The 230,686-nt window shown below is 56.7% G+C and carries 207 protein-coding genes, 1 tRNA gene and 1 riboswitch (1 of these 209 cut by a window edge); of the genes, 113 read left to right on the forward strand and 95 right to left on the reverse strand.

Going from position 1 to position 230,686, the window contains the following annotated elements:
• The 4 genes from WFM49_RS14945 to WFM49_RS14960 all read right to left on the reverse strand — a co-directional run.
• Positions 1-2,307, reverse strand: a 2,307-nt coding sequence (locus WFM49_RS14945; protein ID WP_336974060.1) for a S8 family serine peptidase, incomplete at its 3' end; no start/stop codon positions are given.
• A 419-nt stretch (positions 2,308-2,726) separates the two neighbouring features.
• Complete coding sequence (locus tag WFM49_RS14950) at positions 2,727-3,221, reverse strand: HugZ family pyridoxamine 5'-phosphate oxidase (protein WP_238441735.1); 495 nt, start codon at positions 3,219-3,221, stop codon at positions 2,727-2,729.
• A gap of 294 nt (positions 3,222-3,515) precedes the next feature.
• A complete protein-coding gene (locus WFM49_RS14955; protein WP_250756168.1) occupies positions 3,516-7,457 on the reverse strand; it encodes a DUF3683 domain-containing protein in 3,942 nt (1,313 codons plus the stop codon).
• Between the two features lie 146 nt (positions 7,458-7,603).
• On the reverse strand, positions 7,604-8,146 hold the full coding sequence (locus tag WFM49_RS14960; RefSeq protein WP_022983641.1) for a YqaA family protein: 543 nt from the start codon (positions 8,144-8,146) through the stop codon (positions 7,604-7,606).
• Between the two features lie 150 nt (positions 8,147-8,296).
• On the opposite strand from WFM49_RS14960, the gene ilvA reads away from it, so the two are divergent.
• Positions 8,297-9,805 (forward strand): threonine ammonia-lyase, biosynthetic, encoded by a 1,509-nt coding sequence (gene ilvA, locus WFM49_RS14965; protein WP_035270321.1) that lies wholly within the window; start codon positions 8,297-8,299, stop codon positions 9,803-9,805.
• 280 nt (positions 9,806-10,085) lie between these two features.
• Here ilvA and WFM49_RS14970 read toward each other — a convergent pair whose 3' ends face one another.
• The 5 genes from WFM49_RS14970 to phoB form a co-directional block, all read right to left on the reverse strand.
• Positions 10,086-11,099 (reverse strand): biotin-dependent carboxyltransferase family protein, encoded by a 1,014-nt coding sequence (locus tag WFM49_RS14970; protein WP_336974066.1) that lies wholly within the window; start codon positions 11,097-11,099, stop codon positions 10,086-10,088.
• Positions 11,096-11,794 carry a 5-oxoprolinase subunit PxpB gene (gene pxpB / locus WFM49_RS14975; protein ID WP_083054717.1) on the reverse strand — a complete coding sequence of 233 codons (699 nt, stop codon included), beginning with the start codon at positions 11,792-11,794 and terminating at the stop codon, positions 11,096-11,098. The genes WFM49_RS14970 and pxpB overlap by 4 nt, the downstream gene beginning before the upstream one ends.
• A gap of 2 nt (positions 11,795-11,796) precedes the next feature.
• The gene (locus WFM49_RS14980) at positions 11,797-12,228 is read right to left on the reverse strand and encodes a VOC family protein (RefSeq protein ID WP_022983640.1); all 432 of its coding nucleotides are present in this window, start codon (positions 12,226-12,228) and stop codon (positions 11,797-11,799) included.
• 80 nt (positions 12,229-12,308) lie between these two features.
• A complete protein-coding gene (gene phoR / locus WFM49_RS14985; protein ID WP_009458690.1) occupies positions 12,309-13,607 on the reverse strand; it encodes a phosphate regulon sensor histidine kinase PhoR in 1,299 nt (432 codons plus the stop codon).
• A 4-nt stretch (positions 13,608-13,611) separates the two neighbouring features.
• Entirely contained in the window at positions 13,612-14,322 is a 711-nt protein-coding gene (gene phoB, locus WFM49_RS14990) for a phosphate regulon transcriptional regulator PhoB (protein WP_250756166.1), read from the reverse strand.
• 257 nt (positions 14,323-14,579) lie between these two features.
• On the opposite strand from phoB, the gene ubiE reads away from it, so the two are divergent.
• The 6 genes from ubiE (at position 14,580) to rfaE2 (ending at position 20,453) form a co-directional block, all read left to right on the forward strand.
• Entirely contained in the window at positions 14,580-15,350 is a 771-nt protein-coding gene (gene ubiE / locus WFM49_RS14995; RefSeq protein WP_026484476.1) for a bifunctional demethylmenaquinone methyltransferase/2-methoxy-6-polyprenyl-1,4-benzoquinol methylase UbiE, read from the forward strand.
• A 213-nt stretch (positions 15,351-15,563) separates the two neighbouring features.
• Positions 15,564-16,556 carry a Tim44 domain-containing protein gene (locus tag WFM49_RS15000; protein ID WP_009458696.1) on the forward strand — a complete coding sequence of 331 codons (993 nt, stop codon included), beginning with the start codon at positions 15,564-15,566 and terminating at the stop codon, positions 16,554-16,556.
• A gap of 180 nt (positions 16,557-16,736) precedes the next feature.
• The gene (locus WFM49_RS15005; protein ID WP_009458697.1) at positions 16,737-17,366 is read left to right on the forward strand and encodes a ubiquinone biosynthesis accessory factor UbiJ; all 630 of its coding nucleotides are present in this window, start codon (positions 16,737-16,739) and stop codon (positions 17,364-17,366) included.
• Between the two features lie 2 nt (positions 17,367-17,368).
• Positions 17,369-18,925 (forward strand): ubiquinone biosynthesis regulatory protein kinase UbiB, encoded by a 1,557-nt coding sequence (ubiB, locus tag WFM49_RS15010; RefSeq protein WP_022983639.1) that lies wholly within the window; start codon positions 17,369-17,371, stop codon positions 18,923-18,925.
• A gap of 174 nt (positions 18,926-19,099) precedes the next feature.
• On the forward strand, positions 19,100-19,969 hold the full coding sequence (locus WFM49_RS15015; protein WP_026484472.1) for a ferritin: 870 nt from the start codon (positions 19,100-19,102) through the stop codon (positions 19,967-19,969).
• Between the two features lies 1 nt (position 19,970).
• Positions 19,971-20,453: a D-glycero-beta-D-manno-heptose 1-phosphate adenylyltransferase gene (gene rfaE2 / locus WFM49_RS15020; protein WP_250756165.1), complete on the forward strand. Its 483-nt coding sequence runs from the start codon at positions 19,971-19,973 to the stop codon at positions 20,451-20,453.
• A 133-nt stretch (positions 20,454-20,586) separates the two neighbouring features.
• Here the strand turns inward: rfaE2 and WFM49_RS15025 are convergent, their stop codons facing one another.
• The 5 genes from WFM49_RS15025 to WFM49_RS15045 form a co-directional block, all read right to left on the reverse strand.
• Positions 20,587-21,909 (reverse strand): TolC family outer membrane protein, encoded by a 1,323-nt coding sequence (locus tag WFM49_RS15025; protein ID WP_088452020.1) that lies wholly within the window; start codon positions 21,907-21,909, stop codon positions 20,587-20,589.
• A gap of 15 nt (positions 21,910-21,924) precedes the next feature.
• A complete protein-coding gene (locus WFM49_RS15030) occupies positions 21,925-22,605 on the reverse strand; it encodes a protein-L-isoaspartate O-methyltransferase family protein (protein WP_009458702.1) in 681 nt (226 codons plus the stop codon).
• 74 nt (positions 22,606-22,679) lie between these two features.
• A complete protein-coding gene (locus WFM49_RS15035; protein WP_035270343.1) occupies positions 22,680-23,375 on the reverse strand; it encodes a 5'-methylthioadenosine/adenosylhomocysteine nucleosidase in 696 nt (231 codons plus the stop codon).
• 40 nt (positions 23,376-23,415) lie between these two features.
• The gene (thiD, locus tag WFM49_RS15040) at positions 23,416-24,234 is read right to left on the reverse strand and encodes a bifunctional hydroxymethylpyrimidine kinase/phosphomethylpyrimidine kinase (protein WP_336974072.1); all 819 of its coding nucleotides are present in this window, start codon (positions 24,232-24,234) and stop codon (positions 23,416-23,418) included.
• Between the two features lie 7 nt (positions 24,235-24,241).
• Positions 24,242-25,048, reverse strand: a complete 807-nt coding sequence (locus WFM49_RS15045) for a thiazole synthase (RefSeq protein ID WP_336974074.1) — start codon at positions 25,046-25,048, stop codon at positions 24,242-24,244.
• A 595-nt stretch (positions 25,049-25,643) separates the two neighbouring features.
• Here WFM49_RS15045 and WFM49_RS15050 point away from each other — a divergent pair.
• The 11 genes from WFM49_RS15050 (at position 25,644) to WFM49_RS15100 (ending at position 36,402) form a co-directional block, all read left to right on the forward strand.
• The gene (locus WFM49_RS15050) at positions 25,644-25,985 is read left to right on the forward strand and encodes a hypothetical protein (protein WP_336974077.1); all 342 of its coding nucleotides are present in this window, start codon (positions 25,644-25,646) and stop codon (positions 25,983-25,985) included.
• A gap of 110 nt (positions 25,986-26,095) precedes the next feature.
• Positions 26,096-26,434 (forward strand): hypothetical protein, encoded by a 339-nt coding sequence (locus tag WFM49_RS15055; protein WP_179136473.1) that lies wholly within the window; start codon positions 26,096-26,098, stop codon positions 26,432-26,434.
• A complete protein-coding gene (locus WFM49_RS15060; RefSeq protein ID WP_336974081.1) occupies positions 26,431-27,369 on the forward strand; it encodes a CorA family divalent cation transporter in 939 nt (312 codons plus the stop codon). The genes WFM49_RS15055 and WFM49_RS15060 overlap by 4 nt, the downstream gene beginning before the upstream one ends.
• Before the next feature lie 43 nt (positions 27,370-27,412).
• Complete coding sequence (locus tag WFM49_RS15065) at positions 27,413-27,712, forward strand: hypothetical protein (protein ID WP_009458709.1); 300 nt, start codon at positions 27,413-27,415, stop codon at positions 27,710-27,712.
• Positions 27,713-27,715: 3 nt separating this feature from the next.
• A complete protein-coding gene (locus WFM49_RS15070) occupies positions 27,716-28,669 on the forward strand; it encodes a magnesium transporter CorA family protein (RefSeq protein ID WP_250756163.1) in 954 nt (317 codons plus the stop codon).
• Positions 28,666-29,568: a CorA family divalent cation transporter gene (locus WFM49_RS15075; RefSeq protein WP_009458713.1), complete on the forward strand. Its 903-nt coding sequence runs from the start codon at positions 28,666-28,668 to the stop codon at positions 29,566-29,568. Before WFM49_RS15070 ends, WFM49_RS15075 begins: the two co-directional genes overlap by 4 nt.
• A gap of 145 nt (positions 29,569-29,713) precedes the next feature.
• The gene (locus tag WFM49_RS15080) at positions 29,714-31,432 is read left to right on the forward strand and encodes a porin (RefSeq protein WP_336974087.1); all 1,719 of its coding nucleotides are present in this window, start codon (positions 29,714-29,716) and stop codon (positions 31,430-31,432) included.
• A gap of 388 nt (positions 31,433-31,820) precedes the next feature.
• Positions 31,821-32,138: a hypothetical protein gene (locus tag WFM49_RS15085; protein ID WP_336974090.1), complete on the forward strand. Its 318-nt coding sequence runs from the start codon at positions 31,821-31,823 to the stop codon at positions 32,136-32,138.
• Positions 32,139-32,419: 281 nt separating this feature from the next.
• A complete protein-coding gene (locus WFM49_RS15090; RefSeq protein WP_250756160.1) occupies positions 32,420-32,932 on the forward strand; it encodes a sigma-70 family RNA polymerase sigma factor in 513 nt (170 codons plus the stop codon).
• 5 nt (positions 32,933-32,937) lie between these two features.
• Positions 32,938-33,915, forward strand: a complete 978-nt coding sequence (locus tag WFM49_RS15095; RefSeq protein ID WP_336974093.1) for a FecR family protein — start codon at positions 32,938-32,940, stop codon at positions 33,913-33,915.
• Positions 33,916-33,978: 63 nt separating this feature from the next.
• On the forward strand, positions 33,979-36,402 hold the full coding sequence (locus tag WFM49_RS15100) for a TonB-dependent siderophore receptor (protein ID WP_336974095.1): 2,424 nt from the start codon (positions 33,979-33,981) through the stop codon (positions 36,400-36,402).
• 18 nt (positions 36,403-36,420) lie between these two features.
• Here WFM49_RS15100 and WFM49_RS15105 read toward each other — a convergent pair whose 3' ends face one another.
• Positions 36,421-37,362, reverse strand: a complete 942-nt coding sequence (locus tag WFM49_RS15105) for an ABC transporter substrate-binding protein (protein ID WP_336974098.1) — start codon at positions 37,360-37,362, stop codon at positions 36,421-36,423.
• 187 nt (positions 37,363-37,549) lie between these two features.
• Entirely contained in the window at positions 37,550-39,403 is a 1,854-nt protein-coding gene (locus WFM49_RS15110) for a TonB-dependent receptor domain-containing protein (RefSeq protein ID WP_060185323.1), read from the reverse strand.
• A 70-nt stretch (positions 39,404-39,473) separates the two neighbouring features.
• Positions 39,474-39,638: riboswitch (cobalamin riboswitch) on the reverse strand.
• Positions 39,639-39,780: 142 nt separating this feature from the next.
• Between WFM49_RS15110 and metH the strand changes: the two genes are divergently transcribed.
• Both metH and WFM49_RS15120 read left to right on the forward strand, forming a co-directional pair.
• Positions 39,781-43,554: a methionine synthase gene (metH, locus tag WFM49_RS15115; protein ID WP_022983630.1), complete on the forward strand. Its 3,774-nt coding sequence runs from the start codon at positions 39,781-39,783 to the stop codon at positions 43,552-43,554.
• 1 nt (position 43,555) lies between these two features.
• Positions 43,556-44,395 carry a helix-turn-helix transcriptional regulator gene (locus WFM49_RS15120; RefSeq protein WP_039941917.1) on the forward strand — a complete coding sequence of 280 codons (840 nt, stop codon included), beginning with the start codon at positions 43,556-43,558 and terminating at the stop codon, positions 44,393-44,395.
• 129 nt (positions 44,396-44,524) lie between these two features.
• Here WFM49_RS15120 and WFM49_RS15125 read toward each other — a convergent pair whose 3' ends face one another.
• On the reverse strand, positions 44,525-45,367 hold the full coding sequence (locus WFM49_RS15125; protein WP_009458723.1) for an AraC family transcriptional regulator: 843 nt from the start codon (positions 45,365-45,367) through the stop codon (positions 44,525-44,527).
• Between the two features lie 226 nt (positions 45,368-45,593).
• On the opposite strand from WFM49_RS15125, the gene WFM49_RS15130 reads away from it, so the two are divergent.
• From WFM49_RS15130 to pdxH, 7 genes are read left to right on the forward strand one after another with little or no spacing between them, the layout of a single operon-like run.
• Positions 45,594-46,484 (forward strand): DMT family transporter, encoded by an 891-nt coding sequence (locus tag WFM49_RS15130; RefSeq protein ID WP_031233054.1) that lies wholly within the window; start codon positions 45,594-45,596, stop codon positions 46,482-46,484.
• A gap of 56 nt (positions 46,485-46,540) precedes the next feature.
• Positions 46,541-47,251 carry a B3/B4 domain-containing protein gene (locus tag WFM49_RS15135; RefSeq protein WP_009458725.1) on the forward strand — a complete coding sequence of 237 codons (711 nt, stop codon included), beginning with the start codon at positions 46,541-46,543 and terminating at the stop codon, positions 47,249-47,251.
• Positions 47,252-47,303: 52 nt separating this feature from the next.
• Positions 47,304-49,451: an oxidoreductase gene (locus WFM49_RS15140; protein WP_336974107.1), complete on the forward strand. Its 2,148-nt coding sequence runs from the start codon at positions 47,304-47,306 to the stop codon at positions 49,449-49,451.
• Between the two features lie 14 nt (positions 49,452-49,465).
• Complete coding sequence (gene trpD / locus WFM49_RS15145; RefSeq protein ID WP_235332462.1) at positions 49,466-50,554, forward strand: anthranilate phosphoribosyltransferase; 1,089 nt, start codon at positions 49,466-49,468, stop codon at positions 50,552-50,554.
• Complete coding sequence (trpC, locus tag WFM49_RS15150) at positions 50,551-51,342, forward strand: indole-3-glycerol phosphate synthase TrpC (protein WP_009458728.1); 792 nt, start codon at positions 50,551-50,553, stop codon at positions 51,340-51,342. Before trpD ends, trpC begins: the two co-directional genes overlap by 4 nt.
• A 54-nt stretch (positions 51,343-51,396) precedes the next feature.
• Positions 51,397-52,683 (forward strand): diaminopimelate decarboxylase, encoded by a 1,287-nt coding sequence (locus WFM49_RS15155; protein ID WP_009458729.1) that lies wholly within the window; start codon positions 51,397-51,399, stop codon positions 52,681-52,683.
• Between the two features lie 11 nt (positions 52,684-52,694).
• Entirely contained in the window at positions 52,695-53,336 is a 642-nt protein-coding gene (pdxH, locus tag WFM49_RS15160) for a pyridoxamine 5'-phosphate oxidase (protein WP_009458730.1), read from the forward strand.
• 65 nt (positions 53,337-53,401) lie between these two features.
• Here pdxH and WFM49_RS15165 read toward each other — a convergent pair whose 3' ends face one another.
• Complete coding sequence (locus WFM49_RS15165; protein ID WP_035270372.1) at positions 53,402-54,835, reverse strand: DHA2 family efflux MFS transporter permease subunit; 1,434 nt, start codon at positions 54,833-54,835, stop codon at positions 53,402-53,404.
• A 76-nt stretch (positions 54,836-54,911) separates the two neighbouring features.
• On the opposite strand from WFM49_RS15165, the gene WFM49_RS15170 reads away from it, so the two are divergent.
• The 4 genes from WFM49_RS15170 to WFM49_RS15185 all read left to right on the forward strand — a co-directional run bounded on the left by WFM49_RS15170 (position 54,912) and on the right by WFM49_RS15185 (position 57,882).
• A complete protein-coding gene (locus WFM49_RS15170) occupies positions 54,912-55,103 on the forward strand; it encodes a DUF3460 family protein (protein ID WP_009458738.1) in 192 nt (63 codons plus the stop codon).
• Positions 55,104-55,148: 45 nt separating this feature from the next.
• Positions 55,149-55,991 (forward strand): segregation and condensation protein A, encoded by an 843-nt coding sequence (locus tag WFM49_RS15175; protein ID WP_009458739.1) that lies wholly within the window; start codon positions 55,149-55,151, stop codon positions 55,989-55,991.
• A gap of 11 nt (positions 55,992-56,002) precedes the next feature.
• The gene (gene panC, locus WFM49_RS15180) at positions 56,003-56,851 is read left to right on the forward strand and encodes a pantoate--beta-alanine ligase (protein WP_009458740.1); all 849 of its coding nucleotides are present in this window, start codon (positions 56,003-56,005) and stop codon (positions 56,849-56,851) included.
• 755 nt (positions 56,852-57,606) lie between these two features.
• On the forward strand, positions 57,607-57,882 hold the full coding sequence (locus tag WFM49_RS15185; RefSeq protein WP_009458741.1) for a response regulator transcription factor: 276 nt from the start codon (positions 57,607-57,609) through the stop codon (positions 57,880-57,882).
• A 1-nt stretch (position 57,883) separates the two neighbouring features.
• Here the strand turns inward: WFM49_RS15185 and WFM49_RS15190 are convergent, their stop codons facing one another.
• A complete protein-coding gene (locus tag WFM49_RS15190; RefSeq protein ID WP_009458742.1) occupies positions 57,884-58,522 on the reverse strand; it encodes a hypothetical protein in 639 nt (212 codons plus the stop codon).
• A 134-nt stretch (positions 58,523-58,656) separates the two neighbouring features.
• Between WFM49_RS15190 and coaE the strand changes: the two genes are divergently transcribed.
• The 6 genes from coaE (at position 58,657) to WFM49_RS15220 (ending at position 69,232) form a co-directional block, all read left to right on the forward strand.
• Complete coding sequence (gene coaE / locus WFM49_RS15195; RefSeq protein WP_009458744.1) at positions 58,657-59,259, forward strand: dephospho-CoA kinase; 603 nt, start codon at positions 58,657-58,659, stop codon at positions 59,257-59,259.
• Between the two features lie 50 nt (positions 59,260-59,309).
• Entirely contained in the window at positions 59,310-60,065 is a 756-nt protein-coding gene (zapD, locus tag WFM49_RS15200) for a cell division protein ZapD (protein ID WP_026484449.1), read from the forward strand.
• A gap of 222 nt (positions 60,066-60,287) precedes the next feature.
• Positions 60,288-61,559, forward strand: coding sequence for an efflux RND transporter periplasmic adaptor subunit (locus WFM49_RS15205; protein WP_203145432.1), 1,272 nt, complete (start codon positions 60,288-60,290; stop codon positions 61,557-61,559).
• 3 nt (positions 61,560-61,562) lie between these two features.
• The gene (locus WFM49_RS15210; RefSeq protein WP_026484447.1) at positions 61,563-64,649 is read left to right on the forward strand and encodes a multidrug efflux RND transporter permease subunit; all 3,087 of its coding nucleotides are present in this window, start codon (positions 61,563-61,565) and stop codon (positions 64,647-64,649) included.
• Positions 64,646-67,750 (forward strand): efflux RND transporter permease subunit, encoded by a 3,105-nt coding sequence (locus tag WFM49_RS15215; RefSeq protein ID WP_336974124.1) that lies wholly within the window; start codon positions 64,646-64,648, stop codon positions 67,748-67,750. The genes WFM49_RS15210 and WFM49_RS15215 overlap by 4 nt, the downstream gene beginning before the upstream one ends.
• A gap of 6 nt (positions 67,751-67,756) precedes the next feature.
• Positions 67,757-69,232, forward strand: a complete 1,476-nt coding sequence (locus WFM49_RS15220; protein WP_336974127.1) for an efflux transporter outer membrane subunit — start codon at positions 67,757-67,759, stop codon at positions 69,230-69,232.
• 324 nt (positions 69,233-69,556) lie between these two features.
• Here WFM49_RS15220 and WFM49_RS15225 read toward each other — a convergent pair whose 3' ends face one another.
• Genes WFM49_RS15225 through WFM49_RS15235 form a run of 3 tightly spaced genes read right to left on the reverse strand, consistent with a single transcriptional unit; the run spans position 69,557 to position 72,139 of the window.
• Complete coding sequence (locus WFM49_RS15225; RefSeq protein ID WP_022983621.1) at positions 69,557-70,282, reverse strand: hypothetical protein; 726 nt, start codon at positions 70,280-70,282, stop codon at positions 69,557-69,559.
• On the reverse strand, positions 70,279-71,280 hold the full coding sequence (locus WFM49_RS15230) for a Nudix family hydrolase (RefSeq protein WP_009458754.1): 1,002 nt from the start codon (positions 71,278-71,280) through the stop codon (positions 70,279-70,281). Before WFM49_RS15230 ends, WFM49_RS15225 begins: the two co-directional genes overlap by 4 nt.
• Entirely contained in the window at positions 71,273-72,139 is an 867-nt protein-coding gene (locus WFM49_RS15235; RefSeq protein ID WP_336974132.1) for an ATP-binding protein, read from the reverse strand. Before WFM49_RS15235 ends, WFM49_RS15230 begins: the two co-directional genes overlap by 8 nt.
• A 173-nt stretch (positions 72,140-72,312) precedes the next feature.
• Here WFM49_RS15235 and ispB point away from each other — a divergent pair, with 173 nt between their 5' ends.
• Together ispB and gltS are read left to right on the forward strand one after the other, a co-directional pair.
• Positions 72,313-73,278, forward strand: a complete 966-nt coding sequence (gene ispB, locus WFM49_RS15240) for an octaprenyl diphosphate synthase (RefSeq protein ID WP_009458758.1) — start codon at positions 72,313-72,315, stop codon at positions 73,276-73,278.
• Between the two features lie 253 nt (positions 73,279-73,531).
• Complete coding sequence (gene gltS, locus WFM49_RS15245; RefSeq protein WP_009458760.1) at positions 73,532-74,761, forward strand: sodium/glutamate symporter; 1,230 nt, start codon at positions 73,532-73,534, stop codon at positions 74,759-74,761.
• A 183-nt stretch (positions 74,762-74,944) separates the two neighbouring features.
• Here gltS and WFM49_RS15250 read toward each other — a convergent pair whose 3' ends face one another.
• The 10 genes from WFM49_RS15250 to WFM49_RS15295 all read right to left on the reverse strand — a co-directional run bounded on the left by WFM49_RS15250 (position 74,945) and on the right by WFM49_RS15295 (position 84,597).
• On the reverse strand, positions 74,945-75,847 hold the full coding sequence (locus WFM49_RS15250) for a TIGR01777 family oxidoreductase (protein ID WP_336974135.1): 903 nt from the start codon (positions 75,845-75,847) through the stop codon (positions 74,945-74,947).
• 98 nt (positions 75,848-75,945) lie between these two features.
• Positions 75,946-76,407 (reverse strand): short-chain dehydrogenase/reductase SDR, encoded by a 462-nt coding sequence (locus WFM49_RS15255; protein WP_009458762.1) that lies wholly within the window; start codon positions 76,405-76,407, stop codon positions 75,946-75,948.
• Positions 76,408-76,433: 26 nt separating this feature from the next.
• Positions 76,434-77,993, reverse strand: coding sequence for a cryptochrome/photolyase family protein (locus WFM49_RS15260; RefSeq protein ID WP_336974139.1), 1,560 nt, complete (start codon positions 77,991-77,993; stop codon positions 76,434-76,436).
• A gap of 12 nt (positions 77,994-78,005) precedes the next feature.
• Positions 78,006-78,797 carry an SDR family NAD(P)-dependent oxidoreductase gene (locus WFM49_RS15265; RefSeq protein ID WP_250756151.1) on the reverse strand — a complete coding sequence of 264 codons (792 nt, stop codon included), beginning with the start codon at positions 78,795-78,797 and terminating at the stop codon, positions 78,006-78,008.
• 5 nt (positions 78,798-78,802) lie between these two features.
• Positions 78,803-79,363, reverse strand: a complete 561-nt coding sequence (locus tag WFM49_RS15270; RefSeq protein ID WP_003801994.1) for a DUF3833 domain-containing protein — start codon at positions 79,361-79,363, stop codon at positions 78,803-78,805.
• Positions 79,360-80,655: an MFS transporter gene (locus WFM49_RS15275; protein WP_031233050.1), complete on the reverse strand. Its 1,296-nt coding sequence runs from the start codon at positions 80,653-80,655 to the stop codon at positions 79,360-79,362. Before WFM49_RS15275 ends, WFM49_RS15270 begins: the two co-directional genes overlap by 4 nt.
• A gap of 13 nt (positions 80,656-80,668) precedes the next feature.
• Positions 80,669-81,238, reverse strand: coding sequence for a chalcone isomerase family protein (locus WFM49_RS15280; protein ID WP_022983618.1), 570 nt, complete (start codon positions 81,236-81,238; stop codon positions 80,669-80,671).
• The gene (locus tag WFM49_RS15285) at positions 81,231-82,502 is read right to left on the reverse strand and encodes a cyclopropane-fatty-acyl-phospholipid synthase family protein (RefSeq protein ID WP_336974143.1); all 1,272 of its coding nucleotides are present in this window, start codon (positions 82,500-82,502) and stop codon (positions 81,231-81,233) included. The genes WFM49_RS15280 and WFM49_RS15285 overlap by 8 nt, the downstream gene beginning before the upstream one ends.
• Entirely contained in the window at positions 82,499-83,251 is a 753-nt protein-coding gene (locus WFM49_RS15290; protein ID WP_336974145.1) for a DUF1365 domain-containing protein, read from the reverse strand. Before WFM49_RS15290 ends, WFM49_RS15285 begins: the two co-directional genes overlap by 4 nt.
• A complete protein-coding gene (locus WFM49_RS15295; protein WP_336974150.1) occupies positions 83,248-84,597 on the reverse strand; it encodes an NAD(P)/FAD-dependent oxidoreductase in 1,350 nt (449 codons plus the stop codon). The genes WFM49_RS15290 and WFM49_RS15295 overlap by 4 nt, the downstream gene beginning before the upstream one ends.
• A gap of 143 nt (positions 84,598-84,740) precedes the next feature.
• Here WFM49_RS15295 and WFM49_RS15300 point away from each other — a divergent pair, with 143 nt between their 5' ends.
• The gene (locus WFM49_RS15300) at positions 84,741-85,397 is read left to right on the forward strand and encodes a TetR/AcrR family transcriptional regulator (protein ID WP_009458777.1); all 657 of its coding nucleotides are present in this window, start codon (positions 84,741-84,743) and stop codon (positions 85,395-85,397) included.
• A gap of 66 nt (positions 85,398-85,463) precedes the next feature.
• On the opposite strand, the gene WFM49_RS15305 is transcribed toward WFM49_RS15300, so the two are convergent.
• Entirely contained in the window at positions 85,464-85,934 is a 471-nt protein-coding gene (locus tag WFM49_RS15305) for a nuclear transport factor 2 family protein (RefSeq protein WP_009458783.1), read from the reverse strand.
• A gap of 173 nt (positions 85,935-86,107) precedes the next feature.
• Here WFM49_RS15305 and WFM49_RS15310 point away from each other — a divergent pair, with 173 nt between their 5' ends.
• Positions 86,108-86,911, forward strand: a complete 804-nt coding sequence (locus tag WFM49_RS15310; RefSeq protein WP_336974153.1) for a formylglycine-generating enzyme family protein — start codon at positions 86,108-86,110, stop codon at positions 86,909-86,911.
• Between the two features lie 8 nt (positions 86,912-86,919).
• On the opposite strand, the gene WFM49_RS15315 is transcribed toward WFM49_RS15310, so the two are convergent.
• Together WFM49_RS15315 and norR are read right to left on the reverse strand one after the other, a co-directional pair.
• Positions 86,920-87,618 carry a Crp/Fnr family transcriptional regulator gene (locus WFM49_RS15315; RefSeq protein WP_009458784.1) on the reverse strand — a complete coding sequence of 233 codons (699 nt, stop codon included), beginning with the start codon at positions 87,616-87,618 and terminating at the stop codon, positions 86,920-86,922.
• Positions 87,611-89,152, reverse strand: a complete 1,542-nt coding sequence (gene norR, locus WFM49_RS15320; protein WP_336974155.1) for a nitric oxide reductase transcriptional regulator NorR — start codon at positions 89,150-89,152, stop codon at positions 87,611-87,613. The genes WFM49_RS15315 and norR overlap by 8 nt, the downstream gene beginning before the upstream one ends.
• A 306-nt stretch (positions 89,153-89,458) precedes the next feature.
• On the opposite strand from norR, the gene WFM49_RS15325 reads away from it, so the two are divergent.
• The 8 genes from WFM49_RS15325 to WFM49_RS15360 all read left to right on the forward strand — a co-directional run bounded on the left by WFM49_RS15325 (position 89,459) and on the right by WFM49_RS15360 (position 100,769).
• On the forward strand, positions 89,459-91,738 hold the full coding sequence (locus WFM49_RS15325) for a nitric-oxide reductase large subunit (RefSeq protein WP_009458786.1): 2,280 nt from the start codon (positions 89,459-89,461) through the stop codon (positions 91,736-91,738).
• A gap of 267 nt (positions 91,739-92,005) precedes the next feature.
• Complete coding sequence (locus tag WFM49_RS15330) at positions 92,006-92,848, forward strand: p-hydroxycinnamoyl CoA hydratase/lyase (protein WP_250756143.1); 843 nt, start codon at positions 92,006-92,008, stop codon at positions 92,846-92,848.
• A gap of 85 nt (positions 92,849-92,933) precedes the next feature.
• Positions 92,934-95,057, forward strand: a complete 2,124-nt coding sequence (locus tag WFM49_RS15335; RefSeq protein WP_336974159.1) for an acetate--CoA ligase family protein — start codon at positions 92,934-92,936, stop codon at positions 95,055-95,057.
• Positions 95,058-95,126: 69 nt separating this feature from the next.
• Positions 95,127-96,497: a spinster family MFS transporter gene (locus tag WFM49_RS15340; protein ID WP_336974161.1), complete on the forward strand. Its 1,371-nt coding sequence runs from the start codon at positions 95,127-95,129 to the stop codon at positions 96,495-96,497.
• A gap of 2 nt (positions 96,498-96,499) precedes the next feature.
• A complete protein-coding gene (locus WFM49_RS15345) occupies positions 96,500-98,275 on the forward strand; it encodes an acyl-CoA dehydrogenase (RefSeq protein ID WP_336974164.1) in 1,776 nt (591 codons plus the stop codon).
• A 128-nt stretch (positions 98,276-98,403) separates the two neighbouring features.
• Positions 98,404-98,868, forward strand: coding sequence for a MarR family winged helix-turn-helix transcriptional regulator (locus tag WFM49_RS15350; RefSeq protein ID WP_009458790.1), 465 nt, complete (start codon positions 98,404-98,406; stop codon positions 98,866-98,868).
• Positions 98,869-99,097: 229 nt separating this feature from the next.
• Positions 99,098-100,243, forward strand: a complete 1,146-nt coding sequence (gene nirK, locus WFM49_RS15355; protein WP_009458792.1) for a copper-containing nitrite reductase — start codon at positions 99,098-99,100, stop codon at positions 100,241-100,243.
• A gap of 196 nt (positions 100,244-100,439) precedes the next feature.
• A complete protein-coding gene (locus WFM49_RS15360; protein WP_009460372.1) occupies positions 100,440-100,769 on the forward strand; it encodes a c-type cytochrome in 330 nt (109 codons plus the stop codon).
• 25 nt (positions 100,770-100,794) lie between these two features.
• Here WFM49_RS15360 and WFM49_RS15365 read toward each other — a convergent pair whose 3' ends face one another.
• The 3 genes from WFM49_RS15365 to WFM49_RS15375 form a co-directional block, all read right to left on the reverse strand.
• A complete protein-coding gene (locus WFM49_RS15365) occupies positions 100,795-101,589 on the reverse strand; it encodes an exodeoxyribonuclease III (protein ID WP_022983611.1) in 795 nt (264 codons plus the stop codon).
• Positions 101,590-101,661: 72 nt separating this feature from the next.
• Positions 101,662-102,471 carry a DODA-type extradiol aromatic ring-opening family dioxygenase gene (locus WFM49_RS15370; protein WP_022983610.1) on the reverse strand — a complete coding sequence of 270 codons (810 nt, stop codon included), beginning with the start codon at positions 102,469-102,471 and terminating at the stop codon, positions 101,662-101,664.
• A gap of 56 nt (positions 102,472-102,527) precedes the next feature.
• Positions 102,528-102,929 (reverse strand): DoxX family protein, encoded by a 402-nt coding sequence (locus WFM49_RS15375; protein WP_009460378.1) that lies wholly within the window; start codon positions 102,927-102,929, stop codon positions 102,528-102,530.
• Between the two features lie 219 nt (positions 102,930-103,148).
• Between WFM49_RS15375 and WFM49_RS15380 the strand changes: the two genes are divergently transcribed.
• Positions 103,149-104,039 (forward strand): LysR family transcriptional regulator, encoded by an 891-nt coding sequence (locus WFM49_RS15380; RefSeq protein WP_022983609.1) that lies wholly within the window; start codon positions 103,149-103,151, stop codon positions 104,037-104,039.
• 53 nt (positions 104,040-104,092) lie between these two features.
• On the forward strand, positions 104,093-104,767 hold the full coding sequence (pyrE, locus tag WFM49_RS15385; RefSeq protein WP_336974171.1) for an orotate phosphoribosyltransferase: 675 nt from the start codon (positions 104,093-104,095) through the stop codon (positions 104,765-104,767).
• 91 nt (positions 104,768-104,858) lie between these two features.
• Here the strand turns inward: pyrE and gatB are convergent, their stop codons facing one another.
• Genes gatB through gatC form a run of 3 tightly spaced genes read right to left on the reverse strand, consistent with a single transcriptional unit; the run spans position 104,859 to position 108,154 of the window.
• Positions 104,859-106,316: an Asp-tRNA(Asn)/Glu-tRNA(Gln) amidotransferase subunit GatB gene (gene gatB / locus WFM49_RS15390; protein ID WP_022983608.1), complete on the reverse strand. Its 1,458-nt coding sequence runs from the start codon at positions 106,314-106,316 to the stop codon at positions 104,859-104,861.
• Positions 106,316-107,836, reverse strand: coding sequence for an Asp-tRNA(Asn)/Glu-tRNA(Gln) amidotransferase subunit GatA (gatA, locus tag WFM49_RS15395; protein ID WP_009460380.1), 1,521 nt, complete (start codon positions 107,834-107,836; stop codon positions 106,316-106,318). Before gatA ends, gatB begins: the two co-directional genes overlap by 1 nt.
• 9 nt (positions 107,837-107,845) lie before the next feature.
• Positions 107,846-108,154, reverse strand: a complete 309-nt coding sequence (gatC, locus tag WFM49_RS15400; RefSeq protein WP_003801948.1) for an Asp-tRNA(Asn)/Glu-tRNA(Gln) amidotransferase subunit GatC — start codon at positions 108,152-108,154, stop codon at positions 107,846-107,848.
• Between the two features lie 270 nt (positions 108,155-108,424).
• Between gatC and WFM49_RS15405 the strand changes: the two genes are divergently transcribed.
• The 5 genes from WFM49_RS15405 (at position 108,425) to rodA (ending at position 113,989) form a co-directional block, all read left to right on the forward strand.
• Positions 108,425-109,468, forward strand: a complete 1,044-nt coding sequence (locus WFM49_RS15405; RefSeq protein ID WP_003801946.1) for a rod shape-determining protein — start codon at positions 108,425-108,427, stop codon at positions 109,466-109,468.
• 61 nt (positions 109,469-109,529) lie between these two features.
• Positions 109,530-110,411: a rod shape-determining protein MreC gene (mreC, locus tag WFM49_RS15410; RefSeq protein WP_009460381.1), complete on the forward strand. Its 882-nt coding sequence runs from the start codon at positions 109,530-109,532 to the stop codon at positions 110,409-110,411.
• Entirely contained in the window at positions 110,395-110,976 is a 582-nt protein-coding gene (gene mreD, locus WFM49_RS15415; protein WP_336974175.1) for a rod shape-determining protein MreD, read from the forward strand. Before mreC ends, mreD begins: the two co-directional genes overlap by 17 nt.
• 14 nt (positions 110,977-110,990) lie before the next feature.
• The gene (gene mrdA, locus WFM49_RS15420) at positions 110,991-112,850 is read left to right on the forward strand and encodes a penicillin-binding protein 2 (protein WP_009460384.1); all 1,860 of its coding nucleotides are present in this window, start codon (positions 110,991-110,993) and stop codon (positions 112,848-112,850) included.
• The gene (gene rodA, locus WFM49_RS15425; protein ID WP_009460538.1) at positions 112,847-113,989 is read left to right on the forward strand and encodes a rod shape-determining protein RodA; all 1,143 of its coding nucleotides are present in this window, start codon (positions 112,847-112,849) and stop codon (positions 113,987-113,989) included. Before mrdA ends, rodA begins: the two co-directional genes overlap by 4 nt.
• 35 nt (positions 113,990-114,024) lie before the next feature.
• Here rodA and mutY read toward each other — a convergent pair whose 3' ends face one another.
• From mutY to WFM49_RS15440, 3 genes are read right to left on the reverse strand one after another with little or no spacing between them, the layout of a single operon-like run.
• Positions 114,025-115,116: an A/G-specific adenine glycosylase gene (gene mutY, locus WFM49_RS15430; RefSeq protein ID WP_336974179.1), complete on the reverse strand. Its 1,092-nt coding sequence runs from the start codon at positions 115,114-115,116 to the stop codon at positions 114,025-114,027.
• On the reverse strand, positions 115,116-116,024 hold the full coding sequence (locus WFM49_RS15435; RefSeq protein ID WP_009460542.1) for a cell division protein FtsX: 909 nt from the start codon (positions 116,022-116,024) through the stop codon (positions 115,116-115,118). Before WFM49_RS15435 ends, mutY begins: the two co-directional genes overlap by 1 nt.
• The gene (locus WFM49_RS15440) at positions 116,021-116,692 is read right to left on the reverse strand and encodes a cell division ATP-binding protein FtsE (RefSeq protein WP_009460544.1); all 672 of its coding nucleotides are present in this window, start codon (positions 116,690-116,692) and stop codon (positions 116,021-116,023) included. The genes WFM49_RS15435 and WFM49_RS15440 overlap by 4 nt, the downstream gene beginning before the upstream one ends.
• Positions 116,693-116,912: 220 nt before the next feature.
• Here WFM49_RS15440 and WFM49_RS15445 point away from each other — a divergent pair, with 220 nt between their 5' ends.
• The 6 genes from WFM49_RS15445 to WFM49_RS15470 all read left to right on the forward strand — a co-directional run bounded on the left by WFM49_RS15445 (position 116,913) and on the right by WFM49_RS15470 (position 123,013).
• On the forward strand, positions 116,913-117,929 hold the full coding sequence (locus WFM49_RS15445) for an amino acid ABC transporter substrate-binding protein (RefSeq protein WP_035270417.1): 1,017 nt from the start codon (positions 116,913-116,915) through the stop codon (positions 117,927-117,929).
• 98 nt (positions 117,930-118,027) lie between these two features.
• Positions 118,028-119,215: an amino acid ABC transporter permease gene (locus tag WFM49_RS15450; protein WP_022983606.1), complete on the forward strand. Its 1,188-nt coding sequence runs from the start codon at positions 118,028-118,030 to the stop codon at positions 119,213-119,215.
• On the forward strand, positions 119,216-120,310 hold the full coding sequence (locus WFM49_RS15455; protein ID WP_009460546.1) for an amino acid ABC transporter permease: 1,095 nt from the start codon (positions 119,216-119,218) through the stop codon (positions 120,308-120,310).
• A 60-nt stretch (positions 120,311-120,370) separates the two neighbouring features.
• Entirely contained in the window at positions 120,371-121,108 is a 738-nt protein-coding gene (locus WFM49_RS15460; RefSeq protein ID WP_009460548.1) for an amino acid ABC transporter ATP-binding protein, read from the forward strand.
• Positions 121,109-121,179: 71 nt separating this feature from the next.
• Entirely contained in the window at positions 121,180-122,169 is a 990-nt protein-coding gene (locus WFM49_RS15465) for a Bug family tripartite tricarboxylate transporter substrate binding protein (protein WP_026484425.1), read from the forward strand.
• A 265-nt stretch (positions 122,170-122,434) separates the two neighbouring features.
• Positions 122,435-123,013, forward strand: coding sequence for an OmpA family protein (locus tag WFM49_RS15470; RefSeq protein WP_088453170.1), 579 nt, complete (start codon positions 122,435-122,437; stop codon positions 123,011-123,013).
• A 1,126-nt stretch (positions 123,014-124,139) separates the two neighbouring features.
• Here WFM49_RS15470 and thiC read toward each other — a convergent pair.
• The 3 genes from thiC to WFM49_RS15485 form a co-directional block, all read right to left on the reverse strand.
• Positions 124,140-126,056: a phosphomethylpyrimidine synthase ThiC gene (gene thiC, locus WFM49_RS15475; protein ID WP_009460552.1), complete on the reverse strand. Its 1,917-nt coding sequence runs from the start codon at positions 126,054-126,056 to the stop codon at positions 124,140-124,142.
• Between the two features lie 190 nt (positions 126,057-126,246).
• On the reverse strand, positions 126,247-126,624 hold the full coding sequence (locus WFM49_RS15480) for a helix-turn-helix domain-containing protein (protein WP_022983604.1): 378 nt from the start codon (positions 126,622-126,624) through the stop codon (positions 126,247-126,249).
• 212 nt (positions 126,625-126,836) lie between these two features.
• The gene (locus WFM49_RS15485; RefSeq protein ID WP_022983603.1) at positions 126,837-127,211 is read right to left on the reverse strand and encodes a helix-turn-helix domain-containing protein; all 375 of its coding nucleotides are present in this window, start codon (positions 127,209-127,211) and stop codon (positions 126,837-126,839) included.
• Between the two features lie 112 nt (positions 127,212-127,323).
• On the opposite strand from WFM49_RS15485, the gene WFM49_RS15490 reads away from it, so the two are divergent.
• A complete protein-coding gene (locus WFM49_RS15490; RefSeq protein ID WP_035270428.1) occupies positions 127,324-128,085 on the forward strand; it encodes a helix-turn-helix domain-containing protein in 762 nt (253 codons plus the stop codon).
• Between the two features lie 86 nt (positions 128,086-128,171).
• Here WFM49_RS15490 and WFM49_RS15495 read toward each other — a convergent pair whose 3' ends face one another.
• The 5 genes from WFM49_RS15495 to rplU form a co-directional block, all read right to left on the reverse strand.
• Positions 128,172-129,425, reverse strand: a complete 1,254-nt coding sequence (locus WFM49_RS15495; protein WP_009460560.1) for a D-amino acid dehydrogenase — start codon at positions 129,423-129,425, stop codon at positions 128,172-128,174.
• Between the two features lie 129 nt (positions 129,426-129,554).
• The gene (proB, locus tag WFM49_RS15500) at positions 129,555-130,712 is read right to left on the reverse strand and encodes a glutamate 5-kinase (RefSeq protein ID WP_026484420.1); all 1,158 of its coding nucleotides are present in this window, start codon (positions 130,710-130,712) and stop codon (positions 129,555-129,557) included.
• A 133-nt stretch (positions 130,713-130,845) separates the two neighbouring features.
• Positions 130,846-131,934 carry a GTPase ObgE gene (obgE, locus tag WFM49_RS15505; protein ID WP_009460564.1) on the reverse strand — a complete coding sequence of 363 codons (1,089 nt, stop codon included), beginning with the start codon at positions 131,932-131,934 and terminating at the stop codon, positions 130,846-130,848.
• A 286-nt stretch (positions 131,935-132,220) separates the two neighbouring features.
• Positions 132,221-132,481 carry a 50S ribosomal protein L27 gene (rpmA, locus tag WFM49_RS15510; RefSeq protein WP_009460566.1) on the reverse strand — a complete coding sequence of 87 codons (261 nt, stop codon included), beginning with the start codon at positions 132,479-132,481 and terminating at the stop codon, positions 132,221-132,223.
• A gap of 50 nt (positions 132,482-132,531) precedes the next feature.
• Complete coding sequence (rplU, locus tag WFM49_RS15515; RefSeq protein WP_003801901.1) at positions 132,532-132,843, reverse strand: 50S ribosomal protein L21; 312 nt, start codon at positions 132,841-132,843, stop codon at positions 132,532-132,534.
• Between the two features lie 395 nt (positions 132,844-133,238).
• Here rplU and WFM49_RS15520 point away from each other — a divergent pair, with 395 nt between their 5' ends.
• A complete protein-coding gene (locus WFM49_RS15520) occupies positions 133,239-133,442 on the forward strand; it encodes a CsbD family protein (protein ID WP_009460568.1) in 204 nt (67 codons plus the stop codon).
• A 105-nt stretch (positions 133,443-133,547) separates the two neighbouring features.
• Positions 133,548-133,709: a DUF1328 domain-containing protein gene (locus WFM49_RS15525; protein ID WP_009460570.1), complete on the forward strand. Its 162-nt coding sequence runs from the start codon at positions 133,548-133,550 to the stop codon at positions 133,707-133,709.
• Between the two features lie 74 nt (positions 133,710-133,783).
• Here the strand turns inward: WFM49_RS15525 and argJ are convergent, their stop codons facing one another.
• Both argJ and WFM49_RS15535 read right to left on the reverse strand, forming a co-directional pair.
• A complete protein-coding gene (gene argJ, locus WFM49_RS15530; RefSeq protein ID WP_226348555.1) occupies positions 133,784-135,010 on the reverse strand; it encodes a bifunctional glutamate N-acetyltransferase/amino-acid acetyltransferase ArgJ in 1,227 nt (408 codons plus the stop codon).
• Positions 135,011-135,104: 94 nt separating this feature from the next.
• Positions 135,105-135,635 (reverse strand): MarR family winged helix-turn-helix transcriptional regulator, encoded by a 531-nt coding sequence (locus WFM49_RS15535; RefSeq protein WP_009460574.1) that lies wholly within the window; start codon positions 135,633-135,635, stop codon positions 135,105-135,107.
• 733 nt (positions 135,636-136,368) lie between these two features.
• Here WFM49_RS15535 and WFM49_RS15540 point away from each other — a divergent pair.
• Entirely contained in the window at positions 136,369-138,018 is a 1,650-nt protein-coding gene (locus WFM49_RS15540) for an AMP-binding protein (protein WP_009460576.1), read from the forward strand.
• Between the two features lie 56 nt (positions 138,019-138,074).
• Here the strand turns inward: WFM49_RS15540 and hemL are convergent, their stop codons facing one another.
• From hemL to WFM49_RS15555, 3 genes are read right to left on the reverse strand one after another with little or no spacing between them, the layout of a single operon-like run.
• Complete coding sequence (hemL, locus tag WFM49_RS15545; RefSeq protein ID WP_268378940.1) at positions 138,075-139,358, reverse strand: glutamate-1-semialdehyde 2,1-aminomutase; 1,284 nt, start codon at positions 139,356-139,358, stop codon at positions 138,075-138,077.
• A 44-nt stretch (positions 139,359-139,402) separates the two neighbouring features.
• Positions 139,403-140,089, reverse strand: a complete 687-nt coding sequence (gene thiE / locus WFM49_RS15550) for a thiamine phosphate synthase (protein WP_336974189.1) — start codon at positions 140,087-140,089, stop codon at positions 139,403-139,405.
• On the reverse strand, positions 140,082-140,891 hold the full coding sequence (locus WFM49_RS15555; protein WP_031233047.1) for a bifunctional hydroxymethylpyrimidine kinase/phosphomethylpyrimidine kinase: 810 nt from the start codon (positions 140,889-140,891) through the stop codon (positions 140,082-140,084). Before WFM49_RS15555 ends, thiE begins: the two co-directional genes overlap by 8 nt.
• Positions 140,892-141,031: 140 nt before the next feature.
• On the opposite strand from WFM49_RS15555, the gene WFM49_RS15560 reads away from it, so the two are divergent.
• From WFM49_RS15560 to WFM49_RS15575, 4 genes are all read left to right on the forward strand, one after another.
• Positions 141,032-141,196 carry a rubredoxin gene (locus WFM49_RS15560; protein ID WP_009460582.1) on the forward strand — a complete coding sequence of 55 codons (165 nt, stop codon included), beginning with the start codon at positions 141,032-141,034 and terminating at the stop codon, positions 141,194-141,196.
• Positions 141,197-141,308: 112 nt separating this feature from the next.
• Entirely contained in the window at positions 141,309-141,830 is a 522-nt protein-coding gene (locus WFM49_RS15565; protein WP_009460584.1) for a YqgE/AlgH family protein, read from the forward strand.
• 16 nt (positions 141,831-141,846) lie between these two features.
• Positions 141,847-142,254 carry a Holliday junction resolvase RuvX gene (gene ruvX / locus WFM49_RS15570; protein WP_009460586.1) on the forward strand — a complete coding sequence of 136 codons (408 nt, stop codon included), beginning with the start codon at positions 141,847-141,849 and terminating at the stop codon, positions 142,252-142,254.
• Positions 142,255-142,277: 23 nt separating this feature from the next.
• Positions 142,278-143,042 carry a lysophospholipid acyltransferase family protein gene (locus tag WFM49_RS15575; RefSeq protein WP_009460588.1) on the forward strand — a complete coding sequence of 255 codons (765 nt, stop codon included), beginning with the start codon at positions 142,278-142,280 and terminating at the stop codon, positions 143,040-143,042.
• 5 nt (positions 143,043-143,047) lie between these two features.
• On the opposite strand, the gene WFM49_RS15580 is transcribed toward WFM49_RS15575, so the two are convergent.
• The 8 genes from WFM49_RS15580 to mpl form a co-directional block, all read right to left on the reverse strand.
• Positions 143,048-143,884 (reverse strand): symmetrical bis(5'-nucleosyl)-tetraphosphatase, encoded by an 837-nt coding sequence (locus tag WFM49_RS15580; protein WP_336974192.1) that lies wholly within the window; start codon positions 143,882-143,884, stop codon positions 143,048-143,050.
• 3 nt (positions 143,885-143,887) lie between these two features.
• Positions 143,888-145,048: an LPS export ABC transporter permease LptG gene (gene lptG, locus WFM49_RS15585; RefSeq protein WP_086061563.1), complete on the reverse strand. Its 1,161-nt coding sequence runs from the start codon at positions 145,046-145,048 to the stop codon at positions 143,888-143,890.
• Between the two features lie 53 nt (positions 145,049-145,101).
• On the reverse strand, positions 145,102-145,821 hold the full coding sequence (mtgA, locus tag WFM49_RS15590; protein WP_035275164.1) for a monofunctional biosynthetic peptidoglycan transglycosylase: 720 nt from the start codon (positions 145,819-145,821) through the stop codon (positions 145,102-145,104).
• Between the two features lies 1 nt (position 145,822).
• Positions 145,823-146,674, reverse strand: coding sequence for a shikimate dehydrogenase (gene aroE / locus WFM49_RS15595; protein WP_035270447.1), 852 nt, complete (start codon positions 146,672-146,674; stop codon positions 145,823-145,825).
• Between the two features lie 106 nt (positions 146,675-146,780).
• Positions 146,781-147,650 carry an energy transducer TonB gene (locus tag WFM49_RS15600; RefSeq protein ID WP_336974196.1) on the reverse strand — a complete coding sequence of 290 codons (870 nt, stop codon included), beginning with the start codon at positions 147,648-147,650 and terminating at the stop codon, positions 146,781-146,783.
• 5 nt (positions 147,651-147,655) lie between these two features.
• Positions 147,656-149,545 carry a ribonuclease catalytic domain-containing protein gene (locus tag WFM49_RS15605; protein WP_022983598.1) on the reverse strand — a complete coding sequence of 630 codons (1,890 nt, stop codon included), beginning with the start codon at positions 149,543-149,545 and terminating at the stop codon, positions 147,656-147,658.
• Between the two features lie 41 nt (positions 149,546-149,586).
• Positions 149,587-150,174, reverse strand: a complete 588-nt coding sequence (locus tag WFM49_RS15610) for a YqiA/YcfP family alpha/beta fold hydrolase (protein ID WP_336974200.1) — start codon at positions 150,172-150,174, stop codon at positions 149,587-149,589.
• A 28-nt stretch (positions 150,175-150,202) separates the two neighbouring features.
• The gene (mpl, locus tag WFM49_RS15615; RefSeq protein WP_060186662.1) at positions 150,203-151,567 is read right to left on the reverse strand and encodes a UDP-N-acetylmuramate:L-alanyl-gamma-D-glutamyl-meso-diaminopimelate ligase; all 1,365 of its coding nucleotides are present in this window, start codon (positions 151,565-151,567) and stop codon (positions 150,203-150,205) included.
• A gap of 141 nt (positions 151,568-151,708) precedes the next feature.
• Between mpl and WFM49_RS15620 the strand changes: the two genes are divergently transcribed.
• The 8 genes from WFM49_RS15620 to WFM49_RS15655 all read left to right on the forward strand — a co-directional run bounded on the left by WFM49_RS15620 (position 151,709) and on the right by WFM49_RS15655 (position 158,441).
• Entirely contained in the window at positions 151,709-152,173 is a 465-nt protein-coding gene (locus WFM49_RS15620) for a TlpA family protein disulfide reductase (protein WP_232466626.1), read from the forward strand.
• A 161-nt stretch (positions 152,174-152,334) separates the two neighbouring features.
• Positions 152,335-152,769 carry a type II 3-dehydroquinate dehydratase gene (aroQ, locus tag WFM49_RS15625; protein WP_009460608.1) on the forward strand — a complete coding sequence of 145 codons (435 nt, stop codon included), beginning with the start codon at positions 152,335-152,337 and terminating at the stop codon, positions 152,767-152,769.
• 86 nt (positions 152,770-152,855) lie between these two features.
• On the forward strand, positions 152,856-153,308 hold the full coding sequence (accB, locus tag WFM49_RS15630) for an acetyl-CoA carboxylase biotin carboxyl carrier protein (protein ID WP_009460610.1): 453 nt from the start codon (positions 152,856-152,858) through the stop codon (positions 153,306-153,308).
• 4 nt (positions 153,309-153,312) lie between these two features.
• Entirely contained in the window at positions 153,313-154,662 is a 1,350-nt protein-coding gene (accC, locus tag WFM49_RS15635) for an acetyl-CoA carboxylase biotin carboxylase subunit (protein ID WP_009460612.1), read from the forward strand.
• A 96-nt stretch (positions 154,663-154,758) separates the two neighbouring features.
• Positions 154,759-155,679, forward strand: coding sequence for a 50S ribosomal protein L11 methyltransferase (gene prmA / locus WFM49_RS15640; protein WP_009460614.1), 921 nt, complete (start codon positions 154,759-154,761; stop codon positions 155,677-155,679).
• 24 nt (positions 155,680-155,703) lie between these two features.
• Positions 155,704-156,942: a zinc-ribbon and DUF3426 domain-containing protein gene (locus WFM49_RS15645; RefSeq protein WP_336974206.1), complete on the forward strand. Its 1,239-nt coding sequence runs from the start codon at positions 155,704-155,706 to the stop codon at positions 156,940-156,942.
• 8 nt (positions 156,943-156,950) lie between these two features.
• Positions 156,951-157,892 carry a carbohydrate kinase family protein gene (locus tag WFM49_RS15650; RefSeq protein ID WP_009460622.1) on the forward strand — a complete coding sequence of 314 codons (942 nt, stop codon included), beginning with the start codon at positions 156,951-156,953 and terminating at the stop codon, positions 157,890-157,892.
• Positions 157,893-157,949: 57 nt separating this feature from the next.
• Entirely contained in the window at positions 157,950-158,441 is a 492-nt protein-coding gene (locus WFM49_RS15655; protein ID WP_003801873.1) for a glycine zipper 2TM domain-containing protein, read from the forward strand.
• Between the two features lie 61 nt (positions 158,442-158,502).
• Here WFM49_RS15655 and WFM49_RS15660 read toward each other — a convergent pair whose 3' ends face one another.
• The 4 genes from WFM49_RS15660 to WFM49_RS15675 all read right to left on the reverse strand — a co-directional run bounded on the left by WFM49_RS15660 (position 158,503) and on the right by WFM49_RS15675 (position 165,373).
• Entirely contained in the window at positions 158,503-159,738 is a 1,236-nt protein-coding gene (locus WFM49_RS15660; protein WP_250756131.1) for a methylated-DNA--[protein]-cysteine S-methyltransferase, read from the reverse strand.
• A gap of 137 nt (positions 159,739-159,875) precedes the next feature.
• Positions 159,876-160,439, reverse strand: a complete 564-nt coding sequence (locus tag WFM49_RS15665; RefSeq protein WP_009460629.1) for a YggT family protein — start codon at positions 160,437-160,439, stop codon at positions 159,876-159,878.
• Between the two features lie 114 nt (positions 160,440-160,553).
• On the reverse strand, positions 160,554-161,459 hold the full coding sequence (locus tag WFM49_RS15670) for a histone H1-like repetitive region-containing protein (RefSeq protein WP_336974320.1): 906 nt from the start codon (positions 161,457-161,459) through the stop codon (positions 160,554-160,556).
• 455 nt (positions 161,460-161,914) lie between these two features.
• On the reverse strand, positions 161,915-165,373 hold the full coding sequence (locus tag WFM49_RS15675) for an indolepyruvate ferredoxin oxidoreductase family protein (RefSeq protein ID WP_250756130.1): 3,459 nt from the start codon (positions 165,371-165,373) through the stop codon (positions 161,915-161,917).
• Between the two features lie 112 nt (positions 165,374-165,485).
• On the opposite strand from WFM49_RS15675, the gene WFM49_RS15680 reads away from it, so the two are divergent.
• The 3 genes from WFM49_RS15680 to WFM49_RS15690 all read left to right on the forward strand — a co-directional run bounded on the left by WFM49_RS15680 (position 165,486) and on the right by WFM49_RS15690 (position 167,178).
• Positions 165,486-165,944: an Lrp/AsnC family transcriptional regulator gene (locus tag WFM49_RS15680; RefSeq protein WP_009460635.1), complete on the forward strand. Its 459-nt coding sequence runs from the start codon at positions 165,486-165,488 to the stop codon at positions 165,942-165,944.
• Positions 165,945-166,043: 99 nt separating this feature from the next.
• On the forward strand, positions 166,044-166,553 hold the full coding sequence (locus tag WFM49_RS15685; protein ID WP_009460637.1) for a hypothetical protein: 510 nt from the start codon (positions 166,044-166,046) through the stop codon (positions 166,551-166,553).
• 76 nt (positions 166,554-166,629) lie between these two features.
• Positions 166,630-167,178: a YaeQ family protein gene (locus WFM49_RS15690; RefSeq protein WP_336974210.1), complete on the forward strand. Its 549-nt coding sequence runs from the start codon at positions 166,630-166,632 to the stop codon at positions 167,176-167,178.
• Here the strand turns inward: WFM49_RS15690 and WFM49_RS15695 are convergent.
• Positions 167,153-168,058, reverse strand: coding sequence for a LysR family transcriptional regulator (locus tag WFM49_RS15695; RefSeq protein WP_052159307.1), 906 nt, complete (start codon positions 168,056-168,058; stop codon positions 167,153-167,155). The two genes, WFM49_RS15690 and WFM49_RS15695, sit on opposite strands and share 26 nt — an antisense overlap.
• Positions 168,059-168,173: 115 nt before the next feature.
• Between WFM49_RS15695 and WFM49_RS15700 the strand changes: the two genes are divergently transcribed.
• The 6 genes from WFM49_RS15700 (at position 168,174) to WFM49_RS15725 (ending at position 174,782) form a co-directional block, all read left to right on the forward strand.
• Positions 168,174-169,148, forward strand: a complete 975-nt coding sequence (locus tag WFM49_RS15700) for a PDR/VanB family oxidoreductase (protein ID WP_336974213.1) — start codon at positions 168,174-168,176, stop codon at positions 169,146-169,148.
• A 40-nt stretch (positions 169,149-169,188) separates the two neighbouring features.
• Positions 169,189-169,944 carry an SDR family NAD(P)-dependent oxidoreductase gene (locus tag WFM49_RS15705; protein WP_336974215.1) on the forward strand — a complete coding sequence of 252 codons (756 nt, stop codon included), beginning with the start codon at positions 169,189-169,191 and terminating at the stop codon, positions 169,942-169,944.
• Positions 169,945-169,976: 32 nt separating this feature from the next.
• Positions 169,977-171,044 (forward strand): aromatic ring-hydroxylating oxygenase subunit alpha, encoded by a 1,068-nt coding sequence (locus tag WFM49_RS15710; RefSeq protein ID WP_045929663.1) that lies wholly within the window; start codon positions 169,977-169,979, stop codon positions 171,042-171,044.
• A complete protein-coding gene (locus WFM49_RS15715) occupies positions 171,041-171,850 on the forward strand; it encodes an alpha/beta fold hydrolase (RefSeq protein ID WP_336974218.1) in 810 nt (269 codons plus the stop codon). The genes WFM49_RS15710 and WFM49_RS15715 overlap by 4 nt, the downstream gene beginning before the upstream one ends.
• 134 nt (positions 171,851-171,984) lie before the next feature.
• Positions 171,985-173,373, forward strand: a complete 1,389-nt coding sequence (locus WFM49_RS15720) for a nucleobase:cation symporter-2 family protein (RefSeq protein WP_336974220.1) — start codon at positions 171,985-171,987, stop codon at positions 173,371-173,373.
• 17 nt (positions 173,374-173,390) lie between these two features.
• On the forward strand, positions 173,391-174,782 hold the full coding sequence (locus WFM49_RS15725; RefSeq protein ID WP_336974222.1) for an amidohydrolase family protein: 1,392 nt from the start codon (positions 173,391-173,393) through the stop codon (positions 174,780-174,782).
• Positions 174,783-175,472: 690 nt separating this feature from the next.
• Here the strand turns inward: WFM49_RS15725 and gltX are convergent.
• The 5 genes from gltX to WFM49_RS15750 form a co-directional block, all read right to left on the reverse strand.
• Complete coding sequence (gene gltX, locus WFM49_RS15730) at positions 175,473-176,882, reverse strand: glutamate--tRNA ligase (protein WP_321286837.1); 1,410 nt, start codon at positions 176,880-176,882, stop codon at positions 175,473-175,475.
• A gap of 103 nt (positions 176,883-176,985) precedes the next feature.
• A complete protein-coding gene (locus WFM49_RS15735) occupies positions 176,986-177,627 on the reverse strand; it encodes a response regulator transcription factor (RefSeq protein WP_257723704.1) in 642 nt (213 codons plus the stop codon).
• A complete protein-coding gene (locus tag WFM49_RS15740) occupies positions 177,624-178,703 on the reverse strand; it encodes a sensor histidine kinase (protein WP_022983594.1) in 1,080 nt (359 codons plus the stop codon). The genes WFM49_RS15735 and WFM49_RS15740 overlap by 4 nt, the downstream gene beginning before the upstream one ends.
• A gap of 130 nt (positions 178,704-178,833) precedes the next feature.
• Complete coding sequence (gene mgtA / locus WFM49_RS15745) at positions 178,834-181,536, reverse strand: magnesium-translocating P-type ATPase (protein ID WP_022983593.1); 2,703 nt, start codon at positions 181,534-181,536, stop codon at positions 178,834-178,836.
• A gap of 134 nt (positions 181,537-181,670) precedes the next feature.
• On the reverse strand, positions 181,671-181,889 hold the full coding sequence (locus WFM49_RS15750) for a hypothetical protein (protein ID WP_009460652.1): 219 nt from the start codon (positions 181,887-181,889) through the stop codon (positions 181,671-181,673).
• Positions 181,890-182,281: 392 nt separating this feature from the next.
• Between WFM49_RS15750 and WFM49_RS15755 the strand changes: the two genes are divergently transcribed.
• Together WFM49_RS15755 and WFM49_RS15760 are read left to right on the forward strand one after the other, a co-directional pair.
• Entirely contained in the window at positions 182,282-184,753 is a 2,472-nt protein-coding gene (locus tag WFM49_RS15755; RefSeq protein WP_035270494.1) for a bifunctional acetate--CoA ligase family protein/GNAT family N-acetyltransferase, read from the forward strand.
• Positions 184,754-184,940: 187 nt separating this feature from the next.
• Entirely contained in the window at positions 184,941-187,019 is a 2,079-nt protein-coding gene (locus tag WFM49_RS15760) for a CocE/NonD family hydrolase (protein WP_336974228.1), read from the forward strand.
• Positions 187,020-187,078: 59 nt separating this feature from the next.
• Here the strand turns inward: WFM49_RS15760 and WFM49_RS15765 are convergent, their stop codons facing one another.
• Positions 187,079-187,747, reverse strand: a complete 669-nt coding sequence (locus tag WFM49_RS15765; protein WP_022983590.1) for an alpha/beta hydrolase — start codon at positions 187,745-187,747, stop codon at positions 187,079-187,081.
• The gene (gene yjgA / locus WFM49_RS15770) at positions 187,744-188,298 is read right to left on the reverse strand and encodes a ribosome biogenesis factor YjgA (protein WP_009460660.1); all 555 of its coding nucleotides are present in this window, start codon (positions 188,296-188,298) and stop codon (positions 187,744-187,746) included. Before yjgA ends, WFM49_RS15765 begins: the two co-directional genes overlap by 4 nt.
• Before the next feature lie 67 nt (positions 188,299-188,365).
• On the opposite strand from yjgA, the gene pmbA reads away from it, so the two are divergent.
• The 7 genes from pmbA to erpA all read left to right on the forward strand — a co-directional run bounded on the left by pmbA (position 188,366) and on the right by erpA (position 194,724).
• Positions 188,366-189,733 (forward strand): metalloprotease PmbA, encoded by a 1,368-nt coding sequence (gene pmbA / locus WFM49_RS15775; RefSeq protein WP_060186674.1) that lies wholly within the window; start codon positions 188,366-188,368, stop codon positions 189,731-189,733.
• Between the two features lie 280 nt (positions 189,734-190,013).
• The gene (locus WFM49_RS15780; RefSeq protein WP_009460663.1) at positions 190,014-191,117 is read left to right on the forward strand and encodes a TRAP transporter substrate-binding protein; all 1,104 of its coding nucleotides are present in this window, start codon (positions 190,014-190,016) and stop codon (positions 191,115-191,117) included.
• Positions 191,118-191,447: 330 nt separating this feature from the next.
• Positions 191,448-191,876 (forward strand): 50S ribosomal protein L13, encoded by a 429-nt coding sequence (gene rplM / locus WFM49_RS15785; protein ID WP_003801836.1) that lies wholly within the window; start codon positions 191,448-191,450, stop codon positions 191,874-191,876.
• A 9-nt stretch (positions 191,877-191,885) separates the two neighbouring features.
• Entirely contained in the window at positions 191,886-192,278 is a 393-nt protein-coding gene (gene rpsI / locus WFM49_RS15790) for a 30S ribosomal protein S9 (RefSeq protein WP_009460666.1), read from the forward strand.
• 159 nt (positions 192,279-192,437) lie between these two features.
• Positions 192,438-193,502, forward strand: coding sequence for an N-acetyl-gamma-glutamyl-phosphate reductase (argC, locus tag WFM49_RS15795; RefSeq protein WP_336974232.1), 1,065 nt, complete (start codon positions 192,438-192,440; stop codon positions 193,500-193,502).
• A 35-nt stretch (positions 193,503-193,537) separates the two neighbouring features.
• The gene (locus tag WFM49_RS15800; RefSeq protein ID WP_336974235.1) at positions 193,538-194,275 is read left to right on the forward strand and encodes a DUF6776 family protein; all 738 of its coding nucleotides are present in this window, start codon (positions 193,538-193,540) and stop codon (positions 194,273-194,275) included.
• A gap of 80 nt (positions 194,276-194,355) precedes the next feature.
• Complete coding sequence (gene erpA / locus WFM49_RS15805; protein ID WP_003801826.1) at positions 194,356-194,724, forward strand: iron-sulfur cluster insertion protein ErpA; 369 nt, start codon at positions 194,356-194,358, stop codon at positions 194,722-194,724.
• A gap of 195 nt (positions 194,725-194,919) precedes the next feature.
• Here the strand turns inward: erpA and WFM49_RS15810 are convergent, their stop codons facing one another.
• Both WFM49_RS15810 and WFM49_RS15815 read right to left on the reverse strand, forming a co-directional pair.
• Positions 194,920-196,017, reverse strand: a complete 1,098-nt coding sequence (locus tag WFM49_RS15810) for an anhydro-N-acetylmuramic acid kinase (RefSeq protein WP_336974237.1) — start codon at positions 196,015-196,017, stop codon at positions 194,920-194,922.
• 3 nt (positions 196,018-196,020) lie between these two features.
• On the reverse strand, positions 196,021-197,388 hold the full coding sequence (locus WFM49_RS15815; protein WP_009460675.1) for a M23 family metallopeptidase: 1,368 nt from the start codon (positions 197,386-197,388) through the stop codon (positions 196,021-196,023).
• Between the two features lie 242 nt (positions 197,389-197,630).
• On the opposite strand from WFM49_RS15815, the gene tyrS reads away from it, so the two are divergent.
• The 6 genes from tyrS to WFM49_RS15845 all read left to right on the forward strand — a co-directional run bounded on the left by tyrS (position 197,631) and on the right by WFM49_RS15845 (position 202,828).
• On the forward strand, positions 197,631-198,857 hold the full coding sequence (tyrS, locus tag WFM49_RS15820) for a tyrosine--tRNA ligase (RefSeq protein ID WP_250756124.1): 1,227 nt from the start codon (positions 197,631-197,633) through the stop codon (positions 198,855-198,857).
• A 19-nt stretch (positions 198,858-198,876) separates the two neighbouring features.
• Entirely contained in the window at positions 198,877-199,512 is a 636-nt protein-coding gene (locus tag WFM49_RS15825; protein ID WP_009460679.1) for a YbhB/YbcL family Raf kinase inhibitor-like protein, read from the forward strand.
• 183 nt (positions 199,513-199,695) lie between these two features.
• Entirely contained in the window at positions 199,696-200,946 is a 1,251-nt protein-coding gene (glyA, locus tag WFM49_RS15830) for a serine hydroxymethyltransferase (RefSeq protein WP_009460681.1), read from the forward strand.
• A gap of 36 nt (positions 200,947-200,982) precedes the next feature.
• On the forward strand, positions 200,983-201,444 hold the full coding sequence (gene nrdR, locus WFM49_RS15835; RefSeq protein ID WP_003801815.1) for a transcriptional regulator NrdR: 462 nt from the start codon (positions 200,983-200,985) through the stop codon (positions 201,442-201,444).
• Between the two features lie 4 nt (positions 201,445-201,448).
• Positions 201,449-202,597, forward strand: a complete 1,149-nt coding sequence (gene ribD / locus WFM49_RS15840) for a bifunctional diaminohydroxyphosphoribosylaminopyrimidine deaminase/5-amino-6-(5-phosphoribosylamino)uracil reductase RibD (RefSeq protein ID WP_009460683.1) — start codon at positions 201,449-201,451, stop codon at positions 202,595-202,597.
• Between the two features lie 140 nt (positions 202,598-202,737).
• Positions 202,738-202,828, forward strand: a tRNA-Ser gene (locus WFM49_RS15845).
• A 143-nt stretch (positions 202,829-202,971) separates the two neighbouring features.
• Here the strand turns inward: WFM49_RS15845 and WFM49_RS15850 are convergent.
• Positions 202,972-203,955, reverse strand: a complete 984-nt coding sequence (locus WFM49_RS15850; RefSeq protein ID WP_009460685.1) for a GlxA family transcriptional regulator — start codon at positions 203,953-203,955, stop codon at positions 202,972-202,974.
• A 253-nt stretch (positions 203,956-204,208) separates the two neighbouring features.
• Between WFM49_RS15850 and WFM49_RS15855 the strand changes: the two genes are divergently transcribed.
• The 4 genes from WFM49_RS15855 to WFM49_RS15870 are packed head-to-tail and all read left to right on the forward strand — an operon-like array spanning position 204,209 to position 207,257.
• Complete coding sequence (locus tag WFM49_RS15855) at positions 204,209-204,559, forward strand: hypothetical protein (RefSeq protein ID WP_250756106.1); 351 nt, start codon at positions 204,209-204,211, stop codon at positions 204,557-204,559.
• 39 nt (positions 204,560-204,598) lie between these two features.
• Entirely contained in the window at positions 204,599-205,813 is a 1,215-nt protein-coding gene (locus WFM49_RS15860) for an MFS transporter (protein ID WP_336974243.1), read from the forward strand.
• A 7-nt stretch (positions 205,814-205,820) separates the two neighbouring features.
• Positions 205,821-207,050 (forward strand): aminotransferase class I/II-fold pyridoxal phosphate-dependent enzyme, encoded by a 1,230-nt coding sequence (locus WFM49_RS15865; RefSeq protein ID WP_336974245.1) that lies wholly within the window; start codon positions 205,821-205,823, stop codon positions 207,048-207,050.
• 9 nt (positions 207,051-207,059) lie between these two features.
• Positions 207,060-207,257 carry a hypothetical protein gene (locus WFM49_RS15870; RefSeq protein ID WP_009460694.1) on the forward strand — a complete coding sequence of 66 codons (198 nt, stop codon included), beginning with the start codon at positions 207,060-207,062 and terminating at the stop codon, positions 207,255-207,257.
• Positions 207,258-207,342: 85 nt separating this feature from the next.
• Here WFM49_RS15870 and WFM49_RS15875 read toward each other — a convergent pair whose 3' ends face one another.
• The 8 genes from WFM49_RS15875 to WFM49_RS15910 form a co-directional block, all read right to left on the reverse strand.
• A complete protein-coding gene (locus tag WFM49_RS15875) occupies positions 207,343-207,750 on the reverse strand; it encodes a YgiW/YdeI family stress tolerance OB fold protein (RefSeq protein ID WP_060186678.1) in 408 nt (135 codons plus the stop codon).
• Between the two features lie 87 nt (positions 207,751-207,837).
• Positions 207,838-209,238 (reverse strand): ATP-binding protein, encoded by a 1,401-nt coding sequence (locus WFM49_RS15880; protein ID WP_336974248.1) that lies wholly within the window; start codon positions 209,236-209,238, stop codon positions 207,838-207,840.
• A complete protein-coding gene (locus WFM49_RS15885; protein ID WP_009460700.1) occupies positions 209,235-209,903 on the reverse strand; it encodes a response regulator transcription factor in 669 nt (222 codons plus the stop codon). The genes WFM49_RS15880 and WFM49_RS15885 overlap by 4 nt, the downstream gene beginning before the upstream one ends.
• Before the next feature lie 146 nt (positions 209,904-210,049).
• Entirely contained in the window at positions 210,050-210,784 is a 735-nt protein-coding gene (arsH, locus tag WFM49_RS15890) for an arsenical resistance protein ArsH (protein WP_442893036.1), read from the reverse strand.
• Positions 210,753-211,184, reverse strand: a complete 432-nt coding sequence (gene arsC, locus WFM49_RS15895; protein ID WP_009460703.1) for an arsenate reductase (glutaredoxin) — start codon at positions 211,182-211,184, stop codon at positions 210,753-210,755. The genes arsH and arsC overlap by 32 nt, the downstream gene beginning before the upstream one ends.
• 22 nt (positions 211,185-211,206) lie before the next feature.
• The gene (locus tag WFM49_RS15900; protein WP_336974252.1) at positions 211,207-212,496 is read right to left on the reverse strand and encodes an arsenic transporter; all 1,290 of its coding nucleotides are present in this window, start codon (positions 212,494-212,496) and stop codon (positions 211,207-211,209) included.
• Between the two features lie 88 nt (positions 212,497-212,584).
• A complete protein-coding gene (locus WFM49_RS15905) occupies positions 212,585-212,908 on the reverse strand; it encodes an ArsR/SmtB family transcription factor (protein WP_009460707.1) in 324 nt (107 codons plus the stop codon).
• A gap of 157 nt (positions 212,909-213,065) precedes the next feature.
• On the reverse strand, positions 213,066-213,923 hold the full coding sequence (locus tag WFM49_RS15910; protein ID WP_009460708.1) for a LysR substrate-binding domain-containing protein: 858 nt from the start codon (positions 213,921-213,923) through the stop codon (positions 213,066-213,068).
• A gap of 362 nt (positions 213,924-214,285) precedes the next feature.
• Between WFM49_RS15910 and WFM49_RS15915 the strand changes: the two genes are divergently transcribed.
• Together WFM49_RS15915 and WFM49_RS15920 are read left to right on the forward strand one after the other, a co-directional pair.
• Positions 214,286-214,903 carry a LysE family translocator gene (locus tag WFM49_RS15915; RefSeq protein WP_009460710.1) on the forward strand — a complete coding sequence of 206 codons (618 nt, stop codon included), beginning with the start codon at positions 214,286-214,288 and terminating at the stop codon, positions 214,901-214,903.
• Positions 214,904-215,281: 378 nt separating this feature from the next.
• Entirely contained in the window at positions 215,282-216,505 is a 1,224-nt protein-coding gene (locus WFM49_RS15920; RefSeq protein ID WP_250756098.1) for a hypothetical protein, read from the forward strand.
• A 195-nt stretch (positions 216,506-216,700) separates the two neighbouring features.
• Here the strand turns inward: WFM49_RS15920 and WFM49_RS15925 are convergent, their stop codons facing one another.
• Positions 216,701-218,347, reverse strand: coding sequence for a long-chain-fatty-acid--CoA ligase (locus WFM49_RS15925; RefSeq protein WP_336974256.1), 1,647 nt, complete (start codon positions 218,345-218,347; stop codon positions 216,701-216,703).
• Between the two features lie 140 nt (positions 218,348-218,487).
• Positions 218,488-219,372, reverse strand: a complete 885-nt coding sequence (locus WFM49_RS15930) for a LysR substrate-binding domain-containing protein (protein ID WP_009460716.1) — start codon at positions 219,370-219,372, stop codon at positions 218,488-218,490.
• A 113-nt stretch (positions 219,373-219,485) separates the two neighbouring features.
• Between WFM49_RS15930 and phnD the strand changes: the two genes are divergently transcribed.
• From phnD to phnX, 5 genes are read left to right on the forward strand one after another with little or no spacing between them, the layout of a single operon-like run.
• On the forward strand, positions 219,486-220,376 hold the full coding sequence (gene phnD, locus WFM49_RS15935; RefSeq protein WP_022983585.1) for a phosphonate ABC transporter substrate-binding protein: 891 nt from the start codon (positions 219,486-219,488) through the stop codon (positions 220,374-220,376).
• Complete coding sequence (gene phnC / locus WFM49_RS15940; protein WP_009460718.1) at positions 220,373-221,188, forward strand: phosphonate ABC transporter ATP-binding protein; 816 nt, start codon at positions 220,373-220,375, stop codon at positions 221,186-221,188. Before phnD ends, phnC begins: the two co-directional genes overlap by 4 nt.
• 2 nt (positions 221,189-221,190) lie before the next feature.
• The gene (phnE, locus tag WFM49_RS15945) at positions 221,191-222,006 is read left to right on the forward strand and encodes a phosphonate ABC transporter, permease protein PhnE (protein WP_336974258.1); all 816 of its coding nucleotides are present in this window, start codon (positions 221,191-221,193) and stop codon (positions 222,004-222,006) included.
• 25 nt (positions 222,007-222,031) lie between these two features.
• Positions 222,032-223,144 carry an iron-containing alcohol dehydrogenase PsrA gene (psrA, locus tag WFM49_RS15950; RefSeq protein ID WP_250756096.1) on the forward strand — a complete coding sequence of 371 codons (1,113 nt, stop codon included), beginning with the start codon at positions 222,032-222,034 and terminating at the stop codon, positions 223,142-223,144.
• 48 nt (positions 223,145-223,192) lie between these two features.
• Positions 223,193-224,035 (forward strand): phosphonoacetaldehyde hydrolase, encoded by an 843-nt coding sequence (gene phnX, locus WFM49_RS15955; protein ID WP_009460724.1) that lies wholly within the window; start codon positions 223,193-223,195, stop codon positions 224,033-224,035.
• Between the two features lie 115 nt (positions 224,036-224,150).
• On the opposite strand, the gene WFM49_RS15960 is transcribed toward phnX, so the two are convergent.
• From WFM49_RS15960 to WFM49_RS15980, 5 genes are all read right to left on the reverse strand, one after another.
• On the reverse strand, positions 224,151-225,047 hold the full coding sequence (locus WFM49_RS15960; protein ID WP_250756095.1) for a LysR substrate-binding domain-containing protein: 897 nt from the start codon (positions 225,045-225,047) through the stop codon (positions 224,151-224,153).
• A gap of 60 nt (positions 225,048-225,107) precedes the next feature.
• A complete protein-coding gene (locus tag WFM49_RS15965) occupies positions 225,108-227,255 on the reverse strand; it encodes a phosphocholine-specific phospholipase C (protein WP_239054656.1) in 2,148 nt (715 codons plus the stop codon).
• A 74-nt stretch (positions 227,256-227,329) separates the two neighbouring features.
• Positions 227,330-227,566, reverse strand: coding sequence for a hypothetical protein (locus WFM49_RS15970; protein WP_254498845.1), 237 nt, complete (start codon positions 227,564-227,566; stop codon positions 227,330-227,332).
• An 11-nt stretch (positions 227,567-227,577) separates the two neighbouring features.
• Entirely contained in the window at positions 227,578-229,818 is a 2,241-nt protein-coding gene (locus WFM49_RS15975) for a hypothetical protein (protein ID WP_336974263.1), read from the reverse strand.
• 231 nt (positions 229,819-230,049) lie between these two features.
• Positions 230,050-230,686 carry the 3' portion of an alpha/beta hydrolase gene (locus WFM49_RS15980; protein WP_250756092.1) on the reverse strand. 98 nt of this gene lie beyond the right edge of the window, so only the last 637 of its 735 coding nucleotides appear in the window; its start codon lies beyond the right edge, outside the window; the stop codon is at positions 230,050-230,052.

Consider the following 230,686-nt stretch of genomic DNA (forward strand, 5'->3'; position numbering starts at 1 on the left):
CGTTTCGTATTGGTGAACGGAGAGAGAACGCTCGCTGTCCAGGCTATGGCGGGTGTAAGCACCACCTGCCAGTAGATTCAGACTACCCGAACCCATTTCCCAAGCTTGCGTTCCGTACAGGGCGGCGCTGTAGCTGTTGCTGCGTGAGGTCTGACGGCGGTCATCCAGCTTGATGCGGTTCTCCAGGTAGCCCAGAGAGGCACCCATGCGCCAGCCTTGTTCGCCGATGGCGGTATCGCTACCCAGGAACAGGCCGCTCACCTTATGGCGTACATCCTGGCTGTTGTCGTCACCGTCCAGATCGCGTTGTTGGTGAATCACTTCGGCCCACAATACAGTGTCTTTACCCGTTGCATTGCGAGCGCTTGAGGCTTGTTTGCCTAAAGTGCGGGGCAAAAGATCCCCGTTGCTTAGCAGGGCGGAGGTCGTACCCGCATGGATTTGGCCTTGCAATTGCTCCATGTAGCCTGCGACCTGTCCGGACTGAGCATTGAGGACCGTGTCGTACAGTTCGGCCATGGTGACCGGCGGTTGATCCGAGCCGGTATCCAGCGCGTTGGCCACGGCTTTCTGGTTCCCCGTATTGGCAAAGGTGGCAAACGGCGTGTCATTGCGCTTGATCATCAAGGACAGGCTGGGGCCGTAGAGCAGCGTTGGCGACAGGAAGGCCATCTCGTAAGTGATGTGACTGTACTGACCTGTCACACCATTAGCTGCATCCAGAAAGGAATAAGCCACATTCTGGCGGTAGGGGCCACCGGCCAGTTTCAGCGTGCCGTCGATATGGGCTGCACCGCCAACCACCAGACGATCTGTTGCGCCTGCGGGGCCCACTTCCAGTTCATGCACCGAACCGGCATGGGCGGTGTAGTCGCCGCTGACGGTCAAGGTGCCAACCGAATTACCTGGAGCCAGGGTGCCGTAGTTATCGACTTGAGCGACTGTACCGGCCCCCCCCAAGGTGCCTTCGCGTTCCACTGTGACCGCAGAAGCCAGCGTGCCATTAACGGCCAGGCGACCGCCGCTGATGGTGGTGTCACCGGTATAGCTGTTATTGCCCGTCAGCTCCAGGGAGCCGGAACCGCGCTTGTGCAGCCCACCCGTGCCACTGATGTCATTGGCGAAGGTGGAGTGGTAGCCCAGCGTATCGACGTCGAACAGACGAGTAAATTGTGCTGGCCCTTGCACGGCCTTGCCCACATTCATCAGACCCCAGCCGTAAATGCTGGGGTCTCCCAGAGGGGTGGCGGTGGTCAGCAGGGTTTGTTGCAGATGATAGGCGGTGAAGTAGGGGAACGCTTCCTTTACTAGCGCCGCACCGCCCGCGACGTGGGGGGAGGCCATGGAGGTGCCGCTAAAGGCGACATAGCCACCAGAGGATTGGACCGAATTAATCCCTGGATTGTCGTCACCACCGGGGGCGGCCAGACACCACTCGGCTGCTACGCCGCACTTGTTCGCATAGGAGGCTAAAGATCCATCCTCGCCCAGGGCTGTCACGGCCAGCCAGTTATCTTTTAGTTCAGGAAACCAGTAGGGGGAGCCTGCCAGCAGGTCAGGGTGGTCCTGCGATTCATTGCCGGTAGCAAAGACCATCAGGGAGCCTGCGTCTACGCTGTTGTGGAAAGCCTCGATCGCCAGTGGCTGCCAATCCAGTACGCCTTCGGGCGAGCCATAGTCCAGGACATTGCAAGGTGGTGGGGAGCTGGCATCGTTACAACCATTGACGCCCAGGCTGCTGTTGATGATGGGCAGTTTGAACTGTGCCAGATAGTTCCAGCCTCGGGAGGCAACGCGGTCAAATGCGGCGGCTTGTTCGCGTGGGTCCGGTTCATAAGGATCGTTGCCAAGCATGTCATCATCATCGTCTTCTCTCGCATCGTAGGCGACCGCAAAGAGCTGACTGTTGAAGGCGACACCGTGCATGCCTTTGCCGTCGCGACGTGCGCCAATAATGCCCGCAACGTGGCTGCCATGACCTGCTGGAGGATCGGCATCTATGCCTTGGCCGTTGGCATAGGGGGTATCCGTGTTGAAGTCAAAGCCACCCGCAATGGCACCCGCAAACTCCGGGTGTTTGGCTTCAATTCCCGAGTCCAGATAGCCGACCGTCACGCCCTTGCCCGTAAAGCCCAGCGAGTAGGCTTTGGCCGCATTGATCATGTCCAGGCCAGGCTGGCGTTTGTATTCTTTAGTACGCCATTGCTCCAATGAGCTGTCTGCTTCTGCATGGGTAAGGCCAGGCAAAGTCAGGCTCAGCAAGGCCATCTGCACCAGCACATAGGCGCTGCGTTTCTTGTTCGACATCTCTTCCTCTCCTGGGTGTTTTTCTCTGTGTGGCGGCAACGTGTTGCGAGGTCGTGTTGTCGAGTCCTTGCGTGCCATTTAACGTCGTAGCTGTTGAATCTTATAGCGGCCAAATTTACGTTTTGTCATGCTTGGCGTTTGAAACACACGAAAACGGACGACTACATCGGAAGGGCAAGGAGAAGGAGTGGCGATTTCTCTGGTCAGAAAGGCGTTTAATGAGTGATCTGTTTTCTTTGTCTGGAAATCAGTTAGTGACGACTTTGTTGCAAGGTCTGCAACATTTTGGGTGCAGGCCGGGGCTTGTAAGGGGCGAAGGCTTACCTGTTTGTCGTTGTATTAAGGTGCTCTGACGTGGTGAAGGCTGGAGCACAGATCCAGCGCTTCCAAGGCTTGCTGCGATTGCGAACTCGGGGACTTCAACCAGCCACAGGCTCTGCCAGCAAGGCACGCACTAGCTCAGGTTTCAAGGTTCGTGCCGCCGCAAACCCGGCAATATGGCGCACCCTGACCAGATCCAGAGCGAAGAAATGAAAGTCCGTAAAGCTGCTTAGAAATTCCATATCGGGAAAACGGGCGGTATAGGCTCGTTTGGCCTGTTCCCAGTCGGGCTGCTCGCGCTCCAGTTTGCGGGCCTTCATTTGGAAGGTGACGCGGGGCAAGTCATGGACAGCATCCTGGCCATGCTCGCTTTGGCTGACCATCAGGCTGGCATCGGGACGTTGCAGCAAATAACGGGTGTGAGCCGCCATTTCGCTGATGTGGATGATGATGCTGGCTTGTTCGGGGCAGATCGCAAAAGGGACGCGAGAGACCACCGGCAAGCCCTGATTGCTGAGTGTGCCCAAAGACGCAGTGCGTTCGCTGCGGAGCAGGGCCTGCAGGCTGTTTAGCAATGGATCATCAACAGACATAAAGACACCTATTCTGAAAAAGCTTCCATACTGCGGTTGGGACTTCATTCGTCCCTAAGGGAGTTTCCTTGGGCTGCTCCGCAGAAAAATCTCCGCGCAGCCCCTTTGCTTTATTGCTATCCGAGTGGCGCTTCTGGGGGAGGGCCTGGCGATGAATAGCGATCACGCTGAGCTTTCTCCCCACCAAGGGGCATTTTTATCCTGGAGCAGTCCAGCGGTAAAAGATACTTGCTCACCCCTTACAAAACAGGCCGACATAAAGCCGGCCTGTTCAGGGGGAGTGATGCGTTTGGTTTACACCAGAACGCGCTCAATACCACCGTCGTTGGCACGGCGTACGTAGTCCGCCATCCAGTTCTCGCCCAGCATGTGCTTGGCCATTTCCACCACGATGTAATCCGCATCCATCTTGGTTTCGTCCTCGTAGCGGGACAAACCTTGCAGGCAGGACGGACAGGAGGTCAGCACTTTGACTTCGCCCTGGAAACCATCGGCACGGACGGTGTCCTGGTTCTTTTGCAGTTCTTCGTGCTTGCGGAAACGGATTTGCGTGGAAATATCCGGACGCGACACCGCCAGCGTGCCCGACTCGCCACAGCAGCGGTCTGCCTTGATGGTGCTGTCGCCCACCAGGGATTTGACCGTTTTCATGGGGTCTTGCAGCTTCATGGGGCTGTGGCAAGGGTCGTGGTACATGTAGCGCACGCCTTGCACGTCTTCCAGCTTCAAGCCTTTTTCCAGCAGGTATTCGTGGATGTCGATCAGGCGGCAGCCAGGGAAGATCTTGTCGAATTCATAGCCTGCCAGCTGGTCGTAACAGGTACCACAGCTGACCACCACGGTTTTGATATCCAGGTAGTTCAAGGTGGTGGCCATGCGGTGGAACAGCACGCGATTATCGGTAATGATCTTCTCGGCCTTGTCGCTTTGACCGCTGCCGCGCTGCGGGTAGCCACAGCACAGGTAGCCAGGAGGCAGAACCGTCTGCACGCCGACATGCCAGAGCATGGCTTGAGTAGCCAGACCCACTTGCGAGAACAGACGCTCCGAACCACAGCCGGGGAAGTAGAACACGGCTTCCGAATCCACGGAGGTGGCTTCAGGGTTACGGATGATAGGTACGTAATCCGAGTTCTCGATATCCAGCAATTTACGGGCAGTCTGCTTGGGCAGGCCGCCGGGCATCTTGCGGTTGATGAAGTGGATGACCTGTTCGCGGATTGGTGCCTTGCCGATGGTGGCAGGGGGAGCGCTGACCTGTTTGCGAGCAGGGGCAGCCAGCAGATTGTGCACCGCACGCTGGGCCTTATAGCCCACTTCAATCATGGCGGTACGAGTGGCCTTGATGACGCGCGGGTCCTTGGCGTTCAGGAAGAACATGGCCGCAGCCGAGCCCGGATTGAAGGACTTCTTGCCCATGCGGTTCAGTAAGGAGCGCATTTCCATGGACACATCGCCAAAGTCGATGTCCACCGGACAGGGGTTGTAGCACTTGTGGCACAGGGTGCAGTGGTCGCCTACGTCTTCAAACTCTTCCCAATGCTTCAGGCTGATCCCGCGACGTGTTTGCTCTTCGTACAAGAAGGCTTCGATCAGCAGGGAGGTGGCCAGGATCTTGTTGCGGGGCGAGTACAGCAGGTTGGCGCGTGGCACGTGGGTGGCACAGACCGGTTTGCACTTGCCGCAACGCAAGCAATCCTTGATGGCATGGGAGATGGAGCCGATTTCGCTGCGTTGCATGATCAGCGATTCGTGACCCAGCAGGTTGAAGCTGGGGGTCCAGGCGCGGCTCAAGTCCGCACCGGGCATCAGCTTGCCAGCGTTGAAGTGGTTGTTCGGGTCCACTTCGCGCTTGTAGTTCTGGAAAGGCTCCAGCTCTTCTTGAGTCAGGAACTCGTACTTGGTCAAACCAATTCCGTGCTCACCGGAAATCACGCCGTCCAGACCGCGCGCAATTTGCATGATGCGGGCCACGGTGACATTGGCTTGCTGCAGCATGCCGTAGTCGTCCGAGTTCACGGGGATGTTGGTGTGTACGTTACCATCACCGGCGTGCATGTGCAGCGCCACAAACACACGGCTTTTCAGCACACGGTCATGAATGGCTTGCAGTTCGGTCAGTACGGCCGCGCAGTCGGCGCCGGGGAAAATATGTTCCAGGTTTTCGCGGATCTCGCTCTTCCAGGAGGTGCGGATCGTGTGATCTTGCAGCAGCTGGAAAATCGAGGTGTTCGGGTCTTCTTGCAGACGGGCCTCGATCGCGGCGCTGTCCAGCGGCACACCAATCTCGGCCAGCTCAGCCTGCGAGTCTTTCAGCGGCTTGTCCAGATTGTCCTGCAGCCACTGCCAGCGCTGGCGCACATCGCGCACGATTTGCAGGGCGTCGTGACGGCGCTCGTCCAGAATCTCTTCGCGGGTGTGCTCGGCGTCGTTGTGATCTTCGATCTTGCCCACGGGCAGATCGCCTTGCAGGAAGTTTTCCAGTTCACGGGTCAAGCGCAGCTTGTTGTCCGTGGACAGTTCAATATTGATGCGTTCGATTTCTTCGGTGTACTCACCCATGCGGCGCAGGGGGATCACCACGTCTTCGTTGATCTTGAAGGCGTTGGTATGGCGGGCAATGGCAGCGGTACGGGCACGGTCGGCCCAGAACTTCTTGCGGGCTTCGGCGCTGACGGCTACAAAGCCTTCACCGGAGCGGCCATTGGCCAGACGCACTACTTCCGAAGCGGCCGTTGCCACGGCATCGGGGTCGTCGCCCACGATGTCGCCAATCAGGACCATCTTGGGCAGGCCGTCGCGCTTGCTCTTGGTGGCATAGCCCACCGCGCGCAGATAGCGTTCGTCCAAGTGTTCCAGACCGGCCAGAATGGCGCCGATGCGCTTGCCTTCGCCGTTCAGGTAGTCAATGACTTCCACAATGGAGGGCACGGCCTGCTTGGCCTGGCCGAAAAACTCCATACAGACGGTGCGTGTATGCGCCGGCATGCGGTGCAGCACCCAGCGGGCCTGCGTGATCAGGCCGTCACAGCCTTCTTTCTGGATACCGGGCAAACCTGCAAGGAATTTGTCGGTAACGTCTTTACCCAGGCCTTCCTTGCGAAAGCGCCGACCCTCAATGTGCAGGGTTTCGCTGCGCAGCAACTGGGCACCAGGGGCGTAACGGCCATCAAACCATTTGACTTCAAAGTGGGCCATTTCCACGTCGTGGATCTTGCCCATATTGTGTTCAAGACGGGTCACTTCCAGCCAGTTTCCCTGGGCATCGACCATGCGCCACCAGGCGAGGTTATCCAGCGCAGTACCCCACAGCACGGCTTTCTTGCCGCCCGCGTTCATGGCGATATTGCCGCCCACACAGGAGGCATCGGCCGAGGTCGGGTCTACCGCAAACACGGCACCGGCGGCTTCGGCAGCGTCAGCCACACGACGGGTCACCACGCCAGCACCGGTCAGAATGGTGGTGACGGGCTCGGACATGCCGGGCAACGTGGTTTGTTCAGGCTTGCCAATGGCATCCAGCTTTTCGGTGTTGATGACAACCGAGCGCCAGCTAAGTGGAATGGCACCGCCGGTGTAACCGGTACCACCCCCACGCGGGATGATGGTCAGCTTCAGTTCGATACAGGCGCGCACCAGGGCGGCCATCTCGTTTTCGTGATCGGGGGTGAGCACGACAAAGGGATATTCCACACGCCAGTCGGTGGCGTCAGTGACGTGCGAGACGCGCGACAGGCCATCAAACTTGATGTTGTCCTTGGCGGTCAGGCGCGACAGGGAGCGCACAATTTTCTGGCGCAGCTCGCGGGTATCGGTAAATTCTTGTTCAAACGCGGCTACTGCACCCCGAGCAGCGTGCAACAGGCGCAGAACCTTGGCATCGCGATCGGGCACGGCGCTGTCGCGGCGCTGGTCAATCTCGTTCAAGCGATGGTTCAGGGCCTCGATCAGTTGATGCTGGCGCTTGGGATTGTCCAGCAGATCGTCCTGCAGATAGGGGTTGCGCTTGACGACCCAGATATCACCCAGCACTTCAAACAACATGCGTGCGGAGCGGCCGGTGCGGCGTTCGGAGCGGAGCTCGGACAGCTTTTCCCAGGCCTCTTCACCCAGCAGTCGCAGGATAATTTCCCGGTCTGAGTACGAAGTGTAGTTGTAGGGGATTTCACGCAGGCGCGGCGTGTCGTTGTTGCGTGCCTGGGCAGCCAGGTGCTTGCTTGCAATGGGGGCGTTCATGGCGATAGTTGGCAAGGCCCGTCAAGGGCGGCTCAGCGAGGAGCAGATAGGCAAAAGACAAGTGTATACGAATCGTAGCAGGGCTGCCCCCTTACTACAGGGCCAAGTCAGGGTTAAGGGGGTGTTTGCGGCCAGTTTGCTGCAAATTACCAACCCAATTTGGGGAAAATCCACAGCAGACCAGCGGTCATGGTGGTATAGCGCGCCAGTTTTCCCACCGCCATGTAAAACACGCTGGGCCAAAATGGCAGGCGTAGCCAACCGGCTACGGCACACAGGGGGTCGCCTACCACGGGTAGCCAGGACAAGAGCAGGGCGGGCGGTCCCATGCGGGTCAGCCAGCGCCGCCCCAGCTCGTGCCAGCGGCCTGCGGCCTTGTTCTTGGGAGTTGCGCCGTCTTCTGTGTGTTGCGGGTGCTTCTCGCGCCAGGCTTCGTAGGCTTTCTCGGCGCCCAGACCCATGGCATAGCTGATGGCCCCACCTGCCGTATTACCCACAGTGGCAACCAGCACGGCGGGCCAGAACATATGTGGAGCCAGATTGATATAGGCGAATACGGCGGGTTCCGAACCCAGGGGGAGCAGGGTAGCCGAGACCAGGCTGATGATGAAAATGGCGCTCAAGCCCACTTCGGGCAGAGATAGGGCGGCCAAGAGCCACGAAATAAGATCAGAGATCCAGGCTTGCATAAGTAATGTGGACGGGTTTTGTAGGGAGTAATGGACGCCAGTTAGGGCATCCGCCTATGGTATTCTGTTTTTCTTTTCCGGTGAGCGGTCTCAGGCAGGGGCCTGCGGCTGGCCTTGGTGGCAAAACCGGTTGTTACTAAAAGCTGAGTCATGTCGAACGATTACCTAAAGCGCATTCTGACCTCGAAAGTGTACGATGTTGCCATCGAAACACCACTTGAACCCGCTCCCCAGGTATCGGCACGAATTAGTAACACGGTCCTGCTCAAGCGCGAAGACTATCAGCCTGTTTTTAGCTTCAAGCTGCGCGGTGCCTATAACAAGATGGCCAATCTGTCGGCCGCAGAATTAAAACGGGGTGTATTGGCCGCTTCGGCGGGTAACCACGCGCAAGGCGTGGCCATGGCAGCGCGCAAGCTGGGTTGCCGTGCCGTTATCGTCATGCCAACCACCACCCCGCAAGTAAAAATTGATGGTGTACGTAATCTGGGCGGCGAAGTGGTCCTGGTGGGCGAGAGCTATTCGGATTCCTACCAGCACGCTCTGGAACTGCAAAAGAACGAAGGCCTGACCTTTGTGCACCCTTTTGACGATCCTGATGTGATCGCCGGGCAGGGCACGGTGGCCATGGAAATTTTGCAACAGCACCCCGGCCCGATTGAAGCGGTCTTTGTCGCGATTGGCGGCGGCGGTCTGGCGGCGGGCGTCGCCACATACATCAAGTCCTTGCGTCCTGAAATCAAAGTAATCGGCGTGCAGACCGAAGACTCCTGTGCCATGGTGCGCAGTATCAAGGCCGGTCGTCGTGTGAATTTGTCGGACGTGGGCCTGTTCTCTGACGGTACTGCCGTCAAGCAGGTGGGCTCCGAAACTTTCCGTCTGGTGCGTCAGTATGTGGATGATTTTGTCATCGTGGATACGGATGCGATTTGTGCGGCTATCAAAGATGTGTTTCAGGACTCGCGTAGCGTGCTGGAACCGGCTGGTGCCCTGGCTTTGGCGGGTGCCAAGCGCTACGCTGCTCAAAACAAGCTCAAGAACAAGACCCTGATTGCGGTCACGTCCGGCGCGAACATGAACTTTGACCGTATGCGCATGGTGGCGGACCGTGCAGATGTGGGTCAGGCTCGTGAAGCTTTGTTTGCCTTGACGATCCCCGAGGCAAAAGGCAGCTTCCGCCGCCTGTGCGATGCCCTGGGCACCCGCTCGGTGACGGAGTTCAACTACCGCATGTCCAATCCTGAAAAGGCGCATGTCTTTGTGGGTATGTCGATTTCCTCGGAAGCGGAGATCGAAAAGCTGGAAGAGCGTTTCGTGAAGAAAGGCTTTGGTACCTTGAACCTGACGGGCAACGAACTGGCCAAGACCCACGTACGTCATATGGTGGGTGGAGTGTCCAGCCAGGCTACGGACGAAGTCTTGCTGCGGTTCGAGTTTCCAGAGCGTCCTGGTGCTTTGCGTAAATTCTTGTCCAGCATGAACCAGGATTGGAATATCAGCTTGTTCCATTACCGTAATCAGGGCGATGACTACGGTCGCATTCTGATCGGAATCCAGGTGCCGCCTTCCGATAAAAAGGAATTCAAGGCTTTCCTGGGCAATCTGGGCTACCCGCACTGGGACGAAACGGATAACCCGGCTTACAAGCTGTTTTTGTAAGTCTATGGACGGCGCACGGCATTCGCTGTCTTGCCTCAGACCAAATGAAAACACCTCGCTTGGAAAAGCGAGGTGTTTTTTTATTGGGGCTTGAATGTGGTGGCTGTCGTTGGAGCCGTATTGAGCCTGGGAGCCAGGAGCAGTGGGTGTTTGCTCCTGAGTTCGTCATGGGGGATTGGTTCAAGCCGCCTTACTGCCTTTGCGGCCTGATGGGCCGTTTGGCCATACGAATGTGCGATAAGACCAGATGCCCGTTAGTACGGTGGCGACTTAACAAGCTCTATGTCACACACTGTTTTAGAGCCTGCCGCAACGGCTCCAGGCTGTCATTCAGACGTGCGAAAGCCTGTTCCTGACGGGCAGCCAGTGCATGGGCCTGTTCTACCGTCACCACTTCAAAGCCCAGATTCTGACCGGGCAAACGCTGGGCAACTTGAGCCAGATCCACGCTGATGACTTGTCCGATGCGTGGATAGCCGCCTGTAGTTTGCCGGTCTGCCATCAACACAATGGGCTGGCCATCGTTGGGGACCTGGATTGTTCCAAAGCAGGTGGGGGCGGACAGCAGTTCTTTTGGCGACTTGCGCTGCAAGGGCTGACCTTCCAGGCGATAGCCCATGCGTTCTGAAGCCGGGCTGATGCGGTAGTTTTGGCTTTGGAACAGCTCCAGTGATTCGTCGGTAAACAAATCAGCTTGATCCAGAATGACGCGCAGGCGTTCACGTGGGGCCAGGGCTAGCGCCGCTGGCATGTAAATTCGCAGCTCGTCGAGTTCGGCTTGCAGCTTGTTGAGCGCCGCTTCCTGATTGGGCAGTGGGTGAGCCAATTGAATCTGGTCGCCTTTTTTCAAGGCGCGGCCTTCAAAACCACCCAGGCCAACGCGCATGTGGGTGCTTTGACTGCCCAGCAGGGATTCGACTTGAAAACCGCCGTAAACAGACAGGTAGCTACGGGCACCTTGGCCGGGTTTGGCGGACTGCATCGTCAGGGCTTGTCCGGCACGTGCCAGAGTAGGGCGCAGGACTGCTACGGGTTGGCCGTCCAGGCTGGCATTCATATCTGCGCCGGTCAGGACAAACAGGGCAGCTTCGTCAAAGCGCAGGCTGGGGCCTTGTACGGTAATTTCCAGACTGGCCAGATCCTGGTCGGTGGTATTGCCTGCTAGCAAATGGGCCAGTCTGTGGGCGCGTTCATCCATGGCACCGCTGGGCGAAACCCCCAGGTGCTGGTGTCCATAACGGCCTCGGTCTTGCAGGCTGCTCATCATGCCTGGTTTGAGGATATGCACCGTCATGCGGGTGTCCAGTGATCAAACTGCTCGTGAGGCAGAGGCACAAAGCGCACTTGGTCGCCGGGGGCGAGCAGGGCGGCGGGCGAGCGCCGGGCATCAAACAAATTAACTGGCGAGCGGCCAATCAGATGCCAACCGCCGGGGGATTCGTTGGGGTAAATAATGGTTTGCTGGTTCGCAATGGCGACCGAGCCTTTGGGCAGCACAGTGCGTGGTGTGGCGCGGCGCGGCACATTCAGTTGCTCGGGCAAGATGCCCATATAGGGAGCGCCGGGGGCAAAGCCCACCATGAATACCAGTTGCACCTGGCTGCTGTGCAGTTCGATGACTTGTTCCTGGCTTAGCCCCAATTGCTCGGCAATGGCAGGCAGGTCCGGACCGAAGAGGCCACCGTAGCACACGGGAACATCTACCAGTGCGCCGGGAGCGGCCTGGTCCTGGCTGGCATCCAGCTCGGCCAGGGCTTGGTGAACATAGTCGTGCAAACGAGCAAGCTGGTCGCTGCTGCCATCCGGGTAAAAGTGGATGGCGACTGCGGTAAAGCTGGGGACTAGATCACGGACACAGGCGGGGGCGTGGTCGCGCAGCAAGCGGGCGGCGCGGGTACAGCGCAAGCCGGTGTCCAGAGAAAGCGGGCCGCTGAACTGTACTAGCAAACAGCGGTCGCCTTGCTCGTTAAGTTGCCAGGATTTGTGCATCTTTATTTGGCGAAAAGCGAATCCAGGCTGTTGAAGGCCTTGAACTCCAGGGCGTTGCCCGAAGGGTCCATGAAGAACATGGTGGCCTGTTCGCCGGGCTCGCCCTTGAAACGGATATAAGGTTCGATAACGAATTTGGTGCCAGCGGCCACCAGCTTGTCAGCCAGGGTCTGCCAGGTGGGCATGTCCAGCACGACGCCAAAGTGGCGCACGGGCACATTATGGGCATCCACCGCGCTGGTGGCGTTGCTGCCACACTCTGAAGGGGCCAGATGAGCCACGATCTGGTGGCCGTAGAAGTTGAAGTCAATCCACTGGTCCGAGGATCGGCCTTCGGGACAGCCCAGTGTCTGTCCGTAGAACTGGCGTGCAACGGCCAGATCATGGACCGGAAAAGCCAGGTGGAAAGGGCGCAGCTCGTTGGTATGGGACATGCTTGGCTCCTGTGCGGCATAAGGCCGCCAACGTGGTCTTCAGAGCCGTTTATTGTAGGGCCAATATGGCCCCACATGTTCTAGCTGTCCTGGAGTCGAACCCGGCTCTTGGGGAAACGCAACATAAATACGCTGCCCACACCCAGACGGCTCTGGATTTGCAGGTCGGCGTTATGTCGCACGATGATGTGTTTGGTGATGGCCAGGCCCAGACCCGTACCGCCGGTGGAGCGGGAACGGCCCTTGTCTACGCGGTAAAAGCGTTCGGTCAGGCGGGGAATATCCTGGGCGGCAATACCGATGCCCGTGTCTTGCACCGAATAACAGGCCTCGCCATTGTCATTCAGATACCAGCGCACGGTGATGGTGCCATCCTTGGGGGTATAGCGCACCGCGTTGGTAATCAGGTTGGAGACAGCCGAGCTCAGTTCGGTTTCCATGCCCTGAATGGCAATGCGAGGGTCCAGATCTGTGACAAAGCTGTGCTGGCCGCCAGAAATAGCCTCGCCTTGTTTCAGCGCGCTTTCAATCAACTGGCTGACCTGTACCGTCTCCCCTTCCACTGTGGGTGAGGATTCCAGCGTGGATAAGGTCAGCAAGTCGGACACAATCGACTGCATGTGGCGAGTCTGCTCCAGCATCATCTGCTCGTAGCGTTGACGCTGTTCCAAAGGCAAGCTTTCGGGCGGCATGTCCTGCAGGGTTTCCAGAAAACCCAGCAAGACGGTAAGCGGTGTGCGCAGTTCATGGGAGACATTGGCCACAAAGTCCTTGCGGGTAGTCTCCAGCATTTCCACCTGGGTGACATCACGCGTCACGATCAGGAACTGGCCCAGGCCATAAGGGGTTAATTGCAGCAGCAAGGAGCGCTCACGTCCGTCTTTGCTCAGATGCAGCAGCAAAGGGCCATCCCATTGAGGCTGACGGGCGTAACGAGAAAACTCGGGTTCGCGCAGGATATTGAAGATGCTGTGATGGCGGTCCGTGGCCAGATTCAGGCCTATGTGCTCACAGGCGGTCTGGTTGCACCATTGCAGTTCCATCTCCCCATTCAGGGTAATGGCACCGTCGGGCAGGGCCTCGGCGGCCATCATGATGCCGTCTACGTAACGATTCAGATCCTGAATTTCCTGGCGATCACGGCGCAGTTGGCGGTAGATGGGGGCCAGAATGGCGTCCCAGGGGCCAACTGCGGGGGGCGGAGGATCATTCAGGTTGCGGGTCCAGCGTTCAACGCGGGAAAGCTGCAGGGTGCTGATGACAACCAGCAATAACAGGCCACCACAAAACAAGGCCAGACCGGTGAATGGCCCTAGCCACCAGCCGATCAAGCTGCCCAACAGGGCCCAGATAACAATAGACGTAAATATGCTGAACATGGGATCAGGCGGTCGGCGCCTTTTCCAGTGGGGAAAGGGCAAAACGATAGCCCGAGCCACGAATCGTTTCAATATGTTTGTCGTGTCCGCTAGGCTCCAGCGCCTTGCGCAAGCGACGAATGTGCACGTCTACCGTACGTTCTTCTACAAATACATGGTCGCCCCACACCTGGTCCAGCAACTGGGAGCGGGTGAATACGCGCTCGGTGTGTGTCATGAAAAAATGCAGCAGACGGAACTCGGTAGGCCCGATGGTCAGCGCCATGCCCTGGCTGGACAGACGGTGCGTGCTGGGGTCCAGCTGCAGGGTGCCGATGGAGATCACATCGTCAGTTAGCTGGGGAGCGCGGCGGCGCAATACGGCCTTGATGCGGGCAATCAGTTCTTTGGGCGAGAAAGGCTTGGTGATGTAATCGTCCGCACCGGCTTCCAGGCCATCGACCTTGTCCTGTTCCGAGCCTTTGGCGGTCAGCATGATGACCGGAATATGACGGGTACGTTCGTCCGAGCGCAGTTTGCGGGCCAGATTGATGCCCGAGGAGCCGGGCAGCATCCAGTCCACCAGAATCAAATCAGGCAGTTCCGCGCGAATGAGGATCTGGGCTTGTTCGGCATCGAAGGCGCGCAGCACTTTATGGCCGGCAAAAGACAGATTGACAGAGATCAGTTCCTGGATCGCAGGCTCATCTTCCACGACTAATATGCTTGTACTCATTGTTAGCTTCAGACTGGTCCGATAAAAAATAATAGAGGGTCAGGCTGGCTGTCTGTATTGTGCTTGGGCGCGGGGCCTGCTGTTGTCATCAGGCGGCTCAAGGGCAATACGGCAGGCGCTTCAAATCCCTGACTGCACGTAATAGCGCCATCATATGGCGTTAATGTTTCAGGTTTGTGAATGTGTAAAAAAGGGGAGCGCTCAGCGAGCCGGATTTTCGTTTCTGTACCGGGAAATCTGCGTTACGATTATGCACTATGGAAAAACAGCGTCCTCAAACCTCCTCCGCCCAGAACGCCGATACGCACTTCGGTTTTCAAACCGTGGCCGAAAACGAAAAAGCGGGCAAAGTAGCCCAGGTTTTTCATTCGGTGGCTAACAACTACGACATTATGAACGATCTGATGTCGGGCGGCCTGCACCGTATCTGGAAAGCCTTCACGATTGGTCGCGCAGCAGTGCGTCCCGGCATGAAAGTGCTGGATATTGCCGCGGGTACGGGTGATTTGACCAAGACTTTTGCGCGTCAGGCCGGTGCGGACGGCGAGGTCTGGCATACCGATATCAATAGCTCCATGCTGCGCGTGGGTCGTGATCGTTTGCAGGACAAGGGCATCATCACGCCCGTTACGGTCTGTGATGCCGAGCACCTGCCTTTTCCTGACGGCTATTTTGATCGCGTCTCGGTGGCCTTTGGCTTGCGCAATATGACGCACAAGGATCGCGCACTGGCTGAAATGAAGCGGGTGTTGCGTCCGGGCGGCAAATTGCTGGTGCTGGAGTTTTCCCGCGTGGCCAAGCCTTTGCAGGCCCCGTATGACTGGTATTCCTTCAATATCCTGCCCCGTATTGGCAAGTTTGTTGCCAAGGACGAGGAAAGCTACCGCTATCTGGCTGAATCCATTCGCATGCACCCCGATCAGGAAACTCTGGCCGACATGATGCGCGAAGTGGGTCTGGAGCGCGTGCAGTATTTCAATCTGACAGCCGGCGTAGCCGCGCTGCACGAAGGCATCCGCCTGGATTGATGCCAGGCGTTCCCTCTCTATATACAGCGGCACCTTCTGGTGCCGTTCGTTTTTTGTCTGTAATGAACGGTAAAAAAAACATGGTGCATGAGAACTTGTCATGTTAATGTTCAGCTTATCGTAAGTTTTCTTGAATAATCGACTGGGATGGCATGGCCGGGGGCGTCAAAACCCTGTGTGTTAAGCGCTTGTTCTGGTCAGGAGTTTGTGACTATGTCTGGACGGCTTTCTCGTTATTTCATGGCCGCTGTATTGGCTTTTAGCACCGGCGCCTTGCTGACCGTTTCTTATGATGCGGAAGCACGACGCATGGGTGGTGGCTCCAGTTTTGGCCGCCAATCCTCCAACATTACCAGCAACCGCTCGGCAGCGACGCCTCCTGCTGCAGCGAATAACGCGACTCGCTCGGCTACGCCTGCTGCGGGTGCCGCTGCTGCCGGTACGGCTGCGGCTGGTACCGCTGCCAAGTCGGGCATGTCCCGCTTCCTGGGCCCGATCGCCGGTATCGCCGCTGGTCTGGGTATTGCCGCCTTGCTGTCCAGCATGGGTCTGGGCGGTGCTTTCCTGGAAATGATGTCCAGCCTCTTGTTGATCGGTCTGGTGGTCTTCGCCGTTCTGTTCATCGTGCGTCGTCTGCGTGGCTCGGCTGCTCGTCCTGCCATGCAACAAGCCGGTGGTCAGTCCATGATGCGCAATGCTGATCCTGCTCCCAGCCCATGGAAGCAGCCCCAAGCTGCGCCAGCACCTATGCCTGCTGCCGCTCCAGCTGCTCAGCCCGCTGCTGCCGCCGCTGTTCCAGCGCCGCCAGTAGACGAGAGCTGGTTCATCCCCGGTGATTTCGACACGCCTACGTTCCTTGCCAATGCCAAGACCCAGTTCGTGGAAATCCAGAAGCTGTGGGACAAGGGCGACGTGGAACAACTGCGTACCTTCCTGACCGACGACCTGCTCAAGGAAGCCGCTCCTCAAATCGCTCAGCGCCAAGGCGAGAACGTAACTCAAGTGGTACTGCTCAATGCAGAGCTGCTGGGTATCGAAAAAGTAGCCGACGGCCACCTGGCCAGCGTGCGCTACTCCGGTATGCTGCGTGAAGAAGTGGGTGCAGAGGCTTTCCGCTTTGAGGAAGTCTGGAATCTGTTCAAGGCCGACGGCGCAGGCTGGCTGCTGGCTGGTATTCAGCAGATCCCGGTTGACCCCAACGCTTGATCTCTATCTATACAGACAGCCGCCTTCTTACCCAGGCGGCTGTTCTGTTATGAGCGCTCCCGTTTCGCTGTGATCCCATCTGCCCGTGTTCCTGCCGCCCTGTACATCCGGCCGTGTCTGTGTCGGGTTAAACTGGCTGTTTTAATTGGACTGGTTTACTTGCCCCGGCAGTAGACTTGCATGGACATGCTTGGTATCCCTTCATTCCTAGAACCTGGCGCCGTGGGCGTGCGTTTGCTCAATGCCTTGCTTGATCGCGAGGATTGGGCGCGTGAGCGTTTGCGCAGCCATGCAGGTAAAACCGTGTCGCTGATTGTGGGCCGTTTGCAACTGGTCTACACCATCAGCTCTCAAGGAAAGCTGGAGCAGGGCCATCCTGCCGTCGTGCCGGATGTCACGTTGACACTGCCTCAGGACAAGCTACCTGAACTGCCACAAATTCTTCAAGACGGTGATTTCAGCCGTGTCGCCCAGTTAATGCATGTGCAAGGCGAGGCTGGGCTGGCCAATCTGGTGTCGGACCTGGCGGCCAATCTGCGCTGGGATGCCGAGCATGATCTGGCCAAAATTGTGGGTGATGTCATGGCGGTGCGTCTGTTCAGCGGGGCGCGCCGGGCCGTTTCCGGTTTGCGGGATCTGGGCCAGCGTTTGGCAGGCAATGCCAGCGAATACTTGACTGAAGAAAGTGCTTTACTGGTTACCCGCCCCGAACTGGAACGGATGCGCGAGCAATCGGCTGGTTTGGTCCAACGTCTGGACGAACTGGACCAGCGTTTGAAGCGTCTTGACGCGCGTCGGCGGGAGTCCTGAGCATGTTCTCCTTGTGTCGTCTGCTGACCATTTTGCTGGTTGTATTCCGTTATCGCCTGGACGAGCTGGTGCTATCGAGCATCCGCCACCCTTGGGCATCACGTATGTTGCGCATTGTGCGCCTGGGTCGCAAACCCAAGCTGCCACGTGGCGTACGTTTACGGCTGGCCCTGGAAAGTCTGGGGCCCATCTTCGTTAAATTCGGCCAGGTGCTCTCCACTCGCCGGGATTTGATCCCGCTGGATATTGCCGAGCAACTGGCGTTGCTGCAGGACCGCGTGCCGCCGTTCCCTTCGGAGGTGGCGGAAGCCACAATTCAGAAGGCCCTGGGTGCTTCGCCTTACGAACTGTTCCAGAAGTTTGATCGCGAACCCATCGCTTCGGCGTCGATTGCGCAGGTTCACTTTGCCGAGCTGCATAATGGCCGCGAAGTAGCCGTGAAGGTGTTGCGCCCTGGCATGCGCGAGGTCATCCATAAAGACTTGCGTCTGATGCGCGTGCTGGCTGCGTTCATGGAACGGCTGGGCCCGGATGCCCGTCGCCTGAAACCGCGCGAAGTGGTGGCCGAGTTCGACAAGTACCTGAACGACGAGCTGGACCTGATACGCGAAGCCTCCAACTGCAGTCAGCTACGCCGCAACTTCACCAAAGATGTAGAGCGTACCCAGCTTTTGATCGTGCCTGAAGTGCATTGGGACTATTGCGCCTCGACCGTGTTCACCATGGACCGCATGAAGGGCATCCCGGTCAACCAGATTGATCGCCTGCGCGCCGCCAATGTGGATTTGAAGGATCTGGCCCGCAAAGGGGTAGAAATTTTCTTCACCCAGGTGTTTACCGACGGTTTTTTCCATGCCGACATGCACCCCGGCAATATTTATGTCTCGGATGCACCGGAGAGCTTGGGCCGTTATATTGCCCTGGACTTTGGCATTGTGGGTTCGCTGTCCGAGTTCGACAAAAACTATCTGGCGCAAAACTTCCTGGCTTTTTTCCGGCGCGATTACCGCCGGGTGGCTCAATTGCACATCGAGTCCGGCTGGGTGCCACCTGAAACCCGTGAAGAGGAGCTGGAAGGCTCGGTACGCGCGGTATGTGAACCGTATTTTGATCGGCCCTTGTCCGAGATCTCGCTGGGGCAAGTGCTGTTGCGCCTGTTCCAGACCTCGCGCCGGTTCAATGTAGAAATTCAGCCGCAGCTGGTGCTGCTGCAGAAAACCCTTCTGAATGTGGAAGGGATGGGGCGGGATCTGGATCCGGAGCTGGATCTGTGGGATACCGCCAAACCTTATCTGGAAAAGTGGATGTACCAGCGTATTGGTCCATCGGGCTTTTATTCGCGTTTGAAACAGGAAGCAGGGCAGTGGGCCCAGATCATGCCGCAGCTTCCGCGTCTGGTGTATTCCGCTTTGAATAGGCCAGAGACAGGGCAGGCGTTGAACCAGGAACTCAAGCTGCTGCGCCAGTCGCAGCAGCAGACCAACCGATTATTGACTGCCTTATGTGCTGTATTGGCGGTTGCGGTCGGGGTGGCCATCTGGGCTTTGGTGGGGCGATAAGTGTGACGACCCCGCAACGCGTCAGTTTTTTTGTGGCTGACATATTTCTGATAACTGCAGGTTCTACGATAGACGCAGGTCCGCCAGCTGATTGCTAAGCTGGCGCTTTCCGGCGCCTTCCGGACGGTGAATGGCCGCCCTCAAGGAACCGCTTGATTCTTTTTAGGAATCGTTATGCTTTACCATGACTTATTTAAATCCATGGAAGCGGTGCGCTGGAATTTTGCGCATGACATACCGTGGGATGACTTTGATGGCAGCAAGCTTACAGACGAGCAAGCCTACACCATCAAAATGAACGCCATTACCGAGTGGGCAGCCTTGCCTGCTACCGAAATGTTCCTGCGTGACAATAAAGATGACAGCGATTTTTGCGCTTTTATGTCCGTGTGGTTCTTTGAAGAACAAAAGCACTCGCTGGTTCTGATCGAATACCTGCGCCGTTTCCGCCCCGAGCTGATGCCTACCGAAGAAGAACTGCACAAGGTGCGTTTTGACTTCGATCCGGCCCCGGCCATGGAAACGCTGATGCTGCACTTTTGCGGCGAAGTGCGCCTGAACCACTGGTACCGCCGTGCTGCCGACTGGCATACCGAGCCGGTGATCAAGGCCATCTACAAGATCGTGGCTCAGGACGAGGCTCGTCACGCCGGTGCTTACTTGCGCTACATGAAGCGTGCCCTGGTGCACAAGGGCCAGGAATTTGGCCTGCAAGCCCGTCTGGCTTTCTCCAAGATTGGTGTTCTGATGGCTTCTGCTCATCGCACCGCGCAGGCGTTGCACCCCACCAACTTGCACGTGAACAAAGCCATGTTCCCGGAAGATACTGTGCAGTCCAAGCTGCCATCGCCCGGTTGGCTGGAAAACTGGCTGGATACGCAGATTCGTTTCGACAAGGAATGGGAGCACAAGGTCAGCTCGCGCATCTTGCACAATATGTCGCTGCTGATGGGTAGCTCGTTCGAGACCGTGCAGGAATTGAACCGCTACCGCAAGGATCTGGCACGTCAGGTCGGCTCTGATTCGACGCTGGTGCAGGCTTGATATGAGCGCACGTTTCGAGGCCAAGGTGATGGGTCTGGATGCCTTGCGTGAAGCGGTGGAGCAGGGGCGCCTGGAGCGCCCGCTGGTCTTTACTAACGGTGTGTTTGATATCTTGCACCGTGGGCATGTCAGCTACTTGGACGAGGCTGCCCAATTGGGTGCCTCGCTGATTGTCGGTGTGAATACCGATGCCTCGGTGCGCCGTCTGAACAAGGGGCCGGAGCGCCCCATCAATCCCGAGCAGGATCGCGCTGCCTTGCTGGCTGCGCTGGCCTGCGTGGATGCGGTGGTCTTGTTTGACGAGGACACGCCCGAAGCCCTGATCGCGGCGCTGCGTCCGGACTTGATCGTGAAGGGCGGCGACTACGATATGGAAGCCTTGCCTGAAACGGCTTTAGTGCGTAGCTGGGGTGGCGATGCAGTTGCGATTCCCTTCGAGTTCCAGCGTTCCACGACAGCACTGGTCAAGAAGCTGCGCGACTAAAAGCACAGGACAAATTGATGTGTTGAATCCCGGCTTGGTCCGGGATTTTTTTGCTTCTAAGTCGTGAGCTCGAGGTTCTGCTTTTAAAGGCCAGATTGCGGTGCCTAGACTGTATTTTTTGCCAGCGCAGGCTTCAGGACGCCGGTTCAAGCAGATCGTTGACAGCACGCAGATCGTTTTCGTTCAAGGTGCCGCTGGCTGCTTTCAGGCGCAGGCTGTTCATCAGAACTTCGTAACGCGCTTGGGCCAAGCTGCGTTGCGCTTCATACAACTGCTGTTGGGCATTGAGTACATCGATGTTTACACGTACACCGACCTCGTAAGCCAGCTTGTTGGCCTCCAGGGCGTCCTGACTGGATTTGGTGGCTGCTTCCAGTGCCTGCACACGGACCAGACCTGTGGTGACGCCAGAGAAGTACTGGCGCGTCTGCTGGATGGATTGCTGAATAGCGAACTGATGATCGTAGCGGGCCTGTTGCAGGCGCGAGCTTTGTTCGCGTACTTGCGAGCTGGTTTCACCACCACGGAAAATCGGGATGCTTAACTCCAGACCTAAAGCGCTGTTCAGCGAACGTGGGCCACCGCCCGCTTGGCCAAACAGAGTCTGGTCGCTACCGCTGCCGGTTTGGGCTTTCAGGGCCAGGGTGGGTTCGTGCAGGGCCTGGGTGCTTTTCAACTGCTCTTCGGCAGCACGGGCCTTGATATCAGCCAGTGCCACGGTCAAGCCGGATTGGCTGGACTGATCCAGCCAGTCTTGCAAATTCGCAGGCTGCGGGGCGGGAAGGCGTAAAGGCTCACGCAGGCGCGCCAGCGTGTCATAACGCTCCAGCGTCAGCGCAGCCAGCTTGTCCTGAGCCACCTGCAGGGCATTTTCAGCCTGCAAGACGCCAGCCCGGGTCAGGTCCAGGCGCGATTTGGCTTCGTAGGTATCGGTAATCGTGGTGCCACCCAGCTGAAAGTTCTGATCAGCAGCACGTAATTGCTCGTCAATGGCGGCTTGCTGGGCTTTCAGGGTAGACAGCGTATCTTGCGCAGCCAGCACATCAAAATAGCTTTGGCTGACGCGCAGCATCAAATCTTGCCGATCCAGCGTCAGCTGAATATCCGCACCCTGCGCCAGTAATTGGGCACGTTCGTAACGGGCCCAGGCATTACGGTTGTACACGGGTTGGCTCAGCGTCAAGGTCCAGGCAGCTCGGTCACTGGAATGCTGATTGGACAGCTTGCTGGTTTGACGCCGCTCTTGTAGTTCGGCTGTGCCGATGGCGCTTATCTGCGGCAACAGTTGTGCCCGGCTTTGGGGTACTTGTTCCTGATCGGCTTGATGCGCAGCTTGCGCAGCGCCAAACTGCGGTTCATGTGCCAGGGCCTGGTTCCAGGCCTGCAGCAGATCTTGCGACTGGGCGGTGCTACTTAAGGCAAGCAGCGAAAGCAATGCCAGGCGCAAGGGAGTCATGAACCGCATATGTGCTTAAAAGCGGAATTGCGAAACGGCGGTGCCGCGCAACGGTTTGATCCAGGTGTCGAACAGGGGTGTAGTCTCGAAGCTGGCCGCGCTGGTGCGAGTAATACGTACAGCCGTCATGACCGGGTTTTGACCGACCACTACAACCAGACGACCGCCGATACAGAGCTGGTACTTCAAAGCATCAGGAATGGTGGGCACGGAGCCGGTGACCAGAATGGCGTCGTACTCGGTGGTGCCCCAGCCTGCGTGCGCGTCACCCACTTCAACCTTGACGTTGCGCACATTGTTGCGCTGCAGGTTTTCCTGGGCGAAAGCGGCCAGTTTGCTGTCAATTTCGATGGAGGTAACTTGTTGGGACAGGTGAGCCAGCAAAGCAGCCTGGTAGCCCGAGCCGGTACCAATTTCGAGCACACCGTCGCTAGGCTGCAGCAGCAGCTCTTGAGTCAGACGGGCTTCGACTTTGGGCGAGAGCATGGTCTCATGCGTGTCCACGGCATTGATGATCAGTGGCAGCTCGGTGTCCGAAAAGGCCGAAGGGCGCAAGGACGAGGGAACAAAGCGTTCGCGCTGGACCTCGACCAATGCTTGCAGCACTTTTTCGTCGGATACGTTCCAGGGACGGATTTGTTGTTCCACCATGTAGTAACGGGCACGTTCGAGTTCAGACAGCGCAAAATGGTTCATAGCTTCCAGAAAACTAAAGGCTTGGCAAAGAGCCGATTATAAGCCAGCACATCGATAAAGATGCGCAGTTGGGCTTAGCAGGACGGCACCATTGCATGGAGCAAGGTGCTGGCGTTGTTGACGGCAATGGGCAAGAAGGTATCAAAATCCATGTGCGCTTCACTGTTGGCATTGTCTGAAATACTGCGTATGCAGACAAAAGGTACCTTGTTCAGATAGCACACCTGGGCAATGGCGCCACTTTCCATTTCGCAGGCTAAAGCGTTGAAGGTGGCGCTTAACCACTGTATTTTATCGTTACATGCTATAAATTGGTCGCCGGTAACAATTCGGCCCGTGTGGACCTGATGGCCTTCGATCTGCTGGGCGGCGGTTTGAGCCACGGTCAGCAGGGCGGGATCGGCGGGGAAATCGAAGGTATCCAGACGGAAAACCTGTCCCGGCGCCAGACCCAGGGCTTTCAGTTCCACATCGTGCTGGACCAGGGTATCGGCAATGACGATATCGCCCGGCCGGATGCTGGGCTCAACCGCACCCGCAATGCCGATATTGATAATGCTGCCCACGGCAAATTCCGAGATCAGCATCTGGGTGCAGGCGGCGGCGTTGACCTTGCCCACGCCGCAAACCACGGCCACAACGGGCTTGCCCAGATAGCTGCCGCGATGAAAATCCATGCCGGCGCGCTGGATGGTCTGGGGCTCTTGCAAGCGCTCCAGCACAATCTCCAGCTCTTCGCGCATGGCGACAATAATTCCAAGTGTAGACATAAGACAGGGGCCTTCAAGCGGCCCGATCAAACGGCACGTATCAGGACGATGGCCACAGTTTATGGAAGTGATGCACCGGACCGTGTCCGCTGCCCACTGTCAGTTCACCCGAACGGGCAATGGCTTCGTACAAGTACTTTTTGGCAGCCAGAGCAGCGTCAGGCACATTGCTGTATTGGGGTAGCAGGGCGGCCAGCGCAGCCGACAAGGTGCAGCCGGTGCCGTGCGTATTGGCAGTATCAATACGTTTGGCGGGCATTTCGATCATCTTGTCGCCATCGTGCAGCAAGTCTATGCAGTCCGAACCGGGCAGGTGACCGCCTTTCAGGAAGACCCAGCGTTGATCGCTGTGACTCATCAGGCGACGCAGACGCTCGGCAGCCTGACGCATTTCCTTGACGGTTTCTACCGGGCGGGCGTCCAGCAGGACACCGGCTTCGGGCAGATTGGGCGTGATCATGGTGCACTGGGGCACTAACTGTTCCCGCAGGGCATGGACGGCCGACTTTTCCAGCAGATGATCGCCGCTTTTGGCGATCATTACCGGGTCCAGCACCAGATGCCTGGGTTTGAAGTGAGCCATGCGCTCGGCCACCACGGTGGTGACGGCCTCCTGGCCCAACATGCCGATCTTGACACCATCAATGCGCACATCGGCAAACAGCGTATCAATCTGCTGGCGCACAAAGTCGGCAGGAACCGGGCTGATACCGGTTACCCCTTGAGTATTTTGTGCCGTCAAAGCGGCAATCACAGCGGTGGCATAAGCACCCAGGGCGCTCATGGCTTTGACATCAGCCAGAATACCGGCGCCGCCGGAGGGGTCAACCCCGGCAATGGTCAGCGTGTTGGGAATCATGTCTCAATCAGGTACGGGAGTGAATCAGCCCTTCGGTGGGGGAGCTGGGGTCGGCATCGTAGTATTTGCGGGGCACACGGCCAGCCAGATAAGCCTGACGACCGGCTTGTACAGCCAGGTTCATGGCGCTGGCCATCATCACAGGCTGGCGGGCACCGGCAATGGCGGTGTTCATCAGGACACCATCACAGCCCAGTTCCATGGCAATAGCCGCATCCGAGGCTGTACCGACACCGGCATCGACCAGCACAGGCACCTGGCTCTGATCGATGATCAGGCGCAGGTTCCAGGGGTTGATGATGCCCATGCCCGAACCGATCAGGGAGGCCAGGGGCATGATGGCGACACAGCCAATGTCTTCCAGCATACGAGCCTGGATAGGGTCGTCGGCGCAATACACCATCACATCAAAGCCTTCATCCACCAGAGTTTTTGCGGCTTTCAGGGTTTCGGGCATATTGGGGAACAGATTGCCGGAGTCGCCCAGCACTTCCAGTTTGACCAGTTTGTGGCCGTCCAGCAGTTCGCGGGCCAGACGCAAGGTACGCACGGCGTCCTCGGCGGTATAGCAACCCGCGGTGTTGGGCAGCAGGGTGTATTTGGAGGGGGCCAGGTAATCGAGCAGATTGGGCTCGTTGGCGTTCTGGCCGATATTGGTGCGGCGAATGGCCACCGTCACAATTTCAGCGCCGCTGGCTTCAATAGCCTGACGAGTTTCATCAAAATCTTTGTATTTACCGGTGCCTACCAATAGCCGGGATTGGTAGCTGGTTCCGGCCAGGATAAAGGGATCGTTGTTCACTGTTTGGGTCATGGTGGTGCTTTGTTGCGCATCCGTCTTTGTTGACGGATAAAGAATTGGTTTTTTGCAGGGCAAACACTGCAAGAATAATCCATTTGGCCGGTGCCCGCAGGAAAACCCGTATGCCGGCTTGCTGGTGTGCGATAGGGATTTGGCTCGGGCAGGGGGCTGGCCACGGATGCGAGCGCGATTGGCCTGTGGCTGTGGCAAATATATACCTTGGCATATTCGCCTTATGTTTAAGGCCATGCGCAAGGCCCCAATGCAGGCTGGCCCTGCCAGGGTTGCGATGCGAAAATTCTGTTGTTCCTCAAGAACGGGATTTTTATTGAGGGATCCGTAGATTTCATCCGTTCTTTCTGTTTTATCGCTCGGACACAAGCCTCAGGTGCTGATGTACCTGGGGCTTGAGTTCGATTGGCATTGTTTGATTGTTAAAGGAGCACGTTCTTGGGCCCTGACCCTGAATCTGAAAGACGCACATTTGCGTTGCGCCCCGCGTTTCATGTCCGCATGAAACCCCATTGCGAATTGAGCACCGGCTCCAGGTTCCTCACGGTCTAAGACGTGTGGGGTGCTTCTGTGGCCGTGTGCCCAGGAGAATCTCATGCTGTTTTCCCGCCCTCACGATAGCTTGCAGCGCGCTTTGCGTATGGCTGTCGCCACTTACCGTCCTGTCGCCGTGTGCGACTTGCTGGCCTCGCACGGCACCTTGGCTTTTGCCCAGGCCTTGCCCGAGCTGTCGGCTTGTGTCCGCGCCGATGTTCTGGCCATGCTTCCCGCGTTTGATCGCAGTCAGGTCTACAACGCCATGCATACCGGCGTGCGAGTAGGGCATTTGGGTCGCCGCCGCACTCATGGCCCGTCGCCCAGCCTGTTCACCCTGTTCCCGCACCGCTACGGCACGCAGGACTGGCTGCGTGAGTATCGCCAGCCCCAGCGCTCTTGAGCACTGGACCCTACCCCTTTTCTGTTCAACCTGTCACAGCAGACCAGCCCATGCGGGGGTCGCACCGTCATGGACGGCTGCTGTGGCTTTCATCAACCCAAAAGAGTGCTATGCCGCAAACCATTCCCTCTTCCTTGAGCAGCAAACCGTATCAGGACAACTCGCTGGCCGCCCAGGTCTGGACCCGCTCGGCGCGTCGCCCCAGTGTTGCACCGCTCAAGGGTCGCAAGCGTTGGTCGCGCTACGAGCGTCTGTCCTTTTCCATGCTGCTGTCTTCGTGGGGCATTTTGATTGTGGTGGTGAGCTGGCTGTTTTTCAGCAACTCGCACCTGGAAACCCGGACCAGTTCTACCTCCGGCTCGCATTCCAGCTTTTACATGGGTACCACGACGCCGTCGCCCGATGCGTCCAGCACCCAAGAGACCCGTTCTGATGGAGATCAACAATGACGGACCAAGGTAAAACGCCGCCGCTCTTTGGCAACGACGGCCAGCCCAATAACTGGATGCGCATCAGCATCCATGCCGCCGAGCAGATCAGTGGCCTTCGTAAAAAGCTGGGCGTGGAAATTCCACAGACCTTGCAGAACAGTCCCACACAGGAAGGCCCCTTCAGCTTTGTGCCTGTGACGTTTCTGAACGTGGACAAGGGTCAGAAGAAAGCCAGCCGTGTTGTGTTCATCCTGAGCCGCGAAGCCTTGGTGTCCATTGAACCTGATCCCAGCCCCAAGCCACTGGCCCAGGCCCTGCAGCGCTTGCAGCGTGATGGTCGCGAGAACGACGCCTTTGAAAGCTTTGCGGTGATTTTGCAATCCATTAACGATGCCACCGATGAACTGCTGGACTCCCTGAGCCACGATCTGGGCAAGGTGCTGACTCAGACCAACGCCGTGCTCAACAGCCTGGAAACCAAGGACCGGGACTTTGGCGTCAGTGATGTGGTCTCCACCCAGATGGATTTGAGCGAAGTAGAAGAACTCTTGTCCGACTGCCTGGAAAGCCAATTGCAGCTGGCCATGGCTGCTCGTCATGCCCTGGCGCGTTTACCCGCAGATCAGGAAAAACTGAAGCCTGTTTTTCATACCCTGATCGACGACATCGAGGCCGTGGAAAAGCAGGTGAACTTTGTGCACGACCGCGTCCGCCTTTTGCAGACCACCAACAATATGGCGCTGAACGTGAAGCAGAACCAGATTGTGAAAGTGTTCTCGGTGGTGACCGCCGTGTTCCTGCCCGCCATGCTGATTTCAACCTACTACAGCATGAACTTTGCCTATATGCCGATTCTGCAATGGGAGCACGCCGAGATAGTGGGGATTATTTCCACCGCCTTGTTCTCCATGTTGCCGCTGATCTATGTGAAACACCGGGGCTGGCTGCGCTAGAGCGCGCTGCCTTTGATACTTAAATGAATGGGAAGAATTTCGTATGTTGAACACACTGAAAAGCAGTACCGAGGTGGCAACGGCAGGCTCGGATAAATTACGCGGACTGGTCTGGAATGAAGACTTGAGCCTGCAGTCGGACTCCAACGCGGCCGTCCAGCAGCGCCGTCAGGCCATTGACCGGGCGCGTGCCAACCGCCCACGCACCGCGCATATCGAGCGCGAAATCATGATTGCGGTGGTGGTGCTGTACATCCTGATTCTGGGCAGTTTTGCCGGTCTGCATTTGTATGGCCACTACATGGTTTCCCCGGAAGCGGAACAGGTACAAAGCGAGGACTAAGCCATGACTGAAAAAAAACAGGGGGGCGCGGTGGTGTCCAGCCTGAGCGACAAGCGCGGGCAAAAAACGGCATGGTTGCAGCTGTCGGCCAGCCGGCACGATGAACTGGCCGAGGCGCAAGCCAAACTGGGCCTGGACCTGAGCGTCAAACGGGGCCGTGCTGCCGCGGAAGAAGCGGGCTTTATTCTGATTCCCGTGGAGATGGTGATACGTCAGGGCCAGCAGTACCGCGAAACCAGCCTGCTGTTCGTCTTGAGCAAGGACCGCCTGATCAGCGTGGAGCAGGACGTGCGGGTTGATACCTTGGAGCGTGTCAGCCAGCAGTTGAACGCCAGGGTAGAGGCCGGGCACGCCGTGCCCAGTCCCGCTTCAATTCTGTTCATGATCCTGCAGGCTCTGAACGACCAGGCTCGTGCCACGATTTCCGATATTGCCGGGCGTCTGGACGAACGCAGCGATACGGTGGCGGCAGCCAGTGGCGGCTTTGATACCTCCGGCCGTCAGGCCGGGGTGGCGGATATTGCCAGTACCGCCATCGGTCTGGGAGAGGCCGAGGAGTTGGTCGCCAAAACCGTGGAAGGGCAATTGATGCTGGCTCGCGCAGGCCGTTGGCTGCGTCGTACGCCCGGTGGCGAAAGCGCAGAGAACCTGTCCATGTTGCTCTCGGATATTCAAAGCTTGCGTCGTTATGCCCGCTTTCAGCACAACAAGATCCGCAACTTGCAGCAGTCCTTGATGACCACGCTGGATTTGAAGCAGAACCAGGTGATCAAGGTCTTTACAGTGGTTACTGCAGTGTTCTTGCCGCCTACGCTGATCGCGGCGTTTTACGGCCAGAACTTTGCCAATATGCCCGAGCTGGAAATTATCGGTGGCGAGTGGCTGGTCATGGGCATGACCGCCGTATTTGCCTTGGCTCCCTTGGCCTATGTAAAGCGTAAAGGGTGGATGCGATGACGGCCCGTTTCAAGGATATGGCTTCCTGGCGGCGCTTGCAGGCCCCTGACCGTCAGGCGCTGGAAGATCTGGGCAAGTTGTATCGCGTGGACTTGCTGCCACAAGCCCAGGCCAGCCTGGGGATGGCCACACGCATACGCTGTGTGCGAGTGAGTGACGAACAGATGCAGGTGTCTGACCTGATCTGGTGTTTGGGGCAGGACGATCAGCCTTTGTATACCGTGGAAACTGGCCATCGTCTGCTGCGTCCCGGCCAGGCTCTGGAGCGCTTGAGTGCCCAGGAAATGTCCTTGGCCAGCTCCCATGCCCTGGCTTTGACTTTGCTGTATCAATTGCTGGCGCAGACCTCGCAAGTGCTGGACCGTATTGATCAGGGCCTGAGTGTCTCGACCCTGTCCTTGCGCGGCTTTCTGTCCAATGTCGGCACGGACTATTCGCGCGGTGCCGAGGACATGATTGATCTGGACAGCCATATGGCAACCCTGCACAAACCGCTGTCTCATGTGATGCATTCCATTGACGATCTGGAGCAGGCCGCACAACGCTTGCGCCGCTGGGTGTATCAGGAAAAAAGCCTGGAGTTGAGCCGAGTGGACGAGCTGATTGCCGCCATTGAAGGTATGCAGCGCCGTGCGCATTTCGCCATTGAACGCCAGCGTTTTCATTGGCGTGCCGCCGGAGAGTCCGTGGCCATGAGCGACCTGAACGTGACCAAGGTCTTTACGGTGCTGTGGGCCTTGCTGGTGCCCGGTACAGCCTTGATCAACTGGTACGGTCAGAACTTCCATGTCATGCCCGAGTTATCTTGGGAGGGCACCATGTGGGTGCAGTTGGTGACCGTGTTGGTGTTGACGGCGGTACCGATCTGGACAATCAAGAAATCGGGCGCGTTGCGTTAAGGGGGAGTGCTGTGTGCTGGCCCGGTTAGGCGCTAACTCCTACCCGAATCAATTCGCGATTTTTGTCTTTCCACTGCGACGGTAAACACATCCTTAGCTTTTCAGAGCGGGGTGGCCGTCCCTGCACCAAGGTGTAGAGGTACCCATGAATGCAAGCCGGTTTTTCCATCCCGATCACAGCGCCGTCGTACACCAGAGCCCGGTGCGTCTGGTACGCCGCGCCCACTGTGCGCTGAGCTACTACGCCACCCGCAGCGTGCCACAAGTGTTGCAAGCCTTGAATACCCAGCGCCATGGCCTGGCCTTTGATGAAGTGTTGCGCCGTCTGATACAGAACGGCCCCAATCAAGTACGGGTACTGCGTTCCAGCCCCGCTGATCTGACCCAAGTGGTCCAGACCATGAAAAAACAAACCTGTCAGGTGCGCCGCGATTTGACCATGTACGATCTGGCACGGGATCACCAGTCCCGCGTGCCGGCTCGTATGCTCGTGACTGGCGATATCGTGCTGCTGTCTGCCGGTGATTACGTGCCGGCGGATCTGCGCTTGATCCATCAGGATCACCTGATTCTGAACCGTGCCATTTTGCAGGCTGCTCCCGAGACATGCGCCATGGGCGACCGGGTTGTGGCCGGGACCGCACAAGGTGTGGTGGTGGCGACGGGTAATCAAACCTTGTTAGGAGTTCTGATGCGTGAACCTGTTCCTGTGGCCTGCGGCTGGCGTCGTGTGCTGGAGTGCAGTCCTTTTCAATTGAGCAAAGCCGCTTCTTTGGCAGCTGGCGTGGCCCTGTTTGGTCTTGCAGGAGCGCTGATGATGCCCAGCCACAGCCATGCTGAAACCTCGGTGCAGCTCTATGGCACTTTGGATGCCGGTTTGGGTTGGACTCGCGTGAGCGGCGAAGGCTCGCAGCGCGACGTGTTAAGCGGTGGGCAGACGGACTCGCTGTGGGGGATTCGCGGCCATGAGGATCTGGGCGATGGGCTGCGCGCCACCTTCAATCTGGAAAGCGGTATTGATCTGGCCACAGGCCGGGCCGAGGATTCCGGGCGTCTGTTCAACTATCAGGCCTGGCTGGGTCTGGGCAGTGATAACTGGGGCGAGCTGCGTTTTGGACGCCAGTACACCGTGGGCCAGGAATTTGTCTCTGCCATTGAAGTAGGTTCCTGGAAAGACTTTGGTATGGGCGCTTTGATGCGTGCTTCGGACAACTACCAGATCTCCAATCAGTTCAGCTGGCGCAGCCCGGAATGGGCGGGTATGCAGTTAGGCGCCAGCTATAGCGCGGATGTGGGCGAGCAGGGCCTGGGAGGGTCCCGCAGCAAACTCTATAGCCTCGCTTTGCGCTACGAGGACGGCCCCTGGCTGTTGGGGGCCAGTTACGAGAGCTTGAGTCGTGTCGAGTCCCATCGTCCTACGGCCTGGCAATTGGGTGCGAGCTATGACTTTGAGGTAGCCCGTCTTGCAGCTGGCTGGAGCCGTCAGAGCAATGGCTTTGTGGGCCTGAATGGTGATGATGGTCCTGCCCATCTGCAAGACAAGGGCTTGGAAGGCTTGGGCCCGGCGGAGTTCATCAACGGTGGCCGACTGGACACCTGGTATGTGGGCACGGCGATTCCTGTAGGCAAGGGCGAGTTCCAGCTGCAATGGTCTTTGGGCCGTCCGAACTGGACCTGGGAGGATACCGATGAGCGCGCACGTCGCATTCAGGTGATGTCTGTGGGCTACGTGCATGCCTTGTCGCCCCGCACCAGCGTCTATGCCTTTGCGGCTCAAGGACGTCGCTTTGATATGGAAACGGCAGCCAGTGCCAGCGAACCGCGTAGCAGCCGTGTGGCTTTGGGTGTGACGCATCACTTCTAATGAAATGGCCGGTTTCCTGCACCTGAGTCCGTGTTCTTACTGGCCCTGGCGCAGGAAGGTCGGGCAGGGCTGAGTGCTTGTGAGGACGGCTCAGGAGACATATCCCTAAGTATAAATTTGATGTCTGCAAAGCGATGGAAAGTGTGCCAATGCCTGGCAGACAAGCCCACACTCAGATGCGAAAATACTGTTGGTGCAAAAACCGTTGCACCTTCTTTTTTAACTACTCACGTTTAAAAGTAAATGGACCCTGATCCTTCTTTATGGCTTTGTTCCTGTAAAGGACAAGCCTCCTTAATGACCAGTCAATTGGACACTGGACCACAAAGCGGCTCCCTCTGATGAGGTGAGCACTCTTTCTGGACCCCTGTGTCCGAAGGAGAATGCTATGTTCCGCCTCAACCTGTTTCGTTCCGCCCCACACAACAACGCTCTGCAAGACGCTCTGCGCCTGGCCGCATCCCGCCAGCGTCAAGGCTACCTGCTGGAGCTGCTGCAAAGCCACGGTGCTCGCGAGTTTGCTTACGCACTTAATGACCTGTCCGGTCGCACCATCGAAAATGCACTGTCCACACTGCCTACCGTGGAGCGCAGCCAAGTCCTCAAGCATCTGTCCCGTCGTGCCAAAGCCCGTCTGAACGATGTAGAAGGCTTTCGCTACCAACCCACTCATGCCGTGCTGACACTGCCTTCTTTTGTGATGTAAGAGCTTGGCAGATGCCCCTGACATTCGGGGCGTAACCCGGCGCCGCGGCAATGATCTGTGCAGAGATCTTTGGGCGGGCATGGCTTTATAGCTATGCCCGCCTTTTTGATTGCAGCCTGAACGCACTTCTTTTTTTTTACGGCCCTGCAGGGCGAACAGTTGTTTTCATCGATGATCTGTCGTGAGCAGACGACGCTTGCGACGCTCGCAATCAGAATCCCCGTCTTTTCATGTCATAATTTTGGAATGAGAATGATTATTGATTAGTTTAATCAGGGTCTATGGACTATCCGTCAGCGCCCATAGGGATGGGAGATTTCTATCAAGATCACCGTAGCTGGTTGTTGCGGTGGTTGCGCGCGCGTCTGCATTGCAGCTTTACGGCGGAAGATCTGGTTCAGGACACCTTTGTGCGTCTGCTGTTGGCCCCCTCTACCGTTCATCATTTACGTCATCCTCGTGCGTTTTTGGCTGCCACGGCCAGAAGGCTGTTAATTGATCGCAGCCGACGCATGGCGGTTGAGCAAGCCTATCTGGAAGCCTTGGAGGCGACCTTGGCCGAAGGGGCGCAAGCACCCTCGGCAGAGCAGTGCGCCCAAACCCTGGAGGCGCTGGCCTTGTTGGCTCAGGCTTTGGACGAGTTGCCCGCGCGGGCTCGCATGGTGTTCCTGAGCTGCTATCTGGATGGGGAAACGCAATCAAGCGTGGCCAAGAGCTTGGGGGTTAGCGAACGCACTGTGCGTAATGATCTGGTGCAGGCTTTGCTCCATGTTCAGACCTTGATTCCAGCTTGAGCCCCATGTCCAACGAGGAGATAGAGCGACAGGCCGCCCAATGGGTTGTGCTCTTGTCTGATCCCGAACAATTCACCGAACAGGCCCAAGCCGAATTCATGGCCTGGCGTGCGCAGGACCCGCGTCACGAAGCGGCGGCCGCAGGTATGGAAGCGGTCTTGGGCAGAGTCAGAAAACTGGCGGTACAGGCCAATACCACCCCTGGCCGTAGTGCGCTGGATGCAGGGTTGTCGGCTCGACCCAAGCTGTTGCGTGATTGGCGTCAGGGCATGATGCTGCTGCTCTGGGCTGTGGTGTTTATCTTGCCGATTCTGGCCTTTGTATTGCCCTGGTCCAATCAGTCCGTACAGACCGCTGCCGGAGAATGGCGCAGTGTGGTGCTGGAGGATGGCACTCGTTTGGAGTTGGCCGGAGCATCACAGGTCAAGATTTTGTATAGCAAGCAGTACCGGGATATTGAGCTGCTGGAAGGGCAGGTCCGGGTGGTGGTGGCCAAGCAGCCGGATCGACCCTTGCGGGTCTTGAGCAGCCAGGCGGTATCGCAAGCCTTGGGAACTGAATTTATTGTGCAGGAACAGCCGCAAGGCACGCTGTTGACGGTACTGTCGTCTCGGGTGCTGGCTTATCCGCGCCCCCAGGGCCCGCAAGCCGCTCGCGAGTTGGGGCCCGGCGATCAGGTACAAATTAATGCGCAAGGCTTGGGGGCGAACCGCCAGACCGATGTAAGCCGTGTCATGCGCACTTGGGATCAGCGGCAGTTGCTTCTGGAACATGTGCCTTTGACGCAGGCTCTGGAGCAGATCACCCGCCAGTACTCCGGCAAAACACAGATCAATCCGCAAGGTATGGAAGGTTTGACGGTCAGCGCTGTCTTGCCTGCCGACAAGCCCTTGTCGGCTCTGGCTTTGCTAAAGGACTTGTATCCCCGATTGCAGGTGCAGAACATGTCAGACCAAGGATTGATGATTAATTTCAGGCCTTGATTGCCGCTTTTTTGAGCTCGTGCGTCTTTAACAGATAGACCTTGCCAAAGAAGGAGAGATTTCATGGTCCCGAAGAATGCGCCGGCTTTGGCGCTTGTGAAGACGCCGTTCATGCCCAATACCTGCCGCCGCCTGCTGGGCTTGGCCTTTGTAGGGGCCTTGATGCTGAGCGTGGCGCCGGCCTCGGCCCAGACAACCCAAGCCTACGCGCTGGAAGCCGGGGATCTGGCCAGCCGCTTGAGCCAGTTCGCTCAACAGGCCGGGGTAGCGCTGGTGATGGATTCCTCCCGATTGCAGGGTTTGCGCGCTCCGCGCTTGCAGGGACAGTATTCCGTGCAGGATGGCTTTGCCGCCTTGCTGGCTGGGCAGCCGTTTCAGGTGCAAAGCCGGGATCATGGCTATGTCTTGATTGCCTTGCCCGATGGCGACACCTTGGCGGATGACGCCAGTGTGCAGTCTTTGGCCAGTATTGAAGTACGTCGCAATGCGCTGGGCGACATTACCGAAGGTTCAGGCACGTATGCAGCGGGCACGATTGCCACGGCAACCCGCTTGCGTCTGACTCCGCGTCAGACGCCGCAGGCCATCAGCGTGACTACACGCAAGAAGATGGACGACTTCAACCTGACCAGTATTGATGACGTGGTGCGCCATACACCCGGCCTGAGCATCATTACTTATGACAGCGAGCGTACCGTTTACGAAGCACGCGGTTTTGGTGTCCAGAACTTCCAATATGATGGCATCCCTACCTTGCGCGATTCACCATACTCGGCAGGCCATTCGCTCACGGACACAGCGATTTACGATCGTGTCGAGGTATTGAAAGGCGCCTCCGGTTTGCTCACTGGCAGTGGGACCCCAGGCGCGACTATTAATATGATTCGTAAAAAGCCGACGCACGAGTTTCAGGTATATGCCAGTGCGGGCTTGGGCTCCTGGAACAATTACCGCAGTGAAGCGGATTTCTCCGGCCCTTTGAACGAGTCAGGTTCGCTACGTGGCCGTCTGGTTGGTGCCTATCAGGACAAAAAGAGCCATTTGGACCACTACCAGCGTCAGACTTTGGTGTTATACGGCATCGTTGAAGCAGACCTGACACCGGATACCCGCTTGACCCTGGGTGCAGATTTGCAGGACAACGATCCCAAAGGATCAACCTGGGGGGGCATCCCGATTTATGACGCGCAGGGCCACTTCAACGAGATGGACCGTTCCTTTAATAACGGTACGCGCTGGAGTCGCTGGAACCAGTACACCCGTTCGGCCTTTGCCACTTTGGAGCATGAGTTCGACAGTGGCTGGATGGCCAAGGTGCAGCTCAATCGCTTGGTCAATGGTTATGACTCTGAGCTGGCGGCTGCGGCCGCTGGTAACCCTGATCCTTTGACCGGAAAAGGTGTGTCGCTATGGTCCGGGCGCTACGTGGGCAAGACGGTCTCGAACACGGCGGACTTCTATGCGACCGGCCCCTTTGAACTGTTCGGACGCGAGCACGAGTTGGTGGTTGGAGGCGGCGTATCGCGTCGTCGCTGGACCAATGCGTCTTACGGTGAAAACAGTAATACCGATGTCTCGAATTACTACGAATGGGATGGTCACTGGCCGCGCATGAACTGGAAGCACCTGGGCGACGATCGTGAAGTGACACGAGAAAATGGTTTGTACGTCAGCACGCGCCTGAACCTGCGTGATGATTTGAAGCTGCTGCTGGGTACACGCTATGCCAACTACAACAAGCTGGATATGCGCGAGACAGGTGTATGGGTGCCTTACTTTGGGGCTGTGTATGACCTGAACCACAACTTCTCGGTCTATGCCAGCTACACCAATATCTTCCAGCCCCAAGATTTGCAAGACGAGGGCGGTCGTACTCTGGATCCCTTGCGAGGCGATAACTACGAGGTCGGTGTCAAAGGCGAATTCATGGGCGGCCGTTTGACGTCCAGCCTGGCTTACTTCCAGCTGCGTCAGGATAACTTTGGCAAGGAAACGGGGGGGCGCACACCGTCGGGGGGTATCGCTTATGAGGCCACTCAAGGTGTGCGTACTCATGGCGTAGAGCTGGAAGTGGCCGGTCAGCTAACGCCGCAATGGCAGATGCATGCAGGCTATGCCTACAAGCTGTCGCGCCGCGATGGTGAAAAGGTGTCGACCTTATCGCCTGAACATCAGTTCAACATCTATACCACCTACGATTTTGAGGGTGACTTGAATGGCCTGACCTTGGGCGGCGGTGCACGTTGGCAAAGCAAGACCTGGGGCGATGTCAGTCGACCTGGATCGCCGGGTAAGGTGCGGCATACGGTCTCGGGGTACTGGCTGGTAGATGCGATGGCGCGTTATCGTTTCAACAAGAATTTGTCGGCTACCTTTACCGTCAATAACCTGTTCGACAAGCGCTATTACTCCATGTTCTCCTGGTACAGCACCTATACCTGGGGCGAACCGCGCAACATGATGCTGGCGGTGAAGTATCAGTTCTAAGCCGAAGTAGAAAACCGCTCAGGATACCTGGGCTCGATAGCGATCCAGTTGCTCGCACAGTTCGCGAGTCGCCTCTATCAGCCTGGGGCCGGGGCGGTACAGCGCATCCGGGTTCAGGTTCAGCAAGGCGTGGGGACTTAGCCCCAGATGCTTTTCCCAGAACAGGTGGCGGGCGCGTAGTTGGGCCGGATCACGGTAGGCCATGATGACCACTTGCGGGCGCTTGTGCAGCACGTCTTCCAGGCTGATGGTGGGGGCGACGGCAGCATGGCGAGCGTAGATGTTTTGCGCTTTGCAGGTGGTCAGCACATCTTGAATCAAGGGATCGCGCGCCAAGGTGTACAACGGCTCGGAACCGATTTCCAGAAACACGCTGACCGTCTCGCCCAAGCGGCTGTTCTGGCGCAGGGCGGCAATCTGATTGTCCAGCAAAGCAGCCATCGGCACGGCTACCTCCGCCGTGTCCAGGCTGTCTCCAGCCAGACGGACAAAGGCGGGAATATCGTCCAGTTTTTCAGGGGCGGCAAAGATCAGGCTGATATGGGTTTGCTGTAGCTGGCGCTGTAATTCAGGGCCGATCTGGTTGGCTTGCCAGGCCCAGACCTGATCAGGCTTTAGCTCCAGCAGCCGTTCCGGGTTTACGCGCAAGGCGTCCCCAATGCGGGGCAAATCCTTGGCGGCAGGCGGGTAGTCACTGGAACTGTCTACGGCGATCAAATGGTCTTGAGCACCCGCGGCAAACAGGATCTCAGTGATATGAGGGGCCAGGCTAATCGCGCGGGCAGGAGCGACAGTTTGTGGGGGTTGGACTGCTTGCTCTGTCGCGGCTTTTTGGATTGTTTTATCTTGCTGCTTGCTCTGTACTTCTTGAGTGCTTTGCTCTGTGCTTGTCTGTGTCTCGGGCTGTGCTTGAGTCTGCGCCTGTGACAGCAGCGGGTCGTGCTCCTGCGCTTGCGTCAAGATGGGTAATCCCAAAAGCAGGGCGAACAGGCAAAGCAAACCCCATAGCCCCAATCCACTCCAGACAGAGCGCTTTGAGTGCTGAAGACGACAAGTCGCAAGCAAAGAGGGCATCGTGCGCCTTTAAGTAAATGGCGCGGCTCTTGTGCAGATCCGCGCCAAAATCAAGCAAAGCTGATTTTACTGATTACATGCGCCAGGCAAAGTTCAGGAACACGCTGGAGCCGGCGTTGTTATAGCCACGAGCCAAGGTGTAATCCTTGTCGAGCACATTGTTCCAACGCAGCTGGGCTTCCAGACTGGAGGTCAGCGGGTAGCTTGCGGTCAGGTTCAACAGGCCGTAGCTGCCCAGACGCTGGCTATTGTCGGGGTCTTCGAATCGATGGGAAGCAAATTGATATTCAGCCCCTGTTTTCAGCGCTCCGAAGCGTTGTTCAACAGCCACTTTGTAGTTTTGTTTGGCGCGGCGAATTAGACGGTTGCCTGTGTCCAGATCTTTGGGGTTGGTAAAGTCAGCGCTGGCGCTCAGAGTTGTGTCGCCCAGTTGCTTTATGGCCGTCAAGGTTACGCCAGTGATACGAGCGTTTTTGGTATTGATAGGCATGCTGTAACCAAGCGCTGCATCGTACGGGCCGGTGCTGATTAAGTCTTTGATGCGGTTTTGGTAGACGACCAGACCTAATTCGGTAGTGTCGTCGGTATAACGGATATGGCCCTCGATATTGCGTGATTTTTCTGGTTTCAGGTCTGGATTTCCTTGGTATCCAAATCCACTTGGCCAGTACAGGTCTGTAAAGGTCGGGGCGCGAAAGCCAGTATTGGCAGCCAGACCAACTGTCCAGTTATCGTAGATGTCCAGGTCATAGCCTAAGCCACCAGTGACTTTGTTGCCGTAGCCGCTGATATTGTCATTGCGGACGCTGGCCTGAAGGTGGTGCTGATTAATGTCGCCCCGGTAAATAAGGGAAAAAGCATTGGTGTTACGTTGATCCTGTTGTTGAATGGTCGAATGAGTAATCCGTTCTTCCTGGCGCTCAGCCAACAAGGAGACAGTATGTCCCTGAGCGAGAGTGAGATCATTTTGCCAACTATATTGACGTTGGATAGACGAGAAGATGGACGGGGCTTTTGTGCGTGAATCTATTGCCTCTTTGCTCAAAGAAGCGCTTAAACGACTGGTCCAGAAGTCGGACAGTTTGTTGGTGCTGGTTAGGCCATAGGCCTGCTGACGGGTCAGGGCTCTAGGTGTGCGAGGTTCGGTTGAGCCGTTGTCAAACTGGCCGTCCATATAGGTGTTGATAGCTGTCAGTCCAAGATGTTGGCCCTGTGCCCATTCATATCCTAGCGATCCGCTCAGACCATGCTGGGTGTAGCCATTCTTGTCGGGGTTATAGGCCCAGTCCAATAGTGGATTGGTCGCATTGAAACCATCGCTGGTGCCGTAGCTGGAAGCCAGACTGTAGTCCCAACCTTGAGACGCCCCCGAAAAACCGGCGCTGGCTTTGAAGGTGTCTTGCGAACCCAGGCCTACATTCCCCCATGCGCTCAAGGCGCGGTCACCGCCACCTTTTTTGGTAATGATGTTGATGACACCACCAATCGCATCCGAGCCATACAGGCTGCTGCCTGCGCCACGCACAATTTCAATACGCTCGATCAGGGCGGGGTCAATTGCCTGCCAGTTCACCGAACCGCTGGTGGGGCTATTGATACGCATACCGTCGATCATGACGCGGGTGTGTTTGGGGTCAGTACCGCGTAAAAAAACGCCGGTCGTGGTCTGCGGGCCTCCACTGCTGTAAATCTCCACCCCAGGCTGACGCTGCAAAATTTCAGCCACACTGCTTTGACCTGCTTTCTGCAAGGTTTCCTGATCAATCACCGTCACGTCACCCACCACGTTTTTCAGTGGCTGAGCCATGCGGCTAGGGGTAACAACAATTTGATCCAGTTTGGCGACAGGGGCAGTTTGGGCCGTGGCGATCAAAGGCAGGGCGCCCGCCAGGGCGACCATCAAAGGTCTGATGGACAGTAGTGTCATGGAGATTCCTGTGAGATGTGCGTCCCCGCACATCAGTAAGCGAAGCCGCCCACCGTGGGACGGCCATGAATTCAGGGTCGAGAAGCAGGCTGGTGTCGGGCTTTGCGCGTAGCAGGTACCGTTGCGGGGGCAGCACGTTTGGCAGTTCCAGGGCGGAACCGCTCACGTTTCCCATTTGACTTTCCCAGGCCCAAGGCTGCATGGGCCGGAAAGCACCTCTTTCCGAGCGGAAAATGTTACATGCCGCTGGGGCAAAGGTTAAGTGTTTAGGGTGGATTCGCTGTACAAAGCGCTACAATTGTGGCGCCAATCCACCATTTTCGCGGCTCTTGCTGTCAGATGCCGTCAACGTCCCGTTTCGTGTTACGGAGCTTTTAGTGTCCTATCCTGCTTTGCCTTATCCGATCTCTGCCTATACGCGTGGTACCGAGTTTGCGCGCCGTTTGGGGCAGCAAATTCTGATTCTGGATGGTGCAATGGGCACCATGATTCAGCGTTACAAATTGGGCGAGGCCGATTTCCGGGGCGAGCGCTTCGCGAATCACCATAAGGACGTCAAAGGCAATAACGAATTGCTGTCGCTGGTACGCCCGGACATCATTCGTGAAATTCACGAGAAATATCTGTCTGCCGGTGCCGACGTCATCAGCACCAACACGTTTGGTGCAACGGATATTGCCCAGGGTGACTACGATTTGCAGGGCATCAGCTATGACCTGAACCTGGCTTCTGCCCAACTGGCCTGTCAGGCGCGCGATGCCTTCAGTACACCCGAGTGGCCGCGTTTTGTAGCCGGTGCCTTGGGCCCGCAGCCCAAGACGGCTTCTATTTCCCCGGATGTGAATGACCCGGCCGCCCGTAACGTCACCTTTGAGCAGCTGCGTGTAGCGTATACGGAGCAGGTTCGAGCCTTGCTGGATGGTGGCGTCGATATTCTGTTGATTGAAACCGTCTTTGACACGTTGAATGCCAAGGCGGCTGTTTTTGCTCTGGAAACGGTCTTTGATGAACGCGGTGAACGCGTTCCGGTGATGGTGTCGGGCACGGTCACGGATGCCTCGGGCCGTATCTTGTCTGGCCAGACCGTGGAGGCCTTCTGGAACTCCATGCGTCATGCCCGTCCTATTACGATTGGCCTGAACTGTGCCTTGGGCGCTGCCTTGATGCGCCCTTACGTGGCCGAGCTGTCCAAGATTTGTGACACCTATGTGTGTGTCTACCCCAACGCCGGTTTGCCCAACCCCATGGCGGAGACCGGCTTTGATGAAACACCTGCCGATACGTCCAGCCTGCTGCAAGAGTTCACGCAAGCCGGTTTGGTGAATATGGTGGGGGGCTGCTGTGGCACGACGCCAGAGCACATTGCCGCCATTGCCGAGCTGTGCCGCAAGCTGCCTCCCCGCATTGTTCCTGAAGTTCCTGTCAAAACCCGTTTGTCGGGTCTGGAACCACTGAATATTGACGAAGAAACCCTGTTTGTGAACGTGGGTGAACGTACCAACGTCACGGGCAGCAAGGCTTTCTTGCGCCTGATTCAGCAAGAAAACTACGAAGAAGCCTTGTCGGTGGCCCGTCAGCAGGTGGAAAACGGTGCACAGATTATCGACATCAATATGGACGAAGGCATGCTGGACTCGGCAGCCTGTATGCATCGTTTCCTGAACATGATTGCCTCCGAGCCGGATATTGCCCGCGTGCCCATCATGATCGACAGCTCCAAGTGGGATGTGATCGAAACCGGTTTGCGTTGCGTTCAAGGCAAGGCCATCGTGAACTCCATTTCCATGAAAGAGGGCATTGAGCCTTTCCTGGAACATGCCCGTCTGTGTCGTAAATACGGTGCCGCCATTGTTGTGATGGCGTTTGACGAGCAAGGTCAGGCCGATAGTTACGAGCGTCGGGTAGAAATTTGCGAACGCGCCTACCGCTTGCTGGTTGATGAGGTTGGCTTTCCGCCAGAGGACATTATTTTCGACCCCAACGTCTTTGCTGTTGCAACTGGCATGGACGAACATGCGACTTACGGTCTGGACTTTATCCGCGGGGTAGGCTGGATTCACAAGAATCTGCCGCATGCACGTTTGTCCGGTGGTATTTCCAACGTCAGTTTCTCCTTCCGTGGCAACGAAGCCATGCGCGAGGCCATCCACACCGTCTTCCTGTACTACGCTATTCAGGAAGGTCTGACCATGGGTATTGTGAATGCCGGTCAGTTGGGTGTGTACGCCGATATTGAACCGCATCTGCGCGACTTGATCGAAGACGTGATCCTGAATCGGGCCGAGCCCAAAGGGAAAACCGATCCGGCGGACGAACGCACCCCCACTGAACGCCTGGTGGAAATGGCCGAGAGCGTCAAAGGCTCCGGCGCCAAGAAAGAGGAAGACCTGAGCTGGCGCGAAACTACGGTTGAGCAGCGTCTGATCCACTCTTTGGTGCATGGCATTACCAGCTTCATCGTGGAAGATACGGAAGAAGTTCGTCAGAAGATTGATGCCCAGGGTGGTCGCCCCATCAGCGTGATTGAAGGTCCTTTGATGGACGGCATGAACGTGGTGGGCGACCTGTTCGGTCAGGGCAAGATGTTCCTGCCGCAGGTGGTGAAATCCGCGCGTGTAATGAAACAGGCCGTGGCCCACCTGATTCCCTTTATCGAAGAAGAAAAGCGCCAGATCGAGGCCGCAGGTGGTGATGTGCGCTCCAAAGGCCGCATGGTGATTGCCACGGTGAAGGGCGACGTCCATGACATTGGCAAGAACATTGTGTCCGTGGTGATGCAGTGCAATAACTTTGAAGTGGTCAATATGGGCGTGATGGTGCCTTGTGCCGAGATCCTCGCCAAGGCCAAAGAAGTGGAGGCCGATATTGTGGGTTTGTCCGGCCTGATCACTCCCAGCCTGGAGGAAATGGCCTATGTCGCTTCCGAGATGCAGCGCGACCCGTACTTCCGTGAGCGCAATATTCCTCTGATGATTGGCGGCGCAACCACCAGCCGCGTGCATACGGCGGTGAAGATCGCCCCGCATTACGACGGCCCGGTTATCTATACTCCGGACGCCAGCCGCTGCGTGGGTGTGGCTACCCAACTGGTGTCGGACAATGTGGAAGAGTTTTTGGCTGAAGTGCGCGAGGAATACGAGCAAGTGCGCCAGCGCCATGCCAATCGTAAAGCCACGCCTTTGATCTCGCTGGAAAAAGCGCGCGAAGACAAGCCTGCCATCGACTGGTCCACCTACGTGCCGCCACGCCCTAAATTCATTGGCCGCCGCACCTTCAAAAACTACGACTTGGCCGATATTGCCCAGTTCATCGATTGGACGCCGTTTTTCCAGACTTGGAGCTTGTTCGGCAAGTATCCGGCCATTCTGGAAGACAAGGTGGTGGGCGAGCAGGCCAAGACGCTGTTTGCCGAAGGGCAGGCCATGTTGAAGAAAGTCATTGAAGGACGCTGGTTGACGGCAAACGGTGTAATTGCGTTCTACCCCGCCAACACCGTCAATGGCGAAGATATCGAGGTCTACTCGGACGAATCACGCAGCGAAGTCTTGTTCACCTGGCGCAACCTGCGCCAACAAGGCGTCAAGCGTGAAGGCGTGGATAGCAAGTGTCTGGCTGACTACATTGCTCCGAAAGAAAGCGGCGTGGCCGATTACATCGGCATGTTTGCGGTTACTGGCGGGATTGGCGTAGACAAACTGTCCGAGCGCTTCCAGGCTGCCGGCGACGATTACTCGGACTTGATGATCAAGGCACTGGGCGACCGTTTTGCCGAGGGCTTTGCCGAATGTCTGCATGCTCGCGTCCGCACGGATTTGTGGGGCTATGTCACCGACGAGCGCCTGTCCAACGAAGAGCTGATCGACGAGAAATACCAGGGCATTCGACCTGCACCCGGCTATCCGGCCTGCCCGGAACACGTGGTCAAGCACGATATGTTCCGTGTCCTGCAGTGTGAAGACATCGAGATGTTCATCACCGACAGCTACGCCATGATTCCGGCTTCCAGTGTGTCGGGCTTCTACTTCAGCCATCCGCAGTCCAAGTACTTCAACGTGGGCAATATTGGTGAAGACCAGTTGCAAGACTATATCCAGCGCAGTGGTCGTACGGAAGAAGACGTACGCCGCAGCTTGTCGGGCGTATTAGGCTGATATGGGAACGACGGGGCCAACAGGGGCTAATCCGGGCGGCGCCGAGGGCGCCTCTCAAACCCGGCGTCAGGCTTTGGGACGATTTTTGCGTAATGCACGCGAGCGTATCCAGCCTGTAGACCTGGGGCTGGCTCCCGGTGTGCGCCGTCGCACTCCTGGTTTGCGTCGCGAAGAAGTGGCGCAGCTGTGCGATATCAGCACCACCTGGTACACCTGGATCGAGCAGGGTCGCGACGTTACCGTGTCCCCCACGGTCTGCGCCCGCCTGGCAACGGTCCTGAAACTGGCCCGGGCCGAGCGCCACTATCTGTTTGAACTGGCTGACTGCGCCGATCCCGAGCATTGGCAGGGTGATATTCAACCCTTGCCGCAAGGCTTGAGCGCATGTGTCGATAGCATCTCCGCCCCGGCCTACATTCTGGACCGCAGCTGGAACGTACTGGCTCGCAACGAAGCCTTGTTGGGTTTGTTCGATGGCTGGCCCGACCGTAGCGAGCAGCCCAATCTGCTGCGTTATATCTTCCTGGACCCGGCAGCGCGTGAGCTGGTGGTGGACTGGGAGCAGCGCGCCAGCCGCGTCGTGGCCGAGTTCCGCGCTGACGTAGGCGCCCATGCGGACGAGGCCGATATACAGGCTTTGATCCAGGAGTTGGCGCAGCAAAGCCAGGTATTCGCTTTCTGGTGGGGACGCCAGACCGTGGTGGAGCGGGAGGGCGGCTTGCGGGATTTCCGGCACCCCAGCCAGGGAGTGCGCCGCTTTCAGCAATTTACCTTTCGCCTGGCGATACGGCCGGATTGCAAGCTGGTGATGTTGCTGGAGGATGAGGATAAGCCGGTTTAAATTGGCTTCCTTATTATTTATTTTTCAAGATTGATTTTATTGCCAATCAAATTTTTTTCAATAAAATAAATTATCAAAATTATTGATTCTTGATTTGTCGTCTTGAATTAATTATCGGATTTCCCTCAATTACTTGAGCGCCGAAAAAGACTGCATTTTGCGAGATTGAGAGAGGGAGCCGGGCGTCAGGCCATAACTTGAGACGAAATGGCGGGTTAAGTGGCTTTGATCTGCAAAACCCGATAAAAGAGACGCTTGCAGTAAGGTGTGTCCTTGCATGATCAGGCGGCGTGCCATTTGCAGCTGACGCTGTAGTCGATACGCATGAGGCGGCAATTGCGTCACCGCCTTGAACGCCCTTAGAAATTGGAATCGGCTTAAACCGGCCTCCGTTGCCAGTTCATTAAGTGAGACCGGGATTTCTGGGTGAGCATCAAGACGAGCTTTGGCTCTGGCTAACTCGGCAGATAGAATCTCTGCTTCCGTGGGCTGATTATTTCCAAGCAGTGGTACCAGAATTTGAAAAAGCTCCTGCTCCGCAATTTCATCTATCAGTCCTTGCTTGGGCTCGCGCTTTGGATCGGTTAATGCCACGTACAGGCGCTTGAATGCCATGACCGCCGAGGTGTCGCCAAGAACAGGGTGGATAAACTCCACCCCGGCGCTATGCCCCATGGACTGGGCAAACTGGGCGATCAGCTCTGGGTCCAGATACAGCATGCGCCAGGTTCTTGCCTTGCCGTCTACGGGTCTTCCATCGTGAACTTCATTCGGGTTGACGGTAATCATGTTGCCGTTGGTCGCTCGTACCTGTCCGCGACCACTGGCTGAGTCCTGAGCTCCGCTGACCAGCACCCCTATCCCAAACTGATCGTGAGTATGCCGACCAAACGATTGGCTGGACATCGCTTCAACAGCGACGATATCTGTCTGCCCGCATACCTTCGCTTTGAATTGCTTACTGACCTTCATTTGGGATATTTCCTTTCATTTTCTAAGAGCGCACTTCGTGTTCCTGGATGAGTGGGGAAATGACTATTCTAATCGTTTTCTATTTTTGTTTTTATCAAAAAATAGTGCTCCCTCTTGATGTCTGCGGATTTTCTGTTTCCTTGCAATATCGTTCAAGATTTTTCTTGATCAATATTATTAACTACCAAGGTTATTACGTGAATTGATTTGCGTCCTAGAGGAAAAGATGTCAAGTCGCACACTTGGATATGTATTGTTGTCCTTGGCCATGATGACGGTTGGATCGACCGTTATTGCCTCCAAACTGATCGCTGGCAACATGCCTGCTTTTTTGGCAACGGCACTTCGTTTTGCTCTTGCCTTGCCGGTTTTGCTTGCCCTGATGTTCTGGCAGCGAGAGCGGTGGCCCAAGCTGTTGTTCCGGGACTGGGTACTGTTGCTGCTTCAGGCCGGGGCGGGCAGTGTTGGCTATACGACCTTACTGATAGCAGGCTTGTCCCATTTGTCGGCGGCTGATGCGGGCGTAATCATCGGCACATTGCCCGCTGTGTCTGCGCTCTTCTCCGTGATCGTCCTGGGCGAGCGGCCAGGGCTAAGGCTGCTGATCAGCGTCGTGCTGGCGACCTTGGGTGTCATGGCAGTGGTCTGGAAGGGCTCAGGTCCAAGTTCGTCCATTGGCATGTTTTATATCCTGGGAGCCGTGGTTTGTGAGAGCGCATTCATTTTGCTTAACAAGCGCATCCCTGTGCCGCTGCGGCCTTTGTTGCAAGCCACCACGATGACCGGTCTGGGCCTGCTGGTGTCCTTGCCCTTTGCTTTGCTTGAGTTACCGCTTTCCATGCCAGATACCGCAGCGATAGGTGCTGTGGCTTGGTATGCGCTTGTCCCTACCGTTGCAGGGTTTTTGCTGTGGTATGGCGGGGCAGCGCGGGTCAGTGGCAGCGAAGCGTCTGTATTTACGGCGGTGGCTCCTTTGACAGCCGTCACCCTGGCAGCGCTGGTTTTAGGGGAGCAGATTGGGTGGGTACAGATTGTGGGTGTTGCCACGGTCATTCTTGCCATTTTTGTGTTGACCTTCCCGGAGCGAACCCGAGCACGAACCGTACTGACGCAATAGGCAGTGTGCTTGCCTGTATTTCACATTTTCAATTGGCGAAAGGTGCCCTGCATACCATGTACTTCAATCATTCTGACACTGTGTGGAACCGCTTTCCGAGGCTGACGGCATTGGTCCTGGTTTTACAAGGGGTGAGGGTAGCTAAACTCCAAAACGATGCCCTGAACAGCACATTTACGAGGGTTGGCCAGTTGCTGGAGCAGGGGCCGGAGAGCGAACTCCCGTCTATTCAGGCCTGGCGTCAGGCGTATTCCCAGATGGGCATGAAGCCGACCCAATACCGCTGTGCGGTTGAGGCATTGCTGCGTCGCTTTCGTAAAGACGGACACCTGCCTGGCTTTCATCCCTTGATCGATACTTTGAACGCAGAGTCTATGCAGGCAGCCATTCCGATTGCGGCATTTGACTGCGCCCATATTTCTGGAGGCATCACAGTTCGGCCTGCCGATGGTACGGAGATTTACCGAACCTTTCAGGGTGAGGTCGAACATCCAACAGAGGACGAGATTGTGTTTGCCGATGAGGCCAACCATGCGCACTCACGTCGCTGGGTTTTCCGGCAGGGGGCTCAGTCCGTGGTCTCTAAAGAGTCAGATACGGTACTGGTCGTCGCGGAGGCATTACATGAGCGGGCTTATGAAGATCTGGAGGCCTTGCACGAACGCATCACGATACGTGCGGCTGAGTTGGAGATAGAGGTTCTGAAGGAGGGAATGCTGACTCAGCACAGTCGACGTTTTGAGTTTGTGCCTGAACTCTGTAAGTAGGGCATGGCGTTGGCGTCTTTCAGGTCTGTCAGCACAACAATCAGAGATAACAATGACTATTTTCCCCCCAGTAAGTGTTGATCGTTATGCACCACTTTTTGAGCCTTTGAGTATTGGTCCGGTAATCGCTAAAAACCGTTTCTATCAGGTGCCCCATTGCAATGGTATGAATCGGGTGCACCCAAGTGCAATGGCTCGAATGCGGGGGATCAAGGCTGAGGGCGGATGGGGTGTTATTTGCACTGAGCAGTGCGACATTCATTACTCCAGTTGTCATCCGAGAGAGCTTAGGCTTTGGGATACCAGGGATATACCTGTTTTATCCAAAGCTTGTGAGGAGATAGCGCGATACGGTGCTTTGGCAGGCATAGAGCTTGCTCACAATGGTTTTCACGTAACTAATTTGGAGACGCGTGCTATCCCTTTTGCCCCTTCCTTGGCTCCGACAAGAGGAGTGGCTCCCGTTACTGCCAGGGAAATGGACAAAAGTGATATTCGAGACTTTTTGCGTTGGCACAGGAATGCTGCGCTTAATGCTAAGAGAGCTGGGTTCGATATTGTGTACATCTATGCAGGCCACGACATGACGCTTCCAGCTCATTTCTTGTCGCGGCGTCATAACCAGAGAACAGACGAGTATGGGGGCAGCCTGGAAAATCGAGTGCGTTTATTAAAAGAGTTGCTCTTGGATACTAAGGAGGCCGTGGGGGATCGATGTGCAGTCGCTTTGCGATTCAGTGTAGATGAGCTGGCTGGACCTTTTGGTCTTTCTGCTGAGGGGGAGGGCCGTGATGTTGTTGAAATGTTGGCCGACTTGCCGGATCTTTGGGATGTAAATCTCAGTCCATTTGGGAATGATGGACAGACATCGCGTTTTAGTGATGAAGGTTTTCAGGACAGTTACATCAGCTTTGTGAAACAGGTCACTGGAAAGCCGGTTGTAGGTGTAGGTCGGTATACATCCCCGGATCATATGCTGTCATTAATCTCGACTGGGAAGTTGGATTTGATTGGGGCGGCGCGGCCCTCTATTGCAGACCCCTATCTTCCGGAGAAGATCAGAACAGGGGCATTTGAGGATATTCGAGAGTGTATCGGTTGCAATATTTGTGTGGCATCAGACAAGCTCAGTGTCCCCTTGCGATGCACTCAGAACCCCACCATGGGTGAAGAGTGGCGTAGAGAATGGCATCCAGAAATCATCCAGCCCAAAAATACAGATCATAAAGTTTTGGTGGTAGGGGCCGGGCCTGCTGGTTTGGAGGCCGCATTGTGGTTGGGAAGACGTGGCTATGAAACGATCTTGGCTGATAAGGAGCGCAATCTAGGTGGACGTGCTCTGACGGAGGCTAGTTTGCCTGGCTTATCAGCATGGCGTCGGGTTGCCGATTGGCGAGTGGGGCAGTTGCGCAAGAATCCGAATGTCCTTGTTCTACCGGAGAATCCTGTTTCCGCCAGCATGGTTCTGGAGACAGATTGCGATTTGATTGCCGTGGCAACTGGCGCTCGATGGCGGGCAGATGGTGTGGGGCGTACCTACTCGGCACCCGTTGAAGGTTTGAACCGGTTACCGGTTTTTACTCCTGACGATGTAATGGCTGGGAGTTCGCTTGGCGGCCGGGTACTCATATTTGATGACGATCACTACTACATGGCAGGGGTGATTGGAGAGCGGCTTGCCGCCCAAGGTTGTTCCGTGAGTTTTGTGACGCCAGAGAGCTTGGTCTCGGCATTCACGCTCAATACGGCTGAGCAGCCAAAAATTCAGAAAAGATTGATCGAGCTGTGTGAGGGTGTACATGTATCCCACAAGCTAGAGAAGATTTTATCGGATGGCGTTGTGATTGCTTGTGTGTTTACCGGGCGCAAGCGATTTCTCCTTGCGGATGCGGTGGTATTGGTGACCTCACAGGTACCGAATGATTCCTTGTATCGGGAGCTTGATGCGCAGCTTGCTGTTCTCAATGAAGGGGATGGCCCCCAGCGACGAGTAGTGAGGATTGGTGATTGTTATGCACCGGGTACGATAGCTGCCGCAGTTTATGCCGGTCATTTGTTCGCTAGGACATTGGACAACCGTTTATATGACATACCTCCATTTCGTCGAGAGAATGTGACATTGGATTGGAACCAGACTCTCCCGGAGGATTTGGATGTATTCAATGCGTTTCAGTCAGAGCGCATGGATATATGTTCATAGCCGCTGAGGTTTTCATGCAGACCCCCATAACAATGCAAACCGACGCGTTTGATATCAAATTGGCTATTCAAGACCTTGTCTCGTACAGGTCGTTGAGTCGTAACGGTATGGCTGCTTTGATGGACAGTATCGTTTCTGGGAAAGCTAGCCAGGCACAAGTTGGGGCAGTGCTGACTGCATTACGCATGCGTGGTGAGACTATCGATGAGATAGTCGGTGCCGCTCTTGCAATGCGAGCACGTATGGTGACTATACAGGCTCCACCAGGAACGATGGATATTCTGGGAACGGGGGGCGATAACTCGGGGACATACAACGTTTCTACATGTGCTGCTTTTATTGTGGCAGGTGCTGGAGTTCGCGTAGCCAAGCAAGGGAATAGAGCATTTTCCTCAAGGTCTGGTGCTGCTGATGTCTTGCGAGCGCTTGGGGTAAATCTGGACGTACAGCCTCACACGATTGAACGCTGCATTGATGAGGTTGGAATTGGGTTCATTTTTGCTCCTGCTCATCATCCAGCTCTTGCGAAAGCGATGCCGGTGCGCGTAGAGCTTGGAACCAGAACACTTTTTAATATTCTTGGTCCGTTACTCAATCCAGCTGGGGTTAAGCATCATTTGGTTGGTGTTTACGCCAGAAGCTTAGTTCGCCCTTTAGCTGCTGCTTTGGCTGAGCTTGGATCTGAACGGGTTCTTGTTGTTCATGGTTCTGATGGATTAGATGAAATTACTACCACAGGTCCGACTTTTGCAACGTTGGCTATCAGTGGTCATTTGACTGATCTCGAGATACGGCCAGAGGACCTTGGCTTGTCTATAGCTGCGCCTGACGTCTTAAAAGGAGGAGATCCGCAGACGAATGCACATGCACTGCGTTCAGTCCTCGAAGGGGAGGCTGGGCCTTATAGGGATATCGCATTGATCAATGCGGCTGGAGCATTAATTGCATCCGGGAAAACAGAGGGCTGGTTGGATGCCATACGAATTGCGCGTGCTTCCATTGATGAGGGCCAGGCATTGCGATGTTTGCAGCGTTTGATCTCTGTTTCTTGTCAGGGGGATGCTCCCCAACTGTTTTCCTCTGAGCTTTCTGGTGACCTATGAGTATTTTGAACACGATCAAGGCTTATAAGCTTGAGGAAATCGAACGAGCTCGTAGCGAGATGTCTCTATCTAGGTTTGAGTCTCTTATATCCCGGTTGCCACTACCTCGATGTTTCGTTTCCGCCATGGAAAAACGCGTGGTGCGAGACCAGATTGCACTGATTGCAGAGATCAAGCGAGCGAGTCCATCAAAAGGATTGCTTAGAGAAGGCTTTGATGTTGTTGAGATTGCCCAAGCATATAAAAAGGGCGGTGCAGCATGTTTGTCGGTTTTGACTGATGCCCATTTTTTTCAAGGGAAGGCAGGGGATCTGCAGCTTGCAAAATCTGCGTCTGACTTGCCGGTACTGCGTAAGGATTTCATTGTGGATATGTATCAGGTCTATGAGTCCAGAGCGATGAACGCCGACTGCATTTTATTGATTATGTCGATGCTAGGTGATGACTCCTTACTGAAAGAGCTGATGGAGCGGGCTCAGAGTCTTGGAATGGAAGCGCTGGTTGAAGTTCATGATGAGGCCGAGGCAGAACGCGCCTTGTCTATGAATGTACGAATGGTCGGGATAAATAACCGTAACTTGAGTGACTTCTCGGTTGATCTTGGCGTGTCAGAGCGATTGTTCAAGATGTTGGGGCCGCATTGTTTGGCAGTTAGTGAAAGTGGAATATCCAGTCCAGCAGAAGTGCTTCGTCTTAAAGCTAGCGGAATAAAGGGTTTTTTGATTGGTGAGCAGTTGATGCGAGTGTCTGATATTGAACATGCGACGCGCTCTATCACCTGTTTGTAGTGGGTGTTTGCAACCCACCTTTCTTTGTTGTGACTTTGTTTTAAGAGGAACACTATGTCGATATATGAGGCCGCAGAGCAAGACGTGCCGTGTTTGGATGTTCGTTATTTAGAGAGTCATTGGGTTTCAACAGCTAACCTAGCTAATATTTGCTCTAAATCCGGCACCCCTGTCTTTGTTTACAGCGAAAGCCAGGTTCTGAAGAACTTTCAGCGCATTACATCAGCCTATCGTGCTGCAGGCTTGGAGGGGCGTGTCTCCCTGTACATTCCGTTTTTCCCCAATGCAAACCCTCATGTCATGAAACCTCTTCATGATGCAGGGGCTGGTATCTTGTTACAGATGCCTAATGAGTACGAGCTACTCACACAGTATGGGTTTGACAGATTCATTATTTCTCCAGGGCATGTTTCGAACAAGGAACTCAGCTATTGGAATGCCAAAAAGCATTTGGTGTTTCTGGCTAGCCTTGATGAAATCGCATTTGCTATTGAGCAGAATGCGCCGACGATCAGTGCTCGTATAGATAGTCTTCGTTCGGATAAACCTGGGGTGAAGGTCGAGCAACTGGGACAATTAGCCCAAATGTTGAAAGATAGTGGGCGAACTCTGGAGTGCTTTGAGGTGTATTGCGGAAGTGGCAATTCACTTCAGGATATGGTTGATATCGTGCGTGAAATCTTCCACATGTTTGTTAAACACTTTCCATCAGCGAAATCAATTAATTTTGCGGGTGGGCATGGTTTTAACTATGAATTATGGGATGAAGAGAAAAAGCATTTTGACTGGAATACCTATTTCCTTGCGATCCGTGACCTAGCGGTCGAAATGAAAATACCTGAGACGGTTAAATTCTTATTTGAACCGGCCCGTGATGTGTTGGCTGATTCCGGTGTTTTGGTGTCAAGCGTCAAACGAGATGTAGTGCGTCATTCCAATGGGCATATCGTTGTTACAGATAGTTCTCGCATGTTGATGCCCTCTGCCCAGCTACGTAATCGGCCTCACAATACTGTCTTTCTGGACGACCACTTTCAGGAAATTACAGACTACAAGGACGCGGGTAGAGCCAAAATTCGAGGCCGCACGCTGCTACGGAATGACTATCCTATACCAGGTGAAGTGACTGTCCCTGCCTCGGTAAAGGCAGGTGATTATTTGCTGGTTCTTGATGTGGGAGCGTATTGCGCGACGCAGCATATGGAGTTTTTGAATGTGCCGCCTGCTGGTGAGGTGATCGTTGGCAAGGATGGCCAGGCTCGCATGATCAGCAAGCCGGGTGATGACGCTGATAAATGGCGCAATCTGCTGGCGGCGCCCCAACTACTTTCTTTCGCTTAGGTGTTTCGAAGATGACTCAAGTGACGCACGATGTGAGTGAGGCTTTTAACGATGAGACAAATACAGTTGTAGGCAATGACCCAATTGTTTTGTTTGGGGAATGGCTCGAGTTAGCTCATCGGAGTGAGGTGAACGATGCAAATGCGATGGCGCTTGCTACGTCTGATGCCTCTGGAATGCCCAATGTCCGTATGGTCTTATTGAAGAAATTTGATCAAGAAGGACTGGTCTTTTATTCCAATACACAGTCTCAAAAAGGAGGAGAGCTGCTTAGCAATATGCAGGCTGCCGGGGTGTTGCATTGGAAGTCTTTGCACCGACAGATTCGTTTTCGTGGACAGGTTCAGCAAGTTTCGGACGCCGAGGCTGATGCACATTTTGCGTCTAGAGATCGTGCAAGCCGGATAGGGGCGTGGGCAAGTCAACAATCCCGCCCTTTGCTCAAACGAGGGGACCTGGCCAAAGCGGTTGCGGTCCAGGCGGCTCGCTTTGGCATTGGTGAAGTTCCAAGGCCCTCGTATTGGACTGGGTTTCGTATCGTTCCTCTGTCGATGGAGTTTTGGATCGATAAACCTTTTCGGCTTCATGATCGGTTGGTGTTCAAACGCAGTTCCATAGAGATGCCTTGGGCCTCTAGCCGCATGTATCCATGATTACCGCTGAGGGTGTGGCCCCTTAATCGCGTTTGTTTTACCCGGGGTCAGTTTGGCATGTAGATCTACTTCTTCTGCAAAGACTCACCATCGCTGGCTGACAGTCGGGCAAAAGACAGGCTGGAGATGGCCGTAATAGCACCCAGAATCAGAAAGGCCCAGATCGTATCCTGGGTCTCCACGCTGCTGGCTCCGCGCAATGCCATGCTGACATTCAGCGTTACCGCCGCACATGCTACGCCCAGACTGATAGCCAGTTGCTGCGCCATGGCAGCAAAACTGCTGGCCTGGCTCATGGCTTCAGAATCCAGGTCGGCGTAGGTGAGGGTGTTGACTGCGGTGAATTGCAGGGAGCGGAAAAAACCGCCTGCGGTCAGGACGGCAATCATGAGCCACATGGGCGTGGTGGCCTGGAACATGGCGCACAGGGCAATGAACAGGCCCGTCAGCCAGGCGTTGACGATCAGGACTTTGCGAAAACCGTAACGCCGGATGATGGGTGGGGCCACCAGTTTCATGCCCAGAGCACCAATCGCGCCGGTGAAGGTAATCAGGCCTGCTGATAATGCGCTCATGCCAAAGTTGGTTTGCAGCATGATGGCCAAAAGGAAGGGCGCAGCGCCCAGCGAGAAACGACACAGATTGCCGCCCAGCACGGAAATGGCAAAGGTTTTGGTGCGCAGCAAGGACAAATCAATTATTGGGTAGGCAACTTGCCTGGAGTGCCAGACGTACCATGCGCCAGCGACCAGACCGGCCAGTGTCAGCCAGCCCAAGGTATCCCAGCCCAGCGTGCCATGGCCTACGTTCTCGAAGCTGGTCACCAGAGTGGCCAGACAGATGGCGCTCAAGATAAAGCCCAGCCAGTCCAGGGGCGGGCGCTCTGTGGGGTAGTCCTCGCGGATATAGCGCAGCACCAGGGCAATGCCCAGTATGCCAACGGGGATGTTGATCAGGAAAATCCAGTGCCAGCTGGCGTACGTGACTAAAAAACCACCCACGGGCGGGCCGATGATGGGGCCCAGCAAGGCGGGTAAGGTCAGCACCGCCATGGCGCTTAAAAGCTCATCTTTAGGGACGCGCCGCAGTAAGATAATGCGTCCCACCGGCACCATCATGGCCCCAGCCATGCCTTGTATCACGCGGGAAATGATCAGTTGTGACAGGGTCTGGGACAGGGCACATGCAACAGAACTGGCGGTAAAGAGTAGAATGGCGGCCAGGAACACCTTGCGAGCACCAAAGCGGTCTGCAGCCCATCCACTGATTGGAACGAATACCGCCACGGCCAGCAGGTAGCTGGTAATGATGGTATTCATGCGGATGACGCTGGTATCCAGCGACAAGGCCATCGTGGGCAGGGCAGTGGCTACAACCGTAGAGTCCAGCATTTGCATGAATAATGCACATCCCACAATGTAGGGAATAATGCGTATGGCTCGACGCTCTTGAGGGGACATGGTCGCCGGTTTGGCGGCTTCGGTCTGTTCAGATGCCATGCGGCGAACTCTCTGGTGTGCGGTGCAGTAAACTCAAACTTTTCTGTTATCCAATTTATTTAGGCGTACAGGTATTATGGCAAAGAATTTCGAATCCGAAATTACCCAGTTTCTTAAACAGTATAAAGAGCAGAACGCGGATACCGAAGCACGGCAGCGTGAAGGCCGTTATCGTCTGTGGGACAAGCAGATTGACCAGGAACTGCAAGACGGTTACAAGGCTGCTCGCACGCCTCAGAAACCTTACGTGTACTACGAAAACAACTAAATCTGTACACCTGCGCCTGTGACTGAGATCGCACAGCAGACTGTTGTGGATACGCCAGCTCCTCAGCCCGAGGATGTGCTGGCGCGTCTTTATGGTGAGCCGCTGTTTGCGATCCCTCAGGATCTGTATATTCCGCCTGATGCGCTGGAAGTATTTCTGGACGCCTTTGAAGGGCCGCTGGATCTGTTGCTGTATCTGATCCGCAAGCAGAACTTCAATGTGCTGGATATTCCGATGGCCCAGGTCACCGGGCAGTATCTGGCCTATGTGGAGCAGATCCGCGCCACCAATCTGGAGCTGGCGGGGGAGTATCTCTTGATGGCCGCGCTGCTGATCGAGATTAAATCCCGCATGTTGCTGCCAGTGCGGCGCGCTGACACGGGAGAAGAGGTGGATGATCCGCGTGCCGAGCTGGTACGCCGGCTGCTGGAATACGAGCGCATGAAGGAAGGCGCGCGTCGTCTGGACGAGCTACCCTTGATGGGGCGCGATTATCTGCTGGCCAATGCCCAGGCCGAACTGGTTATTGAGGCCATTCCGCCGGAAGTGAATGCGGATGATTTGCGCGAGGCCTGGCTGGGCATCTTGAAGCGTGCCAAGCTCAATGCCAGTCACAAGATTACGCGTGAGCAGTTGTCGGTGCGTGATCACATGAGCCAGATTCTGCGACGTTTGCAGCATGTGCGCTTCATGGAGTTTACAGAGCTGTTTAATGAACGCCTGGATCAGGGTGATCCGGCGGCGGTGCTTGTCGTGCATTTTCTGGCGATGCTGGAATTGGCACGAGAGTCACTGCTTGAAATCACGCAGGCCGAGCCCTACGCTCCTATTTATTTGCGCCTGACTTATATTCGAGCGCAGGCCGATGGGCCTGATCTTATTCCGTAGCGGAGAATTTTTTGAAAGTCGTCCATAACATCCAAGAACTGCGCGATCAGCTCCAGGGCCAGACACGCGTGGCATTTGTGCCAACCATGGGGAATCTGCATCGAGCTCACCTGGACTTGATGAAGTTGGCTCGTCAGCATGGCGATCCGGTGGTGGCCAGTATTTTTGTGAACCGCCTGCAGTTTGGCCCTAACGAGGATTTTGACCGTTACCCGCGCACTTTGCAGGAAGATGCGGCCAAGATGGAGCAGGAGCGCGATGTGTATGTTTTGTTTGCTCCTTCGGAGCGCGAGATGTACCCCGAGCCACAGAGTTTTCGCGTCAGCCCGCCTGATCATTTGGGTCGCATTCTGGAAGGCCACTTCCGTCCCGACTTCTTTGAAGGCGTGTGTACGGTTGTGTTGAAGCTGTTTTCCTGTGTGCAGCCGCGTGTGGCTGTATTTGGGAAGAAGGATTATCAGCAGTTGATGGTGGTGCGCCAGATGGTGCGTCAGTTCCAGTTGCCGGTAGAGATTCTGGCTCACGAGACGGTGCGGGAAGAGGATGGTTTGGCCATGTCTTCGCGTAATCGCTATTTGAGTCCCGAGGAACGCGCTCAGGCTCCGCAGATTTATTACGCACTGCAGGAAATGAATGAGCGTTTGCAGCAAGGTCAAAGCCGCGAGGAGATCGAGGCTTATGCGACCAAGAAGATGACGGATCTGGGCTGGAAGGTGGACTATATGGCCTTGCGTCGTCAGTCGGATTTGCTGGAACCGACGCCAGAGCAAATTGCAGCTGGTGAACCGTTGGTGGCATTGGCTGCTGCCAAATTGGGCGCGACGCGTTTGATCGACAACCTGGAAATGGTTAAAGCCTGATTTCTTGTGTTGTTTGGTGAGAAAAGCACAGTTTTTACTGTGCTTTTTTTATATCTGCGTGGTTTATTTTTGCAGTCTTTGTCTTTGTCTTTGTCTGGTGCTTTGGTTGGGGTGGTGGCAGTTCAGGCCCCCTCATGCCAGGGTGGGACTCAGTAAGACGCCACTCTGACGCGCAGCTCTGGGGGGCGGCTGACTACTTGCCGGTGCTGCGCACCGGTGCCCTTGTCGAGAGATAGCTACGGGCGCACCCTGAACTCACCCGGTACTTGGTCCCCAGGACCAAGTACAAGCGTCGGGTTCAAACAGCAGGGTGCTTGCATCCCTGCGCTATCTCCCGCCGGCGGCAAGCAGTCTGAATCGCCGCCCCCCAGAGCTGCGCGTCAGAGTGGCTCATGGCCGTGAATGCTCATCTCTGCTGGCAGTTTATGGGGCCGGGTTTATTGTGTTGCGTTGTGTTGTGTTGTGCTGTGGTGAGGTGGGGTGTTTGACCGATCCGGGGGGGTGACCCAGGTGATTGTTGTGTTTCTTGGGGGGGATGAGGCTGTAGCTTTGTCTGCGTTTATCCCCAATTTGAGGCGTAAAAAGATGGTTTTCCGACGCATTGAAAACCGTGTATCTATATTAGTCCTGTGACAAAAACATCCCGTACAAGTTAACAGTCGCGTAGTCCCTGCCTAAAATGACAAACTCTGTCTATGGTTGATTCTTCACATCGCAGGCGGCCTGTTCGCCTGGTACAGATATACGAGACTGACATGGTATTGAATAGTCATTTGCCCGCCTCTGTGCTGTTTGAAAGTCTGACTCCGCGCGAGCGCGACGTGCTGTCTTATATCGCCATCGGCAAGGCGAACAAGGTGATTGCGGCTGAATTGGCGATTTCCCAGCGTACGGTGGAGGCGCATCGGGCACGCGTTTTTCAGAAGTTACGCGTGCGCAATGCGGTTGAATTGACCCGCTTTGTATTTAGCGAGCCGGGCTTGCGCGATGTGCTGCCGCCCAGCCTGGTGGGCAGCCTGTCTATTCCTTAGATTAGCGGCAGGCGGGAGTGGCCTGGCCGTCCAGCTCGCTGATCGGGTCGATGTCGGCTTGGCGAGTCAGGTGGCTCTCCAGCGTAGGGCGTTGCTGGTTAAAGGTGTGAATGCGCAGTACGTTGTTGTTCACAAAGCTCAGATCGGCCAAGGTCGAGTCGTTGTTGGCCAGCAAAGCGATGCGGGTAGGCTGTGTGCCGATAGGTACCCAGCAGCCGCTCATGCGGTGTTCTTCGCCAGCACCCAGCGGGGTGGCACGCAAGCGCCATTGGCCAGCAGGAGCCAGGGTTACGCTGATTTTGTAGGGCTCACATGCGCCGCCTTGTGGTGGGCAGGACAGGGTGCCCAGAAAGGTTTTGGGCTCGGCCAGCTCTGGAACGCTACGGTCGACCATGGCGGCAGGCTGCTGGGCGCGGGCCGGTGTAATGGCGTGCAGGCCTTCCTGGTTACCGAAGCCTAAATTGATTTGCGAGGGGGCACGGGCGGTGCCGCTACCTTGCGCTTGGCGCAGGGCGTCTTTCTGGGTGGAGTCACGACCCTCGTTAGGGGTAGGCTGAACGGGTGCCTGGGCACATGCTGCCAGCAAAACGACCGAAAGCAAGGTAAGGGAACGCAGGGGGGAAATCTTGGTGAAAGACATGGCGGGCTTCCGTGGACTGGTTGATAGCTGAATTCTACGCTAGACCTGGGGCGGCGGGACAGTATCAGGTCTATTCAGGGTAGGAGGATTGGCGCGGGTACGTTACAGTTTTGTTTTTTATCCGTGGATTGCGCATGCTGACAATTGGGCTGACTGGTGGAATTGGATCGGGCAAAAGCCAGGTGGCCAATTTTTTTGCCTCTTGGGGGGCGGCTGTCGTGGATACGGATGTCATCGCGCATGAGTTGACCGCGCCCGGTGGTCTGGCCATTGAGCCGATTCGCGCTGCCTTTGGGGCACAGGCCTTGGCCGCGGATGGTTCCATGGACCGGGATTGGATGCGGGCCTGTGTATTTGCCGATCCTGATGCCCGTCATCGACTTGAGGCGATCATTCATCCCCTGATTTGGAACGTAACAAAAGCACAGACCTTGAAAGCGCAAGGATGTTATCTTGTTGTGGTTGTACCCTTGCTGGTGGAATCAGGACGATGGCGAGACCGTGTGGACCGGATTTGCGTTGTGGATTGTGATGAAGCGACCCAGATCGAGCGTGTTCAAAAGCGCAACGGGCTGGCAGTGGCCACAATTGAACGTATCATGGCAGCACAGGCGCAACGTCAGCAGCGCCTGGATGTGGCCGACGACGTGGTTCTGAATGACGGGCAGACGACTTTGCCCCTATTGGAAGAGCGGGCGCGAGCCGTACACCAACGCTGGTGTGCCTTGACTGCCTGACAACACGACGTGTCTGACCCTCCAGTCGACAGAAAAAGGTTTTTAAACGCGTGACTCTATACGAATACCCCTGCAATGAGCGTGTCCGGGCTTTACTGAGAGTCGAATACTTGTTCGATAGGCTGTTTCATTTTTCGGCCAACCAGGATGCGTACTCGCATCAGATCGCTGTAGCGACTTTGTTTGATTTACTGGACATCTCGGATCGAACCGATTTGCGTTCTGCTGTTCTTCAAGACCTGGAGCGTCAGCGCGTGGCGCTGGCTGCGCTGCGTGAACACCCCGGTGTTCAGCTGCAGGCGCTGGACAAGATGATTGAACAAATTGTGCGCGCTTCTGCTGACCTCTCGGCCCAGGGACGGGTGGGGCAGGGCCTGCGTGAAAATGAATGGTTGGCCAGTTTGCGGGGCCGGGTTGCTGTGCCCGGTGGTACGTCCCAGGTGGACATGCCTTCTTATTATTCCTGGCAACAGCGCCCCGATGCCGATCGTGTCCAGGATTTGCGCCGTTGGTCCGAGTCTTTCCTGCCACTGTATCAAGGTCTGGCCTTGATTTTGCGCTTGCTGCGTCAGTCGGGTGACTCGGCAGACCAACTGGCCCGTGACGGTTCCTATCAAGAAATGCTGGCAGGCAAGACCTTCCAGTTGCTGCGGGTGTGGGTGGACGCCGGTGCGTGCATCTATCCGGAAATGAGCGCTAACCGCTACGTCATCTGGATACGCTTTGTGCAGCAAGATAATCAATTGAAACCGCAGGCCGTGACGGGGGATATCCCCTTCAGGCTGGCCCGTTGCAACTTCGGCTGAAAACGCTGTTCATATAAGGTTCAGACTGCCGCTTTTATACTTGCTGTGCCAGCGTGGTCTAGCAGGGATGCGGTTTTGTCAGCGCTTGTATCTCTTTATCGTTTGAAACTAATTGCTATCGTGTTTTGGCTGCATAATGCGTGTCGCCGTCACGATCGGTAGTGCTTAAACGCTTATTTAGACCGTGCATAGAGACAATCAAGTTTTAGCCGGGGAGTATTCATGTCGGAGTTGAACACAGGCAGAGGTCGGCGGTCCCGATCCTTCTATGTCTGGGTGGTGGTGGGGCTGCTGGTGACAGCAGGCCTCGTTTATTACGCCCTGTCTTCCCCTTCCAGTACGTCCACTCCCATGCGCGGGCCTCGCGGCATGATGGGGGCGACTAAAGTCCCGGTGCAGGTGGCCACGGTCAAGGAAGGCCTGATCGACCAAACGGTCAATGCGATTGCCACGGTCAAACCTTTGCAAACAGTCGCCGTGCGCGGCGAAGTTGATGGTGTGCTCGAACGCATCCACTTCAAGGACGGCCAACGTGTAAAGGCCGGCGATTTGCTGGCCGAGATTGATCCGCGTACCTATCAGGTGCAACTGGATCAGGCGCGTGGCCAATTGGCGCAGAATCAGGCTCAGCTCAAAGGGGCGCAGCAGGAACTGGCCCGCCACCGCGTCCTGTTTCAACAGAATTCTATTGCTCGCCAGGCCTTGGAAACCAAGGAAACGGCCGTTCAGCAACTGCAGGCACAGATCAAATCCAATCAAGCAGAGGTGGCCCGTGCGCAGGTCCAGCTGGATCGCACTCGTATTACGGCGCCTTTGGATGGCCGCCTGGGTTTGCGCAAGCTGGATCAGGGCAATCTGGTGTCTGCCGGTAGTACCGATGGGATTGTCGTCATTACCCAGACGGATCCCATAGGCGTGGAGTTCTCCTTGCCGCAGAATCAATTGAGCAGCCTGCTGGAGGCCATGAAACAAAGCGAATCGCCTTTGCGGGTGTCCCTGATCGACAGCAAGGGTCAGCTCTTGTCGGACAAGGGCCGTTTGCAGGCACTGGATAACCAGATCGACATCAATACCGGCACGCTGAAAGTGAAGGCCGAATTTGATAATGCCGATGAAACCTTGTTTGCTAATCAGTTTGTCAATTCCCGTGTCTTTTTGGGCCAGGAACAAGGCTTGCTGATCCCATCGCACGCTGTGCAACGGGGTTCGGTGGGCACGTATGTGTACACCCTGGATGCCGAGGACAAGGTCCATATCCAGGTGGTGGAATTGGGTACGGCCACGCTGGAATTGACCTTGATTAAAACCGGCCTGAAAGAGGGCGATCGTGTGGTGGTTGAAGGGACTGACCGTTTGCGTGAAGGCTCGGAGGTCGAGGTGATGCAGCAAGATGGTCAGGTCAAGGAAAAGCCTGCGCCCGATGATGCCGCCGACAAGCCAGAGCAAGGCAAACGTCCGGGTGAGGGTCGCCGTCCACGTCCTGCAAGCGAGTAAGCCGTGAGCATGTCGCGTATCTTTATCCTGCGCCCGGTGGCTACCACCTTGGCGATGGTGGCCTTGCTGGTGTCCGGCTTGCTGGCCTATCGCATGTTGCCCGTAGCCGCTTTGCCGCAGGTGGATTACCCCACTATTCAGGTGGTCACGCTCTATCCGGGCGCTAGCCCGGATGTAGTGGCGGCCTTGATCACTTCACCGCTGGAGCGGCGCTTCGGCAGCATGTCGGGCCTGTCGCAGATGATTTCGTCCAGCTCGGGCGGGGCATCGCGCATTACCTTGCAGTTTGATTTGGGCTTGCCCCTGGATGTGGCCGAGCAAGAGGTGCAGGCGGCGATTAATGCCGCCTCCAATATGCTGCCCAATGATTTGCCTGCACCGCCTATCTATAACAAGGTCAATCCGGCTGATACCCCGGTTATTTCTTTGGCGGTGACTTCCCCCAATATGCCCCTGCACGAGGTGCGCGACCTGATTGATGTGCGGGTTGCACAAAAACTCTCGCAGGTGACGGGTGTCGGACTGGTCAGCATTGCGGGTGGCCAGGAACCAGCCATGCGCATTCAGGCTGATCCCAACGCCTTGGCCGTCCGCAATCTGACCTTAAGTCACCTGCGGCAGGCGGTGGTCGCGGCCAACGTGAACCAACCCAAAGGCAATCTGGATGGGCCTCAGCGTTCCACCAGCATCGGTGCCAATGAACAACTGAAAACGGTACAGGATTATGAAAATCTGATCGTCAGCTACAAGGACGGTGCTGCTGTGCGTCTGGGCGAACTGGCCAAGGTGGTGCGGGATGCACAGGATGTGCGTCAGGCCGCCTGGATGGGGACTGTGCCTGCGATCTTGCTGAATATTCAGCGTCAGCCTGGCGCCAACGTCATTGATGTAGTGGACCAGATTCAAAGCCTGCTGCCCGAGATACGCCGTTCCTTGCCGGTCGGTGTGGATGTGGAAGTCGCCACGGACCGCACCCAGACCATTCGGGACTCGGTTGACCATGTGCAAAAGGAAATGATGCTGGCCATTGTGCTGGTGGTGCTGGTGACTTTTGTGTTCCTGCGCACCTGGACGGCTACGCTGATTCCCAGCGTTGTCGTGCCTATCTCCCTGATCGCCACCTTTGCCATCATGCTGATGTGGGGATTCAGTATTAATAACCTGACCCTGATGGCCTTGACGGTTGCCACCGGCTTTGTGGTTGATGATGCGATCGTGATGATCGAGAACATCGCCCGCTATATCGAAAAGGGCGAAACCGCCTTGCAGGCCGCTTTGAAGGGCGCGGCGCAAATTGGCTTTACCCTGCTGTCACTGACCATCTCCCTGATCGCAGTGCTGATTCCGTTGCTGTTCATGAGTGATGTCATCGGCCGTTTGTTCCGTGAGTTTGCCATTACCCTGGCCGTCGCCATCCTGCTGTCCCTGTTCATTTCGCTGACGCTCACGCCCATGATGTGTGCGCGTATGCTCAAGCCCGAGGACGAGCGCCAGTATGGCCGTTTCACGACCTGGTTGGGTGATCAGATGGACCGCATCATTGCGGCTTACGACCGTGGCCTGATTGTGGTGCTGCGCCACCAGACGCTGACCTTGTGGGTAGCTCTGGGCACAGTGGTGTTGACGGGCCTGCTGTACGTGATCGTCCCCAAAGGCTTTTTCCCACAACAGGATACCGGCCTGATTCAGGCGATTACCCAAGGACCGCAAACCGCGTCGTTCCGCGCAATGGGGAATTTGCAGCAGCAAGCCGTTGCGATTGTGCTGGAAGATCCGGATGTGGAAGCGGTCACCTCTTTTATCGGGGTGGATGGCACGAACGCCACCTTGAATAACGGCCGCCTGCAAATTGCCTTGAAGCCCATTGGTTCAGGCCGGGCCAGCGCCAATGAAATCATGGCCAGGCTCGATGAGCGTCTGAAAGATATTCCCGGTTTGTCGGTTTACCAACAGTCCATTCAGGAGCTGACGGTAGACGATCAGATCAGCCGTAATGTGTACCAGATGGCCTTGTCGGACCCGGAAACAGAGGTGCTGACGACCTGGATGCCGCGTTGGCTGGATGCCGTCAATGCCTTGCCGCAGATTAAAGATGCATCCATGAGCCTGCAAAACGATGGCCTGCAAGTGCTGCTGGATATAGACCGGGATGCGGCAGCCCGTGTGGGCGTGACCAAGGCAAATATCGACGATGCACTGTACGACGCGTTCGGACAGCGTTTGATCTCCACGATCTACACGCAGTCTGCCCAGTACCGCGTCGTGCTGGAGGTAAAGGATCAATATCGCCAAGGCCCGCAGGATCTGGAAAATATTCATGTAATGACAGCGGCAGGTACACCTGTGCCGATTACTTCCCTGGCGCGCATTCAGCTGGTTCCCACAACGTTATCGGTAGAGCGCTTGGGACAGTTCCCGTCCGTGAACGTGTCCTTTGACCTGGCTGATGGCTATTCCTTGTCCGACGCCATTGAAGCCATTGAAACCGTGCCCGACCAGATCGGTATGCCATCCTCGGTGGATACCCGCTACCTGGGTGCCGCCAAGGCCTTCCATGCTTCTTTGTCCAGCACGCTGTGGCTGATGTTGGCCGCCGTGCTGACCATGTACATCGTGCTGGGTGTTTTGTATGAAAGCTATATCCACCCCATCACTATTTTGTCGACGCTGCCTTCGGCTGCCATCGGCGCGCTGCTTGCCTTGCTGTTAGCCGGGCGGGATCTGGACATGGTGGGGGTGATCGGGATCATTCTGCTGATTGGTATCGTGAAAAAGAACGCCATCATGATGATCGACTTCGCCCTGGAGGCGCAGCGCGAGCAGGGCATGAAACCGCAAGAGGCCATTCATCAAGCCGCCTTGCTGCGTTTCCGCCCCATTTTGATGACGACTCTGGCGGCCTTGTTCAGTGCCATCCCTTTGATGCTGGCCACCGGCTCTGGCGCAGAGCTGCGTCAACCCTTGGGACTGGTCATGGTGGGCGGTCTCTTGGCTAGCCAAGTGCTGACCCTGTTCACGACTCCCGTGATCTATCTGTTTTTTGACCGCTTTACCCGTAATGGCGCCAAGTCGGTACGCGAGTCGACATGAAACGCTTGTTAGGGCTGTTTATCTTCCGGCCAGTGGGCTCCAGCCTGCTGGCACTGGCGATGGTCTTGGTGGGCGCATTGGCCTTGCGGCTCTTGCCCGTGGCGTCTTTGCCGGAAATGGATTTTCCGGTGATTGCGATTTCGGCCACTTTGCCCGGTGCCAGCCCTGAAACCATGGCTTCCAGTGTGGCCACGCCACTGGAGCAGGCTTTAGGTTCTATTGCCGGGGTGTCGGAAATGAGCTCTCGCAGCAGCGAGGGTTCCACCCAGATCATGCTGGTATTTGAGTTGGACCGGGATATTGAAGGGGCTGCACGCGATGTGCAGGCCGCTATCAACCAGGCCCGGCCCATGTTGCCTTCGGGCATGTCCAGCGTGCCCACCTACGAGAAGGTCAACCCTTCGTCCATGCCTATCATGGTGCTGGCCTTGACCTCGCAGACGGCCAACAAGGCCCAGCTGTTTGATATGGCCAGCGGCATTGTGCAGCAGAAGCTCGCTCAGATTCCGGGCGTAGGTTCGGTAGACGTGGGCGGTGGCTCTTTGCCAGCAGTGCGGGTGGGATTGAATCCCAAGGCATTGGCCTCGGCTGGCATTGCGCTGGACGATGTGCGTTCGGTGATCAATAACGCCAACAGTCTGCGTCCCAATGGCTATCTGGAAAGCGAGCAGGGCCAGTGGCAGATCAACTCGGGCAAGCAGTACAACCAGGCACGGTTTTTTGACCCCTTGATTCTGAAGAATCAGGATGGGCAGGTTATCCGTTTGGGGGATGTGGCCAAGGTCGAGGACTCTGTCGAAAACATTCACAGTATGGGTTATTGGAATAACCAGGAAGCGGTGCTGTTGATTGTGCGTCGTCAGGCGGGCGCCAATATTATCGAGACGGTCAATACCATTCGTGAACGCCTGGCTGGTATCGAGGAAATGCTGCCCACCCAGGCGCAATTGACAGTGGCTCAGGATCGTACGCCCAGTATTCGCGCTACGCTGGAAGAGGCCCAACTGACACTGATTATTGCGGTGGCCCTGGTGGTGCTGGTGGTCTTGCTATTCCTGCGAAACTGGCGCGCTGCTTTAATTCCGGCTATTGCCGTCCCGGCGTCCTTGATCAGTACCTTTGCCTTCATGCATTTGTTCGGCTTTACGTTGAACACCATTTCCCTGATGGCCCTGATTGTCGCTACCGGATTTGTGGTGGATGACGCCATCGTGGTGCTGGAAAGCATTATGCGTTACCTGGAAAAAGGCTTGTCCCCCATGCGGGCAGCCTTGCGCGGGACGCGGGAGGTGGGCTTTACCGTCACGGCCATGAGCTTGTCGCTGGTGGCCGTGTTCATTCCATTGTGGCTGATCGGGGGGCTGGCGGGGCGCTTGTTCATGGAGTTTGCCGTCACCTTGTGTACCGCCGTGCTGGTGTCCCTGGTGATCTCCTTGATGCTGACTCCCATGATGTCATCGCGCCTGCTGCGTCCTGGGCCGCAAGAGCATGAGTCCACCAACCCTGTCAGTCGTTTTTTGGGTTGGATAGGCAGTGTCAGCTGGCGTGGCTACCGTCGTTCATTGGGGTGGGCGCTCAAGCACCATCGACTGATGCTGTTCTCCTTGTTTGTCACAATTGGCCTGAATGTGTACCTCTACGCCGTAGTGCCCAAGGGGCTGTTCCCGCAGCAGGATACTGGCCAGTTGATGGGTTTTTTCCGAGTCGATCGGGGGACTTCCTTTCAGTCCATGGTGCCCAAGCTGGAATACTTCCGTTCCATCCTGAATCAGGACCCGGACATTCGTTCGGTGGCCGTGTTTGCCGGAGGCCGCAGTGGCAGCACTTCGTCCTTTATTCTGGTTGAACTCAAGCCTATGGACGAGCGCAAGGCCAGCACGACGGATGTTGTGAATCGTCTGCGCGAGCCTTTATCCACCACGCCGGGGGCGCGCATGTTCATGGTGCCGCAGCAGGATATTCCGGTCGGTAGCGGGGGCGGCGGGCGCAGTGGCTCTTACGACTATTCCTTGCTGGGCAGTGACCTGGAGCTGTTGAAAACCTGGTTGCCCAAGGTTCAGCAAGCCATGGCCGAATTGCCAGAGCTGGTGGACGTGGACACTGGCACGGACGATAAGGCCGGTCTGGTCCAACTGGAAATTGACCGCGATATGGCCACGCGCCTGGGCATTGATATGTCTATGGTGGCAGGGACTTTGAACAACTCCTTTTCCCAGCGTCAGGTTTCCACGATTTTTGGCCGCTTGAACCAGTATTACGTAGTCATGGAAGTGGAGCCGCGTTTTGCGCAGGATCTGGAGTCCCTGAAGGAAATCGAGGTTGTTGCCAAAGACGGCACTCGCGTTCCTTTGTCTGCCTTTACGCGCTTTACGACCGGCACCGCGCCGCGCAGCATTAACCATATGGGCTTGCTGGTGGCCGAGTCCGTGTCCTTCGGTTTGGCCGAAGGCGTCACCCTCAGTCAGGCAACGGCGGCCATTGAACAGGCCATGGCTCGCATTCAGCTTCCTACACGCGAGATCCAGGCCGGGTTTGAAGGTAATACGGCGCAGATGCTCGATGCCCTGGCCAAGCAACCCATGATGTTTCTGGCTGCCTTGGTGGCTTTGTATATCGTGCTGGGGATGCTGTACGAGAGCTATATGCACCCGCTCACCATTCTGTCCACTTTGCCTTCGGCCGGGATTGGGGCATTGCTGGCTCTGATGATGACCAGTGGCGAGTTCAACCTGATTGCCATGATCGGGGTGTTCTTGCTGATTGGTATCGTCAAGAAGAACGCCATCATGATGGTGGACTACGCCTTGCAAATGGAGCGTGAGCGCGGCATGGGGTCGCGTGAGGCTATTTACGAAGCCTGCCTGGTGCGATTCCGCCCCATCATGATGACGACCTTGTCCGCCATTTTTGGTGCTATTCCTTTGATTCTGGCCTCCGGGCCCGGCGTGGAAATGCGCCAGCCCTTGGGAGTCACCATTGTGGGTGGTTTGGTGCTCAGTCAAATCCTGACTTTGTACACCACGCCGGTGGTTTATCTTTATCTGGATCGTTTGCGCCATCGCTTCATGCGCCGCAAGAACCAGACAACTTTGAATATATAAGCTGATATGCCTACTTCTAACGCCATGATTCTTCCGCGCTTCGCACTGGCTGGGATGGTGCTGCTCCTGTCCGCATGTGCTGTTGGCCCTGATTATCAGCGGCCCGAAGCGCCGGTGGGCGAGCACTTCCGGGAAGAGGTACGGTCCACGGCCTGGAAGCAGGCCGAACCGGCTGATTTGAAAGACCGCGGCCCCTGGTGGGAAAGCTTCAACGATGGCGTGCTCAACACCCTGATGCAAAGCCTTAATGAGCAGAACTTTACCTTGCAGCAGGCACAGGCACGCGTTCGTCAGGCGCAGGCCACTCTGTCCAACACGCGTTCGACCCAGTTCCCGCAAGTAGGCAGTTCGGTCGGCACGACAAGGCGTGGCAGTGGGTCCGGTGATACCAGGCAAAGCAGCAGCGCCTATGACGCCAGCATTACGGTGAATTGGGAAGTGGACTTGTGGGGGCGGATTCGCCGTCAGGTAGAAGCAGGTGATGCTGGCCTGCAAGCCAGTGCTGCGGATATGGCTGCCACACGCTTGAGCCTGCAGTCTCAATTGGCGCAGACCTATTTGCAGTACCGCAGTGTGGAGTCCAGCGAGCGAGTGCTGGATGAAACCGTGGCCGCGTACGAGCGTTCTTTGCAAATCAATCAGAATCGCCTGGACGCCGGGTTTTCGGCACCGGGAGATGTGGCCGCAGCCTTAAGCCAGCTAGAGGGGGCTCGCACCCAGCGCTTGGCCTTGAATCGCGAGAAGGCCTCCTACCTGCATGCGATGGCTGTGTTGGTAGGCCGCGCACCTTCCCAGTTTGAGGTGGTGCCTCATGCGCCCTGGCCTGTTGCTCCGGATATTCCGGTGGGTCTGCCATCCAGTTTGCTGGAACGTCGCCCCGATGTGGCCCGTGCCGAGCGTCGCATGGCGCAGGCCAATGCCCAGATTGGTGTGGCCAAGGCTGCCTGGTTTCCCAGTTTGAGCCTGAAGGCCAGTGGGGGGTTCAGCAGCAGTGATCTTGGCGAATGGCTGACGGCACCCGCGCGTGTCTGGTCCCTGGGTCCTGCCTTTGCCCTGACCTTGCTGGATTTTGGGGCACGCCGTGCGCAAGTCGAGCAGGCCGAGGCCAGCTATGACGAACAATTGGCTGCCTACCGTCAGACGGTGCTGGATGCGTTGAAGGAAGTGGAAGATGCCTTGTCTGAACGCAATGGCCTGGAGCTGGAGCAAGCCAGCCAGGCGCGTTCTCTGGCCGCGGCACGCGAGTCCTTGCGGCTGACACGCAATCAGTTTGATGCCGGTCTGGTGGATTTTCTGAGTCTGGCCCAAACCCAGGCCACGGCGCTGTCGGCCGAGCGGCAGGCTTTGGACCTGGAGTCTCAACGCCTGCGGGCTGCGGTCAAGCTGATGGTTGCCTTGGGCGGCGGTTGGGATGTAGCGACAGGTCTGAACCCCGAAGAGCCGAACGCGGTGGAAGCTGATCCAGCCGCTAAAGCAGAATAGGTTCGGCCTGACCTACACTAATCTGACCTGACCTGACCTGACCTGACCTGACATGACCTGACCCGATCCAATCTGGTCTTAATCAAGTTTGGTTTAGTTTGGTTTGAGGTGGTTCGGCGTTGGCTGAACTTCTTGGCGCTTGGTTTGGTTTAGTTTGGCCGTTTCATTGTGCTCTCCGGCCTGGCTGGGCCGGAGCTTCAACGCCCGGTTTGCCCCGTATGGACCAAGCAAAGATTGGACTACCTCCCAAGCTTGGGGCTGCAGTTTGCTTGCTTAGCGTTCAACAGCGGCTCATTCCTTGCTTGATATGGCGTGGAAACCGCCTCAGTCCTGGTCCATCCAGGCATACAGCCCGTCAACCCATTCCTCGCCGTCGGCCAAGCCCAAGGTGGCGTGGATCTCTTCGGCCCGCTGGTACAAGTCATCAAAGTCAATTTGTGGCGGGTCAGCAAAAGCCAGGGCGACCAGATTGCCATCGTGCGTTTCAGGTAACCAGACTACGGCCGGGAAGCTTTCTTGAAGCGCATGCAGATTGCGCGCATGGACCAGTTCCGAGCCCAGCAAATTCACCGTTAACAGTCCTTGTGGCCCCAGAGCCTTGCGGCAGGCCTGATAGAAAGCTGCGCTTTCCAGGGCAGGGTGTTCGGCCTGGTCGGAGTACACATCAATTTGCAGCACATCCAGCTCGCCGTAGACGGCATCCAGATAGTCCAGCGCGTCTACCGTGTGCACGTTCAGGCGTTCGTCGTCGGGCGGCAGGTTAAACAGCAGGCGACTGGCCTGCACCACTTCCGGGTTGATTTCCACGGCGTCGATGCGCGCCTGGGGGAAGTGCTGGTAGCAAAAGCGTGTCAGGCTGCCTGCGCCCAGGCCAAGCTGGGCAATACGACGTGGATCGGTCTGGAACAAGGTCCAGATCATCATTTGGCGAATGTAGTGCAGCTCTAGCTGATCGGGAGCATCCAGGCGCATGGCACCTTGCACCCAGGCAGAGCCCAGGTGCAGGTAGCGTACGCCTTCATGTTCTGAAATAGTGACGTGTGGCGTCATGCCGGGTCGTTGTCCAGCATGTGGCGTATACCGGCAATACCGTGTGCACCGTGGTTGCGGGCGTCAGCCAAGGTCCTGGCCGATTGCCCGCCTATGGCAAACACTGGCAGGCCAGCTTGTTCCGCCAGGCTGGCGAAACGGGCCCAGCCCATGCCGGGATCGCCGGGATGGGAGGAGGTTTCCAGGACATGGCCCAGAACCAGAAAGTCCGCCTGGATTTTGCGGGCTATTTCAATATCACTTTCATTGTGCGTGGACATGCCGATCAGGCCTTTGCTGATCGCGGGAAATGTCGTCAGGGTGTCGTGGCATTTCGCGGAAAGGGATTGGGCGTCGCTGGCGCGCAAATGCACACCATCGGCATGGTCCCACCAGCTCTCGGGGTGCAGGCTGTTGACCAGGCAGCGCGCTTGGTAGCGCTGGCACAGGTTCACAACTTGCAGGAACGCCTGGTGCAAATGGAATTCGGCATCGGGCCGTGCAGCCCAGGCTGGCTCACGAAACTGGACCAGGGCCGGGCCTTGTTGCAGGGCTTGTTCCAGTTGTTCCAGATAGGCGGGTAAGCGGGCCGGCTCGTCGATGTTGGTAATCAGATAGCGTTCGGGCAGTTGCAGCCATTTAAGCGGCGGTTCGGTAGCAGGCAGTACAGGGCCGACTTCCAAAGGACCTTCAGGGTTGACCCAGGCAAGCTCTTGGCCTTCCAGGCATTGGGGTTCGCCTTCCCATTCCCGCACCAGGCAGAAAGAGAGTTTGACGAAATTTTTGGGGTATTCGTGTGTATAGGTAACCCAGGGGTGTGCGTGGGTGGTTTCAATGCCGAGTTCTTCGCGCAGTTCCCGTACCAGCGCCTGTATGACGCTCTCGCCCGCCTCAATCTTGCCGCCTGGCAGTTCCCACCAGCCCGGCCAGGGTTTATCGGCTGGGCGTTTTCCCAGTAGCACTTGGCCGTGTTGGTTCAGTAAAACGCCAACGGCCACTTCCAACGTGGGTTTAGACATGTCTAGCGGTCCAATCTCTAGCAAATTGACGTGCTACCCGGCCGGAGCGAGAGCCACGTTCCAGAGCCCATTGCAAGGCTTCCATACGCGAGCTTTCAATGTGTTCTGCAGGGCAACCCAAAGCGCCAAGCCAGTGATACACAATGTCCAGGTAGTCGTCTTGTTTAAAGGGGTAAAACGACAACCATAGTCCAAAGCGCTCGGACAGGGATACCTTTTCTTCAACGGCTTCACCAGGGTGGATCTCGCCGTCTGCAGACGTGGAGGCACTCAGGTTCTCTTTCATGTACTCGGGCATCAGGTGACGTCGGTTGGACGTGGCGTAGATCAGTACATTGTCGCCAGGGGAGGCCAGCGAGCCGTCCAGCACGGATTTAAGCGCCTTGTAACCGGCTTCACCTTCTTCAAAGGACAGGTCGTCGCTGAAGATGATGAAGTGTTCGGGGCGGGTGCTGATCAGGTCAATGATGTAGCCCAGGTCGCCCAGATCGGACTTGTCCACTTCGATCAGACGCAGGCCCTGATCGGCAAACTTGGCCAGCATGGCTTTGACCAGCGAGCTTTTGCCCGTACCGCGAGCACCTGTCATCAAGACGTTATTGGCCGGTTTGCCTGCCAGGAAATGGCGGGTGTTGCGCTCAATAATGCCCTTTTGGCGTTCGATATGATGCAGGTCTTCGGTCTGGATGGTGGCTACGTGCTGGACACCTTCAAGCCAGCCGCGCGAACCATTGGTACGCCAGCGAAAAGCAATGGAATCCCAGTTGATGGGGGGTGGAGCAGGGGGCAGCCAGGCTTCCAGTTGAGCGAGAACCCGCTCGGCCCGGCTGATCAGGGTACTAAGGTCTTGCGAACTCAAGACAGTCTCCGTTTCAGGTTGAAATGCTTATTATCGCTAATTTGGCCCCTTTTTCTGTGATCACTGTTGTGCTTGACGCGTAACAATAGGCCCAAAGCGATTCAAAATCGTATAATCATCAAGTTACGGTTGGCCGATAGCGGCCCCCTCCCTTACTCGTCCGGAATTCTGTTTTGAACCTGTCCACCCTGATTGAACCTATTGCCGACGACATGAAGGCTCTTGATGTCGTCATTCGTGAGCGCTTGAATTCGGATGTGGTGCTGATACGCACAATCGGCGAATACATCGTTAGTGCTGGCGGCAAGCGCATGCGTCCTGCGCTGCTGTTGCTGGTAGCCCGCGCGCTGGCTTATCAGGGGAGCACGCACCATCTGTTGGCAGGTGTGGTGGAGTTCATCCACACCGCCACCTTGCTGCACGACGATGTGGTCGATGAATCCGATATGCGTCGCGGTCGCCACACGGCCAATGCGGTCTACGGTAATGCCGCCAGCGTGCTGGTTGGCGACTACCTGTACTCGCGCTCCTTCGAGATGATGGTGCAATCGAACTCCATGCCGGCCATGGCCGTGCTGTCGGCAGCCACCACGGTGATCGCCGAAGGCGAGGTTTTGCAGCTGCTGAACGTACACGACCCGGACGTTTCCCTGGAACGTTACCTGCAAGTCGTACGCTACAAGACAGCCAAGCTGTTTGAAGCGGCGGCGCAAGTGGGGGCGATTGTGGCCGGTGCTTCGCCTGAAATGGAAGAAGCCATGGCCGCCTATGGCCGCCACCTGGGTACCGCCTTCCAATTGGTCGACGACGTGCTCGATTACACCGGTGATGCCCAGGCCTTGGGCAAGAACGTGGGTGACGATCTGCGCGAAGGCAAACCCACCATGCCACTGATCCGTGTCATGGAAGTTGGCACACCCGAGCAGGTTCAACTGATCAAGTCGGCCATTGAAACCGGTGATGCGGATTTTGCCGCTGTTGCACAGGCTATCGAGCAAACCGATGCTTTGGCCTATACCCGTGAAGCGGCCAAGGCAGAAGCCCAGCTGGCTGTTCAGGCCTTGGCTGATGTTCCCGAGAGCGAATTCAAGCAGGTATTACTGAGCTTGTGCGCGTTTTCCATCGAGCGCGACCGCTAAGTCTCCAGCTTTTCCCAACCCGCCACATGGCGGGTTTTTTTGTAATAAAGCGGGCCGATTCAGGGAAATTGGCGTCATTAGGCGCCTGTTCATGTTATTTTTCTCGGTTTTACTACGCTGTTGGTGGTCATGCCTTTGTCCCACAAGGACGAAGTAGCGACGATAGACATGCCTATTTGAACAAATTGGTTTGAAGCCTCTGTCAGACACAAAGGTGCAGGCCCCTTATTCCAAAGATGTAAGGAACGGATAGATGAACATTCAGCTCGATATCGCGCAAACGGTAGGTTTGGCGGCTGTTTTTCTCGTGCTGGGAGAATATATAAAGAATCGCGTTGCTGTATTGGCCCGCTATTTTATTCCCAGCCCCATTATCGGCGGATTGATTTTTGCCTTGATTGCCTTGGTTGGACATCAGACCGGCTCGTTCAACTTTACGTTTAACGACGATATACGCAATTTCTTGCTGATGGCCTTTTTCACGACCATCGGTTTTTCAGCCAGCTTCGAGTTGCTGAAAAAGGGTGGTCTGGCCGTTGCTTTGTTCCTGGGCTGCGCGGTTGTCCTGATTATTTTGCAGAACGTGATGGGCGTGACCTTGGCGACCCTCATGGACGCCAATCCCTTGCTGGGTCTGGCCGCCGGTTCGATCTCCATGACGGGGGGCCACGGTACTTCTGCTGCCTTTGGTCCAATGCTGGAAAATGCTGGTGCTGTTGGGGCTTTGCCTGCTGCCATTGCCGCTTCGACATGGGGGCTGGTAATGGGTTGTGTCATCGGCGGCCCCTTGGGCAAGCGCCTGATGAAAAAATACAATATCGACGGTCCTGCTCCACACCGTCGTCATCGTCGTCAGCACGAAGGTACAGATGCGCCTCATGCGATGGAGACTACGGTCAAGCAAACCGTTCAGGCTGATGATGGCGGCTTTGAAATGCCGGTATACGCCGTAGTGCTGCTGTCTATAGCGATTGGTGTGGGCAGTGTCATCATTGAATGGCTGGGCGATCGTGGCATTGTCTTGCCTGCTTACCTGGGCTCCATGCTGGTGGCGGCCATCATCCGTAACGTGATCGACTGGCGTCGTTACCGCTTGCCGGAAAAAGAGTTTGAGATCATCGGCAATGTGTCGTTGGCTTTCTTCCTGGTCATGGCGCTGATGGTGATGAAACTGTGGGAGCTGGCTCAAGTGGCAGGTCCGCTCTTGGTGATCCTGATTGCCCAGACTGTCATGATGTTCTTCTTTGCCAGCTACGTGACTTTCAAGGTCATGGGCAAGGACTACGATGCTGTGGTGATGTCGGCTGGCCATTGTGGTTTTGGCATGGGTGCAACGCCTAACGCCATGGCGAATATGCAGGCCTTCACGGAAGATAATGGTCCATCACGCAAAGCCTTCTTTGTGATTCCTCTGGTGGGCTCCTTGTTCATCGACTTCTTCAATGCCGTGATCATTACCGGCTTTGTGAACTTTCTGACGTAAGCGCGCAAGGTTCAGGCCGCGCCGTTCGGCGCGGCAGTGTCTCGTGGCAGGGCCCTTGGGCGTCACGGACAGGGGGTGTGTGGCTTTTGCTCGGGACGGCTTGGGCAAAGGCGATGCCCGAACCTTAGCGTACGCCGTTTTTTGATGGGCAAGATGGCAAGACCACCTCTGTAAACGATCCGTTCAGGCTTTGTTAAGCACATCCCTTAAGGCCTCGGACAGTTCAGGGTGACGCCAACTGAAACCTGCTTGCTGGGCGCGTTGCGGAATCAGTCGTTGTCCGCCCAGCAGCAGAACAGACATCTCTCCCAATGCCAGCCGTAGCACCCAGGCCGGGGCATGAAACAGGGCTGGCTTGCCCAGCTCTTGCGCCAGGATGCGGGTGAACTCCGCATTGCGCACCGGCTGAGGCGCACACGCGTTGTAAGGACCCTCACAGCTCTGGTTGTGCAGCAGGTAGTCGATAAGAGCGACCTGGTCCTCAAGGTGTATCCACGGCATCCATTGTTGCCCATCGCCCAGTCTGGCACCCAATCCCAGCCTGAACGAGGGGAGCAGCCGAGCTAGCATCCCGGCGTTTCTGGCCAAGACGGGCGCGGTGCGCAGCAAGACCACGCGCGCCCCCCACTGGCGAGCCTGTTCAGCCTCTTGCTCCCAGGCCACACAAAGTTGGCTCCCAAAGTCCTTGTTGCCGGGTGCGCTGGCCTCAGTCAGTTGCTGTTCGCCGCCATCCCCGTACCAGCCTACCGCGGAGCCCGAGATCAAGACGGGGGGCACCGACGCTTGTCGCCCCATCCAGTCCACCAGACGGCGTGTCAGATCGACCCGACTTTGCCATAGAAGCTGGCGCCGTGCCTCAGTCCAGCGTTGATTGGCAATGGGCGCTCCGGCCAGGTTGATGACCGCGTCAAACGGCGCGCTGCCATTGAGCTCGTCCAGCACCGCGATACCCGTTGCGCCTGGGCACAATTGGGGGACTTGCTGGGGGTTTCGGCTCCACACCCAGAGTTCGTGGCCGTATTGTTGCCAGTGTTGGCAAAGGGCCTGTCCAATGAGGCCCGTGCCTCCTGTCAGAAGGATGCGCATGGAATTCTCCGTGTGTGAAGGTGAGCAAAGAACTTACCAAGGCAGTCCGTGACCATTGTAGGCCCAGAAACCACCACTGTCCTTTGGGCTGAGTGTGTCTAGCGTGGCCAGCAGGGCTTGCGCCGCATCGGCAGGCGGGCGGCCGATTTGAGCGCCCCGAAAGGGCGCCGACAAGGCTGAGGTAACAGTGCCCGGGTGCAGCGCTCGTGTCTGGGGAGCAACGGTGCAAAATGGGCCAGTACCAGGGCCGGGCCTATCGCGTTGGTGCTAAAGTTGGCCATCAGGTGGGCGGCATTCAGATCGGCCAAGCGCTTTTCAGGACCCCCGGTAGGGCTACTGAGCATGCCGGTGGCAAGCACGATGAGATGCCAGGGTCCTTGTGTGCTCAAGGTTTGGGCCGCTGTGGCAATCGTCTCGGGCTGATCGAAGTCCAGGGCGGGTGTGCTGCGCCGATGCAGGCTAACCAGCTCGCCGCAGCGAGGATCGGCGGCCAGCTGGGCGGTCATGGCGCCGGAGCTGCCCAGGATAAGGGCACGGTAAGCGGTGGGCAGGGATTGCATGTCATGCCTCGGTCAGTGTGGGTGGCTTACAGAGTATCCAGGTTCTTGCGCAGTTGCCCTGCGTGGGTGCGTAGGGCAACTTGTTGCTCGGGGGCCATTTTCTGCCATTGGCGATACATCAATGCCATCCGTCCCGCGCCTCCCAGTTCTTGGGCATTGCGGGCAAGGAAATCCCAGTACAAGGCATTGAAGGGGCAGGCGTGTGGCCCTGTTTTCTCCTTGGGCTTGTAGGCACAACCCTGACAGTAGTCGCTCATGCGTTGTAAATAGGCGGCGCTGCTGATGTAAGGCTTGGTGGCGATCAGGCCACCGTCGGCATACTGACTCATACCCAGTGTATTGGGCAGTTCCACCCATTCAAAAGCGTCAATATAGATGCCCAGATACCAGCGGTGGACAGCAGCCGGGTCGAGTCCGGCCAGCAGAGCAAAGTTGCCAATCACCATCAGGCGCTGGATATGGTGAGCATGAGCGCTGTGCAAGGACTGCTGAATGCACTGTTTCAGGCATCGCATGCGGGTGTTCCCAGTCCAGAACCAGTGCGGCAGTGGCAAATCATGCCCGAATGCATTGAGGCTTTCGTAGCCCGGCATGTGAGCCCAGTAGATGCCGCGTACGTATTCGCGCCAACCCAGGATCTGGCGTGTAAAGCCTTCCACGGCAGCCAAGGGGGCCTGTTCCTCTCGCCAGGCCCGTTCGGCCCGTTCCAGCACCTCAAGCGGGTGGAGCATTTTGACGTTCAGGGCGAACGAGAGCAGCGAGTGAAACAGCCGAGGAGCTCGGCTGGACATGGCATCTTCGTAGTCGCCAAAATGCGGCAGAGCATGGGTGATGAAGGCCTCCAGACAGTGCAGTGCTTCCTGGCGGTTCAGCGGCCAGCGAAAGGCGTTGGCCTGGGGATCGCCAAAGCTGGGCACATCACAACGCTGCAGCTTTTCCCAAAGCACACTGTGGTCGTGGCAGGGCCGCCAGTCGGTGGGTTCAGCCGGAGTGCCGGGCCAGGGTTTGCGATTCTCATGGTCAAAGTTCCACTTGCCACCGACCGGCTGCTCATGGTCGTCCAGCAGCAACCGGTACCGGCGACGCATACGGCAATAGAAATGCTCCATCAGCCATTGGCGTCGACCGCGCATCTGGGTCGCCAGCTCATCGCGGCGGCTCAGAAAGTGTTCACTATCCACCCCTGAGCAACTCAGGGACTGCGTGTCTGCCCACTGTTGCAATTGAGTATCCAGTCGCCATTCGTCGGCTTGTTGCCATTGCACCTGGTGGACACCGTAATGCGCCGCGAGCGCCGTCAGGTTGTCGGTGATGGAGTGACGGTTGCTGGGGTCTTCAAATGTCACATAACGCACACGATGGCCAGCGGCTCGCAACTGCTGCGCAAAGTCACGCATTGCAGCGAAAATGGCCAGAATTTTCTGTGCATGATGCAAGACATAGTCGGTTTCCTGACGCACCTCCATCAGTACATAGACCACCTGACTGTCCACCTGTTGGAACCAGCTGTGCTGTGGGTTGAGCTGGTCGCCCAGTATCAGGCGCAGAGTGTGGGCGCGGTAGTGCGCGGGGTGTGCTGTCTCCATGTGCGGCTGCGTTTACATTCCAGTGACACGACGTACCGCCGAAAAGTACCAGCTATCGGGCAGGCATCGCATGAGCTTTACCCAGCGGGTAAAACGACGGGGGAAGTTCATTTCAAACTGTCCCTGTTTCCAGCCATGCAGGATATGACGGGCTGCTTCTTCTGGGGTGATGAGCGCGGGCATCTTGAAGCTGTTCTGGACGGTCAGCGGGGTGTCTACAAAACCGGGGTTGATAATGGAAATGCCCAGTCCCAACGGGTGCAGATCCAAATAGAGGTTCTCCGCCAGATTATTCAGTGCGGCTTTGGTGGGCCCATAGGCCAGGGACATTGGCAGCCCGCGGTAGCCCGCCACGCTACCCACCAGGGCCAGGTGGCCGCGTCCGGCCTCAAGCAGCATCGGGATGACCGCATCGAGCAGATGCAGCGCGCCCACATAATTGACTGCCAGATGTTTCTGCATCTCCAGAAGATTGAACTCGGTCGCCCGTTGGGGCAGGTACCTGCCTGCGCAATACAGCACCAGATCGGGCGCCATATCGACGCAGGCTTGTACTTTCAGCTTGGCCGCAGCCAGCGTTTCAGGTTCGGTGACATCCAGCGGGACGACGACAAACCTCTCCCGGCCTTGGGCCAGCTCGTGCAGCGCATCGGTGTCTCTGGCCGAGACTATGAGCTGCGCGCCTTGCGCATGAAGCGCCTCCGCGGTGGCTCTGCCTATGCCTGATGAGGCACCGACAATCCAGGCGTATTTTCCTTGCCAGTGACTGAGCGGCGGATTGAGTTTTGCGTGTAGCAGTGTCATCACACTTACTCCTTCATGAAGGACAGTGTCACATCCCCCAGATGAACGCCGAATTTGCTCATGGCAGCGCGGTTGAGCATGGTGCGGCCATCCATCAAGTACATCCAGTCATCCATGTTCACGTTCCAGACCTTGCCGTCCACCGGCAGTGCCAGCACGTAATTCCAATGAAAGGCGTTGCCAGCGGTCTGGCCCTGGGCCTGGCCGACCACATCGTCAGCGCGTCCGCTGTAGCGGCCATCACCCAGATGCTTCAAATGCCAGATCCGTTGCTGAGTGGTGCCATCGCTGTAGACAAAGTGCTCGTCTAGCACGCCTTCATCGCCCTTCCAGGTGCCCGTCATGCGCACGGTAAAGCGCTTGACCACTTTGCCGGAACGGTCTGTGAACAGGCCGTGGGCGGTTAAGGGGCCATTGAAATATTGACGCAGGTCCAGTTCAGGGCGTTCCTGGGCATAGTCCTGGACCGTGGGTCCCACGCATCCGGCCAGTGTGCCCATGAGTGTCAGTCCCAGGGCAACGCGCCGCCAGGGCAGGGTTGAGACAAGGCTGTTTGTCAGTTTCATATCAGTCTCCAGGATGAGTGCAGATGCTCGGCGCGCCACAGGCCAGCCCACGCCAATAGTTTGAACAGGCAGGGAAGGCCCCCATAAGCCCAGGCCAACGCCTGCAGGCCAGACGGGTCGCTTGTGCCGCTCTGGTAACCCAGGGCGGAAAGAAGGGGCAGGCACAGACCGGCTGCCAAGGCTAGGTTGAGCTTGGCAGCACAAGTCCACCAGCCCAGATACCGTCCTTCGCCCGAGCCGCCCTGACCGGATTCATGGATGACACCGGTCAGCAGGGCGCCTGGCAAGGCCAGATCCGCGCCCAGAGCCAGCCCGCTTGCCAGGCAGATAACGAGGAAGGCGTCACCGTCGCTGGCATCAAGCCAGGGTGTCAGGGAAAAGGCGACAACGCTTGTCAGCATGCCGGCCCGCCAACTGGGTGCCAGTCCCCAGCGCGAGACAGCCCGTACCCATAAAGGCAGCCCTGCCGCGGCGGCGCCGAAATAGCACAGAAGAAAGAGCGGCTGCATCTCCGGGGCCTGCAGGCGGTCTGCCACGAAAAAGGGCAACAAGGTAGCGGGTATGGCGGCGGCTACGCCGTTGAGCATGAAGACGAATAACAGCCTGCGGAAACTGGCATCAGCCCAGGGTGAGGTGCTTGATGCAGAACTGCTGTGCCCAAGTGCATAATCCATGGGGTGGGCGGTAGCGAGCGGCAGGCGATGTAGCCCGAACAGGCCTATGGCCAAGGCTAGAAAAAGCACGACACTGGTCGCATCAAAGCCTAACCAGGTGGGCAATACGCTGGCCAGCAAGACACCAAGAAGCGTGGCGCCTTCACGCCATGCGGTGACACGCGCACGCCAATTGGGATCACCACCCCAGCGAGTCCCCCAGGCCTGATGCAAGATGCTTACGGCGCTATAGGCCAAGGTGCATACTAGCAGGCTGAGTGCCAGCCAGATCAACATCTCTTGTGGGTCACCTTCGGGAGGATGCCACAGTGCTGCAAAACCCAAGCCCATGATCATGCTGCCCAACAAAGCGGCCAGCCAGGCCTGGCCCAGGCCTCGATGCAAAAGACGATCGGCCAGCCTTCCCAGCGCAGGGTCTAGCACCGCGTCAACGGCTCGGGTAGCCAGCAGCACGGCGCCCAGGCCCGCCAGCGGCACCCCGGCCACCGCCGCGTAGTAATGCGGCAGGTTCACATATAAAGGGAGCGACACGAACGACAGCGGCAGGCCAAGACTTCCATAGGAGAGTCCCGTACGCCAATGCAGCGGCTTTAAGGGGCGGGAGCCTGGGGGGAGCATGGTTGCGCCTTTATCAGCGTTTGCCTAAGAGGGCTGTTCGCAAGCCTGGTGCAGAAGTCTGCTCAGACAGCCAAATTCCGAAAAACAGGCGCGCATACTCTGCGTCCTGAATACGGGCGGTTTCACGTCCATTATGGAAAAAGCGGACATCGCCGGTTCCGTCTGTCACGCCCAGCAGGCGATCTTGTGCCAGGACATCCGGAAAAGCCTTTTTCATCAGGAGCAGCCATTGGCGAGCCTGCTGCTCGGAGAAACTGCCCACACGCCGCATTTCGGCAACTGAACGCTCGGCAATGGCTTCGCCTTCCAGTTTGCGGTCATAGATCAGCTCCAGGGCGAAGGGCTGGCGTGCATACTCTTTGGGCTCGAAGTCCGGCATTGCCCACAGGCGCGCCTCGTAAACCCGCAGTCCAAAAAAGCGCATGGGACCACTGCCAACAAGATGGGCAGAGGGCAGGGTGGAGCGCAGCTCCTGGGGGACAGCCGCTGCGGCCGCCGAGAGATTAGGGGTCATGGCAATAAGGGTAGGGGCGAGAAGGCTGATGCCCACGATCAGGGCCTGGCGTCGTCGAATATCAGTCATGGTCAGGCCTTCTCAGGGTGAACTGGACTACATCGGTGTTGCCCATATCAAAGGCAGCCTCGCAATAGGCCAGATAAAATCGCCAGATGCGAACAAAGCGCTCGTCAAAGCCCTGGCTGCGGACTGCATCGAGCTTTTGCTCAAAAGCCTGACGCCAGCGTCGGAGTGTTTCGGCGTAATCCTTGCCAAAGCTCATTGCTCTGACCACGGTCAGGCCAGCTCGCTGGGCCTCGCGCTCGAAGGCCGTGACACTGGGCAGCAGCCCTCCGGGAAAAATGAATTGCTGGATAAAGTCGGAGGAGTGCAAATAACGGGCAAAAAGGTCTTCGCGCAGGGTGATGGATTGCACGCAGGCATAGCCGCCCGGTTTGAGGCAATCATGCAAAGTCTTGAAGTAGGTGCGCCAGTATTCATGCCCGACAGCTTCGAACATTTCAATGGAGACAATGGCGTCAAAGGGCTGCGCCGCGTGTTCTTTCGCCAGATCCCGGTAGTCCTGATAACGCAGATCAACCTGTTCCTGCAGGCCGGCTTTGCTTATGCGCTGCATGCCCCAGTCAAGCTGTTCGCGTGACAAGGTGACCCCTGTCACCTGCGCGCCGAACTCCGTGGCCGCTGTCTGGGCAAGCGCTCCCCAGCCACAGCCAATTTCCAGCAGTTGTTGCCCCGGCTGCAGTCCCGTCTCACGCAGCGCCCGTCTGGTTTTTGCGCCTTGAGCCTGCTCCAGATCAGCCTCGTGCAAGGCCGAGCCGTCAAGACCTTCGAACCAGGCAGCGCTGTAGCTCATGCTTGGGTCCAGCCAGAGTCGATAAAAGTCGTTGCCCAGATCGTAGTGAGCATGAATGTTTTTAGCGCTGCCCGCCCGCGTGTTGCGGTGAAGCATATGGCGCAGTCTGAAGCCCAGTCGAGCCCACCAGTGACCGTACACCAGTTGTTCCAGGTGATTGCGGTTGCGGATGCACAGACGCAGCAAGCCGCTTAGGTCATCGGTGTCCCATTGACCTTCTATATAGCCTTCCGCAAAGCCAATGTCGCCCGAGCTCAAGATGCGGTCCAGCGCCTCCCACTGCCCGATTGCGCAGCAGGCGTCGGGTTCCACTGCATTTTGCTTGGGAAAATGCCGCACTTGCCCATCGGGCAACTGAAGCTCCAACTGGCCATGAGGCAAATGCGTCAAGAGCTTCAGGACGCGGTTCGCGTGAGGTGACAAGTCGCTGCTTGCTGTTGCGGACTTGCTCAAGAGAGTGGCGGTGCTTGTATTCATCGTGTGACAGAGCGCTTGGGCGCTGGTGGTTTGCGATGGAAGGGAAGCCGCTTTGCCCACAGGCGTAGTGCTTGCCAATGGATGCGAACAATGACCCCCAGGGTCATCAGCGGTGTGCCAAAAAATGCCCTGCGTACGGTAGCCGCATTCAGGGGGTGTAGCGTTCCTTGAACACCTGTGCGTAACAGGGGGCCTGCGTCGTCGTACAGATCGACGAGCGCCAGGTTGGTAGTTTCATCGCGCGAGAATCGAAAGCGATACTCGCCGTGGGTTTCGCAAAACGGGGAGACATGAAATTGCTTGCTGGCAACTTGTTCGCAATCCCAGCCCAGATGCGGCCCTGCCAGGAGATAGGCATGACGCTCACCGAAGGTGTTGTTGACTTCGGCCAGAATCGCCGCCAGCGAACCGTCGGCCCGATGGGCGTACCAGAAGCTCACGGGCTTGAAGACATAACCCAGGACGCGCGGAAAGGTATGCAGCCAGATCTCGCCATCCGCATCCTCAATACCTTCCTGCTCTAACAGAGATTCAAACCAGGCCAGAGCGTCATTACCGCCATTGCCATGATCGCTGTCATGAAAGCTGATCCAGCCGCGTTGGTTGCGGCGCAGGACGGGGACTGGGTGTTCCCGCAGGCTACGCATGGGAAGCAGCAGGAAATAACCAGGGTAATGAAAGGCGTGCTCGACTGGCCGCAGCCGCCGATGCCAGATATGACCAAAGCCAATGAGAGCGGAGGCATTCATACGGTTTCCTCCTGCCTGAGATCAGTGTGGGCCGCCTGCTCTGCACGGTTCAGGGACAGCAGAACCTGGTCAGCGGCGCTCAGACCCGAACGCAAACCGTCCTCGTGAAATCCGTAGCCGCACCAGGCACCGCAGAACCAGGTCCGGCGTTGGCCCTGCAACTTTTCAAGCTGTTGTTGTGCCAGGATGGCGGCATGGTCAAAGACTGGGTGGCTGTACGTAATGCGCGCATGTACCTTGTCCGCGGCTATGGGACGGGCCGGATTGAGCGAGACCACGACGGCTTGCTGCCAGGGCAGTGGCTGAAGGCGGTTGATGAGGTAATGCAGGCAAACTCCGGTTTCCTCTGAAGCCGCCGAGCTGGCGCGTTCATAGTTCCAGGCCGCCCAGGCGGCTTGGCGCTGTGGCAAGACGGCAGTGTCGGTATGCAATACGGCTTCATTGGCTTGATAACGAATGCTGCCCAGCACGGCACGCTCTGTCTGGGTTGCGTCCTGGCCCAGCAGGCGCAATGCCTGATCACTATGGCAGGCCAGCACGACAGCATCGAACTGCTCGGTACCGTGAGGCATTTCTACCATGACGCTTTGGGCTTCACGTTTAAGGCTGAACACAGGGGCGTTCAATCGGATTTCGTGGCGGCCGTCCTCTTGCAGTCGCTCAATGATGCGGCGTACGTAGCGTTGAGAGCCGCCTCGAACGGTGTGCCACTGGGGACGTTTGGTGATCTGGATTAGTCCGTGATTGTGACAAAAGCGAATCAGGGTAGCGACGGGGAAGCGGAGCATTTGATCGGTCGGACAAGACCAGATGCTGCCAATCATGGGCAACAGGTAGTTGTTGCGAAATGTGCTGCCAAAGCCATGCAGATCCAGAAAGGTTTCTATGGGCGTATTGAGTTGTGACTCAAGCTGGCGCTGGGCGATATCCGTCGTCAGACGATTGAAGCGCAAAATTTCCAGCAACATGCCAATAAAGCGTGGGCTTATCAAGTTCCTGCGCTGTGCAAACACGCTGCCTAGAGAGCTACCGCTCCATTCCAGCCCCGGTCTGCCATCAGGGTGGGGAATCTGCACGGAGAAGGACATCTCCGAGGGGGCGGTCTCTACCTCCAGCTCCTTGAATAGCTTTGTGAGCAGGGGATAGGTGCGGTGGTTGAACACCAAAAAACCGGTATCCACCCCGTGGCTAATACCATCCAGGCTGAGCTCGACAGTATTGGCATGTCCGCCGAAATAAGAGTTGGCTTCAATCAGACAGACGCGATGCGTGTCTTGGGAGTGAGCAAGACGATAGGCAGCGGCCAAGCCGGATATGCCCGAACCGATTACAGCGATACGACGCATGGCAGCTCCTTAGGGTGTTGCGCAGGAGGTTATGAACCGGAAAGATCAAACAGTGAACTTATTAGTTCAAACTATAAACCTTAAATAATATTTTTGCACTATTTGGTATGCAAGATGATCTCATTCGTCCTAAAATAGAACTCATGAACGCTCGATCCTCAATCAAAGAACAAATCCAGCGCGTACGCGTAGAAGCCATCGTGACCGCTGTTAACCGTCTTTTGGCGACCAAAGGCTACGATGCCATGACGGTCGACCAAGTCGCCGCCGAGGCAGGCATGGCCAAGGCCAGCCTATATAAGCTGTTTACGTCCAAGGAAGAATTGGCCGCTGCGGCGATGGTGGGCGTGCTCGATCGCGCCCTGGCTTTTGTGGATGAGCTGCGCAAACAGGCTCAGGATGCTGCAGAAGCAGGCCAACCCATTACGGCGATTGATCAGCTCAAATCTGTGGTGCGCTGGACGATGGATACCCAGTTGCAAGGGGAAATGCCGTCGCTGCCCGCGCAGAACTCAAGCCTTAGCGCCTCGCTCCAGTCAAATGATGAGTACATGGATCGCCTGATTGCCTTGAGTAATCGTCTGAGCACCTGGATTATCGAGGCGCAGACGGCAGGCAGCCTGCAATCGGGTCTGCCAGTCGAGCTGGTGCTCTACACCTTGTTTGCGCGTGCATGTGACCCTGTGGTGAGCCTTCTCAAAGAGTCGGGGCAGTACACCCACGAGCAGATCATTGAATGGGTGAGCAGCACCACCTTTGATGGTCTGGCAGGCTCGGGCCGTACGTCCTTGGCACAGTAAGACAGTCTCCGGAATCCGTCCGGCACCCCCTGCCGGTGTTGGGTACGGAGTGTGAGGGGGGGGGGGCTACTTTTCCGATGTGGACATCGTACGTCGCAGCCAGCGCATCAATAAACCCAGCATGGGTAGCTTTTCGTAAAGCTCCTCTGCCGCATCCCAATAATCTCGATGATGGGTCACCCGACCTTGTCCATCAAAGGACAGCGCTGACGCTCCCCGGATGCAGTGTTCAAGATCCGGCTTCCAGCGTTTGATGCAGAAGCGGAACTCCCATTCCAGAAAGGCTCGTTGGTCCTGGACGATCTGCTGCGTAATGACAAAGCGTGGCGAGTGCAACGCTGTAAACATGTGCTCGAAGATGCCGCGGATGGCTGCAACGCCCTCTACCTCATTGAAGGGGTCCTTGAAATGGGCGTCAGGCGCATAGCAGACCTCCAGCTCGGATAGCCGGTCTGGCGTCAGCCCTTGATAAAGATGGACAATGCGGCGCACTGCCGCCGCCATATCTTCGGAACCTGTCGTCAAGTCAGCATTCATTTTTTTGGCCCGAGGGTTCAAGGAGCGATGGGAGACCAGCAGTATAAGGCTCAAGGAAGGGGCAGGAACGTGTGAGCGGAGAATTTTGATGCCTTAAGGACGCTGTTTGCCTTGGCGCAAGGACATGAACCACTGGCTACGTTTCAATGGTGGCTGTCTCTTGGGAGTTCACAATGCAAAGTCGTGTAGCGGGAACCGTGCTGTTAGCGGCCATCTTGGCCGGATGTTCGGCTGGGGAGTCCAGCAATCCGTCCGCTTTGCCCGAACTGGTGGAAGTGGCTGGCCCGGCCCGTGAGCTCATGCAGGCTGGCGAGTACTTGCTCGATGGCCGCCTGGTCGCGTCCGATACGGTGATGTATGCCCCGGCCCCGACCCTGAAAGCGATGAAATATCAAGTCAGCCAGTACGAGTACGATCAGTGCGTTCGTGCAGAACGTTGCAAGGCTGCAGATGCAGTGGGTCGAGGGCAGGCCAAGAATATGCCGGTTGTCGGGGTGAGCTGGCAGGACGGACAGGATTACGCTGCCTGGTTAAGCGAGCGTACAGGCAAGACATTCCGTTTGCCGCAGTATCTGGAATGGAGCTATTTCGCCGATCAGAAAGTACCTGAATCGGCGCAGGGTGGGCTGGATGAGAATGAGCAGGCCGCTTTGTGGCTGCAGGAATATCAGGAAAGCTACAAGCGCAAACAGGAGCAAGAGGTGCCCTTGGCGCCTTTGGGGCAGGGCGTTGCCAATGCTTATGGGGTGTTTGATGCGGGTGGGCAGGTGGCTGAATGGACCAATACCTGCCATGTCCGGGTACACCGCATCAGCATGCCGCGCGCAGAGTCTCGCCTGGAAAACTGCGGTGTCCGTACCTTGGGGGGCGAGCACATTGCTGTGATGCCTGACTTTATTCGCGACCCAAAAACCGGGGCGTGTTCGGTTGGTGTGCCGCCGCGTTACTTGGGTCTGCGTCTGGTCACTGAAGACTAAACCCGCGCTTAGCCGCGTTCCAGAACCGCTTGTGCAAACTTGTCCAAGTCCGCAATCGTAATTTGCTTGCGGCCTGCCAGAATCAAACCTTGATGATCCCAGCTGCTGACGACGCGGCTGGCCGTGTACAAGGTGGTCCCGGCCAGGTCGGCCAGATCTTGCCGGGTTACCGGAATACTCAAGGACGTCCCTTGTGCGCCGCTTTGGCCCACCTGGCGAATCAAGCGCAGCAGGCTGTGAGCCAGCCGCTGCTCCACTTCCAGACTATGAATCTCCAGCAGGCGATCATCGGCATCGCTTAGTCGTTGTGCGACCGTGTCTTGTGCAGAACTGAGCAGGCAAGGAAAGCGTTGCGTCAGGCTGTCCCAGGACTTTTCAGGCCAGGCCAATGCGGCGCTGGTGGTCACGCTAATGGCGGTTGCCGGATAGTTGCGACGGCGCAGGGCAGGGGCAATGCCAATTACGTCGCCGGGCAAGGCAAAACGTACCAGGAGTTGTGAGCCATTGGGCATGGTGCGTACGACTTTGATCAGGCCTTGCAGCAGAACAAAAAAGTGGTCGCTGCTTTGTTCCTGACGAAAGACCTGGCTGTCCTTGTCGTAGTGGATCAGGCGCCCCTCCTGCCACAGTTCGTTAATGCTGGCTGCGTCCAGCTGGGAGAAAACGGGCAGGCTGGCTAACAAGGAGGGGTAGGATATGTCAGTCATCACTTAAGCTTTCTGAGCGGGTTTTAAGCCCTAGTTTGCTGGCCAGCTTGTGCAGATTGCTGGGGTCTATGCCTAGCTGCCGGGCAGCCTGGCTCCAGTTACCGTCGGTCTCATCCAGAGCTTGCCGGATCAGCCGGCTTTGCAGCTGCTCAACGGACTGACGCAAGGATGGGCGAGGTAAGCCAATAGCCGTACTGGTCGCTGCGACAGGCTGGTGGGTAGAAGGTAACAAATTGAGATTATCGGCGCCAAGCGTAAATATTTGGTTACGATCTGGCGTATCGACCAGCAGGCGGATGGTTGCCCTACTGATTAAATGTTCTAGTTCGCGAACATTACCTGGCCAATGATAAGCCAGTAAAGCGGCTTCTGCGTCGGGGGATAAGCGAATTCCGCGCAATCCCAAACGAGAACGGTTGGTTTCCAGAAAGTGGCCTGCCAGCAGCAGAATGTCCTGATGGCGGTCGCGCAGTGCGGGGATCGTGAGGGGGAAAACCGACAGACGGTGAAACAAGTCCGCCCGGAAACCACCTTGGGCGATCTGCTGGCTCAGATCACGGTTGGTGGCAGCAACCAGACGTACATTCAATTTAATGGGGTGGTCCGCCCCCAGGCGCTGAATCTCGCCGTTCTGCAAAGTACGCAGCAGTTTGGCTTGTATCGTTAAAGACAACTCGCCGATTTCATCCAGAAACAGGGTGCCGCCCTGGGCCGCTTCAAAGCGCCCGGCCCGATTCTCATGGGCACCCGAGAATGCGCCCTTTACGTGCCCGAATAATTCGCTTTCTGCCAGAGACTCGGGCAGGGCAGCGCAGTTCACGTAGATCAAGGGTTTGTTGTGGCGTGGTGAGCGTTGGTGCAGGCGTTGTGCAAATAACTCCTTCCCCACGCCGGTCTCACCCAGCAAGAGCACAGGCAGCTCGGAGGTGGCCACCGTGTCCAGTAATTGAATGACCTCCAGCAGGGATTTGCTGTTGCCAATGATGGCGGCCGAGTTATTGCGCGACAGGTAATCGGGCGGCAAGGTGGAGAGCAGGCGCAAGCTGCGGTTTTCTTCTTCCAGCTCGCTGATGCGAATTGCGCTTTCCAACACCAGACACCAGTGCTTGAGTTCCACCAGCGTGGAGGCTGAAAACGTCCCTGGTCGCAAGGCATCCAGCGTCAGAATGCCCCAGGGCGTGCCCTGGACTTGCACGGTAATTCCCACGCAATCATGCACCGGTAGGGGCTGGCCCAGCTTGTCATCAAGCAGGCCGTCATACGGGTCCGGCAGGGCACAGTTGGGTTCAAAGCGGGTCAGGCTGTGGGAGTTCAGGATCCGCGCCAGTCGGGGATGATCTGCAATGACAAAGTGACGCCCCAAAGTGTCATGGCCCAGACCACTGGCCGCCACAATGCGCAGCACCGTGTCGTCCAGCTTCAGCAAACCCGCCGCATCACAGCCAAAGTGCCGTGCCAGCAAATGCACCATGCGCTGCAGGCGTAACGCTCCCGGAATCTCGGTGGCAAGGTCGGCAATCAAGAGATCTAGCATGGGTGAAAAATACCCTTATGGTGAAAAATACCCAGTTTTGTCGAGGTAGTTTATACCCAGGCTGATTGCAATCCTTTGATCTATGTCGTCCAGAACTTGGCACGGTCTTTGCTTTAGATGTTTTGTCATACATTTTTAAGGACTATGACATGACCCCCGACTTAGCAGAACATCGCTACAAGGCGTGTGCTTCGGTCCGTCCCCCGTTCCGGGGCCGTACCCAAACAGGTTTTGACCAGGTAACTGGGTCCTGCCAGGACTTGTTTGGATTGGGTCGTTTGATTCATCAGCGAGACGGAGAAGAAAATGCGTAGCTATAAAAAACTATGGTGGTCCCTGGTGGCAGTCACCATGGTGACCTTTGCCATCCTGGGATGGACAGGTGTGGAGGTGTATCGCCAGGCACCCCCCATGCCCGTCAAGGTAGTCACACCGGATGGCCGTGAATTTACCTCACAGGAACAGATACATCGTGGCCAGTCCGCCTGGCAAAGTACCGGCGGCATGCAGCTGGGCTCGATCTGGGGGCATGGGGCCTACCAGGCCCCGGACTGGAGCGCCGACTGGTTGCACCGCGAGGCTCTGGCCTGGCTGGATCTGGCTGCCCAGCAAACCTACTCGCTGAACTACGATCAGCTGACATCCAGTCAGCAGGCCACTTTGCGGCAGGAGCTGCAGGACGAATACCGTCCCAACCGCATTGATGAAGCGACGGGCGTATTGCAGATCAGCGAACGTCGCGCCAAGGCCATCGATACCACCGCCCAGTATTACATCGACCTGTTTGGCGACGCGCCTGAGCTGAAGTCCAGCCGCGAAAGCTTCGCCATGAAGGACAACACCTTGCCAGAGCTGCAGCGTCGTCAGGACATGACCCGCTTTTTCTTCTGGCTGTCCTGGGCCACGGTAACCGAGCGTCCTGGCACCACCGTCAGCTATACCAACAACTGGCCACATGAGCCTTTGGTGGATAACCATCCTTCCACGGCCAATATTGTCTGGTCCATTGTCAGTATCGTGCTCTTGCTGGCCGGTATTGGTTTGCTGGTCTGGATCTGGGCCTTTACGCACAAAGAAGAGGAAGCCCCTGTTGCACCGGCCACTGATCCGGTTCTGGCTTTCCGCCTGACCCCTTCGCAGCGTGCCCTGAAAAAATATGCCTTCCTGACGGTTGCCCTGTTTGTCATCCAGGTCTTCCTGGGCGGCTTTACGGCGCACTACACGGTCGAAGGCCAGATGTTCTATGGCATAGACGTGTCGCAGTGGTTCCCTTACTCCTTGACCCGTACCTGGCATATTCAGGCAGCCCTTTTGTGGATTGCCAGTGGCTTCCTGACCGCTGGTCTGTTCCTGGTGCCATTGATTAACGGGGGCGAGGATCCGAAGTTCCAGCGTCTGGGTGTGGACGTTCTGTTCGGCGCTCTGGTTGTGCTCTTTATTGGTTCTTTTGCCGGCAACTTCCTGGCCATCAAAAACATCCTGCCCCCCGAGCTGAACTTCTGGTTCGGTCACCAGGGTTATGAGTATCTGGATCTGGGCCGTTTCTGGCAGATCATCAAGTTCATTGGCCTGGCTTTCTGGCTCCTGCTGATGTTGCGTGGCATGTGGCCTGCCTTGCGTCGTGACAAGGGCGACAACCATTTATTGGTTCTGTTGACCATCTCTACCGTGGCCATTGGTCTGTTCTACGGTACCGGCTTGTTCTATGGCGAGCACACCAATATCACCATCATGGAGTACTGGCGCTGGTGGGTGGTTCACCTGTGGGTTGAGGGCTTCTTCGAGGTCTTTGCAACGGTTGCCATGGGCTTTATCTTCCTGACCTTGGGTCTGGTTTCCAAGCGTAGTGCCACGATTGCGGGTTTGGCAGCGGCCTCGCTGTTCCTGGTCGGTGGTGTGCCTGGTACTTTGCACCACCTGTACTTCTCGGGTACGACCACGCCGATCATGGCCATTGGTGCTTCCTTCAGCGCGTTGGAAGTGGTGCCTTTGATCATGCTGGGCTACGAAGCTTTCCATAACTGGAAGATGCAGAAACAAGCCAGCTGGATGAGTGATTTGCGTTGGCCTGTCATGTTCTTTGTGGCCGTGGCCTTCTGGAACATGCTGGGTGCTGGTGTGTTTGGCTTCCTGATCAACCCACCTATCTCGCTGTACTACATCCAGGGTTTGAACACCACGCCATTGCATGCTCACGCAGCCTTGTTCGGTGTGTATGGCTTCCTGTCTCTGGGCTTTGTCTTGCTGGTGGTGCGTTATATCTCGCCCGAGGTTCGTTACAACGATCGCCTGATGAGCTGGGGCTTCTGGACGCTGAACCTGGGTCTGGTGCTGATGATGTTCGTCAGCTTGCTGCCGGCCGGGATTATTCAGGCTTGGGCCAGCATCTCGGAAGGCATGTGGTATGCCCGCAGCGAAGAGTTCATGCAGCAGCCTATCCTGCAATCCCTGCGCTGGTGGCGTACCTTGGGTGACGTTGTGTTCATTGCCGGTGCCTTGATTGTGTTCCAGCAGGTTTGGGTACGTATTTCCGCACGGCGTCGGACAATCTCGGCCAATTCTGCGGGTGCTATCAAAACATCCTGATCTTGTTCCCTCACGCTTTCTTATCTTAAGAGAGAGTCTCTGCAAGAAAACCGCCTTCGGGCGGTTTTTTTCATATTGGACGCAGATTGGTCAAGCAGGGAGCGCATCGCTTGATCAGGTCAGACTAGTGACCTTATGCAAGGTTGTATTTGTAGTCACCTAGGGTTAACGCTGTATTGTGATGATCAATAATGGTTATATATCATAATAATTATCGAGTTGAATCAATTGATCAAACACTCAGTTTTAAAAGAGCAAGGAAGGCTGATGAATATTGAACGCACAGAAGAGCAAACCGTGTTGTGTACGGTAGAGGGCCGTATCGCTTGGGTGAAATTTAATCGTCCCGAGAAACGCAACGCCATGAGTCCGCAACTTAATCGTCAGATGATGCGTGTGCTCGATGAACTGGAGTTCCGTGAGGACGTTGGTGTGGTGGTGCTCAGTGGCGAGGGCTCGGCTTGGACTGCTGGTATGGATTTGAAAGAATATTTCAGGGAAACAGAAGCCACTGGCCTGAAAGGGACGCGTAAGGCGCAACGCGAAAGCTACGGTTGGTGGCGCCGACTGCGTTGGTTTCAGAAACCGACGATTGCGATGGTTAATGGCTGGTGCTTTGGTGGAGGCTATGGTCCCTTGTTTGCCTGCGACTTGGCGTTTGCCGCGGATGAGGCCACGTTCGGCTTGTCTGAAATCAATTGGGGTATTTTGCCCGGTGGAGGGGCCTCAAAAGTTGCTGTGGAGTTGTTGTCATTCCGTAATGCGATGTATCACGCCATGATGGGTGAGAGTATTGACGGTCGGACGGCAGCCCAGTGGGGGCTGGTCAATGAGTCCTTGCCCTTGGAGAGCTTGCAAGAGCGCGTGACACAGGTCGCCCGAGTCTTGCTGCAAAAAAACCCGATTGCATTGAAGGCCACCAAGGATGCCATCCGTCGTGTGCAGGAAATGACCTACGACAATGCGGAAGATTATCTGGTGCGTGTTCAGGAGGCGGCCAACAGTTTTGATAACGAAGGTCGCAAAGAAGGTATGCGGCAGTTTTTGGACGACAAAACATACAAACCTGGCTTGGGAACCTACGACCTTTCCAAACAAGAAGCCCGATAAGGGGCACAGCAGGGGGACAGCCTCTTTGGTCTGAAAGAGCGCTGCCACCACTCAATGGGAGACAGCAGTGATAAGGACACAGAGGGTGGCCGCTCAGCGGCCGGATATCGGGCGGCTGTTAAGGCCGGGCTCCATAGCTATTGTGGGCGCATCGGCCACACCCGGAGCACTGGGTGCATCGGTACTGGGTAATCTGGAGCGAAACGGTTTTGCCGGCGAGATTTACTTGATCAATCCCAGGCGAGTCCAGATAGCAGGCCGTCCTTGCTTGACATCCGTTGAGCAGTTGCCTGACGGCGTGGATGTGGCTGTATTGGCGATTCCACAAACGGCCGTTCTGGATACCGTTCGTTCACTGGCCAAGCGGCGTGTCGGTGCGGCGATCATCTTTACGGCAGGTTTTGCCGAGGCCGGTATACAGGGGCAAGCCGAGCAAAATGAGATTGCCCGAATCGCGGCTGAGGCTGGCATGGTGATCGAAGGGCCCAACTGTTTGGGGAGTATCAATTATCAGCAAGGTGTGCCATTGACGTTTGTGCAAGTTGACATTCGGCACAAGACGCAGGAACAACAGCCGTGCATTGGGGTGGTGTCGCAAAGCGGTGCGATGATGACGGTGTTGTGCACCACCTTGTCCAGTCGCAACTTGCCCTTGTCCTACGCGGTTTCGACGGGCAATGAGGCGGCCAGTGCTGCGGAGGACTATGTGGAGTTCCTGCTGGAGCAAAGCCATACCCGCGTTATTGCGATGATTGTGGAGCAGTTTCGTCATCCAGAGCGCATGCTGGCAGCGGTTACTCAGGCACGTAGTCAGGGCAAGACGCTTGTACTGCTTCATCCGGGCAAAAGTAGTGCGGCTCGCGCGTCCGCGGCCACACATACCGGTGTTCTGGCAGGCGACTATTCATTGATGCGCACCAAGATGGAGCGTGCGGGTGCTGTTTTTGCTGAAACGCTGGAAGAGCTGGGTGATATCGCCGAGATTGCCATTCGTTGTCCTGCCTTGCCGGCTGCGGGCGTAGCGGTTCTGGGTGAGTCGGGGGCCTTCAAGGCCTTGACCCTGGATTGGGCCGAGGCTCTGCAACTGGACCTGCCGGAGATCAGTGATCAGGACTCACCGCAGCTAAGGTCGGTGTTGCCCGGCTTTGTGGGTGTGAGCAATCCCTTGGACTTGACGGCGCAAGGTTTGGTTGATCCGGACCTTTACTACCGTACTTTGACGGCTTTGCTGAGGGACGAACGCTTCTCCACTCTTGTTGTTGGCCTGATTCAGGGCGATACGGTGACCTGCGGCATCAAAATGCCACCGGTGCTGCGAGCCATACACGACTTGCGTCCCCGAAAAGCCGTGGTGCTTGCCGGATTGGACGAGGGGGCGGCTGTTCCACCCGAGTTCATTGAGCAAATGCGTAGCCTGGGCGTTCCATATTTCCCCAGTACCGAGCGGGCCTTGCGTGCCGTACAACGTTTGACAGCGTTTCAAGCACGTAGCTTTGACAGTAGTCACAGCGAACCCAAAGCTTTAGTGTTGCCGACAGATCGTACCGTCATTCCTGAATATCAGGCCAAGCAGATCCTGGCCCAAGCGGGCATACCATTTGCCCGTGGAGAACTGGCTACGTGCCTGGAACAGGCGGTAGAGGCTGCCCAGACGCTGGGTTGGCCTGTTGCGCTCAAGGCCCAGTCTGCGCAGTTAAGTCATAAGAGCGATGCAGGCGGTGTCATTCTCAACGTTGGCGACAGGCCATCTTTAGAGCAGGCCTGGAACCGTCTGCATGAGAATGTGGCTAACTACGACGTGAGTATTGTTCTTGATGGTGTGCTGGTAGAGGTCATGGGACGGCGCGGCCTGGAGATGATTGTAGGGGCGCGTCAGGATCCGCAGTGGGGACCCGTGATTTTAGTAGGCATGGGGGGGGTTACGGCAGAAATCATGCGCGATGTTCGCTTGTTGGATGCTGATCTCTCCATGACAGAGGTATTACATGAGCTCGATCAGTTGCAGGCAGCGGCCTTGTTGCATGGCTATCGAGGCTCCCCCAGACTTGATCGCGAAGCATTGGCCGAGTTGATCATCCGTCTTGGGCAGGTGTTGCGTGGGACGCCTGCTATTAGCGAGATAGACCTCAATCCGGTCATTGTGCTGCCTGAAGGTCAGGGTGTAGTTGCATTAGATGCCTTGATGCTGCTTCAGGGCCAAAGCGGCTGAGGCCCACCAGGGCTGGCTGTTCATGCCAGTCCATTTAATTTCCTTCCCCATCCTTCACAGGAGTTTGCCTTGAGCCTGCCTTACTTGCCGGGCCGTGTACGCATGCCCGCTTCCAACCAGCTTTCAACCTTGGGCTATGCGTATTACGTCACGATTGTCTTGTTGCTGGCCTACACGCTGTCTTTTGTGGATCGCCAGATTTTGGGCCTGTTAGTGCAGCCCATCAAGAAGGATTTGCATCTGTCAGATTGGGTGTTCAGTATTGTTCACGGCTTTGCATTTGCCATTTTCTATACGTTTGTTGGAATTTTTCTGGGCCGCTTGGCGGATAGTTGGAATCGTCGGAACCTGATTGTGATCGGAATGGTGGTGTGGGTGTTGGCTACTGCCGCAGGAGGCTATGTGACTGGCTTTGCATCGCTTTTTGTCGCCCGTATGTTTGTGGGCATTGGCGAGGCCGCCCTGTCTCCGGCCGCCTATTCTATGTTGGCCGATTACTTTGCCCCCGAGCGTCGGGCCCGCGCCATGAGTATCTATACATCAGGGGTTTATATAGGATCGGCGACTGCATTTATTGTGGGTGGGCTGGTTATTGAAGCGACCAGCCAATCAGGCACGCTGATGTTTCCGCTGCTGGGCAGCTTCAAACCCTGGCAGGCGGCCTTCATCTTTGTGGCTTTGCCCGGTATTCCTCTTATTCTGCTAATGCTGACCGTGCGCGAGCCGGTGCGGCGGGGCATGAAAGGGACTGACTCGACTCCACATGCCGGTTCGGCTCCCGCTCCTGATTGGCGCTATGTGCTGCGCCATAAACGGGCTTACTTTCCACTGCTGCTGGCTCCCGGCTTGACTGCCATGATCACGTTCGGCGTCACGGCCTGGCTGCCCGCCACCTTTATCCGCCAGTGGGGGTGGACTCCTGGTGAAATTGGCCCAGCCTATGGGGTCATTATTCTGAGCTTTGGCATTGGTGGCATGCTGGTCAGTGGCTTTCTGGCTGACCGTCTGACAGCACGGGGCAAGCTGGTAGGCTCGATCCTTATTTCCTTGGCCGCCACCAGCGTTTTGATCGTGACTGGAGTGGCGCTGGCCTTCGCCCCTTCTGCCGAGCTTGCTTTGGTGGCTGTGGCAGCAACGACCTTCTTTCTGGGGATGCCCGTTGCCTTGGCCCCCCCTATCTTGCAGGCCATTACCCCCAATCAATTGCGGGGACAAGTCACATCGATTTACCTGCTTCTGATTAATTTGATTGGCTTGGGTATGGGGCCCTTTCTGGTCGCTTTTTTCACGGATTTTATTTTCCATGACGAACAGAAAGTAGGGCTGTCATTGGGTTTGGTCTCTGCCTTGGCAGCCTTGTTGTCAGCAGTGTGCCTGGCCCGGGCGATTGGCCCGTATCGTCAACTGGTCGCCATTTTGGCGCAGCAAGAGAGGACTTAAGTATGCAAGCATCGCATTATCAGCCCCCATTAGAGGACTTTCGTTTTGTACAGCAATATTGCTTGCAGGCGGAGGAGGATTGGTGCCGTTTGTCGGCTTACGAAGGGCTGGATCAGGAAACGGCAGATAGGGTAGTTGAGGCCGCCGGTCGCTTCTGTGCCGACGTCTTGGCTCCGCTTAATGGGCCAGCTGATTTGCAAGGATGTCGTCTAGAGAATGGCCGGGTCTTGACACCAGACGGGTTTGCCAAGGCCTATACAGATTTTGTGGCGGCTGGATGGCCTGCGTTGGCCTGCGATCCCGGCGTGGGTGGCCAGGGCCTGCCTCAGTTGCTCGATACGGCCTTGCATGAAATGTTGGCATCAGCCAATCATGGCTGGGCCATGTATCCAGGAATTCTGCATGGTGCCTATGCCTGCCTGAATGCTCATGGTGATGAATACATTCGCCGCACCTATCTGCCGCATATCGTTAGCGGACGCTGGTTAGCCACAATGTGCCTGACTGAACCACAAGCCGGTTCCGATTTGGGTTTGCTGCGTACCCAGGCGCTGCCCGAACAAGAAGGTTCTTACCGCCTGCATGGCAACAAGATCTTCATCTCCGGTGGCGATCAGGATATGAGCGAGAACATCGTTCATCTGGTGCTGGCACGTCTGCCTGATGCCCCTGCCGGGACACGGGGGCTGTCCTTGTTCCTGGCCCCGCGCCTGATTCCCAAGGAGGGGGGGCTTGTGCCCAATACGATTTACTGTGATGGCCTTGAGAAGAAAATGGGCATCAAAGGCAGTGCTACTTGCTCGATGCGTTTCGAGGCAGCCCATGCGTGGCTGATAGGCAAACCGCATCAAGGCCTGGCCGCCATGTTTGTGATGATGAATTCGGCTCGTTTGCATGTTGGGTTGCAAGGCTTAGGTCATGCAGAAGCGGCGTGGCAACTGGCCCGCACGTATGCTCACGAACGTTATCAGATGCGGGTGCAACCCCGCCCGGCACAGGCCAAGGGAGTAGCGGATCCTATTGCCCATCATCCCGCTATGCAACGCATTCTCGCCGACTTGCGTGTCTGGACGGAAGGTATGCGGGTGATGGCGGCATGGACAGCGCATCAGCTTGATTTGGCGCAGAGCTTGCCAGAGGGTGAAGAGCAGACTCGGGCGCAGGATCTGGCCTCTTTACTGACACCAGTCGTCAAGTCGTTATTTACAGAGCGGGGCTTTTCCTTGGCCAGCGACGCACTGCAAGTTTTTGGCGGCTATGGGTACGTACATGAGTATCGTATTGAGCAAACGCTTCGAGATGCGCGTATTGCCATGATTTATGAAGGAACCAACCAGATCCAGGCGTTGGATCTGCTACAGCGCAAGATTGCCGCCGTGGGGCCCGAGGCCTTGCAACCTTTGCTCCAGGCCTGGCGCTGGGAAGCGGATGCCTGTCTGGAGGCGTTGGCAGAATGTCCATGGGGGAAAGCATTAAGACAGTGGAGTGACCAGCTGTACATAGTGACGACCCATTTATGCACCTGCGCTCAACACGATACGCAAGTACTGGCCCGGTGTGCGGAGGACTATCTGCGCTTGGTCGGCATCGTGTGTATGGCATTTGCCTGGGCACGGGCAGGGCGGGTCAGTCGCTTGCATGCCGATACCAGCTTGTGCGAGCGCAAGGTGGCTAGTGCCGATTATTTCTTTGATCATGGCTTGCTGGATGCCCGCTATTACTTGAGCAGGATCGAGGCGGCAGTGACAAGCGCGGTGCCTGTGCACAAGCTCGTCTGAGACGGTTGGTGGGTCTATGCTCTATGATTGATGTCTGCACCGATCAACGGTGTGCCACTCAGGATGGTGTCGATGTTGTGTCGACACTGTCTTGCAGGCATTTTTCTTTTTTAGTCAGACACCAACTCATGGACAGTGCTCTCGAATCCGCGGTTGACCAGTCACGCCTTCTCCGCTTTCTGGGCTATCGCCTCACGCGTACGGAAATTCATATTCATAAGTTGTTTGCGCATCGTGTTGCCGAGCATGATCTCAAGCCCAGTGAGTTTTCTATTTTGATCTTGCTCGATGCTAATCCGGGAATCTATTTGCGCCAATTGGGTGAAACGCTGGATATCTCGCCATCCAATCTGGTGCCGGTGGTCGAGCGTCTGGTCAAGCGTGGCTTGATCGAACGTCATTCAGATCCGCGGGATCGACGCTTACAGCAATTACATCTGACTGCCCAAGGCCAGACTTTGCTCTTGCCTGCTGAAGAGCAGGTCGGAAAACTGGAGGAGGAATTGGAACAGATACTCACCGCCGCTGAGCGGCGCCATTTGTTCTCGGCCCTGGACAAACTGATGGCAGTCCAAGAGAGTCGCGAAAGCTGATCAGTTGCAGAACGGCTAAGCAGATGATCCTTGCGGATTGGGTGGCTGCGTATCGTTAACAGGTATTTTCTGGAACCGCCTTTAAGGCGGTTTTTTTTGTGTTCATCGCCAATGCTTGCGCTGCAACAAAGATGGCTTGGGCCAAGTACGTTCAAATACATCCTGTAACTGTTAGAGCAATCAACTATTTAATCAGCAGGCATCACGCCTGGATCAAACCGGAGGTAGTATGGAACGTCGTCATTTCTTGAAAAGTGCTGGCCTAGGTGTCGCCGCAGGAACGACTTTGCTGGCGGCTCAAGTACAAGCCCGCGAGACGGCTGCACCAAAAAAGAACGCGCCCTGGCTGGCCGCGCGTACAGAAGCCCAGATCGCCAAGCTGGAGCGGGTCAAGGTCGATCTGGTTGCGCCTCCTATGGTCCACAAGCACGAGCAGAAAGTAGGTCCCGAGCCTCGCGTGGTGGAGTTCCGCATGAGCATCGTGGAAAAAGAGATCGTGGTCGATCGCGATGGCACCACCATGCACGCCATGATGTTTGATGGCTCCATGCCCGGCCCCACCATGGTTGTGCATGAAGGCGACTACCTGGAGCTGACCCTGGTCAACCCAGCCAGCAACACCATGCCGCACAACATCGACTTTCACGCCTCGACTGGCGCGCTGGGCGGTGCCAAGTTGACCAACGTGAACCCCGGCGAACAAGCCACCTTGCGCTTCAAGGCCGACCGTACCGGTACGTTTGTGTACCACTGCGCACCCGAAGGCTCGGTAGCCTGGCACGTGGTCCAGGGCATGCACGGTACCGTCATGGTGCTGCCACGCGACGGCCTGAAGGATTCGGCGGGCAACTCGCTGCATTACGACCGTGTCTACACCATTGGCGAGTTTGACCTCTACATCCCTCGTGATGAAAAGGGCAACTTCAAAAAGTATGGTTCCTCGGCTGAAAGCTACGGCGATACCCTGGAAGCCATGCGTGGTCTGATCCCCAGCCACGTGGTGTTCAACGGCAAGGTCGGTGCCTTGATGGGCGACGGTGCCATGAAGGCCAACGTGGGTGAAACCGTGCTGTTCATTCACTCGCAGGCCAACCGCGACACCCGTCCTCACCTGATCGGTGGGCACGGTGACTGGGTTTGGGAACTGGGCAAGTTTGATGATCCACCTGCCAAGAACCTGGAAACCTGGTTCATTCGCGGCGGTTCGGCCGGTGTGGCGCTCTACACCTTCAAGCAGCCTGGTGTGTACGCCTATGTGAACCACAACCTGATCGAAGCCATGGAACTGGGCGCAGCAGGTCACGTTCTGGTCGAAGGCGAATGGAACGACGACTTGATGAAGCAAGTCAGCCCTCCCGGCCCGATCAAGGGCTAAGCAGGGTTGGCACCCGGTATGCGGAATTGAGAACCAGAAACACCCATCATTTCCGTCCGGGCTTCAAGGCAGTTATTGGATAGTGATTAGCTAGTGAAAACGCAAGAGGTTCGAACCATGAAAAACGGGCCTCTTGTACAGAAAACGAAGTATCAGCCAGGCATGCGTTCATGCCGACTGTTTAAAGGGTAAACCCATGAGAACCTATCGCCCCGCCACCATGATGTACTCCGCAATGGCCGCTTTGTTTTTGCTGGCCGCCGCACCTGCAGCACATGCCAACTCGGACGAAGCTCTCAAGCTGTACAAGTCTTCGTGTATGGTCTGTCATGCATCGGGTATGGCCAATGCCCCTCGTTTGGGTGACAAGGCTCGTTGGGAGCCCCTGATCGCCCAAGGCGAAGATGCCATGATGCAAGTTGTGCTGAACGGCAAGGGCGCCATGCCCCCACGCGGTGCAGCTCCCAAAGCAACCGATGAACAATTGCGCAGTGTTGTGCGCTACATGATTGAAAAAGCCAGCTAAGGCGCTGGCTTTTTTCAGGCTGGATTTACAGGCTCCAGTCGTAATCAACCGTCAGTGGCGCGTGGTCGCTGAAACGCTCTTCCTTATAGATCGTTGCACCGCGCGCCTTGGCAGCAATACCTGGGGTGGCAATTTGATAATCAATGCGCCACCCCACATTTTTGGCCCAAGCCTGGCCGCGGTTGCTCCACCAGGTGTAGCACTCGTCCGTGGTATCGGGATGCAGGCTGCGGTACACGTCCACCCAAGCCAGTTCGCCTAGCACTTTGCTCATCCAGGCGCGTTCTTCTGGCAGAAAACCGCTGTTTTTCAGGTTGCCTTTCCAGTTCTTCAAATCGGCTTCGTGGTGCGCAATATTCCAGTCACCACAAATAATGAACTCGCGGCCGGTATCACGGTGTTCCTGCATCAAGCCATTAATCCACTGCTCAAAATGATCCAGAAAGCGGTACTTGGCGGTTTGACGCTCGTCGCCCGAGGAACCCGAGGGCAGGTAGGCGCTGATCACACTAAGGTCGTTCCAGTCGGCGCGGATAATGCGGCCTTCAGCATCGAACTCTTCGCAGGCCATGCCTTCGGCCACGCTTTCTGCCTTGTGGTTCAGGTACAGGCCTACACCGCTATAGCCTTTTTTCTGAGCATGGTGGAAATGCCCGTGGTATTGACCGGGGTTGGTCAAATCGGGGGTCAGATCAGGCTCGCTGATCTTGATTTCCTGCATGCAGACAATATGAGGTTTCTGGGCTTCCAGCCAGGCGGGCAGGCCTTTACGAAAGGCGGCCCGAATACCGTTGACGTTTAACGAGGTGACGCGTAACACGTGGCAATTCTCCTTATAGCGTCAGCACTTTAACCCGTAACCTGCCTGGATGTCAGTGGCCGTCAGAGCTTGTTACGACGCTGAGCCGAAGCGGTAGCTGGACACGGTCAAGCCACCAAAGGCCTGGGTTTCGTGGTGGAAGCGATGCGCTGCGTCGCCACGCGCAGCACCAGCGGCCACCATGAGAGGAACCAGGTGATCTTCGCGGGGATGGGCAACACGTGCGGCCGGGGCCTGTTCCCAGTCCATCAAGGCCTGACGACGGGCGGCAGGGTCCTCCAGGCTCAGGCTTTGATGCAGCCAGGCATCAAACTGGGCAGAGGGCTGCACACCGCCAGGTCCCATATTGCGCAGGTTGTGATAGCTCAGACCGCTGCCAATAATCAGCACCTCTTCGTCTCGCAAAGGCGCAAGCGCCTCGCCCATGGCGTAGTGCAGGGCCGGGTCGTAGTTGGCGTGAATGGACAGTTGCACCATAGGCACTTTGGCTTGCGGATAGATCACATAAGCCGGTACGAATGCACCGTGGTCAAAGCCACGCTGCGAATCCAGATGAGTGGGCAGGCCAGCGCCTTCCAGCAAATTACAGACCTGTTGGGCCAGAGCAGGATCGCCTGGTGCAGGGTAGTGAATCTCGTACGTGTGGGACGGAAAGCCGTAATAGTCGTACACCATGCTCGGTTGTGCTGCGGCGGCAACCAGCAGATTGGCTTGTTGAGCTTCCCAGTGGGCGGAGACCATCAAGATCGCTTTGGGTGTACGCCCCAATTGGCGTGGAATATCCTGCAGGGCAGCACGCAGCGGGGCGTACATGGTTTGCGCTTCAGGCATCCAGGGCCAGGGTCCGCCACCGTGCGAGATGAAATAGGTGGGCATTGTCATGATGATCTCCTGCCCCTGCCCTGATAGGGGCAGGGGATAAGGGGTTGAACAAGGCGTCAGGCTTTGTCGCGGCCTGCGTCAATACTCCATGGGCCTGGGCCGGCAAAGGCCAGGTACAGGAAGGCAAAGCAGAACAGAACTGCCGCCTCACCGCCATTGAGGATAGGGGTTGCGAAGGTGCTGCCGCTGGCGTGGCCAATAAAGTAAGCGAAAGCGCACAGGCCCGAAGCAATAAAGGCTGCAAAACGAGAGAACAGACCAATCACCAGCAAGACACCCAGAACCAGTTCCAGAATGCCCGCAATGCCGTAAATGGAGCTGATTTGCAGGTTGGCAAACATGTCTACTTTGGGGAAACCCAGGATCTTGGCAGTACCGTGTGTCAGCAGGAGATAGCCTGTAACGATGCGCAGCAGGCTAAGGATGCGAGGAGTCCAGCTAGAGGTAAGGGCGCTCATGTATGTTCCTTTGGAAAGTTGACAGTATCGGTAAACGAAGCACTGGCCCGGCGTAGTGACAAAAGCTCTGTGTCAGGCATGACGTGATGACATCCTGGTGCTGGTCCCGCCCATTCAAGGCCCAGACAGGCACCGGGTTAGCGCTCGTTCAAGATTAATCAATTACTATCAGGAAATAAACAGGCCTATTTTCATTAGTTACTTTCTTATTAGGAAAGCATGGATACGATTCAGAGTTTGCGGGTGTTCCGGGAAATCGTCGCAGCGGGCAGCTTTGCAGCGGCGGCGCAACGCTTGGATATGTCTGCGCCCATGGTCAGCAAGCACTTGGCCAATCTGGAAAAACAGCTGGGCGCCCGCTTGCTCCATCGCAGCAGCCGTCGTTTGAGCCTGACGGAGTTGGGGCAAACCTACTTTGATTATTGCTTGCAGGCACTCGATACTCTGGAGCGCGGACAGCAGGCATTATCGGGTTCTGAGCATCAGCCCCAAGGTGTGTTGAGAGTGACGGCCCCCGTATGGTTTGCCAACCGCAAAGTGGCGCAGCTGTTGCAGGATTACCAAACACGCTATCCGGAAGTGACTCTGGACATGAGCCTGAGCAATCACAAAGTGGATTTGGTGGCGGAAGGTTTTGATCTGGCCTTGCGGGTGATGCGCGAGCCTGCGCCGCATCAGATTGCACGTCTTATTTGCCCCACGCCCTTTCATCTGGTGGCCAGCCCGGAGTTTGTGGCCCAGCACGGCATGCCGCGTAACTGTGCGGAGGTGATGCGTCTGCCGGCTATCAGCCCCAGTTATTTACAGCAGCCCAGTTTTGAATTTTTGGGGCCGGACGGGCCGGAGTCCTTGCGCCTGAATCCTTTCATGCGTTCGGATAACACCAATCTGACTTATTACAGTGCGTTGGGTGGAGCAGGGCTGGCCTATTTGCCGGAGTGGCTGGTGATGGATGATCTGGAAAGTGGTCGGCTGGTTCGCCTGTTGCCCGATTACACCGAAGAGCTGCAGCAGCTGCATGCCGTCTATGCCAGCCGTCGCTATTTGACACCTAAAGTGCGCAGTTTTATCGACTTCTTGCTGGAAGAACTGGCCGAACCTGCCAAGTGATGGCTCACATCACGCTAAAATGCCTTTCGTCTCTATCTTTTTCATACTCTGTCATGTCGGCTAATAACGATAATCGTCGCAATTTTGTGCGCTTCTCCCTGGAACAGGGAGTGCTGCGTTTTGGGGAATTCAAGGTCAAGTCTGGCCGTTTGAGCCCTTACTTCTTCAATGCCGGCCTGTTCAATACGGGACGTAGTGTGGGTCAGCTGGCCCGTTTCTATGCTCAGGCTTTGCTGGATTCGGGCGTGTCTTTTGACATGCTGTTTGGTCCCGCCTACAAGGGGATTCCTCTGGCTGCCGCAACCTCAATTGCCCTGGCCGAGCATCCACAAATCGGTGATCGTGATGTGCCTTTTGCTTTCAACCGCAAGGAAGCCAAAGACCACGGCGAAGGCGGCACCCTGGTGGGCGCTCCTTTGCAAGGCAAGGTCGTGATTATTGATGACGTGATCACAGCGGGTACGTCCGTGCGTGAATCCATGCAGATCATCAAGGCCGCCGGTGCAGAACCTGCCGCGGTGCTGATTGCTCTGGATCGCATGGAGCGCGCCGGTAACGATCAGGAACTGTCCGCGCATTCTGCAGTGCAGGAAGTGGAACAGACTTACGGTATTCCTGTGATCAGCATTGCCTCTTTGGCTGACATCATGGCGGTGCTGGCGGATGACATCACTTTGGCAGCTCACGCTCCCCAAGTGAAAGCCTACCGCGACCGCTACGGTGTCTGATCATCTGCGTTTGGCAAGCAGAGTTCAGCAGTAAAAAAAACACCAGGCCTTGGCCTGGTGTTTTTGTATCCGCTAAGCGCAGAGTCCGGACTTAGGCGTCCAGCTTTTGCTTGAGCATTTCGTTGATCTGCTGCGGATTGGCCTTGCCCTTGGCAACCTTCATCACCTGACCGACCAAGGCGTTGAAGGCCTTTGGCTTGCCGGCACGGTGCTGCTCGACGATGCTGGGGTTGGCGGCCAGTACTTCGTCCACCATGGCCTCAATGGCACCTACGTCATTGATCTGCTTCAGGCCACGGGCGTCGATAATGGCATCCACATCGCCATTGAGCTCGCCGTCCCACTGCGCCGCGAACACGTCACGGGCAATCTTGTTGGAGATGGTGCCGTCAGCAATACGGGCAATCAGCTGAGCCAATTGTGCTGGGCTGACTTTGGACTGCTCAATGCTCAGCTCTTCACGGTTCAAGGCAGCCGACAGTTCGCCCAGAATCCAGTTGGCGGCCAGTTTCGCGTTCGCCTTGGAGCCCGCCTGCAAGATGGCTTCGAAGAAGTCAGCCGTTGCACGATCTACCGTCAGTTGCGAGGCATCGTAACGGCTCAGTTCAAACTCTTGCTCGAAGCGAGCCAGTTTCTGGGCGGGCAGTTCAGGCATGTCCTGACGAACCTGTTCGATCCACTCTTCACTGATAAACAGAGGTGGCAGGTCAGGATCGGGGAAGTAGCGGTAATCGTGTGCGTCTTCCTTGCTGCGCATGCTGCGGGTCTCGTCACGGTCCGAGTCGTAAAGGCGCGTTTCCTGGATGACTTTGCCACCGTCTTCGATCAGCTCGATCTGGCGGCGTGCTTCGTATTGAATGGCACGTTCCAGGAAGCGGAAGGAATTGATGTTCTTCAGTTCGCAGCGAGTGCCAAATTCTTTCTGGCCTTTGGGGCGTACCGACACGTTGGCGTCCACGCGGAAAGAGCCTTCCTGCATATTGCCGTCGCAAATGCCCAACCAGACTACCAGGCTGTGCAGGGCGCGTGCATAACCCACGGCTTCAGCCGCCGAGCGCATTTCAGGTTCGGACACGATTTCCAGCAGCGGCGTGCCTGCGCGGTTCAAGTCGATCCCGGTGCTGGACTCGCCGTAGGGACCACGGAAGTTTTCGTGCAGGGATTTACCGGCATCCTCTTCCAAGTGCGCGCGTGTCAGATTGATGGTTTTTTCTTCACCGTCCAGCATGAAGCTGACCGTACCGCCGCTGACGACGGGAATTTCCATCTGGCTGATCTGGTAGTTCTTGGGCAGATCCGGGTAGAAGTAGTTTTTGCGCTCGAACACGGAGCGCGGCGCAATGTGGCCGCCTACGGCCAGACCCAGGCGAATGGCCCGTTCGGCAGCGCCACGGTTAAAGACAGGCAGAGCGCCGGGCAAGGCCATATCGACTTCGTTGGCTTGCGTGTTGGGCAAGGCGCCAAAGCGAGTGCTGCTGCTGGAGAAGATTTTGGATTCGGTCGAGAGCTGGGTATGAGTTTCCAGCCCGATCACAATTTCCCATTCCATTATTGTTGTCCTGGTTGACGTTGATGCCAGTCGGTGACTTGCTGGAAGCGGTCGGCAAAGGCCAGCAATTGGCCTTCACGGAAGTAGTTGCCAATGATTTGCAGGCCGATGGGCAGGGGGCGCTCATCCTTGCTGAAGCCGCAAGGAATGGACATGGCGGGCAGGCCGGCCAGGCTCACGCCCAGTGTGTAGACGTCGCCCAGCCAATCGGTGGTGGGATCCTCGATGGTGGCACCCAGCTTGCGGCCCAGAGCCGGTGTGACGGGGCCCAGGATCAGGTCGCACTGTTCAAAGACTTTCTGGAAGTCGTCCACAATCATGCGGCGCACGCGTTGGGCTTGCAGATAGTAGGCGTCGTAGTAGCCATGCGAGAGCACATAAGTGCCGACCAGGATGCGGCGTACCACTTCAGGGCCAAAGCCTTCCGAGCGCGAACGCGAAATCATGCTGTTCAGATCGGTGTACTGGCTGGCGCGGTGGCCAAAGCGTACGCCGTCAAAGCGCGACAGGTTGGTGGAGGCCTCAGCGGGGCTGATGACGTAATAAGTAGGGACAGACAGCTCTGTCAGGGGCAGTTGCACGGTGACGCGCTCTGCACCCAGGCTTTCGTAGGTTTTCAGGGCGGCTTCAATGGCGTCGGCAACGACCGGGTCCAGGCCGGGGCCAAAGAACTGGGCGGGCACACCAATACGCAGGCCTTTCAGTGGCTGGCTGCCTTGGGCTTCTTGTTGAGCCTGTTGCTGTTCAAATTGCTGACGAATGCGCGCGCCGTTATTGGGCTGGTCGTCGCAAAATTCCAGGCTGGTGGCGTCTTGCGGGTCGAAACCACACATGTTCTCCAGCAGGTCCAGCAAGTCGCTTGCATTGCGGGCGATCGGGCCGGCCTGATCCAGGCTGGAGCCGTAGGCAATAATGCCGAAGCGGGAAATCGTGCCGTAGGTGGGCTTGATGCCGCTGACACCACACAGGGCGGCAGGCTGGCGAATCGAACCACCGGTATCGGTTGCAGTCGCACCCGCTACCAGGCCAGCAGCGACAGCGGCGGCAGAACCACCCGAGGAGCCACCGGGCACCATGGAGTGATCCCAAGGGTTGCGCACGGGGCCAAACACCGAGCTTTCGTTGCGCGAGCCCATGGCGAACTCGTCACAGTTCAACTTGCCCAGCGAGACAGCACCGGCTGCCTGCAGCTTGGTCACGACCGTGGCGTCAAAGGGGCTGACGTAGCCTTCCAGCATTTTGCTGCAGGCGGTGGTCTGCCAATCCTTGGTGACAAACAAATCTTTGTGGGCGATAGGGATGCCGGTCAGTGGACCGGCCTTGCCTTGAGCAATCAGGGCGTCAGCGGCATCGGCCTGGGCCAGGGTCAGGGCAGCGTCCTGCTGCACGAAGGCATTGAGCTCTTTTTGACGGGCGCTGTTGTCCAGGGCTTGCTGGGCCAGCTCGCGGGCACTGACGGTTTTGTTTTGCAGAGCTTGGCGCAGCGCTGCAATAGTCGCGAATTCAGGGGTAAAAGACATGGTTTTGCTTTATTCGATGACCGTGGGCACCAGAAACAGGCCATCCTGCTCGGCGGGGGCGTTGCGCATCATGGCCTGACGGCTTTCTACCGTTCCGGAAGGCAGGGCCTTGTCCTCGCGCAGACGCAGACTGATCTGCTGGCGGGCGGACAAAGGGTGGGCCATGGGCTCAACGCCTTGAGTATCAACGGTTTGCAAGGTCTGGATCAGGCCCAGGATGCGCGTCAAATCGTGCTCGACCTGGGAGGCTTGTTCAGCAGAAAGATCAAGGCGCGCCAGTTGCGCTATACGGGCAACATCCTGTTCAGTGATAGACATGTGGGTGGGTACTGGAAAATGAGTAATAAAAAAAAGCGGAAATCCGTCAGTTAGGGACAGTTTGGCACTTTTACAGCAAATGCGGGGGTTACAGAACTTAACTGACCATTAAAACAGTCCTAATGTAGAGCAATTATAAGTTATCATTGACCGTTTCCTTCCCAGGTATTTTTGAATTCGTTGCCTGGTTCTTGTGCCTGTCGTTTTACGCTTGAGTTCCGCGCCGAATTTACCTGCCTTTTCCCCAAACACTTTACACTTTGCGCGCCCATGTTCGGATTCCTACGCAGTTACTTTTCCAGCGATATGGCAATCGACCTCGGTACGGCCAATACCCTTATCTATGTACGCGGCAAGGGTATCGTACTGGATGAACCGTCCGTTGTAGCCATCCGCCATGAAGGTGGACCTAATGGTAAAAAAATCATTCAGGCCGTTGGGCAGGAGGCCAAGCAAATGCTGGGTCGGGTGCCTGGCAATATTGAAGCCATCCGGCCCATGAAGGATGGTGTGATCGCGGACTTTACGGTCACCGAGCAAATGCTCAAGCAGTTCATCCGCATGGTTCACCCACGCAGCATGTTTGCTCCCAGCCCACGCATTATCGTGTGTGTGCCTTGCGGCTCCACCCAGGTGGAACGCCGTGCCATCAAAGAATCTGCTCTGGGCGCTGGTGCCAGCAAGGTCTACCTGATTGAAGAGCCCATGGCGGCCGCGATCGGTGCAGGCCTGGCCGTGTCCGATGCCAGCGGCTCCATGGTGGTGGATATCGGTGGTGGTACAACCGAAGTGGCAGTGATCTCTTTAGGCGGTATGGTCTATAAAGGATCGGTTCGCGTCGGTGGCGACAAGTTTGACGAAGCCATTATTAATTACATCCGTCGCAATTACGGAATGCTAATTGGTGAACCCACGGCTGAATTGATCAAAAAAGAGATCGGTTCCGCATTCCCTGGCACTGAAATTCGCGAGATTGAAGTCAAGGGTCGTAATTTGTCCGAAGGGGTGCCACGCAGTTTCACGGTGTCCTCCAACGAGATTCTGGAATCGCTTACCGATCCCTTGAATCAAATCGTTTCCGCGGTTAAAACCGCTCTGGAACAAACTCCTCCAGAACTGGGTGCGGACATCACTGACAAGGGCATCGTCCTGACAGGTGGTGGTGCTCTGGTTCATGACCTGGACCGTCTGCTGCAAGAAGAGACCGGCTTGCCCGTCGTGGTGGCTGAAGATCCTCTGACCTGCGTGGTACGGGGTTGCGGCGAGGCTCTGGAACATCTGGAGCGTCTGGAGTCCGTATTCATTTACGATTGATCTTTGCTTGGCCTTCACGGCAGTGTCTGCCTGTGGGGGCAAGCGATCGAGTGCTTGAGTAATGCGAGAACAAGGCTCCATCCGGCTATTTAGGCGCGGCTCATCAGCTGAGCTGCGTCTGGCCGCTCTTTTGGTGCTGGCTGTGGGCTTGTTGATTACTGACGCTCGTTATGCGGTGCTCGAACCCGTGCGTCAGGCCGTGGCCACTGTGCTGTATCCCTTTCAGCGTGTCATGCTGGCCCCTCGTGATCTGGTTACTTATTTCAGCAGCTGGACCGACGCGGCCTCCACCGCCCGTTCCGAAAAAGAAGCCTTGCAACGCCAGCGTATCGAGCTGGCTCAGTTGTCTACCCATGCCGCCCAGCTGTCTGCTGAGAACGAGCAGCTGCGCCGTTTGCTGCAAGTGGCTGATACGGTTACCCAACCGTCTGTCGCGGTAGAGGTTCTGTACGAACCGCCTAATGGGTACGCCCGTCACCTGATCTTCAATAAAGGCTCGGCCAGCGGCATTCGACCCGGTATGCCGGTTATTGACGAAGGCGGCGTGGTTGGCCAGGTGGTGCGTGTCACGCGCTTTACCTCGGAAGCTGCGCTGATCACGGACGATAAAGTCTCGGTGCCGGTACAGGTGTTGCGCAATGGTCTGCGTTTGATTGCCTTCGGTGGCAACCCCGGTGGCAAAGTGGAAGTGCGTTTTCTGACGGCTGATGTGGATCTGGAGCCGAACGATACCTTGATCACCAGCGGTATCGGGGGCTTGTTCCCTGCCGGTCTGCCGGTGGGAATGGTCAGCAGTATCGAGCGCGATGATGCGTCCGGTTTTGCGCTGGCCTTGGTGACGCCTTTGTCGCACCCCGAGCGTTATCGCCATTTTCTGATTTTGCTAGTGCCCGAGAGCGAGCGCCCTCTTGAACAGGACGATGCCAATGATGCGACGCGCTGAGTCCTCGGACACCTCTGGCCGTAAAACCCGGTCCTCATCCTTGAGTAGTTTGCAGCCTATTGATAGCAGCCCGTTTTCGCGCGCTTCCAGTCCCTGGTTGGTGTGGGGCTCGATTCTGCTGATGTGGCTGCTTTCCATGCTGCCCTGGCGCCTGCTGCCCTTTGCGCCTGATCTGTTGATGCTGGTACTGGCTTTCTGGGCTGTACACGAGCCGCGCCGTGTTCCCATGTCACTGGCATTTATTGTGGGCATTCTGGTGGATGTGCACGATGGCAGTCTGCTGGGCGAACATGCCCTGACCTATATTCTGGTCGTGTACGGCGCATTGCTGCTACGCAAGCGCATCCTGAATTTTGGCATGTGGACTCACTTCTTGCACATGGCAGTTGTCATGCTGCTGGCCCAGTTGATCGTGCGGGTTCTGCACGCCTGGCTGGTAGGGGAGTGGTCTGGCTGGGAGTGGGCCGGAGGCGCCTTGTTGACCGCCGCCCTGTGGCCGCTGGCCGATAGCGTGCTGTTCTTGCCGCAGCGGCGTCTGGACGAGTCCGACTCCGGTTCGTCCTGACGGGTAGGGCGGCCATGTTTGAATTCAAAAAAACTTCGCATCAGTTGCGCCAGCGCATTCTGTTTCGCGCCTTGGTAGCGGCCGTTCTGGCCTGCGTACTGTTAGGGGTGCTGGGCGTGCGCTTGTGGTATTTGCAAGTGGTGCGCTACGAAGGCTTTGCCGCCCGAGCCGATCAAAACCGTATTGCCGTCATCCCGATTACCCCTCGTCGAGGCGAGATTCTGGACCGCAATGGCGAGGTACTGGCCCGTAATTACCGGGACTACACCTTGTCGGCCGTACCCGCCAGTTTGGGCGAGCCGGTAGACGATATGCTGGATCGTGTCGGCGAACTGGTGGAGCTAAGTCCACGTGATCGTCGTCGATTCAAGCAGAGCGTCGCGCAAAACAGTCGATATTCTGAAATTCTGTTGCGCAATAACCTGAGCGATGATGAAGCCGCCTGGTTTGCTGCCCATGCCTTCAAGTTCCCTGGTGTGACCTTGCAGGCTCGCTGGGTGCGCGAATATCCGCAGGGCGAGGCGGCAGCGCACGTGCTGGGTTATGTGGGCCGTATTTCCGAGGGCGATCAGCAGCGCCTGGAAGAAACCGGGCAAACCGGTAACTACCGTGGCACGCAGGTCATTGGCAAAAAAGGGATCGAGAAAACCTGGGAAAAGACCCTGCACGGTCGCACAGGGATAGAGGAAGTGGAAGTGGCCGCGTCGGGCCGTCCAGTACGTACCTTGAGCCGGGTCGACCCCGTACCGGGTGCCAGCTTGCGTTTGTCGCTGGACATTGGCCTGCAGAAAATGGCTGAAGCCCTGTTTGAAGGACGACGCGGCGCGCTGGTGGCCATCGAGCCCAGCACTGGCGAAGTGCTGGCTTTCGTGTCGGCCCCGTCTTTTGATCCGAACCTGTTTATTGACGGTATTGACGTAGAGAACTGGCGCAAGCTGAATGACTCGCCCGACCACCCGCTGATTAACCGCCCACTGTACGGCACCTATCCTATCGGCTCGACTTACAAGCCCTTTGTAGCCTTGGCTGCTTTGGAAACCGGCAAGCGCAAGGCGACGGACCGTATTTCTGACCCTGGCTACTTTGAGTTTGGTGGTCAGCGTTTCCGTAACGCGGGTGGCGCTGTATATGGCTCTACCGACATGCACCGCGCCCTGGTGGTATCCTCCGATACCTATTTCTACTCATTGGGCCCGGAAATTGGCGTTGATAATCTGCACGATTTCATGAAGCAGTTTGGCTTTGGTCAGCAAACCGGCATTGATCTGGATGGCGAGCGCCAAGGCATTCTGCCTTCTACTGAATGGAAACGTCAGGCCTACAAAAAACCGGCCCAACAGCGCTGGTATGCCGGGGAAAGTATCTCGGTGGCCGTGGGCCAGGGCTATAACTCGTTTACTGTGCTGCAACTGGCCCATGCGACCGCCGTGCTGGCCAGCAATGGCATTGTGCGGCCTCCACATCTGGTCACCCAGACGCTCAGCCCCCATGATCCGGAAATTGAACAGCCCGTGCGTATTGATGCCAAGCTGATCCCCCTGAAGCAGGCTAATGTGGATGTGGTCAAACGTGCTCTGGTGGATGTGGTGCGTTTGGGTACCGCCCGCCGGGCTTTTGCGGGTGCGGCGTATCAGGCTGCTGGCAAAACGGGTACGGCACAGGTTTTTAGCTTGCGCGGTGCCAAGTACAACGCCAACGCCATTGATGAGCGTTTGCGTGACCACGCCTTGTTCATGTCCTACGCCCCGGCAGAGAACCCCAAAATTGCTGTTGCCCTGATCGTGGAAAACGCAGGTTGGGGTGGGTCGGTTGCGGCACCGATTGTGCGCAAGGTCTTTGATTACTGGTTGGTGGAACGAGGGCAGATGCAATGAAGCGACTTTTGCAACTGGGCCTGAGAGCCGTCACCGCCTTTGATTGGCCTTTGCTGCTTTTGCTGGTGCTGATGGCTGCGCTGGGCATGACCGTCATGCATTCCGCTGTGGGCGGTACAGACTGGCGCTTTGCCGATCAGGTGCGTAATTTCCTGTTGGCCTTTAGTGTGATGTGGCTGGCCGCCCTGATTCCGCCTGCCTTGTGGATGAAGCTGGCTCCGGTGGTGTATTCGATCGGGGTCGTGTTGCTTTTGGGGGTGGAGTTCTTTGGCGAAACCAGCAAGGGCGCAACGCGCTGGCTGGACCTGGGGGTGGCACGTATTCAGCCCTCGGAAATGCTCAAAATTTCCGTGCCCTTGATGTTGGCCTGGTATTTCCACCGCTATCAGCGGCCCAAGATGAGCCTGCTGGACTTCATGGTGGCAGGCATCTTGCTGATGATTCCGTTCCTGCTGATCGTGCGTCAGCCGGATTTGGGTACGGCTTTGCTGGTGTTTGCGGCCGGTTTCTGCGTGATTTACTTTGCAGGCCTGTCCTTCAAGCTGATCGTACCCATTGTGGTGGTGCTGGTGCTGGGCATTAGCGCCTTGCTGTACTACGAAGACTATATCTGCGTACCAGACCTGGATTGGGTGGTGTTGCACGACTATCAAAAGCACCGTGTCTGCACCTTGCTGAACCCCGGTAGTGACCGTTTGGGCAGAGGGTTCCATACCATCCAGTCCATGATTGCGATCGGTTCTGGTGGTGTTTACGGCAAGGGCTACATGATGGGTACCCAGTCCCATCTGGATTTCGTGCCCGAGCGCACAACCGACTTTATTTTTGCAGTGTTTGCCGAAGAATTCGGTTTGTACGGCGGCATCATGCTGCTGGTGCTGTACGCCTTGTTGATCCTGCGCGGCTTGTCGATTGCTGCTGTGGCTCACACCCAATTCAGCCGTTTGCTGGCCGGTTCCATGTCCATGATGCTGTTCGTTTATGTGTTCGTGAACATAGGCATGGTGACGGGAATTTTGCCCGTGGTAGGCGTGCCTTTGCCGTTCCTGAGCTATGGCGGTACGGCCTTGATGACCTTGGGTGTAGCCTGCGGGATGCTGATGAGCATCAGCAACGATAAGCCAGCGCGGCCTGCATAGCGCCATTCCCCCGGATTAGGCCGGGGATCTTGGCATTAGCTCAGAAGTAATTGTTCACTATCCTTGCTCTGGTACAAACCCAGCAGCAGCTTGCGTATGGGTGCAGGTAAAGCGGTCTGCTCCAGTGCTTCATGGTCCTGCCATTGCTGGCCTGCCACTGGCTCGACCAGTACAGATTCATCGACTTGCAGTAACCAAGGGGTGATGTGCAGCTTGAAGTGAGAAAACACATGCTGGAAAGAGGCCAGCGCAATAGCTTCCTCGTTAGACCAATGCAGTGCCGCCGTTTGCAGGCTGATGGCATCGTCAAACTGGGGCAGGGTGAGCAGGCCACCCCAAATTCCCTTGTCAGGACGTTGTTCCAGCAAAACCTGGCCATTCAACTCCAGAATCAGCACATGCGCATAGCGCTCATCCTGACGAATGCGTTCTTTGGGGCTGGGCAGCTCGGACTGTGCCTGATGCGTGTGGGCGTAGCAGTCGCTTTGCAGCGGACAGAGACTACAGGTGGGCTTGCTGCGGGTACAGCATTGCGAGCCCAGGTCCATCAGCCCTTGGGTGTAAGCCGCCATATCCAGGCTGGCGGGGGCAAGTTCCACGACCTCATCTGCCTTGGCCCATAAGGCGTTCTCCACGGCCTTTTTCTGCGTGGGCCCATAGATCCCGAAGTAGCGTGTGAACACGCGTTTCACGTTGCCGTCCATGATGGGGCTGCGTTCGCCAAAACAGAAGGCGGCGATGGCACAGGCGGTAGAGCGGCCGATGCCGGGTAAGGTCGCCAGATCCGCGGCATTAGCCGGAAAACGGCCGCCCCATGTCTCCATGACCTCGCGGGCACAGCGGTGCAAGTTACGGGCGCGGGCGTAGTAGCCCAACCCGGCCCAATAGGGCATGACTTCGTCTTGCTCGGCCTCGGCCAAATCCTTGACGGTGGGGAAGCGTTCCAGAAAACGCTCGTAATAACCCAGTACGGTAGCGACCTGGGTTTGCTGCAACATGATTTCGGAAAGCCAGACGCGGTAAGGATCTTGCGTGTTCTGCCAAGGGAGGTGGTGGCGGCCGGAGGTTTTTTGCCAGGCCACCACTTTTTCGGCCAGATCTTGGGGACAGGGTTCAGGAAGTGACATCAATATTGGGTACTACGGGTAACAGACCAGCGTGCTGCCAGGGCGCCCAAAATGGCGACCAAAATAGCCGCTGTCAGCAACAGAGAAAATTCCGGCAGCCGGAGCGTCAACTGGACGCCATAGCTTTGGGCCAGACTGGATAAAGCTTTGTTCAGCGGGGTCAGTGCCAGCAAGGCCAGACCGCATGCCAGAGCGCTGGCCGTCAGGCCGGTTAGCGCGCCCATATACAGGAAGGGGCGGCGTACAAAGGCTTCGGTGGCGCCGACCAGACGGGCCACGGCAATTTCTTCACGTTGGTTCAGGGCTTGCAGACGGACGGTATTGAACACAGTGGCAATCACGACTACGCCCACGCCTGCCATCAGAATCCATAAGCCGATACGGATGAAGCTCAGAATCGCAGCCAGACGCTGCACCCATTCGCTATCCAGCAGCACACTATCCACGCCTTCGCGGCCTTGCAAGGTCTTGGCCAGGGAGTCGGCACGCGTCACCAAGTCCGGGGTTTCATGCAGAGTCAGCACAATGGCGTGTGGCAAGGGGTTGCTGGGCAAAGCGCCCAAGGCGTCTGTCCAGCTGGGATTACTCTGCAATTGTTTAAGCGCCTGCTCCTTGCTGACCAGCCTGATCTGGGCCAGTTCAGTTTGAAACTCTTTGCCCACGGCCTGACTGAAGGCTTGCGCCTGTTCCAGCGTGCTGTTCTGTTTCATGAACACGGTCATTTCGGGCGAGGTCGGAATCTCGCGCACGACAGGTTGAGCGGCCAGCAAGATACTGGCTCCCAGAACGGGTACAGCCAGGGTCAAGGCAATGACCAGCAGGTTGGACAGGGAGGAGAAGGGTTGCACTTTCAGGCGGCGCAGGGCCACCAGAAAGGCGTATTGATGATGACGCAGCCAGGTTCTCATGCCAGCACTCCTGGGTGATCGGAAAAACGGCCGTCCTGAATCAGCAGGGTTCGACGTGCATAGCGTGCCATCAAATTCAGATCGTGCGAAGCAATCAAGGTGGTGACACCCACCCGGTTAAAGTCCATCAATACATCCATGATGCGTTTGGCGTTATCGGCGTCCAAATTGGCAGTGGGTTCGTCGGCAATCAAAATAGCCGGGCGATTCACAATAGCGCGGGCAATCGCCAGCCGTTGTTGTTCACCCCCCGACATTTCCACCGGCTTTAAATCTTCTTTGCCACGCAGGCCCACTTTTTCCATGGCGGCGCGGGCACGTGCCTGCGCCGTGCTGGGCTCCAGACCCATGACTGCCAGGGGCAGGAGCACATTGGCCAGGGCGCTGCGGTCTTGCAGCAAGTGCGTATCTTGTAGAACCACACCCACCGCGCGTCGCAGATAGGGACGGGCGCGGGCCGGCAGCTTGTCCAGCCTGTGCCCATTGACCTGAACCGAGCCACGGCTAGGCAGCTCCAGGCCTCCGATCAGACGCAATAAAGTGGATTTACCTGCTCCAGAGGGGCCGGAAACAAAAATGAATTCGCCGTCATCAATGCGAAAATTAATGTCGGCTAGAATATTTTTACTGCGGCCATACGATTTAAAAACGTGTTGGAACTCGATCATCGCGACGCACAATTAAAGAGGAGTCTGCTTGGAAAGCCCCTGGGGAATGACCGCCGGGGCTCGCATGAAAATGTCGGCGTAGGTAAAAGTATTAGTCAGATTGTTAGAGGGAAACCCCCGATTTGTGTTTGGACAGTCTGGCTCTACGATTGGACACCACAGCTTAGCTGCAATTGTAATCTGCATCCATTTACCAAAAGTAAACAGGAGGTGATATTCCATGACCTTAGTGAAAACCATTGCATGTAGTGTTGCGTTGATGGCCTTGGCCGCTAATGCACAGGCAGGTGAAACCCTGGACTCGGTGAAGAAGAAAGGCTTTGTTCAGTGCGGTGTCTCAACCGGTATTGCAGGATTCTCGCTGGCAGACAGTAAGGGTGTCTGGTCCGGCATTGACGTGGACATGTGCAGTGCGATCGCCGCTGCTGTTTTTGGGGATGCCAAAAAATACAAGGTTACGCCTTTGACCACTCAGCAGCGCTTTACCGCCCTGCAATCGGGTGAAGTCGATGTGCTGACCCGTAATACCACCGCGACGATCTCTCGCGATACGACCTTGGGTTTGGTCAGCACTGGCATTAACTACTATGACAGCCAGGGCGTGATGGTGAAAAAATCCCTGGGCGTGAAAAGCGCTAAAGAGCTGGATGGGGCCGCTGTGTGCGTACAGCCCGGCACCACGACCGAGCTGAACCTGGCGGACTGGTTCCGTGGTCAGGGGATCAAGTTCAACCCTGTGGTGATCAACAACCCTGAAGAAGCCATGCGCTCCTTTACCTCCGGTCGTTGCGACGGCTTTACCAGCGATAAATCCCAGCTGGCAGCCATGCGTGCCGCCCAGGCTACGCCGGATGAGTTCGACATCCTGCCCGAGGATTTCTCCAAAGAGCCGCTGGGCCCATTCGTGCGTCAGGGCGACGAGGACTGGTTCACCCTGGTGCGCTGGACTCTGAACGCCATGCTGGAAGCCGAAGAATATGGCATCACCAGCGCGAACGTGGATGAAAAGACCAAGAGCGATAACCCGAACATTCAGCGCATTCTGGGCGTGTCCGGCGAGCTGGGCAAAGGTCTGAAGCTGGATAACAAGTGGGCCTATAACATAATTAAACAGGTCGGCAACTACGGCGAAAGCTTCGAGCGCAATCTGGGTAAATCGACCGCCTTGAAGCTGGAGCGCGGTTTGAATGCGCAATGGCGTGACGGTGGTGTGATGTACGGCTGGCCAGTGCGTTAAGATTTCGGTCTTCGCTGTTTGTTCTTGCGTCTGGCTTCGGCCAGACGCGCGCCACCTCGCAGGGCTACGCGTAGTGCTGCATCCACGGGTTTTACGCTATGGCACAAAATACACCTGCCGCGCCAGCCCCCCCTAAACGGCGCCTGTCCTGGAATGATCCGTTCACACGCGGCATTATTTACCAGGTGCTGATTTTGGGTGTGCTTGGCTTTTGTGTGTGGTATCTGGTCTCCAATACCTTGCACAACCTGGCTGTTCGCAATATTTCTACAGGCTTTGATTTCCTGAATCGAGAGGCTGGCTTTGCCATTGGCGAGTCGGCGCTGGCTTATAAGCCCTCGGATACGTATGGGCGGGCCATTCTGGTCGGTCTGGTCAATACGCTGAAAGTGGCGGTGATCGGCATTATTGCTGCCACCGTGTTTGGCACCTTGCTGGGCATTGCACGCTTGTCCAAGAACTGGCTGGTCTCCCGGCTGGCGGGCTTGTACGTGGAAGTGATGCGTAACGTGCCTTTGCTGCTGCAACTGTTCTTCTGGTACGCCCTGATTACCGAGACCTTGCCCGGACCGCGGCAGGCTTTGAATCCGCTGGGCGGCGTATTTCTATCGAATCGTGGTTTGAAGCTGCCCACCCTCCAGGGCGATGGCATGGACTGGATCTTCATGGGTCTGGGCCTGGCGGTGGTGCTGTGGGTCTTGATGGCGCACTGGGCGCGTCGTCGTCTGGAAAAAACGGGCCGTCCTTTCCCCACCATTCGCTTTGGCATTTTGCTGCTGGTTCTGATGCCAGTTCTGGCCTTGCTGATCAGCCCCGAACCCTTGGCGCTGGATGTGCCCCGTCTGCAAGGTTTCAACTTTGTCGGGGGCGTGACCTTATCGCCTGAGTTTGCCGCCTTGCTGGCCGGTTTGATTACCTATACCTCGGCCTTTGTGGCGGAAGTGGTGCGTTCCGGTATTCAGGCTGTGGGCAAAGGGCAGTGGGAAGCGGCGCAGGCACTGGGTCTGTCCCGTGGCCGCATGATGCGTCTGGTGGTTCTGCCCCAGGCTCTGCGTGTGATTGTGCCTCCCATGACCAGCCAGTACCTGAACCTGACTAAAAACAGTTCCTTGGCCGTGGCCATTGGCTATCCCGATATTGTGTCTGTGGTGAACACCACCTTGAACCAGACAGGGCAGGCGATTGAAGGCATTTTGATCATCATGGCGGCTTACCTGACGGTCAGCTTGTCGATCTCGATCTTCATGAACTGGTACAACAACCGAATTGCTTTGGTGGAGCGCTAAATGAGTCATACGCCTACATCCACCGTAAGCGGGCCACCGCCACTGCAGCGGGGCACCCTGGGCTGGCTGCGCCAGAACCTGTTTTCCTCTCCCTTGAACGCCATTTTGACGGTGTTGTCGGCCTGGCTGCTTTTGATGACTGTGCCAGCCATGATCGATTGGCTGTTCATCAAGGCCAATTTCGATGCGCAAACCGCGCAGGATTGTCGGGCCAGTGCGGGTGCGTGCTGGGCTTTCATTCGTGAAAAGCACCGTCTGATCCTGTTTGGCATCTATCCCTATGACGAGCAATGGCGACCCTTGTTGGCCTCCATTCTGCTGACCTTGCTGATCGTGTGCAGCTGCGTGCGTTGGTTCTGGAAACCCTGGCTGCCTGTGATGTGGCTGGTTGGCCTGACCGTCGTGGGTATTTTGATGTGGGGCGGTGTGCTGGGCCTGAGCTATGTGGAAAACAGCCTGTGGGGCGGTTTGCCGCTGACCTTGATTCTGGCTACCTTCGGCATCGCGTTCGCCTTTCCTTTGGGCTTGTTGCTGGCCTTGGGACGTACCTCGCGCTTGCCGGCCGTCAAGGCAGTGTGCGTGGTTTACATCGAACTGATTCGTGGCGTGCCGCTGATCAGCTTGCTGTTCATGTCCTCGGTAATGCTGCCTTTGTTCATGCCCGAGGGCTTTAACATCGACAAGCTGCTGCGTGCTCAGATCGCCATCATTTTGTTTGCGGCGGCGTACATCGCGGAAACTGTGCGGGGCGGCTTGCAAGCCATTCCCAAGGGACAGTATGAAGGCGCGGCTTCGCTGGGCTTGAGCTACTGGCGCACCATGCGTCAGATCATCTTGCCGCAGGCGCTCAAGATCGTGATCCCGCCACTGGTAGGCATTTTTATTTCCCTGTTCAAGGACACCTCCCTGGTCGTGATTATCGGTATTTTCGATTTGACCCAGGCGGCCAAAGTGGCCCTGGCCGATGCGGCCTGGCGCGGCTTTAGCCGGGAAGCCTATCTGTTCATCGCACTGATTTATTTTGTGTTCTGCTACTCCATCTCTCGCTACAGTCGTTCGCTGGAGCGACGTTTGCAAACGGGTTATGAACGCTGACACAGGTAGCAAAGCCTTGGGTAAGTCCCATTGCTTTGCTGGCCAGACAAGGAGTTTTGCATGGCAGACGCCATTATTCAGCTAAAGAACGTCAATAAATGGTACGGGCAGTTCCATGTGCTGCGCGATATCAATCTGGATGTGGCCCCCGGCGAGCGCATCGTTATTTGTGGGCCTTCGGGTTCGGGCAAGTCCACCCTGATCCGCTGCATCAATCGCCTGGAAGAGCATCAGAAAGGGCAGATCATTGTGGCTGGTGAGGAGCTTACCAACGATGTGCGTCAGGTCGAGGCCATTCGGCGTGACGTGGGCATGGTGTTTCAGCACTTCAATCTGTTTCCTCACCTGACCGTGATGGAAAACCTGACTTTGGGGCCGATGTGGGTTCGTCGCAAGACCAAGGCCCAGGCTCAGGAGCTGGCCATGAAGTATCTGGAGCGTGTACGTATTCCAGAGCAGGCCAACAAATATCCCGGACAGCTCTCTGGCGGACAGCAACAGCGCGTGGCCATTGCACGTTCCCTGTGCATGGAGCCTAAAATCATGCTGTTTGACGAGCCGACCTCGGCGCTGGACCCGGAAATGGTCAAGGAAGTGCTGGAAGTGATGGTCGAGCTGGCCCATACCGGCATGACGATGTTGTGCGTGACCCACGAGATGGGTTTTGCGCGTAAAGTGGCTGACCGGGTCATTTTTATGGATCAGGGCGAAATCATCGAGCAAAATACGCCTGATGAGTTCTTTGACTCGCCACGCAGTGAAAGAACGCGTGAGTTCTTAAGCCAGATCATTCATTAAGGATCAGTGGCTGCTCTGTATGGGCTGCCTTGTGCAGCCCATATGCATTTTTATTTCAAGGAAAAAAAGTGATGTTTCGAGTCTGTAAGTGGCTGCTGGCTGTCTCTGGTGTTGCGGCTGTCATGGCTGCCCCGGCTGTAATGGCGGAGGATGCTTATCCTTCCAAACCTATCCAGTTCGTGGTGCCTTATCCACCGGGTGGCCCTTTGGACAGCATGGCTCGCTTGCTGGCTGAACGCGTCAAAGGCGACCTGGGCACGGTTGTGGTGGAGAACAAGTCGGGTGCGGGTGGCAATATCGGTGCCAGCATTGTGGCCAAGGCCGCTCCGGACGGCTATACCCTGATGATGGGGGCGGTGGCGATCAACTCCATCAACCCCTGGCTGTACAAGACGGTGCCTTTTGACCCGGTCGAAAGCTTTGCGCCTATCGCCCTGGTTGCCTCGGTGCCTAACATTCTGATCGTGAACAAAGAGTTTGCCGAACAAAACAAGATTGCTTCGGTGCAGGATCTGATCAGCTACGCTAAAGAGCATCCCGGTCAAATGAACTTTGCTTCGGGTGGTAATGGCAGTGCGGGTCATCTGGCCGGTGAGGTCCTGAACACCCGTGCCGAGATCAATTCCGTGCATGTGCCTTACGCCGGTGCCAACCCTGCCAAAACGGCCTTGCTGGCAGGCCAAGTGCATTTCATGTTTGATAACCTGGCTTCGGCAGCGCCGTTGATCAAGGCAGATACCGTCAAGGCCCTGGCTGTGACGACTCTGGAGCGTTCCAGCTTCCTGCCTGATGTTCCCACCATGGAGCAGGCTGGCGTGAAGCCTTTTGATCTGGGCACCTGGTTTGGAGTGTTTGCTACGGGCGGTACACCACAGCCTGTGCTGGACAAGCTGCATGCCGCTTACTCCAAGGCTTTGATGGACCCGGCCGTGCGTGAAGCACTGGCTACCATGGGCTCGGATGTGCAGCCTGGTACCATGGCTGAGTTCAGCGAGCTTGTCAGTAATGATCTGAAGAAGTACAAAGAAGTCGTTGCCGACTCGGGTGCCGAGTTGTTCTAAGCTTTCAAGTACTTAGCCCCCAGGCAATCAGTGACTGCAGTTTGTGTGGTCGCTGGCAAGATCAAGAATTGTTAAAGAAGGCAGTGAAGTCTGTTTTGAAGTACCTGCTTGCGGTGCCTCTTGCTAGTATTGGAGGCATTCAAGCGGTCCTGGTACTTAATTTGAGATTACGGAGCCAATAATGACAATTTCCATTCGTTCTGCAAAATTAGCAGCATGTGCTGGTGCTCTTTCCCTTTTGGCCGCTTGCGGCACGATGGACAATATGAGCACAGGTGGTCGTACCGCAGTGGGTGCGGGTGGCGGCGCTGCTGTGGGGGCTGGTCTTGGGGCTTTGATTGGTGATAGCAGCAAGGCCGCCATGATTGGTGCAGGTATCGGTGCACTGGCTGGTGGTATTGCAGCGTACAACTGGTCTGGCATTAAAAAGGATGTTCAGCAGTCTGGCGCAACTGGCCTGGGTGTGGATGTGACCGAAATGCCCGATGGCAGCTTGCGGGTCAATATTCCTAGCAGTGTGTCGTTTGATACCGGCCATTATCAGTTAAAGCCTGCTTTGCTGCCTGTTCTGGATAGTGTGGCTCGCGCCATGAATCAGCATCCAGAGCTGCGTGCCAAGGCTGTCGGTCATACCGATAGCACCGGGTCGGCACAGACCAATCAAACTTTGTCGGTTAACCGCGCAAGCGCTGTGACGAATTACCTGACGCAGCAAGGTGTGGGACAAGGTCGTTTGATGGTGGAAGGCCGTGGCCCGAACGCTCCTATTGGGGATAATGCGACGGCTGAAGGCCGTGCCATGAACCGCCGCGTGGAGTTGTATTTGTACGCTCCGCAGAAGTAAGTCTCTGCTTGCCGCCTTAGGGCGTGCTGACAAAAGGCCCGGTTTTTTAACCGGGCTTTTTTTGTGTTCGATCGGGGAGGAGTGACGCGGTTTGAGGGCGGTATTCTTTGCTTGTTGTCTGTTGTCTGTTGTCTGTTGTTAGCCGTGAGCTGGCAATTGACGGTTATCAGTTGTCGTTGAGGGCGTTACCGTTGCTTGGGAGTCAGCGCTGATTATTGAGTAGAACCAGGTAGTGAGCACGCCCTTGGGGGCGGTGGGGACCCGGAGGGGCTTGAGCACTTGCCGGTGCTGCGCACCGGTCCCCTTGTCGAGGGCATCATCCGGGCGCACTCTGAACTCGCGGGGTGGTTCGTCCCCCGGACGAACCACAAGCGTCCCGCTCAAACAGCAGAGTGCTTGCACCCCGGATCATGCCCCCGCCTGCGGCAAGTACTTTGAATCGCCCCTCCGGGTGCCCACCGCCCCCAAGGGCTCATACCGTGGCTATTCAAGCAATCATGTATTGAGGGTCTGGGTCTGGGTCTGGGTCTGAGATTTGGGATTTCGGATCTTGGGTCTGAGGTTTGACGTCTGAGGAGAGAGGTCGGAGGTGAAAGGTCTCAGGTGATAGGTGATAGGTGATAGGTGATAGGTCAGAGGTCAGAGATTCGACGCAGACCAGGAAAGTGCCACACGCTATTCAAGCATACAGTTTGAACCGTCCAGAAAAAAACGATTGTGAGCCAGTTAAGCCTAGCTTCAGGGTGTCCGGGCGGTTCAGAGGGTTTGCCGCGGTCGGGAGATAGCGTAGGGGTGCAAGCATCCTGCTGTTTGAGCCGGACGCTTGTACTTGGTCCGGGGGACCAAGTACCCGGCGAGTTCAGGATGCGCCCGTAGCTATCTCCTGACAAGGGCACCGGTGCGCAGCACCGGCAAACCCTCAGCCCGGACACCCTGAAGCTAGGCTTAACTGGCGTCTTCAGCAACGATCTCTTCTGACTGTTAAACCTTGCTTTCCAATAAATGAAATGACGAAGCCCCCAAAAAGAAAAAGCCCCAGGCAGAAATAATCCACCCAGGGCTTCAACCTATCAAGGCCTGATCAAACAAAGATCATGTTCACACCAGGCCCGCATTCAACACAGCATCAAGCCTCCTGATACAGCTTGCTGCCCTGTTGAACAAACTGCACTGACATTTCCTTCATCCCCTGATCCACAGCGGACTGCTCATCCAGGCCATTAGCCTTGGCATAGTCCCGTACATCCTGCGAAATCTTCATGCTGCAGAACTTGGGGCCACACATGGAGCAGAAGTGCGCCACTTTCATCGAGTCTTTCGGCAAAGTCTCGTCGTGGAACTCACGCGCTGTATCCGGGTCCAGACCCAGATTGAATTGATCATCCCAGCGGAATTCAAAGCGCGCCTTGGACAAGGCATTATCCCGGAATGCCGCAGAAGGATGTCCCTTGGCCAAGTCCGCGGCATGTGCTGCGATCTTGTAAGTGATGATGCCGTCCTTCACGTCCTTCTTGTTCGGCAAGCCCAGATGCTCCTTGGGCGTCACATAGCACAGCATCGCCGTACCTTGCCAGGCAATCATCGCCGCACCCAAACCGGAAGTGATGTGATCGTAGCCCGGCGCAATGTCCGTTGCCAAAGGCCCCAAGGTGTAGAAGGGGGCCTCATGACAGTGCTCCAGCTGCAACTGCATGTTCTCTGGAATCAAATGCAAAGGCACATGACCAGGACCTTCAATCATGACTTGAACATCATGCTTCCACGCTACCTGGGTCAACTCGCCCAGGGTACGCAGTTCCGCGAATTGTGCCTGATCATTAGCGTCATAGCCCGAGCCGGGACGCAAGCCATCGCCTAGCGAGAAAGCCACGTCATACTGCTTCATGATCTCGCAGATGTCCTCGAAATGCTCGTACAGGAAGCTTTCGCGGTGATGCGCCAGACACCACTTTGCCATGATGGAACCACCGCGCGAAACAATGCCTGTCATGCGGCTGGCCGTCATGGGAATAAAGGGCAAACGCACACCGGCATGAATGGTGAAATAGTCCACGCCTTGCTCGGCCTGCTCAATCAAGGTGTCGCGGAAAATATCCCAGGTCAGATCTTCGGCAATGCCGCCGACCTTTTCCAGGGCCTGGTAAATAGGCACCGTACCGACAGGAACCGGCGAGTTGCGAATAATCCATTCGCGCGTCTCATGGATATTCTTGCCCGTGGACAAATCCATGATGGTGTCCGCACCCCAGCGAATCGCCCAGGTCATTTTTTCGACCTCCTCGCCAATGGTGGAGCCCAGGGCGGAGTTACCGATATTGGCGTTGATCTTCACCAGGAAGTTGCGGCCAATAATCATGGGCTCGGTTTCCGGGTGGTTGATATTGGCGGGCAAAATGGCTCGGCCACGCGCAATCTCATCACGAACAAACTCGGGGGTGACCGTGGTGGGCAAGCTGGCACCGAAACCTTGACCAGGGTGTACCTTGGTCAGGCGACGAGCCATCTCTTCACCTTGCGGACCGCTGGCGCGCAAGCTTTCAATGTATTGCTCGCGTCGCAGATTTTCCCGAATCGCCACAAACTCCATTTCGGGAGTGATGATGCCGCGCCGTGCGTAATGCATTTGCGTGACATTGGCTCCCGAAATGCTGCGTCGAGGCTGACGCTTCAACTCGAAGCGTAACGTGTCCAGTTCCGGGTCGGCCTGGCGGGCTTGACCGTACTGGCTGTTGAGTCCTGCCATCAACTCGGTGTCCTTGCGCTCGCTGATCCAGGCTTGGCGTAGCGGGGGCAGGCCTTTGCGAATATCGATCTGCACCGAGGGGTCTGTGTAGGGACCGCTGGTGTCATAAACGCTTAAGGGAGGATTCGGCTCGGCGCCGAAGTGGCTGGGCGTATCAGCTAGGGAGATTTCCCGAAAAGGCACACGCAGATCAGGCCGTGAGCCGGTTTGGTAGATTTTTCGGGAGTTGGGTAAGGGCTGGATCGCAGCCGGGTCTACGCTGGCCGCTGTGGCCGTAAAAGAAGGGGTTTTGCTTGTCATTGCAGCTCCAAAGAAATGGTGGAGCCGATATAGGAAGAAGTGCCGTGCAGGCATTGCACCTGTGGCACACGCTCCCAGCATCGGCATTATCCGTACTGGTACGAGGGTTTATCTCAACCCGCCAAATGGCGAGTACCCCTGCGTGCTGACAAGTATAGGTATCTTGGAGCTGCTTGTGGACGTATAAGGCTTATTTTCTTTTCATACCGTTGAGCAGATGACGGATGGTTTGATCCAGGTGGTCACGCTCTTTGGGTGGCAAAGCCACAATCTCGTCCACGGAAAAGCGGTTGAAGGGCCAGGTCACAATCGGTGGGCCTTCGCCGGAGTCTTGCAAGGTGGTAGCATGGGCTGCACTCAGCTCCATATTGCCCAGCCCGTTTTTCAGCCATTGAGCACTGATATTCAGGGCTTTGGCCAGATCCAGAATTTCGCGCGCGTCACGCCGCGTACCACTCTCGTAATTGGAGATGGCGCTTTGACTGAGGTTGCACAGACGAGCCAACTCGGCTTGAGAAAAGCCGCGTTGCAGGCGGGCGTGGCGGAGGCGATCAGAGAAGTGTTTCACAGTACAGATTGTTCATGGAACGCCCTGCACGATGGTTTTGAGTAAAGATGTCGTATGTGATAAAAATGTCTGGCTTAACCGGCTGAATGAAACGAAGAGAAGCTTAAGATGGGAGCAGCACCAGATTTGTCGGGTTCAAGCCTGTGCTTAAAGCTTGAATGTCAGGGGTGTTTAACAAGGCAGGCGGTATAGGCGGGTAGAACGTACGGTGCCTAGCGTTTTTTCATGCCGTCCAGTAAATGACGCAAAGTGCGATCGAGCAAATCACGTTCGCCATCTGCCAAAGCAACCACTTCATCGACGGAAAACAGACGGAAAGGCCAGGTAACAATGGGAGGACCATCCAGGGGTTCGGACAATGTGTAGCTGTCCTGCGTGAACTCCATCGTGCCGATACCCTTGCGCAACCACAAAGCGCTGACATTCAAGGCTCTGCTCAACTCCAGAATTTCACGTGCATCCCGACGAGTGCCATTTTCATAATTGGAGATGGCGCTCTGGGTCAATCCGCATAGACGTGCCAAATCTGCCTGAGAAAGACCGCGATGTTGACGTGCGTGGCGAAGGCGTTCGGAGAAATGTTTCACACAACAGATTGTTGATGTAAAGCCAAACACGATGGTTTTAATTAAAAATCACAGTCGTGATTTATACTGTCCGGCATAGTCATCAGATGTCATTATAGTTAAGGTATCAACTATGTCGGTTGCAAATGAAATTGCTGGCGGTCCTGTTGTTCTGTACCTGGCCACGGCTATCCCTGATCGAAACTTACTAGAACAACAAATTCAGGCTCTGGCAGAACGTGGTTATCGTCTTATTTTTTGTCCGGATGCGACGGCTTTGCTGCAGTTGGCCCAAACGCGGGGCCGTTACGCCGGTTCGATATGTATTGCCTGGTTGGGCGGGGCCTTGGCGGAAATCTGCTCGGCGGCCGTGCGCTTACGTATGCTGTGTCCGCAAATTGGAATCCTGATGCAGTCCGATGCGACGGACTCGGCCATGCTGCAAGCCTTGCATAGCGGCGGAGATCAGTTTTGCCCCAGGGATGCGTCTTTGGAGTTGCTGGCAGCCAGTTTGCACAGCTTGCAGCGGCGCATGATGCAGATGCCCATCATTCCTGAGCCGTCTCAGCCCCAGGAGTGGGTGCTGGATCAGGAGGGCTGGGCCTTGATATCGCCTGTCGGGATCTCGTTTAGCCTGACCAGCACGGAGCGCGCCTTCATCGTCCGATTGCTGCGCGAAGAGGATCGCCGGGCCAGTCATTACGAGTTGATGCGGGCTGTGGCTAGTAAAACGGATGTAATCAGCAATCCGCCCGGTGCTTCGCATATCAACCGCCTGGGCGTTCTGGTCAGCCGTATGAGACGCAAATTCAACCAGGGAGGCACGGTTCTGCCTATCCGCTCGATTCATAACTGGGGCTATATGTTCGCTGCTAATTGCCAGTTGCTGGCCTAGTCAGGATGTCATCAGGGCAGGGCAGTTGAAAAAGGCCCTGTCGGTTATACCGGCAGAGCCTTTGTTCATGCTGTGGGGGGCAGGGCTTAGTAGTAGCGCTGCACCGACAAGTCGTCTGCACGGATGGCAGGCTCCTTGTTGCTGATCAGATCAGCCAGCAATTGCGCACTGCCGGTAGCCAAGGTCCATCCCAGCGTACCGTGGCCGGTGTTCAGGAACAGATTGGAGTAGCGGCTACGCCCCACAATTGGGGTGCTGTCCGGCGTCTTGGGACGCAGGCCGGTCCAGAAATGCAGATCTGCATCGCTTTGGTAGCTGCCGGGGAACAGATCATTCAGGACCATCAGCAAGGTCTGTTCACGGCGGGGATTCAGGCGCTTGTTAAAGCCGACGACCTCGGCCATGCCGCCCACGCGAATGCGATTATCAAAGCGGGTCAGGGCGATCTTGTAGCTTTCATCCAGCAAAGTGGACTGAGGCGCACGCGAGGCATCCGCAATTGTGGCGGTAATGGAGTAGCCCTTTAACGGGTAGACCGGGATGGCCTGCAGGTCTTTCATCAAACCCGTAGACCAGGAGCCCAAGGCCACCACGTAGGCATCGGCAGTCAGCAGGCCATCGGAGCTTTGGACGCCGCTGATCTGCGTGCCGTTGCTGTGAATGCGCTGAATGTTCTGGTTCCAGCGGAATTCCACGCCTTCCTTCTCGGCCAATTCGCTAAGGCGGCGGGTGAACATCTGGCAGTCGCCGGTTTCATCTTCCGGGAAGCGCAGGCCACCGCTTAGTTTGTGCTCTACGTGGCGCAGAGCCGGCTCAATCGTGTGCAATTCGGAGGCGGACAGCAGCTCGTAAGGCACGCCAGCTTCTTTCAGGACCTCGATGTCGGCAGCAATGCCGTCCAGCTGCTTTTGCGTACGGAAAAGCTGCAAGGTGCCTTGGGCACGGTGCTCGAATTGAATGTCGGTCTGGGCGCGCAACTCGGCCATGCAGTGGCGGCTGTATTCAGCCAGACGCACCATGCGTTCTTTATTGATGGCGTAGCGGTCTGCTGTGCAGTTGCGCCACATGGCCAGTAGCCACTTGATTTGTGTCAGCGTGCCATCCGGGCGAATCGTCAGGGCCGGATGCTCGTCGAACATCCACTTGATGGCTTTGCGCGGGATACCCGGCGCAGCCCAAGGGCAGGCATAGCCAAAGGACAACTGACCGGCATTGGCAAAACTGGTTTCCAGAGCGGGCCCAGCCATGCGGTCGATGACCGTTACGCTGTGTCCTTGGCGGGCAAGATAATAAGCGCTGGTTACGCCTTCTACGCCAGCACCTAGCACGAGGATCTTCATACGGTTCCTTGGGCGCATCGCCCGAAAGGGAAAGTGTTGCAATCAGGCGCGCAAAAACCGCGCGCACTGTCGCAATTCGATACGTTTTATCCGTCTATTTCAACAGGCGGGCAGGGTAGGGGTCAAGGATTAGTCCTGATCCGGTGCACTGCGTGGGAACACCATATTGTTACGGTGTATCAGCTCTGTATCGTGTTCGCTGCCCAGCAATTCATTGATCAGGTGGCTGGGTTGGCCCATGATGCGGCGGGTGTCGTCCGAGGAGTAGTTGATCAGACCACGGGCGTATTCCACGCCGTGCTTATCCACGCAGGCAACGACATCGCCACGGTCAAATTCGCCTTCTACATGGGTGACACCGACGGGCAGCAGGCTCTTGTGACCGTCTACCAGCGCACGTACAGCGCCTTCGTCCAGCGATACGCGACCACGCACACGCAACTGGTCGACCAGCCAGCGTTGGCGGGCCGAGCGTACGGGCAAGGTGGCGCGCAGCTCGGTGCCGATGCGCTCACCTTGCGCCAGGCGGGACAGGACTTGCTGTTCGCGGCCAGAGGCAATAATGGTGTGGCCACCGCTTTGCGCAGCGCGTTTGGCGGCCAGGATTTTGGTGATCATGCCGCCGGTGCCGATATTGCTGCCCGAGCCGCCTGCCATGGCTTCCAGCGTCGGATCGCCCGCCTGTCCCAGCGAGATGAACTGCGCATCAGGATTGCTGCGCGGGTCGGCACTGTAAAGGCCAGCCTGGTCGGTCAGGATAATCAGGGTTTCGGCTTCGATCAGATTGGTGACCAGTGCGCCCAATGTATCGTTGTCGCCCACGCGGATTTCATCCGTGACCACCGTGTCGTTCTCGTTCACGATGGGGACTACACCCAGGTCCAGCAAGGTGTTGATGGTGCCTCGTGCATTCAGGTAGCGATGGCGGTCGGCCAGATCTTCATGGGTCAGCAGAATCTGAGCGGTGCGCACACCATGGCGGGCAAAAGCCACTTCATAGGCTTGAATCAAGCCCATCTGGCCGACGGCCGCCGCCGCTTGCAACTCATTCATGGCCTTCGGTCGGCGCGGCCAGCCCAGGCGAGCCATGCCTTCGGCAATGGCACCGCTGGAAACCAGCACCAATTGCTTGCCTTGGGCATGCAGTTGAGCAATCTGGGTAGCCCATTGCTCTACGGCATCCAGGTCAATCCCTTTGCCCTCGTTGGTGACCAGGGAGGAACCTACTTTAATAACCAATCGGCGCGATTGCGCAACGGCCGATTCAGAATGAGAAGAGTGCTGCATGACGAGTTCAGAAATCCATCGCTTGGCGTGTAAATAGAGAAAATGCCAGGAGTAGGGCGGTTGGCTTAACCGCGTCTTCCGGGCATTTTGGGGTTCAGTCCTGGAGTCTAGATCCTGGACCTGTGTAGCACGATCAGTCTGGGGCAAACCTCTCGTCGTAAATATGGGTGCCGTCGGCAATATCTTGCTCGATATGCTCTTTGCGGCTTTCTTCATCCAGCCAGGATTGCAGCTGATAGACCAGATCCTGTGTACCGACACCGGTCAGGGCGGAGATACCAAAGACCGGGCCTTCCCAGTTCAGCTCTTTGAGCAGGCGGGCTTTCAGGTCTTCCGGGTCCGAGACCATGTCCAGCTTGTTCAGAACCAGCCAGCGTGGCTTGGCGTACAGCTCTTCGCTGTACAGACGCAGTTCTTCAACAATGGCACGGGCCTCTGCAGCCACTTTGGCTACAACATCCTCGTCCGGGTCCAGGCTGGATACGTCCAGCAGATGCAGCAAGATACGGGTGCGGGTCAGGTGGCGCAGGAACAAGTGTCCCAGGCCGGCACCTTCGGAAGCGCCCTCGATCAGGCCAGGAATATCGGCCACTACAAAGCTGTGGGCTTCGGACGAACGCACCACACCCAGGTTGGGGTGCAAGGTGGTGAAGGGGTAATCCGCAATGCGCGGCTTGGCGTTGGAAATGCGGGTGATCAGCGTGGATTTACCGGCGTTGGGCATACCCAGCAGACCGACATCAGCCAGCACCTTCAGTTCCAGACGCAGCTTGCGATGCTCGCCTTCCTTGCCGTAGGTAAATTGACGCGGGGCACGGTTCACACTGGATTTGAAGTGCAGGTTACCCAAACCACCGGCGCCGCCTTGGGCCAGGGTTATTTTTTCGCCATGACGCTTCATGTCAAACAGCTGCTCGCCGGTTTCTGCGTCAAAAATCATGGTGCCAACGGGCACACGCAGGGTGATGTCCTCGCCACCCGCGCCATATTGGTCGGACCCACGGCCGTTTTCGCCGTTGCGAGCGCGGTGCAGGCGGGCGTAGCGGTAGTCGATCAAGGTGTTGACGTTACGGTCGGCCTCGGCATAAATGCTGCCACCGCGTCCACCGTCGCCGCCATTGGGGCCACCTTTTTCAATAAATTTTTCTCGGCGGAAACTGGCAGCGCCGTTTCCACCTTTGCCTGCGACCACTTCAATGGTCGCTTCGTCTACGAATTTCATGGTGATGAGTGCTGTATAGGTCCAGGGGCCGCAGAACCGTATGGGCTGCTGGTCTGGGAGCAGACCATTTTAAACAAAAACCCCAATTGCTTAGTGTATAGGAGATTGGCTTATCTGCCGGTATGTGCCGTGATAGTGGCCGATTTTTAATCTCTTGCTGTGGCCGTAGGGAGACTGGCTAAGCCGGGTGGGCGGGTTTGGGCGATGGCAGGTTGGCCATGCATAAAAAAAGCCCTGCCTAGGGCGGCAGGGCTTTTTCGCAGCGAGTACGCTTTGATCGGGTGGCTTATTCGCCAGCAACGACCGAAACGGTACGCTTGTTCAGAGCACCAGTGATGGAAAATTTAACTTTGCCATCGACCAGGGAGAACAGTGTGTGGTCTTTACCAATGCCCACGTTCACGCCGGGGTGAAACTGAGTGCCGCGCTGACGAACAATGATGCCGCCAGCCGAAATTACCTGACCGCCGTAGACTTTAACGCCCAGACGTTTGGCCTGTGAGTCACGGCCGTTCCGCGTAGAGCCGCCGCCTTTCTTCTGTGCCATTTCTTTAGCTCCTAGATGAAGAAAATACCAAATTCGCTTTTAGCAACAACTTAGGCGTTGATCGCTTCGATGCGGATTTCGGTGTAGTTTTGACGATGGCCTTGCGTTTTGCGGTAGTGCTTGCGACGGCGCATTTTGAAAATCTTGATTTTGTCGTGACGGCCTTGCGCAAGAACAGTAGCCTTGACCACAGCGCCAGCAACGAAAGGAGCACCGATTTGCAGTGCTTCACCTTCGCCGACGGACAGAACCTGGTCAAGCGAAATTTCTTGCCCAATGTCTGCCGGTATCTGTTCTATTTTGAGTTTTTGGCCAGCAGTAATGCGATATTGCTTACCGCCGGTTTTTATAACCGCGTACATAGGGAATCCCTTAAAGAGTTAAACAGGCATCGCGTAAAAGGCCAATAACAGCCCGCTGTAATGCCATCTAACATAAAAAAATCTTGACACGCAAAATGCCAAGCAAAAAATAATAGGATAAAAAGGCTTTGCTGTCAATGGCTTGGGCCTTCTCCTGTCTGTATTTTGCATCCAATCCTTTCGTTTTTCACTGGGTAGGCAGGGTAGGCCCCTTGTCTTGGGGGCGTAAAGGACGTGTGAGGGGACCTGCCTCGTCCAGAACAGGGCATATCGCTAATTTGTTACATTTCTCCTCAATCTGTGGCCTTTGAGTGGCTCGCCTTCCGCTACGGTAGAGCTGTTGCGTTCACAGAAGCGTAAGTCATTTATTTTTCGGACCTACTAAGGGGAAGCGTATGAATAAGGACACGATCGAAGGCAAATGGAAACAACTGGCTGGTAAAGCCCGCAGCGTCTGGGGCGAAATTACGGATGATGAGTGGGCCAAGGTGAAAGGGGATGCCACGCAATTGGCCGGTCTGGTGCAAGAGCGCTATGGCCGTACCCGCGAAGAGGCGGAGCGCGAGGTTAAAGACTTCTACGACAAGTACGACCGTTAGCGGGTGGGAACCTTTTTTTGTCTGTAGGTATTTCATGAGCTGTCGTTGAGATGGTCCGTCAGACAAGGTGCTGTCCCTGTACGTACTGATGATGAGGAGAATCGTATGCTTTACTACGCCGTAATCTTTTTTATTGTAGCTATCGTGGCTGCTGTGCTGGGTTTTGGTGGCATTGCCGCTGGTGCTGCTTCGATTGCCAAGATCCTGTTTGTCGTGTTCCTGATTCTGGCGGTGCTCTCGCTGGTCAAGGGCATGGGCAAGAAATAGAACAAGCCCGCCAGTGGCGGGCTTGTCTGTATGTCAAAACCGTCTCCACCGATTGGGTAGAGACGGTTTTTTTATCAGGAGCGGTAGTCCGCGTTGATAGTGACGTACTCGTGCGAGAAGTCGCAGGTGTAAACCGTTTCGCTGTGTTGGCCACGGCCCAGAGAAACACGTACCAGAATTTCGGCTTCCTGCATGACGCGCTGGCCATCTTCTTCCTGGTAGTCGGGGTTGCGGCCACCGTCCACGGCCACCAGCACATCGCCTAGCCACAGACGCAATTTGCTCACGTCCAGATCGCTAATGCCGGCGTAGCCAATGGCGCACAGAATACGGCCCAGGTTCGGGTCGGAGGCAAAGAAGGCTGTTTTCACCAGAGGTGAGTGAGCGATGGCGTAAGCCACTTTCAGTGCTTCTTCGCTGGAGCCGGCGTCATCAACCTGAATGGTCATGAACTTGGTAGCGCCTTCGGCGTCACGCACGATTTTCTGGGCCAGTTCGCGCGAGGCGTCGACCAGGGCATCCAGCAAGGTGTTGTAGTTCGGGTCTGCAATCGACTCTACCGTGACACCGCTTTGGCCGGTTGCCATGATGATGAAGGAGTCGTTGGTGGAGGTGTCGCCATCAACCGTAATGCGGTTGAAAGAGCGGTCCGCTGCCAGACGGCACATATCGCGCAGCAGTTCGGGAGCAATACCGGCGTCCGTAGCCAGGTAACCCAGCATGGTGGCCATATTGGGGCGAATCATGCCCGCGCCCTTGCTGATGCCGGTCAGTGTGATGGTTTTACCCGACAACTGGATTTGACGAGACACGATTTTGGGTTGCGTGTCGGTGGTCATGATGCTGTGAGCAGCATTGAACCAGTTGTTGTCGGCCAGATCGTTTACCGCCGCAGGCAGAGCGCCCAGCAGGCGATCCATGGGCAGAGGCTCCAGAATCACACCGGTGGAAAAGGGCAACACTTGCTGGGGCAGGATGTTCAGCAGGCGCGCGGTTTCCGTGCAGGTTTGCTGTGCTTTTTCCAAACCAGCCTGACCTGTGCCAGCGTTGGCATTGCCGGTATTGATGACCAGGGCGCGGATGCCATCGTGCGTAGCCAAGTGCGCTTCGCACACTTGTACTGGAGCAGCACGGAAACGGTTGGTGGTGAATACACCGGCCACGCTGGTACCGGGGGCCAATTCAAACACGGTCAGGTCGCGTCGGTTGGCCTTGCGAATACCGGCTTCGGCAATACCGATTTTGACACCGGCAACAGGGTGAATATCAGATTCAGAGGGGATGAACAGATTGACGGCCATGACGCGATCCGAAAAACAATGTTAAAGGCGGCTCAAAGCAGTAATGATACTTGCTTTGAGCCGCCTGAGCATATCTTTGGTCGCGCCGGAGCGCTTAGCTTTCGCGAGCAGCCATGGCCACGTTGTTGCGAGTGATCAGCTTGAGTTCGCCCAGGGCTTCAAACAGGTTGACGCGTGCTTTTTCCGACAGGTTGGCAAACATCTCTTGTAGCCACTGTTCGTGGGAGGCAGCCATTTTCTTGAATTGGCGCTTGCCCTTGGGTGTCAGGCGGATCAGGGAGCTGCGACGATCGGTGAGCACCTTGATGCGTTCGACCAAACCTTCTTTTTCCAGCTGATCGGTAATGCCCGTGATATTGCCGTTGGTGACCATCAGGTGACGGGACAGCTCGCTCATTTTCATGCCAGCGGGCTGACGCTGCAATTGAGCCATCAGGTCAAAACGGGGCAGTGTGGTCGTGTGCTCGGTACGCAGGCGACTGCGAATTTCGCCTTCAACCAGATTGGTGCAGGCCATCAAGCGCAGCCACAGGCGGGTGTCGAAGTGGTCGTCGCTATGGGCACGGCTTTCCAAGTCGGGAGCGGCATCGGCGACGGCGGAAGCGGGGATATCGTTCATGATCATAGATAGCTTGCCTTAATGGTGCATGTCCAAAATGTTTAGCTTTGAAGGACGCAGACCGCAGCCATGAGCAAGCTGGGTTAGCTTGGTGGGTATCTTAGGGGCTGGTTCGAAGTTTGACATTGCGACAGATCAAAGTAAATTCGTTTTTAAGCTTAAATTAATCAACTTGATAGAAAGCACCGGCAAAGCAGGCAAAGCATTGGGTAAGGAAATGCAAACTCTTGTCTGCTATTTACTTTTAGGGTCACGGCTTTGAATAATCTTCGGACGGCACTCTAACTTTGATCCGACACGATAAGCTGGCTAAATTCAAGTGATTATTTAGTTGAAGTATAAGGCATTTGCCTCTGTATCGCCTGTTCGCTTAATCACTTTTCTGCTTTTTTTGATACTTTTTTTTGTTTCAAAAATAATGCCTGCCGTAATTTTTCTTAATTGAAAAAAATGCATGCTGAAGATCGATTTATTTCTTATATCCTGAAATTCATTATTGAATTTTGCGTTGCGCAGGCAAGGGCCTCAGAGGAGCCGGGATCAGTCTAGGATACCCCTTGAAACAGCGGAGGATGATGCGCTACTGCGGATAACCCGTAGTCGGGATTGCTGATACTGGAGCGTTTTTTTTGCTAATATCCTTTAGAACTAAACAATATAGACCTTGCCAATTTGGCTGGCGCCTTTGATGGACCAAGGTCTACGCCTGAGTGGGGCGTAATCTACGCAGGAGATAAGGATGGAACGTTCAGCGCACCTTGATACCTTTGCACGCGACAATCTGCCACCCATGGAGTGGTGGCCAGAGATGTTGCTGGAAGGCAATCCGGATGTGGACTATCCCGCTCGTCTCAATTGTGCCGTGGCGCTGTTGGGAGAGCAGGTAGCAGCGGGGCATGGTGATCGCGTGGCTTTGCAGTGGGCACAGGGCGATGAGAATCGCAGCCTGACCTACAAGCAGCTGGACGTGCTGACCAACCGTATTGCTCATGTTCTGGTTGAGGACATGAAGCTGGTGCCCGGCAACCGGGTTTTGCTGCGTGGTCCCAATAACCCCATGATGGCCGCCTGCTGGTTGGCCAGCATCAAGGCCGGTCTGGTTACGGTTCCCACCATGCCTTTGTTGCGGGCGGTGGAACTGAAGACGATTCTGGACAAGGCCGAGATTCATGCTGCCTTGTGTGACGAGCGCCTGCGTGAAGAGCTGGAACACTGCATGGACTCCACGCATGATTCCTACACGCCTGCTCTGAAGCAACTGCTGTGCTTTAACGATGAAAGCGCCAAGGGTCTGGAAGCCTTGTTGGCTGACAAGCCCGAAGAGTTCACCGCTTGCGATACGGCGGCTGACGATGTTTGTCTGATCGCTTTCACCAGCGGCACGACCGGCCAGCCCAAAGGTTGCATGCACTTCCATCGTGATGTGCTGGCAATGTGCGATACCTTCTCGCGTCACGTACTGCGTTTGACCCCGGATGATGTGGTCTGCGGTACGCCTCCTTTGGCCTTTACCTTCGGCCTGGGCGGTCTGCTGTGCTTCCCGCTGCGTGTGGGCGCATCCACTGTCCTGCTGGAGCGTCTGACGCCTTCCGATCTGCTGGGCATGATTGATCGCTTCAAAGTGACCATGAGCTTTACCGCACCCACCTTCTATCGTCAGATGGCTGGTTTGGTGGATCGTTACTCCTTGGCCAGCTTGCGTGCCACCGTGTCGGCAGGCGAAGCCTTGCCAGATGCAACGCGTCAGCTTTGGAAGCAGGCCAGCGGCATCGAGATGACGGACGGCATTGGCGGTACGGAAATGATTCACGTGTACGTGTCCAGCCCACCTGAAAAAGTGCGTGCTGGTGCCATTGGCCAAGTGGTGCCCGGATATGTCGCCACGATTCTGGACGATGATCTGAATCCGGTGCCAGTCGGTACGGTAGGCCGTTTGGCCGTAAAGGGGCCAACAGGCTGCAAGTACCTGAACGACGAGCGTCAGAAGCAGTTTGTTCAGGGCGGTTGGAACTTCCCTGGCGACACCTTCAAGATGGACGAGGACGGCTACCTGTATTACCAGGCTCGTAACGACGACATGATTGTTTCCTCGGGCTACAATATTGCCGGTCCTGAAGTGGAAGGCACCTTGCTCAAGCACGAGGCTGTGGCCGAGTGTGGCGTTGTAGGTGCCGCCGATGAGGAACGGGGCCAGATTGTGCAGGCCTTCATTGTGCTCAAGCCTGGCTTTACCGGAAACGACGAGCTGAAAAAGAAGCTGCAGGATTTTGTGAAAGAGAACGCAGCGCCGTACAAGTATCCACGCGCCATTGAGTTCGTGACTTCGCTGCCTCGTACCGAGACAGGGAAGTTGCAGCGCTTTGTCTTGCGGCAGATGGCGCAAGACTGATTGTTCAGAGCATAAAAAAAGCGGGCATATAGCCCGCTTTTTTGTGTCTGGTACTTTTAGTTTTTGAAGGTGGCAAAAACTTCGCGTGCCGCTTGCACAGTGGCGTCGGTAATGTCCGGGGTGTGCTGCACCGAAACAAAACCTGCTTCAAAGGCCGAGGGTGCGAAGTACACACCCTTGTCCAGCATGGCGTGGAAGAACTGCTTGAAGCGCTCGATGTCGCCAGCCGACACTTGGGCCAGGGAGGTGGGCACGGTTTCGCTGAAGTAGATACCGAACAAGCCGCCCTGGTGGTCTGCCGTAAAAGGTACGCCTGCTTCTTTTGCAGCGGCCTTCAAGCCCTGGATCAGCTTGGCGGTGTTGGCTGTCAGGGTGTCGTAGAAACCGGGTTGAGCCAGTTTCTTCAAGGTTGCCAGACCCGCGGCCACAGCAACAGGGTTACCGGACAAGGTGCCTGCCTGGTAAACGCCACCGACGGGAGCGACGCATTGCATGATGTCGCGACGGCCACCGAAAGCACCGACGGGCATGCCGCCACCAATCACCTTGGCCAGGGTGGTCAGGTCAGGACGAATGCCGGTCAGGCCTTGCACGCCTTGAGGGCCAACACGGAAGCCGGTCATGACTTCGTCAAAAATCAGTACGGCACCGTATTCGGTGCACAGTTCGCGCAAGCCTTCCAGGAAGCCGGGGGCTGGGCGCACCAGGTTCATGTTGCCGGCAAAAGGCTCAACGATAATGCAGGCGATTTCGCTGCCTTTCTGTTTGAAAGCATCGCGCACGGCGTCCAGATCGTTGTAGTCCAGCACCAGGGTGTGGCCGACAAATTCGGCTGGCACGCCTGCAGAGGTGGGGTTGCCAAAGGTCAGCAAGCCGGAACCGGCTTTGACCAGCAGACTGTCAGCGTGGCCGTGGTAACAGCCTTCAAACTTGATGATGGTGTTGCGGCCGGTAAAGCCACGGGCCAGACGAATGGCGCTCATGGTGGCTTCGGTGCCGGAGCTGACCAGACGCACTTGCTCGATGGACGGCAGCATCTTGGTCAGGGTTTCAGCCAGCACGACTTCGCCTTCGGTAGGCGCGCCGTAGGACAGGCCGTGTACGGCGGCTTCCTGTACGGCCTTGATAACGTCCGGATCGGAGTGGCCCAGAATGGCCGGTCCCCAGGAACCCACGTAGTCCGTGTATTGCTGGCCGTCTGCATCCCAGATGTAAGGGCCCTGAGCGCGTTCGATAAAGCACGGGGTGCCGCCCACGGAACCGAAGGCACGGACGGGCGAGTTGACGCCGCCGGGGATGACTTTGCAGGCACGTTCAAAAAGTTCGGAGTTACGGGACATGAGGCAAGAATCCAGATGTGAAAAGGTCAAGGCCAGGCAAGGGATCAGCGCACAAAGCGCGATGAGTCCTGGGCGTGAAAGTAGTCGGTAAAGCGTTGCGCCGTGGCGCGTATATCGCTGGTTTCAAACAGGCTGCTGATAACGGCAACGCTATCGACCCCTGCTTCCAGCAGTTCGGGCATTTTCTCGGGTGTGATGCCGCCAATCGCAACAATGGCAGCACGCCGTCCCTCGTGTTCTTGTTCTTGGCAAAGTAGTCGAGCTTGTCGCAAGGTGTTCAGTTCAGCCGGGGGGGCTTCGGGTTTGACGCTGGAAGGGTACATGGCCCCAAAGGCAATGTAGTCTGCATCGTCTGTCAGGGCCTGGCGAGCCAGATCCAGACTGTTATAGCAGGAGCGTCCCAGCAGGGCTTGCGGCCCCAGTGCCTGACGGGCCTGGGCCAATTCGCCATCGCTTTTACCCAGGTGCGCGCCTTGCACATCAAACTCTTGCGCCCAGCTCCAGTGATCGTTCACCAATAGTGGCAGATCCAAAGACAGGCACAGCTTGATCAACTCTTTGAGTTGTTGCTGGCGGATTGGTTCCGGGCCGTTCTTGCGACGGAACTGCAAGACCTGCAAACCCCCTTCGTGAGCGGCACGCACTGCGTTCAACAAGCGGGCGGTGTCGTCCCATTCGGGAGTAATGCCGTATAGACCGGCAGGAAAGCGCAGGGTGGTGGTGTCAGTCATTTTGGGGAGCAACAGGGTTGAACAGGCGGTGGCCCATACCGGGCTGGAAGGTGTCACTGGCACGTGCCTGCAGGTGCAACAAGGCTGATTCTACCGCGTTATCCAGCTCGTGGCCTTGAGCCAGAAAGCTCAGGCAGGCGGTAGCCAGCAAACTGTCTATGTCCTGCTGACGCAGGCCGCCATCCAGCGGCATGCTGTAGTCCAGACGACCGTGATGTCCCTGAAAACGCGTGTGCCATTGTCCGGCAGCACCGGGGACGCCGGTGACCAGTACGGCATTGGCTCCGTTGTTCAACAAGGTTTCCACGGCATCGGGGGTGTCGCCCAGCAGCTCGTCGGCCTGCCAGCGCTCCAGGCTGGGGTGGTCGATCAATAATAAGGAGCTCAGGGGCAGGAGCAGGCGTAAACTGGCATCAAGAGCATCGTCCGCATCCAGTTCGTCCAGGCCGGTGGGCATGGCGCTCAGGTGCAGGACCAAGGGCAGTTCAGGGTAGTCGGAGCAAAGCTCGGCCACCATGCTGGCGATTTCAGGACTGTAGACAGGACCGCACTTGATGGCCTGAATGTTCATGTCCTCCAGCAAGCAGCGCGCCTGGTCGTCGGCAATGTCCTCTGCCAGGGTCTGAATGTTTTCTTGCTGCGCGCTATCGCGCACCAGCAAGGCGGTGGGCACGCTGACGATATGGCAGCCCAGATGAGCGCCAGTGATGGCATCGGCGGGCAGGTGGGCACCGCCGCTGGGATCATAAGGAGCCAGCACGAGCGCCAGAGCAGGACTTGAATTTTTGATTTCAGCAGCCATCTTGTCTTGGTTACCCATGCAGGGCCGGCAAGGCTCTGGATGTCACGGGTTGAGTAATTTAGTAATATGAACCCCATTTTAATGGATTGCCCCGATTTGCACGCGGATCGGACTATGTTTACAAATACAGTAGGAATACTATGCGTACGTGGATGTGCCTGATTTGCGGCTGGATTTATGATGAAGAAGCAGGTTTGCCTGAGGAAGGCATTGCGCCGGGCACACTCTGGGAAGACGTCCCTCCGAACTGGGTCTGTCCCGAATGCGGCGCTCGTAAGGAAGACTTCGAAATGATCCAAGTGTGATCATCTCAAGTTCCAAGGTGGTTTGTTTTGACGGGAGGTGTGTATGAGTGCCACTAGCCAGTCCCCGCTAATCCAAGAAAGCGCTGATCTAACGCACCACCTGTTACTTGCCATGCCCGGTGTGGTTTCGGGCAGCTTGGCCGACACGGTGATTTATGTCTGTGAACATAATGAACAAGGTGCCTTGGGCCTTGTTATCAATCGACCAACGGATCTGAGCCTGGTTGAGCTCCTGTCTCGTATCGAGGTGGATGTGGAAAACCGGGCTGATCTGGCCGCGACTTCTGTCTACTTCGGTGGACCGGTGCAAACGGATCGCGGCTTTGTTCTCCATGATTCCGATAAAACCTATACCTCCAGTCTGGGGGTAGGTGATCTGACTCTGACTACTTCGCGGGACGTACTGCAGGACGTAGCCCAAGGCCAGGGGCCAGTGCATATGCTGGTCACGCTGGGTTATGCCGGTTGGGCTGCGGGCCAGCTGGAAAGCGAGATGGCCGACAATGCCTGGCTGAGCATCAAGGCTACCCATGAAATCCTGTTTTCTACCCCGGTTGGGGAGCGCTATGATCGCGCCCTGGCCTTGCTGGGAATCAGTCCTTTTACCCTGACAGGTGCTGCGGGCCATGCCTGAACACGAAACACCGTCAATGGTCAGCTCGGCGCAAACCTTGCTGGCCTTTGACTATGGCCTGAAAAAAATTGGTGTGGCGCTGGGCAACACCTTGACGCGCCAGGCCCGCCCTTATACGATTTTGCGGCCCGTTACACGGGAACAGCGCTTTGCGGCTATCGAGGCTTTGCTCAAGGAATGGCAGCCCGATCGCGTCGTGGTAGGTTTGCCTTTGACCCTGGATGGTGGCGAGCAGTATGCTTCGCTGCGGTGTCGGCGTTTTGCCAACCAACTGCACGGTCGCTATGGCGTTGCAGTAGACCTGGTCGATGAGCGGGGCTCCAGCATGGAGGCTCAAGAATTGCTGGGCAATAATGACGATGATGATGCCATGGCAGCTTGCGTGATCCTGCAGCGATATCTGGACAGCCTGCCACCGGCCTGAGCTCTCTACAAGGTTGCAGCCTTTTGATTAGTTTATTTCGTTTTAGTTGGCGCGCTGTCGCTCTGATTGTGTGGATCGTGGTCGGCTTGTTAAGCGTCGGTCTGCTTTTTCCGGTATTGCGTCCAGGCGGGCGCCGCGTCATGGTGTTGCGCATGTCGCGCCTCTTGATGCTGATCTGCGGCGTGCGTGTACTGCAGCACGGCCAGGCCGTTCAGGATCGATCCGTGCTCTATGTGTCCAACCATATCTCCTGGTTGGACATTTTTGTACTCAACAGCGTGCGTAGTACCTCTTTCATTGCAAAAAGCGATATTCGCCGTTGGCCAGTGATTGGCTGGCTGGTGGCGGGTGCAGGGACGGTTTTCATTGAGCGCGGGCAGCGTCGTGCCATTCAGATTGTCAGCCAGCAAATGGCTGTGTGCTTTGAGCGTGGTGATGCCGTAGGTCTGTTCCCTGAAGGCACCACTTCAACCGGTCTGGATGTACAGCCTTTCCACGCCAGTTTGTTTGAGACGGCTATCAGCCTGAATGTGGATATTCAGCCGGTGGCTCTGGTATTTGAGCAGAAAGGCCAGCGCAGTGAGCGCTTTGCCTTTGTGGGCGAGCAGTCTCTGGTTGGCAATATCTGGGTTCTGCTCAGTGCGCGTAATGTCTCTGTGCACTGCCATTTTCTGGACCTGATGCCGGCTCAATCCTGTACGGAGTGGGGACGTTCGCAAACGGCACAAACAGCTCGTGAACAGATCCGTGCGGTCGTGTGCCCCGAGGCCGTCACTGTCGAGGCCTGATGGCTTTAGCCCGGTTTCTTGCTTTCCGGGCAGTGAATCTGAACCAGATGCCGGTCTTGCAGGCGTACAGCACTAAGCTGGCGACCCCAGACGCAGCCGGTATCCAGACTGATCACGGTAGGCGTGTTCAGCAAGCCCAGCGTAGACCAATGTCCAAAAATAATAGGAACCTGGGCACAGGCGCGATTCGGCATTTCATACCACGCTAGCAAGCCGGACTCGGCATCCGGTGCACCCTTGTGCTTGAAGTCCATGCGGCCATTCACATCGCACATGCGCATGCGGGTCAAGGTGCTGACAATGGCGCGCAGGCGATCGTAGCCTTGTAGCCCAGCATCCCAGCGATCCGGGTTGTTGCCGAACAACTCAATAATCTTTTCTTGCCAGTCATCCGCACGTAAGAGTGCTTCCAGCTCGTGGGCGTATTCCAGCGTTTGCTCCGGGCTCCAGTCGGGGTGCACTCCGGCATGTACCATCAGATGGCCATGCTCATAATGAGCCAGCGGTTGGTGTCGCAGCCAGTCCAGCAGCTCTTGTGCGTCCGGCGCGGCCAGCAGTTCCTGCAAGGTATCCTGTTTGCCGGGCTTGCGCACCCCGGCAGCGACTGCCAGACAGTGAATGTCGTGGTTGCCCAGTACACAGACGGCGCGATCGCCCAGAGAACGAATCAGGCGCAACGCTCCCAGAGAGTCCGGGCCACGGTTGACCAGATCGCCTGCAAACCAGAATTTGGCCTGGCTGTCGGCTGCAATATCAGGATGGCTGAGCAAGCTGTCCAGGGGGTGGCAGCAGCCTTGAATATCACCAATCGCCCAGATGGCGGGGGAAGTAGCTAAGGACATGATTTAGTTGGTTGTGCTGGAGTTGCGACGACGCCGGTTGTGCCGGTTTTCCATCATGATAAGAGCACTCAAGGCCATGGCCATGGCGATCAGGTTCGGAACCAGAGCGGTGACCCACGGCGCCAGATTGCTGAGCATGGCCACGTTCAAGGCCAACTGATTGATCATGAAAAAGCCCACGCCCAGCAAGATACCGGTAAAGACCTTGGTGCCCACACCGCCGTGGCGGGTCTGCATGAAGCCGATAGGCGCAGCAATGGTAATCATGACCAGCAAGGTAAAGGGGTAAGCGACTTTGCGCCACAGGGCCACAACCTGACGTTTGGTCTGCAGCTTGTTCGCGTCCAGGTAGCCGATGTAATCCTTCAGGTCCAGAATGGACATGCGCTCGGGTGTCACGACGCGTGCAATCAGTCGATCCGGCGTTAGCGTGGTGGTCAGCGTCAAGGTGGGGCGTTTTTCAATTTTGACCAGCGCTTGATCAGGCGCCTTATCCTGTGACAGAGCCGTGTGGGCCTGCTCATTGACGTGGGTTTCGGTAACGTCCTGCAAGTCCAGCTGGTTCTTGTGGAACTGTCCGCTGGGAGCTTGAGTCATTGCACTCAGGCGCTGCCCATCCGAGAAGTCGAACACGCTGACATCGCTTACTTTGCCATCGCCCTGCAGGTTGGCAATATTGATGATGCGCACCCCGCCACTGTCATTGCTCTCCTTGAACCAGTAGCCACTGTCCAGACGGCCGCCACCGGAACGTCCCAGCAAGGCCATGCCTTGCTCACTGGATTTGATCTCGGCCATGGGGGTGACATACTCGGACAAAACAAAGGCCCCCCCTACCAGGGGCAGGGTAATGGTCCAGAGCATCAGCATCATGTGCAGGCCGCTAACGCCTGACGCACGCAAAATTACCAGCTCATTGCGCTGAGCCAGACTGGCCAGGGCCAGGGTGGCACCAATCAACAGGCCAATGGGCAGCAGGTCGTACAGACGGGTGGGCAGCTCCAGGGCCTGGATGTAAAACAGATTCATCAGGGTGAACTTGGAACCGACCTTGTCCAGCTCTTCAATCAGGGCGAAAAAGGTGAACAGGCCAAGCAGGGCAATCAGCACCACGGCGCTGGAGCGATAGATTTCGGAAGCGAGATAGCGGCGTGCGGTGCGCATGAAAATAGGGCCCAGGAAAGACGTGGCTAGCTTAACAAAAATGCGGATTGCAGTCAGGGAATAGCGACTTGTCGCATACGTTGACTGATAGTGCGCGTGCGCGATTGCAAATAGGGGCTGTTACGGTTTTTGTCATAGTAGGCCGGGTTGGGCAACATGCCCGCCAGACGGGCGGCCTGCATGGCACTGAGCTTGGCCGCATCAACCTTGAAGTAGTGGCGTGCCGCCGCCTGGGCACCAAAAACGCCTTCTCCCCATTGAGCTACGTTCAGGTACAGCTCCAGGATGCGCTCCTTGCTCATGACGGTTTCAATCATATAGGTCAGAATCAATTCCTGACCTTTGCGCAGATAACTGCGTGATTCCGATAGAAACAGATTCTTGGCCAGTTGCTGGGAAATGGTAGAACCACCACGACGGCGGGTAGAGCCCTTTTCCGACTGGCGACGGTTGTATTCCCAGGCTTTGCGAATGGCATCCCATTCGACCCCCGAATGGTTCAGGAAGTTCGAATCTTCGGAGGCAATCACTGCGCGTTTCAAATTGGCGCTGATCTTGTCGTACGGCACCCATTGATAGCGCAGTTCGGCATCCGCATTGGCGCTGCGCAACTGGCCCTGCTCGGCCGCCATGAAGGTGGTCATGCGGGGCGGCACCACGCTGTACCAGAGCACCATCAGAAACAGGGCGATCTGATAAAGCAGAACACCAGCGGCCACGGCCAGAACGGCCAGGCCAGCCAGTTTCCAGGGATGGGCCAGAAGGCGACGCACGTCAGATTTGTCCGATGTCCTGGCGCAGCTGGGCCAGTACGGGTTCGACATCGGCCTCTACGCCGTGCCAGATCTGAAAGCTGGCGGCCGCTTGGCCTACCAGCATGCCAAGGCCATCTTTGCTATGTGTGGCACCGGCTTGCTCGGCGGCACGCATGAAGGCAGTGGGTTCGCTGGCATAAAACATATCGTAGGCCAGAGAGTTGCTGCGATAACGGGCATCTGGCAGTTCGGGCAGATTCTGGTTCAGGCTGGCCGAGGTGGCATTGATCACAATGTCCCAGTCGCCACAATGATCGTCCAGACCGCCCGCGCTCAGGCGGCGGGAGGCATCCGGGTCCAGAGCAACGACCTGCTCACGAATGTCGTAGGCTTTGGCGCTGGTGCGGTTGATGATGTGCAGCATTTCGCAACCGGCTTCCAATAAGGGGAACACCACTCCACGCGAGGCACCACCTGCACCGATCAGCAAGATACGCTTGCCTTCCGGGTTGTGGCCGACACGCAGCAGGTCCGAGCACAAGCCCACGCCATCGGTATTGCAGCCATGCAACTGTCCATCTTCCAGCCATAGCGTATTGACGGCTCCGGCCATGCGAGCGCGACGGCTCAAGCGTGGGCCCACCAGATCATAAGCCTGCTCTTTGAAGGGCAAGGTGACATTCAGGCCGCTGCCGTCCTTGAAAAACTCCTCCACGGTGGCGTTAAAGCCATCCAGTGGTGCCAGAATGCGCTCGTAGCTCAGGGCCAGATTGAACTGGCTGGCAAACTGCGTATGGATTTGTGGAGAGCGGCTGTGCTCGATAGGGTGACCAATAACGCCGTAGCGCTTGGCGGGAGTCGTGTCGGGCATGGTTAAGCGATGCTTGTCTTGTTGTGAGGTGTCAGCCCCAAGGCTGAAAGCGCATATTTTACCCTAGGGTCTGCTTTTGCCAGAGCTTGCTGTGGACAATACGATCTTATTGCACATCCGTGCCGTGCATACTGAGCCTGTCATGCGTAAAACTCCAGCTGCGGGTAATGACGAGTACATCCGCGCCAGGAGCCACTTGTTCGGGCAGGGGGGCGAAGGGGGCGGCCAGTTCCACAATGCGGCGGGCCGCCAGATTCAAGGCGGCCTGATCTGAAGGCTCAGTAATCTGGGCACGCAGCAGGCTGCCATCGCGCCGGATATAGACTGTCATTTGCAGTTGACCGTACAGTTGCTCGCCATTTTGCTTCGGATAGTGGCGGGTGCCGGTCTGCTCAATTTTTTGACGCCACTGATCCAGGTACTGGGCTTGTTCGCTGGCTTTGGCGCTGGGGCCTACATAGTGGTAGCGGGGTTGGCGTTGTTGTTCACGAATCTGCTCACGCAAAATCGCCAGTTGGCTATTTTGCACTTGTGGGTCCAGATCATGGTCGTTCGGGCCGGGCTCAATGGACGCGCCAATATATTCAAAGCTGGGTGTCGACAAAGGTGCCTTGTCCTGACTTTCCAGCTCGCCCAGCAGGCGCTGCTGTTCAGCTTCCAGGCTTTGCTGGCGTGCACGCAAGGCTTCCAGCACTAACTGATTCGGCAGATTGGGATCGGTCAGCGGCAAAGGATTGCTGGCTTGCCCTTGCTGATGCTCTCCGCCGCCATCCAGATTCAACTGCGCTAACAGTTGGGGACTTAACGGTGCCGAGTCGGTACTGAAATTGACCAGTGCTACATCCAGACTGTTGGCTGGTGCGGGCGAGGGCGCGCGAGCCGGCCAGAAGATCAGCAAAAGATGAATCAGTGCCGAAAGGGCGACCGCCAGCCACAAATAGTCTTTGGGCGCGTGGCGGCGGTCGAGCTTGGTCATGATCGTCAGTCAGCCGTGGCGACCGAGCGCAAACGGGCTTCCACCGTCAAAGCCAGTTCGTCGAAGGACAACAGATCCAGCGTGACTTCCTGACCACGTTCAAGTGCTGGCAGGCCGGGGACATGAAGAACCAGCGGCGCATTGCTCAGGCGCACCAGATCTTCCTTGATGAAGTTGGCCTGGACTTGCTTGATGTCGTTTTGTTGCAGCCAGCGCAGGCACCAGAAGCGCTCCAGAGACGACTGGTAGTCCGACCACTGGGTGTATTGCGATTCAAAGGCGCCAATAATGGCGTACAGATCCGCATCCTTGGGCTGGAAGGGGGCGGCCAGGCGTGCGGAGATGCCGTGCTCGGCCGCCGCCAGAATCTGGCCCTGATTGATCAGGTCCACATAACGGCGCAGAGGCGAGGTCGACCAGATGTATTGCGGCACACCAATGGATTCGTGCGGGCCGGGGGTGGTGGACATACGCGTACGCATGAACTGCTGGGAGCGGTAAATACCGGGCACATTGTGCTCGGCCAGCAAACCGCCCCACAGCTGATTGGCCAGAATCATGTATTCAGCCACCAGCAGGCTTAGCGGCGCATTGCGCACGCGTGGCACCAGACGAATGATGGAGTTTGGATCGTCGTGCGGGCCATCCAGCTCGAAGCTGTATTCCACACGGTTATTGTTTTCCGGTTTGCCACGCACGGCTTCACGCTGGGCTGACAGTTGGCGCGAGAAGTTCCATAGCGGACGCAGCCATTGTGCATAGGGCAGTTCGGCGTTTTCGTCGGCCAGAGCTTCTTCGCTGATGAGCGGGTCCAGCTCGTGCTGGCGCAGGTTGCCCGCCACGGTAATGCGTTCCAGACGAGTCTGATGCGACAGGATTTCACCAGTGCTGATGTCGGCGTCTACATACAGCGACAGGGTAGGACGAGTCTGCCCTTGATCCAGGGAGAAATGCGCGATCAGCTCGGGCGGCAGCATAGGGATCTTGTAGCCCGGTGTGTATACCGTTGCCATGCGATTGCGGGCAATCTGGTCGATCTCGTTGCCACGAGCCAAGGCCAGCGAAGGCACGGCAATGTGAACCCCGATACGCAGGCGGCCCGGTTCCGGATGCTGGACGGACAGGGCGTCGTCAATTTCAATCGTATTGGCGTCGTCCACCGAGTAGGCGGTGACATCGGCCTCGGGCAGGTCCTGCCCCCAATTTTGCAGGGCAATCTCCGGAAAGCCTGTCCCTTTGGGGAAGTGCGCGGCCAAAAAGCGATGTTGATGCAAAGTCAGTGGATTGGACCAGGCACCCAGCGACAGCAGCAGCTTTTCCGTGCTGACACCCAGTTCTTTCTGGGCCTGATCAAACGCTTTCCACTCCAGCGTGTTCTTGTCTGGCTGAGTCAGGAAGGTGCTGGCTTTCTCGGCAACTTCGGGCGGCAGTTCGCCCTTGATCATCTGTTCGGCCCAGGTCTGGATTTGCTCTTGCTGCAGGCGTTTCTTTTCAATGGCGGCCAGAGCGGCTTGCAAAATTTCTGGCGGAGCAGGGCGGTACAGCCCTTTGCCACGACGGTGAAAGTAGGCGGGTGCGCTGTGCAGGGCAAAGATGGTGCCGGTTTTTTCGACAGCGCTGGGCGCGTGACCGAAATAATCCTGTGCCAGCGTGGACGCTTCAAACTCCTCCTGGGGGGCGCATTCCCATAAAAAATTGATATCCAGGGATTCGGCCAGCGCTTGGGCTTTTTCCAGCAGTTCTGCCGGGGCGGGCTGCTCGAAGGTAAATAGAACGCTGTTTTTCTTTATTTTGCTGCGTTTGCCAGACGCGGATTCCACCTGCATGGTGGTATCGCTGTCAGAAAATATTTTTTCTGCTTTGAAATTACCGCTGTCTTCAAAAAGGACGTACATGATTTTCCATCTGGATGGTGCTGGCCATCCGGTAAAGATAGTTAAGGTTGTTGCAGGGCAAAGCGCAAAATTTCGTCGATCCAGGGATCAAAGTCGGTCAGGCCGTGATCTCCGCCTTCCAGAATGTGACCTTGGCTGCCTTTGTACCAGTCCGCCATCTCGCGCCAGTTCAGGACTTCATCACCTTTGGCGGCCAGCAGGTAAAAGCGCTGGGGATCGCTGGGGCGTGGTACGTGAATGTCGTTGAGCTCATCCACATAGTCGGGCAGGAAGTGAAACGGGGCGGGCGAGTGATAACAGACATGCTCGCCCACCTGCGTAGCCAGATCGCGCCCTGCGTAGACCACCGGGTTAAGCAGCACGGCGCGGCTGTGATAGTGCTGCGCCAGGTGGCTGGCATAGTAACCGCCCAGCGAGGAGCCGATCACACACAATTGATCGGCGCTCATGCCCGCCTGCATTGCCGTGTCCACAATGCGCTTGCACATGGCAATGGCCTGGGCCGGGCTGGCGGGCAATTGCGGGCAGCGCCACAGGTGCAGCAAGCCCCTGTCCTGCATGGTTTGTTTCAGGCGCTGCGCTTTGTAGGACGAAGGCGAGGAACGAAAGCCGTGTAGATAGAGGATCATGGAGGCACCTGCTATATAGATAAGAGGGTCAGCGTGACAGTTGATCCAGCAGGCGCTGATGAATGCCGCCAAAGCTGCCGTTACTCATCACGACAATGGCATCGCCGGGCTGGCTGGCCTGAACAATGGCCTGAACCATTTTATCCAAATCATTCCACGCTGTGGCGCGATCCCCTAAAGGAGCCAGGACCTTGGCCGCATCCCAACCCAGCGCGTGCTTGCCCTGGGTCTCGCCGTAGCAAAAAACCAGGTCGGCATCTTCCAGCGAACCGGGCAGGCGGGCAGCCATGGCACCCAGCTTCATGGTGTTGGAGCGTGGCTCCAACACGGCCAGAATTCGGGTGGCTTTACCTGTCTGGCTGCGCAAACCGGCTAGCGTAGTAGCAATGGCGGTAGGGTGATGGGCAAAATCGTCGTAGACGGTAATGTCATTGACCACGCCACGCACTTCCATGCGGCGCTTGATGCCGGCGAATTGGCTCAGTGCCGCGCAAGCCTGTTCAGGTTTGACGCCCACATGGTGGGCAGCGGCGATGGCGGCCAGAGCGTTCAGGCGATTGTGTTCGCCGGTCAGTGTCCATTGGACGATGCCTTGGGACTGGCCTTTGAACATCACGTCGAAAGAGGTGGCGCTGATTGCCTTGCTGTCCCAATCTCCGTCGGGGCCAAACTGTTCAACCGGCGTCCAGCATCCACGGGCCAGGGTTTCGTCCAGGCTGGGGGTGTGGGTGGGACGCAGAATCAGCCCGGTGGAGGGGATGGTACGCACCAGATGGTGAAATTGGGTCTGGATGGCGTGCAGATCAGGGAAGATATCAGCGTGATCGTATTCCAGATTGTTCAGGATGGCCGTGCGGGGGCGGTAGTGAACAAATTTGGAGCGCTTGTCGAAAAAGGCGGTGTCGTATTCGTCGGCCTCGATCACAAACAAGGATTGTTCTGGATTGAAGCGGGCCGACACACCCAGGCCGGGGGCCACGCCACCGATCAGGAAGTTGGGGGACAGCTGGGCCTGTTCCAGGATCCAGCCCAGCATGGAGCTGGTGGAGGTCTTGCCGTGCGTGCCGGCCACGGCCAGAACGTGCTGCTTGTGCAGAATGTTCTCGCCCAGCCATTGCGGGCCGGATGTATAAGGCAGACCCTGATCCAGAATGGCTTCCATCAGAGGATTACCGCGCGTAACTACATTGCCCACTATATAGAGATCAGGGGACAGCCTGGTTTGCTCTGCGCCAAAGCCTTCAATAAGCTCAATGCCTTGTTCTTCCAGCTGCGTGCTCATGGGCGGGTAGACCCCGGCATCGCAACCGGTAACCGTATGGCCAGCCGAGCGGGCAATCAGGGCCAGACCACCCATGAATGTGCCGCAAATTCCTAGTATATGTATGTGCATGACAATCCTCCGGCCTGTATTCTAGACGACTGTTTGATCTGATGCGTGAGCTTTGGTGAGGGCCGGTGCTATCATCCCCAGATGATATTTTTTCAGGTGTGAGCCGGTATGCGTAGGCGTCTTTTTCTGCAGAAATCGCTAGTGTGTGCAAGTCTTTTGGCCCTGCATCCCGCCCCTTGGGCCAGTTTGCTGCCTTCAGACCCCTTCCTGGCGCAAAGCTTCAAGGATCTTCAGGGCGAAGATCGTGCGCTCTCTACTTATATAGGCAAGCCCCTGGTGGTCAACTTCTGGGCGACCTGGTGTGCACCTTGCGTCAAGGAAATGCCGGATCTGCAGGAACTGCACAAACGCTACCCCGAGGTGAACTTTGTGGGTATTGCAGTGGACTCGCTGGATAACGTGAAAGAGTTTCTGGAACGCGTGCCGGTCAGTTACGACATTTTGCTGGCTGGTTCGGGCGGCCTGAAACAAATGCGCAGCGTGGGCAATAAAAAGGGCGGATTGCCCTTTACTGTCGTGTTTGGCAGCAATGGCCGGGTCAGCGAACGCATTTTGGGCCAGATAGATCCCGAAAAGTTGGACGAAGTTATTAAAGCTCAACGCTAACTGGCCGACTTTTTCGCTTAATTTCGTCAAATTGTCGGTCTGGTCCACCCCTGTTTCAAACGGGATGGGTCCAATGCTAACTGTTTGTAAGCCAAGCAGGTTTATGGACAAATGACGTTATTTAGCGTAAAAAGGCGGTCTGTCTTGACGAAAAATCCGCTATGGCGAAACATGTCCTGGTCCTTAACGGGCCCAACCTCAACCTGCTGGGTACCCGAGAACCCGATGTCTACGGACATCAGACTCTCGACGATATCAACAGTGGTTTACAGGTGCTGGCCGACCAGCATGGCGCGCAGTGTCATTTTTTTCAAAGTAATCACGAAGGCGGGCTCGTCGATCGAATTCATCAAGCCCGTACCGAGGGCGTGGATTTCATCCTGATCAATGCTGGGGCCTACACCCATACCAGCGTGGCGATACGGGATGCGCTTGCCGGTGTCGGTATTCCGTTTATTGAAGTTCATCTGTCCAATGTTCACCGTCGTGAGCCGTTCCGTCACCACTCCTATCTCTCTGACATCGCTAGCGGTGTCATTGTTGGTTTGGGGGCCTACGGTTATGAAGCCGCGCTGCGGTTTGCTTTGAATAGTTAGGCGGTTCGTTTCGTTTTTTTGACCAATATTTTTTTAATGCCGTCCTGACCCAGTCAGTGGCTAGTGCGGCGTTGCGGGAAGTACGCATGGATCTTAGAAAACTCAAAACCCTGATCGATCTGGTAGCCGAGTCTGGCATTGCCGAACTGGAAATCACTGAAGGTGATGACAAGGTTCGCATTGTGAAATTTTCGCAAAGCTCGGCAGCTCCCGTGGTCTATGCTCCCGAGGCTCCTGTAGCCCAGGTGGTAGCCCCCGCCGCTGGCGCTCCTGCCGCAGCTCCCGCTGCACCCGCCGTTCCCGAAGGCCACGCCGTCAAGGCTCCTATGGTCGGCACGTTCTACCGTGCTCCTAGCCCAGGTGCTGCTCCTTTTGTGGAAGTGGGCCAGACGGTCAAGGAAGGCGAGCCTTTGTGCATTATCGAAGCCATGAAGCTGCTCAACGAGATCGAAGCCGACAAGTCCGGCGTGATCAAGGAAATTTTGGTTGAAAACGGCGGGCCGGTGGAATACGGTCAGACTCTGTTCGTCATCGGTTGATGATATGTTTGAAAAAATCCTAATCGCCAATCGGGGCGAAATTGCCTTGCGTATCCAGCGCGCTTGCCGCGAGATGGGTATCAAGACAGTCGTCGTTTATTCTGAAGCTGATCGTGGTGCCAAGTACGTGCGTCTGGCCGACGAGGCCGTGTGTATTGGCCCCGCCCAAGCCCGTGACAGCTACCTGAGCATGCCTGCCATTATCTCGGCAGCAGAAGTCACCGATGCGGAAGCCATTCACCCTGGCTATGGCTTTATGGCTGAAAACGCGGACTTCGCTGATCGTGTCGAAAAGAGCGGTTTTGTCTTTATCGGCCCACGTCCCGAGAACATCCGCACGATGGGCGATAAGGTCATGGCCAAAAAAGCCATGATCGAGGCCGGTGTGCCTGTGGTTCCCGGTTCGGATGGCGCCTTGCCCGACGATCCCGCAGAAATCGTGCGCATTGCCCGTGAAGTGGGCTACCCGGTCATCATCAAGGCCTCTGGCGGTGGTGGTGGTCGCGGTATGCGCGTGGTCTACACCGAAGCCGCTTTGCTGACGGCCGTTGCCACGACCAAAACCGAAGCCGCCGCTGCGTTCAATAATCCCGAGGTCTACATGGAAAAGTACCTCGAGAATCCACGCCATATCGAAATTCAGGTATTGGCGGATGGTGATCGCAATGCCGTCTGGCTGGGTGAGCGCGACTGCTCCATGCAGCGTCGTCACCAGAAAGTGATTGAAGAAGCACCGGCTCCAGGTATTCCGCGTCGCCTGATCGAGCGTATCGGCGAGCGTTGTGCCGATGCCTGCCGTCGCATGCGTTACCGCGGTGCTGGTACGTTTGAATTCCTGTATGAAAACGGCGAGTTCTTCTTTATCGAGATGAACACCCGTATTCAGGTCGAACACACCATCACTGAAATGATCACCGGCATTGATCTGGTCCAGGAGCAGATCAAAGTGGCCGCAGGCGAGAAGTTCGTGCTGCGCCAGCGTGACATCGAGTTTGAAGGTCACTCGATCGAATGCCGTATCAACGCGGAAGATCCATTCAACTTCGTACCAAGCCCGGGCTTGATTACCAAGTGGCACACTCCCGGTGGCCCTGGCGTGCGTATCGACTCGCACGTGTTCACCGGCTACACCGTGCCGCCGTACTACGATTCCATGATTGCCAAGCTGATTACCTACGGTAAGACGCGCGAGCAAGCCATTGCCCGTATGGACATTGCCTTGTCCGAAATGGTGGTGGAAGGGATCAAGACGAACGTGGATCTGCACCGGGAATTGATGCAGGACGCCAGCTTCAAGGCAGGCGGCACCAGCATTCACTACCTGGAACAAAAGCTGGCCCAACGTAGCAAGTAAGGGCAGCAACAGGTCAGGCCACAGCCCTGACCTGACAAGAATGATGACTATGTAAAACAGGGGCGAGCCCCCTGTTTTGCTTTATGGAAACTATGTATGCGTGAACTCTTACTGAGCTGCCAGGAACACGAGGCCGAGCGCTTGTCCGATGCCTTGCTTGAGGCGGGCGCCTTGTCGGTGTCGGTGGAAGATGCCGATGGTGATACCGACCAGGAAAAGCCCCTGTTTGGCGAACCTGGTATCGAACCGGATGTGCTGGCCTGGGATCGAAATCGGGTGGTGGCCTTGCTGCCCGAGGAGCTGGAGCCAGAAGAGTTGCTGCAACCGCTTTTTGAAGCCGGTGTGCTGGATCCTGCAAAGGCCCAGTGGAGCGTGCGCGAAGTACCCGACGAGGATTGGGTTCGTTTGACGCAATCGCAGTTTGGTCCCATCCCGGTGGGCGATCGTATCTTGATTGTGCCCAGCTGGCACAAGGACGACGAGGACCTGCCAGTCGCCCAGGAAGGCGATGACGGCCTGGTGCGTATTGAATTGGACCCCGGCCTGGCCTTTGGTACCGGCAGTCACCCCACGACGCATTTGTGTCTGGATTGGCTGGCCCATCATGTGCAAGCGGGTCAGACCGTGCTGGACTACGGTTGTGGCTCCGGTATTTTGGCGATTGCCGCCCGCAAGCTGGGTGCTGGCCATACGGTTGGTGTGGACATTGACGAGCAGGCCGTGATTGCCACGCGCTACAATGCGCAAGTCAATCAGGTCGAGGTTGAAGGTTTGCTGCCCGATGCCATGCCCGCCGGGCAAACGGATCTGGTTGTCGCCAACATTCTGGCCAATCCCCTGCGTATGCTGGCTCCCATGCTGGCCAACCGTGTCAAACCGGGCGGGCATTTGATCCTGTCCGGTATTTACGATTGGCAGGCCGAGGAAATGATCGAGGTCTATTCCTCCTACTTGCCCATGTCGGTTTGGCAGGAGCGCGATGGCTGGGTGTGTTTGGCTGGTCAACGCCCGTTATAAGACGGCAGAACTTAAGGTGAGTTCATGGAGCTAAAGACTCGCTGCCCCCGTTGCGGGACATCGTTTGCAGCTAGTGTAGAAACGCTGCAACGCCGCCGGGGCTATATACGCTGCATTCAATGTGCGCATATCTTCGATGGCTTTGAAGAAGTCATTGATGAGCAAGCCCCTGAGCCTTCCTATCATTCCCCCGCCACGCCGGTTCAGATCGAGCCGCGCCTGGCGTCCGAGCCACCTGTTTCGCCACGGCAGGAACAGGTGCAGTCGGTGGACCTGCAAGTGCCCATTCCAGGGCCGCGATTTGTGGAGCACTCCCGTCATGCCCCGCCGCGTGATGAAGGTACGGCCCACGAGTCCTTGCAGGTACGCAAATTCCCCGACTCCATCCTGACACAAGCACCTGTCACTCCGGCCGCGCCTGCTGCTGTAGCTACCGAGCCTTTTGTCCGCCCGGCAGAGCCTGCGGTAGAGCCGTCAGTCATTCGCGCCCGCTCCAGACACGAGCCTTTGCCGCAGGATGATCAGGACACCTCGTTTTTCGTATCGACCGGCTCTGTTTCTGAGCCAGATGGGGACCATCATATTGGTCAGGCATCGTGGTCGGCTGCCGAGCCTGAGTTCAGTGTGGGCGATCGTGCCAGTGCCTTGCGCGCCTCTTTCCCCTCGCGTCAGGCTGATGGTACGCATGATAGGGATGGCGAGGATTTTCAGCAGGGCTGGGTCATTGACCCCAACCCAGCCTTGCAACGCGAGACACGTTATGAGGGCGAAGCCAGCTTTGGTCAGCGTGTGGGTTCACTGATCTGGACCAGCTTGTGCGTTCTGGGCGTTGTCCTGTTCGTCGTGCAGCTGATGTACGTGTATCGCGTACAGATTGTCAGCCAGATACCCATGCTGCGCCCCGTGTTCGAGAGCGCGTGTCAGACCTTGTCGTGCAAGGTTCCCTACGAACGTCGTCTGGACCAGATTCGCGTGCAGGCTTCGGCTTTGCATAAAGCGCCGAATCAGCCCGGACAGTCCACCTTGGGCTTTACGCTGCGCAACGAGTTTGAACGGCCCCAGGAGTGGCCTACGCTGGTACTGGATTTGAAAGATTTTTCCGGAGCCCTGATCGCCCGGCGCAATATTACGCCCGATCAGTACCTGGCTTCCGAGCGACGTGAGCCTGCTTTTGCAGCGCGCAGTGAAATCATGGTGCGCCTGCCTTTGAATACCGGGCAGCTCCAAGTTAATGGCTACCAGATTAGCCCTTTTTTTCCTTAAGGTAATTTATGACCGAGCGAGTGCTGGTATGTGGTTCGATCGCGTTTGATACGATCGCGGTTTTCGAGGGGTACTTCAAAGATCACATCTTGCCCGACAGCATCAAAACCCTGAGCGTGTCCTTCTTTGTGCCCAGCTTGCGTAAAGAGTGGGGCGGTTGTGCGGGTAATATTTCCTACACCTTGAACATGCTGGGTGGCCAGCCTGTTCCTGTGGGGGCTGTTGGCAGCGACGGTGTGGATTATGTACAGCGTCTGCAGAACCTGGGTATTGATACCAGCATGGTGTGTGTGATGCCCGAGATGTTCACCCCTCAATGCTTTATCACCACAGATCTGGCCGCCAGCCAGATCACCTCTTTCCACCCGGGCGCCATGATCAATTCTGCCCAGATCGATTTGTCTGGTCAGGAAGCGGCATGGGGCATTGTGGCTCCGGATTCCAAAGACGGCATGTTTGCTCATGCCCGCCACCTGCATGCGCAGGGTACGCCCTTTATTTTCGACCTAGGTCAGGCCATGCCTTTGTTCGCGGGTGAGGACCTGCTGGAGATGCTGGAACTGTGTCAAGTTCTTACGGCTAACGAATACGAAGCTGAAGTTATCGAGCAGCGCACCTCCAAGAGCATGGCCGAGATCGCCCAGGGCTTGCAAGCCGCTGTCGTGACGCATGGAGAGCATGGCAGCACGCTTTATCACAATGGTCAGACTTACGAGATTGCCCCTGTGCCCGTGGAAAATGTGGTGGATCCCACCGGCTGTGGCGATGCTCATCGCGCAGGCTTGTTATATGGTCTTACAAAAGGCTGGAGCTGGCAGGAGGCTTGCAGCTTGGGTAACTTGATGGGCAGTATTAAAATTCAGGCGGATGGCCCGCAAAATCATGAATTTAAACGGTCAGATATCTCGGCCATGCTAAAACAGCACTATGGTATTGAGCGCAGTCTGTAAAAGAGCGCTCGATAGTTTTTTATGATTCGGCCAGCTACGTTTTTTGGAGTAAACCGTATGTACGTTTCTTTTTTCGATCGACCCAAAGTGCGTCTGCTGGTAGTGGCGAGTCTGGCAGCCCCCGTGTTTTTGCTGGCAGGTTGTGCCAATAAATCGGCATCCAGCTCGGTATACAGCTACGGTCAGGCTCAGCGCGAACAGATCGTGCGTTTGGGTACCGTGGTTTCGGTACGCGCCGTCACTATTCAGGAAGACCAGAATTCGGGCGTGGGCACCGTGGGTGGCGCAGCCTTGGGTGGTGTCGCTGCCAGCAGCATTGGTGGTGGCCGCGGTAGCATCCTGGCCAGTATCGGTGGTGCGATTCTGGGTGGTCTGGTTGGTAATGCGGTTGAAAACCGCATGGGCAAGACCCAGGGTCTGGAAATCACGGTTCAACTGGATAATGGCGAAACCCGTGTGGTGGCCCAGGAAGCCGATGTACCTCTGTCCGTTGGTCAGCGTGTACGTATGCTTAGTGGTAATGGCCCAACTCGCGTGGTGCCCATGTAATCAGAGCTTTAGTGCTTGGTGCATAAAAAACCCGGCCAATGGCCGGGTTTTTTTACGCCTGTCAGCGCTGAGCCTTTTGGGGGCGTTCGCGCTCCAGCAAGGTTTTCTTGCGCTCCAGGCCCCAACGATAGCCTGCCAGATCCCCGCTTTGCCGCACGACCCGATGGCAGGGGATGGCAATGGCCAAGGTGTTGGTGGCGCAGGCTCGTGCCACGGCACGGGCGCCTTTGGGCATGCCCAGACGTTCGGCAATCTCGGTATAGCTCAAGGTCTGGCCTACTGGGATATGACGTAGAAACTCCCAGACACGTTGTTGAAAAGGGGTGCCCTGGATGTCCAGGGGCAGATCCAAGCCCAGGGTCGGCTCTTCTACCATGGCAACGACCTGGGCCACTCGTTGATTGAATTGCGGATCGGCTTCGATCAGCTCAGCGGCCTTGAATTGCTCTTGCAACTGTTCCAGCAAGACTTTGGCATCATCGGCCAGGGAAATCGCACAAATCCCGCGCTCGCTTTCGGCAACGAGCAATGTACCCAAGCTGCATTGGGCAATCGCAAAATAAAGAGGGCTACTTGGAGTTTGTTGGCGAACGGGCTTGTCCTGCGAGCGCGGGGCGCGATTTACCTTGTTCGAAGAAGGTGCCAATGCTGGCGCCTGTTTGGGCATGCGCCACAAGTACCAGGAAGCCACGCTGCGGTAGGGTGCCCAAGCTTGGCCAATTTCACGCAAGACACGGGCTGAGGGAGCCTTGTCCAGCTGCTTCAAATTGCGATAGCCCTCGCGCACCCCAAAGTCGTCCGCGGGCAGAATGTCTTCATGCTCCAGCGTGTACATCATCATCATTTCCACCGTCCAGCGACCTATGCCGCGCAGCGTGGTCAGCCGCTTGATCAGCTCTTCATCCGGCATTTGCAAAGCGGTGGCCTGGTCGGGAATGATGCCATCCAGGCGAGCCTGGGCCAGGCCCAGAATGCTATTGGCTTTGGCACCGGACAAGCCACAAGCGCGCAGGGTGTCATACGGCGTCGCCAGCACTTCCTCGGGCGTTGGGCAATGGCCGTGCGGATAGATATCAATCAGGCGTTGCAGGATGCGCTCAGCCGCCCGGGTATGCAACTGCTGATACACAACAGAGCGGATCAGGGCTTCGTAAGGGTCGCGCTCGGGGCGTGGCTGATGGATGCAAGGGCCCACGTGGGCGACCAGCGCTTGCCAGTCGGGGTCCAGTGCGGCCAGGAATTGTTCGGCCTCGCGGTAGCGGCTGGATGTGTCTGGTTTTGATGGAAGGCGAGTCATGGAAGTGGCCTGCTGATTGGTGGTGAGGCCAGTATAAGGTCCACTTTCGCACAAGACATCCTGATTCTTGCTCTTGAATTCAGGATAAAAAAAACCTGGGCTATACCCAGGTTTTTCATGCGTACAGTCCGCTGTGCTTAGATTGGCACCAGACTGAAAGCGGTGCGCGTGATGACCATATTGAGCACTTGAGTCAGCAGCAGGACGACCAGCGGCGACAAATCCAGACCACCCAGGTCAGGCAAGACGCGACGGATCGGGTCCAGCAAGGGGGCCGTAATGGAACGCAGCAAGGGCATGCTGGGCGATTGTGGCTGAATCCAGGATAGTAGCGCTTGCAGCAGGACCACCCAGAAGATCAGGCTCAAGGTCCAGCGCAGAACGGTGAAGACGGCTGCCAGCAAGAACATGGGGAAGTTCGAGAGCATGGACACCGATCCGGTCAGTACCATGGCGCTCAAAACCAGGTATACCAGGGCGCTAAGCCAGGCGGCGAACAAAGAGGTCCAGTCCCAATGGTTGCCGCTTTTAATGACACGGCGCAAAGGCATGACCAGCCAGTCCGTGACCTTGAACATAGCTTGCGAATAAGGGTTGAAGGGATGGATTCTGAGCGCATACACCCAGGCACGCAGTAGCAAAATCGTGCCCAGCAGCGACAGAACAATATGGATTAGGAAGAGGGCGACTTCACTGAACATAGTTGCTTGGTATGAATTGATGGGAGAGGGAATTGTCGCATGCAAGTGCTACAAACCAAAGAGCCACCCTGATCAGGGTGGCTCTTTGAGGAGAAACATAAAAGTAGCGTGTGCTTAAGGACGCTTGCCTGTTGGGAAGGGCCAGGAGCCAGCAGGATTGACATCTTCGCGGCGAGGTTCGGCAGGCGCTGCTGCTGTTTTGGTCGCTTTGCGAGCCGCTGTTTTATTGCCTGCTTTAGCGGTGGCGTTAGTCGTTGTGCTGGTCTTTGGAGTCTTGGTTTCTGCGGTCACGGATTTAACTTCTTTCTTCTTTGGAGCTACGGGTTTCTTGGCACTGGTAGCAGGACTGGCTTTTTTAGCCGCGGTCTTTACAACTGCTTTGGTGCCGGTTTTGGTGGCAGGTTTCGCTGCCGCTTTGCTGGGGGTGGCTTTTTTGGCCACGGGTTTGCTTGCCTTGGTGCTGGCCGGTTTTTTTGCGGCAGCGGTGGCAGCAGGTGTGGTGGTAGCGGGTTTGGCGCTGGCCGTTTTGGGCGCAGCTGATTTTTTAGCTACCGATTTTTTGGCAACCACTTTCTTTGCCACCGTCTTCTTGGCTACCGCTTTTTTAGCGACGGCCTTTTTGACAACGGCTTTCTTGGCTACCGCCTTTTTAGCGGCTGTCTTTTTAACAGCTGCTTTTTCGGCTACGGTTTTAGCGGTGCTTGTCTTGGTCGCAGCGGCTTTAACAGCCGTGGTTTTTGCTGGAGTGGCTTTCTTTACCGCTGTTTTTTTCGCAGCCGTTTTCTTGGCGGGTGCGCTGCTTGCAGACTTGGCAGGGGCTTTTACAGCAGCCTTGCTGGTCTTGGTAGCGGTGGTTTTAGCGGGGGACTTGGGGGCAGCGGTTTTGCTGCTGGGACTGGTCTTGGTAGCAGTAGCTTTTACGGGTGCTGCGGCTGCTTTTGCTGGCGTTGCTTTTTTGGGGCTAACGGCTTTTGTGCTTTCTGCTTTTGCTGCGCCTTTCTTGGCTGTTGCCATGATCATGCTCCTTGAGAACAAGTCTTTAGTTTGTCCACACCCATTTGACCTGGCCTGGAAAACTGCAATGGCCTTTTTCAAATGACGCAGGCGTTTAAGGTCGATACCTTATACGCTTAGAAGTCTAACGCAAGCCCCTACACAGTCAAGCATTAATCATGGCTTGGGGCTTATGGAATTAGGAATCGGTGTCTGCTGTCTCAAATAAGTTGCGTTCTGGACACGTGCAATCGGCCCATAGTCGCATCCAAGTCTCTGATTTTTGACGCATTGCTGGATCGATTGCATGGCCTTTTCATGCTTTGAAAGGCCTGTGTTAAGTATGGAAAAGCGGTTTGAAAACGGACTTCAATTCACGACTGATCTGCTGTTTTCAATGTCTGCTCAAACCAAAAAAAAACCCTGCATAAGCAGGGCTGAAAGGGCAGGTTAATCGTTTCGAAAGCCGCAGTGGGCAAGGCTTAGGCGGGAACAGCCTGAATTTCCGGGCCAGTGTTTTTCAACTGCTGCGACAGCTCGGCAAAGCGGGCTTCATACTTCTTGGCCGATTCCATTTTCACGGGACCGAAGCCGCGCAATTGTTGGGGCAGCTCGGCCAGTTCCAACGCTGTGGCGTAGTTGGCTTGATTCAGGTTCTTGCTCAAGCTGTTGAGCAGGCTCTGATATTCGCGCCAGAAGCGACGTTCCATACGACGCTCATGGGTGTAGCCAAATGGATCCAGTACCGTGTTGCGCAGACCTTTGCCTTTCGCCATCCAACGTAGCAAGGTGGCGGTGCGTGGGCCCAATGTGATCTTGCGCGGGCGGCCGGTAGATGGATCACGGCGTGCCAGCAAAGGTGGTGCGAAGTGAAAGCGCAAGGAGAAGTCACCTTCAAATTGCTGCTCCAGATCCTGGCGGAAAGCGGGCGAGCTGAACAGGCGAGCAACTTCGTACTCATCCTTGTAGGCCATCAGTTTGTACAAGCTGCGTGCGGCTTTTTCCGTCAAAGTAGGACGCTGACCCGGACGCAGTTTCTGTTCGGCTTCACGCAGAGCATTGATGGTGCTGCTAAAGCGCTGGGCATAAGCGGCGTTCTGGTATTGCTCCAGGCTGCTGGTGCAGCGCTGCATGATTTGTTCCAGTGTTTCGCGACGCTGCAAGGTTACGACCTGAGCGGCTGGAGCCAGGAGGCTGGCCAGTGCTTTCTCATCGTGAGCCAGCACGCGACCCAAATGGAAGGCATCCAGGTTGGCTTGAATCGCCACACCGTTCAGGCGGATAGCCTGTTCAACAGCCGCACTGCTAACGGGCATGGAACCTTGCTGCCAAGCCATGCCCATCAAGAGCATATTGGACAACAGGCTATCGCCAAACAGCAGGGTGGCAGCCTGGTGAGCATTGAAAGAGCGCACCTGGTTTTCGCCAGCGGTGGTCTTGAGTTGGCTCAGCAAGTGCTGGGCATCCAAAGGGGCATCCGGGTTGCGGGTGAACTCGGCCGTGGGGGCCAGGTATTCGTTGATGATGGCGTGGGTATGACCAGGACGCAGGCAGGAAAGGGCGTTGGGGTGAGCGGCGGCCACCACGTCGCACAAGATCGCCAGGTCGGCTTGGCCGGGATCGACACGCACCGCACCCGTGTTCTCTTTATTGGCAGATAGACGGATGTGGCTGATGACGGTGCCGCCTTTTTGTGCCAGGCCCGTCATGTCCAGCACGGAGCTGGAGCGGCCTTCCAGGTGTACCGCCATGGAGAGCACCGCACCAATAGTGATCACACCAGTACCACCCACACCGGCCACAATTACATTGCAGTCCTTGGCTTGAATATTGGGTTGTGGCAGCGTGTCCAGCTTGGCCAGCAACTGGGCTTTCATATCGGCCTGACCGTTTTGATCGCCACGGCGCAGGGCACCGCCCATCACCGACACAAAGCTGGGACAGAAACCGTCCACGCAGGAGTAGTCCTTATTACAGCTGGACTGGTCGATCTGGCGCTTGCGGCCTTCGGGAGTTTCAGCAGGCACCAAAGACAAGCAGTTCGATTGCACGCCGCAATCCCCACAGCCTTCGCAGACCGCCTTATTGATAAAGAGGCGACGGGCAGGATCGGGGTACTCGTTCTTTTTACGACGACGGCGCTTTTCAGCCGCACAGGTCTGGTCGTGAATCAAAATGGTGACGCCGGGGATCTCGCGCAGTTCGCGCTGCAAACGATCCAGCTCGCGACGGTGATGAACGTCCACACCGGCAGGCAGGCTGACACCGCGATAGCGTTCTGGCTCATCGGTGGTGATGACCACACGACGCGCACCTTCACCAATGGTCTGCTGACAAATGCGAGGCACAGATATCGGGCCGTCAACCGGCTGACCGCCTGTCATGGCAACCGCATCGTTGAACAGAATCTTGTAGGTAATGTTGGCACCCGCGGCAATGGCCTGACGAATCGCCAGATAGCCGGAGTGGAAATACGTGCCTTCACCCATGTTCTGGAACATGTGGCCGGTCTGGATGAAGGGCGACAGGCCCACCCAGTCCGTGCCTTCGCCACCCATTTGAGTCAGTCCACGGGTTTTGCGGTCCATCCAGGTCGCCATGTAGTGGCAACCCACACCCGCCATAGCCTGGCTGCCTTCGGGTACTTTGGTGGAAGTATTGTGCGGACAGCCCGAACAGAAGTAGGGGCGACGAGTCAGACCATTGGTATCAATCGGTGCCAGGTTTTGCACCGTACAGGCAGGCAACTGTACATTGGCGTGATGGCCCAGCCAGCGACGCAAACCCACGGCCACACGGGCAGGGCTGAGCTGGCCATCGGCAGGGATCAGCACTTCATTTTCGATATCGCGCTTGCCAGACACCGTAGGGCGCTGGGCACGGTTAAAGAGCAGATTCTTTAACTGGTCTTCAATGATTGGGCCCTTTTCTTCAATGACCAGAACGTGGTCCAGGCCCTCAATAAAATCGTTCAGCGATTGCGGGTTAACAGGCCAGCTCAAACCAATTTTCAGATGGCGAATGGCGGGCAGATCTTTCAGGCTGCTGAGCTGTTGCAGCGCATCCAGCGTATCCAGTGTGGCTTTGCCGGTGGACACAATACCGATACGCGCATCAGGTGCCGCTTCCAGCACGCGGTCCAGGCTGTACTTGTGAGCAAATTCACGCACGCTATCTAGGCGGGCGTCCAGCGTACCTTCCATGGAAGGGGTCAGGAATTTGCTGGGGTCGTAGGGGTGTTTGCCGCCTTGCTTGTCGGCCAAGGCCGGGGCCAGATCATCCAGAGGGGCAATCTCGAAAGAGCGGCCGCTTTCCACGGTTTCGGTAATGGCTTTGAAGGCTACCCAGGAGCCGGAGTAACGCGACAAGGCCCAGGCCCAGATACCAAAGCGTTCGTATTCTTCAACCGAGCTGGGGTTGACCACCGGGATGCCCCAGGCGATCAGGGATTGTTCGCTGGCGTGGGGAATGGACGAGGACGAGGCCACGTGATCATCACCCACAATCATCAGGACGCCACCGTGTTGGGAGGCACCGGCAGCATGGCCGTGGTGCAAGGCATCGCCCGCGCGGTCTACACCGGGGCCCTTGCCATACCACATGGAGAACACGCCATCGACGGTACGGTCGGCACGCTCGCCAGCTTGCTGGGTGCCCATAATCATGGAGGCGGCCAGGTCTTCGTTAATAGCGGGTTGGAAACGGACCTTGGCCTGGTCCAGATACTTCTGAGCCTTCCACATGATCATGTCCACGCCACCCAGCGGCGAACCACGGTAGCCGGAGACAAAACCGGCGGTGTTCAAACCGTGTTCTTTATCCAGGCGAGCCTGGGTCAGCAACATGCGCACCAGGGCCTGTGTGCCAGTTAAAAAGATGCGTCCTGATTGTGCGGTCAGGTTGTCGCTTAGCTTGTATTGAGTGTCGACGGACTGCGTCATGATGAAACCTCCAGATAGAGATCATGATAGAGAGTCTGCCCTCGCTTTTTTTTGCGTTATAGTTGCGTGTATTCCCTATTCTTTGAAATGTTCATTTCGTAAATATTCAAATATGGATAAAACTGACTTAAAAATATTGGATGCCTTGCAGCTGGATGGCCGAGCCTCGGCTCAGCAGGTCTCCGAGCAGGTGGGTTTGTCCACTGCGCCCGTGTGGCGGCGCATCAAAAATCTGGAAAAAAACAAGGTTATCCAAGGCTATTATGCGCGCGTGGATCGCCGTCAGGTGGGACTGCAAAGTTGCATGTTTACCCAGATCAGTCTGGACCGTCACTCGGGTGAAATAGTCGATAACTTCATTCGTGCCGTGCGCGATGCGCCCGAGATTCTGGAATGCCACGCCGTGACTGGCGATGCGGATTTTCTGCTCAAGATCATGGTGCCAAGCGCCGAGTCCTATGACGATTTCCTGCACCGCTTCCTGTTTAATATGCCGGGCGTGCGTCAAACCCGCACGATTGTGGCCATGCGTGAAATCAAGAACGTGACCCGCTTGCCTTTGCCACTTTGAAGCATCTTGTTATGGGGTAATACAAGCGCCTTCGGGTAGAATAATCAGGATTCGCTGGCCTGTGGTGGGTCGGTATGTACGCATGAAGGACGGGGTTTTATGACGAAGGCGAATATCTTGCGACGCACTTCCTGGGTTGCTGTGCTGGCTACCGTGTTTTTAAGCGCCTGCGCGGTCAAAGCGCCGGCTCCCGAGCCTGCTGCACAAGCGGCTACCAAGCCTGTCCATCCCGCATGTCAGCCTGCTGCGGCGGGGGACCAACTGGCTGGTAATTGGCTAAGCAAGCACCGCCAGAAAGGCGTGGTTGGCGAGTTGCGTACCTTGTTCACCTTGCAAACTGACGGCTCCATGGCGTATACCGAACAGGTCAAGCGCCCCAACAAGCCTTCGCAAGGCTTGAACGAAAGCGGTTGCTGGGTGCGCAAGGGCAACGACTTGCAAATCAGCACGCAAGAATCCAATGGGGTCACAACCGAACCGGGCGACCCGATTTATGAAAACCACTACAACATCGTCAGTCTGACAGCCCGCAATCTGGTGCTGCGTGACCAAAGTGGTACCACCTATCGCTTGACCAGAATGTCGCCTGGCTACCGCCTGCCATTCTGATCTCTGCTTGCTTGAATGATTCCTGGCCGTCCTGGGGGCGGCCAGTTTTTTGTCTGTTTCTTTTGCTGGACGCTCCATGGCTCTGCGCGCGACGATTTATAAAGCTGAACTTAATGTGGCCGATAACGATCGGGCCTACTACGGCAGTCATACCCTGACGCTGGCCCGTCACCCCTCCGAGACCGAAGAGCGTCTGATGGTGCGTTTGTTGGCTTACGGTTTGTATGCGCAAGCGGACGAAGCCTTGAGCTTTTCGCGCGGGCTAAGCGACTCGGACGAGCCCGCCTTGTGGGAACATGATCTGGGCGGCAATTTGCTGCATTGGCTGGAAGTGGGCCTGCCGGACGATAGACGTCTGATCAAAGCCAGTGGCCGTGCGGACAAAGTGACGGTGCTGGCCTATGGCCGCAATGTCTCCGTCTGGTGGAGTGGCATCAAGGACAAGATCAGTCGCGCCCGCAATATACAGGTCTATGCGCTGGATGCTGCCGGGACTGACGCATTAGCCGCCCTGGCCGAGCGTGGCATGACCATTAATCTGAATGTCCAGGACGGCACGGTCTGGGCCAGTAGCGACAAAGGCGAAGCCACTATCGAAGTCAGCCACCTGAATGCTGCCGCTTGATATGAGCCAGCAGCTCACTACGAAATAAGGTTGCTGCTGGGGCCAAAGAGCGCTGACGCAGTTGCAGCAGGCTTACCTGCCGGGGTAGCACCGGGGCCTTCAAGGGGCGAAATATAATTTGCGCAGCTTCGGGCAGGCTTTGCGTGTTTGCAGGCAGGATCGCCAGCCCCAAACCATGCCTGACCATGCTGAGCACTGTGGTGTGCAAAGACACTTCATGCACCTGCGCAAAGCGTATGTCCAAAGCCGTCAATTGCCTTTGTATGGCCTGACCCAAAGGGCTGTGCGAGGATAAGGCAATAAAAGGGTGGGCGGCCAGATCATGCCAGCGTATTTGCGCCTTGGCCGTTAGCGGATGATGGTGGGGCAGCAGGGCCTGATACTGGTCCTGCATCACCGGATGCGCCTCGATCGTGTCGGGCCGATTCCAGTCTGTACCCAAACCAAAATCAATCGGCTCCTGCTCCAGACGGCGGCTGATGTCCTGCTCTGCCATATCCAGCAACTCCACCCGAATGCCGGGGTAGCGCTGCTGAAACAGGGCAATAAATGGAATCAGCAAGCTGGAGGACAAGACCGTACCGCTGGCAATGGACACGCGGCCCCGTTGATGACTGGTCAACTCCCTGGAATGGCGCACGGCTTCTTCCACCTCGGCCAGTACACGCCGCGCCGTCCCCAACAACTCCTGACCCGGTTCGCTGAGCACCACTTTGCGGGTGTGCCGATCAAACAGCCTTAGCCCGGTCTGGGACTCTAGCTCCCGAATCAACATGCTTAATGCCGATTGAGTGACGTGCAGATTGCGCGCTGCCTGAGTGAACTGGCCCGCTTCCGCCACAGCGACAAAAGCACGAAGTTGTCTAAGCGTTATATTCATCAGATTATCTTACTAATAAATAAAATAAATTCAATTGTTTTATCAAATTGAGGGTGCTTAAATGTTTTCCATAGATCGCAGCGGGGGCTGCAAAGGTCAGATAAGAAAAGGAGGCATGAGCATCATGAAATCCTGGATACGCAGCATACGCATCGAGGCCGAGGGCATCCGTTCACTGGAGCTCTGTCCACAGGAAGGCCGCTTCCCAGCTGTGGAGGCGGGGGCCCATATCGATGTGCATTTGTCAGGGGGCCTGGTCCGGCAGTATTCGCTGCTGGCTGGAAGCCACGAAGGGCAGTATCGGATTGGCGTCAGTCTGGACCCCGCCAGCCGGGGCGGCTCACGTGCGGTTCATCAAGCCTTGAACGTGGGCGATGCGCTGGAAATTTCCGAGCCTCGCAATCTGTTCAAGCTGGATGAAAGCCAGGCGGCGACCAGTGTTTTGTTGGCAGGTGGCATAGGCATCACGCCTATTCACGCCATGGCACAACGTCTGCAAGCCTTGGGCCAGCCCTGGCATCTTTTCTATTGTGTGCGCAGTCGCAATCGCGCCGCCTTTCTGGACGAACTTCATCAATTAGAAGCGAACAGCCAAGGTCTGGGGCGGCTGGATGTCCTGATCGAAGACGAAATGAATGGTGCGCGCATGGATATGGACGCCGCACTGGCTCCCTATAAGAAACAGGGTAGCCATTTCTATTGCTGTGGCCCGGCGGGCATGTTGCAAGCCTACAAGCAGGCCTGTGCCGATCTACCAGACCAACAAGTGCATTTCGAATACTTTGCGGCGGCACCGGTTGCGCTTGCTGATCAGGGTGAAGACAGCGCATTCACCGTTCATCTGGCCCGTACCGGCGGCTCCATTGAAGTCCCGGCAGGCCGCAGCATTCTGGAATGTCTGCTGGATCAGGGCATACGCGTGTATTGCTCGTGCCGCGAAGGGATTTGCGGTTCCTGTGAAACCAAAGTCCTGTCAGGCACACCCGAGCACCGCGACCACGTCCTGAGCGAACAGGAACGGGCCGCATCTGAAAGCATGATGATTTGTGTTTCCCGCAGTCGCGGCGAGGCACTGACGCTGGATTTATAAGAGCAGGGCGCAAACGCCCGTACACGGAGGAGAGAGGAAAATGAATGCTTCATTGAAAGGCAGGACGGTTATCGTCACCGGCGCCGGGGGGCAGATTGGTTTGGCGTATTGCGATGCCTTGGTCGAGCAGGGAGCCAATCTGGTCATGGCCGACCTGGGCGATTTAAGCGACAAGGCTCGGCAATACTGCGATGAGGGCGGCAAAGCTATCGCCGTTCAGGTGGACGTTTCCAATAACGACCAGACCCAGGCCATGGCTAAAGCGGCTCTGGATGCCTTCGGTTCCATCGACGGCATTATCAATAACGCCGGGTTTTTCCGCGGCTGTACCTTTGGCTCCCTGATGGATATTCCTGCCGAGGAATGGGACCGCTGCTACGCCATCAATGTGCGCGGCCTGTGGCAGTGCTGCAAAGCCGTAATCCCGGCCATGAAGCAGCAAGGCGGCGGCAAGATCATCAATGTGTCCTCCAACACGCCTTACAAAGGCGTGCCCAATTTTCTGCACTACGTCTCGTCCAAGGCGGCAGTTGTGGGCTTGAGCCGTGCCATGGCACGCGAAGTGGGGGCGTTCAATATTCAGGTCAATACCTTGTGCCCGGATCTGATTCCCGACGCGGGCATTACCGCCATCCAGGGCGATGAGGCCGACCGCCGCACCGTGGCGGGACGCTGTCTGCAACGCACTCAAAAACCCGAAGACATGGTGGGAGCAGCCCTGTTCCTGTTGGGCAGCGGCTCGGACTTTGTGACGGGGCAGAGCCTGCTGGTGAACGGCGGCGCGCATTTTCTGTAAACAGAATCAGCTGGAATTTTCAGGAGTAGACCATGACAGTCATGAATGAGGTGCCGATGATCCAGGCCCGTCATCCACAGGAACAGAGCAATCCCCTGTATCGCGCACTGGCGCATTTCTGGCACCCCGTGGCCTATAGCAGCCAGGTTCTGGACAAGCCCTTTGGCGCGCGCTTGCTGGGCCAGGATCTGGTGCTGGCGCGCTTGAATGGCGAGCTGGTTGCCATGGATAGCCGCTGCCCGCATAAGGGGACCAATCTGGCCTTGGGCGAAATTGTCGATGCCACGATCGAGTGCCCCTATCATGGCTGGCGCTTTGATGCCCAAGGCGAGTGTGTGCGCATTCCGGCCCGTGAGGAGCTGACCTGTGCCATGCGCGTAAACGTGAAACGTTTTAACGTTACCGAGTCGGGCGGCATCGTCTGGGTGGCGTTGGAAACACCTCAAATGCCTGTGCCGGTCTTTCCTGAAATGAACGACCCCAGCTATCGGGTGCTGCAAGGCAAGACGTACGACTGGCGCACCAGTTCGCCGCGCCGCCTGGAAAATTTTGTGGACTTCAGTCACTTTGCCTACGTGCACGACGGCACCATTGGCAGCCGGGACAACCCACGGGTGGAAGCTGTAAAAGTCTGGCGCGAAGAGCATGTCCTGCGCTTTGATCGCAGTGGCGTGAAAGAGCCCGGCGTAGGCTTGAAGAAAAAACTGCTGGGTATTGAAGAAGAGCTGATTGAGCCGGTGAATGAATACCACGTCACCATGCCGCATACCGTGCATCTGAAGCGTACCTTTCCCAATGGCAAGCGTTATGTGCTGCTGATGGCCGCCTGTCCGGTGGACGAATTCACCACCCGCAGTTTCTGGTGGCAGGCACGCGATTTCGGGACCGAGCCTATGTACGATGACTTTTTCATGGACTTTGAGGACGAGGTGCTGGGTCAGGATAAGCCCATTATCGAATCGCAGCGGCCCTTGTGGATCAATCTGCAAGGCGATCAGCCTCAGGAACGTGAGACACCTGTGCGTGGTGCGGATATTGTCACGGTGGAATACCGCCGCTGGCTGAATGACCTGGTCGCGCAGGTCGAGAGCTTGCGATGAGCCAATCCATCTATGTACAGGGCGGCGCAGGTTTGTTGCACGCCCGTCAGTACGGCACTCTCCGTACCGCACAGGTGCCCCTGGTCGTTATGCATGGCGTAACCGGCCATGCGGGGCTTTGGCATCAGGTGGCTACCGCCTTGTCGCAGAACCGGGCAGTGATCGCCCTGGACATGCGCGGACATGGTTTAAGTGACTGGTGTGCGCAGCAGGACTATGCCACACCGGCTCATGTGCAGGATCTGGCTTGCCTGCTGGAGGCATTGGGTCAGCCCCAATACGATCTGGCCGGTTTGTCCTGGGGGGGCTTGGTCAGCCTGCAGTACGCGGCCCGTTATCCGGAACGGGTCCGCCGATTGGCAGTACTGGATGTCGAGCCCAGTTTTACGCAAAGCGAGCATGAAGTGATGGCACGCCCGGCGAATTTTCCCAGCCGTGCTGCGGTTATGGAGTACGAGCACAAAGCCAACCCGCAAGCACCGCAGTCCTTGCTGCAGTTGTTTGCCTACGAGTCCGTGAGTCAGGTTGAACTGAACTTATGGCAGCGGCGGCATGACCCGTACTTTTTGAGGCGCTGGCCATTTCGTAATGACGATGTCTGGGCGCAGCTGGAGGAGCTGCGCTGCCCGACCTTGTTATTGCATGGCGAACGCAGCTTTGTGCGCCTGGCCATCATGCAGGAAATGCACGCTCGCTTGCGGCACCCGGCGGGTCTGTACGAGTTGCCGGATACAGGCCATTTATTGCCTCTGGAGGCACCTGAGCCTGTAGCCGCCTATTTGGAGGAATTTCTGACAGCAGATTGATGATAGATGCCCCTGGGTCCTGCACCGGCAGGGGCATTTTTATAGAGCGGCCCGGACAGGCAGCAAGGGGGACGGTGCCGCTACCTGATGTACTGAGTAAAAAAATAACGGGAAAAAGATGAGGAGACAAACCTATGAACACCCGTCAAATTCAGGACAGTATTGACGAGCGGCTGCCTGTTGGACGCTCTTTCTTGTTTGGTTTGCAGCATGTGCTGGTCATGTATGCGGGAGCGGTGACCGTACCCTTGATTCTGGGCAGTGCTCTGGGTTTAAGCCAGGAAGACATTGCCATTTTGATCAATGCAGACCTCTTGTGCTGTGGGATCATTTCCATCATGCAATCCATGGGGGTAGGGCGCTGGGTAGGGATACGTTTGCCCGTCATGATGGGAATTTCCTTTGCGGGGATTGCCCCCATGATCGCCATCGGGCTGACGCCCGGTATGGGCTTGCCTGCCTTGTATGGAGCCATTATTGCGGCCGGTTTCATTGCCGTGCTGATGGTGCCCTTGATTATTCGCCTGCTATGGCTTTTTCCGCCTTTGGTAACCGGCACTACCCTGGTGTCGCTGGGCGTAGGTCTGTTTGGTGTAGCGATTACCTGGGCTGGGGGCGGGCATGGAGCCAAAGACTTCGGCAGTCTGGTGTACCTGGGCATTGCCGGGACCGTGCTGCTGGTGACCTTGCTGGTCGCCCGATTTGGTCGCGGCTTTTTTGGCAGCATCGCCGTGCTGGTGGGTTTGGCCGCTGGCATGATACTGGCGATCCTGATGGGGCGCGTCACCGTAGAAGGGCTGGATCAACTGCCCTGGATTGAGCTGGTTACGCCGTTCCACTTCGGCATGCCTACCTTTTCCTTTAGTGCCACCTTCACCATGTTGCTGGTCGTGATTGTGACCATGGTGGAAGCCATCGGCCTGTTCTATGCCCTAGCTGTGATATTGAACCGCCCACTGAGCCACGAGGACTTTGCCCGTGGTCTGCGCGCCGATGCCTTGGGTGCGGTAATTGGAGGCGTATTCAATACCTTCCCGTATTCCTCTTACGCACAAAACATCGGCTTGATTGGAGTGACGGGGGTACGTAGCCGTTACGTCTGTCTGGTCGCGGGCCTGATCCTAATTGTTCTGGGACTGGTGCCGCGTATAGCCCACGTCGTGGCCCTGGTTCCCCATTACGTGCTGGGGGGCGCAGCCATTGTGATGTTTGGCATGGTGGCCGCCTCTGGTGTGCGTATCTTGCAGACCGTAGACTTCAAGAACAACAAACACAACACCTTCATCTTTGCGATCAGCCTGGGTGTAGGCTTGATTCCCGCCGTCGCCCCAACTTTTTTTGACCAGTTTCCGGAATACCTGATCCCCTTATTGCATAGCGGGGTATTGCTGACCGTGATCTCATCGGTGGTGCTGAATCTGTTTTTCAACGGAACCAGTGGCCGGCAACCTACAGAAGAACTGGTGATGGAAACACAGGAAGAAACGCCTCTGAGCGTCGTGCGGGTGACACCGCAAGGATAAGAAACAGGAGATAGACAATGACAAGCCAAATGTGCGACATCGTGATTCACGCAGGCAAAGTGGTCACCATGAACGACCAGAACGAGGTCCTGGAAAATGGCGTCGTGGCCATCAGCGGCAATCGAATCTGTGCGGTGGGTCAGGCTCAGGACATGCAGCATTGGCAGGGAAAGAAAACCATCCATGCCCCCATGCAGGCCCTGATCCCTGGCTTGATCGATACCCATAATCACCTGTTCCAGCTGGCAGGGCGCGGTTTGGGAGATGGCATGGCCCTGTGGCAATGGCTGGGTGAGTTCATGCTGCCCTTGGCTGCTGATATACGCCCGGCAGAAGCCTTGGCTGCCGTACGCCTGGGCGCATTGGAAGCCGCCTCATCCGGTGTGACCACCGTGCTGGACAACCACTACGCTCCCGCAGATCCGGAAACCACCATTGCCGTAGCCCAAGCCCTGCAAGACACTGGTTTGCGCGGCATCGTGGCCCGAGGCATGTTTGGCCCCTTTACCCCCGTCGCCCGCGACAACGGCTTGCAGGACACCTTGTTTCGCCACAGCGTAAAACACGAACTGGACACCATGCAGGAGTGTTTGAGCAATTGGAAACAAGGCCGCGTGCAGATCTGGCCATCGCCCATCAACATCATCTACAACGACCTGGACTTGGTGCTGGGCTCCGCGGAAATGGCCCGCAAATTCGACGTGCGCTGGCAAACCCACTGCTCAGAAGCGCCCGTAGACCCGGATATCTTCCAGAAAGCTTACGGTGCACGTCCTTTCCGCTGGCTGGACGAGCAAGGCTGGCTGGATGAACGAGCCGGATTTGCCCATGCTATCTGGATGGACGACGACGAAATCGAGCGCGCAGGACGCGCCGGATGCAGCATTGCCCACAACCCCATGTCCAACGAATACCTGGCTTCTGGCCCCATCCGCCTGAAAGAACTGCTGGAAGCTGGCGTGCGCATAGGCCTGGGCGCAGATGGAGCCGCAGGTCACCAGGTCGACCTGTTCCAGATCATGCGCCAAGCCGTCTACGTCCAACGCCTGGCACGACTGGACCCACAAGCGAGCAACGCCCAGGACGCCTTTTGGCTGGCAACCCGAGGCGGCGCAGAAATGCTCGGCATAGACGCCGGCCAACTGAGCGAGGGCAAGCTGGCCGACATGGCACTGGTTAACCTGGACCAACCCCACCTGAGCCCCTGTTTCGACGTAGTCGCCAGCCTGGTCTACTGTGCCAGCGGCCGCGACGTCACTACGACCATCGTGAACGGCCAAGTCATCTACGAAAACGGCCAAAGCCAGTGCGTCTCCAAACAAGAAGTCGTGGCCAGAGCAAGAGAACATTGCATCGCCTTGATTACACGGCTTGGAGTCCTGAAACCAGCAGGCCTGATGCCAGCCTAAAAAGCGGATAAGAAAAAAGCCGACATAAAAGAGTAGCAGGGGAGGAGGGCCAAAGGCCGAGGGGCGACCCCCTCGGCCTTTGATTTATGAGCTTGGAGGTCAATATAGATAGACCCCATTTAAATTTTGCTTTTTTCTCCGACCCGTGCGGTTTCCCAAGCGCGTCCAGATCTTAGCTCCGAGCATCGTTATCCAAACCCACAGAACCCTTTCTTAAACGGGCTCTGGAATTTGAAGCAATTCTGAGTCGTTCGAGTGGGTGGAGCTCTGGCGGGGCGATTCAGATGGCTTGCCGCGGGCGAGTGATTGCGTAGGGATGCAAGCGACCTGCTGTTTGAGCCGGGCGTTTGTACTTGGTCCGGGGGACCAAGTACCCGGCGAGTTCAGGTCGCGCCCGTAGCAATCACTTGACAAGGGCACCGGTGCGCAGCACCGGCAAGCTATCAGCCCGGCCAGAGCTCCACCCACTTGAACGACGTCTTCAGAACGCCTTCCTTCAGTCCAGAGACGGCACCCAGCCCCACATGGTCTTCAATCGCTCCCACTTAAGACCCAGGCTTGAAGCAAACTTCGGCAAGCCACATTAGCCATCCAGAAGCAACACCGATCAAACCAGTACTTCACACAACAAAGCAAAAAACAAAAAGGGCACCTCGAATGAGATGCCCTTCAACTACTGATCTATAACTCTTACAGCCCAGCCAAACGCCCCAACACTTTGTCGCGCCCAACCAAAGCCAGCACAGCATCCACCGCAGGCGTCTGCTTCTGCCCCGTCACAGCCACACGCAAAGGAATAGCCAGCTTGGGCATCTTGACCTCATGATCCGCCAGAACCTGCTTGATCAAAGCAGCCAGACTCTCCGTATTCCACTGCGGCAAGCTAATCGCCTTGCTGGCAAAATCACGCAGCAAAACACGCGCTTCCGGCGTCAATACCTCGGCCATCAGCTCATCGCTGGCGGGCTCGAAAGGACGGCAGAACAGCAAAGCACCTTCAGCCAGCTGATTCAAAGTCTCGGCACGGTCTTTCAACAAACCCATGATGCCGGGCAAGTCCTGACCATCCGTCTTGCCACCCAAGGCCTCAATACGAGGCGCCACACGCTCGGCCAGATCCGCATTGTCGCTGGCCTTGATGTAATGGGCATTTACCCAGTTCAACTTCTTGGGGTCCCACTGCGAAGCCGACTTGCTCAGACTGCGCGTATCAAACCACTCTACCAACTGCTCGCGAGTGAACAGCTCGTCATCACCGTGACTCCAGCCCAAACGAGCCAGGTAATTGATCATGGCCTCAGGCAGATAACCGTCCTTGTCGTAATCCATGATGCTGACCGCACCATGACGCTTGGACAGCTTCTCGCCATCAGGGCCCAGAATCATGGGCACGTGACCGTACTCAGGCAAAGTCGCGCCCAAAGCCTGCAAAATCACAATTTGACGTGGCGTGTTGTTCACGTGATCGTCACCGCGAATCACATGAGTGATCGCCATGTCCCAATCGTCCACCACCACGCAGAAGTTGTATGTAGGCGTGCCATCCGGGCGGGCAATGACCAGATCGTCCAGCTCGCTGTTATCAAAGCTGATGCGGCCCTTCACCATATCGTCCCAGCTGGTTGCGCCGGACTGGGGGCTCTTGAAACGAACTACAGGCTTGCGATCAGCCGGGATGGCAGGCAACTCCTTGCCAGCCTCAGGACGCCAGGTACCGTCATAACGAGGCTTCAAACCCTGAACACGCGCTTTTTCGCGCATGGCTTCCACTTCCTCGGGGCTGCTGTAGCAGTAATAGGCATGGCCGTCTTTCAGCAGCTGGGCGATGACCTCGCGGTAACGATCCATGCGCTGCATCTGGTAGAACGGACCTTCGTCGGCATCCAGGCCCAACCATTGCATACCATCCAGAATGCCTTGAACCGCCTCGGGGGTGGAACGCTCCAGATCCGTATCCTCAATACGCAGCACAAAAGTGCCTTGATGATGACGGGCAAAGGCCCAGGAGAACAGTGCAGTGCGTGCGCCGCCCAGGTGCAGATAACCAGTGGGCGAGGGGGCAAAACGGGTGCGGATGACGTTGGAAGTAGACGTGCTCATAACTTGTGTGTGGCCTTGACCTTGGGAAGCCCGCATACGGGACCGAATCTGCGTATTTTAACCCAGCACGCCAACTAGGAAAGAACCGCCGCGCAGAACTGTCCTAATGGCCGCTTTCTGTATTGAGTTGATCGAACTGGCGCACCAGTTCCGCCAGTGACCCGGCTTGCATTTTTTGCATCACGCGGGCGCGGCGAACTTTGACCGTCACTTCTTTCACATCCAGCTCGGCCGCGATCTGCTTGTTCAGCAGGCCTTGCACCACCCGCTCAAAGACATCGCGCTCGCCGGCGTTCAGGCTGTCCCAGCGTTGCTGCAAAGTCAGCCGGGTTCTGGCTTCTTCCTTGCGCTGCGCATCAGCCGCCAGAGCCGACTGCACGGCATCAATCAGGGCCTGATCTACAAAAGGCTTGGTCAGAAAATCCCAGGCACCATGCTTGATGGCCTTGACCGCCATATGAATATCGCCGTGGCCAGTAATAAAAATGACCGGCATATGCAGCCCGCGCGATTCCATCTGCAAATGAAAATCCGTGCCGCTTTGCTCGGGCATGCGCACATCCAGCACCAGACAGGCAGGGGCATCAGATAAAGGATGCGCCAGAAAGTCTCGTGTAGAGGAAAAGCTCAGCGCGTTCAAGCCTACGCTGGCCAGCAAATCGTCCAGGGCAGCGCGAACGGACGGGTCATCATCAATGATGTAGACGGTGGGCGTGTTCAGAGAGGAATCCAGATTTTCTGTCATGGCGCCAAAGGTAAGGTGAAATGAAAGGCAGCACCGCCATCGGCTTGGTCAGTGGCCCAAATATGGCCGTTGTTGGCATCAATAATGGTGCGGCTGATGGTCAGACCCAGGCCCAGGCCGCTTGCCTTGGTGGTCCAGAAGGTATCAAACAACTGAGACAGTTGCGTGCCCGACAAGCCGGGACCATTGTCCTTGATGGAAAACAGCACCTTGTTGGCTTGCGGCTTGTCGCCGGGCAAGACGCTGGTTTCTATGGTGATATGAGCCGCATGATAGTCCGAGGGAGGGGACAGGGCTTCGATGGCATTGAGCAGCAAATTGGCCATTACCTGCTGAATTTGAACCCGGTCGGCAAAGACCTGGGGCAGATCGGACTGCAGGGCCAGACGCAGGTCGATATGCTGACGTCGCATCTCGCCACCGGACAGGCTAAGCAGTTCGGTCAGAGCCAGATTCAAATCAAACGCGCTGCTGGTGGGGGCTTCGTTACGGGTAATGCTGCGTACCCGATCCAGCACATCCTTGGCGCGCTGGGCGTCGTACACAATACGCTGCGCGGCAGCCTGTGCCTTCTTGACATTAGGGGGCGAGGCTTCCAGCCAGCGCTGACAGGCGCCCGCGCTGCTGTTGATGGCGGCCAAAGGCTGGCTGACTTCATGGGCAATCGAGGTGCTGAGCTGGCCCAGGGTAGTCAAACGGGACAGTCGCAGCAAATGCTCGCGCGTCTCATGAGCCGCCGCCTGCACGGATTTGAGCTTCAGCCCCAGATACGAGGTGATCGCGATGGCAATAATACTGATGCCGGTATTGACCAGGCCCACGTCGTAGTCGCCCGAGCGGGTCAGCAGAAAACTGACCACGGTCAGCACCATGCTGATGGTAGTCAGGGCAACAACTTGCCGTGCCGACAGAAAACGAATCGCTATCAGCAGCAGCGGGGTGTGAAAGACCGCAGCGGCGATAGCGTAGTTGGTGACGGTATCGGCAATGAAGACCAGCGCCATCAAAATACAGATGCCGGTCAGGGCCAAGGCTCGGTAGGTTTTGCTCGATAGGAAGCGAAGGGGCGGTGTCATATCTTTCGTGTATGGGCCAGGCTGCAGGATGGTGTCTGTCGTGTGGCCATCATATACCCGAGGTTCTTTCAGAATGTGCGTTAAGGCCTGAGCCCCCGAAAGGATTTCCGGGGGCCCAGACCTGTCCGACTTAGAACCACTGGCCAAAGCGGCGGATGTACAGCATTTTCATACCCTGTGCGACCAGGCAGTAAGCCAGCAAGGTGCCGACCAGCCACGGGAAGTATTCCCAAGGCAAAGGCTGCAGGCCAACCAGTGCACCGACGCCCGAGAAGGGCAGATAAATACCAATAGCGGCAATCAGGAAGGTCATCAGCATCACAGGCAGGGCTGCGGTGCTTTGGATGAAGGGGATCTTTTGCGTACGCAGCATGTGAACAACCAGTGTCTGCGAGAGCAAGCCTTCAATAAACCAGCCGGACTGGAACAGCGATTGCAGTTCGGGCGTATTGGCGCCAAACACGTACCACATCAGGACAAAGGTGGTGATGTCGAAGATGGATGAGGTCGGGCCTATCCAGATCATGAAGCGGCCAATATTCTTGGCATCCCATTTACGCGGTTTGCGCAGAAAATCCTTGTCCATGCGGTCCCAGGGCAAAGCCAGCTGGGAGATATCGTAGAGCAGGTTCTGAATCAGCAAGTGGATGGCCAACATGGGCAGGAAGGGGATGAACGCACTGGCCACCAGCACCGAGAACACATTGCCAAAGTTGGAGCTGGCTGTCATGTTCAGGTACTTGATGATGTTGCCAAAGGTCTCGCGGCCTTTGATCACGCCTTCTTCCAGAACCAGCAGGTTCTTTTCCAGCAGGATGATGTCTGCCGATTCCTTGGCAATATCCGTGCCGCTATCCACCGAAATCCCCACGTCGGCATCGCGCAGGGCGGGGGCGTCGTTGATGCCATCCCCCAGAAAACCGACGGTGTGACCATTGGCTTGCAGCGCTTTGAGCACACGTGATTTTTGCAGGGGCGTGAGCTTGGCAAAAACCGAATGGCGCTCGACAGCGCAACGCAGATCGGGGTCTTGCATCAGCTCGATTTCAGGTCCGAGCAAAGGCTTGCCGGGCTCCAGGCCCACTTCACGGCAGATTTTCGCGGTAATGATTTCGTTATCGCCGGTCAGCACTTTTACGGCTACACCGTGCTCGGTCAGGGCGGCAATCGCTTGGGCAGCACTTTCCTTTGGTGGGTCCAGGAAGGTCAGCAAGCCTTGTACCGTCATCTCGCGTTCATCCTGGGCTTCATAACGGCTCTTGGCCTGTTCGACAGGAATACGGCGAGTGGCAATCAGCAGGACACGGAAGCCGTCCGAGTTGTAGCGGTAAGCCATTTTCAGCAAACGGGCACGTTGCTCGGTATCCAGTGGCAAGCGCTGGTCACCGTCTTGTACGTGGGTGGCAATGCTGAGCATTTCTTCCACCGCACCCTTGCAGACCATGAGCTGCTCTCCTTGCGGATTTTGCACGACAACCGATAGGCGACGACGCACAAAATCAAAAGGCAGTTCGTCTATCTTGCGGTAGGAGCCAATGGCTTGCAGGGCAGAGGGTGTTTTTTCTGCGAAGCGCAGTACCGCCTGATCCATCAGGTTCTTCACGCCGCTTTGGTGCAGGCTGTTGAGCAGCGCCAGTTCCAGAATGCGAGGACTGTTGCGATCATCCAGACCCAGATGGTGTTCCAGAATGATGCGATCTTGTGTCAGGGTGCCGGTCTTGTCGGTACACAGCACGTCCATGGCACCAAAGTTCTGGATCGCGTTCAGACGCTTGACCACCACCTTGTTCTTGGCCATGGCCACCGCGCCCTTGGCCAGGTTGGAGGACACAATCATGGGCAGCATTTCAGGGGTTAGGCCCACGGCAACGGCCAGTGCGAACAGGAAGGCTTCGGTCCAGTCGCCTTTGGAGAAACCGTTGATCAGCAGCACGATGGGCACCATGACCAGCATGAAGCGAATCAGCAGCCAGCTGACGCTGTTTACGCCCCGGTCAAAAGAAGTTTCGGCGCGCGAACCGACAATGGCTTTGGCCAGCGAGCCGAAATAGGTCTTGGCACCGGTGGCCACAACCACTGCCGTGGCCGTACCGCTGACTACGTTGGTGCCCATAAAGCACATATTGTTCTGGTCCAGCACACCGGCCTGGGAGCTGGACGCCGTAGCACTTTTGCTGCTGACTGCGCTAAAGACATCGTACTTTTCGACAGGCAGGGCTTCACCTGTCAGGGCGGCCTGGCTGACGAACAAGTCGCGGGACTCTATCAAGCGCAGGTCTGCCGGGATCATGTCCCCAGCCGACAGGCGCACAATATCGCCGGGCACGATCTGGCTCATGGGGATTTCGCGCATGACCGTTGCGCTGGACACGGTAGAGCGTCGTTGTACGCTGGCGGTGGTACGAACCATGGCTTTCAGAGCCTGGGCAGCTTTGCCGGAACGGTACTCCTGCCAGAAACGCAGCAGGCCGCTCAAGGTGACCATGACCACAATAATCAGCACGCCGGTGTAGTCCACTTCTTCTCCCGAGCGCATGGGCAAAATAATGTCGGTGACAGCACTAACGGCGGCCAGCACCATCAGGACCGCAATAAAGGGATTTTTAAAGGCCAGCGCCAATTGAATCAGGGCGTGGGCGGGCTTGTCCCGGGCGACCTCGTTAGGTCCGTATTCGGTCAGGCGGCTCAAGGCTTCGGCGTCGGTCAGGCCATTCAGATTGGCTTGTACAGAGGCCAGGGTTGTCTCCAGGCTAAGCCCGGTTTCGGTGGCCGTGCGCAGCTTGGCGTCGTAGTCCACTGAGCGCAGTGGCGGACGATGTTGTTGAATGCTCATGTAATGCTCCTGGTGTACAGGCGTGACGGTGCTGTCCATCCCAAGAGATGGACACAGCAGGTCCTGCCGACCGGTGTGAGGGTCGGCAAACTAAAGATAAGAACAAGCGGATTTAGTAAGCGTCAGGCCAGCGTTTAGTGGCTGGGCAAGGTGCAGCGCCACACTCGCGCTGAGGGTGGTTTGTCACTGTCTGCAATCCAGTGAATTTCTGGTTTGCGACTGGCCGTGTTGATACGCCAGGCAATAGCGGGGCGGCGGCCGGGAACAGCACGCTCGCGAGGGCAAGGTGTGGCAAGATGCGAACCCGACGAGGTCAGGGCCCGGATCGGTCCAGTATGAATAATGCGGTGCATGGTTGACTCCTGATCGTGCTGCGCAAGCCACATCAGCAGACAACCCGGTGGGTCAGTAGCGTCTGAGGGGCCTGTGCAGCATCTTTCTTCGACTGTCGTCGCTGGACATAGTGTGTTTTTTCCTGTCAGAGAGAACGAAAGGTCCTGCTTTCCGAACGGGTGTTATTTTACGACCTGCAAGCCGCTTTGCGACTGGCTTTGCGCCCGTTTTGCCCAGGCATTGGCGTATGGTTGCTATACGAAAGTACATGAATGGCCCGCCACGGGATAAAAACCGGCTGCATGATGCAAGACAGAGATAGCCAGCCAAGTCTCTTTTATTTGTAGGCGGCTGTGCTTAAGATGGGAGAATTCATTATTTTGGTGTGTGGTTTTCTTATGGCGGAACAATCATGGCAGCCCTAAGGCATCGTCTGACAGCATTGTTTGAGCCCCGTTCGGTGTTGGTCGTGTCCACCTTGCCTTTGCCCCTGATCAACGAGATGCCAGCCCGATTGGCTGGGCGGATCACGCAGGCACGGATTACAGCCACGCAAGTGCTGGTGCCCGATCGTCTGGAAGGACTGACCGATACACAGCGCCTGGATCTGGCGCTGGTGTGTATCGAGCCGGTGCGTTTGCCACAGGCCCTGGATGCCATCCGGGTGCATAAGCCACGTGTGGTTCTGTTGCTGCCCTCCAATCTGGCCTCCCGCGATCCTATGGAAGACATGGTGTATGCGCGCTCCTGGGCCCGTATCAATAATTGTCTGGTGCTGGGGCCGCGTGCCTTCGGGATACAACGGCCGCATCTGGGCATCAATTTAAGTCACGAGCCGCAAATGGCTCTGGCGGGCCGTGTGGCCTTGGTGTCTCAGTCACGCTCCATTACCTCGGCCTTGATGGACTGGGCTGAGGATGTCAGCCTGGGTTTCTCTGCCATTGTGTCGGTCGGGGACGAGGCCGTTATCGACGTGCCCGAGGTGCTTGAATATCTGGCCATGGACCCGCGCACGGACAGTATTGCGCTGTATCTGGAGCACACACCTGCTTCTCGTCGTTTCACCAGTGCCTTGCACGCCGTAGCGGCCGTCAAACCTGTGGTGGTCCTGAAAGTAGGCGGTCAGCGTCAGCAGGGCGAGGCCCACGAGGCGGTCTTCAATGCCTTGATGCGGCGTGTGGGGGCGGTGCGCATTCGTTATTTTGTGCAGCTGTTCTCGGCCCTGAAAGTGCTGGTTTACACCCGCCGTCCCAAAGGGCGGCGTATTGCCTTGTTCTCCAATGGGAATGGGGCCGCGCAGATGGCTTTGGATGTACTGGGTTCGGATGCCGCAGTAACCTGCCCGGAGCTGTCGCCCTCGACCCAGCGGGCGCTGGATAATCTGCTGGCTCCTGGCGACCAGGTTCAGAACCCGGTGGTCACTTATGTGCCACTGACGCCCATGCGTATCGACTCGGTTATTTCCACCTTGCTGGATGACAAGGAAATTGACGGGGTGCTGGTCTTGCTGACACCAGACCCCTTGGCCGATATGCCGGCGGTATCGCGTGAGCTGGCCATGCTGTCGGCCAGTGCTCGCAAACCCATTATTACGTGCTTGATTGGGGATGCGGATATGCGTCCCCTGCGTCATTTGCTCGATGGTGTGGGGACGCCGGCTTTCCGTACCCCGGATACGGCTGCCAACGCCTTCGATCTGCTGGCCCGCTATCACTACAACCAGCATTTGTCGCAGCAGACCTTGCCGCCTTTGCCGCTGGGCACCTTGCCAGAGGTAGAGCCTGCCCGAGAACTGGTACGCCAGATTCAAAGCGAGCGCCGCGAGGCTAGCGAGCAGGAGTGCCGCGATCTGCTGCGCTACTTCCACGTGCCTGTTGTCGACTTGCGTGTGACGCACGATCAGGGTGAGCCTGATCCTGATGTCCCGCCCATGGGTCTGCGTTTTGAGACCGACGACAAGTTGGGCCCTTACGCCGTCTTTGGTGGGGCCGATCACGCGGATTGGCTTTCCTCATCCTATCCGGCGGTAGAACTGCCACCGCTGAACCGCTATCTGGCGCGCCAGTTGGTGGAGCGTAGTCCCTTGTGGCGCAAGAGCCTGTCCTCGCAATTGACGCCTTTGGTGTTGACGCAGCTGTTGCAGGTGCTGGAGCGTCTTTCGGATTTGATGAGCGAGTTGCCCGGCGTGCGCCGTGTGGTGCTGGACCCCATCATGGCGGGCGAGAACAGTCTGTACATCAAGAGCATTTCCATTTCCCTGAGCAAGCAGTCCATGCTGGTACTGCCGGAAACGGCTGGCTATCGCCACATGGCGATTCATCCCTATCCGCGTCACATGATTGAGCGGCGTCAGTTCAAGGATGGGCAGCGCTGGACCTTGCGCCCTATACGTCCCGAGGACGCCGAGGCCTTGCAGACCTTTATGCGTGGCTTGTCGGATGAAAGTCGCTACATGCGCTTTGTGTCCATGCTGCGAGAGCTGACTCCACGCATGTTGTCGCGCTACACCCGTATCGACTACGACCGGGAGCTGGCGCTGATCGCTACCGTGCGTTCGCCCAATCCAGATAACCGTAACCATCCCCGTGACGAGATTATTGGCTTTGCCCACTATCTTCGTAATGGTGATGGTCGGGGGGCGGAGTACGCCCTGGTTATCGGGGATGCCTGGCAGCGGCGTGGTCTGGGAGTCATCCTGATGGAGGCGCTGATACAGGCTGCCGCCGAGCAGGGGCTGACCTACATCGACGGCTATGTGCTGGCCTCCAATGCGCCTATGCAAGCTCTGATGAAGCGTCTGGGCTTTCAGAACGATGCGGACCCGGAAGATCCCAGCATGCGTCGTGTCTGGCTGGATCTGGGTGAGACCCGTCGCTCGGATTAGGCACAGGCAGGCCTGTCTGCTTGTCAGGTAAATACCCGTTTAATTGTTCCCCTGATGTCCCGATTCACTCAACGGTGGCGGGACTATGATGCACTCGTGATGGCAGGCAGTACAGCGCTGGATTGCTGGCTGCCGCCGCATCAATGGATGGTGCCCACCACCGACGGCGCCACATACCGGGGACACAATGATGCGATTGAATCTGGCTGCTTTGCAGCGCTGGGTGCTGGGCTTGTTCTTGATAGGCGGCCTGCTGGCTTGCTCCGGGCAGACAGTGATGCCACCTGAAAAAAACCATTACGAGTTCTCCATGGAGAACGACAGCCTGGAAATGCGCGATGGTGTGCGCTTGGCGGTGACGTATTATCGGCCATCGGCTAAAACACCGGGTGAAACCTTCCCGGTCATTCTGGAGATGCTGCCTTATCGCAAGGACGACTTCTTCGCGCTGGGTGACTACGAGTACGGCTCTTATTTTGCCAAGCGGGGCTATGTGCTGGCGCGGGTTGATGTGCGTGGCACAGGTGGCAGCTCTGGCCCTGTCCCTGTCAGCGAGTATTCCGCTGCCGAGATTGCCGATGCCGAGGAGCTGATCGATCAGTTGTCTCGCAAGAGCTGGTCCAATGGCAAGGTGGGTATGTACGGCCTGTCCTGGAGCGCCTTCAACTCCTTGATGACGGCTCACAGAAAACCGCCAGCACTCAAGGCCATTATCGCGGCGCACGGTTCTACCGATCTGTTTTACAACGACGTTCACTATATTGATGGTGCCTTGCATATTGACTCCTATGCGCACCAGATTGATACCGATAACGCCATGCCGCAAAGCCCGGATTATCGGATTGACCAGGAGTATTTCAAGAACCGTTTTGACCGCGAGCCCTGGATTTTTACCTGGCTGCGTCAACAACAGGACGGCGATTTCTGGCGTGCCGAGTCCCTGGCCTTCAAAAAGCAGCCTTTGGAAGTCCCGGCCTATTTGATTGGTGGCTTGCTGGATGGCTATCGTGATTTTGCGCTGGATGTCAGTCGAACCTCGAAAGCGCCTGTAATTGTGGAAATGGGGCCCTGGAACCACGCCTGGCCAGAATATGGCGTGCCTGGCCCGAATTATGAGTGGCGCGAGAAGGCGGTGCGCTGGTGGGACTACTGGCTTAAAGACATAGATACCGGAATTCTGGATGAACCGCGTCGGATGGCCTTCATGCGTACAGGCCATGCTCCCGCTACCGATCGGACCAGCGTGCCCGGTTATTGGCGCTGTGATCCGCAATGGCCGGTGGAAGGCGCGCGGACTCAACGTCTGCATCCTCAGGCCGGACACCAGCTGGCTGCTATTTCTCCTGCCTCCGGTTTGGCTCAGACCTTGCGTTACAAGGCTGGAGCGGGTTTGGCTGGTGGTGGCTGGTGGGGTGAGCAAACGGGCGATATGGCTGCCGATGATGCACATAGCCTGGTGTATGACTCCGCGCCCTTGAGCGATGCCATGGAAATCATGGGTATGCCTAAGGTACGTCTGAAGGTCGCGGCTGATGCGCCTTTCTATCAATGGACAGTGCGACTGGAGGATGTGGCCCCGAATGGGCAGGTTTCTTTGGTCAGCGGGGCAATCATCAACCCTTCCCAGCGTATCTCACGTCTGGAACCACAGCCCTTGGTGCCGGGTAAGGCCACCAATTTGGAAACATCCATTCACTTCACTACGTGGCGTTTCAAGCCGGGCCATCGTATCCGCCTGGCGGTGAGCAATGCGCAGTTCCCTATGGTCTGGCCCAGCCCGACGCCGGGTGTCACCAGTCTGTTTCCGGGTGCGGATACCTGGGTAGACCTGCCCGTGGTGCCTGTGCGGGAGCAGGGTACGCAGGCTTGCGTCATGTCGCCACCCCAGGCGAGTGAAGCGGCTCCTTTCGGCCGCACTATTGACGGGGATGGCCCCATGTTCAGCAGTGTTCGTAATGAAGCTACGGGCGATTCGACGTTCACCACCAGCAATGAGCTTAGCTGGGTGCTGCATGACAATTTGTACCGCTCCGAGGAGATGTATCGCTGGGAGGTCAATGATGCTACGCCTGCCAAGGCGCGCTATCAGGGTGATCGGCGCAATGTCTTTACGATCAAGGGGCGGGAGATTGATATGTCAGCCCAGGCTCGGATCGAGTCCGACGAGTCGTATTTCTACCTGACTTTCACGCGGGTGCTGAAAGAGGATGGGGTGCAGGTTCGGGAAAAGACCTGGCAAGAGCGTATTGCTCGGATCTATCAATGAAAAGCTGAATAAGAAACGCCGCTGTGATTGCAGCGGCGTTTTTTTGTCTTGTGCTCTGATTAGCGCAGTACCTGTTTCAGGAAGTGGCCAATCGCGCTGATTTCTTCCGGGCAAACAGCGTGGGGCATGGGGTAGACATTCCATTGCACCTGATAGCCCATGGCTTCCAGTTGCTGACGGCTGGCTTCGGCACGTGTCAGAGGCACGACCGGGTCCATGCTGCCATGCGCCATGAATATAGGCGTGTTCTGATTGGCCTGATGACGTTCTTTTTCCACCGCTGTCGCCAAAGGCAGGTAACCGGACAGGCAGAGCATGCCAGCCAGACGCTCTGGCAAGCGCAAGCCGGTTTGCAGCGTCATGGCACAGCCTTGCGAGAAACCGGCCAGAACAATATTTTCCGTGGGAATGCCGCGAGCGTTTTCGCGGGCAATCAGGTTCTGCACTTCGATCTGCGATTGGCGCAGGCCGCTTTCGTCCTCGTGGCGCACCAGGTCCGCCACATAAATGTCGTACCAGGAACGCATGGCCATGCCGCCATTGATGGTGACGGGCTGGATGGGGGCGTGCGGGAAAATGAAACGAATAGCGGGGGCGTTTTGCAGGCCCAGCTCTGGCACTATAGGGGCGAAATCGTGGCCGTCAGCGCCTAAGCCATGAAGCCAGATAACGGCGTGCTGAGGGTTGGCACCGGTTTCAATCTCAATCGACTCAAGCAGAGGGTTCATGCGGACTCCGAAAGATCTACCAAGGTCTTGATGTACTGGTACAGGGCGCGGTAGTGCTTGCGCTGTGGGTCTTGGCCTTGTACCAGTGTGGAATTTTTCTCGGCTTCTTTGCGTGCGGCACGAATCAGGGTGCGCAATTGCTGGATATCGGCGCCGGAAAATTCATTCATGAATTCGGTCAGAGCGTCGTCATCACGCAACAACAGGTCGCGTAGCGCTTCCAGCCTGTGCATGGCACGGGTGTCTTCCTTGGAGCCGTTTTCCCAGACGTCCAGTTGTTTAAGGATCGGTTCGGGCTCCACATTGCGCATCAGCTTGCCCACGTAGTGGATTTGACGGCGGCGTCCTTCGCGGGCCGTCGGGCTGATGCGCTTGGCATCCTTGATGGCAGCCATCAAGGGCTCGCCCAGATCAAGTTGTTTGAGTCGGTCGTCCGAGAGCTCAATCAGGCGTTTGCCCAGGTCGAGCAGAGCGTGCATTTCGCGTTTTACCTGCGATTTGCTGGGGCGGTCGTAACCGTTTTCATCGATTTCAGTGCGTGGACGGGCCATAAGAAGTGAAATAGCAAAGATTGTCGCCAATTGGCTATGATAACCGCCTAACCCTCAAAGAGTAGCAATGAGTCATCCAACTATTTCCCAATTGTCGATCAGTGCCAATCAGTTCCAGTTTTGTGAATTGGTGGATGAAGCGCTGCGGCATGCCAAAAAACTGGGCGCCAGTGATGCTGCCGTCGATATTTCAGAAAACAAAGGTCTGGCCGTCTCTGTGCGCCAGATGGAACTGGAAACGGTAGAGCAGACGCAAGACCGCTCCTTGGGTGTGACCGTGTTTGCAGGCCAGCGCAGTGGCTCGGCCTCCACGTCGGACTTTTCGATCAAGGCGCTGCGTGAAACGGTGGAAGCCGCCTGGCATATTGCCCGCTACACCGCTGAAGATCCTTTTGCTGGGCTGCCTGAAAAAGACATGCTGGCGCAAAGCTATCCCGATCTGCACCTGCACCATCCCTGGCTGCTGGACGCGGATCAGGCCGCCAAACTGGCGATTCGTGCCGAGCAGGCTGCGCTGGAGTTGAGTCCTCTGATCAGTAATTCCGAAGGCGCGTCGGTCGATACGCTGGAAGGGCATTTTGTGATGGGTAACAGCCGCGGCTTTCTTGGGGGCTACCCCTATAGCCGTCACTCGCTCAGCGTCAGCCCCATTGCCGGCAAGGGCGACAATATGCACCGCGACTACTGGTACAGCAGCTCGCGTGACCCTTCCCGCCTGGCCAGCCCCGAGTCGGTTGGGCGTTATGCGGCCGAGCGCACTTTGTCGCGCCTGTCGGCCCGCCGTATTCCGACCGGCCGCTATCCGGTGTTGTTTGAAGCCCCGCTGGCTGTGGGCTTGATCGGCTCTCTGGTGCAGGCCACCAGTGGCTCGGCCCTGTATCGCAAAACCAGCTTCCTGCTGGATTCTTTGGGCAAGTCTGTCATGGCCAAGCACATTGACGTGCTGGAGCGTCCGCATCTGGCTGCCGCCATGGGCAGTGCACCGTTTGACTCGGAAGGGGTGCGTACCTGCGACCGTGATGTAGTGCGTGGCGGCGAGCTGAAAGGCTATTTTCTGTCTTCCTACGCAGGCCGCAAACTGGGCATGCCTTCTACGGGGAATGCCGGTGGTTCGCACAATTTGCTGCTGAGCTCGCGCCTGACTCGTCCCGAGGACGACCTGGATGCCATGTTGAAGAAAATGGACCGTGGTCTGCTGGTAACCGAGCTTATCGGCCAGGGTATCAATTACCTGACCGGCGACTACTCGCGTGGTGCCTTTGGCTACTGGGTGGAAAATGGTCGCATTCAGCATGCCGTGGAAGAAGTGACGATTGCAGGCAATCTGGCCGAGATGTTTGTGCAGATTGTGGCCGTGGGTGCTGATACCTTTGCGGCTGGCTCCAAGCGTACGGGTTCCATCCTGATCGAGCAGATGTCGGTGGCCGGTTCCTGATTTCTGCTACCTGGAAAACTGGCTTGGCCCCTTATACCTTGCCACGGGCAAGAGGGCGCTCAATAAACAGATGTTTACGGCCTGAGTTCGGAGTCGCTTCCGACTCAGGCCGTTCTCTATGGAGCGCCGTTCAGGTGTTTCAGGTCAAAGACCCGACAATATAGGGCCGGATTTGCGGGATAATCCGGGCTTTCCCAGCCCCCCATTCGGGGCGCGCCAGTGTACTATCCATAGCATAAAAATATTTCCCAGTTATCGAATACCCACAAGGAGGTTATTCATGCAGCGTCGCTCGTTTCTGAAAAAGGCAGGTCTTGGCGCCGTAGCCAGTACCGCCGCTATTGCTGCTCCTGCTATTGCCCAAAGCAATCCCAAGGTTAATTGGAAGCTGACATCGACTTACGGTCCCGCTACCCCGGCTCTGTTTTCGACAGCCCAGTCGTTTTGCAAGATGGTGGAAGAGGCCTCGGACGGCAACTTCAACATCCGTCTGTACCCAGCCGGTGAAATTGTCCCCGGTTTTGGTGTGATGGATGCAGTCAGCAATGGCACGGTGGAGTGCGGTCAGACAGCTTCTTATTACTACTACGGTAAAGACCCCTCGTTCAGCTTTGACACGGCCGTGCCTTTTGGCCTGAATGCCCGTCAAATGAACGCCTGGATGCAGGAAGGCAACGGTACCAAGCTGCTGCGTGAACTGTTTGCCACTCGCAACATCATCAACTTCGCTTTCGGTAACACCGGCACCCAGATGGGTGGTTGGTACCGCAAGGAAATCAACTCTCTGGAAGACCTGAAAGGTCTGAAGATGCGTACGGCCGGTTTTGCTGGCGAAGTGCTGGCCCGCATGGGCGTGGTGCCTCAGCAAGTGCCACCAGGCGATATTTACCCATCGCTGGAAAAAGGCACACTGGACGCCGTGGAATTCGTCGGTCCTGTGGATGACGAGAAACTGGGCTTCCAGAAAGTGGCCAAGTATTACTACTATCCCGGTTGGTGGGAGGGGTCGGCCCAGGTTTCGCTGTACGTGAACGACGCTGCTTTCAATGCACTGCCCAAGCAATACCAGTCCCTGATTGAAATTGCTTCGCGTGCTGCGGGCGAGCGCATGATCTGTCAGTACGACGCCCAAAGCCCAGGCGCCCTGCGTCGCCTGATCGCCAGCGGTGCGGTACTGAAAGCCTTCCCGCGAGACGTGATGGACGAGTCCTTCAAGACCGCCAATATTCTGTACAAGGAGTTCTGCGACAAGGATCCCATGTTCAAGAAGATTCACGACGACTACATGGGCTTTCGTGACGCGATTGTGCCTTGGTTCCGTGTGGCCGAAGGCTCTTACGACAACTACCTGGGCATTGCTCTGGCAAACCAGAAAAAAGGCTGATCCCCGTAGTTGGGACCGGGCAGGGCAGTCTGCTCCGGTTCGACTAACCAGTCTTGTTAACCCCTGTTTTTCCTTTGGAAAGCAGGGGTTTTTAATGCGCCTTCCCTTTATGAGAGAGCGCCTGGTTGTGGCAAAAAACCTGTGTTTTTGTGCAAAACCCTAGTGTTATCCACTATTTATGTTATTATGGCGAGCTATTTGGCAGAAATGCACGGGCGGAATATAACGCCTTGGCAGGGTCAAATAGAGCTGCCCGGCTTGAAACAGCGGGTAGATTGTATGGGCCGAGCATGTTGCTTTGACCCAGAATTTTAATATTTAGGAACCATCATGAAGACCTTCGTGGCCAAGCCGCTTGAAGTCAAACGTGACTGGTTTGTGATTGACGCTAAAGGCAAAGTCCTTGGTCGTGTGGCCAGCGAAGTCGCACGCCGTTTGCGTGGTAAGCACAAACCCGAATATACCCCTCACGTTGATACCGGCGATTACATCATTATCATCAACGCTGCTGACATTGCCGTGACCGGTAACAAGGCGCAGGATAAGAAGTACTATCGTCACTCGAACTACCCAGGCGGTATTTACGAAACCAACTTCCAAACCATGCAAGAGCGCTTCCCAGGCCGTGCCATCGAAAAGGCCGTCAAGGGTATGTTGCCAAAAGGCCCTCTGGGCTACGCCATGGCCAAGAAACTGAAGGTTTACGCTGGTGCCGAGCATCCTCACAGTGCTCAACAGCCTAAAACTCTGGACATCTAAGGATAGGTCATGATTGGTAACTGGAATTACGGTACGGGCCGTCGCAAGACCTCCGTTGCTCGTGTCTTCATCAAGAAGGGTACGGGTCAAATCGTAGTCAACGGCAAGCCTGTTGACGAATACTTTGCTCGTGAAACGGGTCGCATGATTGTGCGTCAGCCCCTGGTGCTGACCAACCATGTTGAATCGTTTGACATCAAGATCAACGTGCATGGCGGCGGCGAAAGCGGCCAGGCCGGTGCTGCCCGTCACGGCATCACCCGCGCTCTGATCGACTACGACGCAACACTGAAGACAGAACTGAAACAAGCTGGCTTGGTGACTCGTGACGCTCGTGCTGTTGAGCGTAAGAAAGTCGGTCTGCACAAAGCACGTCGCCGCAAACAGTTCAGCAAGCGTTAATTCGCTTCGCGACCTGTTTATGGTGCTCAAAAACCCCGGACGTGTCCGGGGTTTTTGTTTGCTGGCTACATTTGTCCTGCTTTGCCCGCTCTGGTACTTGAGAACAGGCAGGACTACGTTAAGATAGAATTTTTGCTCGTCTCTCTTTCAGGAAAGTTCATGGCTACACATAGCGATACCCGGATCAAGGTAGGGATTGTTGGCGGTACAGGTTACACCGGGGTCGAGTTGCTGCGTCTGTTAAGTCAGCACCCCCAGGTAGAACTGGTTGCCATTACCTCGCGTAAAGAGGATGGTGTGCCGGTATCGGATATGTATCCGAACCTGCGTGGTCATGTGGACCTGAAGTTCTCCACGCCGGAAAATGCCAATCTGGAACAGTGTGACGTGGTCTTTTTTGCCACGCCACATGGCGTGGCCATGAGCCAGGTCGAACGTCTGCTGGAAGCGGGCGTGCGCGTCATTGACCTGGCCGCAGACTTCCGCCTGCAAGATACGGACGTATTCCAGAAGTGGTACAAGATGGAGCACAGTTGCCCGGACATCCTGAGCCAGTCGGCTTATGGCCTGCCAGAGCTGCTGCGCGACAAGATTGCTCAAGCCAAGGTTATTGGTAATCCTGGTTGCTACCCCACCACCGTTCTGTTGGGCCTGGCCCCCTTGCTGGAAGGCGGCAAGGCGCTGGTTGATACCCAGCATCTGATTGCAGACTGCAAATCCGGTGTGTCCGGTGCCGGTAAGGGTGCTTCGGTTCCCAATCTGTTTGCTGAAGCCAGCGACAACTTCAAGGCATATGGCGTGTCGGGTCACCGCCACCATCCGGAAATTGTGGAACAGTTGCAGCGCTTGGCTGATGGCCCGGTCGGTCTGACCTTTGTGCCGCACCTGGTGCCCATGATTCGCGGCATGTTCTCCACGATCTACGCACGTATCAAGCCCGAAGCCATGGATACAGACTTTCAGGCCTTGTACGAGCAGCGCTACGCCCAGGAAACCTTTGTGGATGTGCTGCCTGTCGGTACCTTGCCAGAAACCCGTTCGGTGCGCGCTTCCAATCAGCTGCGCATTTCTGTACAGCGTCCTGGTAACGGCGATCAGCTGATCATTCTGGTGGTGCAGGACAATCTGGTTAAGGGGGCTTCGGGTCAGGCTGTGCAGAACATGAATATCTTGTTCGGTCTGCCAGAACAAACCGGCTTGAATCACGTTGCAATTTTGCCTTAAAGGGAACTTGGTCTTGGTGAACAGGTCAAATGTTTATGGCTGAATCACCGCAAACCAATTCTTCTAATGTCGCTCCTTCCCGTTCGCGGGGTGGGGCGACTACGATTGGGCTGGCCGTATTGTTGGGGGTGCTGTTGGGCGGTGGAGGCCTGTGGCTTTACCGCAGCCTGACTCAACCGGCCGATCAGTCCGAACAAATACAGCTGGCCATGCAAAATCTGGCGCGTAGCCAGCAATCCCTGCAGCAAATTCAAAGTGAATTTGAAGGGCTGCGCGGGCAACTGGTTCTGGAAGAGAGCACCCGCAAGGGTTTGGAAAAGTCCTTATCGTCTACCCAGGCCGAACTGGCGCAGACGCGCGAACAGTTGGCCTTTTACGAACAGTTGCTCCCACCCGGTCCCAGTGGTTCTGTTACTGTCCGAGCCCTGGACGTTGCAAAAAGGGGTGATTTGCTGGAGTACAAGGTACTGCTGCAACGTAACGCCCCAGAAGGAAAGGCTTTTTCCGGTCGCCTCCAGTTTCAGCTGACTGGGCGGCAAGACGGAAAAAACGTTAAAATCGATTTATCACCCAGTTCCGGGCCGGACTCGGTACTGGCAGAGTCGTCTGTAGAACAGATCGATCCTTTGGTTTTAAACTTCAACCAGTTTCAGCGCGCCATGGGTTGGCTGGCTTTGCCGCCAGGCTTTGAACCCACCGCCTTGACGCTGAACGTCCTGGAAGGAAGCGTTATCCGCGCCTCTCGCCAGGAAAAAATCGCCCAGCCAGACTAATCACCTTACCCGCGGGTGGTCATGTGCAAGGCGATCACATGATAATTATTCATGCCGGCGGGGGCCGGCAGGAGAACCACATGAGCACTCTTACCGAATCCGTTGATCTGCAAGCCCCTCCTTCCCCACTGATCTTTACCGATTCAGCGGTTGAGAAGGTCCGTGAGCTCCTGATTGAAGAAGGTAGCCCCGAACTGAAGCTGCGCGTCTTCGTGCAAGGTGGCGGCTGTTCCGGCTTCCAGTACGGCTTCACCTTTGACGAACTGGTAAACGACGACGACACCATTATTGATAAGGATGGCGTGCAACTGCTGGTTGACGCCATGAGCTTCCAATACCTGGTGGGCGCTGAAATTGATTACAAGGACGACCTGGACGGCGCTCAGTTCGTGATTCGTAACCCGAATGCCACGACTACCTGCGGCTGCGGTTCTTCCTTCACGATGTAAGGAAGCAAGGCTGGCGTTGATTGCTCAGCGTTCCAGGCCTTAGCAGGTTGCTACAAAGTACACCCCAGACTCTGAGTCCAGAGTCTGGGGTGTTTTGTTTATGGGGTTTTGTTGAAGGCCGTGCACCGTTAGGTCTAAGGGGTAAACCGCTGGAGGACGCTTCTTGGTTCAACTTGGGAGGGGCTTGTTCGTAGCTCAGGCCGGATAACAAGCGCCCAGCACCGTAGCGCGCCGTGCGCCTGTCACAGCGGGCAGTCCCGCAGGAATACGTTCGATATGCGCGTAAGCCAGCCAGGCAAAGGCAAGGGCTTCGATGGATTGCGGATCCATGCCCAGCTCGGCGCTGGAGCGGATAGGCATAGTCACCAGATCGCCCAGGCGTTTCAGCATGGCCGGATTGGCAGCGCCACCGCCACACACAATCAGCTCTTGAATCTGATCTGCGTAAGGCTGGATGGCCTGTGCAACGCTGTGTACGGTCAAGTCCATCAGAGTGGATTGCACCGTAGCAGGCTGAAGCTCGCCTTTCGGATCAACACGATCCAGATGCTCCTGCAGCCACCCCAAATTGAACAGATCACGACCTGTAGATTTAGGGGCAGGCAGAGCAAACCACGGTTCGCTCAACAGGCTGGCAAGCAAGGCAGGATCAGATGCCGCGCTATCAGCCCATTGTCCGCCCTTGTCGTAGGACTGGCCTTGATGCTTGTTCACCCAGGCATCCAGCAGCATGTTCGCCGGGCCAGTATCGAAGCCAAAAACATCGCGTCCAGGCAGCAGCAGGGAGATATTCGCAATTCCACCCAGGTTCAGAATGACGCGGCCATGTTCGTGACGGAACAGGGCTTCATGGACGATGGGCACCAAAGGTGCACCTTGGCCGCCCGCCGCTATATCCCGGCTGCGGAAATCCGCAATCACGTCCACTCCACAGCGTTCGGCCAGAAGAGCAGGGGCATTCAATTGCAGGGTATAACCCTGGTCAGGTGCGTGGCGGATAGTCTGACCGTGTACGCCAATCGCACGGATCAGGTCTTTCTCGGGGCCTTGAGTCCAGGGCGTGCAAGTCTGAGCATAGAGCTCGGTCAACTGCTGGGCGGCGATGCTGGCGCGGGCCAGTTCGTTGTGCCCTGGATGCTGCAAAGCCAGCAGCTCGTCTCGCAGAGTGGCTGGCATGGGCAGGCTATGGGTTTGGTGTATCTGTGCCCCCTGTGGGCCGAAGGATGCCAGCACGGCATCCACACCGTCCATGCTGGTACCAGACATCAGTCCGATAAACAGGGGGGCTTTCATGGTTTAGCGGCTGGCCAGCTTTACGGGCTCAGCGTCTGTGTGCAGCAAGGCAAAGCTGTTCTGGTAGGAAGCCAGGGTTTGCTGGAACTGCTTGCGCTGCGGGGCATCCAGAACGCGTGCTACTGGCAGGTCTACCGACAGGGGATCAACAGCTTTCTGGGCGATACGGAATTCGTAATGCAGATGTGGGCCTGTTGCCCAGCCCGTCGAGCCCACATAGCCAATCAACTGGCCTTGTTCTACGCGGTCGCCTTTACGCAGTCCAGCGGCAAAGCGGCTCTGGTGAGCGTACAAGGTGGTGAACTGACCGTGATGCTTCAGGATGATCGTGTTGCCGTAACCATTTTGGCGGCCAATAAACTCGACCGTGCCATCCGCGGTAGCGTGGATGGGGGTGCCGGATGGGGCGGCATAGTCCACACCCTTGTGGTCACGCCATCCGCCATGCACCGGATGGCGGCGACCGCCAAAGGTGGAGCTGATGCGGGTGAACTTCAATGCGGTGCGCAGGAAAGCGCCTTTCAGGCTTTGGCCGCTGAAGTCGTAATAACCGCCGGAGCCATTTTCAGGCTGGAACCAGGCGGCCTCATGGATTTTGCCCTGATTGATGAATTCCACTGCCAGCAAGCGGCCCGAACCCACGTCCTGGCCTTCATGACCGTAGGACTCGTAGACCACGCGGAAACTGTCGCCTTTGCGCAGATCTTTCAGAAAGTCGATCTTGCTGCCCATCACATCCGCCATTTGCAGCGTGATGTTGTCGGGGATGCCGGCCTGATCGCTGGCGCCAAACAGCGAGCTGTTGATGGTAGCTTGAGCCACGCGCACTCGGGTCTGGGTCAGGTCGGTTTGTTCCTGGGCGATAAAGCCATTGTTACCATCCGGGCGTACTTCCAGCCAGCTTGCCAGACCTTGGCCGGACTGATCGGAGTAGGGAGTATGACGGTAGCGCAGCCACTGCAAATTGCCATTGGCATCCAATGCGGCTTGTACGGTACGGCCAGGGTAAAGCTTGTAGATGGAGCGCGCTTTCTTGTCATGCGTCAGAAATTGCAGCAGGCCCTCTTCACTGACTTCCATGCGCTGGAGCAGGGCGGACAAGGTGTCGCCACGGCGGATGCGGGTTTCAGTAATGTAGGCTTGCTGGTCCTGGGCCTGCAGCACGGTCAGGTCCGATGGCAGGGTCAAGGCGGTGCGGGCTTGGTAAATCTGGGGTTCCGGGCTGCTGGGCATCACCACGGCAAGTGCACCGGCGGCTACAAAAGAGCCAAGGGCAAGCGTGATCAAACCGGCACGGATAAAAAGGGCTCGGGCGGACCGAGGCTGGTGGATGTTGAGGTGGGAGGAGGAGCGTTTCCCTTTGCTGAACATAAAACCAGAACCTTGTTGGACGTACGGTTTACCGTCCACCCGGCTGGCAGGCGGAGGTCAGTTGTACTGGGCGGACAGAACATTCCAGCCCTGGCGATCTGACCTGCGCGGGAATGATAAAATAATTTGGTTTACGAAACCTTGCTCAATTCTTAAGCACGTCTCGCAATAGCAGGCTATCCTAGCGCATTAGGCTTAATTTTTCGAGCATTTTTACTCATTAGTTTGTCACCAGATTTGTTATGTCATCCCCCTCAGAGCCCCTTTCTCCAGAAGTCCTGGCTGATTTAGCCATCGTCAAACGCGGCTGCGACGAATTGCTCGTCGAATCCGAGTTTGCCCGCAAACTGGCGCGCAGCCATGCAACAGGACAGCCGCTGCGTATCAAGCTGGGTCTGGACCCCACGGCTCCCGACATTCACCTGGGGCACACAGTGGTGCTCAACAAGATGCGCCAGCTGCAGGATTTGGGGCATACCGTCATCTTTTTGATTGGCGACTTCACCTCCACCATTGGTGATCCCAGCGGCCGCAACACGACTCGTCCGCCCCTGACGCCCGAGCAGGTCATTGCCAACGCCAAGACCTACTACGATCAGGCTGCGCTGGTTCTGGACCCGGCCCGTACCGAAGTTCGCTACAACTCGGAGTGGTGCGACAAGCTCGGTTCGCGCGGCATGATTCAACTGGCTTCGCGTTACACCGTGGCCCGCATGATGGAGCGTGATGATTTCACCAAGCGCTTCAAGGCGAATCAGCCTATTTCGGTGCACGAGTTTTTGTATCCTTTGCTGCAAGGCTACGATTCGGTTCAATTGAAAGCGGACGTGGAATTGGGCGGTACCGACCAGAAATTTAATTTGCTAGTGGGTCGTGAATTGCAAAAAGAATATGGTCAGGAACAGCAATGCATTTTGACCATGCCATTGCTGGTGGGTTTGGACGGCGTAGAAAAAATGTCCAAATCCAAAGGCAATTACATTGGTATCAGTGAAACGCCGGACTCCATGTTCGGCAAGTTGATGTCCATCTCCGATACCTTGATGTGGCGTTACTTCGAGCTGTTGTCGTTCCGTAGTCTGGAAGACATCGCCGGTCTGCAAAAGCAGATTGAAGAAGGCCGTAACCCACGTGAAGTCAAAGTGGAGCTGGCACAGGAGATCGTCACACGTTTCCACAGCGCCCAGGCCGCCGAGCAGGCGCTGGAAGCTTTCGATGCCCGTTTCCGTCGTGGCGAAATGCCCGAGGACATGCCCGAGGTAACCGTGGCGGGTGAACTGGCCTTGCTGCGTGTCTTGCGCGAAGCAGGTCTGGTTGCCTCCGGCAGCGAAGCCCAGCGCAATGTGGAGCAGGGCGGCGTGCGCATCAACGGCGAACGTGTGGACGATAAAGGTTTGCAACTGGAGCCGGGCAGCTATGTGCTGCAAGTGGGCAAGCGCAAGTTTGCGCGAGTCACTTTGACTGGCTGATTGATTGTGGAGGTCTGCAATGAAACTGCGTAGTGATTCTTTTCAAGATCAGAGCGTGATTCCCGAGCGTCTGGCGTTTTGCCGTTACGACGCGCAATCGAGAGTCGCCTTGGCCGGTAACGCCAATCCGCATCTGGAATGGTCCGATGTTCCCGAGCAGACCCAATCCTTTGTGGTCATTTGCCACGACCCCGATGTCCCCAGTAAACCGGACGATGTGAACCAGGATGGGCGCGAGGTACCGGCGGATTTGCCTCGGGTGGATTTCTTTCATTGGGTCTTGATCAACATCTCGCCCGAGCTGCGTAGCCTGGCAGAAGGCTCTTATTCCAAGGGCATCACGCCACGCGGTAAAGCCGGTCCACTGGCTCTGGACGATACGCGCCAGGGCGTGAACGACTTTACCAACTGGTTTGCCAGCGACCGCGACATGAACGGTGATTACTTCGGCTACGACGGCCCGTGCCCTCCGTGGAACGATGCTTTGCCGCACCGTTATGTCTTTACGGTTTATGCCCTGGATATTGCCGAGCTGCCTTTGGAGGGTCGCTTCAATGGCCAGGACGTGTTGCGCGCCATGGAAGGTCATATTCTGGGTCGTGCATCCCTGACCGGCATGTATACCCTGAATCCCCGTTTGATCCAGCAATCCTGATTCCCCAGGGCGGACTGTTTGAGTTTTTTTCATATTCTCTTGAGTCCGCCTGCCGCCGCCTTACTTATTTCCATGTTTTTTGGGGTTTCTGCCACCAGAGACGTTTGTCTCGGTGGTTTGACGCGCTTCCGCGCTAAAATGTTGCTTTCTTAGTTTGCTACCACTTTATCCTTAGGAACCCTCATGTTTGACCGTTCTGCGACTCTTGACAAAGTTGATCCCGATCTTTGGGCTGCGATTCAAAGCGAAGATGTGCGCCAGGAGCAGCACATCGAGCTGATCGCCTCGGAAAACTACACCAGCCCCGCCGTGATGCAGGCCCAGGGCACACAACTGACCAACAAATACGCGGAAGGTTATCCTGGCAAGCGCTACTACGGCGGTTGCGAGTTCGTGGACGTGGTCGAGCAACTGGCTATTGACCGTCTGAAAGAGCTGTTCGGTGCGGAAGCCGCCAACGTGCAGCCCAACTCCGGTTCGCAAGCCAACCAGGGCGTGTACATGGCTGTGCTCAAGCCCGGTGATACCGTTCTGGGCATGAGCCTGGCAGAAGGTGGTCACTTGACCCACGGTTCCCCCGTGAACGCATCGGGCAAGCTGTACAACTTCGTATCCTACGGTCTGGACGAGAACGAAGAGCTGGACTACGACGAGCTGGAGCGCCTGGCCAAAGAGCACAAGCCCAAGCTGATCGTGGGTGGTGCTTCGGCTTACGCCCTGCGCATCGACTTCGAACGCATGGCTCGTATTGCTCATGAAAACGGCGCCTTGCTGATGATCGACATTGCCCACTACGCCGGTCTGGTTGCTGGTGGTGCTTACCCCAACCCCGTGCCTCACGCTGACTTTGTGACGTCTACCACTCACAAGTCCCTGCGCGGTCCTCGTGGTGGCGTCATCATGATGAAGGCCGAACACGAAAAAGCCATCAACTCGGCTATTTTCCCCGGCATTCAAGGCGGTCCACTGATCCACGTGATCGCTGGTAAGGCTGTTGCGTTCAAGGAAGCTCTGGCTCCCGAGTTCAAGACCTACGCTGCTCAAGTTGTGAAGAACGCTGACGTTCTGGCCCGCACTCTGGTTGAGCGCGGTCTGCGTATCGTGTCCGGTCGCACCGAAAGCCACGTCATGCTGGTAGACCTGCGTCCCAAGGGCATCACCGGTAAAGTGGCTGAAGAGGCACTGGGCAAGGCTCACATCACGGTCAACAAGAACGCCATTCCTAATGACCCAGAAAAGCCATTTGTCACCAGCGGCGTGCGTTTGGGTACTCCTGCCATGACCACTCGCGGCTTTAAAGAAGCCGAAGCGGAATTGACGGCGCACCTGATTGCTGATGTACTGGACAACCCTCACGACGAAGCCGTTTTGGCGGACGTTCGTCGCCGTGTACACGAGCTGACTGCCAAGTTGCCCGTTTACTCCTCCAAGTAATCCAGCCGGAGCGGGCCGTGAGGCCCGCGATCTTGAATGAAGTGTCCGTTCTGCCACCATGCCGATACCCAGGTGATCGACTCTCGAATCACCGAAGAAGGCGACGCCATACGGCGACGTCGTAAATGCTCGGCCTGTGAACGGCGCTTCACGACTTACGAGCGTGCCGAGCTGAGCCTGCCTGTTGTGGCCAAGCGCAATGGCACTCGTATGGATTTTGACCCCGCACGTTTGCGGGCGAGCATGGGCGTTGCGCTGCGCAAGCGTTCCATCCCCATGGCTCAGGTCGATGCCGCTGTGCAGCGCATCGAAGAAAAACTTCAACTGACTGGCGAGCGCGAAGTCTCCTCCGAGACCATAGGCGAGCTGGTCATGGCTGAGCTCAAGCAGTTGGACCAGGTGGCCTATGTGCGCTTTGCCTCGGTCTACAAGAGCTTTAAAGACATCCGCGAGTTCGTAGAGGCGATCGACGAAATGAACGATCCCGACCGCGGCTAAGGCTATGGTCGAGCAAGAAGACGTCATCTGGATGCGGCAAGCCCTGGAGCTGGCCGAGAAATCCCTTTATATCAGTGCCCCCAACCCGCGAGTCGCCTGCCTGATCGTGCGCGATGGCCAATTATTGGCTTCGGGTTCCACACAGCAAGCGGGTGGCCCCCACGCCGAAGTGATGGCCTTGCGCCAAGCCAAAGAGCGCGGCGTCAGTGTGGCCGGTGCGACTTTCTACGTCACCCTGGAGCCTTGCAGTCATCACGGGCGAACCCCTCCTTGTGCCGATGCGCTGATTAAAGCAGGCGCTGGGCGTGTTGTCTTTTCCATGTACGACCCCAACCCCTTGGTGGCTGGCAACGGCGTTTCACGCTTGCGTCAGGCGGGTATTACCGTAGATGGCCCCTTGTGCGTAGAGCAGGCGCTGGCGATCAACGCCGGTTTCTTTGCCCGCATGACACGTGGACGTCCCTGGCTGTGGATGAAGATGGCCGCTTCGCTGGATGGCCGCAGTGCCTTGCCGGACGGTCGCTCTCAATGGATTACCGGGCCGCAGGCTCGTGACGATGGCCACCACTGGCGTGCCCGCAGTTGCGTCGTGCTGACAGGCATCGGAACCGTGCATGCCGATAATCCCTTAATGAATGTGCGTGCGGTTTCTACGCCGCGTCCCCCGATCAAGGCGGTGCTGGACACGCATTTACGCATGGACCCGAAAGCTGCCTTGCTGGACGGCACGCCGTGCTGGGTATTCAGTCACCGTCGTGATCCCGAGCTGGAGGCGGAGCTGGCAGATCGAAATGCACAGGTTATTCCCATGCCCTTGCACGAAGGTCAGGTGGATGTCCGTGCCGTTCTGGACTGGATGACAGATCAACAGATCAATGAAGTCCATGCAGAAGCCGGTGCTCGCCTTTCCGGAGCCTTGATTGATGCCGGTGTAGTGGACCAATTACTGATGTACCTGGCCCCCAAGATCCTGGGGCAGGGGCGAGGCGTGGCCGATATTACCGAACTGGCCGGGCTGGACGATGTAGAGCCGTTTGAATTTACCGATGTGCGCTTGCTGGGTGCCGACCTGCGCGTCCTGGCGCGCCAGCGCGATCATTGGGAAGCCTTGCTGCGAGCGGTGGGTGGGGCTTATCCGCCGGACTCGGAATAAGCTGTTTGTACGCTTTACTGTTTAGTTGCTACTAATTAGCCGAAGAAAGAATTTGAGCACTTGCGTTATAAGGATAATTGCTGCTATTATTATGGACTTGGCGTTAGCAGCTTCAAATTGCTTGGCCAAAAGAACAGTTAGGACAGGTGGCCGAGTGGTTGAAGGCGCACGCCTGGAAAGCGTGTATACGTTTATAGCGTATCGGGGGTTCGAATCCCCCTCTGTCCGCCAGAATTCAAAAGCCCTCGCACAGCAATGTGTGGGGGCTTTTTTCTTGGCTGCGTTTTACAGAGTCGGTGAAATTAATAATTCATTTGTAGTCAGGCTCTGCGTCGTCGTTGCAAAAAAGGTCGCTGACCGGGAACCGCGCAAGATCAGCGCAGGCCTTGAGAGTCTTGCCTTTGTTTCTCTCGCCATTTTGAGGGAGGAAGTGTTTCGTGTTGCCGCCAGGCGGCGCGAAATGATTGCAGGCTGGCAAAACCACAATGCTCGGCAATTCGCTCAATAGACCAGTCGGTATCCATGAATAATTGACGCGATCTGTCCAGCCGCATGGTTTGTTGGTACTGCTTCAGACTGATGCCGCATTCTTTCATGAACAGGCGGCTCAGATGCCTGTAGCTGACTGAAAATTGTGCTGATAAGGATTCGTTGAGCGGGGTTTGAACCGTCTGTTGTGCCAACCAGTCCTGTACTTCATGAATCAAGGGATGTTGATGATTGCGATAACTCAGATGGACGCTTAACTGCGGGTCTGCTTCCAGACGACGAAACTGAATCAGATTTTCGCGCGCGATACGTGCGCTGATTGCGCTGCCGAAATACTGGGTGATCAGGTGCAATGCCAGATCTATTCCTGCAGAAACGCCAGCTGAGGTATAGATAGGACCATCCTGCACAAGGATGCGTTTGCTGATAACCCGTGCTTGTGGCGCAAGTTGTTGCAGGGTCTTGAGGTGATTGTGATGTGTCGTGCAGAGGCGACCATCCAGCAGTCCTGCTTGTGCCAGCAGCACAGCGCCTGTGCAAACGCTGGCGATCACTATTCCCGACGGTAGCTTGCCCCCGATATCACGTAGCCATTGCGTCACTTGTTGCTGTGCCGGCGTTGCGGGGAGTTCGGCCTGGATTTTGCTTCCGACTACGACAACGACATCTCCTGCGATCAGACGCTTGGGAAGAGGAGCAATCGCGCTTAGAAAAATCCCCTGGTAGCTTTTGATGTGGGATTCCGGCCCGACACACTGGATCTTGATGTCGGCTATATCCAGTTCTGTTAGAGAAGCAAAAATCTGCATAGGCCCTCCCAGATCCAGGATGTGCATCTGGGGAAGGACGACAAAGAAAATCCGTTTCATGTGTTATTCGGATGAATCATTGATTTGATTTAGCGATGTTATCGCTTTTTATTCCTTTTTCTTAATGGTGTTTTCTTTTCTATTTATGTCCTGAAACAGTCTGGAGCCTGGATGGTCGAGAATTTACGATAAACAAGAAATTTTTACATCGAAAGGATTTGTCCTCGTGGCGGAAGAATCAAGAGTCATTGAGCTTCATTGGAATCCCGCTTTTACGGGAGCAACGGGGGCCGGGGTGCTGGAGCTTATCAATATGACGGTCGCTGATAAGGGCACGCTGGGGTTTGCCTCTGAGCTGTCGGGAGAGCAGGCGCGTCTGTTCCTGGACGCCTTGAACCGCAAAGTGGCAGACGGCGATACGCAAGCCTTGTATGCCAGCTATGCCGGTCAACCCGCTTTCTTTGTGATGATGAATTTGAGTGGCATGCCCAATTGCCGACACAGTGCTGAACTCGCCAAGGCGGTCGTGGCGCCGGGGTTTCGTGGACAAGGTTTACCGAAACAGGCGCTGGAGGCCGTGGACCATACCTGCACCTTGTTCTGGAACATGTATGACAACTTGCATCGAGAGTACTGCCAGCCAAGCCCCGTTCGTCTGAGTTGATTCGCTGCGCCATTGAAAATCTGAGGTGGATGTTGCTTCATGCAAAACAAGAATGTTGTCCGCTCTCTGGTCGGGCTGGGATTTCTTGCCATGTTTCTCTCGAGCGCGTTCAAAGGGGTTTTCCAGGTTTATTTCAATGACCTGGCTCTGTCTTTTGAGCGCGGCCGATCAGATTTCGGTTTTGTGGGCGGGGTGTTCCTTTTGGTATCCGGGCTGGCATCGCCGATGGTCGGTGCCTTGTCGGATCGCTTTGGGCCCATCTGGACCGTCTTGATCGGCAGTGTGCTTGGAGGGGGAGCATTCCTTTTGCTTGGCCTTCTACCTCATCAGTACTGGCTTTTTGTCATTTTGTATGGACTTTTGGCGGCGTTTTCTCTGGCGGCGATGACGTTTGTGCCCATGGGCATATTGGTTGACCGGTTGTTCGACCAGAAAAATAAAAGCTTCGCTTATGCCTTGATCACTAATGGCACGGCAATTGGATTCATTGTCCTTTCCCCATTCTGGTTGTGGTTGCAAGCCCATTTCGAATGGCAGCAGGTCTTTTTTGTTGTTGGTCTGCTGTTCCTGGAGCCTTTGGCCTTGCTGTTCTGGCTGGGGGCACGAGTGCCTTTGCCTGCGAAAGAGTCTGTCGGACATATTCAGGAGAAACGCGTTGGCACTTGGCCTGTCGTGTTGCGCGATCCTGGCTTTTACGTGCTTGCCTTTGGTTTCTTCGGCTGTGGGGCGTCGATGGCGTTCATTGACGTTCATCTGGTGCCTTTATGGCGCGATGCCGGGGTCAGCCGCGCAAGCATGGGGATGAGTTTGAGCCTGTTTGGCGTGCTGGAAATGATTAGCGGTTTAGTGGCTGGCTGGTTGGCGCTGCGCTTCTCCCAGTATCGGCTGCTGGCGGCATTCTACGTACTACGCTGTCTGGCCATGAGCTTGTTATTGGCTCCCTCCGGGATAGTGACGACCTATGTATTTGCGGCTGTATTTGGGGCCAGTTATCTCGGAACAGTCATATTGACCTCAGCGATCTGTCTGGATCGCTATGGAGGCGCCGTCAAGGGACAGGTATTTGGCATGCTTTTTCTGGTTCATCAGATCGGCGCTTTTGGGTCTGCTCAATTAGGTGCTTACGGCTATGACCGTTTGGGTAGCTATCAGGCCACAGTCATGGTCCTGGCCATGCTGACCGCGATTGCCGGTATTTCTTCACTCTTTCTGTCGTCTGTTGCGTTTCGACGGACTCAATCTGAATTCAACTGAGATCTCCATGATGTTCAATGACCAAGGTGCTACTCAAATGCTCAGGATTGGACAGGGTATCGATGTCTCTGACAGCTTTTGCGAACCGCTTGCACTGACCTCTGCCTATTGCTTCAGTTCAGCCAGTGAGGCAGCCGCTCGTTTTGGCGGGACGGAGCCGGGCAATGTCTATAGTCGATTTACCAATCCAACAGTCAAGACTTTCGAGCAGCGGGTTGCTTTCCTGGAGGAGGCTGAAGCGGCGGTAGCGTTTGCATCCGGCATGGCCGCATTGTCAGCGGTGGTGATGGCGTTTGCCGCGAGTGGTCGCAATATCGTGTGCGCACGTGATGTGTTTGGCACGACTCTGACGATGTTGCGTCAGCATTTTTCCCCTTATGGAGTGGAGGTGCGCGTCGTTGGCATGTTGGATTACGACGCTTGGGAAAAGGCGATCGATAGTGCTACATGCTTGGTTATTGTTGAAACTCCAGCAAATCCGATGCAGCAGGTTGCCGATATTGCCCGGCTGTCGCGCATGGCCCATGCCCATGGGGCATTGCTCCTGGTAGACAGCACCATGCTGACCCCAGTTTTGCAGCGACCATTGAGGCACGGCGCGGATCTGGTATTGCACTCTGCCGGTAAATATATGGATGGCCAAGGGCGGTGCATAGCCGGTGTAGTCGGTGGGGCCGAGGCATTGATGCAGCCACTGCGGGCGGTGTTGCGTTCGCAAGGGGCCTGCCTGAGCCCCATGAATGCCTGGTTACTGCTCAAGAGTCTTGAGACGCTTGAGTTACGTATGCAGCGCATCAGTGCCAGCGCACTGTCGATAGCGCGTTGGCTGGATAAGCATCCGAATGTCGGTTCGGTGTTTTACTCGGGCCTGGAGTCGCATCCCTGCCATGAAATCGCTTGCGCGCAGCAGGCCGGCTTTGGAGGGGTGGTCAGCTTTGAAGTGGGCACGAGCCAAAAAGAGGCTTGGGCTTTCATGGATGCTTTGCAGCTGATTTCAATTGCCACCAATATTGGAGATACACGCAGCATGGTCACGCACCCGGCATCAACGACACATGGACGCTGGTCGCCGGAGGATCGCATGCACTGCGGGATTGGGGACAATCTCGTGCGCTTGTCTGTGGGCCTGGAGTCACTTGCCGACTTGCAGCAGGATATGGATCTGGCACTCCAGATTGCCCTTGCTCAGAAGGATCAGAGTGTGCGGGGCTACTCCTTGCTTGAGACGCTGGAATGAGGGGGACAGATGTTTTTGACGTTGTTGTTTTCTGTCGTACTGACTTTCCATGCGCTGGTGCTGTCAGATAGCGGGCGACGCTCCAGGCAATGGTTTCGGTATCTTGTTATCAGCTTGATGGCTTTGTTGCTGAGCTTGCCGATTGATTTTGCCACCCTGAGCGACCGCCGGATTGACGGCCTCGCCTTTGGTGGCTTATGCGGTTGATGGCTGAGGGGGCCTGGTACCGGATAAGCCAATTGATTTCAGCTTGTCCGGTACCAATTTCATTAGGACGCCAGATCAGACAGGATTAAGGCAGCAGGCTCAGGCGGTCGACTTCAAATTCAGTTTTGCGCAGGCCTTTGTCGAACTCGCCTGTCAGCTCCACTTTCTGTTCGGCGCTGATGGTTTGACCAGCCGGAAAGTCCTTGTTGTCGATCTCTACCGTGATACGGCCGGTGGCATCTTCAAAAATATAGCGCTCATCACCTTCAAACGACACCAGACGGCCTTGCAAACGCGCGATTTGATCGTCGCGGCCGGTTTCCAGGAGCTGCTTGACGGTCATGAGCGGCACATTGTTAGGGCCAGAGTAGGAGCCGGCAGCCGTGGCGGCTTGAGGTGCATTGCTTGGGCCTGTGTAGTTGGCTGGTTGTGCGAGGGCAGCGGTGGCGCTCAGAGCAAGTACGGCAGCAAGAGTGGGTAAAGTGAATCGCATGATTGAGTTTCCTGTATCGGGTTATCGGGTCAATGTTCCGCCGATTGCGGAATAGTTTTATTAGACCCCCCGAACCTGAAGGCAATCTTAAGATACGTAATTGGGTGAGAAATCCAGCACGACACTCAGACCCTGGCCGTCCAGCCCCTCTTCAAAGGAAAGCGTGGCCTCGTGCAAGGCCGCGATGCGGGCCACGATGGACAAACCCAGTCCGTTGCCTGTTTGGCCGGTTCCCAATACGCGAAAGAAGCGTTCTCCCAGTCTGGGCCGTTGTTCGGGGGGGACGCCAGGCCCATTGTCTCGGACCGCAAGGCGTACACCGCCATCGTGTCTGCGTGTTGTTTCGACCCGTACTCGGACGCCTGCGCCGCCGTAGCGAATGGCATTGCCAATCAGGTTACGTAAAGCGCTGTTTAACAGCACTGGCGCCGCCTGTATGCTTGTGACGGCCAGGGCTCTTTCCATGTTGATGGATGCCGAAGGCAGTGATGGAACCAGACTGTCCAGGACCTGATTCAGGTCTACGGTTTCACGCTTCAAGGGCTCGGCCTGCGGCTCCAGTCGCGTCAGGGCGAGCAGGCTTTCTACCAGGGCGGTACAACGGTCCAGGTCCGCACGCAATTGCTGCAGATGGGCGTCAGGCAGTTGCAGCTCGCGCTCAATTAGTTGAACGCGCATGCGCAGCCCGGCCAAGGGCGTACGCAGTTCGTGTGCGGCATCGGACGTAAAGCGCCGTTCACTTTCCAGTGCGGAAGACAAGCGTGCCATGAGCGCATTCAATGCATCCAGCATGGGTTGCAGCTCGCGTGGGGGATTTCCGCCTTCTACAGGAGTGAGGTCATCGGGCGATTTGGAATTGATGCGTTTAGCCGTGTCCTCCAAAGGACGCATCAGGCGTCGGATCAGGAACCAGCTGGACAGACCCAGCAGCGCCAGTAGCCCCACTGCGGGCCACACCAGGTTCTCGGCCATGTCTTCAAGCAGCTCCAGGCGTTCTTCCATAGGCTGGCCAACCTGGGCTGTGACCCCTCCGGCTCCGGGGCGCACGTAAACCCGCCAGAGTTCGTCATCAACCCAGACAGTGGTGATTTGCTTGCGTTTCGCCTGGGGGATAAAAGCCGTTTTGGGAGTGTCGTCGCCGCGTAGCAGTACCCGGCCATCTGCGGCCACGAGCTGGTAATACATGCGCAGCTTGAGAGCCGCGTCACGGTTCAGTCGTGTGTCTGTTGTATTGGCAGAAGCCTGCGCCTCTTGCGGGTCCAGCATCAGTACCAGACGTGCCCCTTCTTCAAGGGCATCATCAAGCACATCGCCGGTTGCGTGCCAGGCCACTCCGACTACGATGGCCAGGCTGACCAGCCACAGCCCAATACTGGTGCCCATGACGGTAAGCAGCAGACGACGTCGTAAGGACCAGCCTTTCGGGCGTGACACCGGGGACTTGGCGGTAAAGCGGATACGCTTTAGTTTCTGGAGCAGGTTTTTCATGCGGGTGCCAGAACGTAGCCTTGATTACGTACGGTGACGATGAAGTCACTGCCCAATTTCTTGCGCAGATTGTAGATGTGTACTTCGATAGCGTTGCTTTCCACTTCTTCGCTCCAGCCATAAAGGGCTTCTTCAAGCTGGGCACGACTCAGAATATGGGTGGGATGATGCATCAAGGCTTGCAGAACAGCGAATTCGCGTGCTGTTACGGCCACAGGCTTGTCGTTCAAGGTGACGCGCTTGGCTGTCGGGTCAATGGCGACGGGACCGTGACGCCATTGGGGAGAGGCTTGGGCGGCACTGCGGCGCAAGGCCGCACGTACTCGCGCGGACAGCTCCTCAAGATCAAACGGTTTGACCAGATAGTCGTCCGCGCCCAGATCCAGACCCTGTACCCGGTCAGCCAAGGTATCGCGCGCAGTGATCACAATGACGGGCACTTGTGCGTGAGATCCGCTGGCTCCTCGCAGACTGCGTAAAACCGCATCGCCGTCCACACCGGGCAAGCCCCGATCCAGCAAGATGCACTGATAGGTATGAGTGGCCAGGGCTGTGGCAACTTGATCGCCACGTTGCAACCAGTCCACAGCATAGCCGTCCAGATGCAGCCAGGACTGCAAGGAACTGCCCAGCGAAGGATCATCTTCGATTAAGAGAATACGCATGTGCAAAGCCTGGCAGGGAAAGATGAAGGGAAACTGATGTAGCTGCGGGGTATGAGGTAAAGCAGGGGCAAGCCCCTACCTTGTTTGTATAGCGACTGTGTGTTTTTGAAAAGTGCAGCGAGGTGTTTTCCGTTCTGATTGGCGCGCTAGATGCTGCGCTGTTGTACCCGTGCAGACAGCTCCTGCGCCGTCTCCTTGCGCTCGCTATATCGATCCACCAGATACTGCGCACAGTCACGCGTCAGCAAGGTGAACTTCATCAGTTCCTCCATCACATCCACCACGCGCTCGTAGTAGGACGAAGGTTTCATGCGGCCTTCTTCGTCAAATTCCAGAAAGGCTTTGGCAACCGAAGACTGGTTGGGGATAGTGATCAGGCGCATCCAGCGGCCCAGAACCCGCATCTGGTTCAAGGCGTTAAAGGATTGCGAGCCGCCTGACACTTGCATCACGGCCAGTGTTTTGCCTTGTGTTGGGCGTACAGCACCGATGCTTAACGGTATCCAGTCAATTTGTGCTTTCAGAACGCTGCTCATGGCACCGTGGCGCTCGGGCGATGTCCAGACCATGCCTTCGGCCCACTGCACGAGTTGGCGCAACTCCTGCACTTTCGGGTGGTCTTCTGCTGCACCGTCGGGCAAGGGCAGGCTTTGCGGGTCGAAAATTCTGGTTTCTGCACCCATTGCTTCCAGCAGCCGTGCTGCTTCTTGTGTCAGAAAGCGGCTGTAGGAGCGTTCTCTCAGGGAACCATATAAAAGCAGAATTCGAGGTGGGTGTGTGGCGCGTGCTTGAGGCAGCAGTTCTGCCATATCTGGAGTGTTAAATGCGTGCTCGTCCAGATTGGGTAAATCAGGCTTGCTCAATTCTTTGTCCTTTTTCATCAATAACGGCTTGGCCGTCTTCTTTCCGGAAGGCACCTTGTTGTGCTTGGGGAAGTATCTCCAGCACCTGTTCCGAGGGACGACACAAGCGCGTTCCCAATGGGGTGACAACAATAGGGCGGTTGATCAGAATCGGGTGCTGCAACATGAAATCAATCAGCTGTTCATCGCTCCATTTCGGGTCGCCGAGCCCGAGTTCTTCATAGGGCGTACCTTTTTGTCGCAGGACTTCACGCACGCTCAGGCCACAGTTTGCGATCAACTTAGTCAGCGTGCTGCGGTCCGGCGGTGTTTGCAGATACTCGATGATGGTGGGTTCTTGCCCGCTATTGCGGATCAGGCCCAAGGTGTTGCGCGAAGTGCCGCAGGCGGGGTTGTGATAGATGATGATGTCTGTCATGGCGCGATCCTGATATCAGGGTTTAGTGGGCGATACCCAGTCGCAGCGCCAAGGCTGCCAGGGTGATCAGCAAGACGGGTGTGGTCAGGATGGCTCCTACTTTGAAGTAGTAGCCCCAGCTGATTTTTGTGCCTTTCTGGGCCAGGACATGCAGCCACAGCAAGGTGGCCAGACTGCCTATAGGTGTGAATTTCGGGCCCAGATCGCTGCCAATGACGTTGGCGTAAATCATGGCTTCCTTGACGATGCCCTCGGCGCTGGAAGCGTCAATGGACAGGGCGGTGACAAGGACCGTGGGCATATTGTTCATCACCGAGGACAGCAACGCAGACAGGACGCCGGTACCCATGGCCGCTGCCCACACGCCAGCTTGGGCGAACTGATCCAGCAGTAAACCCAGGTAATCGGTTAGCCCGGCATTGCGCAGGCCGTAAACCACCAGATACATGCCCAGCGAGAACACGACGATTTGCCAGGGGGCGCCACGCAGCACTTTTCGCGTACTGATGACTGTGCCACGGGCGGCAACCGCCAGCAAAATGATGGCGCCTGTTGCGGCAACCGCACTGACGGGGACACCCAGGGGTTCCAGTGCAAAAAAGCCTGTCAGCAATAACGCCAGCACCATCCAGCCAGCCTTGAAACTGGCCATGTCCTTGATAGCCTCAGCAGGCGCTCTTAATTGTTCAAGGCGATAGTGGGCGGGAATGTCGCGACGGAAGTACAGCATCAGAACGACCAGGCTGGCCAGTACAGACACGATGTTGACGGGTGCCATGATGGCGGCGTAGTCCGTGAAGCCCAGTTTGAAGTAGTCGGCAGAGACGATGTTCACCAAATTGGAGACGACCAGCGGCAAGCTGGCTGTGTCCGCAATAAAACCGGCTGCCATGACAAAAGCCAGAGTTGCTGCCGGTGAAAAGCCCAAGGCCAGCAACATGGCCATGACAATCGGCGTCAGAATCAGTGCGGCCCCGTCATTGGCAAACAGGGCAGAGACTGCTGCGCCCAGAATCACGATAAAGGCAAAGAGCTTGCGCCCGTTGCCGGCTCCCCAACGGGCGACATGCAGGGCGGCCCATTCAAAAAAACCTGCCTCGTCCAATATCAGGCTGATGATGATAATGGCGACAAATGTGGCGGTGGCGTTCCAGACGATATTCCAGACCAGGGCCAGGTCAGTCCATTGCACGACGCCAGACAGCAAGGCAGCAACTGCGCCTAAAGAGGCACTCCAACCAATGCCCAAACCTTTGGGCTGCCAGATCACCAGGGTTAAGGTAGCGATGAAAATGAGTACAGCAAGAAGCATGACGGAGTGCTCTGATCAGGGGGTAGCCAGCAAGGCAGTTAAGTTCCGAATAGTTTTTGCAGGACGTGGATATCAAGTGTCCGGCGCTCTAGCAGTTCTGACACAGGTCTTGCGTTGGGAGGCAGGTTTGACCCTGACAGCAATTCTCGGTCAGATAAGTAAGCAGATTGTTCATGGCGGGAAAGGTGGCGCTGTAGAGCAGATTGCGACCTTGCCGCTCGGCGTGGATCAGCCCGGCATTGCTAAGCTCCTTTAAATGAAAGGACAGGGCGTTGGGCGCAATGCCTAGCTGCTCGGCCAGAGAGCCGGGTGTCAGTCCGGTGGGCCCGGCAACAACCAGTGCGCGGAAAACCCGTAGGCGGGCTTCGTGGGCCAGAGCGGCCAGGGAGCGGATAACTTGAGATTCTTCCATGGAGTAATAATACAACAATTCAAGAATTGTTGAATTAATTATTGCTTTCCAATCGCAGTACTTTTGCGGACTGCTTATCTATTTGAAAGACAAAGTCACGATGATGTTCTGGTATAGCGCGTATGGCCCATTTTGCTGTTTGCCGCCAGCGCTGGGCTTAAGCCGCCAACTGCTCACTTAACCAGTCGGCAAATACTTCCGCACGCGGGTTTTGATCCAGAGCCTGGGGAGAGAGCAGGTAGTACGCCGAGCCGTCCGCAATGAATCCTTGCGGGGCAATGAGCTGCCCGCTTTGCAGTTCATCTTGCACCATCAGGCGCGACACAATACTCATGCCTTGTCCGGACAAGGCGGCCTGGATACATAAATAAAAATGCTCTAGTTCCAGCTTGTTGGCAGAGCGTATGACTTGGCCGCTAAGTCGCGCCCAGGTGGCCCAAGCTTGCGGACGGGAGCTGCTTTGTATCAGCACCTGTTTGGCCGTGTCCTGGGTGTGGGGATAGTGAGGCTGGCAGACCGGCCCTATCATTTCTTCGCACAATTTCAGGCCGCAGACCGAGTCTGCCCAATGAAAGTCGTCACGGCGTATGGCCAGATCCACTCCCATTTGAGCAAAGTTCACTGGCCCCCCGGCTGTAATCAGATGCACGGTGATATTAGGGTGCAGAGTGTGAAAATCCCCCAGTCGGGGTATCAACCATTTCATTGCAATGGTGGGCTCGCAGGAAACGACCAGCGCATGTTCACGCTGTGTCTGCTGCAACTGATACACCACGTCTTCCAAGCGCTCGAACATGGGCGCGGTCACATGCAAAAGCTGGCGGCCTGCCTGTGTCAGAAATACAGCTCGATTGCGCCGTTCAAACAGTTCTACCCCCAAAGATTCTTCCAGCGCCCGAATCTGGCGACTGACCGCGCCGTGAGTGACATGCAGCAGCTGGGCTGCCTGCACAAAGCTGCCTGCCTTGGCGGCCGTGTCGAAGTAGCGGAAGGCCGTGAGATTGGGGATTTGCATGGTCGATGAAAACTCACAGAAATAGCGCAGGAATTATCGTTTTTAAATTAGCACAGGATTATCAATAATGAAATCCTGAGAGCGAATATTCAAACAAGAAAACGATAGAAGTTTGGGAGGGTTTTTCTTGGGTTTTGAAAATCTGGATTGGTCCCGTTGAGAATCGCAAAAACTATATAAATTGGATGAATACATAGCTCACCAGGAAGGGTTTTCACATTCCAACTGGAGCGGTCTTTGCAGACTGGTAGATCGTTCGCGAAGGAACGATCTCATTCCTAGAGTGTAGGACTGGCTCTGCGGTTTGGCTGCCTTTGACCTAGCTTGTCACACCGATTTCATCAAACTTAGGCTTGTTAAAAATGCATGAACTGTTGGCCGTTGCCACTATCACTATCCTGGCCGTGATCAGCCCAGGCCCCGACTTTGCCATGGTCACTCGTAATGGCTATTCCTTTGGCCGCAAGATTGGCCTGATTTCGGCTCTGGGTATTGCTGCCGGGGTGCAGGTGCACGTGGTCTACACGGTGCTGGGCGTTGCGATTCTGATTACTCAGTCTCCCACCTTGTTTCTGGTGATGAAAGTGGTGGGGGCAGCGTACTTGATGTACCTGGGCTATCAGTCTTTCCGTAATCGCACTGTTTTGAATACGGACGGCGAGGCAGGAAATATGCCCAGCGCCTGGCAAGCTTTTGGCATGGGGTTTTTGACCAATGCCTTGAATCCCAAAACCATGTTGTTTGTGGTGGCCACCTTTACGCAGCTGGTGCAGCCGGATGCATCGTTCTGGCTGAATTTCGCTTATGGATTTTTCATGTCTTTTGCCCATTGGGTCTGGTTCAGCATTGTGGCGCTGGTGTTCTCAAACAAGCGCTTGCGGGCAGCCATGCTGGCCCGGCAAAGATTGCTGGACAGGGTGATAGGCGTGGCCTTGTTCAGCTTGGGCGCTTCGCTGCTATTTGCCAACTCGGTGTCTTAGGGCGGCCATGCGGGAGCAGGTGCTGTGCACAGGCGATTTGTACTGCCTGATTATTGAAGTGATTAATAAATTGGTTTGAATTAAATTCAGAATTTAATTGAGTATTTTATTTTTAATTTGATTTTGAATTATATTTGTATGGCTATTAATAATAAAAATATAAAAGTATGGAAAAAAATATGAATTAAATTCTTTAAAAGAATATCTGTTATCTTCTGTCATTTATTGACGGCGCTCTGGGTATGGTTGTTACGTTGCCGTTTCAGGTTTCGCACACTACTTGTAGAGAGGGAGACAAGAATGACTTGCCATCATATAAACGCAAAAGCGCTGGCTGCGTCTGGCCTGGCTTTATTCGCAGCGGTTCAGAGCGGTGTTATGGCTCAAAGCCCGGAGCCCCGGCTGGATACCAGCCAGCTGTATGCAGACGTGCATTTCCACGCTTCCAATTACGCCATGCAAGGTATTTCCTTAAAGGAATATGCAGAGCGCTATATGAGCGCCAATCGCCAGCAAATTGTGCGCTCCACCATCATGCCGATTCCTTTGCAGCAACGCTGGGATGGGTTTGAACAGTACCAGGCACAGTCTGGCAATCAGATGTATGGCCCGAACTACTACATAGGCCCCAAAGCAGACTTGTATTACTACTCTTTTGTGGATGCCATGTTTGCGCGCGAGTACGAGCGCTTGCCGCCCCAGTATCAGGAAAAGCTGGATGTCATGATTACGGCCTTCAATCCCATGGACGTATATGCCTCGCAACATATCAAGCGTGCGGTGCTCAGTTTTCCAGGCGTGTTTGCCGGGGTGGGAGAGTTCACCATTCACAAGGAGCTGGTGTCCAGCAAGCTGGCTGGTGAAACGGTAGAACAAACCAAGGCCCCCTCTGTGCCGCTACCGCCTGATGCGGGCGATGGCAGCAAGGTATCGCTGTATTCCGAGTCGCTGGAGTATTTGTTCAAGACCATTGAAGAGATTGGTCTGGTCGCGATCTTGCACAATGATATGTACCGGGTAGAGGTCAATTACCAGGGTGAGCTGGAGCATTCCTATCCCGATCAGGACTATGTGGACGGCTTGAAGCACGTGTGTGGACATGCGCCCAAAGCCAAGGTGGTGTGGGCGCATACGGGCCTGGGGCGTTTTGTGAAACCCACCAGCGACCACATTACGCGCGTGAAAGAAGTGCTGGATGCCTGCCCCAGCTGGTCTACCGATATTTCCTGGGATCTGGTGCAGGACTATATGTTGAATCCCGAGCCGGGCATGCCCAGTCGCCAGGATTGGCTGAATTTCTTCAATGAATACCAGAACCGGATTCTGTGGGGTTCAGATGTGGTGATCTTTACGCGTAATCGCTTTGAGTCGGCCCCTCCCACTTCAGTGACACCGGGCGGTTTGATGGAACCGGCTCAGTACCATGCGGACTTGTCCAAGATGAGGGAGTTTCTGGACGAGTTGCCAGTGGCCATAGGCAACAAGATTCGCTATGAAAACTATCTGGGTCTGTTCAATCGTGCCAAGTTCTCTGTGCGGGCCTGGGAGCGCGAGAATGCGGATCTCAATATCTGGGATATTCCTACGCCTGTGCATCCTTGAAGGGGGCATGCTGTTGATATGGGCCAGCCATAGATACTGGCCTTGATTCTGGCCCTGACAAAGCCAATGGCAAAGGCAAAAAACAGCCCCCCGACAGTTGGATAACTGTCGGGGGGCTGTTTGCGATTGCGCGTCAAGAAAGCCGAGCCTGGCTTCTTGATTCTGCTTTCAGGCATCTGGCTGGATGCAGCCTGGTTAACCGGCCTTGTTCTGCGCAGCCAGCTTGTCCAGATCCTCCTGAATCAGCTTGCGAATAGCGGTTTTCAAGAGCTTGCCGGTTGCTGTGTGGGGCAGTTCATCGACCACGATCAGTTCGTCAGGAATACTCCATTTGGAGACTTGTTCTGTAAACAGATCAATCATGTCCTGCTTGGTGAAGGTGGCGTCGTCCTGTAGCTGGACCACCAGAACCGGACGCTCGCCCCAGCGCTCGTCGGGCCTGGCTACGACAGCCGCTTCCTTGATCGCCGGGTGAGCCTGGGCAATGTTTTCCAGCTCGATGGAGCTGATCCATTCGCCACCGGATTTCACCACATCCTTGGTTCGGTCCACGATCTGGATAAAGCCATCCTGATCAATGGTCACCACGTCGCCCGTATTGAACCAGCCATCTTCTGTATGGGCAGAGGTGTCATTGCTATTGAAGTAAGAAGCCGCAATCCAGGGGCCGCGCACCATCATGGCACCAAACATCTTGCCGTCGCGGGCAATGGGTTGACCATCGTCGCCATCTACCCGGAACTCGACCCCGAAGAGCGGACGACCTTGCTTGGCCAGCAGCTTGAGTTTCTCGTTCTCCGGCAAGGACTCGTGCTTGGGCAGCAGGGCAGCCGCCAGACCGACCGGGCTGGTTTCCGTCATGCCCCAGGCGTGGCGTACCTTGACACCCAGCTTCTGGAAGCGGGTAATCATGACCGGAGGCGCAGACGAGCCGCCAATCACCAGGCGTTGCAGGCTGCTGAAGGTTTTGCCATTGGCTTGCATCCAGTCGAGCAGGCCTAGCCAGACGGTAGGCACACCGGCTGTCATGGTGACCCCTTCGTTTTCAAACAAGGTATGCAGGCTGGCGCCGTCCAGTTTCGGGCCGGGCAAGACCAGTTTGGCGCCCACCATCAAGGCCGCATAGGGCAGGCCCCAGGCATTGACGTGGAACATGGGCACGATGGGGGTAATGGTGTCAGAAGCAGACAGACACAGGGCATCGGGCATGCTCAAGGCAAAGGCATGCAAGATCGTGGAGCGATGGCTGTAGAGCACGCCTTTGGGCTTGCCCGTGGTGCCGGAGGTGTAGCACAGGCCGCAGGCCGTGTTCTCATCAAACACCGGCCAGTCGAAATGATCGGATTCAGACGCAATCAGGGTTTCATAGCACTGCAGGTTGGGCAGCAGGTCCGACTTGGGCATGTGCGCTTCGTCCGTCATGATGACCACGGCTTTCAGCTTGGACAGCTGATCGGCCAAGGACTCCAGAATCGGCATGAAGTTCAGGTCGGCAAACAGCACGCTATCGTCTGCGTGTTCAATGATGTAGCCAATTTGATCCTGAAACAGACGCGGGTTGATGGTGTGGCACACCAGGCCCGAGCCCGATACGCCGTAATACAGCTCCAGGTGACGATAGCCGTTCCAGGCCAGGGTGCCGACGCGGTCGCCATGTTGCAGACCCATTTTTTTCAGCGCATTGGCCAGTTGCTGGCTGCGCTTGGACAGATCGGTATAGGTGTACCGGTGAATGTGGCCTTCAACGGTTTGGGAGACGACCTCTCGGTCTGCGTGATAGTTCGCTGCGTGACGCAGTATGGATGATACTAGCAGTGGGGTATTCATCATCATGCCAAGCATGGTCTTCGTCCTCCCTGGGAGTAAATCAAACAGAACTGACGGGCCTTGAAACTGTGAGTCTACGCGCAGAAAATGGACGAAACACATCACTGACTGTCATGGCCTACGTTTGCACAGTAGCCTGAAACTCACAAATACGTCTATGTAGTCGTTTGTATTTGCTTGCGTAATGCCAAAGCTTCTGTGAAAAATTGGGCAATCATGCGGCTGTCCCGGCGCTCGGCCAGGCAATATAAATACGTGTCGGTGCGCACGGGGTCTCCCTGAATACGAACGGCTTTGAAACGGTGGTCCGGAATGAATTCGGCCTCGGATACCGTACCGACGCCCAGCCCTCGGGCGACGGCTTCCCGCAAGGCCTCCCGACTACCAATTTCCATGACGGCGCGGGGCCGGATATGCTCCTTTTCCAGTGCTGCTTCCAGACAGGCCCGTGTGGTAGAGCCCGATTCCCGCTGCAATAACGGCGCATCCTGCAAGGCGGACAGAGGCACGCTGTCGTGCCGGGCCAAAGGGTGCGACAAGGGGGCGAACAGAATGACAGCATGGCTGGCGTAGTGCTCGGTGTGAAAAGCCGGGTCCTCGCAGGCTCCGGCCAGCACGGCAATATCGGTGGCATAGTCGGCCAGGTCGGCCAGCACCTCGGCCGAGTTCCCCATATGAATGGAGATATCCACCCCTGGAAATAGCTTGTGGTAGGCCTCTACCATTTCGATCACATGAAAAGGCCCCACGGCCCCAATGCGCAAGCGCCCCACGTGCAGCTTGCCACTGTCATGCAGGAGGTTGAAGGCATCTATTTCCAGAGCCCCCAGTTGCTGTGCCACGGGCAGCAGGGCCAGCCCGACCTGGGTTAGCTGAATCCCGCGCCCCCGGCGATGAAAAAGCTCGACATCGTGTTGTTGTTCCAGGCCCTGAATCTGTTTGGTAACGGTGGGTTGGGCCAGTCCCAGGGCGCGAGCCCCGGCGCTGAAGCTGCCGTGGCGGGCAACAGCCAGAAAGGCACGTAGGCGTGCGGCGGACATATAGACTCCATCTATAGATAACTGATGTTTTCAATCCTAAATCGATAACATGAAGGCAATGTGACCTTCCTAAGATGTCGGCATTCCTCCTACAAACCCTAAGGACGACTGCCGTGAACAAGAACGTATTTCAGACTGCCCGCCGCTCTTTCATCGCGGCAACGGCCGCTACAGCTGTTTTTTCGGTGTTCGGTACAGCGGCTCAGGCCGCACAGGACACGCTGACCATTGGTTTGATCCCTGCCGAGGATTCCCAAGCCATGATCGAATCCAGCAAGCAGGTGATTGAACAGCTGGAGCGCGAGTCGGGCATGAAGGTCGAGCCCTTTGTCGCCACGGACTACAACGGCATCATCGAAGCCCTGCGTGCCAAGAAGCTGGACGTGGCTTATCTGGGCCCATTCTCTTATGTGCTGGCCAATTCGGTGGCCGATGTAGAAGCTTTTGCCGTGGCTGTGACCAAGAAGACGGGCAAAAGCGCTTACAAGAGCTTGATCGTGGTGCGCGCAGACAGTGGCATTGAAAATGTGGAGCAGTTGAAAGATCGCACCTTTGCCTTTGTTGACCCCAGTTCCGCCTCCGGCCACCTGTTCCCTAAAGCGGGCCTGGAGAACGACGGTTACAAGCCCGAGGTGCTGTTTTCCCGTGTGGTGTTCTCCGGTTCGCACGATGCCAGCCTGCTGGCCGTGGCCAACAAGAAAGTTGATGCTGCCGCTGTTGCAGACCGTATTTATACCAGCGCCATTGCCAAGGGTCAGTTGGCCGAAGGCGATTTGAAAGTTGTCTGGTCGTCCAGCGATATTCCCGAGTCGCCCATGGTCTGGCGCAAGGATCTGGATCCAAGCGTGAAAGAGAAAGTCGCCAAGGCACTGGCCAATATCAAAAATGTTCCTTGGGGCGATCAAGGCATGCTCAATGGCTTCCAGCCTACCACTGACGCGGCTTACAACGTAGTGCGCGATACTGCCAAGGTGCTGGATCTGGATCTGCGGAGCATGAAATGATCCGTGTGCGTGGCCTGAACAAGTGCTACGGCAGCAATAAGGTGCTGTGTGGTGTGGACATGGATGCAGAGGCTGGCGAGTTCCTGGTGGTACTAGGCCAGTCCGGGGCGGGCAAGTCCACCCTGCTGCGCTGCATGAACCGGCTGGCCCAAGCGGATACGGGCGAGTTGTCCGTGGCCGGCATTGACGCCATGTCCGCCCAGGATACGCGAGCTTTGCGGCGCCAGGTTGCCATGATTTTCCAGCATCACGATGTGGTGCCGCGCTTGTCGGTGCTGCGCAATGTGTTGACTGGGCGCCTGGGAGCGGTGCCCGTGTGGAGTTCCATTTTGCAACTGTTCAGCCGGGCAGATATCGCTCTGGCCCAGGACTGTCTGCAACGGGTCGGGCTGGCTCACAAGGCCCAGGCCCGTACCGACTCCCTGTCCGGTGGTCAGCGTCAACGGGTGGGCATTGCCCGTGCGCTGGCTCAGCGCCCGCGCATCATTCTGGCCGACGAGCCGGTTGCCAGTCTGGACCCTAAAACGGCCCGTCTGGTGATGCGTTATCTGCACGATGCCAGCCGGGAACTGGGCATTACCGTGGTCTGCAACCTGCACCAGGTTGATTACGCACGCGAATTTGCGGATCGCATTGTGGGTCTGGCTCATGGCCGTGTGGTGTATGACGGTGCCCCGGAGCAGATGACTGAGGATGATCTGGCACGCATTTACCCCGGCCCCGAGCCTGGGCACAGCGGTGTGTCGGGCAGTACGGGTGATGCCGCTTCTTTTCTGGCCGAACCGCTAAGCATTGTTACCAAGGGAGCGTGAAGATGGACAGCAAGTACTCCTGGGTCATGTCTACCCCGACCAGCGCCAAGGGCTGGATTCTGACCGCCCTGATGGTGGCCGCCATTATGGTGGGATTGCAGTGGAGCGCAGAGGGGGCGCAGTTAAGCGCCGCCGAGTTTGCTGCCGGCCTGCCACAAATTGCCGACTTTCTAAGCCGCACCTTTCCACCGGACTGGAGCATTTTGGGCAATTTGCTCGCTCCGGCCATCGAGACTATTCAGATTGCGATCTGGGGCACGGTGTTGGGCGTGATCGGCGCAGTTCCCGTGTCCTTTCTGGCTGCCCATAACCTGAAGGTCAACCGCTACTTGTACGGTTTTACCCGCCAAAGCCTGAACATCATCCGCAGTATCAATGAGCTGATTCTGGCCCTGGTGTTTGTGGCTGCCGTGGGTCTGGGCCCCTTTCCTGGTGTGTTGGCTCTGGCCGTACATGGAGTGGGAATGCTGGGCAAGTTCTTTGCCGAAAGCATTGAGGAAATTGACCAGGGGCCATTGGATGCCCTGCGTGCTACCGGCGCGCGTCCTTTGCAGGTGATTGTGTTCGGTGTCTTGCCGCAGGTTATTACCGCCTGGATTGCCGTGATCCTGTATCGCTTCGAGGTCAACCTGCGTTCGGCCACCGTGCTGGGCATGGTGGGGGCTGGCGGCTTGGGCTTTGAACTGGTCAGCAGCCTGAAACTGTTCAAGTACCAGGAAACAGCGACCTGCATTGTGGTCATTACCGTGATGGTGGTGGTGGCCGACCTTATCTCCAACCGCCTGCGCGAAGCGATTCGCCACAACGGGCGCGATTGATTGCAGTTTTTCTTTTGAGATTGTTATGTGGCATTTTTTCAATCCAGTTCAGATCGATGCAGGGCATGGGGCTTTTGAGCGTCTGCCCGAGCATCTGGGAACCCGGCGAGCCATTCTGATTGCCTTTCCCGAAGCGCGTGAGCTGGGCCAGTGCGATCGTTTGCAAGCCTTGCTGGGCGATCAACTGGTGGCGATCGAAACCGATATACAGCCCAATCCGGATGTGTCCTGGCTGGCCCCGCTGTATGAGCGCCTGTGGCGCGATCATCCCGATGTGGAGTGCATCATTGCTCTGGGTGGTGGCAGCGTGATCGATTGTGCCAAAGCCATGCTGAGCAGCACGCCTTCGGGCACGTTTTCCGAATTGCTGGACTGCCTGTCCGGCAAGACCAGCCTGAGCCAGCCTCCAGGGCGGGTGCGCAGCCTGATTGCCGTGCCCACCACGGCAGGCACCGGGAGCGAGGTTACCCCCTGGGCAACGATTTGGGACAAGGGACAGGGGCGCAAGTACTCCCTGCATCTGCCCTGGACCTGGCCTCAGGCCGCCATTATTGATCCGGGCTTGATGCGCAGCCTGCCTGCAGCGGCGACGTTGGCCAGCGGCCTGGATGCCTTGTCGCACGCCCTGGAGTCTTTGTGGAACGTCAACCGCAATCCGGTGTCGGCCAGTCTGGCGGTCTCGGCAGCGCGCCAGATCATGGGCAGCCTGCCACTGCTGATGCAGGACCTGTCCAACCTGGAGCTGCGCGGCCAACTGGCGGTTGCGGCCGTCATGGCAGGGCTGGCGTTCTCCAATACCAAGACGGCTCTGGCTCACTCCCTGTCTTACGAGCTGACTCTGGAACAAGGGCTGCCGCATGGCATCGCCTGCTCCTTCAGCTTGCCGCATGTGATGCAAATGGCACTGGGGCAGGATGCCGATCTGGACCGCTTGCTGCTGTCCATTTTTGATGCGCACAACGGCCTGCAGGCGGTGACGGCTCTGGCCCGTTTTCTGCAGGGGCTGGGCGTCAGTACAGACCCGGCCGCTTACGGTCTGGCTCCCGAGCAGTGGCAAGAACGAATTGCCCAGGCTCTGGAAGGCCCACGAGGACGTAATTTCATTGGTGCACAGACTCTGGATGCTGTGCAGGTATAAGCCCGGCTATTGATCCGGTTTGTTTTCAAAACTGAAGGTTTTTCAATAATGACTCAGAATTTCAATGCTCTGGATACGCTTATGTCGGACAAGGTCGAGGCCGTTATTTTTGACTGGGCTGGCACGCTGGTCGATTTCAGTTCTCTGGCACCGACACAGATTTTTGTGGATGCCTTTGCCACCTTCGGGATTCAGATCAGCCTGGAGCAGGCACGTGGTCCCATGGGCTTGTCCAAGCGCGATCATATCCGTACCTTGCTGGCGACTGAATCGATTCAGGACCAATGGGTGGCCCAGTTCGAGCGTGCTTCCACGGATGCCGATATTGATGCCATCTACGAGCGTTTCATGCCCATGCAGATCGAGAAAGTAGCCGAGTACTCCGCTCCGATTGAAGGGGCGGCAGCTGTTCTGGAGCAGTTACGTGCCAAGGGCATCAAAGTGGGTTCCTGCTCGGGCTACCCTCGTCAGGTGCTTGATGTGTTGCTACCTGCTGCAGCCAGCCAGGGCCTGGCTCCCGATTGCGTTATCGCTGGTGATGAGTTGCCTGCTGGTGGTCGTCCCGGTCCTTTCATGGCCTTGGCCAATGTTCTGGCTCTGGGCGTGGGTGATGTGCGTCGTTGTATCAAAGTGGACGATACCGTGCCCGGTATCGAAGAAGGCCGCCGTGCGGGGATGTGGACGGTGGGCTTGAGCCTGTCGGGTAACGAAGTGGGCTTGTCGCTGGCCGAACTGAAGACTGCTGACCCAGCTGAAGTAAAAGCACGAGTCGAGCGAGCCAGCGAGCGTTTGAGCCAGTCCGGCGCGCACTACGTGATTGAAACCATTGCGGACTTCCCAGCCATTGTCCAGGCGATCCAGGCGCGTCTGGCACAAGGCGAAACACCCTGATTTCGTGGGGGCATTGAATCAGGCGTGAAGGGAAGGGCGGGGCTTTATGCCCCGCTTTTTTTATGCCTGGTATCAGTATGGCCGGGCGTGCTTCAGGTATTGCGCCGCCAGGCGACTAGGCACGTAGCTTGCAGTCGCTGGACAGGGCGCTTTGGTGTTGAGCAATGGCCTCGAAGAAGGCGGCCACCAGGCGCGACTCACGTCGCTCGTGCAGACAGCAGACATGGATTTGCGTCCAGACCGGCTCATTCTGGATACGTACCACCCGCAGGCGCGGGTCTGGCACGTATTCGGACTCGGAGACCGTACCCACTCCCAGGCCACGAGCCACGGATTCGCGCAAGGCCTCCCGGCTGCCGATTTCCATGGCGATATCCACCTTGATCTTGTGTTCATGCAAGGCATCTTCCAGTGCTTTGCGAGTGGTGGAGCCTTCCTCACGCATCAGCAAAGGCTCGCCGGCCAGTTCGTCCAGGGCAATGGCATCGCGCTTGGCAAAGGGGTGGTCATGGCGCACAAAGGCAATGACCGGATAACGGGCATAGGGTTGCATGTAGTAGCGGCGCTGGGGCTGGCAACTGGCCACGACGCCGACATCGCAGACGTACTTGTCCAGGTCGTCCAGGACCAGCTCGGAGTTGCCCAGTTTGACGGACAGCTTGATGCGCGGGTACACCGCGTGGAAGGACTCGATCAGTTCGGTGACGTGGTAAGGGCTGACGGCACCCAGTTTGAGGGTGCCGTAGTGCAGCTTGCCCGTGCCATCCAGCATTTGGCGCATGTCGGATTCCAGCGAGATCATGCGCCTGGCCATGGGCAGCATTTCCAGCCCCAGGGTGGACAGCTCGACACGCCGGCCCCGGCGATGAAACAGCTCGGCTCCGTATTCGCGTTCAATCATCTGTATTTGTGAACTGAGCGTGGTGTGGCTCATGTTCAGGGCCCGCGCGGCGGCGGTAAAGCCACCGTGCTGGGCCACCATGACGAAGGCCCGAATCTGGTTGAGCGTCATCGTGTTTCTCTAACTGTTTTTTTTCGGGACTGGCTGCCCTATCTTGCCTGATCAGTATGACTAGCGTGCGACGCCCATGGCCGGATCACTGATCCCGTCGCGGCCATTTTCCAGACGGCCAGCAAAGCGGCGCTCGAAATGTTCGCCCATGGTGGCGGTGAAGTCATACCAGTTGGCCGAGCCTTCCAGCGACCAGCGCGCGTCAATCTGCATGCCGGGGTCTACGGTGTACACCCATGGGCCATCTTCCCGATACGCATTGGCGGTGACCGTGACGGTCGCCGCTTCGCTACCCACGTTCATGATGGTCAGGGAGACGGTGTTGGCCTTGGGCTCGTAGCAGACGCGGACTTCGGGTTTGGGGCCCTGGCGCAGGGCGTGCAGATTGCCCTTGAAATGACGGTGGTAGCCGTTGGGGCCCAGCACCCACAAGCTGTAGTCGCCGTTCTGGTCTGCGCCCACGGTCCAGGAGTCCGAAATCATCTTGTCGGCTTCCACGGTAAAGCGACGTGGGTACTCGGACAGATGCAGCTCGTCGTACACATGGAACACGGTGCCTTGGGTGCCAGTATTGCTGAAGGTCAGCCACACCTTGTCCTTGTCCAGATCCACATTGGCGCTGGTATGCAATTGATAAGGCAGGGCACGGGAGGGGCGTAGCATCAGATCCTGTGTGGGCATGGGCTCGGAACCCACAGGCGGCATGGGAACCTTGCCCGCCTGTACTTGCTGCGCCAGTGTGGCATCGGCCTGATCGCGGGTGGGGGCTGACACCAGGGCAGGCTTGTTGGCATTGGGGGACTTGAAGTCAAAGCAGGAGCGCATGTCGCCGAATACGGCTCGACGCCAGGGGCTGATATTGGGCTCCTGCACACCGAAGCGCTGCTCCAGAAAGCGCAGCACGGAGGTGTGGTCAAACTGCTGGGAGTTCACCCAGCCGCCCACGCTCCAGGGAGAAATGATCAGGGTTGGCAAACGGGGGCCGGCACCAAAGGGGCGGCCATCGGGGGGCAGCTTGCGCGAGTCTCCATCCGGGGCGGGCATGGTGTAGTACTCGTTCGAGACATCCACGGTGGACTTGCCGGCCAGAGTGCCGTCGCGGTGACGCCATGGGGGGGCTGGTGGGGGCATGTGGTCAAAGAAGCAGTCGTTTTCGTCGTAGTTCACGATCAGAACGGTTTTGCTCCAGACCTCGGGATTGGCCGTCAGGATGTTCAGCAAACGCTCCAGATACCAGGCACCCTGTCCGGGCACGCCCATGCTGGGGTGTTCGCTGTAAGGGCCAGGGGCCACAATCCAGCTGACCTGTGGCAGGGCACCCATCTCGATATCGTCGGCAATGGCTTGCAGAAAGCCGCCGTCGGGCATGGTATTGCCAAAGCCCTTGTACAAGGGAGACAGCGCTTCCATTTGTGGCGAATAAGTGGCCGAGGGCGAGCCCATCGAGGCCAGATCTTCATTGACCTTGCGGTAGGACGCAAACGCCACCAGCTGATTGTTATTGCTGTTGTTGCCGGGACGGTTGTAGACCTTCCAGCGCACGCCTGCTTCCTGCAGACGCTCGGGGTAGCTGGTCCAGTCCAGCCCGTCTTCGGATGGGCCCAGGCCCCCCCAGTTAGAGTTGGTGACGCAGGCACGCCCGGTGACATTGGCCCCATTGGTGCCGCTCCACAGGAACATGCGGTTGGTGAAGGTGCCGGTGTTGATGGAGGTGTGATAGGCATCACAGACGGTAAAGGCGTTGGCCAGTGACCAGTGAAAGGACAGGTCCGACTCCTTCAGGTAGCCCATGGCCACATTGGTGTATTTGGCTTTGGGCCAAAAGGCCATGCGGCCGCCGTCCCAGGCCTCCTGCTGGTCATTCCAGTCGTGTGCACCACCCACGCGCAGGGCATTGCCTTTGGTGGCGTCCAGATAATAGGGCTGCACCACGCCGCTGCTGCCTTGCTGACGCCAGACCGATTCGCCTGAGGCCATAGGGATGGTGAAGCGGTCACTAAAGCCGCGTACTCCCGGCATGGTGCCGTAGTAGTGGTCAAACGAGCGGTTTTCCTGCATCAGGATAATGACGTGCTCCACATCATTGATGGTGCCGGTGGCATTGTTGGCCGGGATGGCCAGTGCTTTCTGAATGGCGGGGGGAAAGGGCCCCAAGGCAGCGGCGCTGGCGGCCAGCCGCAGAAAATTGCGACGATTAAGGTAAGTCATGGGAAAGCCTTGTCGATTGAAGGTAGCAAGAGGGCCAGGCGCGGCAGTGACCACAGCCCGGCCGGGGTGCTCTGTCAGGGAGCGCAGTCCAGTTGCGAATTGGGGGTGGCGGGCTTGTCCGTGCCTTGTTCGCCCAGCGAACCGCTGGCCGGAGGCGTGACGATGGGCACCTGTTCACTGCCCGAGCCCGTGTCGCTTGCTGGGGAAGGGTCGCCGCTGCTGCCATCGCTGCAGGCACTTAGTATCAGGGCCGTGACGCTAGCCAGTGCCAAGGTGCGCATCAAGCGTGCCAGAAGAGTCAAAGAGGTCATGGCGCGCTCGCTTAGTGGGTGGACAAACTGGACAGCGGCTTGTTGGACCAATAGATCGACTGCAGCTCTTCGTCGCTCAGCACACGATTCCACATGGCCAGATCACCAAACATTTGCTGGGTTGGCGGAGCAACAGCACATTTGCCCACGGTGTAGGGCGGCGTAACCGAGCCATTGCACTTGTTCATCAGGAACTTGCCGGTGCCATCATCGCCAATCCCCCATTGCGGATAGGGAGAGAGCTTGGACAGATCAACAGCGCCAGTGGATTTGCCAGCTGCAACCTGCGTTGTCTGGCCGATGACCGGGTCGAAGATCTGCATGTTCATCTTCTTGGCCACACCGTCCACCGCAAAGGCAATGTAGACCCAGCGGCCTACCGGAATTTGCGTGTAGGGATTGGTGGGGCCGTCGGCACGAACACCGCCTGAACCAATATTGAAGGCCACGCCACATTGATTCTTGGTGGAGCTGCTGAACAGGCCAATCGCCACACCGGCATTGCCACCGCTGACATAGTTCTTGTTGGACAGGATGGTGACGTTATTGCGGTCAATGCACTGGGGCACCTGATACCAGAAGCCGATGGTGAACTGGGGGCTGCTGCCGGTGGAAATATCAAAGCCTTGTGTCGGCGTCATGCGGTAGCCTTCCAGCCCTTCCACGGTGACATGATTGGTATCGACCAGCAGCCCATGCGTGCCGCTAAAGGGGCCGGGTACCACTACCCCTGCGGCCGAAGGCAGATCGGCAGAGGCGGGGGCCATGCTGCTGTTGCCTTGTGCATCAACAGGCGGCAGGGTCGCGCTGAAGGGGTAGTAAGAAAGCAGACCGTTGCGCAAGGTGGTGGCCAATGGCACAGGCGGCAAGTAGGAGATGGGCGGGCTGATCAGGTTGCGCCAGGCGGCCTGCTCGCCCGAGCCTGCCTGCACGGTGTAGTCAAACTGATACGTGCCTTTGCTGCTCAGGTCGGCCGTCAACTGATTGTCGGTATAGCTTTGTGTCCCTGCGGGCAGACGCGAAGCAATGACCTGGCCATCGCGCAGGATATCGATGGGGGCGTCGGCCGGTGCTTTCCAGTCCAGCTTGATGGCCACGGACGAAGAATTGTTGTCCACGACGGTGGCATTCAGATTGGACACGGCTTGTGGGCCCAGCAGGCTGCTGCCATCGAGCTTGTATTCTGCCGCTGGGGGCAGCGTGTCCAGATAGCGCATGACGGTGGGAGCGACATCAACCAGGCTGTTGTACTGATACAGCTCGGCCAGTGTCTGGGGCAGGCTGGCGCCTATGCCTTGTTCCCCTGTGTTGACGCTTTGGTTGAAGGCAAGGAAAGTAGCGGACTGGGACAGCAAGGGCAGGCCATTGTCTTGCCCATGCTCGCTCAAACCGTGGTTGCCTGTCACGACAATCAACCATTGGCGATCCTGCTGCTTGGCCGTGGCCGCCATCAAGGTACCGATCTCCTTGTCCAGCTTGCTCAGGGTGGCCAGGTAGTCAGGTGACTCGACACCAAAATCCAATGCCGCATCTTTGGCAGAACGGTACTGAACCAGAACCTTGCGGTAGTTCCCTTCAATCATCTTCATTGCCTGGGTGGAGACACAGGACAGGGTCACGGCTTGTGCAGAACAATCGGCCAGCTCGTGCAGACGCTCGGCATCATGGTCAGCCTTGAGCAAATGGGCCAGTCCGCTGGATGCAACGGCCGCGGCATTCTGGCCTGGTTGGGCAGAGTGAAACAGGCTGTTTTGACGCAAGACCTGGTCTGGTGCCGTAGATACCACGCCGTGACGATTGGCCCAGGTGCCGGTCAGCAGGCTGGCCCAGCCCGGCATGTCCAGATTGGCTTGTTGGCTGGGGGTGCCCACCACACCGCCGCTATAGGCCAGTTGGACGTTCAGTTTGGCCAGATTGGGGAGGCTGCCCGCTGCCATGCCTTGCTGCACAGCGCGGTAGGTGGCCCCGTCCAGATCAATGATCAGGGCGTGACGAGTGCTGGGTGTGTCAGGCTTTACCGGGTTGGTGGGGGTTTCGGGGGCGGTGGCCGGGCCCGAGCTGGTTTCAGAGCTACCACAAGCGGCCAGAGCGGCAGATAGGCTTGCTACTGCCAGGGCCTTGATCAGGCCTGTTTTGCTGCGTCCTGCGCGGCCCACGGGCGGGTGCTGCAAGCAGCCAGCTTGGGCCGCGTTCAGATACCGGGTTGCAGAAGGAGGGGGAAAGCCGGGCCCTTGAGAAAGGGGGCTGGCCATGTGCGCATGTCTCATGATTCGATTGCCTTGTCGCTGACGTTAAGAAAGGATCGATCGAATTAGAGCAAGGCAGCATGACGGCCTTGGGTCGATATCCTAGACGTTCATCGTCGTTGCTGTTTGTTTTTTCGGCGGAATCTCTTGGAGGTTTGGAGCGCGAGTCAACAGTGCCGGTTCTGGAGTGTGAACAAGCCCGCTGTTAGCGGGCTTGTTTTGTTAAAGAGGGAACGCTTAAACAGTAGGAGTTGCGCAGGATAGGTAAGGCTTCAGAGTTTGTAGTGTTTCAAGGGGATGGGAGATCATGCAGTCATGGCCAGCTTGTAGTTCCAGATAAGGCCAGCCTAGTTGGCGGGCATATAGCTTGCTGCTTTCCAGAGCGCTTAGAGCAGGTTGAGTACAGTCTACGTAGATGCCGGGATATAAGTCTGGGCCTACATCTTGTATATCTGTGTAGGTGCGGGCGGGGTGCGGCGTCAGCATGCGGTCTGCCCAGCGAATGTCTGCTGGGTCATGTACCCCCATATTTGCAACCGTGGGGACAGGAAAGACCGTTGTGCTGTTGCTACCCTGGTAGCTGGAAATCAAGCGTTGTCGGCGTGTCGCGGGGTCGTGTGCGTCGGACCAGCTTTGACCGCAAGGGACCAGGACAGCATCGAGATAAATGGCACGTTGTATGTGCGTGCTGCCGGTGATATGCAGTTGCTCTTGTAAGCCGGGCATGATCAGACCCGCATAACTATGTCCGATCAGGACACAGTCATCGAGCTCCTGATATTGCAAGAACATCGCAATATCTTGTATGTGAGTGTGTATCCCAACCTCTGGTGTCAGAAGGTGGGCACGGTCTCCCAAGCCTGTGAAGGTGGGT

Origin of the sequence: Alcaligenes sp. PF14 (genome assembly GCF_037150615.1) — a bacterium.
Lineage (GTDB): Bacteria > Pseudomonadota > Gammaproteobacteria > Burkholderiales > Burkholderiaceae_B > Alcaligenes > Alcaligenes phenolicus.

Bases quoted from the DNA above. Each gene is read 5' to 3' on its own strand.
- lptG (WP_086061563.1), bottom strand. From the start codon at position 145,048: ATGCGCACCGCACGCCGCTATCTCGCTTCCGAAATCTATCGCTCCAGC.
- WFM49_RS15800 (WP_336974235.1), top strand. From the start codon at position 193,538: ATGGCTGAATCACCGCAAACCAATTCTTCTAATGTCGCTCCTTCCCGT.
- WFM49_RS15755 (WP_035270494.1), top strand. From the start codon at position 182,282: ATGGCAGCCCTAAGGCATCGTCTGACAGCATTGTTTGAGCCCCGTTCG.
- WFM49_RS15560 (WP_009460582.1), top strand. From the start codon at position 141,032: ATGCGTACGTGGATGTGCCTGATTTGCGGCTGGATTTATGATGAAGAA.
- WFM49_RS15255 (WP_009458762.1), bottom strand. From the start codon at position 76,407: ATGCAATCCCTGCCCACCGCTTACCGTGCCCTTATCCTGGGCAGCTCC.
- WFM49_RS14960 (WP_022983641.1), bottom strand. From the start codon at position 8,146: ATGCAAGCCTGGATCTCTGATCTTATTTCGTGGCTCTTGGCCGCCCTA.
- ubiB (WP_022983639.1), top strand. From the start codon at position 17,369: ATGTTCTCCTTGTGTCGTCTGCTGACCATTTTGCTGGTTGTATTCCGT.
- WFM49_RS15080 (WP_336974087.1), top strand. From the start codon at position 29,714: ATGAATGCAAGCCGGTTTTTCCATCCCGATCACAGCGCCGTCGTACAC.
- WFM49_RS15905 (WP_009460707.1), bottom strand. From the start codon at position 212,908: ATGGAAGAATCTCAAGTTATCCGCTCCCTGGCCGCTCTGGCCCACGAA.
- WFM49_RS15865 (WP_336974245.1), top strand. From the start codon at position 205,821: ATGATGTTCAATGACCAAGGTGCTACTCAAATGCTCAGGATTGGACAG.
- WFM49_RS15880 (WP_336974248.1), bottom strand. From the start codon at position 209,238: ATGAAAAACCTGCTCCAGAAACTAAAGCGTATCCGCTTTACCGCCAAG.
- accC (WP_009460612.1), top strand. From the start codon at position 153,313: ATGTTTGAAAAAATCCTAATCGCCAATCGGGGCGAAATTGCCTTGCGT.
- WFM49_RS15260 (WP_336974139.1), bottom strand. From the start codon at position 77,993: ATGGAGACAGCACACCCCGCGCACTACCGCGCCCACACTCTGCGCCTG.
- WFM49_RS15855 (WP_250756106.1), top strand. From the start codon at position 204,209: ATGACGGTCGCTGATAAGGGCACGCTGGGGTTTGCCTCTGAGCTGTCG.
- WFM49_RS15675 (WP_250756130.1), bottom strand. From the start codon at position 165,373: ATGACGCAGTCCGTCGACACTCAATACAAGCTAAGCGACAACCTGACC.
- WFM49_RS15090 (WP_250756160.1), top strand. From the start codon at position 32,420: ATGGACTATCCGTCAGCGCCCATAGGGATGGGAGATTTCTATCAAGAT.
- obgE (WP_009460564.1), bottom strand. From the start codon at position 131,934: ATGAAATTCGTAGACGAAGCGACCATTGAAGTGGTCGCAGGCAAAGGT.
- WFM49_RS15450 (WP_022983606.1), top strand. From the start codon at position 118,028: ATGGCACAAAATACACCTGCCGCGCCAGCCCCCCCTAAACGGCGCCTG.
- pdxH (WP_009458730.1), top strand. From the start codon at position 52,695: ATGACTCAAGTGACGCACGATGTGAGTGAGGCTTTTAACGATGAGACA.
- accB (WP_009460610.1), top strand. From the start codon at position 152,856: ATGGATCTTAGAAAACTCAAAACCCTGATCGATCTGGTAGCCGAGTCT.
- WFM49_RS15055 (WP_179136473.1), top strand. From the start codon at position 26,096: ATGCCGCAAACCATTCCCTCTTCCTTGAGCAGCAAACCGTATCAGGAC.
- mrdA (WP_009460384.1), top strand. From the start codon at position 110,991: ATGTTTGAATTCAAAAAAACTTCGCATCAGTTGCGCCAGCGCATTCTG.
- WFM49_RS14970 (WP_336974066.1), bottom strand. From the start codon at position 11,099: ATGACGGTGCATATCCTCAAACCAGGCATGATGAGCAGCCTGCAAGAC.
- gltS (WP_009458760.1), top strand. From the start codon at position 73,532: ATGAACATTCAGCTCGATATCGCGCAAACGGTAGGTTTGGCGGCTGTT.
- WFM49_RS15850 (WP_009460685.1), bottom strand. From the start codon at position 203,955: ATGAAACGGATTTTCTTTGTCGTCCTTCCCCAGATGCACATCCTGGAT.
- phoB (WP_250756166.1), bottom strand. From the start codon at position 14,322: ATGAGTACAAGCATATTAGTCGTGGAAGATGAGCCTGCGATCCAGGAA.
- WFM49_RS15685 (WP_009460637.1), top strand. From the start codon at position 166,044: ATGACGAAGGCGAATATCTTGCGACGCACTTCCTGGGTTGCTGTGCTG.
- WFM49_RS15060 (WP_336974081.1), top strand. From the start codon at position 26,431: ATGACGGACCAAGGTAAAACGCCGCCGCTCTTTGGCAACGACGGCCAG.
- gatC (WP_003801948.1), bottom strand. From the start codon at position 108,154: ATGTCTATCACTGAACAGGATGTTGCCCGTATAGCGCAACTGGCGCGC.
- WFM49_RS15700 (WP_336974213.1), top strand. From the start codon at position 168,174: ATGAGCATCATGAAATCCTGGATACGCAGCATACGCATCGAGGCCGAG.
- proB (WP_026484420.1), bottom strand. From the start codon at position 130,712: ATGCAGCACTCTTCTCATTCTGAATCGGCCGTTGCGCAATCGCGCCGA.
- WFM49_RS15345 (WP_336974164.1), top strand. From the start codon at position 96,500: ATGCAAGCATCGCATTATCAGCCCCCATTAGAGGACTTTCGTTTTGTA.
- WFM49_RS15315 (WP_009458784.1), bottom strand. From the start codon at position 87,618: ATGACTGACATATCCTACCCCTCCTTGTTAGCCAGCCTGCCCGTTTTC.
- WFM49_RS15695 (WP_052159307.1), bottom strand. From the start codon at position 168,058: ATGAATATAACGCTTAGACAACTTCGTGCTTTTGTCGCTGTGGCGGAA.
- WFM49_RS15130 (WP_031233054.1), top strand. From the start codon at position 45,594: ATGTCAAGTCGCACACTTGGATATGTATTGTTGTCCTTGGCCATGATG.
- yjgA (WP_009460660.1), bottom strand. From the start codon at position 188,298: ATGGCCCGTCCACGCACTGAAATCGATGAAAACGGTTACGACCGCCCC.
- WFM49_RS15600 (WP_336974196.1), bottom strand. From the start codon at position 147,650: ATGACCAAGCTCGACCGCCGCCACGCGCCCAAAGACTATTTGTGGCTG.
- aroQ (WP_009460608.1), top strand. From the start codon at position 152,335: ATGGCGAAACATGTCCTGGTCCTTAACGGGCCCAACCTCAACCTGCTG.
- WFM49_RS15015 (WP_026484472.1), top strand. From the start codon at position 19,100: ATGCTTTACCATGACTTATTTAAATCCATGGAAGCGGTGCGCTGGAAT.
- WFM49_RS15085 (WP_336974090.1), top strand. From the start codon at position 31,821: ATGTTCCGCCTCAACCTGTTTCGTTCCGCCCCACACAACAACGCTCTG.
- WFM49_RS15140 (WP_336974107.1), top strand. From the start codon at position 47,304: ATGACTATTTTCCCCCCAGTAAGTGTTGATCGTTATGCACCACTTTTT.
- WFM49_RS15165 (WP_035270372.1), bottom strand. From the start codon at position 54,835: ATGGCATCTGAACAGACCGAAGCCGCCAAACCGGCGACCATGTCCCCT.
- psrA (WP_250756096.1), top strand. From the start codon at position 222,032: ATGTGGCATTTTTTCAATCCAGTTCAGATCGATGCAGGGCATGGGGCT.
- WFM49_RS15370 (WP_022983610.1), bottom strand. From the start codon at position 102,471: ATGACAATGCCCACCTATTTCATCTCGCACGGTGGCGGACCCTGGCCC.
- nirK (WP_009458792.1), top strand. From the start codon at position 99,098: ATGGAACGTCGTCATTTCTTGAAAAGTGCTGGCCTAGGTGTCGCCGCA.
- WFM49_RS15215 (WP_336974124.1), top strand. From the start codon at position 64,646: ATGAAACGCTTGTTAGGGCTGTTTATCTTCCGGCCAGTGGGCTCCAGC.
- WFM49_RS15220 (WP_336974127.1), top strand. From the start codon at position 67,757: ATGCCTACTTCTAACGCCATGATTCTTCCGCGCTTCGCACTGGCTGGG.
- WFM49_RS15330 (WP_250756143.1), top strand. From the start codon at position 92,006: ATGAATATTGAACGCACAGAAGAGCAAACCGTGTTGTGTACGGTAGAG.
- WFM49_RS15440 (WP_009460544.1), bottom strand. From the start codon at position 116,692: ATGATCGAGTTCCAACACGTTTTTAAATCGTATGGCCGCAGTAAAAAT.
- WFM49_RS15275 (WP_031233050.1), bottom strand. From the start codon at position 80,655: ATGCTCCCCCCAGGCTCCCGCCCCTTAAAGCCGCTGCATTGGCGTACG.
- WFM49_RS15445 (WP_035270417.1), top strand. From the start codon at position 116,913: ATGACCTTAGTGAAAACCATTGCATGTAGTGTTGCGTTGATGGCCTTG.
- WFM49_RS14980 (WP_022983640.1), bottom strand. From the start codon at position 12,228: ATGTCCCATACCAACGAGCTGCGCCCTTTCCACCTGGCTTTTCCGGTC.
- WFM49_RS15350 (WP_009458790.1), top strand. From the start codon at position 98,404: ATGGACAGTGCTCTCGAATCCGCGGTTGACCAGTCACGCCTTCTCCGC.
- WFM49_RS15225 (WP_022983621.1), bottom strand. From the start codon at position 70,282: ATGACGCCACACGTCACTATTTCAGAACATGAAGGCGTACGCTACCTG.
- phoR (WP_009458690.1), bottom strand. From the start codon at position 13,607: ATGTTCAGCATATTTACGTCTATTGTTATCTGGGCCCTGTTGGGCAGC.
- WFM49_RS15665 (WP_009460629.1), bottom strand. From the start codon at position 160,439: ATGTTCAGTGAAGTCGCCCTCTTCCTAATCCATATTGTTCTGTCGCTG.
- WFM49_RS15495 (WP_009460560.1), bottom strand. From the start codon at position 129,425: ATGAAGATCCTCGTGCTAGGTGCTGGCGTAGAAGGCGTAACCAGCGCT.
- WFM49_RS15650 (WP_009460622.1), top strand. From the start codon at position 156,951: ATGACCGAGCGAGTGCTGGTATGTGGTTCGATCGCGTTTGATACGATC.
- glyA (WP_009460681.1), top strand. From the start codon at position 199,696: ATGTTTGACCGTTCTGCGACTCTTGACAAAGTTGATCCCGATCTTTGG.
- phnC (WP_009460718.1), top strand. From the start codon at position 220,373: ATGATCCGTGTGCGTGGCCTGAACAAGTGCTACGGCAGCAATAAGGTG.
- WFM49_RS15860 (WP_336974243.1), top strand. From the start codon at position 204,599: ATGCAAAACAAGAATGTTGTCCGCTCTCTGGTCGGGCTGGGATTTCTT.
- WFM49_RS15810 (WP_336974237.1), bottom strand. From the start codon at position 196,017: ATGAAAGCCCCCCTGTTTATCGGACTGATGTCTGGTACCAGCATGGAC.
- phnE (WP_336974258.1), top strand. From the start codon at position 221,191: ATGGACAGCAAGTACTCCTGGGTCATGTCTACCCCGACCAGCGCCAAG.
- WFM49_RS15540 (WP_009460576.1), top strand. From the start codon at position 136,369: ATGGAACGTTCAGCGCACCTTGATACCTTTGCACGCGACAATCTGCCA.
- pyrE (WP_336974171.1), top strand. From the start codon at position 104,093: ATGTCGGCTAATAACGATAATCGTCGCAATTTTGTGCGCTTCTCCCTG.
- WFM49_RS15705 (WP_336974215.1), top strand. From the start codon at position 169,189: ATGAATGCTTCATTGAAAGGCAGGACGGTTATCGTCACCGGCGCCGGG.
- WFM49_RS15975 (WP_336974263.1), bottom strand. From the start codon at position 229,818: ATGGCCAGCCCCCTTTCTCAAGGGCCCGGCTTTCCCCCTCCTTCTGCA.
- WFM49_RS15765 (WP_022983590.1), bottom strand. From the start codon at position 187,747: ATGAACCCTCTGCTTGAGTCGATTGAGATTGAAACCGGTGCCAACCCT.
- WFM49_RS15610 (WP_336974200.1), bottom strand. From the start codon at position 150,174: ATGATCCTCTATCTACACGGCTTTCGTTCCTCGCCTTCGTCCTACAAA.
- thiD (WP_336974072.1), bottom strand. From the start codon at position 24,234: ATGATTCCCAACACGCTGACCATTGCCGGGGTTGACCCCTCCGGCGGC.
- WFM49_RS15920 (WP_250756098.1), top strand. From the start codon at position 215,282: ATGGCTCAAAGCCCGGAGCCCCGGCTGGATACCAGCCAGCTGTATGCA.
- WFM49_RS15305 (WP_009458783.1), bottom strand. From the start codon at position 85,934: ATGAATGCTGACTTGACGACAGGTTCCGAAGATATGGCGGCGGCAGTG.
- WFM49_RS15280 (WP_022983618.1), bottom strand. From the start codon at position 81,238: ATGACTGATATTCGACGACGCCAGGCCCTGATCGTGGGCATCAGCCTT.
- WFM49_RS15120 (WP_039941917.1), top strand. From the start codon at position 43,556: ATGGGAACGACGGGGCCAACAGGGGCTAATCCGGGCGGCGCCGAGGGC.
- WFM49_RS15525 (WP_009460570.1), top strand. From the start codon at position 133,548: ATGCTTTACTACGCCGTAATCTTTTTTATTGTAGCTATCGTGGCTGCT.
- WFM49_RS15005 (WP_009458697.1), top strand. From the start codon at position 16,737: ATGGACATGCTTGGTATCCCTTCATTCCTAGAACCTGGCGCCGTGGGC.
- phnX (WP_009460724.1), top strand. From the start codon at position 223,193: ATGACTCAGAATTTCAATGCTCTGGATACGCTTATGTCGGACAAGGTC.
- rpsI (WP_009460666.1), top strand. From the start codon at position 191,886: ATGATTGGTAACTGGAATTACGGTACGGGCCGTCGCAAGACCTCCGTT.
- WFM49_RS15185 (WP_009458741.1), top strand. From the start codon at position 57,607: ATGGTATTGAATAGTCATTTGCCCGCCTCTGTGCTGTTTGAAAGTCTG.
- WFM49_RS15190 (WP_009458742.1), bottom strand. From the start codon at position 58,522: ATGTCTTTCACCAAGATTTCCCCCCTGCGTTCCCTTACCTTGCTTTCG.
- WFM49_RS15960 (WP_250756095.1), bottom strand. From the start codon at position 225,047: ATGACGCTCAACCAGATTCGGGCCTTCGTCATGGTGGCCCAGCACGGT.
- WFM49_RS15875 (WP_060186678.1), bottom strand. From the start codon at position 207,750: ATGCGATTCACTTTACCCACTCTTGCTGCCGTACTTGCTCTGAGCGCC.
- gltX (WP_321286837.1), bottom strand. From the start codon at position 176,882: ATGAGCACGTCTACTTCCAACGTCATCCGCACCCGTTTTGCCCCCTCG.
- WFM49_RS15535 (WP_009460574.1), bottom strand. From the start codon at position 135,635: ATGATCATGAACGATATCCCCGCTTCCGCCGTCGCCGATGCCGCTCCC.
- WFM49_RS15155 (WP_009458729.1), top strand. From the start codon at position 51,397: ATGTCGATATATGAGGCCGCAGAGCAAGACGTGCCGTGTTTGGATGTT.
- WFM49_RS15380 (WP_022983609.1), top strand. From the start codon at position 103,149: ATGGATACGATTCAGAGTTTGCGGGTGTTCCGGGAAATCGTCGCAGCG.
- WFM49_RS15870 (WP_009460694.1), top strand. From the start codon at position 207,060: ATGTTTTTGACGTTGTTGTTTTCTGTCGTACTGACTTTCCATGCGCTG.
- WFM49_RS15030 (WP_009458702.1), bottom strand. From the start codon at position 22,605: ATGAACCATTTTGCGCTGTCTGAACTCGAACGTGCCCGTTACTACATG.
- mreC (WP_009460381.1), top strand. From the start codon at position 109,530: ATGCGAGAACAAGGCTCCATCCGGCTATTTAGGCGCGGCTCATCAGCT.
- WFM49_RS15735 (WP_257723704.1), bottom strand. From the start codon at position 177,627: ATGACAGAAAATCTGGATTCCTCTCTGAACACGCCCACCGTCTACATC.
- WFM49_RS15110 (WP_060185323.1), bottom strand. From the start codon at position 39,403: ATGACACTACTGTCCATCAGACCTTTGATGGTCGCCCTGGCGGGCGCC.
- WFM49_RS15605 (WP_022983598.1), bottom strand. From the start codon at position 149,545: ATGTACGTCCTTTTTGAAGACAGCGGTAATTTCAAAGCAGAAAAAATA.
- gatB (WP_022983608.1), bottom strand. From the start codon at position 106,316: ATGGAATGGGAAATTGTGATCGGGCTGGAAACTCATACCCAGCTCTCG.
- mpl (WP_060186662.1), bottom strand. From the start codon at position 151,567: ATGCACATACATATACTAGGAATTTGCGGCACATTCATGGGTGGTCTG.
- WFM49_RS15460 (WP_009460548.1), top strand. From the start codon at position 120,371: ATGGCAGACGCCATTATTCAGCTAAAGAACGTCAATAAATGGTACGGG.
- tyrS (WP_250756124.1), top strand. From the start codon at position 197,631: ATGTCATCCCCCTCAGAGCCCCTTTCTCCAGAAGTCCTGGCTGATTTA.
- WFM49_RS15025 (WP_088452020.1), bottom strand. From the start codon at position 21,909: ATGACTCCCTTGCGCCTGGCATTGCTTTCGCTGCTTGCCTTAAGTAGC.
- WFM49_RS15490 (WP_035270428.1), top strand. From the start codon at position 127,324: ATGTCGGTTGCAAATGAAATTGCTGGCGGTCCTGTTGTTCTGTACCTG.
- arsC (WP_009460703.1), bottom strand. From the start codon at position 211,184: ATGACAGACATCATCATCTATCACAACCCCGCCTGCGGCACTTCGCGC.
- gatA (WP_009460380.1), bottom strand. From the start codon at position 107,836: ATGTCTTTTACCCCTGAATTCGCGACTATTGCAGCGCTGCGCCAAGCT.
- WFM49_RS15270 (WP_003801994.1), bottom strand. From the start codon at position 79,363: ATGAAACTGACAAACAGCCTTGTCTCAACCCTGCCCTGGCGGCGCGTT.
- WFM49_RS15655 (WP_003801873.1), top strand. From the start codon at position 157,950: ATGTACGTTTCTTTTTTCGATCGACCCAAAGTGCGTCTGCTGGTAGTG.
- thiE (WP_336974189.1), bottom strand. From the start codon at position 140,089: ATGACTGACACCACCACCCTGCGCTTTCCTGCCGGTCTATACGGCATT.
- coaE (WP_009458744.1), top strand. From the start codon at position 58,657: ATGCTGACAATTGGGCTGACTGGTGGAATTGGATCGGGCAAAAGCCAG.
- WFM49_RS15000 (WP_009458696.1), top strand. From the start codon at position 15,564: ATGTCTGGACGGCTTTCTCGTTATTTCATGGCCGCTGTATTGGCTTTT.
- WFM49_RS15230 (WP_009458754.1), bottom strand. From the start codon at position 71,280: ATGTCTAAACCCACGTTGGAAGTGGCCGTTGGCGTTTTACTGAACCAA.
- pmbA (WP_060186674.1), top strand. From the start codon at position 188,366: ATGAGTCATCCAACTATTTCCCAATTGTCGATCAGTGCCAATCAGTTC.
- ilvA (WP_035270321.1), top strand. From the start codon at position 8,297: ATGTCGAACGATTACCTAAAGCGCATTCTGACCTCGAAAGTGTACGAT.
- WFM49_RS15100 (WP_336974095.1), top strand. From the start codon at position 33,979: ATGGTCCCGAAGAATGCGCCGGCTTTGGCGCTTGTGAAGACGCCGTTC.
- trpC (WP_009458728.1), top strand. From the start codon at position 50,551: ATGAGTATTTTGAACACGATCAAGGCTTATAAGCTTGAGGAAATCGAA.
- WFM49_RS15760 (WP_336974228.1), top strand. From the start codon at position 184,941: ATGATGCGATTGAATCTGGCTGCTTTGCAGCGCTGGGTGCTGGGCTTG.
- WFM49_RS15930 (WP_009460716.1), bottom strand. From the start codon at position 219,372: ATGTCCGCCGCACGCCTACGTGCCTTTCTGGCTGTTGCCCGCCACGGC.
- WFM49_RS15405 (WP_003801946.1), top strand. From the start codon at position 108,425: ATGTTCGGATTCCTACGCAGTTACTTTTCCAGCGATATGGCAATCGAC.
- WFM49_RS15825 (WP_009460679.1), top strand. From the start codon at position 198,877: ATGAAACTGCGTAGTGATTCTTTTCAAGATCAGAGCGTGATTCCCGAG.
- WFM49_RS15565 (WP_009460584.1), top strand. From the start codon at position 141,309: ATGCCCGGTGTGGTTTCGGGCAGCTTGGCCGACACGGTGATTTATGTC.
- hemL (WP_268378940.1), bottom strand. From the start codon at position 139,358: ATGTCCCGTAACTCCGAACTTTTTGAACGTGCCTGCAAAGTCATCCCC.
- WFM49_RS15300 (WP_009458777.1), top strand. From the start codon at position 84,741: ATGAACGCTCGATCCTCAATCAAAGAACAAATCCAGCGCGTACGCGTA.
- WFM49_RS15900 (WP_336974252.1), bottom strand. From the start codon at position 212,496: ATGCTTCTTGCTGTACTCATTTTCATCGCTACCTTAACCCTGGTGATC.
- WFM49_RS15680 (WP_009460635.1), top strand. From the start codon at position 165,486: ATGGATAAAACTGACTTAAAAATATTGGATGCCTTGCAGCTGGATGGC.
- rfaE2 (WP_250756165.1), top strand. From the start codon at position 19,971: ATGAGCGCACGTTTCGAGGCCAAGGTGATGGGTCTGGATGCCTTGCGT.
- WFM49_RS15470 (WP_088453170.1), top strand. From the start codon at position 122,435: ATGAGCACAGGTGGTCGTACCGCAGTGGGTGCGGGTGGCGGCGCTGCT.
- thiC (WP_009460552.1), bottom strand. From the start codon at position 126,056: ATGACAAGCAAAACCCCTTCTTTTACGGCCACAGCGGCCAGCGTAGAC.
- mreD (WP_336974175.1), top strand. From the start codon at position 110,395: ATGATGCGACGCGCTGAGTCCTCGGACACCTCTGGCCGTAAAACCCGG.
- WFM49_RS15435 (WP_009460542.1), bottom strand. From the start codon at position 116,024: ATGAGAACCTGGCTGCGTCATCATCAATACGCCTTTCTGGTGGCCCTG.
- WFM49_RS15170 (WP_009458738.1), top strand. From the start codon at position 54,912: ATGGCAAAGAATTTCGAATCCGAAATTACCCAGTTTCTTAAACAGTAT.
- WFM49_RS15265 (WP_250756151.1), bottom strand. From the start codon at position 78,797: ATGACACTGCTACACGCAAAACTCAATCCGCCGCTCAGTCACTGGCAA.
- WFM49_RS15135 (WP_009458725.1), top strand. From the start codon at position 46,541: ATGTACTTCAATCATTCTGACACTGTGTGGAACCGCTTTCCGAGGCTG.
- WFM49_RS15910 (WP_009460708.1), bottom strand. From the start codon at position 213,923: ATGCAAATCCCCAATCTCACGGCCTTCCGCTACTTCGACACGGCCGCC.
- WFM49_RS15670 (WP_336974320.1), bottom strand. From the start codon at position 161,459: ATGATCATGGCAACAGCCAAGAAAGGCGCAGCAAAAGCAGAAAGCACA.
- argJ (WP_226348555.1), bottom strand. From the start codon at position 135,010: ATGGCCGTCAATCTGTTCATCCCCTCTGAATCTGATATTCACCCTGTT.
- WFM49_RS15125 (WP_009458723.1), bottom strand. From the start codon at position 45,367: ATGAAGGTCAGTAAGCAATTCAAAGCGAAGGTATGCGGGCAGACAGAT.
- WFM49_RS15740 (WP_022983594.1), bottom strand. From the start codon at position 178,703: ATGACACCGCCCCTTCGCTTCCTATCGAGCAAAACCTACCGAGCCTTG.
- WFM49_RS15205 (WP_203145432.1), top strand. From the start codon at position 60,288: ATGTCGGAGTTGAACACAGGCAGAGGTCGGCGGTCCCGATCCTTCTAT.
- WFM49_RS15465 (WP_026484425.1), top strand. From the start codon at position 121,180: ATGTTTCGAGTCTGTAAGTGGCTGCTGGCTGTCTCTGGTGTTGCGGCT.
- WFM49_RS15285 (WP_336974143.1), bottom strand. From the start codon at position 82,502: ATGAATACAAGCACCGCCACTCTCTTGAGCAAGTCCGCAACAGCAAGC.
- WFM49_RS15455 (WP_009460546.1), top strand. From the start codon at position 119,216: ATGAGTCATACGCCTACATCCACCGTAAGCGGGCCACCGCCACTGCAG.
- WFM49_RS15070 (WP_250756163.1), top strand. From the start codon at position 27,716: ATGACTGAAAAAAAACAGGGGGGCGCGGTGGTGTCCAGCCTGAGCGAC.
- pxpB (WP_083054717.1), bottom strand. From the start codon at position 11,794: ATGCACAAATCCTGGCAACTTAACGAGCAAGGCGACCGCTGTTTGCTA.
- WFM49_RS15715 (WP_336974218.1), top strand. From the start codon at position 171,041: ATGAGCCAATCCATCTATGTACAGGGCGGCGCAGGTTTGTTGCACGCC.
- WFM49_RS15520 (WP_009460568.1), top strand. From the start codon at position 133,239: ATGAATAAGGACACGATCGAAGGCAAATGGAAACAACTGGCTGGTAAA.
- rplM (WP_003801836.1), top strand. From the start codon at position 191,448: ATGAAGACCTTCGTGGCCAAGCCGCTTGAAGTCAAACGTGACTGGTTT.
- nrdR (WP_003801815.1), top strand. From the start codon at position 200,983: ATGAAGTGTCCGTTCTGCCACCATGCCGATACCCAGGTGATCGACTCT.
- WFM49_RS14950 (WP_238441735.1), bottom strand. From the start codon at position 3,221: ATGTCTGTTGATGATCCATTGCTAAACAGCCTGCAGGCCCTGCTCCGC.
- WFM49_RS15720 (WP_336974220.1), top strand. From the start codon at position 171,985: ATGAACACCCGTCAAATTCAGGACAGTATTGACGAGCGGCTGCCTGTT.
- WFM49_RS15885 (WP_009460700.1), bottom strand. From the start codon at position 209,903: ATGCGTATTCTCTTAATCGAAGATGATCCTTCGCTGGGCAGTTCCTTG.
- WFM49_RS15075 (WP_009458713.1), top strand. From the start codon at position 28,666: ATGACGGCCCGTTTCAAGGATATGGCTTCCTGGCGGCGCTTGCAGGCC.
- WFM49_RS15970 (WP_254498845.1), bottom strand. From the start codon at position 227,566: ATGACCTCTTTGACTCTTCTGGCACGCTTGATGCGCACCTTGGCACTG.
- WFM49_RS15035 (WP_035270343.1), bottom strand. From the start codon at position 23,375: ATGTCTACACTTGGAATTATTGTCGCCATGCGCGAAGAGCTGGAGATT.
- WFM49_RS14955 (WP_250756168.1), bottom strand. From the start codon at position 7,457: ATGAACGCCCCCATTGCAAGCAAGCACCTGGCTGCCCAGGCACGCAAC.
- ubiE (WP_026484476.1), top strand. From the start codon at position 14,580: ATGGAAAAACAGCGTCCTCAAACCTCCTCCGCCCAGAACGCCGATACG.
- WFM49_RS15690 (WP_336974210.1), top strand. From the start codon at position 166,630: ATGGCTCTGCGCGCGACGATTTATAAAGCTGAACTTAATGTGGCCGAT.
- rodA (WP_009460538.1), top strand. From the start codon at position 112,847: ATGAAGCGACTTTTGCAACTGGGCCTGAGAGCCGTCACCGCCTTTGAT.
- aroE (WP_035270447.1), bottom strand. From the start codon at position 146,674: ATGCCCGACACGACTCCCGCCAAGCGCTACGGCGTTATTGGTCACCCT.
- WFM49_RS15250 (WP_336974135.1), bottom strand. From the start codon at position 75,847: ATGCGCATCCTTCTGACAGGAGGCACGGGCCTCATTGGACAGGCCCTT.
- WFM49_RS15360 (WP_009460372.1), top strand. From the start codon at position 100,440: ATGAGAACCTATCGCCCCGCCACCATGATGTACTCCGCAATGGCCGCT.
- WFM49_RS15660 (WP_250756131.1), bottom strand. From the start codon at position 159,738: ATGACTCGCCTTCCATCAAAACCAGACACATCCAGCCGCTACCGCGAG.
- WFM49_RS15095 (WP_336974093.1), top strand. From the start codon at position 32,938: ATGTCCAACGAGGAGATAGAGCGACAGGCCGCCCAATGGGTTGTGCTC.
- WFM49_RS15310 (WP_336974153.1), top strand. From the start codon at position 86,108: ATGCAAAGTCGTGTAGCGGGAACCGTGCTGTTAGCGGCCATCTTGGCC.
- ruvX (WP_009460586.1), top strand. From the start codon at position 141,847: ATGGTCAGCTCGGCGCAAACCTTGCTGGCCTTTGACTATGGCCTGAAA.
- WFM49_RS15645 (WP_336974206.1), top strand. From the start codon at position 155,704: ATGGAGCTAAAGACTCGCTGCCCCCGTTGCGGGACATCGTTTGCAGCT.
- mgtA (WP_022983593.1), bottom strand. From the start codon at position 181,536: ATGAGCATTCAACAACATCGTCCGCCACTGCGCTCAGTGGACTACGAC.
- WFM49_RS15925 (WP_336974256.1), bottom strand. From the start codon at position 218,347: ATGCTTGGCATGATGATGAATACCCCACTGCTAGTATCATCCATACTG.
- mutY (WP_336974179.1), bottom strand. From the start codon at position 115,116: ATGTCACTTCCTGAACCCTGTCCCCAAGATCTGGCCGAAAAAGTGGTG.
- norR (WP_336974155.1), bottom strand. From the start codon at position 89,152: ATGCTAGATCTCTTGATTGCCGACCTTGCCACCGAGATTCCGGGAGCG.
- WFM49_RS15045 (WP_336974074.1), bottom strand. From the start codon at position 25,048: ATGACCCAAACAGTGAACAACGATCCCTTTATCCTGGCCGGAACCAGC.
- WFM49_RS15750 (WP_009460652.1), bottom strand. From the start codon at position 181,889: ATGCACCGCATTATTCATACTGGACCGATCCGGGCCCTGACCTCGTCG.
- WFM49_RS15815 (WP_009460675.1), bottom strand. From the start codon at position 197,388: ATGTTCAGCAAAGGGAAACGCTCCTCCTCCCACCTCAACATCCACCAG.
- prmA (WP_009460614.1), top strand. From the start codon at position 154,759: ATGCGTGAACTCTTACTGAGCTGCCAGGAACACGAGGCCGAGCGCTTG.
- erpA (WP_003801826.1), top strand. From the start codon at position 194,356: ATGAGCACTCTTACCGAATCCGTTGATCTGCAAGCCCCTCCTTCCCCA.
- argC (WP_336974232.1), top strand. From the start codon at position 192,438: ATGGCTACACATAGCGATACCCGGATCAAGGTAGGGATTGTTGGCGGT.
- rpmA (WP_009460566.1), bottom strand. From the start codon at position 132,481: ATGGCACAGAAGAAAGGCGGCGGCTCTACGCGGAACGGCCGTGACTCA.
- WFM49_RS15725 (WP_336974222.1), top strand. From the start codon at position 173,391: ATGACAAGCCAAATGTGCGACATCGTGATTCACGCAGGCAAAGTGGTC.
- WFM49_RS15710 (WP_045929663.1), top strand. From the start codon at position 169,977: ATGACAGTCATGAATGAGGTGCCGATGATCCAGGCCCGTCATCCACAG.
- WFM49_RS15915 (WP_009460710.1), top strand. From the start codon at position 214,286: ATGCATGAACTGTTGGCCGTTGCCACTATCACTATCCTGGCCGTGATC.
- WFM49_RS15375 (WP_009460378.1), bottom strand. From the start codon at position 102,929: ATGAGCGCCCTTACCTCTAGCTGGACTCCTCGCATCCTTAGCCTGCTG.
- arsH (WP_442893036.1), bottom strand. From the start codon at position 210,784: ATGAAAAAGGACAAAGAATTGAGCAAGCCTGATTTACCCAATCTGGAC.
- WFM49_RS15050 (WP_336974077.1), top strand. From the start codon at position 25,644: ATGCTGTTTTCCCGCCCTCACGATAGCTTGCAGCGCGCTTTGCGTATG.
- WFM49_RS15555 (WP_031233047.1), bottom strand. From the start codon at position 140,891: ATGGCTGCTGAAATCAAAAATTCAAGTCCTGCTCTGGCGCTCGTGCTG.
- WFM49_RS15290 (WP_336974145.1), bottom strand. From the start codon at position 83,251: ATGAATGCCTCCGCTCTCATTGGCTTTGGTCATATCTGGCATCGGCGG.
- rplU (WP_003801901.1), bottom strand. From the start codon at position 132,843: ATGTACGCGGTTATAAAAACCGGCGGTAAGCAATATCGCATTACTGCT.
- WFM49_RS15780 (WP_009460663.1), top strand. From the start codon at position 190,014: ATGCAGCGTCGCTCGTTTCTGAAAAAGGCAGGTCTTGGCGCCGTAGCC.
- ribD (WP_009460683.1), top strand. From the start codon at position 201,449: ATGGTCGAGCAAGAAGACGTCATCTGGATGCGGCAAGCCCTGGAGCTG.
- WFM49_RS15965 (WP_239054656.1), bottom strand. From the start codon at position 227,255: ATGACTTACCTTAATCGTCGCAATTTTCTGCGGCTGGCCGCCAGCGCC.
- WFM49_RS15295 (WP_336974150.1), bottom strand. From the start codon at position 84,597: ATGCGTCGTATCGCTGTAATCGGTTCGGGCATATCCGGCTTGGCCGCT.
- WFM49_RS15580 (WP_336974192.1), bottom strand. From the start codon at position 143,884: ATGTCCTTAGCTACTTCCCCCGCCATCTGGGCGATTGGTGATATTCAA.
- trpD (WP_235332462.1), top strand. From the start codon at position 49,466: ATGCAGACCCCCATAACAATGCAAACCGACGCGTTTGATATCAAATTG.
- WFM49_RS15325 (WP_009458786.1), top strand. From the start codon at position 89,459: ATGCGTAGCTATAAAAAACTATGGTGGTCCCTGGTGGCAGTCACCATG.
- WFM49_RS15065 (WP_009458709.1), top strand. From the start codon at position 27,413: ATGTTGAACACACTGAAAAGCAGTACCGAGGTGGCAACGGCAGGCTCG.